Annotated in this window: 211 protein-coding genes and 4 tRNA genes (1 of these 215 cut by a window edge); 123 read left to right on the top strand and 92 right to left on the bottom strand. The window is 64.1% G+C overall.

The genetic code is table 11. The features are described from left to right. Together MA09_RS22105 and MA09_RS22095 are read left to right on the top strand one after the other, a co-directional pair. Positions 1-116, top strand: the end of a protein-coding gene (locus MA09_RS22105) for a YfhL family 4Fe-4S dicluster ferredoxin (RefSeq protein WP_036253189.1). Its footprint begins 145 nt before the window's first position; 116 of the gene's 261 nt are visible here — the last part of the coding sequence; the start codon falls outside the window, past its left edge; the stop codon is at positions 114-116. A 1192-nt stretch (positions 117-1308) separates the two neighbouring features. Then, on the top strand, positions 1309-2265 hold the full coding sequence (locus MA09_RS22095) for a LysR family transcriptional regulator (protein WP_036253186.1): 957 nt from the start codon (positions 1309-1311) through the stop codon (positions 2263-2265). A gap of 88 nt (positions 2266-2353) precedes the next feature. On the opposite strand, the gene MA09_RS22090 is transcribed toward MA09_RS22095, so the two are convergent. Beyond that, positions 2354-2809 carry an Lrp/AsnC ligand binding domain-containing protein gene (locus MA09_RS22090; RefSeq protein WP_005664065.1) on the bottom strand — a complete coding sequence of 152 codons (456 nt, stop codon included), beginning with the start codon at positions 2807-2809 and terminating at the stop codon, positions 2354-2356. 215 nt (positions 2810-3024) lie between these two features. Here MA09_RS22090 and putA point away from each other — a divergent pair, with 215 nt between their 5' ends. Both putA and ald read left to right on the top strand, forming a co-directional pair. Beyond that, positions 3025-6681 (top strand): trifunctional transcriptional regulator/proline dehydrogenase/L-glutamate gamma-semialdehyde dehydrogenase, encoded by a 3657-nt coding sequence (putA, locus tag MA09_RS22085; RefSeq protein ID WP_036253184.1) that lies wholly within the window; start codon positions 3025-3027, stop codon positions 6679-6681. A 237-nt stretch (positions 6682-6918) separates the two neighbouring features. Further along, positions 6919-8034, top strand: coding sequence for an alanine dehydrogenase (gene ald / locus MA09_RS22080; RefSeq protein ID WP_036253182.1), 1116 nt, complete (start codon positions 6919-6921; stop codon positions 8032-8034). Here ald and MA09_RS22075 read toward each other — a convergent pair. Together MA09_RS22075 and aac(6') are read right to left on the bottom strand one after the other, a co-directional pair. Continuing rightward, on the bottom strand, positions 8031-8810 hold the full coding sequence (locus MA09_RS22075; RefSeq protein ID WP_036253180.1) for a 5'-methylthioadenosine/adenosylhomocysteine nucleosidase: 780 nt from the start codon (positions 8808-8810) through the stop codon (positions 8031-8033). The genes ald and MA09_RS22075 overlap by 4 nt on opposite strands. 28 nt (positions 8811-8838) lie before the next feature. Next, a complete protein-coding gene (aac(6'), locus tag MA09_RS22070) occupies positions 8839-9285 on the bottom strand; it encodes an aminoglycoside 6'-N-acetyltransferase (protein ID WP_036253178.1) in 447 nt (148 codons plus the stop codon). Positions 9286-10605: 1320 nt separating this feature from the next. On the opposite strand from aac(6'), the gene MA09_RS25490 reads away from it, so the two are divergent. Together MA09_RS25490 and MA09_RS22065 are read left to right on the top strand one after the other, a co-directional pair. Beyond that, positions 10606-10734 carry a hypothetical protein gene (locus MA09_RS25490; RefSeq protein WP_267872593.1) on the top strand — a complete coding sequence of 43 codons (129 nt, stop codon included), beginning with the start codon at positions 10606-10608 and terminating at the stop codon, positions 10732-10734. Next, positions 10731-12362: a GMC family oxidoreductase gene (locus MA09_RS22065; RefSeq protein WP_036253176.1), complete on the top strand. Its 1632-nt coding sequence runs from the start codon at positions 10731-10733 to the stop codon at positions 12360-12362. The genes MA09_RS25490 and MA09_RS22065 overlap by 4 nt, the downstream gene beginning before the upstream one ends. Before the next feature lie 36 nt (positions 12363-12398). Here the strand turns inward: MA09_RS22065 and MA09_RS24340 are convergent, their stop codons facing one another. Beyond that, positions 12399-12896 (bottom strand): DUF3592 domain-containing protein, encoded by a 498-nt coding sequence (locus MA09_RS24340; RefSeq protein ID WP_161783248.1) that lies wholly within the window; start codon positions 12894-12896, stop codon positions 12399-12401. Positions 12897-13191: 295 nt separating this feature from the next. Between MA09_RS24340 and MA09_RS22055 the strand changes: the two genes are divergently transcribed. The 15 genes from MA09_RS22055 to MA09_RS21985 all read left to right on the top strand — a co-directional run bounded on the left by MA09_RS22055 (position 13192) and on the right by MA09_RS21985 (position 27174). Continuing rightward, positions 13192-14013, top strand: coding sequence for an alpha/beta fold hydrolase (locus MA09_RS22055; protein ID WP_036253172.1), 822 nt, complete (start codon positions 13192-13194; stop codon positions 14011-14013). A gap of 429 nt (positions 14014-14442) precedes the next feature. Further along, entirely contained in the window at positions 14443-15213 is a 771-nt protein-coding gene (locus tag MA09_RS22050) for a TSUP family transporter (protein ID WP_036253171.1), read from the top strand. Positions 15214-15403: 190 nt separating this feature from the next. Continuing rightward, the gene (gene mnmG / locus MA09_RS22045) at positions 15404-17338 is read left to right on the top strand and encodes a tRNA uridine-5-carboxymethylaminomethyl(34) synthesis enzyme MnmG (protein WP_036253169.1); all 1935 of its coding nucleotides are present in this window, start codon (positions 15404-15406) and stop codon (positions 17336-17338) included. Further along, positions 17335-17982 carry a 16S rRNA (guanine(527)-N(7))-methyltransferase RsmG gene (gene rsmG / locus MA09_RS22040; RefSeq protein ID WP_036253167.1) on the top strand — a complete coding sequence of 216 codons (648 nt, stop codon included), beginning with the start codon at positions 17335-17337 and terminating at the stop codon, positions 17980-17982. The genes mnmG and rsmG overlap by 4 nt, the downstream gene beginning before the upstream one ends. Positions 17983-18118: 136 nt before the next feature. Continuing rightward, positions 18119-18889, top strand: coding sequence for a ParA family protein (locus MA09_RS22035; protein ID WP_036253165.1), 771 nt, complete (start codon positions 18119-18121; stop codon positions 18887-18889). Positions 18890-18923: 34 nt separating this feature from the next. Continuing rightward, a complete protein-coding gene (locus MA09_RS22030; protein ID WP_036253163.1) occupies positions 18924-19796 on the top strand; it encodes a ParB/RepB/Spo0J family partition protein in 873 nt (290 codons plus the stop codon). Between the two features lie 325 nt (positions 19797-20121). Beyond that, the gene (locus MA09_RS22025; RefSeq protein ID WP_036253161.1) at positions 20122-20460 is read left to right on the top strand and encodes an ATP synthase subunit I; all 339 of its coding nucleotides are present in this window, start codon (positions 20122-20124) and stop codon (positions 20458-20460) included. Positions 20461-20462: 2 nt separating this feature from the next. Then, positions 20463-21299 (top strand): F0F1 ATP synthase subunit A, encoded by an 837-nt coding sequence (gene atpB / locus MA09_RS22020; RefSeq protein ID WP_036253159.1) that lies wholly within the window; start codon positions 20463-20465, stop codon positions 21297-21299. 86 nt (positions 21300-21385) lie between these two features. Beyond that, complete coding sequence (gene atpE, locus MA09_RS22015) at positions 21386-21631, top strand: F0F1 ATP synthase subunit C (protein ID WP_036253157.1); 246 nt, start codon at positions 21386-21388, stop codon at positions 21629-21631. 76 nt (positions 21632-21707) lie between these two features. Beyond that, positions 21708-22178: a F0F1 ATP synthase subunit B gene (locus MA09_RS22010; RefSeq protein WP_036253155.1), complete on the top strand. Its 471-nt coding sequence runs from the start codon at positions 21708-21710 to the stop codon at positions 22176-22178. A gap of 2 nt (positions 22179-22180) precedes the next feature. Next, the gene (locus MA09_RS22005) at positions 22181-22714 is read left to right on the top strand and encodes a F0F1 ATP synthase subunit delta (protein ID WP_036253153.1); all 534 of its coding nucleotides are present in this window, start codon (positions 22181-22183) and stop codon (positions 22712-22714) included. A gap of 76 nt (positions 22715-22790) precedes the next feature. Next, a complete protein-coding gene (gene atpA, locus MA09_RS22000; RefSeq protein ID WP_036253151.1) occupies positions 22791-24332 on the top strand; it encodes a F0F1 ATP synthase subunit alpha in 1542 nt (513 codons plus the stop codon). Positions 24333-24388: 56 nt separating this feature from the next. Then, a complete protein-coding gene (gene atpG, locus MA09_RS21995) occupies positions 24389-25264 on the top strand; it encodes a F0F1 ATP synthase subunit gamma (protein ID WP_036253149.1) in 876 nt (291 codons plus the stop codon). A 54-nt stretch (positions 25265-25318) separates the two neighbouring features. Beyond that, positions 25319-26722, top strand: a complete 1404-nt coding sequence (gene atpD, locus MA09_RS21990) for a F0F1 ATP synthase subunit beta (protein ID WP_036253147.1) — start codon at positions 25319-25321, stop codon at positions 26720-26722. Positions 26723-26751: 29 nt separating this feature from the next. Then, on the top strand, positions 26752-27174 hold the full coding sequence (locus MA09_RS21985) for a F0F1 ATP synthase subunit epsilon (protein ID WP_036253145.1): 423 nt from the start codon (positions 26752-26754) through the stop codon (positions 27172-27174). A 53-nt stretch (positions 27175-27227) separates the two neighbouring features. Here MA09_RS21985 and MA09_RS21980 read toward each other — a convergent pair whose 3' ends face one another. Then, the gene (locus MA09_RS21980; RefSeq protein ID WP_152594760.1) at positions 27228-27929 is read right to left on the bottom strand and encodes a hypothetical protein; all 702 of its coding nucleotides are present in this window, start codon (positions 27927-27929) and stop codon (positions 27228-27230) included. A 228-nt stretch (positions 27930-28157) separates the two neighbouring features. On the opposite strand from MA09_RS21980, the gene MA09_RS21975 reads away from it, so the two are divergent. Continuing rightward, positions 28158-28520, top strand: a complete 363-nt coding sequence (locus tag MA09_RS21975) for a hypothetical protein (RefSeq protein ID WP_152594759.1) — start codon at positions 28158-28160, stop codon at positions 28518-28520. A 138-nt stretch (positions 28521-28658) separates the two neighbouring features. Further along, on the top strand, positions 28659-30338 hold the full coding sequence (locus MA09_RS21970; RefSeq protein ID WP_051933697.1) for a serine hydrolase: 1680 nt from the start codon (positions 28659-28661) through the stop codon (positions 30336-30338). A gap of 107 nt (positions 30339-30445) precedes the next feature. Here MA09_RS21970 and MA09_RS21965 read toward each other — a convergent pair whose 3' ends face one another. Next, entirely contained in the window at positions 30446-31111 is a 666-nt protein-coding gene (locus MA09_RS21965; protein ID WP_229440819.1) for a peptidoglycan recognition family protein, read from the bottom strand. Positions 31112-31188: 77 nt separating this feature from the next. Between MA09_RS21965 and MA09_RS21960 the strand changes: the two genes are divergently transcribed. The 3 genes from MA09_RS21960 to MA09_RS21950 all read left to right on the top strand — a co-directional run bounded on the left by MA09_RS21960 (position 31189) and on the right by MA09_RS21950 (position 33011). Then, a complete protein-coding gene (locus MA09_RS21960) occupies positions 31189-31611 on the top strand; it encodes a CoA-binding protein (protein ID WP_036253139.1) in 423 nt (140 codons plus the stop codon). A 70-nt stretch (positions 31612-31681) separates the two neighbouring features. Continuing rightward, the gene (locus tag MA09_RS21955; RefSeq protein WP_036253137.1) at positions 31682-32281 is read left to right on the top strand and encodes a glutathione peroxidase; all 600 of its coding nucleotides are present in this window, start codon (positions 31682-31684) and stop codon (positions 32279-32281) included. 118 nt (positions 32282-32399) lie between these two features. Next, a complete protein-coding gene (locus MA09_RS21950; RefSeq protein WP_152594758.1) occupies positions 32400-33011 on the top strand; it encodes an OmpW family protein in 612 nt (203 codons plus the stop codon). A 7-nt stretch (positions 33012-33018) separates the two neighbouring features. Here MA09_RS21950 and pabB read toward each other — a convergent pair whose 3' ends face one another. Genes pabB through MA09_RS21935 form a run of 3 tightly spaced genes read right to left on the bottom strand, consistent with a single transcriptional unit; the run spans position 33019 to position 36230 of the window. Beyond that, a complete protein-coding gene (gene pabB, locus MA09_RS21945) occupies positions 33019-34860 on the bottom strand; it encodes an aminodeoxychorismate synthase component I (protein WP_036253135.1) in 1842 nt (613 codons plus the stop codon). A gap of 21 nt (positions 34861-34881) precedes the next feature. Then, positions 34882-35460: a nucleoid occlusion factor SlmA gene (gene slmA / locus MA09_RS21940; RefSeq protein WP_036253133.1), complete on the bottom strand. Its 579-nt coding sequence runs from the start codon at positions 35458-35460 to the stop codon at positions 34882-34884. Between the two features lie 26 nt (positions 35461-35486). After that, on the bottom strand, positions 35487-36230 hold the full coding sequence (locus tag MA09_RS21935; protein WP_036253131.1) for a pyrimidine 5'-nucleotidase: 744 nt from the start codon (positions 36228-36230) through the stop codon (positions 35487-35489). Positions 36231-36255: 25 nt separating this feature from the next. Here MA09_RS21935 and MA09_RS21930 point away from each other — a divergent pair, with 25 nt between their 5' ends. Next, positions 36256-37158 (top strand): TraB/GumN family protein, encoded by a 903-nt coding sequence (locus tag MA09_RS21930; RefSeq protein ID WP_036253129.1) that lies wholly within the window; start codon positions 36256-36258, stop codon positions 37156-37158. Positions 37159-37180: 22 nt separating this feature from the next. Here MA09_RS21930 and MA09_RS21925 read toward each other — a convergent pair. Both MA09_RS21925 and argB read right to left on the bottom strand, forming a co-directional pair. Continuing rightward, a tRNA-Thr gene (locus tag MA09_RS21925) sits at positions 37181-37255 on the bottom strand. An 80-nt stretch (positions 37256-37335) separates the two neighbouring features. Then, complete coding sequence (argB, locus tag MA09_RS21920) at positions 37336-38265, bottom strand: acetylglutamate kinase (protein WP_036253127.1); 930 nt, start codon at positions 38263-38265, stop codon at positions 37336-37338. A gap of 110 nt (positions 38266-38375) precedes the next feature. On the opposite strand from argB, the gene MA09_RS21915 reads away from it, so the two are divergent. Then, positions 38376-38591 (top strand): cysteine-rich CWC family protein, encoded by a 216-nt coding sequence (locus MA09_RS21915; RefSeq protein ID WP_051933695.1) that lies wholly within the window; start codon positions 38376-38378, stop codon positions 38589-38591. Here MA09_RS21915 and MA09_RS21910 read toward each other — a convergent pair. Next, positions 38588-39655: a PHB depolymerase family esterase gene (locus MA09_RS21910; protein WP_036253122.1), complete on the bottom strand. Its 1068-nt coding sequence runs from the start codon at positions 39653-39655 to the stop codon at positions 38588-38590. The two genes, MA09_RS21915 and MA09_RS21910, sit on opposite strands and share 4 nt — an antisense overlap. A gap of 112 nt (positions 39656-39767) precedes the next feature. Between MA09_RS21910 and MA09_RS21905 the strand changes: the two genes are divergently transcribed. From MA09_RS21905 to MA09_RS21895, 4 genes are all read left to right on the top strand, one after another. Then, complete coding sequence (locus MA09_RS21905; RefSeq protein ID WP_036253120.1) at positions 39768-40211, top strand: thioesterase family protein; 444 nt, start codon at positions 39768-39770, stop codon at positions 40209-40211. 178 nt (positions 40212-40389) lie between these two features. After that, positions 40390-40530 (top strand): DUF1289 domain-containing protein, encoded by a 141-nt coding sequence (locus MA09_RS25615; protein ID WP_373887864.1) that lies wholly within the window; start codon positions 40390-40392, stop codon positions 40528-40530. Between the two features lies 1 nt (position 40531). After that, complete coding sequence (locus MA09_RS21900; RefSeq protein ID WP_036253119.1) at positions 40532-41455, top strand: MBL fold metallo-hydrolase; 924 nt, start codon at positions 40532-40534, stop codon at positions 41453-41455. Between the two features lie 96 nt (positions 41456-41551). Beyond that, the gene (locus MA09_RS21895; RefSeq protein ID WP_036253117.1) at positions 41552-42508 is read left to right on the top strand and encodes a nitronate monooxygenase family protein; all 957 of its coding nucleotides are present in this window, start codon (positions 41552-41554) and stop codon (positions 42506-42508) included. A 113-nt stretch (positions 42509-42621) separates the two neighbouring features. Here MA09_RS21895 and MA09_RS21890 read toward each other — a convergent pair whose 3' ends face one another. Both MA09_RS21890 and MA09_RS21885 read right to left on the bottom strand, forming a co-directional pair. Then, positions 42622-43251 carry a hypoxanthine-guanine phosphoribosyltransferase gene (locus MA09_RS21890; RefSeq protein WP_051933694.1) on the bottom strand — a complete coding sequence of 210 codons (630 nt, stop codon included), beginning with the start codon at positions 43249-43251 and terminating at the stop codon, positions 42622-42624. Positions 43252-43330: 79 nt separating this feature from the next. Beyond that, positions 43331-43693, bottom strand: a complete 363-nt coding sequence (locus MA09_RS21885) for an MmcQ/YjbR family DNA-binding protein (protein WP_036253115.1) — start codon at positions 43691-43693, stop codon at positions 43331-43333. Positions 43694-43838: 145 nt separating this feature from the next. Between MA09_RS21885 and MA09_RS21880 the strand changes: the two genes are divergently transcribed. The 7 genes from MA09_RS21880 to MA09_RS21850 all read left to right on the top strand — a co-directional run bounded on the left by MA09_RS21880 (position 43839) and on the right by MA09_RS21850 (position 49210). After that, a complete protein-coding gene (locus MA09_RS21880; RefSeq protein WP_051933693.1) occupies positions 43839-45668 on the top strand; it encodes an aminopeptidase P family protein in 1830 nt (609 codons plus the stop codon). Beyond that, positions 45668-45934 (top strand): hypothetical protein, encoded by a 267-nt coding sequence (locus MA09_RS21875; RefSeq protein WP_036253113.1) that lies wholly within the window; start codon positions 45668-45670, stop codon positions 45932-45934. Before MA09_RS21880 ends, MA09_RS21875 begins: the two co-directional genes overlap by 1 nt. Before the next feature lie 9 nt (positions 45935-45943). Beyond that, positions 45944-46687 carry an MgtC/SapB family protein gene (locus tag MA09_RS21870; protein WP_036253111.1) on the top strand — a complete coding sequence of 248 codons (744 nt, stop codon included), beginning with the start codon at positions 45944-45946 and terminating at the stop codon, positions 46685-46687. Positions 46688-46761: 74 nt separating this feature from the next. Continuing rightward, positions 46762-47340: a DUF924 family protein gene (locus MA09_RS21865; RefSeq protein ID WP_036253109.1), complete on the top strand. Its 579-nt coding sequence runs from the start codon at positions 46762-46764 to the stop codon at positions 47338-47340. Between the two features lies 1 nt (position 47341). Further along, positions 47342-48169 (top strand): Rossmann-like and DUF2520 domain-containing protein, encoded by an 828-nt coding sequence (locus MA09_RS21860; protein WP_036253108.1) that lies wholly within the window; start codon positions 47342-47344, stop codon positions 48167-48169. Positions 48170-48346: 177 nt separating this feature from the next. Further along, positions 48347-48724, top strand: coding sequence for an MAPEG family protein (locus MA09_RS21855; RefSeq protein ID WP_036253107.1), 378 nt, complete (start codon positions 48347-48349; stop codon positions 48722-48724). A gap of 123 nt (positions 48725-48847) precedes the next feature. Further along, positions 48848-49210 (top strand): hypothetical protein, encoded by a 363-nt coding sequence (locus tag MA09_RS21850; RefSeq protein WP_036253106.1) that lies wholly within the window; start codon positions 48848-48850, stop codon positions 49208-49210. A gap of 21 nt (positions 49211-49231) precedes the next feature. Here the strand turns inward: MA09_RS21850 and MA09_RS21845 are convergent, their stop codons facing one another. Continuing rightward, on the bottom strand, positions 49232-49810 hold the full coding sequence (locus tag MA09_RS21845; RefSeq protein ID WP_036253104.1) for a molybdopterin-dependent oxidoreductase: 579 nt from the start codon (positions 49808-49810) through the stop codon (positions 49232-49234). Positions 49811-49863: 53 nt separating this feature from the next. Here MA09_RS21845 and MA09_RS21840 point away from each other — a divergent pair, with 53 nt between their 5' ends. After that, complete coding sequence (locus tag MA09_RS21840) at positions 49864-50460, top strand: alpha-ketoglutarate-dependent dioxygenase AlkB (RefSeq protein WP_036253103.1); 597 nt, start codon at positions 49864-49866, stop codon at positions 50458-50460. Between the two features lie 171 nt (positions 50461-50631). Next, positions 50632-51204: a porin family protein gene (locus MA09_RS21835; protein ID WP_036253100.1), complete on the top strand. Its 573-nt coding sequence runs from the start codon at positions 50632-50634 to the stop codon at positions 51202-51204. A gap of 50 nt (positions 51205-51254) precedes the next feature. Here the strand turns inward: MA09_RS21835 and MA09_RS21830 are convergent, their stop codons facing one another. From MA09_RS21830 to rarD, 3 genes are all read right to left on the bottom strand, one after another. Continuing rightward, positions 51255-51788: a transposase gene (locus tag MA09_RS21830; protein WP_036253098.1), complete on the bottom strand. Its 534-nt coding sequence runs from the start codon at positions 51786-51788 to the stop codon at positions 51255-51257. A gap of 166 nt (positions 51789-51954) precedes the next feature. Beyond that, complete coding sequence (ettA, locus tag MA09_RS21825) at positions 51955-53622, bottom strand: energy-dependent translational throttle protein EttA (RefSeq protein WP_036253096.1); 1668 nt, start codon at positions 53620-53622, stop codon at positions 51955-51957. An 87-nt stretch (positions 53623-53709) separates the two neighbouring features. Further along, positions 53710-54588 carry an EamA family transporter RarD gene (rarD, locus tag MA09_RS21820; protein ID WP_036253095.1) on the bottom strand — a complete coding sequence of 293 codons (879 nt, stop codon included), beginning with the start codon at positions 54586-54588 and terminating at the stop codon, positions 53710-53712. Between the two features lie 155 nt (positions 54589-54743). Here rarD and MA09_RS21815 point away from each other — a divergent pair, with 155 nt between their 5' ends. The 4 genes from MA09_RS21815 to MA09_RS21800 all read left to right on the top strand — a co-directional run bounded on the left by MA09_RS21815 (position 54744) and on the right by MA09_RS21800 (position 59928). After that, a complete protein-coding gene (locus tag MA09_RS21815) occupies positions 54744-56621 on the top strand; it encodes a potassium transporter Kup (RefSeq protein ID WP_036253093.1) in 1878 nt (625 codons plus the stop codon). A 160-nt stretch (positions 56622-56781) separates the two neighbouring features. Beyond that, a complete protein-coding gene (locus tag MA09_RS21810; RefSeq protein WP_036253091.1) occupies positions 56782-57222 on the top strand; it encodes an FKBP-type peptidyl-prolyl cis-trans isomerase in 441 nt (146 codons plus the stop codon). Positions 57223-57684: 462 nt separating this feature from the next. Continuing rightward, positions 57685-58674, top strand: a complete 990-nt coding sequence (locus MA09_RS21805; RefSeq protein WP_051933692.1) for an HAF repeat-containing protein — start codon at positions 57685-57687, stop codon at positions 58672-58674. Positions 58675-58863: 189 nt separating this feature from the next. Continuing rightward, positions 58864-59928 (top strand): DUF3466 family protein, encoded by a 1065-nt coding sequence (locus MA09_RS21800; protein WP_051933691.1) that lies wholly within the window; start codon positions 58864-58866, stop codon positions 59926-59928. 24 nt (positions 59929-59952) lie between these two features. Here the strand turns inward: MA09_RS21800 and MA09_RS21795 are convergent, their stop codons facing one another. The 9 genes from MA09_RS21795 to MA09_RS21755 form a co-directional block, all read right to left on the bottom strand. Next, positions 59953-60405 carry a GNAT family N-acetyltransferase gene (locus MA09_RS21795; RefSeq protein ID WP_036253089.1) on the bottom strand — a complete coding sequence of 151 codons (453 nt, stop codon included), beginning with the start codon at positions 60403-60405 and terminating at the stop codon, positions 59953-59955. Between the two features lie 39 nt (positions 60406-60444). Further along, entirely contained in the window at positions 60445-61458 is a 1014-nt protein-coding gene (locus MA09_RS21790; RefSeq protein ID WP_036253087.1) for an acetylpolyamine aminohydrolase, read from the bottom strand. A gap of 19 nt (positions 61459-61477) precedes the next feature. Continuing rightward, positions 61478-63088, bottom strand: a complete 1611-nt coding sequence (gene gshA, locus MA09_RS21785; protein ID WP_036253085.1) for a glutamate--cysteine ligase — start codon at positions 63086-63088, stop codon at positions 61478-61480. A 78-nt stretch (positions 63089-63166) separates the two neighbouring features. Then, positions 63167-64975, bottom strand: a complete 1809-nt coding sequence (locus MA09_RS21780; protein WP_081897749.1) for a DUF885 family protein — start codon at positions 64973-64975, stop codon at positions 63167-63169. 72 nt (positions 64976-65047) lie between these two features. Further along, positions 65048-65887 (bottom strand): peptide chain release factor N(5)-glutamine methyltransferase, encoded by an 840-nt coding sequence (gene prmC / locus MA09_RS21775; protein ID WP_051933690.1) that lies wholly within the window; start codon positions 65885-65887, stop codon positions 65048-65050. Then, positions 65884-66360 (bottom strand): disulfide bond formation protein B, encoded by a 477-nt coding sequence (locus MA09_RS21770; RefSeq protein ID WP_081897778.1) that lies wholly within the window; start codon positions 66358-66360, stop codon positions 65884-65886. Before MA09_RS21770 ends, prmC begins: the two co-directional genes overlap by 4 nt. Positions 66361-66565: 205 nt before the next feature. After that, on the bottom strand, positions 66566-67642 hold the full coding sequence (gene prfA, locus MA09_RS21765; RefSeq protein ID WP_036253083.1) for a peptide chain release factor 1: 1077 nt from the start codon (positions 67640-67642) through the stop codon (positions 66566-66568). Positions 67643-67723: 81 nt separating this feature from the next. Then, positions 67724-69004 carry a glutamyl-tRNA reductase gene (gene hemA, locus MA09_RS21760; protein ID WP_036253080.1) on the bottom strand — a complete coding sequence of 427 codons (1281 nt, stop codon included), beginning with the start codon at positions 69002-69004 and terminating at the stop codon, positions 67724-67726. 115 nt (positions 69005-69119) lie between these two features. After that, complete coding sequence (locus tag MA09_RS21755; protein ID WP_036253078.1) at positions 69120-69809, bottom strand: response regulator transcription factor; 690 nt, start codon at positions 69807-69809, stop codon at positions 69120-69122. Between the two features lie 214 nt (positions 69810-70023). Here MA09_RS21755 and MA09_RS21750 point away from each other — a divergent pair, with 214 nt between their 5' ends. Then, positions 70024-70539, top strand: coding sequence for a hypothetical protein (locus tag MA09_RS21750; protein WP_036253076.1), 516 nt, complete (start codon positions 70024-70026; stop codon positions 70537-70539). 56 nt (positions 70540-70595) lie between these two features. Here the strand turns inward: MA09_RS21750 and minE are convergent, their stop codons facing one another. Genes minE through minC form a run of 3 tightly spaced genes read right to left on the bottom strand, consistent with a single transcriptional unit; the run spans position 70596 to position 72507 of the window. Then, positions 70596-70847, bottom strand: a complete 252-nt coding sequence (gene minE, locus MA09_RS21745) for a cell division topological specificity factor MinE (RefSeq protein ID WP_036253074.1) — start codon at positions 70845-70847, stop codon at positions 70596-70598. 1 nt (position 70848) lies between these two features. Further along, entirely contained in the window at positions 70849-71664 is an 816-nt protein-coding gene (gene minD, locus MA09_RS21740; RefSeq protein ID WP_036253072.1) for a septum site-determining protein MinD, read from the bottom strand. Between the two features lie 45 nt (positions 71665-71709). After that, a complete protein-coding gene (gene minC / locus MA09_RS21735) occupies positions 71710-72507 on the bottom strand; it encodes a septum site-determining protein MinC (protein WP_036253070.1) in 798 nt (265 codons plus the stop codon). Between the two features lie 294 nt (positions 72508-72801). Between minC and MA09_RS21730 the strand changes: the two genes are divergently transcribed. From MA09_RS21730 to MA09_RS21700, 7 genes are all read left to right on the top strand, one after another. Continuing rightward, positions 72802-73980, top strand: coding sequence for an acetyl-CoA C-acetyltransferase (locus MA09_RS21730; RefSeq protein ID WP_036253069.1), 1179 nt, complete (start codon positions 72802-72804; stop codon positions 73978-73980). Positions 73981-74062: 82 nt separating this feature from the next. Further along, positions 74063-74803, top strand: a complete 741-nt coding sequence (locus tag MA09_RS21725; RefSeq protein WP_036253067.1) for a beta-ketoacyl-ACP reductase — start codon at positions 74063-74065, stop codon at positions 74801-74803. Positions 74804-74910: 107 nt separating this feature from the next. Then, positions 74911-76230 (top strand): amino acid deaminase, encoded by a 1320-nt coding sequence (locus MA09_RS21720; protein WP_051933689.1) that lies wholly within the window; start codon positions 74911-74913, stop codon positions 76228-76230. 56 nt (positions 76231-76286) lie between these two features. Next, positions 76287-77243, top strand: a complete 957-nt coding sequence (gene pip / locus MA09_RS21715; protein ID WP_036253065.1) for a prolyl aminopeptidase — start codon at positions 76287-76289, stop codon at positions 77241-77243. A 71-nt stretch (positions 77244-77314) separates the two neighbouring features. Next, positions 77315-77782 carry a DUF2721 domain-containing protein gene (locus MA09_RS21710; RefSeq protein ID WP_036253063.1) on the top strand — a complete coding sequence of 156 codons (468 nt, stop codon included), beginning with the start codon at positions 77315-77317 and terminating at the stop codon, positions 77780-77782. 7 nt (positions 77783-77789) lie between these two features. Beyond that, the gene (locus MA09_RS21705) at positions 77790-78242 is read left to right on the top strand and encodes a hypothetical protein (protein ID WP_036253061.1); all 453 of its coding nucleotides are present in this window, start codon (positions 77790-77792) and stop codon (positions 78240-78242) included. Positions 78243-78298: 56 nt separating this feature from the next. Then, positions 78299-80335: an NADPH-dependent 2,4-dienoyl-CoA reductase gene (locus MA09_RS21700; RefSeq protein WP_036253059.1), complete on the top strand. Its 2037-nt coding sequence runs from the start codon at positions 78299-78301 to the stop codon at positions 80333-80335. Between the two features lie 123 nt (positions 80336-80458). Here MA09_RS21700 and MA09_RS21695 read toward each other — a convergent pair whose 3' ends face one another. Both MA09_RS21695 and MA09_RS21690 read right to left on the bottom strand, forming a co-directional pair. After that, positions 80459-81580, bottom strand: coding sequence for a beta-ketoacyl-ACP synthase III (locus MA09_RS21695; protein ID WP_036253057.1), 1122 nt, complete (start codon positions 81578-81580; stop codon positions 80459-80461). Positions 81581-81695: 115 nt separating this feature from the next. Further along, positions 81696-83120, bottom strand: coding sequence for a S41 family peptidase (locus MA09_RS21690; protein ID WP_036253055.1), 1425 nt, complete (start codon positions 83118-83120; stop codon positions 81696-81698). A 586-nt stretch (positions 83121-83706) separates the two neighbouring features. Between MA09_RS21690 and MA09_RS21685 the strand changes: the two genes are divergently transcribed. Beyond that, the gene (locus MA09_RS21685; protein WP_036253052.1) at positions 83707-85788 is read left to right on the top strand and encodes a M13 family metallopeptidase; all 2082 of its coding nucleotides are present in this window, start codon (positions 83707-83709) and stop codon (positions 85786-85788) included. 85 nt (positions 85789-85873) lie between these two features. Continuing rightward, on the top strand, positions 85874-87934 hold the full coding sequence (locus MA09_RS21680; protein ID WP_036253050.1) for a M13 family metallopeptidase: 2061 nt from the start codon (positions 85874-85876) through the stop codon (positions 87932-87934). A 112-nt stretch (positions 87935-88046) separates the two neighbouring features. Here the strand turns inward: MA09_RS21680 and MA09_RS24325 are convergent, their stop codons facing one another. Continuing rightward, entirely contained in the window at positions 88047-89708 is a 1662-nt protein-coding gene (locus tag MA09_RS24325) for a right-handed parallel beta-helix repeat-containing protein (protein ID WP_081897748.1), read from the bottom strand. A 510-nt stretch (positions 89709-90218) separates the two neighbouring features. On the opposite strand from MA09_RS24325, the gene MA09_RS21670 reads away from it, so the two are divergent. Next, complete coding sequence (locus tag MA09_RS21670; RefSeq protein WP_161783247.1) at positions 90219-90872, top strand: PEP-CTERM sorting domain-containing protein; 654 nt, start codon at positions 90219-90221, stop codon at positions 90870-90872. A 106-nt stretch (positions 90873-90978) separates the two neighbouring features. On the opposite strand, the gene MA09_RS21665 is transcribed toward MA09_RS21670, so the two are convergent. Beyond that, positions 90979-91848, bottom strand: coding sequence for a cytochrome c5 family protein (locus tag MA09_RS21665; protein ID WP_036253046.1), 870 nt, complete (start codon positions 91846-91848; stop codon positions 90979-90981). Between the two features lie 170 nt (positions 91849-92018). Between MA09_RS21665 and MA09_RS21660 the strand changes: the two genes are divergently transcribed. Next, a tRNA-Arg gene (locus MA09_RS21660) sits at positions 92019-92094 on the top strand. Positions 92095-93125: 1031 nt separating this feature from the next. On the opposite strand, the gene MA09_RS21655 is transcribed toward MA09_RS21660, so the two are convergent. Continuing rightward, entirely contained in the window at positions 93126-93752 is a 627-nt protein-coding gene (locus MA09_RS21655) for a recombinase family protein (RefSeq protein ID WP_036253044.1), read from the bottom strand. A 559-nt stretch (positions 93753-94311) separates the two neighbouring features. Between MA09_RS21655 and MA09_RS24720 the strand changes: the two genes are divergently transcribed. Together MA09_RS24720 and MA09_RS24715 are read left to right on the top strand one after the other, a co-directional pair. Continuing rightward, entirely contained in the window at positions 94312-94602 is a 291-nt protein-coding gene (locus tag MA09_RS24720) for a hypothetical protein (RefSeq protein WP_152594756.1), read from the top strand. Further along, on the top strand, positions 94599-94859 hold the full coding sequence (locus tag MA09_RS24715; protein ID WP_152594755.1) for a hypothetical protein: 261 nt from the start codon (positions 94599-94601) through the stop codon (positions 94857-94859). The genes MA09_RS24720 and MA09_RS24715 overlap by 4 nt, the downstream gene beginning before the upstream one ends. Before the next feature lie 1234 nt (positions 94860-96093). Here MA09_RS24715 and MA09_RS24320 read toward each other — a convergent pair. From MA09_RS24320 to MA09_RS21640, 4 genes are all read right to left on the bottom strand, one after another. Next, complete coding sequence (locus MA09_RS24320; RefSeq protein WP_081897746.1) at positions 96094-97086, bottom strand: reverse transcriptase family protein; 993 nt, start codon at positions 97084-97086, stop codon at positions 96094-96096. Then, positions 97067-97357 (bottom strand): helix-turn-helix domain-containing protein, encoded by a 291-nt coding sequence (locus MA09_RS24315; protein WP_036253043.1) that lies wholly within the window; start codon positions 97355-97357, stop codon positions 97067-97069. The genes MA09_RS24320 and MA09_RS24315 overlap by 20 nt, the downstream gene beginning before the upstream one ends. A 45-nt stretch (positions 97358-97402) precedes the next feature. Beyond that, the gene (locus tag MA09_RS21645; protein WP_036253042.1) at positions 97403-97636 is read right to left on the bottom strand and encodes a hypothetical protein; all 234 of its coding nucleotides are present in this window, start codon (positions 97634-97636) and stop codon (positions 97403-97405) included. A 444-nt stretch (positions 97637-98080) separates the two neighbouring features. Continuing rightward, positions 98081-98914, bottom strand: a complete 834-nt coding sequence (locus MA09_RS21640) for a site-specific integrase (RefSeq protein ID WP_051933688.1) — start codon at positions 98912-98914, stop codon at positions 98081-98083. A 219-nt stretch (positions 98915-99133) separates the two neighbouring features. Between MA09_RS21640 and MA09_RS21635 the strand changes: the two genes are divergently transcribed. The 5 genes from MA09_RS21635 to MA09_RS21615 all read left to right on the top strand — a co-directional run bounded on the left by MA09_RS21635 (position 99134) and on the right by MA09_RS21615 (position 106513). Further along, positions 99134-99205, top strand: a tRNA-OTHER gene (locus MA09_RS21635). An 888-nt stretch (positions 99206-100093) separates the two neighbouring features. Further along, positions 100094-101497, top strand: a complete 1404-nt coding sequence (locus MA09_RS21630) for a TIGR03013 family XrtA/PEP-CTERM system glycosyltransferase (protein ID WP_036253038.1) — start codon at positions 100094-100096, stop codon at positions 101495-101497. A gap of 81 nt (positions 101498-101578) precedes the next feature. Further along, entirely contained in the window at positions 101579-103645 is a 2067-nt protein-coding gene (prsK, locus tag MA09_RS21625; RefSeq protein ID WP_036253036.1) for an XrtA/PEP-CTERM system histidine kinase PrsK, read from the top strand. Between the two features lie 13 nt (positions 103646-103658). Beyond that, the gene (gene prsR, locus MA09_RS21620; RefSeq protein WP_036253034.1) at positions 103659-105023 is read left to right on the top strand and encodes a PEP-CTERM-box response regulator transcription factor; all 1365 of its coding nucleotides are present in this window, start codon (positions 103659-103661) and stop codon (positions 105021-105023) included. Continuing rightward, on the top strand, positions 105020-106513 hold the full coding sequence (locus tag MA09_RS21615; RefSeq protein WP_081897745.1) for a right-handed parallel beta-helix repeat-containing protein: 1494 nt from the start codon (positions 105020-105022) through the stop codon (positions 106511-106513). Before prsR ends, MA09_RS21615 begins: the two co-directional genes overlap by 4 nt. Before the next feature lies 1 nt (position 106514). On the opposite strand, the gene MA09_RS21610 is transcribed toward MA09_RS21615, so the two are convergent. From MA09_RS21610 to MA09_RS21580, 7 genes are all read right to left on the bottom strand, one after another. Further along, positions 106515-107345: a hydrolase 1, exosortase A system-associated gene (locus MA09_RS21610; protein ID WP_036253032.1), complete on the bottom strand. Its 831-nt coding sequence runs from the start codon at positions 107343-107345 to the stop codon at positions 106515-106517. After that, positions 107335-108183 (bottom strand): hydrolase 2, exosortase A system-associated, encoded by an 849-nt coding sequence (locus tag MA09_RS21605; protein WP_051933687.1) that lies wholly within the window; start codon positions 108181-108183, stop codon positions 107335-107337. Before MA09_RS21605 ends, MA09_RS21610 begins: the two co-directional genes overlap by 11 nt. Further along, positions 108180-108428, bottom strand: a complete 249-nt coding sequence (locus tag MA09_RS21600; protein WP_036253030.1) for an acyl carrier protein — start codon at positions 108426-108428, stop codon at positions 108180-108182. Before MA09_RS21600 ends, MA09_RS21605 begins: the two co-directional genes overlap by 4 nt. A 44-nt stretch (positions 108429-108472) precedes the next feature. Next, positions 108473-109933 carry an oligosaccharide flippase family protein gene (locus MA09_RS21595; protein WP_036253028.1) on the bottom strand — a complete coding sequence of 487 codons (1461 nt, stop codon included), beginning with the start codon at positions 109931-109933 and terminating at the stop codon, positions 108473-108475. Between the two features lie 36 nt (positions 109934-109969). Beyond that, entirely contained in the window at positions 109970-110893 is a 924-nt protein-coding gene (locus MA09_RS21590) for a hypothetical protein (RefSeq protein WP_036253027.1), read from the bottom strand. Between the two features lie 54 nt (positions 110894-110947). After that, positions 110948-112096, bottom strand: a complete 1149-nt coding sequence (locus MA09_RS21585; RefSeq protein WP_161783246.1) for a glycosyltransferase family 4 protein — start codon at positions 112094-112096, stop codon at positions 110948-110950. A 68-nt stretch (positions 112097-112164) separates the two neighbouring features. Next, the gene (locus tag MA09_RS21580) at positions 112165-114396 is read right to left on the bottom strand and encodes a hypothetical protein (RefSeq protein ID WP_051933685.1); all 2232 of its coding nucleotides are present in this window, start codon (positions 114394-114396) and stop codon (positions 112165-112167) included. Between the two features lie 807 nt (positions 114397-115203). Here MA09_RS21580 and MA09_RS21575 point away from each other — a divergent pair. Then, entirely contained in the window at positions 115204-116268 is a 1065-nt protein-coding gene (locus MA09_RS21575) for a polysaccharide deacetylase family protein (protein ID WP_200883111.1), read from the top strand. 16 nt (positions 116269-116284) lie between these two features. Here the strand turns inward: MA09_RS21575 and MA09_RS21570 are convergent, their stop codons facing one another. Further along, a complete protein-coding gene (locus MA09_RS21570) occupies positions 116285-117337 on the bottom strand; it encodes a GNAT family N-acetyltransferase (protein ID WP_036253022.1) in 1053 nt (350 codons plus the stop codon). Further along, positions 117334-118509, bottom strand: a complete 1176-nt coding sequence (locus tag MA09_RS21565) for an aminotransferase class I/II-fold pyridoxal phosphate-dependent enzyme (protein ID WP_229440818.1) — start codon at positions 118507-118509, stop codon at positions 117334-117336. The genes MA09_RS21570 and MA09_RS21565 overlap by 4 nt, the downstream gene beginning before the upstream one ends. Before the next feature lie 171 nt (positions 118510-118680). On the opposite strand from MA09_RS21565, the gene MA09_RS21560 reads away from it, so the two are divergent. After that, the gene (locus tag MA09_RS21560) at positions 118681-120255 is read left to right on the top strand and encodes an acyl-CoA ligase (AMP-forming), exosortase A system-associated (RefSeq protein ID WP_036253018.1); all 1575 of its coding nucleotides are present in this window, start codon (positions 118681-118683) and stop codon (positions 120253-120255) included. 8 nt (positions 120256-120263) lie between these two features. After that, a complete protein-coding gene (locus MA09_RS21555; RefSeq protein ID WP_036253016.1) occupies positions 120264-121499 on the top strand; it encodes a pyridoxal-dependent decarboxylase, exosortase A system-associated in 1236 nt (411 codons plus the stop codon). A gap of 27 nt (positions 121500-121526) precedes the next feature. Here MA09_RS21555 and MA09_RS21550 read toward each other — a convergent pair whose 3' ends face one another. Then, on the bottom strand, positions 121527-122837 hold the full coding sequence (locus tag MA09_RS21550; protein WP_051933684.1) for a putative O-glycosylation ligase, exosortase A system-associated: 1311 nt from the start codon (positions 122835-122837) through the stop codon (positions 121527-121529). 346 nt (positions 122838-123183) lie between these two features. Between MA09_RS21550 and MA09_RS21545 the strand changes: the two genes are divergently transcribed. The 3 genes from MA09_RS21545 (at position 123184) to MA09_RS21535 (ending at position 126443) form a co-directional block, all read left to right on the top strand. Next, on the top strand, positions 123184-124551 hold the full coding sequence (locus tag MA09_RS21545) for a UDP-glucose/GDP-mannose dehydrogenase family protein (protein WP_036253014.1): 1368 nt from the start codon (positions 123184-123186) through the stop codon (positions 124549-124551). Continuing rightward, positions 124548-125537, top strand: a complete 990-nt coding sequence (locus tag MA09_RS21540; RefSeq protein WP_036253012.1) for an NAD-dependent epimerase/dehydratase family protein — start codon at positions 124548-124550, stop codon at positions 125535-125537. Before MA09_RS21545 ends, MA09_RS21540 begins: the two co-directional genes overlap by 4 nt. A 120-nt stretch (positions 125538-125657) precedes the next feature. Beyond that, the gene (locus MA09_RS21535) at positions 125658-126443 is read left to right on the top strand and encodes a hypothetical protein (protein ID WP_036253010.1); all 786 of its coding nucleotides are present in this window, start codon (positions 125658-125660) and stop codon (positions 126441-126443) included. 29 nt (positions 126444-126472) lie between these two features. Here the strand turns inward: MA09_RS21535 and MA09_RS21530 are convergent, their stop codons facing one another. The 10 genes from MA09_RS21530 to MA09_RS21485 form a co-directional block, all read right to left on the bottom strand. Then, entirely contained in the window at positions 126473-128380 is a 1908-nt protein-coding gene (locus MA09_RS21530) for an XrtA/PEP-CTERM system amidotransferase (RefSeq protein WP_036253008.1), read from the bottom strand. Between the two features lie 63 nt (positions 128381-128443). Next, entirely contained in the window at positions 128444-129628 is a 1185-nt protein-coding gene (locus tag MA09_RS21525; RefSeq protein WP_036253006.1) for a TIGR03088 family PEP-CTERM/XrtA system glycosyltransferase, read from the bottom strand. 11 nt (positions 129629-129639) lie between these two features. Continuing rightward, positions 129640-131229: an exosortase A gene (gene xrtA / locus MA09_RS21520; RefSeq protein ID WP_036253004.1), complete on the bottom strand. Its 1590-nt coding sequence runs from the start codon at positions 131227-131229 to the stop codon at positions 129640-129642. Next, entirely contained in the window at positions 131220-132413 is a 1194-nt protein-coding gene (locus MA09_RS21515; protein ID WP_036253003.1) for a TIGR03087 family PEP-CTERM/XrtA system glycosyltransferase, read from the bottom strand. The genes xrtA and MA09_RS21515 overlap by 10 nt, the downstream gene beginning before the upstream one ends. 3 nt (positions 132414-132416) lie before the next feature. Next, entirely contained in the window at positions 132417-133514 is a 1098-nt protein-coding gene (locus MA09_RS21510; protein WP_036253001.1) for a FemAB family XrtA/PEP-CTERM system-associated protein, read from the bottom strand. A gap of 51 nt (positions 133515-133565) precedes the next feature. After that, positions 133566-134450 carry an XrtA system polysaccharide deacetylase gene (locus MA09_RS21505; RefSeq protein WP_036252998.1) on the bottom strand — a complete coding sequence of 295 codons (885 nt, stop codon included), beginning with the start codon at positions 134448-134450 and terminating at the stop codon, positions 133566-133568. After that, positions 134447-135481 (bottom strand): XrtA/PEP-CTERM system-associated ATPase, encoded by a 1035-nt coding sequence (locus MA09_RS21500; RefSeq protein WP_036252996.1) that lies wholly within the window; start codon positions 135479-135481, stop codon positions 134447-134449. The genes MA09_RS21505 and MA09_RS21500 overlap by 4 nt, the downstream gene beginning before the upstream one ends. A 15-nt stretch (positions 135482-135496) precedes the next feature. Then, entirely contained in the window at positions 135497-137068 is a 1572-nt protein-coding gene (locus tag MA09_RS21495; protein WP_081897743.1) for a TIGR03016 family PEP-CTERM system-associated outer membrane protein, read from the bottom strand. Then, complete coding sequence (locus tag MA09_RS21490) at positions 137049-138020, bottom strand: XrtA-associated tyrosine autokinase (RefSeq protein ID WP_036252992.1); 972 nt, start codon at positions 138018-138020, stop codon at positions 137049-137051. Before MA09_RS21490 ends, MA09_RS21495 begins: the two co-directional genes overlap by 20 nt. Before the next feature lie 17 nt (positions 138021-138037). Further along, the gene (locus MA09_RS21485; RefSeq protein WP_036252990.1) at positions 138038-139567 is read right to left on the bottom strand and encodes an XrtA system polysaccharide chain length determinant; all 1530 of its coding nucleotides are present in this window, start codon (positions 139565-139567) and stop codon (positions 138038-138040) included. A gap of 444 nt (positions 139568-140011) precedes the next feature. Between MA09_RS21485 and MA09_RS21480 the strand changes: the two genes are divergently transcribed. The 10 genes from MA09_RS21480 to MA09_RS21435 all read left to right on the top strand — a co-directional run bounded on the left by MA09_RS21480 (position 140012) and on the right by MA09_RS21435 (position 148994). Beyond that, positions 140012-140779 carry a serine protease gene (locus MA09_RS21480; RefSeq protein WP_229440817.1) on the top strand — a complete coding sequence of 256 codons (768 nt, stop codon included), beginning with the start codon at positions 140012-140014 and terminating at the stop codon, positions 140777-140779. A gap of 153 nt (positions 140780-140932) precedes the next feature. Then, the gene (locus tag MA09_RS21475) at positions 140933-141547 is read left to right on the top strand and encodes an XrtA/PEP-CTERM system exopolysaccharide export protein (RefSeq protein WP_036253699.1); all 615 of its coding nucleotides are present in this window, start codon (positions 140933-140935) and stop codon (positions 141545-141547) included. Between the two features lie 186 nt (positions 141548-141733). Beyond that, complete coding sequence (locus tag MA09_RS21470) at positions 141734-142291, top strand: hypothetical protein (protein WP_152594753.1); 558 nt, start codon at positions 141734-141736, stop codon at positions 142289-142291. Between the two features lie 38 nt (positions 142292-142329). Beyond that, a complete protein-coding gene (locus MA09_RS21465) occupies positions 142330-142590 on the top strand; it encodes an HPr-rel-A system PqqD family peptide chaperone (protein ID WP_161783245.1) in 261 nt (86 codons plus the stop codon). Next, positions 142584-143507 carry an HprK-related kinase A gene (locus tag MA09_RS21460; RefSeq protein WP_036252985.1) on the top strand — a complete coding sequence of 308 codons (924 nt, stop codon included), beginning with the start codon at positions 142584-142586 and terminating at the stop codon, positions 143505-143507. Before MA09_RS21465 ends, MA09_RS21460 begins: the two co-directional genes overlap by 7 nt. After that, complete coding sequence (locus tag MA09_RS21455) at positions 143504-144607, top strand: nucleotidyltransferase family protein (RefSeq protein ID WP_036252983.1); 1104 nt, start codon at positions 143504-143506, stop codon at positions 144605-144607. Before MA09_RS21460 ends, MA09_RS21455 begins: the two co-directional genes overlap by 4 nt. Before the next feature lie 81 nt (positions 144608-144688). Continuing rightward, positions 144689-145411: a GAF domain-containing protein gene (locus MA09_RS21450; RefSeq protein ID WP_036252980.1), complete on the top strand. Its 723-nt coding sequence runs from the start codon at positions 144689-144691 to the stop codon at positions 145409-145411. Positions 145412-145427: 16 nt separating this feature from the next. Continuing rightward, on the top strand, positions 145428-147038 hold the full coding sequence (locus tag MA09_RS21445; protein WP_036252978.1) for an FAD-binding oxidoreductase: 1611 nt from the start codon (positions 145428-145430) through the stop codon (positions 147036-147038). A gap of 303 nt (positions 147039-147341) precedes the next feature. Continuing rightward, positions 147342-148187 carry a PEP-CTERM sorting domain-containing protein gene (locus MA09_RS21440; RefSeq protein ID WP_229440816.1) on the top strand — a complete coding sequence of 282 codons (846 nt, stop codon included), beginning with the start codon at positions 147342-147344 and terminating at the stop codon, positions 148185-148187. Positions 148188-148280: 93 nt separating this feature from the next. Next, the gene (locus MA09_RS21435; protein WP_152594752.1) at positions 148281-148994 is read left to right on the top strand and encodes a hypothetical protein; all 714 of its coding nucleotides are present in this window, start codon (positions 148281-148283) and stop codon (positions 148992-148994) included. On the opposite strand, the gene MA09_RS21430 is transcribed toward MA09_RS21435, so the two are convergent. The 6 genes from MA09_RS21430 to MA09_RS21405 all read right to left on the bottom strand — a co-directional run bounded on the left by MA09_RS21430 (position 148978) and on the right by MA09_RS21405 (position 161389). Continuing rightward, positions 148978-149739, bottom strand: a complete 762-nt coding sequence (locus tag MA09_RS21430; RefSeq protein WP_229440815.1) for a GNAT family N-acetyltransferase — start codon at positions 149737-149739, stop codon at positions 148978-148980. The two genes, MA09_RS21435 and MA09_RS21430, sit on opposite strands and share 17 nt — an antisense overlap. Positions 149740-149882: 143 nt before the next feature. Further along, positions 149883-152654, bottom strand: a complete 2772-nt coding sequence (gene prsT, locus MA09_RS21425) for an XrtA/PEP-CTERM system TPR-repeat protein PrsT (protein ID WP_036252972.1) — start codon at positions 152652-152654, stop codon at positions 149883-149885. Between the two features lie 165 nt (positions 152655-152819). Further along, positions 152820-153128: a hypothetical protein gene (locus MA09_RS21420; RefSeq protein ID WP_036252970.1), complete on the bottom strand. Its 309-nt coding sequence runs from the start codon at positions 153126-153128 to the stop codon at positions 152820-152822. A gap of 153 nt (positions 153129-153281) precedes the next feature. Further along, positions 153282-156569, bottom strand: a complete 3288-nt coding sequence (icmF, locus tag MA09_RS21415) for a fused isobutyryl-CoA mutase/GTPase IcmF (RefSeq protein ID WP_036252968.1) — start codon at positions 156567-156569, stop codon at positions 153282-153284. 123 nt (positions 156570-156692) lie between these two features. Then, a complete protein-coding gene (locus MA09_RS21410) occupies positions 156693-160250 on the bottom strand; it encodes an indolepyruvate ferredoxin oxidoreductase family protein (protein ID WP_036252966.1) in 3558 nt (1185 codons plus the stop codon). A 203-nt stretch (positions 160251-160453) separates the two neighbouring features. Further along, positions 160454-161389: a LysR substrate-binding domain-containing protein gene (locus MA09_RS21405; RefSeq protein ID WP_036252964.1), complete on the bottom strand. Its 936-nt coding sequence runs from the start codon at positions 161387-161389 to the stop codon at positions 160454-160456. 109 nt (positions 161390-161498) lie between these two features. Here MA09_RS21405 and MA09_RS21400 point away from each other — a divergent pair, with 109 nt between their 5' ends. Further along, positions 161499-162719: an HD-GYP domain-containing protein gene (locus MA09_RS21400; protein WP_036252962.1), complete on the top strand. Its 1221-nt coding sequence runs from the start codon at positions 161499-161501 to the stop codon at positions 162717-162719. 4 nt (positions 162720-162723) lie between these two features. On the opposite strand, the gene MA09_RS21395 is transcribed toward MA09_RS21400, so the two are convergent. Next, a complete protein-coding gene (locus tag MA09_RS21395) occupies positions 162724-163476 on the bottom strand; it encodes an SDR family oxidoreductase (protein ID WP_036252961.1) in 753 nt (250 codons plus the stop codon). Between the two features lie 73 nt (positions 163477-163549). On the opposite strand from MA09_RS21395, the gene MA09_RS21390 reads away from it, so the two are divergent. After that, a complete protein-coding gene (locus tag MA09_RS21390) occupies positions 163550-164146 on the top strand; it encodes a 2-hydroxychromene-2-carboxylate isomerase (protein ID WP_036252959.1) in 597 nt (198 codons plus the stop codon). Here MA09_RS21390 and MA09_RS21385 read toward each other — a convergent pair. After that, complete coding sequence (locus tag MA09_RS21385; RefSeq protein WP_036252958.1) at positions 164143-165180, bottom strand: GGDEF domain-containing protein; 1038 nt, start codon at positions 165178-165180, stop codon at positions 164143-164145. The two genes, MA09_RS21390 and MA09_RS21385, sit on opposite strands and share 4 nt — an antisense overlap. 360 nt (positions 165181-165540) lie before the next feature. Here MA09_RS21385 and MA09_RS21380 point away from each other — a divergent pair, with 360 nt between their 5' ends. The 13 genes from MA09_RS21380 to MA09_RS21320 all read left to right on the top strand — a co-directional run bounded on the left by MA09_RS21380 (position 165541) and on the right by MA09_RS21320 (position 177058). Next, entirely contained in the window at positions 165541-165726 is a 186-nt protein-coding gene (locus MA09_RS21380; protein ID WP_051933682.1) for a Flp family type IVb pilin, read from the top strand. Between the two features lie 195 nt (positions 165727-165921). After that, the gene (locus MA09_RS21375; RefSeq protein WP_036253691.1) at positions 165922-166107 is read left to right on the top strand and encodes a Flp family type IVb pilin; all 186 of its coding nucleotides are present in this window, start codon (positions 165922-165924) and stop codon (positions 166105-166107) included. Positions 166108-166169: 62 nt separating this feature from the next. Further along, the gene (locus tag MA09_RS21370; protein WP_036252956.1) at positions 166170-166688 is read left to right on the top strand and encodes a prepilin peptidase; all 519 of its coding nucleotides are present in this window, start codon (positions 166170-166172) and stop codon (positions 166686-166688) included. 112 nt (positions 166689-166800) lie between these two features. Then, the gene (locus MA09_RS21365; protein ID WP_051933681.1) at positions 166801-168186 is read left to right on the top strand and encodes an AAA family ATPase; all 1386 of its coding nucleotides are present in this window, start codon (positions 166801-166803) and stop codon (positions 168184-168186) included. Continuing rightward, positions 168183-169037, top strand: a complete 855-nt coding sequence (cpaB, locus tag MA09_RS21360; RefSeq protein ID WP_036252954.1) for a Flp pilus assembly protein CpaB — start codon at positions 168183-168185, stop codon at positions 169035-169037. Before MA09_RS21365 ends, cpaB begins: the two co-directional genes overlap by 4 nt. A gap of 25 nt (positions 169038-169062) precedes the next feature. Continuing rightward, positions 169063-170658, top strand: coding sequence for a type II and III secretion system protein family protein (locus MA09_RS21355; protein WP_036253686.1), 1596 nt, complete (start codon positions 169063-169065; stop codon positions 170656-170658). 15 nt (positions 170659-170673) lie between these two features. Further along, a complete protein-coding gene (locus MA09_RS21350; protein WP_036252952.1) occupies positions 170674-170946 on the top strand; it encodes a hypothetical protein in 273 nt (90 codons plus the stop codon). Between the two features lie 47 nt (positions 170947-170993). Continuing rightward, entirely contained in the window at positions 170994-172169 is a 1176-nt protein-coding gene (locus MA09_RS21345; RefSeq protein WP_036252950.1) for an AAA family ATPase, read from the top strand. A gap of 28 nt (positions 172170-172197) precedes the next feature. Next, complete coding sequence (locus MA09_RS21340; RefSeq protein WP_036252948.1) at positions 172198-173559, top strand: CpaF family protein; 1362 nt, start codon at positions 172198-172200, stop codon at positions 173557-173559. Positions 173560-173569: 10 nt separating this feature from the next. Next, on the top strand, positions 173570-174547 hold the full coding sequence (locus MA09_RS21335) for a type II secretion system F family protein (protein ID WP_036252945.1): 978 nt from the start codon (positions 173570-173572) through the stop codon (positions 174545-174547). A 31-nt stretch (positions 174548-174578) separates the two neighbouring features. Then, a complete protein-coding gene (locus MA09_RS21330) occupies positions 174579-175520 on the top strand; it encodes a type II secretion system F family protein (protein ID WP_036252944.1) in 942 nt (313 codons plus the stop codon). A 16-nt stretch (positions 175521-175536) separates the two neighbouring features. Then, complete coding sequence (locus MA09_RS21325; protein WP_036252943.1) at positions 175537-176640, top strand: tetratricopeptide repeat protein; 1104 nt, start codon at positions 175537-175539, stop codon at positions 176638-176640. Between the two features lie 91 nt (positions 176641-176731). Further along, complete coding sequence (locus tag MA09_RS21320) at positions 176732-177058, top strand: BON domain-containing protein (protein WP_036252942.1); 327 nt, start codon at positions 176732-176734, stop codon at positions 177056-177058. Between the two features lie 12 nt (positions 177059-177070). Here the strand turns inward: MA09_RS21320 and MA09_RS21315 are convergent, their stop codons facing one another. From MA09_RS21315 to MA09_RS21305, 3 genes are all read right to left on the bottom strand, one after another. Beyond that, a complete protein-coding gene (locus MA09_RS21315) occupies positions 177071-177838 on the bottom strand; it encodes a GIN domain-containing protein (RefSeq protein WP_036252940.1) in 768 nt (255 codons plus the stop codon). Positions 177839-178052: 214 nt separating this feature from the next. After that, complete coding sequence (locus tag MA09_RS21310; protein ID WP_036252938.1) at positions 178053-178898, bottom strand: family 16 glycosylhydrolase; 846 nt, start codon at positions 178896-178898, stop codon at positions 178053-178055. A 16-nt stretch (positions 178899-178914) separates the two neighbouring features. Beyond that, positions 178915-179820 (bottom strand): polysaccharide deacetylase family protein, encoded by a 906-nt coding sequence (locus tag MA09_RS21305; RefSeq protein WP_229440813.1) that lies wholly within the window; start codon positions 179818-179820, stop codon positions 178915-178917. Between the two features lie 639 nt (positions 179821-180459). Here MA09_RS21305 and MA09_RS21300 point away from each other — a divergent pair. From MA09_RS21300 to MA09_RS21280, 5 genes are all read left to right on the top strand, one after another. Beyond that, entirely contained in the window at positions 180460-183441 is a 2982-nt protein-coding gene (locus MA09_RS21300) for a TonB-dependent receptor (protein WP_229440812.1), read from the top strand. 128 nt (positions 183442-183569) lie between these two features. Continuing rightward, positions 183570-185147: a tryptophan halogenase family protein gene (locus MA09_RS21295; protein WP_036252936.1), complete on the top strand. Its 1578-nt coding sequence runs from the start codon at positions 183570-183572 to the stop codon at positions 185145-185147. A 72-nt stretch (positions 185148-185219) separates the two neighbouring features. Continuing rightward, complete coding sequence (locus tag MA09_RS21290; protein ID WP_036252934.1) at positions 185220-185930, top strand: SapC family protein; 711 nt, start codon at positions 185220-185222, stop codon at positions 185928-185930. Beyond that, positions 185914-186933, top strand: a complete 1020-nt coding sequence (locus MA09_RS21285; RefSeq protein ID WP_373887863.1) for a cupin-like domain-containing protein — start codon at positions 185914-185916, stop codon at positions 186931-186933. Before MA09_RS21290 ends, MA09_RS21285 begins: the two co-directional genes overlap by 17 nt. 10 nt (positions 186934-186943) lie before the next feature. Beyond that, the gene (locus MA09_RS21280) at positions 186944-188470 is read left to right on the top strand and encodes a tryptophan halogenase family protein (protein ID WP_051933679.1); all 1527 of its coding nucleotides are present in this window, start codon (positions 186944-186946) and stop codon (positions 188468-188470) included. A 9-nt stretch (positions 188471-188479) separates the two neighbouring features. Here MA09_RS21280 and MA09_RS24925 read toward each other — a convergent pair whose 3' ends face one another. The 11 genes from MA09_RS24925 to MA09_RS21230 form a co-directional block, all read right to left on the bottom strand. Further along, complete coding sequence (locus MA09_RS24925; RefSeq protein WP_161783244.1) at positions 188480-188653, bottom strand: hypothetical protein; 174 nt, start codon at positions 188651-188653, stop codon at positions 188480-188482. A 2-nt stretch (positions 188654-188655) separates the two neighbouring features. Then, positions 188656-189015 (bottom strand): NADH-quinone oxidoreductase subunit A, encoded by a 360-nt coding sequence (locus MA09_RS21275; protein WP_036252930.1) that lies wholly within the window; start codon positions 189013-189015, stop codon positions 188656-188658. Between the two features lie 348 nt (positions 189016-189363). Next, positions 189364-190677 (bottom strand): sugar MFS transporter, encoded by a 1314-nt coding sequence (locus tag MA09_RS21270; RefSeq protein ID WP_036252928.1) that lies wholly within the window; start codon positions 190675-190677, stop codon positions 189364-189366. Positions 190678-190692: 15 nt separating this feature from the next. After that, positions 190693-191655 carry a glucokinase gene (locus MA09_RS21265; protein WP_051933678.1) on the bottom strand — a complete coding sequence of 321 codons (963 nt, stop codon included), beginning with the start codon at positions 191653-191655 and terminating at the stop codon, positions 190693-190695. Next, positions 191652-194153: a glycoside hydrolase family 3 protein gene (locus MA09_RS21260; RefSeq protein WP_036252926.1), complete on the bottom strand. Its 2502-nt coding sequence runs from the start codon at positions 194151-194153 to the stop codon at positions 191652-191654. Before MA09_RS21260 ends, MA09_RS21265 begins: the two co-directional genes overlap by 4 nt. Positions 194154-194190: 37 nt before the next feature. Further along, positions 194191-195558, bottom strand: a complete 1368-nt coding sequence (locus MA09_RS21255; protein ID WP_051933677.1) for a GH1 family beta-glucosidase — start codon at positions 195556-195558, stop codon at positions 194191-194193. A 90-nt stretch (positions 195559-195648) separates the two neighbouring features. Then, positions 195649-196707: a LacI family DNA-binding transcriptional regulator gene (locus MA09_RS21250; protein ID WP_036252922.1), complete on the bottom strand. Its 1059-nt coding sequence runs from the start codon at positions 196705-196707 to the stop codon at positions 195649-195651. A gap of 78 nt (positions 196708-196785) precedes the next feature. Next, positions 196786-197850, bottom strand: a complete 1065-nt coding sequence (locus tag MA09_RS21245; RefSeq protein WP_036252920.1) for an ABC transporter ATP-binding protein — start codon at positions 197848-197850, stop codon at positions 196786-196788. 13 nt (positions 197851-197863) lie between these two features. Next, positions 197864-198787: a carbohydrate ABC transporter permease gene (locus tag MA09_RS21240; protein ID WP_373887862.1), complete on the bottom strand. Its 924-nt coding sequence runs from the start codon at positions 198785-198787 to the stop codon at positions 197864-197866. After that, entirely contained in the window at positions 198784-199659 is an 876-nt protein-coding gene (locus MA09_RS21235) for a carbohydrate ABC transporter permease (RefSeq protein ID WP_036252919.1), read from the bottom strand. The genes MA09_RS21240 and MA09_RS21235 overlap by 4 nt, the downstream gene beginning before the upstream one ends. Before the next feature lie 5 nt (positions 199660-199664). After that, complete coding sequence (locus MA09_RS21230) at positions 199665-200921, bottom strand: ABC transporter substrate-binding protein (protein ID WP_051933676.1); 1257 nt, start codon at positions 200919-200921, stop codon at positions 199665-199667. A gap of 460 nt (positions 200922-201381) precedes the next feature. Here MA09_RS21230 and MA09_RS21225 point away from each other — a divergent pair, with 460 nt between their 5' ends. After that, positions 201382-201930, top strand: a complete 549-nt coding sequence (locus MA09_RS21225; RefSeq protein WP_229440811.1) for a paar repeat-containing protein — start codon at positions 201382-201384, stop codon at positions 201928-201930. Positions 201931-201969: 39 nt separating this feature from the next. After that, positions 201970-202788, top strand: a complete 819-nt coding sequence (locus tag MA09_RS21220) for a GNAT family N-acetyltransferase (RefSeq protein WP_036252917.1) — start codon at positions 201970-201972, stop codon at positions 202786-202788. A 64-nt stretch (positions 202789-202852) separates the two neighbouring features. On the opposite strand, the gene MA09_RS21215 is transcribed toward MA09_RS21220, so the two are convergent. The 6 genes from MA09_RS21215 to petA form a co-directional block, all read right to left on the bottom strand. Beyond that, positions 202853-202928 (bottom strand) — tRNA-Thr (locus tag MA09_RS21215). Between the two features lie 25 nt (positions 202929-202953). After that, positions 202954-203436, bottom strand: a complete 483-nt coding sequence (locus MA09_RS21210) for a ClpXP protease specificity-enhancing factor (protein ID WP_036252915.1) — start codon at positions 203434-203436, stop codon at positions 202954-202956. 140 nt (positions 203437-203576) lie between these two features. Further along, on the bottom strand, positions 203577-204188 hold the full coding sequence (locus MA09_RS21205) for a glutathione S-transferase N-terminal domain-containing protein (RefSeq protein ID WP_036252914.1): 612 nt from the start codon (positions 204186-204188) through the stop codon (positions 203577-203579). A gap of 99 nt (positions 204189-204287) precedes the next feature. Then, the gene (locus MA09_RS21200; RefSeq protein ID WP_036252912.1) at positions 204288-205049 is read right to left on the bottom strand and encodes a cytochrome c1; all 762 of its coding nucleotides are present in this window, start codon (positions 205047-205049) and stop codon (positions 204288-204290) included. A gap of 23 nt (positions 205050-205072) precedes the next feature. Continuing rightward, positions 205073-206488: a cytochrome b N-terminal domain-containing protein gene (locus MA09_RS21195; protein ID WP_036252910.1), complete on the bottom strand. Its 1416-nt coding sequence runs from the start codon at positions 206486-206488 to the stop codon at positions 205073-205075. 1 nt (position 206489) lies between these two features. Next, positions 206490-207104 carry a ubiquinol-cytochrome c reductase iron-sulfur subunit gene (petA, locus tag MA09_RS21190; protein ID WP_036252909.1) on the bottom strand — a complete coding sequence of 205 codons (615 nt, stop codon included), beginning with the start codon at positions 207102-207104 and terminating at the stop codon, positions 206490-206492. A gap of 226 nt (positions 207105-207330) precedes the next feature. Here petA and mscL point away from each other — a divergent pair, with 226 nt between their 5' ends. The 4 genes from mscL to MA09_RS21170 are packed head-to-tail and all read left to right on the top strand — an operon-like array spanning position 207331 to position 210085. Then, a complete protein-coding gene (gene mscL / locus MA09_RS21185) occupies positions 207331-207756 on the top strand; it encodes a large conductance mechanosensitive channel protein MscL (RefSeq protein WP_036252907.1) in 426 nt (141 codons plus the stop codon). 3 nt (positions 207757-207759) lie between these two features. Continuing rightward, the gene (locus tag MA09_RS21180; RefSeq protein ID WP_081897741.1) at positions 207760-208971 is read left to right on the top strand and encodes a Do family serine endopeptidase; all 1212 of its coding nucleotides are present in this window, start codon (positions 207760-207762) and stop codon (positions 208969-208971) included. Between the two features lie 18 nt (positions 208972-208989). After that, on the top strand, positions 208990-209700 hold the full coding sequence (locus MA09_RS21175) for a DUF2461 domain-containing protein (protein WP_036252905.1): 711 nt from the start codon (positions 208990-208992) through the stop codon (positions 209698-209700). 10 nt (positions 209701-209710) lie between these two features. Further along, a complete protein-coding gene (locus MA09_RS21170) occupies positions 209711-210085 on the top strand; it encodes a cupin domain-containing protein (protein ID WP_036252903.1) in 375 nt (124 codons plus the stop codon). 72 nt (positions 210086-210157) lie between these two features. On the opposite strand, the gene MA09_RS21165 is transcribed toward MA09_RS21170, so the two are convergent. The 5 genes from MA09_RS21165 to MA09_RS21145 all read right to left on the bottom strand — a co-directional run bounded on the left by MA09_RS21165 (position 210158) and on the right by MA09_RS21145 (position 213048). Further along, entirely contained in the window at positions 210158-211189 is a 1032-nt protein-coding gene (locus MA09_RS21165; protein ID WP_081897740.1) for an NAD(P)H-dependent glycerol-3-phosphate dehydrogenase, read from the bottom strand. 26 nt (positions 211190-211215) lie between these two features. Further along, the gene (locus MA09_RS21160) at positions 211216-211656 is read right to left on the bottom strand and encodes an SH3 domain-containing protein (RefSeq protein WP_036252898.1); all 441 of its coding nucleotides are present in this window, start codon (positions 211654-211656) and stop codon (positions 211216-211218) included. A gap of 81 nt (positions 211657-211737) precedes the next feature. Continuing rightward, the gene (gene secB, locus MA09_RS21155) at positions 211738-212196 is read right to left on the bottom strand and encodes a protein-export chaperone SecB (RefSeq protein ID WP_036252896.1); all 459 of its coding nucleotides are present in this window, start codon (positions 212194-212196) and stop codon (positions 211738-211740) included. A gap of 128 nt (positions 212197-212324) precedes the next feature. Next, positions 212325-212594, bottom strand: a complete 270-nt coding sequence (grxC, locus tag MA09_RS21150) for a glutaredoxin 3 (RefSeq protein ID WP_036252894.1) — start codon at positions 212592-212594, stop codon at positions 212325-212327. A 52-nt stretch (positions 212595-212646) separates the two neighbouring features. After that, positions 212647-213048: a rhodanese-like domain-containing protein gene (locus MA09_RS21145; protein WP_036252892.1), complete on the bottom strand. Its 402-nt coding sequence runs from the start codon at positions 213046-213048 to the stop codon at positions 212647-212649. 93 nt (positions 213049-213141) lie between these two features. On the opposite strand from MA09_RS21145, the gene gpmA reads away from it, so the two are divergent. The 17 genes from gpmA to MA09_RS24310 all read left to right on the top strand — a co-directional run bounded on the left by gpmA (position 213142) and on the right by MA09_RS24310 (position 230643). After that, complete coding sequence (gpmA, locus tag MA09_RS21140; protein ID WP_036252890.1) at positions 213142-213888, top strand: 2,3-diphosphoglycerate-dependent phosphoglycerate mutase; 747 nt, start codon at positions 213142-213144, stop codon at positions 213886-213888. A 9-nt stretch (positions 213889-213897) separates the two neighbouring features. Further along, a complete protein-coding gene (locus MA09_RS21135; RefSeq protein WP_081897739.1) occupies positions 213898-215331 on the top strand; it encodes a peptidoglycan DD-metalloendopeptidase family protein in 1434 nt (477 codons plus the stop codon). Positions 215332-215342: 11 nt separating this feature from the next. After that, the gene (locus MA09_RS21130) at positions 215343-216827 is read left to right on the top strand and encodes a S41 family peptidase (protein WP_036252888.1); all 1485 of its coding nucleotides are present in this window, start codon (positions 215343-215345) and stop codon (positions 216825-216827) included. Between the two features lie 173 nt (positions 216828-217000). Beyond that, positions 217001-217765: a molybdopterin-synthase adenylyltransferase MoeB gene (locus MA09_RS21125; protein WP_036253666.1), complete on the top strand. Its 765-nt coding sequence runs from the start codon at positions 217001-217003 to the stop codon at positions 217763-217765. Between the two features lie 137 nt (positions 217766-217902). Beyond that, positions 217903-218346, top strand: coding sequence for a type II secretion system major pseudopilin GspG (gene gspG / locus MA09_RS21120; protein ID WP_036252886.1), 444 nt, complete (start codon positions 217903-217905; stop codon positions 218344-218346). 8 nt (positions 218347-218354) lie between these two features. Continuing rightward, complete coding sequence (gspH, locus tag MA09_RS21115) at positions 218355-218852, top strand: type II secretion system minor pseudopilin GspH (protein ID WP_036252884.1); 498 nt, start codon at positions 218355-218357, stop codon at positions 218850-218852. A gap of 7 nt (positions 218853-218859) precedes the next feature. Continuing rightward, positions 218860-219243 carry a type II secretion system minor pseudopilin GspI gene (gene gspI / locus MA09_RS21110; protein ID WP_036252882.1) on the top strand — a complete coding sequence of 128 codons (384 nt, stop codon included), beginning with the start codon at positions 218860-218862 and terminating at the stop codon, positions 219241-219243. Continuing rightward, a complete protein-coding gene (locus MA09_RS21105; protein ID WP_036252881.1) occupies positions 219240-219875 on the top strand; it encodes a type II secretion system protein J in 636 nt (211 codons plus the stop codon). Before gspI ends, MA09_RS21105 begins: the two co-directional genes overlap by 4 nt. After that, positions 219875-220903 (top strand): type II secretion system minor pseudopilin GspK, encoded by a 1029-nt coding sequence (gene gspK, locus MA09_RS21100; RefSeq protein WP_036252879.1) that lies wholly within the window; start codon positions 219875-219877, stop codon positions 220901-220903. The genes MA09_RS21105 and gspK overlap by 1 nt, the downstream gene beginning before the upstream one ends. Before the next feature lie 16 nt (positions 220904-220919). Further along, positions 220920-222137, top strand: a complete 1218-nt coding sequence (gspL, locus tag MA09_RS21095) for a type II secretion system protein GspL (RefSeq protein ID WP_036252877.1) — start codon at positions 220920-220922, stop codon at positions 222135-222137. Beyond that, positions 222134-222676 (top strand): type II secretion system protein GspM, encoded by a 543-nt coding sequence (gene gspM / locus MA09_RS21090; protein ID WP_036252875.1) that lies wholly within the window; start codon positions 222134-222136, stop codon positions 222674-222676. The genes gspL and gspM overlap by 4 nt, the downstream gene beginning before the upstream one ends. Beyond that, entirely contained in the window at positions 222673-223446 is a 774-nt protein-coding gene (gspN, locus tag MA09_RS21085) for a type II secretion system protein N (protein ID WP_036252873.1), read from the top strand. The genes gspM and gspN overlap by 4 nt, the downstream gene beginning before the upstream one ends. Further along, positions 223446-225818 carry a type II secretion system secretin GspD gene (gspD, locus tag MA09_RS21080; RefSeq protein ID WP_051933675.1) on the top strand — a complete coding sequence of 791 codons (2373 nt, stop codon included), beginning with the start codon at positions 223446-223448 and terminating at the stop codon, positions 225816-225818. Before gspN ends, gspD begins: the two co-directional genes overlap by 1 nt. A 7-nt stretch (positions 225819-225825) precedes the next feature. Further along, positions 225826-227247, top strand: coding sequence for a type II secretion system ATPase GspE (gene gspE, locus MA09_RS21075; protein ID WP_036252872.1), 1422 nt, complete (start codon positions 225826-225828; stop codon positions 227245-227247). A 1-nt stretch (position 227248) separates the two neighbouring features. Beyond that, positions 227249-228469 carry a type II secretion system inner membrane protein GspF gene (gspF, locus tag MA09_RS21070; RefSeq protein WP_036252871.1) on the top strand — a complete coding sequence of 407 codons (1221 nt, stop codon included), beginning with the start codon at positions 227249-227251 and terminating at the stop codon, positions 228467-228469. Between the two features lie 32 nt (positions 228470-228501). Then, positions 228502-229206, top strand: a complete 705-nt coding sequence (locus MA09_RS21065; RefSeq protein WP_036252870.1) for a hypothetical protein — start codon at positions 228502-228504, stop codon at positions 229204-229206. Between the two features lie 64 nt (positions 229207-229270). Further along, positions 229271-230643, top strand: a protein-coding gene (locus MA09_RS24310) for an IS3 family transposase (RefSeq protein ID WP_152594750.1) whose coding sequence is annotated in 2 segments (ribosomal slippage) — positions 229271-229742 and positions 229742-230643 — 1374 coding nt in all. Because the reading frame shifts where the segments join, the coding sequence is not laid out codon by codon here. Positions 230644-230686: the final 43 nt, after the last annotated feature.

Genomic DNA, 230686 nt, shown 5'->3' with positions numbered 1-230686 from the left:
CCTGTGCGGAGCTGTGCCCGGTCGCGTGCATTCCCATCAACCCTGAATGGCGCGAAACGCGCGAACAACTTCAGGCGAAATACGAACACCTGACTGCCGCCAAGGCAGAAGCTTAATCTCCAAGCCGGCTGCTCTGCCGGCTTTTTCTTTCCTGTTTTTATCCCTTCGGGCACACGCTTGGGCATGCGCACGCACGTCAGGCACCTGTCGCCGGTGTCCTCCTGATTTTCATCGGAACGCCCAACGATCTCAACGAAGAACTTCCTTCTGCTTTCCAGAAACACCCAGACACGGCGGCGCAGTTCCATGAAAAGCATAAGGAAGAGCTCTCCTTCACAGCAGGCTGTCGAGAAGATCAGCTTCTTCCTCGGCAGCCCTGGCTTCGTCCAAACCCATCGACACCGAAGCCGTTTGCTCCATCGAGGACTTGGCGAAGCCGCGCAACTGCGCGCGGAACTAATTTACTGCGCACGGTCCGGAAAACGTCCTGGAGCAGGGACAGGGCCGCGTTCGCATAAGCAGCTACCAATACTCATCAATACACTGTAATAGAAGATGGGATGTGTTGAACCGCTGAGATTGCGCCAATATGTTCGTCTTTCATGCTGCCTACGCCTGCGAAGTTGCATATTTCTTGTTTTGTTTCATGCGATCTCTTGCAAGCGCCGAGATTGGGCGCATCACGCATTTTGTTCATTCATCGTGAATCCAAAGTACGTCATCTTGCAGTCATCGCGCGGAGTCGACAAATTATCCCAGCCTCCCATTTTTAACTCTTCGTGAACTTTGTTAAATCGCCGAGGCAAGAAAACCCGAGTGACGAAGAGTCACCGAACATGCCATGCCGGACGGTCGGCAACCAGGCCGAAACGCGGCACAAGGCGGACGAGGCGGGGAAAACGGACGAAAAAAAACGCGGCGTCCGGAACGGAGGCCGCGTTCAAACGGAGGAAAACGGAATCAGTGGCCCTTGGCCGGGCGCGCCTTCGGCGGGCGGGGGCGCACTGTCAGCACAGCGGCGCGGCCAATACCGACGAGCAGTGGACGGAAAAACATGGCAACACCGCCCAGCAGCGCAAGGCCGGTGGCGGTACGAAGGACCTGGCCGACGGGAACGGCTGCAACGGCAGCGCCGGCGGTCTGGATAAGGGTCAGTGAGGCAGACATAATGCGTATATTGTTCAGTTGTGAACAATATAGTGCGATGCAACATATAAATCTAATTTTGTTCACTGATGACGCTTATGCATTCTGTGAATACTTGAGGTACACTGGAAGCACCTTTTGTATTGCCCTCAATACCTTCTCATGAGCTTTCTGACGCTTGACCTGAACCTGCTGCGCGTCTTCGACGCAGTGATGACCGAGCAAAATCTCACTCGCGCCGCCGGGCACCTCGCGATGACCCAGCCGGCGGTCTCGAACGCGATCAAGCGGCTGCGCGAGAGTCTTGGGGACGAGCTCCTGATCCGCACCGCCTATGGCGTCAAGCCGACCCCGCGCGCGGAAGCGCTGTGGCCGGCCGTACGCCAGGCGCTGGCCGCCTTGGAAGCAGCCGTGATGCCGGAAACCTTCGACGTCTCGAAGGCGCAGGCAACCTTCCGGATGGCAATGGCCGATGCGACCGCGGCCCTGTGGCTGCCTTCGCTGATGCGCTCGATCGAGCGCGAAGCGCCGGGCGTGAACATCCGCATGGTGCCCCTGACCACGCGCGAACCGCGGCCGATGCTGCTGCGCGGCGACATCGACCTGGCGGTGGGCTTCTTCCCGGGCGTGGCGGCCCAGCTGTCCTACGAGACCGGTTCGCCGATCCGCCACGAGCGCCTGTATTCGGGCGTTTACGTGTGCGTGATGCGCAAGGACCACCCGCTGGCCAAGGAAAAACTCGACCTCGACACCTATTGCAAGGCCAACCACCTCCTGGTGAGTTTTTCAGGGCGCGCGCACGGCCTGGTCGACGAAGCGCTGGCCCAGATCGGTCGCGAGCGCCGCATCCTGCTGACTGTGAACCAGTTCTTCACGGCGGGGCGTGTGGTGGCGAATTCGGATCTGATCACGGTGCTGCCGAAGCACCTGATGGTCTCGACCGGCATGACGGATGCGCTGGTCTGGCGCGAGCTGCCTTTCCAGCTGCCGGCCGTGCACCTGGACATGCTCTGGCACGAGCGCGACGGCCGCAGCCCGGCGCACCGCTGGCTGCGCAAGAACCTGGAAAGTATGGCCGAGAGTGCGTCGCCGAAGACGGGCGCCCGCAAAGTCGTCTGAATGATTTTTGACCGTCGTGAGGCGGTCGCTACACCGCTTTTCGTAGGGTGGGCAGGTTTCCTGCCCACCCTACGAAAAGCCAAATCGTTCAGCGAATCGGCAGCTTGGTGGTGTTCTTGACCTCTTCCATCACCGCATACGTGTGCGTTTCGCGCACGCCTTTCTGCAGCAAGGTCTTGCCGAGGAATTCGCGGTAAGCGGCCATGTCCTTGACGCGTGCCTTGACCAGGTAGTCGAAGCCGCCCGCCACCATGTGGCATTCCAGCACTTCCGGAATCATCTGGACGCTCTGTTTGAATGCATCGAACACCTCGGGAGTGGTACGATCGAGCACCACCTCGATGAACACCAGCAGCGACACATCCAGCAGCTGCGGATTGAGCTGGGCGGTGTAGCCCATGATGTAGCCGGACTCGTGCAGCTTGCGCACGCGCTCCAGGCAGGCGGCAGGAGACAGGTTGACACGCGCCGCCAGTTCGACGTTGCTGATTCGCCCGTCGTTCTGGAGTTCCGCCAGAATTTTCTTACTGATCTTGTCGAGCATGGTCTCTCTCCAGCCATGTAAATATTATTTGGTCAGATTGTCGCACCAAAAACTATCTTTTGCTAGTCTGTCGTAAAAACAGAATTAATCCAGAAGATTTCCTTCTACAATCGAATCATTCCAAGGTATTGCGCAGCACGCCGTCCGCCATTCTCGCGGGTCGGCGTTTTTTGCTGCGTCGAGCCTGTGTTTGATTCCTTTTTAGAAGACTCACCATGCACATTGACGCTGCCCTGGCTGCCACCTCGGCCTCCGATTTCGTTCCTTTCGATGCCCTCCAGCTCGAGGTCAAGCGCGACCAGACTCCGCTGCGCAAAGCCATCACCAATGCCTACCGTCGCGACGAAACCGAGGCTGTCCAGTGGCTGCTGGCCCAGGGAGCAAGCGCCAACGCCGACGCCTACATGCTGGCGCACCGCCTGGTCTCGAGCGTGCGCGACAAGCGCACCCGTGCCTCGGGCGTGGACGCCCTGATGCACGAGTTTTCGCTGTCGTCGGAAGAAGGCGTGGCGCTGATGTGCCTGGCCGAAGCGCTGCTGCGCATCCCGGACAGCGAAACCGCCGACCGCCTCATCGCCGACAAGATCAGCAAGGGCGACTGGAAGAAGCACCTGGGCGAATCGCCTTCGCTGTTCGTCAACGCAGCGACCTGGGGCCTGCTCATCACCGGTAAACTGGTCTCGACCAACAGCGAAAAAAACCTGGGATCGGCGCTCACCCGCCTGATCGCCAAGGGCGGCGAACCCTTGATTCGCAAGGGTGTCGACATGGCCATGCGCATGCTGGGCAACCAGTTCGTCACCGGCCAGACCATCGACGAAGCCCTCAAAAATAGCCGCGAGAACGAAAGCCGCGGCTACCGCTATTCCTACGACATGCTGGGCGAAGCCGCGCTGACCGAAAGCGACGCCAGGAACTACTACGCCTCGTACGAGACTGCGATCCACGCGATCGGCAAGGCCTCGAACGGCCGCGGCATCAAGGACGGCCCGGGCATCTCGATCAAGCTGTCGGCCCTGCACCCGCGCTACAGCCGCGCGCAGTACAGCCGCGTGATGGGCGAGCTGCTGCCGCGCGTGCGCAGCCTGGTGCTGCTGGCCAAGCAGTACAACATCGGCATCAACATCGATGCGGAAGAAGCCGATCGCCTCGAGATCTCGCTCGACATGCTGGAAGCGCTGGCTTTCGATCCCGAGCTCAGCGGCTTCGAGGGCATCGGCCTGGTGGTGCAGGCATATCAAAAACGCTGCCCCTTCGTGATCGACTTCGTGGTCGACCTGGCCAAGCGCAGCGGCCGCAAGTTCATGGTGCGCCTGGTGAAGGGCGCCTACTGGGACGCCGAGATCAAGCGCGCCCAGGTCGAGGGCATGCCGGGCTATCCGGTTTACACCCGCAAGGTGTACACCGACGTGTCCTACCTCACCTGCGCGCGCAAGCTCTTGGACGCCAGCGACATCCTCTACCCGCAGTTCGCCACCCACAACGCGCACTCGCTGTCGGTGATCTACACCTGGGCCAAGGCCGCCGGCATCACCAACTACGAATTCCAGTGCCTGCACGGCATGGGCGAGACCCTGTACGACCAGGTGGTCGGCCCGCGCAAGCTGGACAAGGCCTGCCGCATCTACGCGCCGGTCGGTTCGCACGAAACCCTGCTCGCCTACCTGGTGCGCCGCCTGCTGGAAAACGGCGCCAACTCCTCGTTCGTGAACCAGATCGTGGACGAGAAGGTGGCCATCGACACCCTGCTGGCCGATCCCTTCGAGGGGGCGCGCGCCGCCGGCGGCAAACCACATCCGGCCATCCCGCTGCCGCTGCAGCTGTTCGGCGCCGAGCGCAAGAATTCAAGCGGCCTGGACCTGGTCAACGAGAACATCCTGACCACAGTCGCCGAAGGCCTGGCCAGGCAGCGCCAGCACAGCGCCGCGCCGCTGATCGCCGGCCCGGTGGAGGCGAGCGAAGCGGCCAAGATCGTCAACCCGGCGGTATCGAGCGATATCGTCGGCGACGTGCGCGAAGCCACGCGCAAGGACGTGGAAACCGCGCTGGCTGCCGCTGCCGCCTATGCCGGCGAATGGGAAAGCACGCCTGTCGAGACCCGCGCCGCCATGCTCGAGCGCACCGCCGACCTGTTCGAGCAGAACGGCACCGAACTGATGGCCCTGGCCGTGCGCGAAGCCGGCAAGTCGCTGCCGAACGCGATCGCCGAACTGCGCGAAGCGGTCGACTTCCTGCGCTACTATGCGGTGCAGATCCGCGCATCCAAGGCGGACGGCGCACTGGGGCCGGTGACTTGCATCTCGCCGTGGAACTTCCCGCTGGCGATCTTCACCGGCCAGGTGGCGGCTGCCCTCGCGGCCGGCAACGTGGTGCTGGCCAAGCCGGCCGAGCAGACCCCGCTAATCGCACACCGCGCCGTCGAACTGTTCATCGAGGCGGGCTGCCCGCATGCGGCGCTGCAGCTGCTGCCGGGCCGCGGCGAAGTGGTCGGTGCCGCATTGACTTCGGATACGCGCGTGAAAGGCGTGATCTTCACCGGCTCCACCGAGGTGGCGCAGCTGATCAACCGTACGCTCGCAAAACGTGCCGAACAGGAAGGCATCGACATCCCGCTGGTGGCCGAAACCGGCGGCCAGAACGCGCTGATCGTCGATTCCTCGGCGCTGCCTGAGCAGGTGGTGCAGGACGTGCTGTCCTCGGCCTTCGACTCCGCCGGCCAGCGCTGCTCGGCGCTGCGTGTGCTGTTCCTGCAGGAAGACATCGCCGACAAGACCATCACCATGCTCAAGGGCGCGATGCAGGAACTGCGCGTCGGTTCGCCGGACCGCCTGGCCACCGACATCGGCCCGGTGATCGACGCAGAAGCCCAGCGCAACCTGCTGGCCCACATCGAGCGCATGCGCGCCACCGCGCGCAGCCATTTCGCGCTCGAGCTGCCCGAGAGCGTGACGGGACAAGGCACCTTCGTGCCGCCGACCGTGCTGGAAATCGGCTCGATGGCGGAACTGAAGCATGAAGTCTTCGGCCCGGTGCTGCACATCGTGCGCTACCGCCGTGCCGACCTGCCGAAAGTGGTCGACACCATCAACGCCACCGGCTACGGCCTGACCCTGGGCGTGCATTCGCGTATCGACGAGACCATCGACTTCATCGTCTCGCGCGCCCATGTCGGCAACATCTATGTGAACCGCAACATCGTCGGCGCAGTCGTGGGCGTGCAGCCTTTCGGCGGCGAGGGCAAATCGGGCACCGGTCCGAAGGCCGGCGGTCCGCTCTACCTGAAGCGCCTGCAGCGCCATGCTGCGCCGTTGATGGAGCACAGCCGTACGTTCGACGCAGGCCTCGATGCGCTGCTCGGCTGGCTGCGCAACAACGGCCATCCTGACCTGGCAACGCTGGCGCAAGGCTACGGCCGCACTTCCTTGAGTGGCGTCGAGATCGCCCTGCCGGGTCCGACCGGCGAGCGTAATACCCTGGCCTTCACGCCGCGCGGCACCGTACTGTGCGCGCCGAAGACGGCTGCCGGCCTGCTCAACCAATTGGCCGCAAGCCTCGCCAACGGCAACCGCGCCCTGATGCTGGCCACGCCGGATTTGATCCCGGCCAACCTGCCGGCGCTGGTGAAGGAGCGCGTGCGCTTCATCGGGGGCGATGAAGTCGACGCCAGCGAATTCCAGATCGCGCTGCTGGAGGAGGGAGTGAACGGTTCGCTGCGGGCAAAGCTGGCGGCGCGTCCCGGCGCGATCGTGGGCATCGTCGACACGGGCGCCACGGAGCCGGTCGCCCTGTGGCGGCTGGTGGCGGAACGGGCGGTGTGCGTCAACACCACCGCGGCTGGCGGCAACGCAAGCCTGATGACGTTGGGAGTGTAATCATCACGGGGAGCGCGAGCTCCCCTTTTTTTGTAGGGTGGGCGGCTTTGCCGCCCACGCGGCGATCGCTAACGGCGCCGATTTCGCGCTCGACGATCTTGCTGCAACTATCACCGCGTGGGCGTTTGTAATTCCAGGGCACTGCCCGAAATTACCCCGCCCACCCTACAAAAATCTTCAAAGCAGGAGTAGCGTAGCAAAGCAGGAGTCTCATTCTTATAAAACTTGGAGGTAGACATGCTTGTTGGCGTACCAAAGGAGATCAAGAATCACGAGTACCGTGTCGGGCTGACCCCGCCCTCGGTGCGCGAATTGACGTTACGCGGTGTCGACGTCGTCGTGCAGCGCGGCGCCGGCGAGCAGATCGGGCTCTCGGACGAGCAGTACATGGCGGCCGGCGCCAGCATCGTGGAGACGGCCAGGGAAGTCTTCGCGCGCGCCGACATGATCGTCAAGGTCAAGGAGCCGCAGCCTCTTGAGTGCGCGATGCTGCGCGAAGGACAGGTGCTCTACACCTACCTGCACCTGGCGCCGGATCCCGAACAAACCGCTGCCCTGGTGAAATCCGGCGCGGTCTGCATCGCCTACGAAACCATCACCGGCGCGGGCGGCGGCCTGCCGCTGCTGGCGCCGATGAGCGAAGTGGCCGGCCGCATGGCGATCCAGGCCGGCGCCGCGCACCTGGAAAAATCGAAGGGCGGCATGGGCCTGCTGCTGGGCGGCGTCCCGGGCGTCGCCGCCGCCCACGTGGTGATCATCGGCGCCGGCGTGGTCGGCACCAATGCGCTGCAGATGGCCGTCGGTACCGGTGCGCGCGTGACGGTGCTCGACAAGAACGTCGACCGCCTGCGCCAGCTCGACCTGGTCTACGGCAACCGCATCTCCACGCTCTACTCCAACGCGCATGCGATCGAAGAGGCGGTGGTATCAAGCGACCTGGTGATCGGCGGCGTGCTGGTGCCGGGTGCCGCGGCGCCGAAGCTGGTCACCCGCGACATGATCGCGCGCATGAGGAAGGGCGCGGTGGTGGTGGACGTGGCGATCGACCAGGGTGGCTGCTTCGAGACCTCGCACCCGACCACCCATGCCGATCCGACGTTCGTGGTCGACGGCGTGATCCACTACTGCGTGGCGAACATGCCGGGCGCGGTGGCGCGCACCTCCACCTTCGCGCTCAACAACGCAACCATCGGCCACGCCGTGGCACTGGCGACCAAGGGCTGGCGGCAGGCATTGTCGGACGACGTCCACCTGCGCAACGGCCTGAACGTCTGCCAGGGCAAGGTCACTTACGAAGCCGTCGCCCGGGACCTCAAGGTCGACTACGTGCCGGCAGAGTCGCTGCTGGGCTAGGTTTGCACCGACAAGGGCGCATTCGCCAAGTCCCGGCACACCCGCCGGGTAATCTGGAAAGCGTACTGCGCGGCCACCGATTTCACGAATCGCATGAAATCGGTGGCCGCGTTTTCATTGGCGTTGTCGGAGATGGTACGGATGACGGCGCAGGGCACGCCGAGCTCGTGGCACACCTGCGCCACCGCGGCGCCTTCCATTTCGACCGCCACCAGGCCGGGAAGGGCCTCGTTGAGCGCATTCAGGCGCAGGCGGTCGGCCATGAACTGGTCGCCGCTCGCCACCAGGCCGCGGTGCACGCGGGGCTGCACCAGGCGGAATTCGCGCCGTTCGCCCTCGCCGATCGCACTGGTGAAATCCTGCTCGAGAAAGTCATGGGCGGCGCGCGACAGGCGCATCGACAGCTGCAGATCGGGCTGGAAGTGCGTCAGGCCAGTCAATGGCACCTCGAAACGGGGGAAGAGCGGGCTCGCATCCATGTCGTGCTGGACCAGGGCTTCCGCCACCACGATATCGCCCACCTGCACCGTTCTATCCCCTGCGCCGGCCACGCCGGTAAAGAGGATGTGGGTAACTCCGAACTTCTCCACAAGCGTTGTGGCTGTCATGGCAGCTGCAACCTTGCCAATTCGCGATAGAACGCACACAGCGTCGATTTCCCACAGTGTTCCTGCCCAGTACTCGCGCATGCCATGGATGAGCTTGGCGGGCCCTCTCATGGCTTCTACGAGCCCCAGCTGTTCTTCGTACAGCGCACTGATGATCCCCAGTCGCATGTTTTTCCTTGTTTTTCTTGCGTTTTTATTATGAAAGCAGCTTGCGGAAGTAGACCACACGCTCGGTTTCGGCAAATCCCAGCGCCCGGTGCATGGCATGGCTCGCCGTATTCTCGAGCAAGGCATCCGACGCCATCTCCGTGCAGCCCTGGCGCCTAACCCATTCTTCCGCGGTTTGCACCAGCATGGCAGCGATTCCCTGCTTACGGAAGGCTGGATCGACGTACAGGCCTTCCAGGAAGCCGACAGGAGACGACGCGGTGCCGTTGACGTAATCGCTGCGCAGCGCCACTTCGACCAGTCCCTGAGGCTCTCCAAGGCGCGAGCAGGCGATGAACTGTGCATAACGGCCGGGTTGTGCACATAGCTCCTGCATTTCCTGCAAGTGTTTGTCGCGATCGTCAAGCCACAAGGCCATGCGCAGCTGCAGCCAGCCGGCTTGTTCAACGCTTGTGCACGGTTTAATCGAACTCATGAGGCCGCTGATTCGGACGCTTGAGCGTGCATTTTGCTTGTCTTACGAGCGTGAGGCCAGCAAAAGCTGCTTTTCCGGGGCTTTTCCAGACTTTCCGGGCAGCGCAGCGCTTCAGGGTATTAGTTAACTAAAGTTTGTATATAAAGCTGGTAGTAGATAGTAAACGCGGCCTCTTCTGTTGATAACTCGCGTTTACTCCACAGTATCAGGGGTTTACGCGAGCGTTTACCGGCTGAACAAAGCGTGTGTGGCGTTTGAACGAAACTTGGACAGTTTTCGCGTGACGCAGGAATGGTCGCGTTCTGCACAAGCGATCCTGTGGATATACCTCGACTTTTCCACAGTCGCGCCAGCAAACATGCGCTGAACAGCGGTTTGGCAGCCAGTCTGCGGACAGCTGGTGGTCTGCAGCCGATGCGCGTGACAGTGCAGGCCAGGTGGTGGCGAACAGTGTTGTTGGTCGGCAAGTGTTCAGGCTGACGCGAACAGGGCGGATCCGCGCTCTTGGTTTTATTGTTGTAGTAAACAAGTTTGTATACAAACTGGTAGTAATAGTAAACGCGCAATTTGGTGTGGATAAGAAGAGTTTTCTCCACAGCGTCAATGGTTTACGAGCACGTTAACCTGCTGTACAAGGCTTGTGTTTGAACTGGAGGAAACTTGGACAGAATTCAGGCACACCGGGTTAACGGGTTGTTCTGCACATTCGTTCCTGTGGATATCCCAGCGGTTTTCCACAGATGAGCTCGAAGGCGAGCCGTTTGCAGGGCAGAGGTGCACTGCAAACCGTCCAGAGGCGCTGACAAGCTGTCGAGCTGGTGCGCTGCCAATGCGCATGCATTGATGTCGCCAGGCCTGTCGGCATCGAGGGTGGGGACGGTGCTCAGCTTCTGATCGACTTGACTGCCGGCGAGCTTGCATCCGGGATGTCAGCCACTGTGAGAGCTTGTGCCTGTCGCTGAGAGTTGGTGGATGTCGACAGAGTGCCACGGTGGCAAAAAATTTTTTTTTAAAAATGTTCTGAAGGTTTACAACCAACATTTGTATACAACGGTAGTAGTAGTGGTTAACGCCAGCCCCAGCTTGTGGACAAAACAGTTAACGCTCGAAAAATCATGTGCTTATCGAGCGTATAAGCCAGTGCACCACTGGCGCGTGAAGGCAGTGCAAAAACTGGACAAGATTTTGCGCATCCCTAAACTCCCTCAGTTCTGCACAAAACAGACCTGTGGATATCAAGAGCCTTATCCACAGGTGGGCTCTGGACTTCCGTTTACGATCTGGTAAGCTTGCCTCAACGAATGATGAACGGAGGGCCTGGTGGATCTCGACGCGCTGTTTCGTAAGCCTTTGCCACGTGAACCGAAGTGCGGCGGTTCGCGTTCGCTGTGCCATGACGATCATGGCGAGCGCGGCAATGCCAGCGTCGTCCGGGAACGCCAGCCTTGACCTCCGCTGGCCAGTACGACTACATCGTCGTCGGCGGGGGCACGTCGGGCTGCGTGCTGGCGAACCGGCTGACACGTCACCCCGGCGTCGAAGTCCTGCTGCTGGAAGCGGGCGGCCGTGACGATTACATGTGGATCCACATCCCGGTCGGCTACCTGCATTGCATCGGCAATCCGCGTACGGACTGGCTGCTGCGCACCGAGGCCGATCCCGGCCTGCACGGCAGGGCCCTGATCTACCCGCGGGGCAAGGTACTGGGCGGCAGTTCGTCGATCAACGGCATGATCTACATGCGCGGCCAGCCTGCGGATTACGAGCGTTGGGCGATGGTCGCGGGCGATGATTCCTGGCGCTGGGAAGAGGTGCTGCCGCTGTTCAAGCGCAGCGAGGACCATTACCTGGGGGCGAGCGAACTGCATGGCGCCGGCGGCGAGTGGCGGGTGGAAAAGCAGCGGCTGTCATGGAAGATCCTGGACACGTTTCGTGAAGCGGCGCTCCAGACCGGCATTCCGAAAATCGATGATTTGAACGCCGGTCTTGGCGAAGGTTCCGCCTATTTCGAGGTGAACCAGCGGCGCGGCATCCGCCTGAATACGGCGAAGGCTTTCCTGAAACCGGCCTCGAAACGGCCGAACCTGACCATCATGACCGGCTGCCACGTCGAACGCCTGCTGTTCGAGGACACGGAGCAGGGCAAAGTCTGCACCGGCGTCCAGTTCACCGGCGGCGGACAGGCTTTTACGGCAACGGCGCACCGCGAGACCCTGCTGGCGGCTGGCGCGGTGGGTTCGCCCCAGATCCTCCAGCTGTCCGGCATTGGCGATGCGAGCGAACTCCAGCGCCATGGCATCGCACCGCGCATGGATCTGCCCGGCGTCGGCGGCAACCTGCAGGACCACCTGCAACTGCGCATGATTTTCAAGGTCCGGGGCGTGAAAACCCTGAACACGAGTGCCACCAACTGGTTCGGGAAGAGTCTTATCGGGCTGGAATATGCGTTTTTCCGGAGCGGCCCGATGTCGATGGCGCCGTCCCAGCTGGGTGCTTTCGCCAAGTCCTCGCCGGACCTGGCTGCGCCGAATTTGCAGTACCATGTCCAGCCTTTGTCGCTGGACAAGTTCGGCGATCCGCTGCACCGTTTTTCGGCCTTCACGGCCAGCGTGTGCAACCTGCAGCCGACATCAAGGGGGCACGTGCGCATTGCCTCCGGCGACAGCTATGCACCACCGAAGATCACGCCGAACTACCTGAGCACCGAGGCCGACCGCAAGATCGCGGCAGCGGCGCTGGCGCTGACGCGTCGGATCGTGTCCGCCCCCGCGCTGGCCAAATACCGTCCCGAAGAGTTCATGCCTGGCCCGCAATACCAGAGCGAGGAAGAACTTGCCCATGCAGCAGGGCTGGTCGGCACCACGATTTTCCATCCCGTCGGCACTTGTCGCATGGGCAGGACAGACGATCCGCTGGCGGTCGTGGACAGCCGCTTGAGGGTGCGTGGCATCGGCAAACTGCGTGTCGTCGATGCCTCGATCATGCCCTTCATCACCTCCGGGAATACGAATTCCCCGACCATCATGATTGCGGAAAAGGCGGCGCGGGACATCCTTGCCCAGCGTGAGAGCCTCTGACATGGCCAGGAGCTGAGCACGTATGCAAGAGGACGCTCAGCCTTGTCGTCTGGAACCCGTTGCGCCTCTCTTGAGGAGAAGGATCCCGGCTGCCAGAAGAACGATCGCTGACGCCAGGAAAACAAGATCCGAACAATCCACACCATCGACATCGATGATGGATTTTTCTGGATCGGACGGATCGTAGCGAATCGCGACCTTGGCGCCCGGCTGGAACCGTCCCAACAGGGCATGGGCAAGCTGCTTGTCCCGATAGCAGGCCACCCTGTTCTCCAACGACAGTCTGCTGGATGCGAAAGCCTTGTTATCGATGACGTACTGGTAACGCAACTGAACACACCAGGCACCGGACTTGACGCGCCTGCTCACATCGCTGCTCAGGACTTCAGCGTGCATGGCTGGCCACCACGCCGACCGCAGTTTGTCGATGCATCGATTAAAAGTGAACAATCCGAGTGCCAAGGCAAACAGAATGACGAGCCAGCCGATGCATCGTTCTTTCAGAGGAGGGGATGACGGCTTTTCAATACCCACATTGGCTTTCTTGTTTGACTCGACAGCAGGACGGTACCTGCCAGTGTAGCAGGGGGGCAGACGTGCAAGAAGCACAAGCGGCATGCGCCGAGATGGCGCGTCCGCACTGCGCAGGGGTTTGTTCGCTCTGCTGGATCTGTCGAATGCCCTGGTGATGGTCTACCTGTATTGATTGTCTGCGTTCTCTTGTTCTGGCGTGGTATTGTTGGCGAGATAGGTGTATTGCTCGCATGTCGCCGCAGAATGGCAGCAGGCGCGTGACCCAAACGGCTGCACCCTGGCTACCGGAGTAATCATGGACCTGGAATCCCACTACGTCGACGTCCACGGCCTGCGTCTGCACTACGCCAGTGCGGGCGAGGGCCCGGCCGTCATCCTGCTGCACGGCTTTCCTGATACCCATGCGCTCTGGCGTTTCCAGATGCCGGCCCTGGCGGCGGCGGGCTGGCGTGTCATCGCGCCGGACATGCGCGGTTATGGCAAGACCGACGCGCCTCACAGCATCGGCGCGTATGCGATCGAGTTCCTGTGCTGCGACATCCTCGGCCTGATGGACAGGCTGGGCCTGGAAAAGGCCGCGCTCGTCGGCCACGACTGGGGCGGGGCGGTCGGCTGGCAGCTGTGCATGAACGCGCCGCAGCGCTTCGAGCGTTTCGTGGCCCTGTCCACCGGGCACCCGGCAGCGATCGCCAATGCCGGTCTGGCCCAGCAGATGCGTCTCTGGTATATCCTGGGTTTCTTGATGCCGGTGGTTGCCGAAGCTGCGATCCGCGCCAACGACTGGTTCTTCCTGCGTCAGGTGGCGCCGAGCCGCGACCAGATGGCGCTCTGGCGCGCCGCGCTGGAACCGGAAGGGCGCCTCACCGCGGCGCTGAACTACTACCGCGCCAACCTCAAGCTGGGCCGGCCACACCATTGGTGTCCGGTCGAAGTGCCGGTAATGGGTGTCTGGAGCGACCATGACCCGGCACTGGGCGAGAAGCAGATGCGGGATACCCGCCACCACTGCCGCGCCGGTTTCCGTTATGAGCGCCTGAGTGGGGCGGGGCACTGGATGCAGGTTACCGCGGCCGGCCCTCTCAACGCGCTGTTGCTCGATTTCCTGCGCTCCCCCTAGATGCGACAAGGCACTAGCGTGTAGTTGCGTAGATCGCGCGTGCGTCGCACGGGTGAGCTCGCGCGGATTGTTGCCGAGCAGCCTGGTCTGCAGCATGGCGCCTGCTGCAAGAAGGTCGAGGTCGGTTTCGTGGATGCCGACTTGGCGCAGGCGCGTTTCGATCCCCGTCATCTTGGTTCGTTGTTGCATCGCAGCACGTAGTGTTTGGCCCCTTGCTTCCTCGCTGCCGGCGGCAAGCCCAACGTCGGAGCGGCATTGGGGACGGCCATGTCGGCTTACCCAGCGCAGCGACGCTCCGCAAGCAGCATGTCTTTCGTTTGCTTGGTGGTCGACGCTTAACCCATCGGGCTTGTGACTTGGCGGCAGTTTGATGCTGGAAGGCAGGGCTCTGCCGTACAATGCAGCCTCTGCATTCCTCCAGTGTTTCCCATGATTGATTTTGCTTGGCTTGGCGTGGCTGCTTTCACCGCCGGCCTGGTCGATGCCGTTGTCGGTGGCGGCGGCCTGATCCAGATTCCCGCGATTTTTTCGGTTTTGCCCAGAGAGGTTCCTGCGACACTGCTGGGGACGAACAAGTTTGCCAGCATCTTCGGCACCGGTGCCGCGGCCGTGAATTACGCGCGGCGGGTGAGGGTGGCCTGGAGCACCGCAGCGCCGGCCGCGCTGGCGGCCTTTGTGCTGTCCTTCGCCGGCGCATGGACGGTCACTCGCGTGCCGGCAGATTTTGTACGTACACTGCTGCCGATCATCCTCGTTGCCGTCGCGGTCTATACCTTCAAGAAGAAAGACCTTGGCGCCGTGCATGCGCCCGTGCATAGCGGCTTGGCCGAGCGCTACTGGGCCATCGGCATCGGTGCCGCCATCGGCTTCTACGACGGCTTCTTTGGTCCGGGTACCGGCAGTTTCTTGATCTTCCTGTTCGTGCGTTTCTTCGGGTTCGATTTCCTTGGCGCATCGGCGGCGGCCAAGATTGTCAACGTCGCCTGTAATTTTTCGGCCTTGCTGTGGTTCGGTTATAGCGGCCACCTGCTGTGGCAACTCGGCCTGATGATGGCAGGGTGCCAGATTGCGGGGTCGCTGGTGGGTACCAAGCTGGCGCTGAAGCACGGCAGCGGTTTCGTGCGTAAGTTGTTCCTCGTGGTCGTATCTGGCTTGATCCTGAAGACGGCCTACGATGCTTTCAAGACGATAGGGTGGTGATTGTTCCACGTGAAACAGCAAAGCCGGGTCTGCCCGGCTTTTTTGTTTTTGTTCCACGTGAAACATTCGCAAGCCCGTTGTGCTAATTGTTCCACGTGAAACAAAAATGTCGTTTTCAGCTCCTCAAAAGCTTCCACAAGAAAAAAGAATCTATAATCGCGCATTAGACTCCTCGCCTCACTCTTCCATCATGCTATTTCCAACTGAATTCGACGTCATCGTCGTCGGCGGCGGCCATGCCGGTACCGAGGCCGCACTCGCGTCGGCACGCACGGGGCAGAAGACCTTGCTGCTGACCCACAATATCGAGACCCTGGGCGCCATGTCGTGCAACCCATCGATTGGCGGCATCGGCAAGGGCCACCTCGTCAAGGAAGTCGACGCACTCGGCGGCGCCATGGCGATTGCCACCGACGAATCGGGCATCCAATTCCGTATCCTGAATTCGTCCAAGGGCCCGGCCGTGCGCGCTACCCGCGCCCAGGCCGACCGCATGCTGTACAAGCAGGCGATCCGCTCGCGCCTGGAAAACCAGCCGAACCTGTGGCTGTTCCAACAGGCCGTCGAAGACCTGATGCTGGAAGGCGACCGTGTCGTCGGCGCCGTCACGCAGGTCGGATTGAAGTTCCGTGCCCGCGCCGTGGTGCTCACGGCCGGCACTTTCCTCGACGGGAAGATCCACGTCGGCCTGCAGAATTACTCGGGCGGCCGTGCCGGCGATCCGCCAGCGGTCTCGCTGTCGAGCCGTTTGAAGGAACTCAAGCTACCGCAGGGCCGCCTGAAGACCGGCACGCCGCCGCGTATCGATGGCCGCAGCATCGACTTCACGGTCCTGTCGGAACAGCCGGGCGACCTCGATCCGGTGCCGGTGTTCTCGGTGATGGGCAATGCTGCCATGCACCCGCGCCAGGTGCCGTGCTGGGTCACGCACACCAACGAGAAGACCCACGAGATCATCCGTCACGGTCTCGATCGCAGCCCCATGTACACGGGCGTGATCGAAGGCGTCGGTCCGCGCTATTGCCCGTCGATCGAAGACAAGATCCACCGTTTTGCCTCGAAAGAGTCGCACCAGATCTTCCTGGAGCCGGAAGGCCTGACGACCAACGAGTTCTACCCGAACGGGATCTCGACCAGCCTGCCGTTCGACGTGCAGCTGGACCTGGTGCGTTCGATGCGGGGCATGGAGAACGCCTTCATCTTGCGCCCGGGCTATGCGATCGAGTACGACTACTACGATCCGCGCGGCCTGAAGGCTTCGCTGGAAACCAAGGCGATCAAGGGCCTGTTCTTCGCCGGCCAGATCAACGGCACCACTGGCTACGAAGAAGCAGCCGCGCAGGGCCTGCTCGCCGGCCTCAACGCCGCGTTGCAAACCCAGGGCAAGGATGCCTGGACGCCGGGCCGCTCGGAAGCCTACCTCGGGGTGCTGGTCGACGACCTGACCACGCAGGGTGTGGCCGAGCCTTACCGCATGTTCACCAGCCGCGCCGAATACCGCCTGTCGCTGCGCGAAGACAACGCCGACATGCGCCTGACCGAGATCGGCCGCAAGCTCGGGATCGTGGGCGATACCCAGTGGGCAGCCTTCGAGAACAAGCGTGAGTCGGTGGCCCGCGAGCTCGAGCGGCTGCGTTCGACCTGGGTGAACCCGCGTATCCTCGCTGGCGCAGAATCCGAGCGCGTGGTGGGGCAGGCAATCGAGCGCGAATACAACCTGGCCGACCTGCTGCGCCGTCCGGGCGTGCAGTACGACACCCTGATGACCATGACCGGGCTCGAAGGCCAGGCGCTGGCCGGACCGGGCGTGGAAGACCCGGCGGTGAAAGAGCAGATCGAAATCCAGCTGAAGTATGCCGGCTACATCGACCGCCAGGCGCGCGAAGTCGAGCGTCATGACCACTACGAGAACCTGAAGCTGCCCGAAAACCTGAACTACCTGGAGATCGCCGCATTGTCGATCGAGGTGCGCCAGAAGCTGGATAAACAGCGTCCGGAAACCCTGGGCCAGGCTTCGCGCATCTCGGGTGTCACCCCGGCGGCGATCTCGCTGCTGCTGGTACACCTGAAAAAACGCGGCGCCAAGGGCTTTACCAACAACGCCACCGTGGAGCAGGCTGAATGAAGTTTTTCGACCGCGCCGCCCTGGCGCAAGTGCTGGCCGACGGCATCACCGCGATGACGCTGGACGTATCGGCCGCACAGCAGGAAAAACTGCTGGATTACCTGGCGCTGATGAACAAGTGGAACAGCGTCTACAACCTGACCTCCCTGCGCGACCCGATGCAAATGGTGACCCACCACCTGCTCGATTCACTCGCCGCAGTTCCCGCTTTTGCGGATGCCCGCAACGTGCTGGACGTCGGGGCAGGGGGCGGATTGCCCGGCGTCGTGCTGGCAATTTGCCGTCCAGGCATGAAAGTGTCGATGATCGACACGGTCCACAAGAAAACCGCATTCCTCAAGCAGGTCAAGGCGGAACTCGAACTGGCCAACGTCACCGTGTACACGATGAAGGTGCAAGAGCTCGAGGTGAACGACAAATTCGACGTCATCACCTCGCGGGCTTTCGCGGACCTGTCGGATTTCCTGGAGTGGTCCGGTCACTTGCTGGCCGAGGGCGGGAAATTCATCGCCTTGAAAGGCACGGCTCCGGCGGAAGAGCAGGAGCGGGTGCCGGCAGAATGGAAAGTGACGGGTTTGCAGCCATTGCAGGTGCCGAGACTCGGTGCAGAGCGTCACCTGGTGTTTGTCGAGAGATCAAACTAAACAGAATAAATCGTATAAACAGTTTATATCGTTTATAAAGTATGAATCATTAAAATGGTTTGTACGGTATGAACGGTATGGCCTCTTCTCATTGGTCTGACTGCTCCCATTTAATAGAACCGCGGAAAAAGAATAGATGGCGAAGATTTTTTGCGTAGCGAACCAGAAGGGCGGGGTCGGCAAGACCACCACCACCGTCAACCTGTCGGCAGGGCTGGCCAAGCTGAACCAGCGCGTGCTGCTGGTCGACCTCGACCCCCAAGGCAATGCCACGATGGGCGCGGGCATCAACAAGGCGTCGCTCGAAGGCTCGATCTACCAGGTGCTGCTGGGTGAGCTTGACGTGGCCACGGCGCGCATTCGTTCCGAGTCGGGACGCTTCGACGTGCTGCCGGCCAACCGCGAGTTGGCCGGGGCCGAAGTCGAAATGGTCGCGCTCGAGAACCGCGAACGCCGCCTGAAGGAGGCACTGGCGGCGGTGGACAAGGACTACGACTTCATCCTGGTCGACTGCCCGCCGGCGCTGTCGCTGCTCACGCTGAACGGCCTGTGCGCCGCCCATGGCGTGATCATCCCGATGCAGTGCGAGTACTATGCGCTCGAAGGCCTGTCCGACCTGGTCAACACGATCAAGAAGGTGCACGCCAACCTGAACACCGACCTGCGCATCATTGGCCTGCTGCGGGTGATGTTCGATCCGCGCATGACCTTGTCGCAGCAGGTCTCGAGCCAGCTCGAGCAGCACTTCGGCGACAAGGTGTTCAAGACCATCATCCCGCGCAACGTGCGCCTGGCCGAGGCGCCGTCCTACGGCATGCCCGGCGTGGTGTTCGATCCGTCCTCGAAAGGCGCACAGGCGTACATCGCCTTTGGCGGCGAGATGGTCGAGCGCATCAAGACCATGTGATTAAAATATAAGCACCGAAAGCTGACACACACAAATGGCAACCAAAAAACTCAAGGGCCTCGGCCGCGGCCTCGACGCACTGCTCGGCGGCGACAGCCAGCCGGCACCTAGTAAAGCGCCCTCGTCGCTGCCGGTCACACAGATCCAGGCCGGCAAGTACCAGCCGCGTACGCGCATGGACGAAACCTCGCTGAGCGAGCTGGCCGCCTCGATCAAGACCCAGGGCATCATGCAACCGGTGCTGGTGCGTCCGCTGGAGGAGGGTGCCCCGGTTCCGTACGAGATCATCGCCGGCGAGCGCCGCTTCCGCGCCGCCCAGATGGCCGGACTCGAAGAGATCCCGGTGCTGGTGCGCGAAGTCGACGACCAGTCGGCCGCCGCCATGGCCCTGATCGAGAACATCCAGCGCGAAGACCTGAACCCGCTGGAAGAAGCGCAGGGCATCCAGCGCCTGATCAACGATTTCAGTTTTACCCACGAGCAGGCCGCCGCCGCCGTCGGCCGTTCGCGCAGCGCGGTATCGAACCTGCTACGCCTGATCAACCTGGCCCAGCCTGTGCAGACCATGCTGATGGCCGGCGACATCGACATGGGGCACGCCCGTGCCCTGCTGGCGGTCGACAGCGCGCACCAAATCACCCTCGCCAACCAGGTCATCGCCAAGCGCCTGTCGGTGCGCGAGACCGAGAAGCTGGTCGCCCGCGCGCTCGAAGAACAGTCGAGCCCAGCAACGCCGGCGCGCGCCAAGGAAAAGCCGGGCGACATCGTGCGGCTCGAAGAAGAGCTGTCGGACAAATTGGCCACGCCCGTGATGTTCAAGATGGGCACGAAGGGCAAGGGGCAGTTGATCATCGACTTCGCCGACCTCGATATCCTGGACGGCGTGCTGGCCCGCCTGCGCGCCTGAAATTGTGTCTTGACGTGCGTCGGGCGGCGCTGCCCGATGCCCGTGCGAATGACGTATGCATGCCACGTTCGCTCGAGGAACCGACTGCCGGAGCGCCCGCCCGGCAGAGCCAGCCAAGCTAGGCCAGTCAGTACCAACTCATCAGTTAAGTGACTGAAAATACGGGAATTTCCCTAACTCTCATGTTGCTTCCATCACATCTTTACGCCGCAGTTATAAGCGCGGAATCGTTTGACTCGCGTCCGTATAACCACTTATAATTCCGCTGATTCATGTAATTACCACATCGTAACTGTCCGATTGCGCGGCGAGAAACCAGAACAACATGTTGCGCATCGTCTCCCTGCAATTGATCGCTACAGTCGTCGCGGGCCTGATCGCCGCACTGCTGGGGGGAAGGGCTGCGATGTTTTCGGCAGTACTGGGCGGCTTATGTTGTGTCGTGCCCAACGGCATCATGGCAGTGCGCTTGTTCGCCGCCACTGCAAAACCGGGCGGGGCAAACCCCGTCACGTTTTTCATCTGGGAATTTATAAAGATTGCTCTCACGCTGGCGCTGCTGGGTGTCACAGCGTGGCTGTACCGCGATCTGAACTGGCTGGCACTACTGGCCGGGTTCATTGTGGCGCTGAAAAGTTACATATTCTTACTATTTAGGCATTGAAAATGGCGACTCCAACCGCAGACGGCGCAGCGCACGCGCCCACCGCTTCAGAATACATTCGGCACCACCTCGGCCACCTGTCGAACAAGCACCAGGACTTCGTGGTCGATTTCTCGGTTCTCAATTTCGACACGCTGTTCTGGTCGATCGCCATGGGCGTCACCGGTTGCATGTTGATGTGGCTGGCCGCTCGCCGCGCCACTGCAGGCGTGCCGGGCCGCTTCCAGAGCTTCGTCGAAATGTTGTTCGAGATGGTCGACGACCAGGCGAAGGCCATCGTTCACGGTGACCGCAGTTTCATCGCCCCGGCAGCGCTGACCGTGTTTGTTTGGGTCGCCTTGATGAACGCCTTGGATCTTTTGCCGGTCGACATGTGGTCGTGGCTGTTTGCAGCCTTCGGCGTGGAACACATTTTCCCATATCACCGCGTGGTCCCGACCGCCGACCTGAACGCGCCGCTCGGCATTGCGCTCGGCGTGCTGGCGCTGATGTTCTATTACAGCATCAAGGTCAAAGGCGTGGGCGGCTGGCTCCACGAACTGTTCGCAGCACCGTTCGGCATCATGATGGCGCCGTTCAACCTGCTGCTGAACATCATCGAATACGCAGCAAAGACCGTGTCGCTCGGTATGCGACTGTTCGGCAACATGTTCGCCGGCGAGCTGCTGTTCCTCTTGATCGCACTGCTGGGCGGTACCGCGACCATGTTCGGTTTCGTCGGCCACGTCATTGCTGGTTCCATCTGGGCGATCTTCCACATCCTGATCGTGCTCCTGCAAGCATTCATCTTCATGATGCTGACGCTGGTGTATCTCGGTCAGGCCCATGAAGGCCACTGATCGGCGCCGCAAGCATCGAACGAATGTGGTTGTAACGAAGTTGTAGTTTTTATCTAGTTTTTAATTTTTAACTTTTTGGAGTAATCATGACTGACGTTTCTTTTGTTGCACTGGCTTGCGGTTTGATCATCGGCCTGGGTGCTATCGGCGCATGTATCGGTATCGCAATCATGGGCGGTAAGTACCTGGAAGCTTCGGCACGTCAGCCTGAACTGATGAACACCCTGCAGACCAAGATGTTCCTGCTGGCTGGTCTGATCGATGCGGCATTCCTGATCGGCGTTGGTATCGCCATGCTGTTCGCGTTCGCAAATCCGTTCACCCCGACCTAATTGCCGGGAAGTCTGGTTTTGAATGGCCGAACCGATTCCGGTTCGGCATCCGTGTTTCTGTAAGAAGGATACAACCGTGAACCTTAACGCAACCCTGATTGCCCAGTTCGTGGTCTTCTTCATCCTGGCGATGTTCACGATGAAATTCGTGTGGCCGCCACTGATGAAAGCGCTCGACGAGCGCGCCGAGAGGATCGCAAATGGCCTGGCCGCTGCCGACCGTGGCAAGGCCGACCTGGCCGCCGCCGAAAAGCGTGTGCAGACCGAACTGGCCGGCGCCCGTGACGAAGTCCAGAAGCGCATCGCCGACGCGGAAAAGCGCGCTGCCCAGATCATCGACGCAGCCAAGGCAACCGCTGCCGAAGAAGCCGCCCGTATCGTCGCCGCCGCTCAGGCCGACGCCGAGCAGCAAGTGACCCGTGCCCGCGAAGAACTGCGTGCCCAGGTGGCCGCACTGGCAGTGCAAGGCGCCGAGCAGATCCTGAAGCGTGAAGTGAACCCAGCGGTCCACGCCGACCTGCTGTCGAAACTGTCGACCGAGCTCTGATCATGGCTGAACTCGCAACCGTCGCCCGCCCTTACGCCGAAGCGCTGTACCGTGTCGCCCAGTCGGGCGACGTGGCCGCCTGGTCGGCCGTCACTGCCGAATTGGGCCAGATCGGCGCCAATCCGGAAGTGCAGGCTTTCGCCGCCAACCCGAAGGTCACCGCCGCCCAGCTGGCCGACACGATTGCGTCCCTGGTCAAGTCGCCGCTGAACGCTGAAGCGAAGAACTTTATCGCGATGCTGGCCGAAAACGGCCGCGTCAACCTGCTGCCCGAAATCGCCGCCCAGTTCGCGGCACTGAAGAACGCCAACGAAGGTGCCGCCGATGCGGCGATCTTCAGCGCCTTCGAAATCTCGGGTGACCAGCTGGCCCAGCTGGTCGCTACGCTGGAAAAGAAATTTGGCCGCAAGCTGAACCCGACGGTGACAGTGGATCCTTCGCTGATCGGTGGTGTGCGCGTGGTCGTCGGCGACGAAGTGCTCGATACCTCGATACGCGCTAAGCTGCAACAGATGCAAGTTGCGCTGGTCTCGTAATCGACCGCTATCTAGCAGCACGCGCCGGCCCTAGCGCCCTTGCCCTACGCATCAAAAACATTTGGAGTTAGCACTCATGCAACTTAATTCTTCTGAAATCAGCGAACTGATCAAGAGCCGCATCCAGGGTCTGGAAGGTTCGGCTGAAGTTCGCAATCAAGGCACGGTGATCTCCGTCGCCGACGGTATCTGCCGCATCCATGGTCTGTCGGACGTGATGCAGGGCGAGATGCTGGAATTCCCTGGCAACACCTTCGGCCTGGCGATGAACCTCGAGCGCGACTCCGTCGGCGCCGTCATCCTGGGCGCCTACGAGCACATCTCGGAAGGCGACAACGTCAAGACCACCGGCCGTATCCTGGAAGTGCCGATCGGTCCGGAACTGCGTGGCCGCGTGGTCAACGCACTGGGCCAGCCGATCGACGGCAAGGGTCCGATCGCTACCACCCTGACCGCGCCGATCGAAAAGATCGCCCCAGGCGTCATCGCCCGTGAATCGGTCTCGCAGCCGATGCAGACCGGTATCAAGTCGATCGACGCGATGGTGCCGATCGGCCGTGGCCAGCGCGAGCTGATCATCGGCGACCGCCAGACCGGCAAGTCGGCCGTGGCTGTCGACGCGATCATCAACCAGAAGGGCCAGGGCGTCACCTGCGTGTACGTCGCAATCGGCCAGAAGGCATCGACCATCAAGAACATCGTCCGCTCGCTGGAACAGCACGGCGCGATGGAGTACACCATCGTTGTCGCCGCTTCCGCTTCGGAATCGGCCGCAATGCAGTACATCTCGGCCTACTCGGGCTGCGCGATGGGCGAATACTTCCGCGACCGCGGCGAAGACGCACTGATCGTCTATGATGATCTGTCGAAGCAGGCAGTTGCCTACCGCCAGATTTCGCTGCTGCTGCGCCGCCCACCGGGCCGCGAAGCTTACCCGGGCGACGTGTTCTACCTGCACAGCCGTCTGCTCGAGCGCGCCGCACGCGTGAACGCCGACTACGTCGAGAAGTTCACCAACGGCGCCGTCACCGGCAAGACCGGTTCGCTGACCGCACTGCCGATCATCGAAACCCAGGCAGGCGACGTCTCGGCATTCGTCCCGACCAACGTGATTTCGATTACCGACGGCCAGATCTTCCTGGAGACCTCGCTGTTCAACGCCGGTATCCGTCCTGCGATCAACGCAGGTATCTCGGTGTCGCGCGTCGGTGGCGCTGCCCAGACCAAGGTCATCAAGGGCCTGTCGGGCGGTATCCGTACCGACCTGGCGCAGTACCGTGAACTGGCTGCGTTCGCGCAGTTCGCCTCGGACCTGGACGAATCGACCCGCAAGCAGCTGGACCGCGGCGCCCGCGTGACCGAACTGCTGAAGCAGCCGCAGTTCTCGCCGCTGTCGACCTCGCTGATGGCCGCATCGCTGTTCGCCGTCAACAAGGGCTACCTGGACGACATCGAAGTCAAGAAAGTGCTGCCGTTCGAGCACGGCCTGCACAACTTCCTGAAGTCGAGCCACGCCGCCCTGCTGTCGAAGATCGACGAAACCAAGCAACTGGACAAGGACGGCGAAGCTGCGCTGGCCGCCGCCATTGCTGATTTCAAGAAATCCGGCGCATATTAATCGTCAAGCCGGCGTCGTGTGAGCACGGCGCCGGTGCGCGGAAGGAGTAAGGACTCATGGCAGTAGGCAAAGAGATTCGTGGCAAGATCAAGAGCGTAGAAAATACGAAGAAGATCACCAAGGCGATGGAAATGGTCGCCGCATCGAAAATGCGCAAGGCGCAGGACCGCATGCGCGCCGCCCGTCCCTACAGTGACAAGGTTCGTGCAATCACCGCCAATCTTGCCGGCGCAAACCCGGAGTACACCCACCCGTTCATGGCGCAAGCCAAGGACGTGCAGGCCAAAGCTGTCGGCTTCATCGTCGTCACGACCGACAAGGGTCTGTGCGGCGGCATGAATACCAACGTGCTGCGCCAGGTGACCCAGAAGGCGCGCGAAGTGGAACAGGCAGGCAACCGCGTCGAGGCAGTCGCCATCGGCAACAAGGGCCTGGGTTTCCTGAACCGCATGGGCATGAAGCTGGTCTCGCAAGCGACCCAGCTCGGCGATACCCCGCACCTGGACAAGCTGATCGGGCCGGTCAAAGTGATGCTGGATGCGTACCAGGAAGGCAAGCTCGACGCTGTCTACCTGTGCTACACCAAGTTCATCAACACGATGAAGCAGGAACCGATGGTCGAGCAACTGCTGCCGCTGCCGGCCAAGCACATGGAAGCGGAACAGGGCGGTCACAGCTGGGACTACATCTACGAACCGGAAGCGGCCGTCGTCATCGACGAACTGCTGGTGCGTTACGTGGAAGCGCTGGTGTACCAGGCGGTTGCAGAAAACCTGGCGTCCGAGCAGTCGGCGCGCATGGTCGCGATGAAGGCCGCGAGCGATAACGCCGGCAGTGTCATCAGCGACTTGAAGCTGGTCTATAACAAGACCCGCCAGGCAGCGATTACCAAAGAACTCTCCGAGATCGTGTCGGGTGCGGCTGCTGTCTAAGCGCCCCTGACTGGTCAAAAGTAAAAGAATTTAACTATATCTGAAGGAACGAAAATGGCTGATGGCAAAATCGTTCAGTGTATCGGCGCAGTGGTCGACGTGGAATTCCCGCGTAACGCCATGCCGAAAGTGTACGACGCACTGAAAATGGAAGGCTCCGAACTGACCCTGGAAGTCCAGCAGCAGCTGGGCGACGGCGTGGTCCGTACCATTGCACTGGGCAGCTCGGAAGGCCTGCGTCGCGGCATGATCATCCAGAACACCGGCAACCCGATCATGGTTCCGGTCGGCACCCCGACCCTGGGCCGCATCATGGACGTGCTGGGCAACCCGATCGACGAATGCGGCCCGGTCAGCCACGAGCGCATGGCATCGATCCACCGCGAAGCGCCGGCCTACGACGAGCTGTCGCCATCGACCGACCTGCTGGAAACCGGCATCAAGGTGATCGACCTGGTCTGCCCGTTCGCAAAAGGCGGTAAGGTCGGCCTGTTCGGCGGCGCCGGCGTCGGCAAGACCGTCAACATGATGGAACTGATCAACAACATCGCGAAGGCGCACTCGGGTCTGTCCGTGTTCGCCGGCGTGGGTGAGCGTACCCGTGAAGGTAACGACTTCTACCACGAGATGGCGGACGCCAAGGTCGTCGACCTGGAAAACCCGACCAACTCGAAGGTGGCGATGGTCTACGGCCAGATGAACGAACCGCCGGGCAACCGTCTGCGCGTCGCACTGACCGGCCTGACCATGGCGGAAGCGTTCCGTGACGAAGGCAAGGACGTTCTGTTCTTCGTCGACAACATCTACCGTTACACCCTGGCCGGTACCGAAGTGTCGGCACTGCTGGGCCGTATGCCGTCCGCGGTGGGCTACCAGCCGACCCTGGCCGAAGAAATGGGCCGCCTGCAAGAGCGTATTACCTCGACCAAGACCGGTTCGATCACCTCGATCCAGGCCGTGTACGTCCCTGCGGATGACTTGACCGACCCGTCGCCGGCAACCACCTTCGCCCACCTGGACTCGACCGTCGTTCTGTCGCGTGACATCGCTTCGCTGGGTATCTACCCGGCAGTGGACCCGCTGGACTCGACCTCGCGCCAGCTGGACCCGCTGGTCGTCGGTGAAGAGCACTACGCCACCGCGCGCGCCGTGCAGGGCACCCTGCAGCGCTACAAGGAACTGCGTGACATCATCGCGATTCTGGGCATGGACGAACTGGCGCCGGAAGACAAGCTGGTCGTCGCACGCGCTCGCAAGATGCAGCGTTTCCTGTCGCAGCCGTTCCACGTCGCTGAAGTGTTCACCGGCTCGCCGGGCAAGTACGTTTCGCTGAAGGACACGATCAAGGGCTTCAAGATGATCGCGTCGGGCGAACTGGACCACCTGCCGGAGCAGGCCTTCTACATGGTCGGCACCATCGAGGAAGCAATCGAAAAGGCCAAGAAACTGGCTGCCTAAGCCGGCTTCTTCCCACCTGAAAGACAGACATGGCAAACACGATTCAAGTGGACGTGGTCTCGGCCGAAGAGCAGATCTTCTCCGGCCAGGCCGAATTCGTCGCGCTGCCGGGTGAAGCGGGTGAGCTGGGTATCTACCCACGCCACACCCCCCTCATCACGCGCATCAGGCCAGGTGCTGTACGAATCCAGGTAGCCGGCGGCGGCGAAGAGTTCGTCTTCGTCGCGGGCGGTATCCTCGAAGTGCAGCCGAACGGCGTGACCGTGCTGGCCGACACCGCGATCCGCGGTGGCGACCTGGACGAAGCGAAGGCACTGGAAGCAAAGAAGCAGGCCGAAGAGATGATGCTGAACAAGGAGTCGAACATCGACTACGCGAAAGCCCAGGCCGAAATGGCCGCGGCGATCGCGCAGCTGGCGGCGATCCAGAAGCTGCGTTCGAAAGGACGCTGAGCAGCATCCGCTTTGCGGAACGAGAAAGGCAGCCTGCGGGCTGCCTTTTTATTTCACCCTGGCCAATAACGAAGGGAAGGCGCCCGCCGCCGGTATGCGGCGACCAGCGCAATCAAGCCCGCCGCCAGCATGCCTGCGCCTGTGGGTTCCGGCACGACGCTAACCTGGACGCTCACGCTGTCGGCCTGGCCTCGGTCACTCCAGGTAACCGGAATATCGGGATCGAGCGGCAACATGGAAATATTGACCCGTCCCGTGATCATCTCTCCGCCGAGCAGTTTCGGAGCGAATGGATCCTCGCCGAAGCTGCCTTCTGGCCCATTTACCCAAGCATCGACGGAAACGAAGTAGCCTACGGGTTCAGGGAGGTCGACCGTCCTGTAGCTGATCCCGTGCAGGTAACCGTTTGAACTCCATGCGAACAGGGTGCTGTCATTGCTATCCGTGAAGCCAATAGTCCTGCCGTCCACCGTGAAGGAGTAGGAAACCTCGGCCGGTAAGCTATAGCACCAGTTTTCGCCGCACCAGTCTTGCGTGTCATCCGGGTCGACAACGGTGTCGATCGTCAGGGAGAATGGAAGCGGGCCCTCGGGGTAGGCGTCGAAGTCGATCACCCCCATTTGCTGGAGAAGGAAGGGATTGGCGTCCAGCTGGCCGCTCATCTGCGTCGTGATACGAACCGGTTCGGCCGCCGCCAGGGGCAGGGAAAGAGGCAGGGCAAGCACGACCGGGAACAGTAGCCTGGAAGGGTTCATGGTACGCTCCCGAAGTGGTACCGGGCCAGTATAGGCCGATCGATCCGACACCGCGTCGCGCTTTCCTATGCGTTGCGCAAAAGCTGCAATATTGCCCGCTAGCTATTCTTTGCTCGACCTGGCGGTGATATGCCGCACGCACCGTCGACGCAAGGTTGCATGGCGCACTGATGGCCGCCTGGTTCGGCCTTAGCATGGGTCGATCGCCACACTTGCGACGAGCCGACCATGGCAACTGCTCCACAACAAAACGACGAAGGGACTGTGTCGCACGAAGCATCCTTCGGCCGCACCCTCTACCGCTTCCTCTTCTTCGACTGGCTGTTCCGCGATGTGAGCGCCGCGCGCGACCTGTACGAACGCCACGCCGCGCGCGAGCATAACCGGCGCATGAGCCGCTACCTGCCGGTCTACATGCGGCGCTGGTCGGTGCTGGCCACCTTCGACTTCGCCCTCGGCTTCCTGTTCGAGCGGGTCATGTCCGCCACGATGCTGTCGGCCCTGTTCTTCACCGGCTCCTGCGTGACCGTCACCGGCATCGTCGTGATGACCGTGACCTGGCTGTTCCTCACCTACGCCAAGCTTTCCTAGTCGGTCCAGGCCTCCCGTTCGACCCTTTCCAGGCACCACTCGACCCATCCGGACGACCACTTGTCGGCTGCCGATTGCGGCAGGGCTGGCTGCGTACGTACAGTCACGGCACGCCATGACAAGAAAGGAATGCCGACCATGTTCATCCGTACTGCCATCTGCGCTGCGACGCTGCTGCTGTGTGCGCCGCAGCTTGCCTTTGCCACCGATACCGCACGGAGCAAGCCGCTCGACAAGCGCGCCCTCGAGGACCTGTCCGTCCGCCTGCACGCGACCGTCGCTCCCTACTTCCCCTTCGATGCGCCGGGCGGCGTCGTCCTGGTCGTGAAGGATGGCCAGACCGTCCTGCGCCGCGCCTACGGCATGGCCGACACCACCAAGGGCGTCAAGATGACGCCCGAGATGGCCATGCGCATCGGCTCGATGACCAAGCAGTTCACCGCTACCGGCATCCTGCTGCTGGCGGACGAGGGCAAGCTCTCGGTGGAGGACGAGATCACCAGGTACCTGCCGGACTACCCGACCCAGGGCAGGAAGATCACCATCGAGCACCTCTTGACGCATACCTCGGGCATCGTCAGCTACACCGGCAAGCCGGGTTATGCACAGCGGGCACCGCAGGACACCACGGTGGCGGCCCAGATCGACTCCTTCAAGAACGACCCGCTGCAGTTCGAGCCGGGCAGCGCCTGGCGCTATAACAATTCGGGCTACTACCTGCTCGGCGCCATCATCGAAAAGGTGTCCGGCCTGCCTTACCACCAGTTCCTCGAGCAGCGCATCTTCGTACCGCTCGGGATGAACCATACCGCCTACGAAGGCCATGAGCGCAGCAAGTGGCCGAGCGCCGCTGGCCACTCCCCGCTTGAAAAAGGTTTCGGTGCGGCCCGGCCGCTCGGCAAGAACCAGTCCTATGCCGGCGGCGAGCTGGTGTCGACCGTGGACGACTTGGCGAAATGGGATGCGGCCGTCGGCAAGAAGCTGCTCAAGCCGGCCACCTGGCAGCGCGCCTTCACGTCCTACCGCCTAAGCGACGGCAAGGACAGCCACTATGGCTACGGTTGGGAGCTCACCCTGATCCAGGGCGAGCCGACCATCGGCCACAGCGGTTCGACGCGCGGCTTCCGCTCCTATGGCCTGCGGGTCCCGAGCAAGGGCGTGTACGTGGCGGTGCTGACCAACGGCGACGCCGGCACGGTGGTACCGGATGTGGTGGCGCGCAGGGCGGCCGCCGTCGCCATCGGCAAGCCGCTGCCGGAATTCCGGGAAGTGGCGCTCGATGCCGCGGCGCTGGACGCGGTGGCGGGCGTGTACAGCTTCGACAAGGACACGCAGCGGGTCTTCCGCCGCGACGGCGAGTTCCTCTCCTTGCTGCGCCCCAACCGCGGCCCCCTGGTGCTAAAAGCCATGTCGGCCAGCGAGTTCTTCGTGCCGGATACGGCGGACTGGTTCGTGTTCCAGCGCGAGGCTGGCAACCCCGCCGGCAAGGTGACCGGCGTGACCTACCACCAGGACGGCAGGGCGCTGCTGCATGCGCGCAGCGGCGAGGCGCCGCCGCCGCGGATCGTGGCGAAGATCGCGGACGCCGCTTTTGACGCGCATGCCGGCCGCTACGAGATGCAGCCAGGGATGGTGCTGGAAGTCCGGCGCGATGGAAGCCGCTACTTCGTGCAGCCGACCGGCCAGCGCCGGCTCGAAATCTTCCCCTTGAGCGAGACGCGCTTCTTTGCGCGCGACGTCGACGCGGAGCTGAGCTTCGAGGGGCAAAGCCTGCAGTTCAAGCAGGGCAGCCGCAACTTTACTGCGCGCCGCCTGTGATGTTCGTAAGGTGTGCGGCTATGCCGCACGCGCGTTCAACTGCAGTATGAACAGCCGGCTCGACTTTTATAAGCTGGTTGAACGCGCGGACGGCGAAGCCGTCCACCCTACCGTTTCGCAGCCTGTTCGCCGGCCAGGCGCTGCGCCACCTTGTGCCGGAACCAATCCTCCTTCACGTAGCGGTACAGGTTCGCCCCCGGGCATACGGTTTTATCGGAATGGTCGCGGTGGCTGCGGATGTCGTCCAGCGACACCTTGTACTTCGCCGCCAGCAGCGCCATCAGATCGACCACCGCGTCGAGCTGCCGCTGGTTCGGCTCCACTTCCTCGAAATTGCCGACCACCTCGATCAGGGCGTGGCCGCTCGGGTCGTATTCGGTATTGGTGTCGCCCGCGAAATCGATGTTGCGCGCCTCGTAGACGCGGCCGTCGAGGTCGATGACGTAGTGGTAGGGGATGTCGAGCCAGCCCTTGCTGGTGCGCGACCACGATTGCAGCCGGCGCAGATAGGCCTGCGGATCGGTCCCTGGCTTGAAGGGCTCGCCCTGGTGGTGCAGGGTGATCTGGGTAATGGTGTGGCGGCGCGCTTTTGAAGCATCGGCCGGGGTACCGCCCCAGCTTGCAACGGGCACGATGGCGCGCTCCACCGCGGCAAGCGGTTCGGCACCAAGGGCCGGCAAGGCCAGCGACAGGGTAAGGGCGGCAAGGGAGAAGGAGGGCAGGCGCATGTTCGGTTCGATGAAAGAGGAGCCGGCATCTTTCCACGTTTGCACGCGGCGCGCCAGCCTGCGCGCGGATGATGCAAATCTGATAAGCTAGGAGCGACTCCCCTATCCCATCCATGAAGACCATGAGAAGCATTGCCCAGATCCTCGGCGACAGCAAGACCATCGCCATCGTCGGCCTGTCGAACAAGCCTGACCGCGCCAGCCACGAAGTGGCCGCCTACCTGCAGGAACACGGCTATCGCATCGTGCCGGTGAACCCGAGCTATGCGGGCGAGACCATCCTGGGCGAAAAAGTCCACGCCACGCTGCAGGACGCGGCCGACACCCTCGCCAGCGGCGGCCAGCGGATCGACATCGTCGACTGCTTCCGCAAGTCCGAAGACATCCCGCCGATCGCGCGCGACGCGATCGCCGTGCGCGCCGGCTGCCTGTGGATGCAGCTCGACATCGAGAACCAGGCCGCCGCCGACCTCGCGCGCGCCGCCGGCCTCGAGGTCGTCATGAACCACTGTATCAAGATCGAGCATCGCAGCCTGAACGGCTAATCGCCGCCGTGTATTTGCATGGCGCTGGCTGCGTTACAATCGCGGCATACCAACCAGGGGACATCCCGCCATGATCAAGACCACCGCCCTGCTGTTTGCCACCGTTGCCGCCGCCGGCGCGGCGCTGCCGGCCGCCGCACAGACCGCCGCCACGCCGGCTTCTCCGGCTGCCGCGCGTATGCCGATGAGCTGCCCGGCCATCCTCAAGCAGAATTTCAAGCGCCTGCAGGACGATGCCCCGCAGGACCTGTGCCAGTACGCCGGCAAGGTGGTGCTGGTCGTGAACACTGCCAGCTACTGCGGCTTCACCAAACAGTACGAAGGGCTGGAGAAGCTGTACGCGAAATACGGCGGCCGCGGCCTGGTGGTACTGGGCTTCCCCTCGAACGATTTCGGCAAGCAGGAACCGGGAAGCGCGAAGGAGATCGCCGACTTCTGCTTCAACACCTACGGCGTCAAGTTCCCGATGTTCGCCAAGAGCGCGGTTACTGGCCCCGAGGCCAATCCGCTGCACGCCAGTCTCACGAAAGCCACCGGCCAGGCGCCGAAGTGGAACTTCACCAAGTACCTGATCGGCCGCGACGGCAAGGTGCTCGAACACTTCCCGAGCAAGGTGACGCCGGAAGATCCGGTCCTGGTCGGCAAGATCGAGCAGGCGCTCGCTATGTGAGGCAGGGATCCAATAACCTTTCTAGCATTGTGGGTATTTGATCTACATCAACGATTTTTTTGCGCTGCATCAATATTCTTACCTCCGTCACTGATGACATGACGAAAGGTAAGAAAAAATGAACACCTTGTTGAAGCACGTGCTGGCGATCTCCCTCGCACTCGCCGGCACCCAGGCCCTGGCACAGGAAAGCAACTGGATGGTGCGTGCACGCGCCGTCCACATCGACCCGGCGAACGAATCCGCGCCCCTGGCGGGCGCCGGCGCCGCGGACCGCATCCACGTGGCCAGCAAGACCATCCCGGAAGTCGACATCTCCTACTTCTTCACGCCACACCTGGCGGCCGAACTGATCCTCACCTATCCGCAGAAGCACAACGTCACCCTGGACGGTGCGCGCATCGGGAGCTTCCGCCACCTGCCGCCGACCTTGACGGCCCAGTACCATTTTGCGCCGCAGGCGAAAGTGAATCCTTACTTGGGCGCAGGCCTCAACTACACGCGCATCTCGCGGGTGAAACTGCTGGGTGGCGCAGGTGACCTCGAGAACGACAGCTGGGGCCTGGCGCTGCAGGCGGGCGTGGACATCCGGCTCGATGCGCGCTGGTCGCTCAACCTCGACGTGAAGAAGGTGAACCTCCGCAGCGACGTGATGGTCGGCCGCGCCAAGGCAAGTACGGTGAATGTGGACCCGGTGCTGGTCGGCCTCGGGATCGGCTACCGCTTCTGATCTTGTTTCAGCCCTGCGGGTCGTCCAGCAGGACCGCCCGCAGCGGCCCGCGCAAGGCATTGCAGACGACGATGTCGTCCGCCTCTGCCAGCATCTCGCGCGTGATCACGCCCTCGCTGGCGTTCCAGGCCGGCGCATGCAGGAGTATGTCCCGCATCACGCCCGGCAGCACGCCGCTCGACAAGGGCGGCGTGATCCACTCGCTGCCGAAGCGCAGGAATACATTGCTGCGTCCCCCCTCGGTCAGTTCCCCGCGCTCGTTGAAGAACAGGGCATCGAAGGCGCCTTGCGCCTCGGCGGCGCGCCAGGCCGCGTCGTAGCGGCTGCGCACGCTCGTCTTGTGGCGCAGGAAGACGTCGCCCGAGTAGGTGCTTTCCTTCGCCAGCAACAGCATCACCGGCTCCCTCAGGGGCGCCAGCGGCCCCGCCTGCACGCTCATCCCGCCGGTATGCGCCACCGTCAGGCGCAGACGGTGCAGCTGGCCATGAGGCAGGGCCAGGCAGGCATCGTTCAGGGCGGCGCGGGCGGCGCCATAGTCGAACGGATAGCCGAAGTAACGGCATGAAGCGGCCAGGCGGTCGAGGTGCTGCTCGACGTGGCGGCAGCCGTCATCCGAGGAGGCGCGCAGGGTCTCGAAGATCTCGAACTCGTTGTGCAGGCCGGTGAGGAAGCGCGCCTTGAGCGCGCATTCGGCGAATTCGGAAGCGGCATCGCTGTCGTACACGATGCCGGCGCCGACTCCCAGCTCTCCCTTGCGGATGCCGCCATCGGGCGCGCCCAGTACCAGGGTACGGATCGGGACCGACAGGCAGAAATCGCCGAAGCCCGCGCCAAAGGCCTGGCCTGGCGGGGGCGGGTCGAACCAGCCGATCGCGCCGGTATAGATGCCGCGCGCCGCGGGCTCGAGTTCATGGATGATTTCCATCGTGCGGCGCTTCGGTGCGCCCGTGATCGAGCCGCAGGGGTAGAGCGCGGCGAACACCTGCTCCAGCGAGGCATCGTCGCGCAGGCGCGCCTGCACGGTCGAGGTCATCTGCAGCACGCCGCCGTAGCGGCGCACCTCGAACAGCGCCGGCACTTCGACGCTGCCGGTCGCGGCGACCCGTCCCAGGTCGTTGCGCAGCAGGTCGACGATCATCAGGTTCTCGGCGCGGTTCTTGGTATCCAGGGAGAGCGCCTGCGAACGCTCTGCGTCGAGGGCATCGTCACCGCTGGCCGGCGCCGTGCCCTTCATCGGGCGTGCCAGCAGCCTGCCGGCCTCGTGGCGCACGAACAGTTCGGGCGAAAAGGAGAGCACGGCGCTGCCGTCGGGCAGGGCCACCAGGGCGCCGTAGGGCACGCGCTGGCGCTCCCGCAGCCGCGCATACAGCTTGATGAGCGAGCCATAGGTCTCGAAGCGCAGGCGGTAGGTGTAGTTCACCTGGTAGGTGTCGCCGGCGGCGATGTAGTCGCGGATGCGCTGGATGGCATCGGTGAAGGCCGCTTCGTCGACGTTGGGCGTCATGCCGGCCACGCCCGCCAGTTCGTTCGCCGGCGCACGGGTGGCGATCCAGGCCTCGACCTGGGCGCTTTCGAGCTGCTCGCACTGTTCGAACAGCAGCACCTGCGCCAGCGCCCCCTCGCCCGGGTGCGCCGGCACGCCTTGCAGGTGCGCGCCCAGCTCGTAGCTGAGCAGCGGCACCGCGTACAGGCCGCGTGCCAGCCCCTCCTGCAGCCCGCGCAGCAGCAGCGGCCAGCCGGCGGCATCCCTGCAGCAAAGCGTGCCGGCGTGGCGGCTGTACAGGCGCGAACGGGCCTCGCCAGTGGCGCCGGCGTCGTCCAGCAGCGCGAAGACTTCCTGGGTGTCCATGATGATGCCTGGGCTGAGCCTCTATGCCGCCAGCAGCAGCGACAGCTGCAGGGCGGTGCCTTCGGCCGGGTTCTGCTTGAAGCCGCTCTTGGCGAAGCGGTGCCAGCGCCCGGTCACGTAGCTCACCAAGAGGCTGGCGCGCGCGGCGACGTCGGTCTCGAGGCCGTGGCCCTGGGTGACGGCAACCCGCAATGCGCCCTTGAAGGCCATCTCGACCTTGTCGTAGAACTGATTCATGCGCAGCTGCAGGCGCTCGTCCTCGCCCACCAGGGCGTCGCCGATCAGCACCCGGGTCATGCCCGGATTGTTGGCGGAGAAGGACAGCAGCATCTGCAGGATCGCGTGCGCCTGGTGCACACCGTCTTCTTCGCGCTCGGCGATCTGGTTGATCAGGCCGAAGACGCTGGACTCGATGAACTCGATCAGGCCTTCGTACATCTGCGCCTTGCTGGCGAAGTGACGGTACAGCGCCGCCTCCGATACCGACAGGCGCGCCGCCAGCGCCGCCGTGGTGATCTTTTCGCCCTTCGGCTGCTCGAGCATCGAGGCCAGGGCCTGGAGGATTTGCAGCTTGCGCTGCCCAGGCTTGGAACTTGCCATGTGATCCCTAGTAAGTGTTATTTGTCTTATCGCAGCCGGTGCAAGCGTGCAGGCAACTGCCGCACGGATTTTACTTTGACATCGACGTAACCGGGGCGTTTCAAGGTCCGCGGCAGCGGTCCGATGCGCGGCCCGGCTTTGCCGATCGGATCGCTCATGCGCAGGTACTGTGTCACCCACACGGTACGCAGCCCGAGCCGGCTGGCGCTTTTCAGGTTGTCCAGCGTGTCTTCGACCAGGATGCAGCGGCGCGCCGCCACGCCGTGCTTGCGCAGCAGGCGGCGCAGCATCAGGCTCGATGGCTTGGGGCGCAGCTGGCGGTGCACGTGCATGTGCTCGATCGCGACGTGGTGCGCGAAATGGCGGCTCAGGCCCAGGTGGCGCATCACGTCCGTTGAATAGCGGGTCGGCGCATTGGTAAGCAGGATCTTGCGGCCCGGCAGGCGGCGCAGCAGGGTACCCAGCCCCTTTTCTGCACGCACCAGCTTGTCGAGGGCGCCGATGTCGTGCGTGACGTGCAGGAAGTCGGCCGGCGACACGCCGTGATGGCGGATCATGCCGAGCAGGGTGGCGCCGTAGCGCTTCCAGTAGCCCAGGCGCGCCGCATCGACCTGCGCCTGGCTGGCCGGCGTGATGCCGTCGCCCAGCACGCGCGCGATATAGGTGTTCATGTTGGCGCTGATGGCGGGGAAGATCGCATGCGAAGCATCGTGCAGGGTGTTGTCGAGGTCGAACAGCCAGACGGGGGAGGGGAGGGTATGATTTGGCACGATGCGAAACTCAAGGGGGAAATGAATGCGACGACATCCGATTATAGTGGTGTTCCTCAGCCTGTTCCTGATGGCGTTCCAGGCGCTGGCCGCCGAAGCGGGCACGGCGCGAGGTGCGCTGTTCAAGGTGACGGGACACGGCCACACGCTGCACTTGTACGGCACCATGCACGTCGGCCGCGCCGACTTCTATCCCCTCGAGCCGCGCATCCGGGCGGCAGTCGCGGCCGCGCCTACGCTGGCGTTGGAAATCGACATGAAGGGCGACCCTGCCGCCGTGGAGGCCGCCGTCCAGCAGCACGGCATGTTCCCGCCCGGCAGCCCAGGCTACGCTGGCCTGGCGCCCGAACGGCGTGCGCGCATCGAAGGCGCGCTCCGCAAGCAGGGGCTCGATCCGGCCGCCGTGGCACAGTTCAAGCCCTGGATGCTGGTGACGATGCTGGCCGTGTTCGATACCGTCAAGCTGGGCTACGACCCGACCCTTGGCGTCGACGACCACCTCGCCACGCTGGCGCGCAAAGGCAAGACCCGCATCGCCGAGCTCGAGACCATGCAGTACCAGGCGGCCCTGCTGAACCGCCTGCCGATCGATGCGCAATGGCGTCTGCTGGAAGAGGCGCTGGAAGACATGGCCTCGGGCCGCCAGCTGCGCGAAACGCGCGAGATGCTCGAGGCCTACGAGCGCGCCGACCGCGAGGCCCAGGAGGGCTTGATGCAACGGGTGGAAAGCGACGACAGCCTGACTGGGAAATTCACGCGCGAGATCCTGCTCGACGAGCGCAACGGACCGATGGCGGACAAGGTGGCCGCGCTGCTGGCGCGCGAAGACAAGGCGGTGGTGGCGGTGGGACTGCTGCACCTGCTGGGACAACGCGGCCTGCCCGAGCTGCTGCGCAAGCGCGGCATCAAGGTGGAGCGGGTGTACTGAGGGGAGGTACTGCAGGGGGAAGTGGTGCCCTTGACGTGGATTGAACACGTGGCCTCTCCCTTACCAAGGGAGTGCTCTACCACTGAGCTACAAGGGCATTCGAGGTTTTCCTTGTGGCGGGAATCCCGCCACAAACAACCGAGTATTCTTTGTGGCGAAAATTTCCGCCACAAAAAATCAGTGAGACCGGATCATAGTGCCAAATGCCTGTTCGGTCAAGACTTCCAGCAACAAACTGTGTTCGATACGGCCATCGATGATGTGCACGGTATTGACGCCCGACTTCGCAGCGTCCAGTGCCGACGAGATTTTCGGCAGCATGCCGCCTGAAATCGTGCCGTCCGCGAACATCTCGTCGATCTCGCGTGCCGACAGGTCGGTGACCAGGTTGCCGTTCTTGTCCTGGACGCCGGCGATATTGGTCATCATGATGAGCTTTTCGGCTTTCAGGATCTCGGCGATCTTGCCGGCGACGACGTCGGCATTGATGTTGTAGGCCTGGCCGTCCTGGCCGAAGCCGATCGGCGAGATGATCGGGATGAAGGCATCGTCCTGCAGCGCCTTGACGACGGCAGGGTTGATCGCCTCGATCTCGCCGACGAAACCGATGTCCAGGAATTCACCCGGTTTTTCCTTGTCCGGCATGCTCATGCGGCGGGCGCGGATCAGGCCACCGTCCTTGCCGGTGAGGCCCACGGCCTGGCCGCCGTAGTGGTTGATCAGCATGACGATGTCCTGCTGGACTTCACCGCCCAGCACCCACTCGACCACTTCCATGGTTTCTTCGTCGGTGATGCGCATGCCCTGCACGAAGGTACCCTGCTTGCCGATCTTCTTCAGCGCATTGTCGATCTGCGGACCGCCGCCGTGCACCACGACCGGATTCATGCCCACCAGCTTGAGCAAGATGACGTCGCGTGCGAAACCATGCTTCAGGCGCTCGTCGGTCATGGCGTTGCCGCCGTACTTGATGACGATGGTCTTGCCGTGGAAATTGCGGATGTAGGGGAGCGCCTCGGCCAGGATCTGCGCCTTGATCTGCGGCGACACCTTGGTCAGGTCGCTGGGTTGGTCGTCGGTATTCAGGCTGCTCAAGGTTGCGTTCATGGAGGGTCCAAAATAAATGTCGCGAGATTTTAAGGCAACAGCGTAGTACTTGTGCTGATTATATGGCGTCTTGTTGTATTTTATGGGGTCGATCCCCACCGTACCCGACCATGAGCACGTTTCCAACCGGGGCGCCCCCCGTGACTACCTGCACCCGCTGCGGCGCCGAATTCGGCTGCGCCATGGCCCAGGGCAGCCTTGAACCCTGCTGGTGCACGGCGCTGCCACCTGCCGTGCCGGTGCCGCAAGAGGCTGCCGGCTGCTGGTGCCCGGCCTGCCTGCGTGCCCATATCGAGGCCGAGGAGACGAAGCGCCGGGCCGGTTAGCGCCGCGTCCGAAAAAAGCGCAGCATCTCCCGGCTCGCATCCGGCCCGCGTCCGTCGGTATAGCTGCCGCGCGCGCGCCCGCCCGACCAGGCATGGCCTGCGCCGTGGATCAGCCAGTGCTCGGCATGCACCGCTCCATCCTCGCGATGGTGCACGGTGCGCGTGTAGGCATGGCCGTCCGGCACCCGGCCCGGCTCCGCCGCGCGGCGTGCCGCCTGCAGCGCCCCCTGGGCGATGAGCTCGTCGGCATTCACCGGGTGCACGGTGGTGTCCTGGTCGCCGTGGAAGACGATGATCGGCAGCAGGCGTCCGGGCCGCTGGGCTTCCAGCGCCGCGCGCCGAAACTCGCCCTTCATGGCCGCCAGCGCCGATGGCAGGTCGTGCGCCGCCGCGAACGGCAGCCCCGAATGCACGCCCACGGCCGCATACAGGTCAGGATAGAGCGTTCCCATGATGGTCGCCATCGCGCCGCCGGCCGACAGGCCCGCCACGTAGACCTGTTCCGGATCGACCAGATATTGTTCCATGATCGCGCGCGTCATGCCGGCGATGATCGAGGGCTCGCCCTGGTCGCGCTGCTGGTCGACCGCGTTGAACCAGTTCCAGCAGCGCGAGGGATTGGCTGCCTTGCTCTGCGCCGGGTACAGCACCAGGCAGGGTGTTTCCTCCGCCAGCTCGTTCATGCCGGTGCCGTTGGCGAAGTCCTCCGGATCCTGGGTGCAGCCGTGCAGCATGACCAGCAGCGGCACTGGTTGGCCGGCATAGCTGCCCGGAACGTAGAGCTTGTAGTCGCGCGTGCCGGCCGGGTTCGTATGGCTACCGTCGATAAATTTTCCGGGTTGGCTGACGCCGAGCTCCGCTTCGAAGGGATCGCTGGCAGCCGCCGGCAAGCCCACACCCACGCTGCGCATCTGGCGCTGGGCTTCGCGCTGCATCGCGGTGGCATTTTTCAGCGTTTCCTGGATCATGGTATCGGCGGCCGCTGGACCCTTGTGCAGGAACGAGTGCACCGTCGAGTGGGTAGCGGCACGCATCTGTGCCATCAGTTTCTTGTTCAGCTTCATTGGCCCTCCTGTTCGTGCCATTGCTTGCAATCTCGCTGCCCATGCTTACGGCAGCCTTGCAACCGTGTTGCCGCAGCAAGCCAAGTGGCCGCGCATGCGCTAAGCTTCACGCATGCATCCCACCTTCCAGCCCGGCCATCGCTTCGAATGGCACTACACCGTCCCGGAGCGCGCTACCGTGCCCCAGCTTTACCACGATACCTTGTTTTGCCGCGCCATGCCGGACGTGCTCGCGACAGGCTATCTCGTCGGCATGATGGAACTTGCTTGTTTGCATGGCATGATGCCCCATGTCGACTGGCCGCGGGAGCAGAGCCTGGGGACCATGGTGAGCTTCCGCCACCTGGCGCCGACACTGCCGGGCATGCGGCTGACGATTCGTGGCGAGGTGCTGGAAGTCGAGGGTCGGCGCGTGCGCTTCCGTGTCGAAGCCTGGGACGAGCTTGAAAAAGTCTGCGAAGGGACGCACGAGCGTTGTTTGATCGACACGGAACGCTTTTCCGACAAGCTGGCGCGCAAAGCACTGGCCGCTTCAAATGTCATTGACCGGCAATAAGCCAATACCAGAATTAAAATTGAATCCTTATCGGCATTCCTCCATAGTGGGAATGTCTCTGAATTAACCCGTTCTTCGACTGCGCCTTCATCTGATGTCCCTGCCACAGAAATCACCCGCGCCAGGCGCACCGGAATCGCAAAGCCCTGTTCCTTCTCCCTGCATCAACGTGTGCCAAATGGAGCCCGATACCAAGCTGTGCCGCGGCTGCCTGCGCACGATCGACGAGATCGTTGCCTGGGGCAGCGCCGGCGACGATTACAAGCGCGCAGTGTGGGCCGAGATCCGGCGCCGCGAAGCCGAGATCGACTGGGGCTAAGGTGCGCTTGCATCCGGACCTCGGCCTGCCCCCGTCGATCCGCGTTTTCGAGCGCGGCTGGCTGTCGTCCAACAACATCCTGTTCAGCGGGGCTGCGGAAACGGCGCTGGTCGACAGCGGCTACGTGACGCATGCGGCGCAAACCCTGGCGCTGGTGCGCCATGCCCTTGGCGGGCGGCCGCTGGACCGCCTGCTCAATACCCACCTGCACTCGGACCACTGCGGCGGCAATGCCCTGCTGGCGCAGGCGTATGGCTGCCGGATCGCGATTCCGGCGCTTGACGCCGCCAAGGTGGCGGCATGGGACGAGGATGCGCTCAGCTACCGCGCCACCGGCCAGCAATGTGCGCGCTTCGGTTTCGATGCCACGCTGGCGCCGGGCGAGTCGCTGGTGCTGGGCGACCTGCGCTGGCAGATCGTGGCGGCGCCCGGGCACGACCCGCACGCGCTGCTGTTCTTCTGCGAAGAGGAAGGCATCCTGGTTTCTGGCGACGCGCTGTGGGAAAACGGTTTCGGCGTGGTGTTCCCGGAGCTCGCTGGCGAGCCGGGCTTCGGCGAGGTCGGTGCGACCCTCGACCTGATCGGGACCCTGGACGCGCGTGTGGTCATTCCCGGCCATGGCGCGGTGTTCGGCGACGTGCCCGCGGCGCTTCGGCGAGCCAGGGCGCGCCTGGATTACCTGAGCGCCGACCCGGCGCGCAATGCGCAGAATGCCGTCAAGGTGCTGTTGAAATTCCTGCTGCTGGAGCGGCGCACGCTGGCGCTGGACGCGCTTCCGGCGCTGTTGATCTCGATTCCCCTGGTCGAGCGGGTACGTAGCGGAGTGCTTGCCATGGACGCGGATGCGCTGGCGCAGTGGGCTGCCGCGGCACTGGTGCGGGCCGGGGCCGCCCGTATCGAAGGACCGCTGATCATCGACGCCTAGCCCAGAATTAGAGGTAAAAATCTAGCACGATCGTTCTTTTTTCGGGGATATAATGCCCGGAGACCTTCCCATCAACCTGACGAGCGAAAGCCCTCCATGACGCTGCCACCCGTGCTGCAACACCTGTCCCTCCCTGTCATCGCTTCGCCGATGTTCATCGCCAGCGGTCCCGCGCTGGTGGCGGCCCAGTGCAAGGCCGGCATCGTCGGTTCCTTCCCCGCCCTGAACGCGCGTCCGGCCGAACTGCTCGACACCTGGCTGACCGACCTGCAGCGCGAGCTGGCCGACTACCAGGAAGCCAATCCCGGCGTGAAGGTCGGCCCGATCGCGGTGAACCAGATCGTGCATGGGTCGAACGACCGCCTGGCACACGACGTCGAGGTCTGCGTGAAGCACCAGGTGCCGATCATCATCTCCTCGCTGCGCGCACCGCCGAAAGAGATGCTCGATGCCGTACATGCCTACGGCGGCATCGTGCTGCACGACGTGGTCTCGATCCGCCATGCGGAAAAGGCGCTGGAGGCGGGCGTGGATGGCCTGATCCTGGTGGCGGCCGGCGCCGGCGGCCATGCGGGTGCGCTGTCGCCCTTCGCGTTGGTGGGCGAGGTGCGCAAGTTCTTCAAGGGCCCGGTCGCGCTGTCCGGCTCGATCGCCACCGGCGACGCGATCCTCGCGGCCCAGGCCATGGGCGCCGACTTCGCCTACATCGGCTCGCGCTGGCTGGCCACCAGGGAATCGAACGTGCCCGACGCCTACCGCAATGCGATCGTGGAATCGACGGCGGCCGACGTCGTGTACACCAACCTGTTCACGGGCGTGCACGGTAACTACCTGAAAAAATCGATCGTGGCGGCCGGCCTGGATCCGGACAACCTGCCGGAATCGGACAAGAGCAAGATGAGCTTCGGCTCGGGTAGCGCCAAGGCCTGGCGCGACATCTGGGGCGCAGGGCAGGGCGTGGGACTGATGGATGACGTGCCGAGCGTGGCCGAGATGGTCGAGCGCCTGAAGGCGGAATACGCGGCGGCGCGGGCGCGCCTGGCGCTGGGCTGACCTGTAGGGTGGGCGGGTCTCCAGCCCACGCGGTCAACTATCGCCGGCGTTATCGCGGCGTATCTTTTTTCACCTATCACAGCGTGGGCGGCAAAGCCGCCCACCCTACAAAATCAATCCAGGCGCTTCGCGTCGGGCGTCGGAAACGGCGGCGCCGGTTCGTTCGCCGCACTCAGATCGTCCTGATTGATCGACCACAGTCCCGGCAGGTTGCGCCAGTAGTTGTACACGTCCATGCCGAAGCCGACCACGAACTCGTTCGGCAGCGTGAGGCCGACCAGGTCGGCCTTGATCGGCTTGGCGCGCTTGAGGTCCTTGTCCGCGAATACCGCAACGATCACTTCGGCCGCGCCCATGTCGAGCAGGCGCTGCTTCACGTGGGCGAGGGTCTCGCCTTCGTCGAGGATGTCGTCGACCACCACGATGGTGCGGCCTGCCACGTCCTGGCGCGGAATGACCTTCCACACGATCTGGCCGCCACGGTCGGCGTCGCCGTAGCGGCTCACGTGGATGTAATCGAATTCGAGGGGGAAGTCGAGCTGGGGCAGCAGGTGGCCGGTGAACACGACGGCCCCGCCCATGACGCCCAGCACCAGCGGGAAGGCCTTTTCTTCAGGATTGCCGAAACGCGTGTTCAGCTGGGCGGCGACGCGCGCCACTGCGGCCTGGACTTCCTCCGGCGTGACGATCTGGGTGGCGTTGGCGAGGAGCGCGCGGGCGCGGTCATGGTGGTAGTCTTGCATGGTCGTTCTGTCTTTTGGTGGCGGGATATAGCGATGGGATTATGCGCCAATCGGGTGCGCAGACGCGTTCCTGTTGGAATCAGGCTCCCGTTTCGTTGCCGATGATGTCACGCTGCAGTTTGCGGGTGAGCTTGGCGAAGACGAGCTCGTAGGAGCGGCGCAGCAGGGCCGCGAACTCCTCGTCGTCGAGCCGGGCTTCCGGTGTCACGAAGACCCATTTGGCGCGTGCCAGGTAAGGGGCCGGGATGATGCCGGTCCGGTCGGTCAGTTCGAGGAAGCGCTCGCCGTCGGCCTTCAGGCTGAAGCCCGTCGAGGGGCCGTCCTTGTTGGTGACAGCAAACATCTTGGCCCCGACCGAAAAGACGGTGTCGTGGTCCCACTTGGTGTCTTCGGTGCAGCCGGGAAAGCTGCGGCACAAGGCCTTGGCTGCCTCAAAATCCATGTCTGTCTCCTGGGCCGGCTGCTTGCCGGTCGCTCATTGTCCGAGACATTGTAGCGGATGATGTCATAACGCAATAACCGGGAGCGCCACGTCAGTGCATTGCGGCGTATCATACGTGGCTTGGAAAACAACGATGATTCAAGCCATGTCCACTCCCGCATTCGAACAAGTCCAGATGTCTGCCATTGCGGACCGCCTGGCGCGCCTGCGCAGCGCGATGGCGCGTGCCGGCATCGACGCCTGCGTCGTGCCGTCGAGCGATCCGCACCTGTCGGAATACCTGCCCGGCCACTGGAAGGGCAGGGAGTGGCTGTCCGGCTTCACCGGTTCGGTCGGCACTTTCATTGCGACCGCCGATTTCGCCGGTGTGTGGACCGATGGCCGCTACTGGACCCAGGCAGAAACCGAGCTGGCCGGCAGCAACATCGCCCTGATGAAGATCCCGGGCGCGGCGAGCCAGATGCACGTGGACTGGCTGGCGGCGAACCTGTCGGCAGGCCAGACGGTCGCGGTGGACGCGCGCGTGCTCGGCCTGGCCGGCGCACGGCAGCTAGCGGACGCCCTGTCGGCCAAGGGCATCGCTCTCCGTACCGATATCGACCTGCTCGACGAAGTCTGGCAGGATCGCCCGGCATTGCCAGGCGATCCGGTCTTCGAGCACCTGCCGCCGTATGCGAGCCTGAGCCGCCTCGAGAAGCTGGCCGCCACCCGCGCCGCGATGGAGCAGCATGGCGCCGGCTTCCACTTCATCTCGACGCTGGACGACATCGCCTACCTGTTCAACCTGCGCGGCGCCGACGTCAGCTTCAACCCGGTGTTCCTGGCGCATGCACTCATCGGCCGCGCGGACGCGACCCTGTTCGTCGGCGAAGGCAAGGTGCCGCCTGAAGTGCGCGCCCGCCTCGAAGCCGACGGCGTGCACCTGGCCCCCTATGCGAATGCCGCCACCGCCCTGGCGGCGCTGCCGGACGGCGCCACCCTGTTGCTCGACCCGCGCCGCGTCACCAGCGGCATGCGCGCCGCGGTAGCGCAGGGCGTGAACGTGGTGGAAGCCATCAACCCGACCACCTTCGCCAAGTCGCGCAAGCTGGAAAGCGAAGCCGTCAACGTGCGCGCCGCCATGGAGCAGGACGGGGCGGCCCTGTGCGAGTTCTTCTCCTGGCTGGAAGCGGAGCTGGCCAACAACGCCCGCACGCCGCTCGATGAAGTGGCGATCGACACCCACATCACGGCCGCACGACGCCGCCGTCCGAACTTCATCAGTCCGAGCTTCTCGACCATTGCCGGTTTCAACAGCAACGGCGCGATCATGCACTACCGCGCCGCGCAAGAGACCTGCGCGACGATCGAGGGCGATGGCCTGTTGCTGATCGACTCGGGCGGCCAGTACCTGGGCGGCACCACCGACATCACGCGCGTGATCCCGGTCGGTACCCCAACGGACGCGCAAAAGCGCGACTACACGCTGGTGCTGAAGGGCCTGATCAACCTGTCCTCGACCCGCTTCCCGCGCGGCACCCGCGCCCCGCTGCTGGACGCGATCGCGCGCGCGCCGATCTGGGCTGCCGGCATCGACTACGGCCACGGCACCGGCCACGGCGTCGGCTACTTCCTGAACGTGCACGAAGGCCCGCAGACGATTTCGCCGGCGGTGCCGCCGGACCCGCACACGGCGATGGAGCCGGGCATGATCACCTCGATCGAGCCGGGCATCTACCGTCCGGGCCGCTGGGGCATCCGCATCGAGAACCTGGTGCTGAACCAGGTCGTGGACAACACCGAGTTCGGCGAATACCTGGGCTTCGAAACCCTGACCCTATGCCCGATCGACACCCGTCCTCTGGTGCGCGCGCTGCTGCGCGAGGACGAGATCGCGTGGCTGAACGCCTACCACGCCACCGTGCGTGCACGCCTCGAGCCGCATGTGCAAGGTGCTGCGCGCGACTGGCTCATCCAACGCACGGAGGCGATCTGATGGCCGGCGCCCGTTCCACCCGTGCCAGCGCGGCGGTCGAGCGCCTGAAGAAGCGCACCGGGAATACCGCATATTCGATGGCGCGCACCGGCGACGGGCTGTTCTACCTGTCCGAGGCGCCGGGTGCGCCCGCGCTCAATGCGCCGCTCGAGCTGGACGACTTCGTCGCCTTCGTGAACGGCCTCGGCCCGCAAGAGGTCAAGAAGATCAGCAAGCACGACGAGGCTTTCGAAAAGCAGCTGGTGCGCAAGAAGCCGGGGGCGTGACGAGAATCCATGCCATCCAATGAGCTTCTTGCCGCCTACTGGTCCGAACCCAGCGTCGCCACCAATGCCCTGATCCTGCTGCACCTGGCCGGCGCGCTGGCACTCGGCCTGCTGGTCGGCTACGAACGTGCTTACCACGGCCGCGCCGCCGGCATGCGCACCTATGGCCTGGTGTGCATGGCCTCGGCCGCGCTGACCATCCTGGCCGGCTACCCGGACTTCTGGTACGGCGGCCATGGCGGCGTGCTGGCGCCGGTCGACCCGACCCGCATCATCCAGGGCGTGGTGACCGGCATCGGCTTCCTCGGCGCCGGCGTCATCATGCGCGAAGGCTTCAACATCAGCGGCCTGACCACGGCGGCCTCGATCTGGGCCTCGTCCGCGATCGGCATCCTGATCGGCGTCGGCTTTTACCTGGCGGCCATGGGCTTGGCCTTCTTCGCGGGCATGATCATGATCTACCTGAACCGCATCGAGACTTTCCTGCCTTCGCGCCACGCGGTGGCGGTGCGCATGCGCTTCAAGCCGCAGGTGATGCCGCGCGAAGAAATCCTGCGCCAGGCCGCACTCGAGCGCGGCTACGAGATCGCCGGCAGCTCGCTCACCATCAGCAGCGACAACGGCAGCCAGGAATGGCGCTTCGTGGCGCTGGCGCTGTCGAACCGAAGCGGCGCGCCGCTGTCCGAATTGGCACAGGAGCTGGCGGCTTTCGAAGGCCTGGAAGCCTTCCAGCTTTCGCATGCTCGTAACTAATGCAGCAATTGAATGCAGCAGTTAATAAAAATAGAACAACAATAAGTCCATCCATTCAGTACTGGGGTTCATCTATGCAAGCACAAGACGTTCTCGATTTCTGGTTCCTGCCCGAAGGCAGGGAAGGTCACGGCAAACAGCGCATCGAATGGTTCCGCAAGGACGAGGCCTTCGATACCGCGCTGCGCGAGCGCTTCGGTGCCCTCGTCCACCAGGCGGTGGCGGGCGGACTGCGCGAGTGGGACGAGATTGGCCCGCGCGGCACGCTGGCGCGCATCCTCGTGCTCGACCAGTTCACCCGCAACGCCTTCCGCGGCAAGCCGGAGTCCTTTGCCGGCGACACGCTGGCGCTGGCCAGCGCACGGCAGCTGGTCGATTCCGGCGACCACCTGGCGCTGTCTCCGGTCGAACGCCAGTTCGTCTACATGCCCTTCGAGCATGCCGAGGACGCGCACATGCAGGAGCTGGCGGTGACCCTGTTCACCGAGCTGGCCAACCAGCATGAAGGCTTCGGCGAGGCGCTCGACTACGCGCACCGCCACCGCGGGGTGATCGCCCGCTTCGGCCGTTTTCCGCACCGTAACGCGATCCTCGGCCGCGCCTCGTCCCCGGAAGAGTTGGCATTCCTGCAGCTTCCCGGCTCCAGCTTCTGACGTGGCGACGCTGAACCTGGTGGGCGCCGGCCACGTCGGCCGCGCGCTCGGGCGCCTGTTCGCCGCCACCGGCGCCTTCACCGTGCAGGACGTCCTGACCCGGAGCAGAGCCGGCGCGCAGGAAGCCGTGGAGTTCATTGGCGCCGGCCGCGCCTGCGCCACGCTTGCGCAGATGCGCCCAGCCCAGGCCTGGATGCTGGCGGTGGGCGACGACGCCATCGTACCGGCCTGTGAAGCCCTGGTGGGCAGCGGGCAGCTAGCCGGAGCGGTCGTCTTCCACTGCAGCGGCGCCAAGGCGTCCGGCGAATTGCAGGCGGCGCGCGATGCCGGGGCCCTGGTCGCCAGCGTGCATCCGGTGCGCAGCTTCGCCGATCCGCACGCGGTGGCTGCCGGTTTCGCCGGGACCTTCTGCGGCATCGAGGGTGACGAACAGGCGCTGGCGCTGCTGGAGCCGGCCTTCGGGGCGATCGGTGCGCGCCTGGTGCGCATCGACCCGGCCGCCAAGACGGTCTACCACGCGGCCGCCGTGTTCGCGTCGAACTACCTGGTGACAGTGGTCGACGCCGCGCTGCGCGCCTACGAGGCGGCCGGCGTGCCAGCAAGCGTGGCGCGCGAGCTGGCGCGCCCGCTCGCCCTTGAAACCCTGGCCAACGTGTTCCGCCTCGGCCCCGAAGCGGCCCTCAGCGGTCCGGTCGCACGCGGCGACTTCGCCACCGTGGCGCGCCAGCAGGACGCCGTGACACGTTGGGATGCCGCCACCGGCCGCCTGTACGAGGCGCTGGTGCCGCCGACCGCCGAGCTGGCGCGCCGCAAGCGTGGGGAGGCCTGAACTTATCCCGGCTTGTCCAGTGCTTTTCCAACGGATATCCAGCCCTTATCCAGCCTTTATCCAGGACTTGTGCAACCCCTTATCCAGTACTTATCCAGTGCTTATCCAAGCCCTTGTCCAAGGTTTTTCCAGCGACTTTCCATGTTCTTATCCAAAGCTTTATCCACAGGAGTTCCAATGTTCTTCACCGCCTGGGCCACCCTGGCCGCACTCGGCGTCTATTTCTGGACCGGCGTGAATGCCGGCCGTGCGCGCATCCGCCACAATGTGCCGGCGCCCTCGATGGAAGGGCCGGAAGAATTCCTGCGCTGCCAGCGGGTACAGGCCAATACCCTCGAGCAGCTGCCCCTGCTACTGGTGCCGCTGTGGCTGTGCGCTTTTTACCTGGGGGACCTGTGGGCCGCCGCCGGGGGCCTGCTGTGGTGCCTGGGCCGGATCGCCTATGCGCTCGGCTATTACCGGGATCCGAGCCGGCGGGAACTCGGCTTTATTACAGGCATGCTGGCTTGTGCGTTGTTAATTGGCGGCACTGTTTGGGGCCTGTTGCTGCGCTAACGCCAAAAAAGTGCAGTCTTTGGTCGACAAAGTTCCTGTAGGGCAATAAGCTAGGACACTGACGACGAATAACCGATCCGCCCGCCAAGGATGGCCGCGCGGGCAACAGGAGAAGGAGAAAGCATGCTGTTCTTGAAGAGCACCAGCGTTACCAAGGCCCCCGGCATCTATGAAGTCGACGTCGCTGCAAAGCCGCCGGGCAAGACTTTCGGTGTCTTCCTGGCGACCGATCCGGACAATCCGCCCCATACCGTGCTGGCAGGCCTGGCCGAACTCGGCTTCAAGAATACCCACCAGCAGAGCTATGTGCACAAGGACAAGGGCAAGGTGCTGGACCTGCACTTCCAGAAGGACGGCACCGACTTGTTCAACGGCTGGAAAGCCGAGGAATGCAAGTCCAACCTGGCGGCGATCGAAGCCCTGTTCGGCAACGTCGGCCTCACGGTGACGCCCCGTGTCATGAGCCTTGCCGAAGCCTACGCCTGAGCCTTCGCCGGGCCCGCAGCGCTAGGCCTGTACCTCTATGTGGTACAAGGCCCACGGACAAGCCCCGAATCTTTCCTTGACCGGTCGCGCCGCCATTTGCGGCACGCGGTCCGCGTCGTACACCGCCCATAGAGGGCCCAGTCCGCCCAGTGCCATCGGCTGGCCGTCAAGGTGGGTCGCCACGATGAATTTCCAGGCACGCAGCTGGCCCATCGGGATGGCGGCGGCATAGCCGTCCACGGCACGCAGGAGCACCTTGCTGCCGTCGCCGGGACGCGCGCCGGCCAGCGCCAACACATCTGCCAGCAGCGGTCCGCGCAGGGTATGTGGCTTGCCGTCGTATTCCAGCGTCGGCCGGATCGTCTGCGCCGGCAATGCCGCGATCGCGGCGAAATCCAGCGCAAAGGCGCGCGTGAAGGCCAGCTTCTGCTTGAGCATCATCTGGTCGCGTACGGGGTCGAGGGGACCGCGGTTGCTCCGGCCAATGATGCCGGTGATCGTGAGCAGGGCGGGCCCACCGGCCGCCGCCGACGGTGCCGCAGCGATGGCGGGCAGGGCGCCGGACGCAAGTGCCGCGCCGAGGAAGTGACGTTTGTCCATGCGAGAATGATGTGGTGACGGGAAATCGTCATCATAGCGATGAAAGTTGCATAATGGACTTGTTTACCTCAGCCACCACGCTCGTTCCCATTCCTATCCGTGACGGTGAGCTCGCTTTCCTGGCCCAATTGCCGCTGCCCTGGCCGAACGAGGTCGTGCTGGCGCGCCTGATTGCAGAAACCGCCTGGCGCGAGGAAACCGTCGTCGTCTATGGCAAGCGCCACCTGCAGCCTCGCCTGAGCGCCTGGCACGGCGACAAGGCCTACCGCTATTCCGGCCTGAGCCTGGCGCCGCTGCCGTTCACGCCGCTGCTCGACACCATCCGCCAGGCAGCCGAAGCCGCCACTGGCCGGGATTACAACAGCGTGCTCCTGAACTATTACCGCGATGGCCGTGACAGCATGGGCATGCACAGCGACGACGAACCGGAGCTCGGCTTGGCGCCAGCCATCGCCTCGGTCAGCTTCGGGGCGGCCAGGCCGTTCATCCTGCGCCACAAGGGCAGCAAGGAGACCCTCAAATTGCCATCGACGGACGGCAGTCTGCTGTTCATGGCTGGCCCCATGCAGGCCAATTGGATACACGGAATCAATAAAACGGCCAAGCCCGTTGGCGCACGTGTGAACCTAACTTTCCGCAAAATCGCTTAACTACTGCGCTTATTTCCGCATCTGTTCGGAGAATATCTAACGCATGAGTCAGTAATTTACAACTGCTTACAGTTTTTACGGCCTTGGGACTTTAATAAAGCGATATCGATGCTACCTTGGCAGTATCGCGATTCAATGGGAATCGCGAACCAGTCAAGTAAAAGGATTCGCATGAAAAAGCTCATCGTTGCACTGATCGCATCTGCAGCCGCCATGTCGGCTGCCCAGGCCCAGACTACCGCACCACGCGCCTACGTCGGCGCCGGCGTGGCAAGCGCCGACCACGAGTTCAAGAGGTCTGGCGCCACCAACGTCGACACCGAAGGCTACAAGGCTTCGGGCAAGATCTTCGGCGGCTATGACTTCAACCAGAGCTGGGGTGTGGAAGCAGGCTACACCGACTTCCGCAAGTCGGACGTCAGCTATTCGATCGGCGGCGTGCCCAACCGTGGCGAGACCGATGGTCACGCGTTCTATCTGGCGGGCAAGGCAACCCTGCCGGTCAACGAGCAGTTCTCGGTCTACGGCAAGCTGGGCGCGGCACGCACCAAGAGCGAGCTGGAAATGATCAACGCTTCGCAAAACATGAGCCGGAGCAAGACCGAAGCCTACGGTGCCCTCGGCGCCGAGTACAAGCTGAACGAGAACGTGTCGTTGATCGGCGAATACGAGCGCTATGGCAAGAGCAAGGACTTCGGCGCGAAGGCCGACGTCTTCACCATCGGGGCGAAGTACGCTTTCTGAGAGCGTATCTGTTCCGAAACGAAAAAAGGCCCTGCGGGGCCTTTTGTATTTTACAACCTTGCGTAGCCGTGCGACTGCGGCCGGTGCACCCAGGGCGGCACGATCAGTTCCGGCGCCGGCATCGCATGCCCGGCGCTGACGAAGCGGTGTAGCGAGGACCATGGCCATTCGCCGGGATGGCTGCAGAAGCCGTGCCGGACCGCATCGAGGTGGGTGTAGTCGACCAGGGCGGCGTACTCGTCGTCGTCGCCGACGCGGTAGTGCTGGTAGTGGCGCTCCCAGATGGTGCCGTCGCCCGTCTCCGCCACCGTGGACTTGCGCAGCGCTTTGGAAAAGGCGATCTTGACCGCGCGCCAGCGGCTCGAGCAGTCGTGGTCGCCTGGCGGCAGCGTCCACATCGCATGCGCATGGTCCGGCAGGACCACCCAGGCATCGACATGGAAGGGCTTGCGCCCGCGCGCCAGGCGCATGGCTTCGCCGAAGGCGGAGATATGGTCTGTCAACAGGGTGCTGCCGCGTTCGAGCAGGCGCACCGTGAAAAAAAACGTCCCGCCCGGGACGCGGTTGTTGCGGTAATCAATCATAGGCTCCGTCAGTCCGTCCCTTGCAAAGGCTGCGGACATTCCAGGCCATCTGGCCCAATCACTGAAGATTTTACACACGGCGCTTAGTTAGCCGCGTTCGTTTCCGGCAATAAAAAGCCCCGCAACGCGGGGCTTTCCTTTACGAAACAAACACTTACTGCTGAGCTCAGCTCGACAGCGGCTTGTAACGGATACGCTTCGGCTTGGCGCCTTCCTCGCCCAGGCGCTTCTTCTTGTCGGCTTCGTATTCCTGGTAGTTACCGTTGAAGAAGGTCACCTGCGAATTGCCTTCGAAGGCCAGGATGTGGGTCGCGATACGGTCCAGGAACCAGCGGTCGTGCGAGATCACCATTACGCTGCCGGCAAACTCGAGCAGGGCGTCTTCCAGCGCGCGCAGGGTTTCCACGTCCAGGTCGTTCGACGGTTCGTCCAGCAGCAGCACGTTGCCGCCCTGCAGCAGGGTCTTGGCCAGGTGCAGGCGCCCGCGTTCGCCACCCGACAGGTTGCCGACCACCTTCTGCTGGTCCGCGCCCTTGAAGTTGAAGCGACCCAGATAGGCGCGCGACGGCATTTCGAAGCGGCCCACGCTCAGCATGTCGGCGCCGCCGGTGACGTCCTCGAACACGGTCTTGTTGTTGGCCAGCTCATCGCGGTGCTGGTCGACCAGCGAGACCTTGGCGGTCTTGCCGATGACGACTTCGCCGCTGTCCGGCTGCTCTTTGCCGGCGATCATCTTGAACAGGGTCGACTTACCGGCGCCGTTCGGGCCGATGATGCCGACGATCGCACCCGGCGGCACGGTGAAGGACAGGTTGTCGATCAAGAGGCGGTCGCCGAAGGCCTTCGAGACGTTCTTGAACTCGATGACTTCGTTGCCCAGGCGCTCGGCCACGGGGATGAAGATCTCCTGGGTCTCGTTGCGCTTCTGGTATTCGTATTCGCTCAGCTCGTTGAAGCGGGCCAGGCGCGCCTTCGACTTGGCCTGGCGTGCCTTCGGGTTCTGGCGCGCCCATTCGAGTTCCTTGGCCAGCGCCTTCTGGCGCGCCGATTCGGTCGCTTCTTCCTGTTTCAGGCGCGCTTCCTTCTGCTCCAGCCACGAAGAGTAATTGCCCTTCCATGGGATGCCGTGGCCGCGGTCCAGTTCCAGGATCCATTCGGCGGCGTTGTCGAGGAAGTAGCGGTCGTGGGTGATGCCCACCACGGTGCCCGGGAAGCGCAGCAGGAACTGCTCCAGCCACTCGACCGATTCGGCGTCCAGGTGGTTGGTCGGTTCGTCCAGCAGCAGCATGTCTGGTTTACTCAGCAGCAGCTTGCACAGCGCCACGCGGCGCTTCTCGCCGCCCGACAGCACGCCGATCTTGGCGTCCCACGGCGGCAGGCGCAGCGCGTCGGCGGCCATTTCCAGCTGCAGGTTCAGGTTGCCGCCATCCGAGGCGGCGATGATCGATTCCAGGCGCTCCTGCTCCTTGGCGAGGGCGTCGAAGTCCGCATCTTCTTCGGCATAGGCAGCGTACACGGCTTCCAGCTTGGCCTGGGCTTCGAAGGCTTCGCCGAGGCCGCTTTCGACTTCCTGGCGCACGGTCTTTTCCGGATCGAGCTGCGGTTCCTGCGGCAGGTAGCCGATGTTCAGGCCGGGCATCGGGCGCGCTTCGCCCTGGATGTCGGTGTCGATGCCGGCCATGATCTTCAGCAGGGTCGACTTGCCCGAGCCGTTCAGGCCCAGCACGCCGATCTTCGCGCCCGGGAAGAAGGACAGGGAAATATCTTTCAGGATCTGGCGTTTTGGCGGGACGATTTTGCCCACGCGGTTCATGGTATAGACGTAATTGGCCATGCTTTAACTCTGGTGTTGTTTAAGGTGCACAGGATACGACAGAACCCGCGCCGGACACAGGATTTTTCTTCCGCCCGGCGCTGGTGGTCAGGTTTTGTTTGCCGACCGACTGCGCCACAGGCCTTCGCCGGCAAACAGCGCCAGCGCGGCCCAGATCATCAGGAAGCCGACCAGGCGGTCGCTGCTGAAGGCTTCGTGGAACAGCCACACGCCCAGCAGGAACTGGATGGTCGGCGACAGATATTGGAGCAGGCCCAGGATCGACAAGGGGATCTTGCGCGCGCCGGTGGCGAACAGCAGCAGCGGGATCGCCGTGATCGGGCCGGCCAGGGCCAGGAGGATGCGGGTCGAGTCCAGCGGCGCATTCAGGAAGGCGTTATCGCCGTTCACGGTCAGCCAACCGACATAGGCCACCGCAAACGGGAACAGCACCATGGTCTCGAAGGACAGGCCCTCGAGCGCGCCGAGCGCCGCGGTCTTGCGCAACAGGCCGTAGCCGCCGAAGGACGCCGCCAGGAACAGCGCGATCCAGGGCACGGTGCCCGACTGCCAGGTAAGCCAGCCCACGCCCAGCGCGGCGATCGCGATCGCGCCCCATTGTGCCGGGCGCATGCGTTCCTTCAGGATGAGGAAGCCGAACATGATGTTCACCAGCGGGTTGATGAAGTAGCCGAGGCTGGCCTCGATCACGTGGCCATTTTTTACCGCCCAGATGTACACCAGCCAGTTGGCCGAGAGCAGGAAGGCCGAGGCGACGAAGCTCCGGAACACGCGTGGCTGGCGTACCTGGGCCAGCCATTTCCACTGGCGCCGGAAGGCCAGCACAAGAAGAAGAAAAGCGAGTGACCACAGCACCCGATGCGCCAGGATCTGGACCGGTGGCACGTCGCCCAGCGCAAGAAAATAAATGGGGAACAGGCCCCAGGCCAGGAAGGCGAGGGCGGCGGACAGGATACCGGAACGCATGGGAAAAGGAGGGCGATTGCTGGGTTGACATTATCCCCGATGCGCCATTTCTCTGCAGGCGCGGGCCGCTTTTTAGCGGCATACGAAATCTTCTTGCAATTTTCCAGTTGTTATTTTATGGTGCGCTGCACCAAGAACAAAACAATGGTGCAAACTTGAGTACCGAGAACAAGAAAAGCAGCGTTGCCACGCTGACGCTGGCCGCCATCGGCATCGTCTACGGCGACATCGGCACCAGCCCCCTCTACACCCTGCGCGCGATCTTCGACCACGAGCACGGCCTCCCCCTCACCACCCCCAACATCCTCGGCATCGTTTCCCTGATCTTCTGGAGCCTGACAATCGTCGTCTCGCTCAAGTACGTCACATTGGTGCTGCGCGCCGACAACCGCGGCGAGGGCGGCATCATGGCCCTGATGGCGCTGGCCACCAGTTCGGTGAGCAAGCACTCGCGCTGGCATTTCCCGTTGCTGGTCATCGGCGTGGTGGGTGCGACCATGTTCTACGGCGACAGCGTGATCACGCCGGCGATTTCGGTGCTGGGCGCAATCGAGGGCCTGGAAGTGGCGGCGCCCGGCATGGCGCACTACGTCGTGCCGCTGGCGGTCGTCGTGCTGGTGGTGCTGTACAGCGTTCAGCGCCACGGCACCGCCGGCATCGGCCGATTCTTCGGGCCGATCATGCTGGTCTGGTTCATCACGCTGGCTGTGCTGGGCATCATCAACATCGCCCAGACGCCGGTGATCCTGAGTGCGCTCAATCCCTGGCACGCGCTGCGCTTCATGATGGACAACCAGCTGCTGGCCTTCGTCGCGCTGGGCGCGGTGGTGCTGGCGATTACCGGGGCCGAAGCGCTGTACGCCGACATGGGCCACTTCGGCCGCAAGCCGATCCGCCTGGCCTGGTTCGCGATTGCTTTCCCGGCCCTTGTGCTGAACTACCTCGGCCAGGGTGGCCTCTTGATCAACGACCCGAGCGCAGTCGAGAACCCCTTCTTCCACCAGCTCGGCACCTGGAGCGTGATCCCGTTGGTGATCCTGTCGACCATGGCGGCCGTGATCGCCTCGCAGGCAACCATTTCCGGCACGTATTCGATGACCAAGCAGGCAATCGCGCTGGGCCTGCTGCCGCGCATGCGCATCCTGCACACTTCGGAAAGCGAAATCGGCCAGATCTACATCCCGGCCGTGAACTGGGCGCAGCTCGTTGTCGTCCTGCTCGCCGTGATCGGCTTCGGTTCCTCGGACGAGCTGGCCGGCGCCTACGGCATCGCGGTGACCGCGACCATGATGGCGACCACCATCCTGACCTTCTTCGTCACGCGCTACCGCTGGCGCCTGCCGCTGGTGGTATGCCTGGGCGCGACCGGCTTCTTCCTGGTGATCGACATCCTGCTGTTCTCGTCGACCACCCTAAAGCTGTTCCATGGCGGCTGGTTCCCGCTGCTGCTCGGCACGATCCTGCTGACCCTGATGCTGACCTGGAAGCGCGGCCGCGAGCTGGTGTTCCAGAACCTGGAAAGGCACGCGATCCCACTGGACGCCTTCATGGATTCGCTGTTCGTGGCGCCGCCGGCGCGCGTGCCCGGCACCGCGTTGTTCCTGCGTGGCGAAAGCGACGGCGTGCCGCATGCGCTGCTGCACAATCTCTCGCACAACAAGGTCCTGCATGAACGCGTGGTCTTCCTCACGGTGCACATGCGCGAGGAGCCCTGGGTACCGGTGGAAGAACAGGTCGACGTGGTGGAACTCGGCCACAACTGCTTCCAGCTCAACGTCCAGTACGGTTTCAAGGACGAGCCGGATATTCCCGGCATCCTACGCCAGTGCGGCGGATTGGGCTTGCCCTTCGAGATGATGGAGACCTCGTTCTTCATTGCACGCCAGACCGTGGTCTCGACCCCGGGAGGCGGCATGACACCGTGGCGCGAGCACCTGTTCGCGATGTTGTCGCGCAATGCGCGCGCCGCTGCCGACTACTACCAGATACCGCCCAACCGGGTCATCGAACTCGGCACGCAGGTGGAAATCTAGGCGGCGCATTACAGAAAAATACAAAAGGCGGACAGTCGGCGGACAGACGTCCATGGAGGGCTCGGGTAAGGTTCGGGATTTCGCTGCAAACTTTCCGTACCCTTTTCGTACCCTTTTCGTACCCTTTTCGTACCCTTTTCGTACCCCGAGGATCCGTCCCATGAAACTGAAGTTCCCCCTGATCGCCGCCTTTGTCGCCATCCTGAGCCTGACCGCCTGCGGCGGCGGCGGCGGTGGCGATTCCAGCCCGCCGCCTGTCAACCCGAACAACCCGACCGCGCTGGTCAAGACCGACAACGTCCTCGGCACCGGCGCCGAAGCGGTTGCCGGCAAGACCGCCACCGTGACCTATACCCTGTGGCTGTACAGCGCCACGGCCCCCGACCACAAGGGTACCCGCCTCGAGTCGAACAGCTTTGCGTTTGTCCTCGGTGCACAAGGTGTGATTCCGGGCTTCCAGCAGGGCGTGACCGGCATGAAGGTAGGCGGCAAGCGCACCATCGAGGTACCGGCGAGCCTGGCCTACGGCGAGCGCGGCTCCAACGGCATTCCTGGCAACAATGGCCTGGTCTTCGAGATCACCCTGACCAAGGTCGAGTAAAACCAGTGCTTGCCGGGACCGGGCGCTGTCCCGGTTCTTTTTTTGCGCGCACGCCTGAGCTGGCGCACAGGCCGGGTCCGCTTCATGCCTGAAGCTGCTGATCCCGACAACCTGTCTGTGCGCCATGCGATTCCCTCTTTTCCTTCCTGTCGTCCTCTGCTGTTTTTCCGCCGCCGCCGGCGCGGCGCCACCCCCTGTGCCACCGCCATGCCTGCTGCTGCGCGCCACGCAGGGCGAGCAGGACGGTTGGCTGTTGCTGGCTGGACTGGTCGTGTGCATGGCGGGCCGGCTGGCAGCGCAGCGGCGCAGATGAGTATCTATTACGCCACTGAACAGGAGCACGCTGCGAGCGCGGAAACAGCCTGAAGAAATGAGATTTTGGACATTGATATTCCTCAAACCTGCCGCCTCGGCTATTCGTGATGCTGAAAGTCCTCTTCACTCAAGCATCAAAGGAAAGTCATGCGTCATTCCCTGCTCGTCCTCCTGCTGTCCTCCTCGCTTGCCGCTCCGCTCACCGCGCACAGCCAGCCTTTCTACAAAATGACTTTTCTCCCGCCCGACACCACACCCCACGCCATCGACGCCAGCGGGCGCATCGTGGGCGTCAAGGCCGACGGGCGCGGCTTCCTGTGGTCGCGTGGCGTCCTGGCAAGCCTGGGCACGCTAGGCGGCAGTGGCAGCGTGGCCACGGCCATCAGCGCGAACAGCCAGGTCGCCGGCTCGTCGGATGCGAAGAATGGGGTGTCCCATGCCTTCGTGTTGCAGGGCGGCGCGCTGCGCGATCTCGGCATGCTGAACGGCCGGCCGAGCTTCGGTACGGCCATCAACGCGAGCGGCCAGGTGGCCGGGTATGCGCTGGACCGCAACGGCAATGACCGCGCCTTCCTGTACTCGGGCGGCAAGATGAGCCCGATCGGCAGCCTCGGCAGTGGAGTCGCGCGCGCGACCGGGATCAATGGCGCCGGCACGGTGGTCGGCATGTCCTTCCTGCGCGGTTTCACGTCCCAGCACGCCTTCATGTACACGAAAGGCGTGATGAAAGACCTCGGCACGCTCGGCGGCCCTACCAGCACGGCCGCGGCCGTCAACGAGCGCGGCGAGGTGGCGGGCATGAGTTTTGTGAACGACAACATCCAGCACGCCTTCCTGTATCGCAACGGCGCGATGATCGACATCGGCTCGCTCGGCGGTCCTTATACCGACGCGCGGGCCCTGAACAATGCCGGGATGGTGGTCGGCTACTCGACCCGCGCGGACCACGTGTCCGGCGAGAGCTTCTCGCACGCCTTCCTCTACCGCGACGGCGTGATGCATGACCTGAACGACCTGGTCGCCAAGCGCGGCAGCTGGACGGTGCTCGATGCGGTCGGCATCAACGATGCCCAGCAGATCGCCGCCTATGCCTGCACCCTGTACGGCGAATGCCGCGCGGTGCTGCTCGAACCCTGAGCTTTCCCTCTCCGGCCTTCGGGAAGTGCCGCCTGCATCGGCGCTTCCCGATACCAGCCTGCTTTCGTCAAAAGTGATGCGCGTGCCCGCCTGAGCTAGCGCATGGCCCCCTTTCATGCTTGCCTCAAGCTTGTTATTAACACAGCACAAGGGGCAAGCATGTTAAGAAAGATGACTCGTCGATGCTTAGTGGCGCTGCTGGCCTGTCCAGTCGTGGCACTGGCGGATCCGGTTTACTCGATGACTTTCCTGCCTTCGGGATTCAATGCCACCGCCATGAACAGCTCGGGCCGTATTGTCGGCAATACCAGCGAGGGCGTGAGCGTCTGGGATGGCGCTTCCCTCATCAATCTCGGACTCGGAGCGAACAGCTATGGCTACGCGATTAATGGCCGTGGAGACGTTGCCGGCGCCTTAGGAAGTTGGGGATACGGCCAGCCCTTCCTCTATACATCGGAGGCGATGCATCACGTGGGGCCCGTGCTCGACGATGTTCAGGCCGGGCGGGCGAACGGCCTGAACGACCTGGGTCAGGTAGCCGGCGAGTACGCCACGTTCGGGGGGGACCAGCACGCCTGGGTGGACGCGCACGGCACCATCACCATGCTCGGCACCCTGAGCGGCAGGGTAACCTGGGCCGCTGCGACCGCGATCAACAACCGCGGACAGATCGTGGGCGGCTCGACCTATGTCGGGGCCGATTCGATCTACGCCGGGCACGCTTTCCTGTACCAGGACGGACGCATGCAGGACCTCGGCACACTGGGAGGGGAGGAAAGTTTCGCAACCGATATCAACGATATGGGCCAGGTCGTCGGGTGGTCCTACGACGAAACAGGGGACACGGTTCCCTTCCTCTACACCGGAGGTTCGATGCGCTCGCTGGGACCCTTAGACCGTTACAACTACGTGAAGGGCGAGGCCTGGGCAATCAACAATGCCGGCATGGTGGTCGGCTGGTCCCAACTCTGGGCAGACGAACGGACTGCGTTCTTGTACATGGACGGAAAGATGACCGACCTGAATCAGTTTGTCGAAGGCACCGACGGCTGGCAGGTGGTCGAGGCCTACGACATCAACGACGCCCAGCAGATCCTCGGCAAGGCCTGCCGCGACGGCGAATGCATGTCGGTACGGCTGGACCTGGTCTCCGCGGTACCCGAGCCGGGCAACTATGCGCTGCTGACGGCAGGTCTGGTCCTGCTGGCTGGGTGGCGCAAAACGGGCAAGCGGGAAAGCCTGCGCTTTTCCTAGCGTGCCCGCGCAGCGTCGGCCGCGCTAGCGCAGCATGTCGATGTGCATGATGCCGTCTTCGTCGTAGGGGGCGGAAACGGTCTCGAAGCCGAAACCCTGGTAGAACTTTTCCAGGTATTGCTGGGCGCCGATGCGGATGCGGTGCCCCGGATAAAGCGTTTCGGCGCGCGCGATGCCCTCAAGCAGCAGGGCGCGGCCGGCGCCGCTGCCGCGCGCGGCCTTGGTCGTGATGACGCGGCCAAGCGACATCTCCTCGTACTTCACGCCCGGGCCGAGCACGCGCAGGTAGGCGGCTAGTTGGCGCTTGCCGTCGACCGTGCGCCAGCCCAGCAGGTGGTGCGCCACCGGGTCGAGCCCGTCGATGTCGGGGTAGAGGCAGGTCTGCTCGAGGATGAACACGTCCTGGCGCTGTGCGAGCACTTCGTACAGCTCGGCTGCGGTGAGGTCATTGAAATGGGAGAACTGCCAGTCGATCATGGGATAGTCGGATTGGTGAGGAGCCGCGCGGCGGGATGCTCACGCGGCGGTTTCGAAACCTTCGAGGATGCTGACGGCGCCGTTGCCGTTACCGGTGCTGCCGCCCTCGAACATGAAGGCGGCGGGCAGGCCGAGATGGGCGATGCGTTCGCCGATGCGCAGGAAGTCGCCGGCCTGCAGGCCGAAGCCCGGTGCGAACGCGCCCAGCGAGACTACCAGGGCCTCGGGCCGGAACATGGCCAGCTTGACGCAGGCCGTCTCCAGCGCCGCGAACCAGGCGCCGCTGCCGCACTCGGGGGAAAGCGGCAGGTTCATGTTGTAGCCGAGCCCCGCACCCGTACCCTGTTCACCGGCATGGCCGGCATAGTAGGGATAGGCCTGGCGCGGATCGAGGTGGATTGACACGTACAGCACGTCATTTCGTGCATAGAAGACGTCCTGGGTGCCGTGGCCGTGGTGGGGCGCGATGTCGAGGATCGCCACGCGTCCCAGGCCGTCGTCGAGCAGGTGCTGGGCTGCCAGCGCGGAATTGTTCAGGAAGCAGCCGCCGCCGAAGCCCTCGGCGCGCGCATGGTGGCCCGGCGGGCTGGTCAGCGCGAAGCTGCCGCGTTCGCCCACGCGCAGCGCGTGCGCGGCATTGATGGCGCAGTCTGCGCCGGTTTTGGCTGCACTCCAGGTGCCGCCGGTGATCGGCGTGCGGCTGTCGGAAGCGAACAGGCCGAGGCGCGCCAGGAAGTCGTCCGGTTCGGGCTCGGCCGGCGTGCCGCGCGGCGGCCACAGGGCTGGCAGCAGCGGCTTGCCGGCAAGGGCTGAGGCAGCAGATTCCAGCGCGCTCCACGCGCTCCATGCCGTGCGCAGGAAGTGCAGGTAGCGCGGCGAGTGCACGCGCTCGAGCGAGACCAGCGGCACGCCGTGCGGGGTGACGATGCGTCCCAGGCCGCGCCGCTCGAACTCCGCCAGCGTCAGCGAGACGGCGTCGGGCTGCTCGTCCCACGGCGACGGCGTACCGCTGACAGGCTGCTGGGCGTGGTGTTCGTTGTAGAACGTGAGCATGCGCGGGATTGTGCCGGCCTCAGTGGTTGCCGCACAGGGTACTGCTGTTGTAGGCAGCCACGAAGTCGTCGAAGCTGCCGGTGTCCTGCTGCTCGATCGCGGCCTGCTCGGCCAGCGATTTCTGGGCCATTTCGTCGAACAGCGCTTCCTCGGCCGGCATCAAGGGGCTTTCCCTGAAGCTGGCGGCATGCAGCGCGCTCTGGCGCAGGCCGAAGGCGGCGGCCGAGCCGAGGCTGCGGATCTCCTCCAGCACCCGTGCCGACGGAGTGAGCGCCGGGTTGATGACCTTGGCCTTCTGCAGGTTGAGCGAGGACTCGTGCACATTGCCTTCGTTGTGCTGGTCGTCCAGCAACTGCGCCACCGGGCGGATGCGCTCGATGAGCTCGAGCGCCCAGTCCTTGAGCGGCACCTCATTGCCGTCGCGGGTGAGGTTCAGGGCCGGGTCGCGTCCTTCCTTGACGGTGCGGGCGAAGTTGCGCGCGTGGACCTGGCCTTCGTGGGCGCTGATCAGGGGGCTTTCCTCGAAGGCGCAGAACAGCAGGAAGGCGTCGAGGAAGCGGCCGGTTTCCAGGCTGATGCCGACCGGCTCGAAGGGGTCGACGTCGAGGCAGCGCACTTCGATGTACTGGACCCCGCGGTTGCACAGGGCCTGCACCGGACGCTCGCCGGTACGGATCACGCGTTTCGGGCGGATCGTCGAGTAGTACTCGTTCTCGATCTGCAACACGTTGGTCGACAGCTGGATCCACTCGCCGTCCTTCCTGGTGCCGAGCGCCTGGTAGGGTTCATAGGGCGTGTTCACGGCGGCCATCAGGCTGGTGACGTAGCTTTCCAGGCTGTTCTCGTGCGGGCGCAGGCCGGCCTGGGCGTCGTTCTGGTAACCGAGGTCGCTCATGCGCAGGCTGGTCGCGTAGGGCAGGTAGAGCGTGTCGTCGGACAGCGTTTCGAGCCGGTGCGGACGGCCGCGCAGGAAGCTGGTGGTCAGGGCCGGGGTGGCGCCGAACAGGTACATCAGCAGCCAGCTGTAGCGCCGGAAGTTGCGGATCGTCGCGATGTAGCTCTCGGATTGGAAGTCGCGCAGTGCATTGCGGCGTTCTTCGGCGATGCCTTCGCTGGCGGCCACCAGCTGCCACAGTTTTTCCGGCAGCGAGTAGTTGTAGTGGATGCCCGAGATGCACTGCATCGCCTTCCCGTAACGCAGCGCCAGGCCGCGGCGGTACACGTGCTTGAGCATGCCGATGTTGGAGGTGCCGTACCAGGCGATCTCGATGTCTTCCTCGGGCGGCAGTTCGCCCGGCATCGAGACGCTCCACAGCATCTCATCCTTCAGGCGTGCATGCGCAAAACGGTGGATGGCGTCCAGGTGGTTCAGCACCACGGAGATGTCGTGCTCGGCCGGCGTGATGAATTCCAGCAGGGTTTCGGCGTAGTCGGTGGTGATCTGCGGATGGGTCAGTGCTGAACCGAGCTCGACCGGATGCGGGGTCCGCGCCAGGTGTCCGTTGCGGTCGACGCGCAGGGTCTCGCGTTCGATGCCGCGCAGGCCCTGGCCGAGCAGGGCGCGGTGGTCGTCGTCGTCGAGCAGGGCCAGGCGGCGCTGTAGTTGGTTCGGCTCCGGTTGCTTACCCACAGGTGTTTCCTTTCTATACTGCCAAATTCGATTGGAGCAGAGAGTAACCGAAAAACGCCGAGTGCGTTGGCGACCGCCTCATTCTTTCCGGGAGCTTGAAGGGGCGGGGGCGGGCGATGCCGCTTTGGCCGTATTGACTGCTTTCGCGGCCTCCTGTTCTGCCGCGATCCAGCGCTCGACCTGGCGCTGGAGCTCGTCCAGCGGCAGGGCGCCGCCGCCCAGCACGGCGTCGTGGAAGCGCCGCAGGTCGAAACGCCGGCCCAGCAGGGTAGCGGCGCGCTCGCGCAGCGCGGCAATGCGCAGCTGGCCGATCTTGTAGCCGAGCGCCTGCGCCGGCTGGGCGATGATCCGGTCGACTTCCGCCTCGTTATCCGGCGGCGGATTGGCCGTGTGGGTGTTCAGGTAGTCGATCGCCCCCTTGCGCGACCAGCCCAGCGTGTGGATGCCGGTGTCCACCACCAGCCGCGCCGCGCGCAGCATCTCTTCGTTCAGCTGGCCGAAATGCGAGAAGGGATCATTGAAAAAGCCCAGTTCCGGGCCGAGGCCCTCGGCATAAGTGGCCCAGCCCTCGCCGAAGGCCTGGTACCAGGCGTGGCGGCGGAAGGCCGGCAGTTGCGGACCCAGTGCCCGGGCACGCGCCACCTGCAGGTGGTGGCCCGGCAGTGCCTCGTGCAGGGCCACGCTGTCGACCTGCCAGACCGGCCGCGCACCCGGCTGCGACACGTTCACCACCAGCGCGGCGCTGCGGCTGTCGCTGCCGCCTTCGTAATAGGCGAGCGGCTGGCCAGCGCCGTCCATCGACATCGGTTTGACCGCGATGCCGGCCTCCGGCACCGTTGCCACCACCCGCGGCAGCCGCGCGCTTGCGCGCGCCAACGCCTTGCGGTAGCGGGCCAGCAGGGCTTCCTGGTTCGGGAAGAACAGGCGCCGGTCGGTGCGCGCGAACACCAGGAACTGCTCCAGGTTGCCGCGAAAACCGGTGCGCGGCACCAGCGCGGCCATCTCCGCGCGCAGGCGGGCGACTTCCCGCAGGCCGATCGCATGCACCTGGGCCGGCGTGAGGCGCGTGGTGGTGGCATGGCGCACCAGGAAGGCATACCAGTCCGCCCCGCCGGGCAGGCTTGAAGCGCCGATGGTCTCGCGCGCCGCCGGCAGGTACTCGGTGCGCACGAATTCCTCGAGCCGGTGCAGGGCCTGGGCGCTATTCGCCAGCGCCGAGATGCCGTCCACCAGCAGCCTTTCCCTCGCTTCCGGCTCGATCGTGGCGGGGATGCGCAGGAAAGGGGCGAACAGCGCGCCCGCGGCGATCTCTTCGTGCAGGGTATGCAAGGCCGCCGGGACCGGCGCCATCACCGTCTTCGGCACGGTCCAGCCGGCGGTCATTCCGGCGCGCAGCTGCTCGACCAGGCCATCCACGTGCGCGGGCAGGGCGGCAAGGCGCGCCAGGTAATTGCGGTATTCAAGCTCGCTTGTAAAGGGCATCGCCGCGACCAGCCGCGGCAGGCGCACGTGCAGTCCGTCGACGCCGCTGAGCGGCTGCGGGTCGAAGGCCGTGAAGGCGTTGGCCGCGAGCATGCGTTCGCGCTGGGCAATGAACAGGTCGTAGGAAAGCCGATCCTGGCCCTCGAGTTCCGCGCGGTCGAGCTGGCGTATTTCGGCGAGGACTTCGCGCGTGTGCTCGATGGCGGCGGCGCGTGCGGCGAGCGTGGTGTCGCTCAGTAGAGCGTCGAAGCGGTGTTCGCCGATGGCGGTCGCAAACTCGGGCTGCTGGCGCAGCTGCCACTGCCATTCGCGCTCGAACAGCCGGCGTGCGCTGTCGACCGTCGTGTCGGCGGCGCCGCAGACGAAGGGAGCGAGCAGGACGATCGAGGCGAAGAGTTTGCGCATGCCGGGCCCGGGAAATGGAAACAACCAGCGGGGCTGGTCATTTTAGCAAGACTGTTTTCGGGGGCGCGCCCGTCAGGATATCCGGCCGCCACTGACGCGTTCGATGCCGGCCAGGTCGCGCCAGCTCTGCACGTCGAGGAAGCCGCGCGCCGCCAGCAGGCCGCGCACGGCCTCGGCCTGGTCGTAGCCATGCTCGAGCAGCAGCCAGCCGCCCGGCGTGAGGTGGTCGGGGGCGCCGGCGATGATGGTCCGCAAGGCCGACAGGCCGTCCGCATGGTCGGTCAGTGCGCCGACGGGTTCGAAGCGCAGGTCGCCCTGCGACAGGTGTTCGTCGCCGGCAGCGATGTAGGGGGGATTCGAGGCGATGAGCTCGAAACCTTCGTGCTTGACGGCCGAGAACCAGTCGCTCTGCAGGAAGCGCACCGTCACGCCGTTGGCCGCGGCGTTGGCGCGCGCGATGGCCAGCGCCTCTTCGCTGAGGTCGAGCGCCGTCACGCTTGCGTCCCTGCGGCTGTGGGCGCAGGCCACGGCGATGGCGCCGCTGCCGGTGCCCATGTCGAGCAGGCGCCCCCCCGGCGGCAGGCGTTCGAGGCTGAGCTCGACGATCAGTTCGGTGTCGGGGCGCGGGATCAGGACGCCCGGGCCGACCCGGAAGGGCAGCCCGAAGAATTCGCGCTCACCCACGATGTAGGCGATCGGTTCGCCGCCGAGGCGCCGCTGCACCAGCGCATCCAGGCGCGCGGCTTCGTCATCCGTGAGGGCGCGTTCGGACTGGGTGATCAGCGCCACCCGCGACACGCCCAGCGCGTGGCACAGCAGGATGCGGTTTTCCAGCGGATCAAGCGGCAACGAGCGCGGCACGGCGGCCAAGAGTTGCCGGATGGTCGCGCCGGCCTGTACCACGTAGGTCATGCGTGTTTCTTGCGCAGCAGGACGAAGGCCAGCAGCACGGTCAGCACCACGAACCAGATCGCCGACCACTGCGGGATCGCCAGGCCCATGATGCCGTCGGTGGCGCCTTCGCACAGGCCGTCGGCGCGGAACAGCCAGGGCAGGTATTCGGCGGTGGGGATCTTGTTGAGGAAGGTCTCCATCGGATCGATGCCGCAGGTGAAGCCCGGGTTGGCGATCACGTACAGGTGCTTGCCGACCGCATACAGGCCGCCCAGCGCCGCCAGCAGGGCCAGCGCCGTGCCTTCGCGCACCTTGCCGCTGATGGCCGCCACCAGGCTGGCCACGCCGACCGCCAGGAACATGTAGCGCTGGATCACGCACAGCGGACAGGGCAGCATGTCGTGGGCGTGCTGCAGGTAGAGGGCGACACCGATCAGGGCGAAGCAGATCGAGGAGATGGCGAACAGGATCTGGCGATTGGAGGGCAGCATCATGGTTGTTATAGGTGTGGTACGAAGACGGGCAATTCTCGCATGAAGCCCGCAAGGCTACTTAATACAAGCTTAATCGCGCTTTGCTTAACCTAGGGTGGGCAGGTTCCCTGCCCACGCGTTCAAACCAGATTTGAACAGACGCGATGCGGTTTATCGTCGGACAGTTGAACGCGTGGGCGGGAGGCCCGCCCACCCTACAACATCAATCGCCCAGCGCCGCCAGCAGCTCCGCCTGGTGCTCGGCCGCCAGCGCATTGGTCAGTTCGAGCAGGTCGCCGTCCATGATGAAGTCCAGCTTGTACAGGGTCAGGTTGATGCGGTGGTCGGTCAGGCGGCCCTGTGGGAAGTTGTAGGTGCGGATCCGTTCGCTGCGGTCGCCCGAGCCGATCAGGCTCTTGCGGGTGGCCGCTTCCTTCGATTGCTGCTCGCGCAGCTGCACGTCCTTGATGCGCGCCGCCAGCACCTTCAGCGCCTGCGCCTTGTTCTTGTGCTGGCTGCGGTCGTCCTGGCATTCCACCACGATCCCGGTCGGCAGGTGGGTGATGCGCACCGCCGAATCGGTCTTGTTGATGTGCTGGCCGCCGGCGCCGGAGGCGCGGTAAGTGTCGATGCGCAGGTCGGCCGGGTTGATGTTCACGTCCTCGACCTCGTCGGCTTCCGGCATCACGGCCACGGTGCAGGCCGAGGTGTGGATGCGGCCCTGAGTCTCGGTGGCGGGAACGCGCTGCACGCGGTGGCCGCCCGATTCGAACTTCAGCTTCGAGTACACGCCGTTGCCGATGATGCGCACGATGATTTCGCGGTAGCCGCCCAGGTCCGAGGGCGACTCCGACACCAGCTCGACCTGCCAGCGGTTGCGTTCCGCGAAGCGGGTGTACATGCGCAGCAGGTCGCCGGCGAACAGGGCCGATTCGTCGCCGCCGGTGCCGGCGCGGATCTCGAGGAAGATGTTGCGCTCGTCGTTCTCGTCCTTCGGCAGCAGCATTTTCTGCAGCTCGAGGTCAAGGGCAGCCAGGCGCGCTTTCGCGTCCTCGATTTCTTCCTGGGCGAAGTCCTTCATCTCCGGGTCCTGCGCCATTTCCTGGGCAGCCGCGATGTCCTCCTGGGCCGCCTCGTATTGGCGGTACAGGGCGACCAGCGGCGACAGCTCGGCGTGCTCGCGCGTCATCTTGCGGTAGCTGTCCATGTTGGCGGTGGCGCCTTCGGACATGAGCAGTTCGTCCAGTTCGACGAGTCGGTTGGCCAGTTGGTCCAGCTTGGCCAGCATGGATGGTTTCATGGTGTGCGATGGAGTCTAGGTAGCCGCGGGGCGGCCGGGATACATCCCATGGCGGGATGCATGACAAATGGAAGAGGGCCGCTAACGGCGGCCGCGGAACAGCTGGGGCAGCAGGCTGGCAAGGCGGGCGCGCTCGTCACCCTGGGCATGGTGCAGCGCCTGCTGCGGGCCATGCAGGAACTTGGCGGTCAGGCCCTTCGACAGCGCTTCGAGTACGGCCTCCGGATCGTCGCCGCGCGCCAGGAGTTTACGCGCGCGTTCGAGTTCGGCCAGGCGCAGCGCCTCGCTCGACTCGTGCAGGTCGCGGATCACCGGCACCACGGCGCGGTCGCCGACCCAGTGCATGAAGGACTGCACGCGCGTCTCGATGATGGCTTCGGCCTGGGCCACGGCGGCCTGGCGGCTCTCGATGCCGGTCTGGACCACCTGCGCGAGGTCGTCCACGGTGTACAGGAACACGTCGTCCAGGCGCGCGACTTCGGGCTCGATATCGCGCGGAACGGCCAGGTCGACCATGAATACCGGACGGTGGCGGCGCGCCTTGACCGCGCGCTCGACCATGCCGAGGCCAATCAGGGGAAGGGTCGAAGCGGTGCACGAGATCACGATATCGAAATGCTGCAGGCGCTCGGGCAGGTCGGCCAGGCGGATCGCCTGGCCGTTGTAGCGCGCGGCCAGCGCCTCGCCGCGCTCCATGCTGCGATTGGCGATGGTGACGGATTTCGGGTTCTGGGCCGCGAAGTGGGCGGCGCACAGTTCGATCATCTCGCCGGCGCCGATGAACAGTACGTGCTGGTCGGCGATGCGATCAAAAATGCGCTGCGACAGACGCACCGCGGCAGCTGCCATCGAGACACTGTGGGCGCCGATCTCGGTGGTGCTGCGCACTTCCTTGGCCACGGCGAAGCTGCGCTGGAAGAGCTGGTGCAGGTAGGTGCCCAGGCCGCCGGCTTCCTCGGCGGTGCGCACCGCGTCCTTCATCTGGCCCAGGATCTGCGGCTCGCCCAGCACCATCGAATCGAGGCCGGAGGCGACGCGGAAAGCGTGGCGCACCGCGCTATCCTGCGGCAGCATGTAGAGATGCGGGCGCAGTTCGGCGAAATTCAGTGCGTGGTAGTGGGCCAGGAACTGGGCCGAGGCGTCGAGCGGATTGGCGATGTCGCTGGCCGCATACATCTCGGTGCGGTTGCAGGTCGACAGGATGGCCGCCTCGTTGCCGGCAGCCCCATGCGAACCCTGGCGCGCGAACCAGCTGCGCGCCGCCTGTACCGCCTTGCCGAGCTGGTCGGGCGCGAGTGCCAGCTGCTCGCGCAGCGAGACCGGGGCGGTCGTGTGGTTCAGGCCAACGGCAAGCAGTTGCATGGTGGGACGAGGGTCAAGGGGTATGCACCCATTATACCCTTACGCGAGAAGGGTTTCAGCGGGCGGCCGGGGCCGGCCGCCCTGTTAGCGCAATGCTATTACTTGCTCCTTGAACTTACGCGCCCAGCTTTTCCAGACGGTAGCCGTAGCTGTACACCGGCACCAGGCGGAAGCCGTTCTCCGGGCGCAGGCTGAGCTTGTTGCGCACGCGCGAGACATGGGTGTCCATGGTGCGCGAAGGCACGTCGGTATCGCGCACCCACACGGATTCATGAATGTAGGCGCGCGACAGCGGGCGGCCGATGTTACGGAAGAACAGCAGCGCCAGCGAGAATTCCTTCTGGGTGACGTCGATGATCGAACCGTCCTTGAGCAGGCGCCCCGGGCGGGTTTCGAAGGTAAAGGGACCGAACTGCAGCTGCTCGGCGCTGTTCTGCGACGGGTAGGCGCGGCGCAACAGGGCCGATACGCGGGCCACCAGCTCGCCGCGGCGCAGCGGCTTGACCAGGTAATCATCGGCGCCTGCAGTGACACCGGCGATGATGTCGTCCTCGGCATTGTTGCCAACAAGGAAAATAACCGGCGCACTGGCTGCCATCTTTTCCTTGGCACGGCGCAGCACCTCGGCGCCTTCCATGTCGGGGACGTTCCAGTCCATGACCAGCATGTCGGCATTTTCCTTGCGCAGTTGCGCGAGGCATTCCTTGGCGCTGTCGTATGGCTGGCAGCTGTGGCCTGCAGCGGTCAGCACCTGGCTAATGAGTTCAGCCTGGCTGCGGTCTTGTTCGAGAACGGCGATCTTCATAGGACATCTACTGGTAAGGTTGCCTTTGTAGGAAGGCTCCTACAAGGGTTAAACCGAATATAGCAGACTTTCACAAAATAGCGCTACAGCAAATTGACGAATTTTCGTCAGGAAATACGGTTCTGTTGTGTTCAGGCGAACGCGGGGCCGCGCTACACTTGTCCATACGAAGTAACCGGGAGGCGATATGTGGTTTCGAAGCAAAAGAAAAGACATGGCCGCGACCGAAACGCCGGCTGTGCCGGTGCACGGAGCCGAGATCGAGCTGGCGCGCGAGCGTTGCCGCAAGATGGTGCGCAAGCGGGCCATGGTCTCGGCCGGGGTGGCGGCGGTGCCGCTGCCGGGCGTGGACGTGCTGTCGGACCTGAGCACCTTCACGCTGCTGGTGGAAGAGGTCAACAAGGAATTCGGCCTGAGCCAGAAGCAGATCGAGCGCCTGCATCCGCGCCTGCGGATACTGGCCTACCAGGCAGCGGCCTCGGTCGGCGGCATGCTGGTCGGGAAACTGGTGACGAAGCGATTGGTGCTGGTGCTGTTCAAGCGTGCCGGGGTGAAGATCGCGGCCAAGACGGTGGCCAAGGTGGTGCCGATCGCGGGGCAGGTGGCGTCGGCGGCGATCGGCTTCGCGCTGTTCAGCAAGATGGGTTACCAGCACGTGGAAGCCTGCGCCAAGGTGGCGCGCGAGTTGCAGCAATTACGGATGACCGATGCGGGAACCGCGTCTGGATAGTCTGGATAAACAAATGCCCGCTCAAGCGGGCATTTGTTTATAGAAACATGGGGCCATCAGGCATCCGGCAGTACCACGTTCACATCGAGCACTTCCAGGTTGCCCTGGCGGTCGAGCGAAATCTTGATGTCGTCCGGGTTGACCCTGGTGTACTTCGAAATCACCTCGATCAGCTCGCGGTGCAGGGCCGGCAGGAAGTCCGGGCCGGCGCGGTTGGTGCGCTCGCGGGCGATGATGATCTGCAGGCGCTCCTTGGCTGCTGTCGCGCTCTTCTCTTTTTTCGGAAAGAGGAAATTGAGCAGTGGCATATCACTTGGCTCCAAAGATGCGCTGGAACAGGCCCGGCTTTTCGTAGTTGGTGAAGCGCAGCGGACGCTCTTCGCCGAGGAAGCGGGCGATCACGTCTTCGTAGGCCTCGGCCACGTCGGTACCCTTGAAATGGATCGCCGGGTTGCCCTGGTTCGAGGCGTGCAGCACCGATTCCGATTCCGGAATGATGCCGATCAGCGGGATGCGCAGGATTTCCTGCACGTCCTGGTAGGACAGCATTTCGTCGGCTTCCACGCGCTTCGGCGAGTAACGGGTGATCAGGAGGTGCTCCTTGACCGGCTCCGAACCGCTCTGGGCGCGGCGCGACTTGGCCTGGATGATGCCGAGAATGCGGTCGGAGTCGCGCACCGAGGACACTTCCGGGTTGGTGACGATGATCGCCTCGTCCGCGAAGGTCAGCGCCATCAGGGCGCCGTGTTCGATGCCGGCCGGCGAGTCGCAGATGATGAACTCGAAGCCCATCTTGACCAGCTCGTTCAGCACGCGCTCGACGCCGTCTTCGCTCAGCGCATCCTTGTCGCGCGTCTGCGAGGCCGGCAGGATGAACAGGTTGTCGGTGTGCTTGTCCTTGATCAGCGCCTGGTTCAGGGTTGCCTCGCCGTTGATCACGTTGATCAGGTCATAGACCACGCGGCGTTCGCAGCCCATGATCAGGTCGAGGTTACGTAGGCCGACGTCGAAGTCGATGACCGCGGTCTTGTGGCCGCGCAGGGCCAGGCCGCTGGAAAAGCTTGCGCTCGAGGTGGTTTTTCCCACACCGCCCTTGCCGGACGTCACAACAATAATTCTTGCCACAAAAAGGTCCTTTACAGTTCTAGCAGGTATCTGCGGTCGAAAGTTTTACGCGCGCGACGCCGGCGCCAGCGAAGAGATCGCAAGCCGGTCGCCGACCAGCTTGATCTGCGCCGGCTGGCGCGTCAGGTCATTCGGGAAACCGTCGTCGAAGGTGCGGTACACGCCTGCGATCGACACCAGTTCCGGCTGCATCGACAGGGCGAAGATGCGTGCTTCCGGGTTGCCGGAGGCGCCCGCCAGTGCCCGGCCGTTCAGGGGCGCGTACACATGGATGCTGCCGTCGGCGATGATTTCCGCGCCATTGTTGACGACCGCGGTAATGATCAGGTCGGTGCCGCGCGCATAGACGCGCTGGCCGGCGCGCACCGGGGTATCGATGATCATGGCCGGCACCGGGGCAGGCGCGGGGGCAGGCTGTACCGGAGCCGGCGCCGGCCCCGGTGCCGGTGCTGGCGCAGGCGTCGGCGCCGCCGGCAGCTCCTTCGCTTCCGGGGCGCGCACGCCGCTCGAGCCGTCGTCCAGCGACAGGCCGTGGGCGCGGATCGCGTCCGCCATTTCCGGAGCGGCGCCGCGCACGGCCACCGCATTGAGCCGGTATTTCTTCAGCAGCGCCACCAGCGCCGGCCAGTCGATGGCCGGGGCCGCGGTGGCGGACCATTCGTGGGCGATGGCGGCGATGTCGATCACCGCGAACTCGTCCTCGAAAAAGTCCGAGACCCCGCCGGTCATCTGGTTCAGTGCCGCGTCGATCGTGGCCGGGTCGGCCGAGTGCAGGATCGTCGAAATGGCGACGACCGTGGAGATCTTGATTTCGATAGGCAGCGAGGATGGGGTCTTCAGCATAAAGCGGTCTGGTTGGCGTTGCGCTCGTGCATTCTACTGTAAAAAAATGACCGAAAGGGCTTTACGTACGCATGATTCCTAGTAGAAATAAGTGTTACATAGTCCGTTCCATGTGTGTTCAAAAATATGTGCGCAAGTTGCTGACAGCCTGTCATCGCGCGGTTGTAATTGGTGAATAAGCTGATAAGATTGATTTCGCTTAAACATGGGCCTTGCGCAAACCGTAAGATGCATGGTTTCACGGCCCTGCCGTCTTAACAATTCCCGGCCAGACCGGGTACTAGGGAGAGCAACATGGAAGATGTCGTCATCGTGGCCGCCGGCCGCACGCCAGTCGGTAAATTCGGCGGCACGCTGGCCAAGATACCTGCCGCCGAGCTCGGCGCGCACGTGATCCGCCAACTGCTGGCCAAGACCGGCATCGATCCTGCCTCGGTCAGCGAGGTGATCATGGGCCAGGTCCTCACCGCCGGCGCCGGCCAGAATCCGGCCCGCCAGGCCGTCATCAAGGGCGGGCTGCCCGATATGGTGCCGGCGCAGACCATCAACATGGTGTGCGGCAGCGGCCTGAAGGCCACCCACCTTGCGGCCCAGGCCATCAAGTGCGGCGACGCCCAAATCGTCATCGCCGGCGGCCAGGAAAACATGAGCGCATCGCCGCACGTGCTGAACGGCTCGCGCGACGGTTTCCGCATGGGTGACGCCAAGCTGGTCGACACCATGATCGTCGACGGCCTGTGGGACGTGTACAACCAGTACCACATGGGCGTCACCGCCGAGAACGTCGCACGCAAGTACGAAGTCTCGCGCGCCGAGCAGGATGAATTCGCGCTGCAGTCGCAGCTCAAGGCCGAAGCCGCCCAGAAGGCCGGCAAGTTCAAGGACGAGATCCTCCCGGTCGAGATCCCGTCGAAGAAAGGCCCGACCATTTTCGACACCGACGAATACCCGAAGCACGGTTCGACCATGGAAGCCCTGTCCGGCTTGCGTCCGGCCTTCAACAAGGAAGGCACTGTCACCGCCGGCAATGCGTCCGGCATCAACGACGGCGCTGCGGCCGTCATCATGATGAGCGCCTCGAAGGCGAAAGAGCTGGGCCTGACCCCGCTGGCGCGCATCAAGGCCTACGCCTCGGCCGGCCTGGATCCGTCGATCATGGGCATGGGCCCGGTCTCGGCGACCCAGCTGTGCCTGCAGAAGGCCGGCTGGACCCACGAAGACATCGACCTCATGGAAATCAACGAAGCCTTCGCCGCCCAGGCCATCGCGGTCAACAAGGAAATGGGCTGGGACACCTCGAAGATCAACGTGAACGGCGGCGCGATCGCCCTGGGTCACCCGATCGGTGCCTCGGGCTGCCGCGTGCTGGTCACCCTGCTGCACGAGATGGTGCGCCGCGACGCCAAGCGCGGGCTGGCCAGCCTGTGCATCGGCGGCGGCATGGGCGTGGCGCTGGCGGTCGAGCGCGACTGAGCAAGGGCTGGTTCCGGGCAGGCGAGCGGCCTGTCCGCGTGGTTTGGTAGTGCAGTGACTGACAACAAAACTGGAGAAGACAATGGCACGAGTAGCATTGGTGACGGGCGGCATGGGCGGTCTGGGCGAAGCGGTGTGCATCAAGCTGGCCGCTTTGGGTTACAAGGTCGTCACTACGTATTCGCCGGGCAACACGAAGGCGGAAAGCTGGCTGAGCCAGATGAAAGAGCAGGGCTATGACTTCAAGGCTTATCCCTGCGACGTGTCCGACTACGATTCGGCCCAGGCCTGCGTGCGCCAGGTCGAGCAGGACGTCGGCCCGGTCGACGTGCTGGTGAACAACGCCGGTATCACGCGCGACATGACCTTCAAGAAGATGGACAAGCCGAACTGGGATGCGGTCATGAAGACCAACCTGGATTCCGTGTTCAACATGACCAAGCCGGTCTGCGACGGCATGGTCGAGCGCGGCTGGGGCCGGATCATCAACATCTCGTCGGTGAACGGCCAGAAGGGCGCCTTCGGCCAGACCAACTATTCGGCGGCCAAGGCCGGCATGCACGGCTTCACCAAGGCCCTGGCCCTGGAAGTGGCGCGCAAGGGCGTGACCGTCAACACCATCTCGCCGGGCTACATCGGCACCAAGATGGTGATGGACATCCCGAGCGAAGTGCTGGAATCGAAGATCATTCCGCAGATTCCGATGGGCCGCCTGGGCAAGCCGGAAGAAGTCGCCGGCCTGGTGGCTTACCTGTCGTCGGAAGAAGCGGCGTTCGTTACCGGCGCCAACATCGCCATCAACGGTGGTCAGCACATGCAGTAATTGCCGACGCATGGCACGAGAAGAGCACCGCTGCGGCGGTGCTTTTTTTTGGCCTGCCAAGCATCGTTACAATAGCCTGCACATCGACCACTCCGATCTGGAACGTTATGCATACCCTTCCCCGCGACGGCCTCGCCCTCTCCACCCTCGACGAACAATTGCTGCTGCCCGGCACCAAGGGCCTGCCATTGACGGAACCCCTGCGCCAGGGCGCGATTGGCATCCAGGGCTGGAACGTCCTGCGCGGCGACACCAGCTTCCCGGTCGCCGTGCTGAAGGCATCGGCCCTCCAGCACAACCTGGCCTGGATGAAGGCGTTCTGCGCGCGCCATGGCGTCACGCTGGTCCCGCACGGCAAGACCACCATGAGTCCGCAGCTCTTCGCGGCCCAGCTGGCCAATGGCGCCTGGGGCATTACGCTGGCCAGCGCTACCCAGGTGCAGGTGGCGCACCGCTTCAACGTGCGCCGCGTGCTGCTGGCCAACCAGCTGGTGGCGCGCGCCGACATCGAGGCCGTGCTGGCGCTGCTGCATGAGGACCCGGATTTCGAATGCTTCGTGCTGGCGGACTCGATCGAGGGTGTGGCGCGCCTCTCGACAGCGGTGACGGCGCGCGGCCTGGCCCGTCCATTGCCGGTGCTGGTCGAACTCGGCCTGGCCGGCAAGCGCGCCGGCTGCCGCAGCCCTGGCGAGGCGCTGGCGGTGGCCCGCGCCATCGCCGCTGCCGACGGCCTGGCCCTGGCGGGCTTCGAAGGCTACGAGGGCCTCCTGGTCAGCGACGACCGTGATGCCGACCTGCGCGCGGTGCGCGCCTTCCTGGCCGAGCTGGTGGATCTGGTGGAAACGGCCGACGGCGAAGGCCTGTTCGGCGGCGCCGAGATCCTGATTTCGGCCGGCGGCTCGTCCTATTTCGACCTGGTGGCGCGCGGTTTCGCGGGCATGGACGGCCTGTCGCGCCCGGTGCGCGCCGTGCTGCGCAGCGGCTGCTATCTCACCAGCGACCACGGTTCCTATAAGCGCCTATTGGCCCAGCTCGACGCACGCGAATCCCATGGCGAGGGACTGCGCCCGGCGCTGGAAATGTGGAGCACCGTGCAGTCGCGCCCCGAACCGGGCCTGGCCATCCTCACGATGGGCAAGCGCGACGCTTCCTACGACGAAGCCTTGCCCACGCCGCTGTTCACCCACCGTCCGGGCAGCGATGCGGCGCTGCCCGCCGAGCTGCCGCCCGGCTGCACCATCTTCAAGATGAACGACCAGCACGCCTACCTGTCGCTGCCGGAAGGGGACATCCGCGATACCCTGCGCGTGGGCGACCTGGTCGGCTGCGGCATCTCGCACCCCTGCACGACCTTCGACAAGTGGCAGGTACTGCTGGCGGTGGACGACGCCTACAACGTTACCGAGGCGCTGAATACCTTCTTCTGAAATAGCGAAACGGTAGGCTACAATCGGCTCTCACCCGCCGAGAGAGTAGAGTCACCATGCCCGCCACACCGCCGTCGCTGTTCCCGCCGATCCAGCCCATCCGCCACGGCATGCTCGCCGTCGACGAGCTGCACACGATCTACTGGGAAGAAGTGGGCAACCCCAACGGCATCCCGGTACTGTTTCTGCACGGCGGGCCGGGTGCCGGCCTGTCGCCGCAGCACCGCCGCTTCTTCGACCCGAACGCCTACCGCGTGATCCTGTTCGACCAGCGCGGCGCCGGCAAATCGACGCCGCTGGGCGAATGGCGCAACAACACCACCCAGCTCCTGATCGACGACATCGAGCGCTTGCGGCAGATGTTCGGCATCAAGCAGTGGCTGGTGTTCGGCGGTTCCTGGGGCTCGACCCTGGCGCTGGCCTACGGCCAGGCCCACCCGGAGCGCTGCCTCGGCTTCGTGCTGCGCGGGATCTTCCTGTGCACGAAGGCCGAAGTCGACTGGTTCATCAACGGCGTCAAGTGGTTCTATCCGGAGCTGTACGAGGAATTCGTGGCGCCGATCCCCTCGGCCGAGCGCGGCGACCTGCTCAAGGCCTATTGCGAGCGCCTGCTGTGCAACGACCCCGCCGTGTACTGGCCGGCCGCGCGGGCCTGGAGCCGCTTCGAGGGCCGCCGCGTGTTCCTGCTGCCGCAGCCGGACGAGCCCTCGTCCGATGCGCTCGACCTCGGTGTCGGCCGCCTCGAGTCGCACTACATGCTGCACGGCGCCTTCCTCGACGAAGACCAGCTGGTGCGTGACATCCAGCGCATCGCCCACCTGCCGGCCACCATCGTGCAGGGCCGCTACGACGTGATCTGCCCGCCGCTGTCGGCCTGGCGCCTGCACCAGGCCTGGCCGGGCGCGAAGCTGCACATGATTCCCGACGGCGGCCATGGCGCGCTCGAGACCGGCATTGCCCGCGCGCTGGTGACTGCAACCGAGCAGTTCAAGCGCCACGGCCGCTTTGATTGAAACTGCCGGAATGCCGGGGGCGCGTGGCGGCTGTTACACTATAAGCAAACCTACAATAATGAAGCGTTCCCATGAATCTCCAGCTTAGCGACATCGGCCACGTCATCCAGCTGGCGATCGCCCCGGTCTTCCTGCTGACTGGCGTGGCGACCAAGCTGACCGTGCTGACCAACCGGCTGGCGCGTATCATCGACCGCACCCGCGTGCTCGAAGACCGTCTTCGCGATGGCCCGGACGCCGAATACTCGGCCGAACTCGGGATCCTGTATGTCCGCTCGCACCTGGTCAACACGGCGATCGGCTCCAGCACCGCCTGCGGCCTGCTGATCTGCCTGGTGATTGCGATGCTGTTCCTCGGCGATACCATGAACATCCCGCTGGACCAGTACATCGCCGGCCTGTTCGTGCTCGCCATGATCGGCCTGATCAGCAGCTTCGTTTACTTCCTGCGCGAAGTCTTGATCGCTTCGCGCTTCATGCGCATGCAGCACCTGCACTCGCTCCGGCAGCCGCGCCAGCGCACCACCTTCACAGATTGAACCGAACATGCACGACTACGAACGTCCCCCGACCCTGCACCGCTACGCGCCGCGCGCCGAACTCGAAGCCGCGCTGCGCGGCCAGTTCCGCCTGGTTCCCAGCGGTTTCTTCCTGACCGTGTCGTTCTCGACCGTCTGGGACAAGCGCCTGTTCGACGTGCTTGGCCCGGCCGACAGCTGCCTGGTGATCCACAACACCGAGCTGTTCGGCGAACGCCTGCACCGCGCGGTGCAGCGTACCTTGCCCGACTGGGCCGGCATCGATGGTCCGGTCGAGTACGGCGCGCGCTCGCGCCTGGGCGCCGCCTTCACCAAGGGCGCCGGCCAGGCGCAGGAAAAGGAATGGCAGTTCGCCTGGCGCTCGATGTCTCCAAGCGCGATCCTGCGGCCGGTCACGGTGAACGTCGGCAGCATCGAAGGCTTTGCCGAGCTGCGCGACCGCGAAAGCCACCTCGTCTGAACGATCAAGGAATCGTTTAGAACCACACCTCCACGAAATCACGGTGTAATGCCGTGATGACGACGCACCCGCTTTATCCTCACCTCCTCGCACCGCTCGACCTCGGTTTCACCACGCTGAAGAACCGCGTGATCATGGGCTCGATGCACACCGGGCTCGAAGACCGCTTCTACAACTACGGCAAGCTGGCCGCGTTCTACCGCGAACGCGCGCGCGGTGGGGCCGGCCTGATCGTTACCGGCGGCATCTCGCCCAATCGCCAGGGCTGGCTGCTGCCCTTCGGCGGCACCCTGAACTTTCTCGGCGACGTGCCCAACCACCGGCGCGTCACCCGCGCCGTGCACGAAGAGGGCGGCAAGATCGTGCTGCAGATCCTGCACGCGGGCCGCTACGGCTACCAGCCCTTCGTCGTTTCCGCATCGAGCGTGAAGTCGCCGATCTCGAAGTTCCGGCCGAAAGCGCTCGCTGCCGCCGGCATCGAGGCCACCATCGCCGCCTACGCGCGCTGCGCGAAGCTGGCGAGGATGGCCGGCTACGACGGCGTGGAGGTGATGGGCAGCGAAGGCTACCTGCTCAACCAGTTCCTGTGTGCGCGCACCAACAAGCGCACGGACGAATGGGGTGGCCCGATCGAGAACCGCATGCGCCTCGCCGTCGAGGTGGTGCGCCGCATCCGCGCAGCAAGCGGCCCCGACTTCATCCTGATGTACCGCCATTCGGTACTCGACCTGGTCGAAGGCGGCAACACCTGGGACGAGGTGGTGGCGGTGGCCAAAGCCCTGGAGGCGGCCGGTGTCACGATCCTGAATACCGGCTACGGCTGGCACGAGGCGCGCGTGCCGACCATCGTTACTTCGGTGCCGCGCGCGGCCTTTGCCGAGGTGGCGGGGCGCCTGCGCAAGGAAGTGCGCATTCCCGTGGTGGCATCGAACCGCATCAACATGCCGAATGACGCCGAAGCGCTGCTGGCGCAGGGCAGCGCCGACCTGGTGTCGATGGCGCGCCCCTTCCTGGCCGACCCCGACTGGGTCGCCAAGGCAGCCGGCGGGCGGGCCGACGAGATCAACACCTGCATCGCCTGCAACCAGGCCTGCCTCGACCACACGTTCTCCAACAAGCGCGCCAGCTGCCTGGTCAATCCGCGCGCCTGCCACGAGACCGAACTGGTGCTGCGCAAGACGAAACAAGCGCGTCGCGTCGCCGTGGTCGGCGCGGGGCCGGCCGGCCTGTCGGCCGCCACAGTGGCGGCCGAGCGCGGGCACCGCGTGACGCTGTTCGATGCGCTGGACCGGATCGGCGGCCAGTTTAACGTCGCCATGCGCGTGCCGGGCAAGGAGGAGTTTGCGGAGACCATCCGCTACTTCGGGCGTAAGCTGGCGCTCACTAACGTGGACGTTCAGCTGGGCCGGCGGGTCGGGCGCGAGGAGTTGCTTGCGCAGGGTTACGACGACATCATCGTCGCCACCGGCATCACCACGCGCAAGCCGGCCATCGAGGGGATCGACCACCCGAAGGTGCTGAGCTACCTCGACGTGCTGCGCGAGGGAAAGCCGGTGGGACGGCGCGTGGCCATCATCGGCGCGGGCGGGATCGGTTTCGACATGGGCGAGTTCCTCGTGCACGATCCCCGCGTGCCGCTGCCGGTGCCGAAGGCGCACTGGATGGGGGAGTGGGGCGTCGATCCGCTATCCGCCACGCCGGGTGGCCTGGCGGCGCCGGTCAAGCCGCATCCGGCGCGCGAAGTCTGGCTTCTGCAGCGCAAGAGCACGCGTCCCGGAGCCGGTTTAGGCAAGACCTCGGGCTGGGTGCACCGCGCGACCCTGGTGCGCAACGGTGTGCAAATGCTGGCGGGAGTGCAGTACGAGCGCATCGACGACGCGGGACTGCACATCAGCGTCGGCGGCGAGCGGCGCGTGCTGGAAGTGGACAACGTGGTGATTTGCGCAGGGCAGGAGAGCCTGGCGGAGCTGATGCCGGCCGAGCCGGTCCAGGGCGGGCCGCGTTTCCACAAGATCGGTGGGGCGGCGCTGGCGGCGGAGCTGGATGCGAAGCGGGCGATTCGGGAAGGCGCCGAACTGGCCGCGAAACTGTAGGGTGGGCGGCTATGCCGCCCACGCGGTCAAATCACGCAGGATCAGCCTGCGTGGCAATCTAAGCGTTAACTATTACCGCGTGGGCGGGGAACCCGCCCACCCCACGAAACCCGGCCAAGGCGATTACTTCTTGCGCACGACCACGCAGCCGATCGAGTAACCGGCGCCGAACGAGCAGATCACCCCATTTGCGCCTGGCGGCAGGTCATCCTGGTACTTGTGGAACGCAATGATCGACCCCGCCGACGAGGTGTTCGCATAGGTGTCGAGGATCACCGGCGCCTCGTTCGGCTCGGCATCGCGGCCCAGCAGGGTGCGGGCAATCAGGAGGTTCATGTTCAGGTTGGCCTGGTGCAGCCAGTAGCGCGACACGTCCTCGATCTCCAGGCCCGCATTCTTGACGGTGTCGGCGATCATCTCGGCGGCCATCGGGCACACTTCCTTGAACACCTTGCGGCCCTGCTGGCGGAACAGCTTGTCCGGTGCGCCGACGCCGGATTCGTCGAAGCGGTTCATGAAGCCGAAGTTGTTGCGGATATTGTTCGAGAACTTGGTCTTCAGCTTGCTGTCCAGGATTTCCCACTGGTGGGTGCTGGTCGCCGTCTCGGCCGCTTCCACGATCACGGCAGTGCAGGCGTCGCCGAAGATGAAGTGGCTGTCGCGGTCGCGGAAGTTCAGGTGGCCGCTGGTGATTTCCGGGTTCAGCATCAGCACGGCGCGGGCGCGACCGCTGCGCACCGCATCCACTGCGGTCTGGATGCCGAAGGTGGCCGAGGAGCAGGCCACGTTCATGTCGAAGCCGAAGCCGTCGATGCCGAGCGCGTCCTGGACCTCGACCGCCATGGCCGGGTAGGGGCGCTGCATGTTGGAGCAGGCCACCAGCACCATGTCGATATCGCAGGGCTGCTTGCCGGCGCGGTCCAGCGCTTCACGGGCCGCAGCCACGCACATCTCGGCCTGCAGCGACACCTGTTCGTCGGCGCGCTCCGGGATGCGGGCGGTCATGTGGGCCGGGTCGAGGATGCCTTCCTTCTCCATCACGTAGCGCGACTTGATGCCCGAGGCTTTTTCGATGAAGGCGCTGCTCGACGGCTCGAGCGCGGTGACTTCGCCGGCGGCGATGGCGGCGGCGTGTTCCTGGTTGTACAGCTCGACGTAGGCGTTATAGGCCGTCACCAGCTCGTCGTTGGAGATGGAATACGGCGGCGTAAACAGGCCGGTGCCGCTGATCACGACAGGTTTCATATTGGGACTTTCAAAGAATATAACGGGAGTTGCCCGAGAGATGCAGGGATTTTACACCCTTGCGCCGGGCGTGGGAATTGTCGGAATTGGCAAGGTGAGAGGGAAAAACCTCCCGTCAGCGCGCGTGCTGGGCCAGCGTCGTGCCGGCACCCGCACGCTTCGACAGCTGCACCTTTTCGCCTTTGAGGTGGCGCAGGGCCTGGGCCAGCTGGAAATCGTCGGCGCTGCCGTAGTCGACCGGCTTGCGCTCGCGCGCCTCGGCCCACAGGCGCATCTGCTCCTCGATGTCTTCCTGGCGCGTGGCGGCTTCTTTCTCGCGGTCGTTCGACAGGTGCCGTTCGAGGTCGGCTTCGCGCATGCGCAGCGCGTTCAGGCCGTCGCCGTCGGGCGTTTCGTCGACCGGGAAATCGGGGATGATGCCGCGCGCCTGGATCGAGCGTCCGGCCGGGGTGTAATAGCGCGCCGTGGTCAGCTTGACGGCGGCGTCGCGGCCGATCGGGCGGATGGTCTGCACCGAGCCCTTGCCGAAGGTCTGGCTGCCCAGGATGGTGGCGCGCTTGTAGTCCTGCAGGGCGCCGGCCACGATCTCGGAAGCCGAGGCCGAGCCGGTGTTCACCAGCACCACCATCGGCAGCTTCTTGAAGGCCGGCGGCAAGCTCGCCAGCGGGTCGGCGCCGCTGCGCAGCATGTAGAACTCGGGGCGGCCGTAGAAACGCTGGCGCGAGTCCGCCAGCTGGCCGTTGGTCGAGACGATTTCGGCATCCTTCGGCAGGAAGGCGGCGGCGACCCCGATCGCGCCCTGCAGCAGGCCGCCCGGGTCGTTGCGCAGGTCGAGCACCAGGCCTTTCATGTCGGGATTGTCGCGGTACAGGGCCTGCAGCTTGGCCGCCATGTCGTCCACGGTAGGCTCCTGGAACTGCGCGATGCGCAGCCAGGCGTAACCCGGCTCCACCATCCTGGCCTTCACGCTCTTCTGGACGATTTCGCTGCGCGCGATGGTGAAGCGCAGCGGCGCCGGGCTGTCCTTGCGCGCGATGGTCAGGGTGACCCGGGTGCCGGGCTCGCCGCGCATGCGCTTGATCGCCTCGTCGATCGGCAGGCCCTGCACCGGCTGGCCGTCGATCTGGGTGATCAGGTCGCCCTCCTTGATGCCGGCGTGCCAGGCAGGGGAATCCTCGATCGGGGCGACGATCTCCACGAAACCGTCCTCGCTCTCTGAAATCTCTATTCCTAAACCCACGAAGCGGCCTTCGGTGCCTTCGCGCAGCTCGCGGTAGGCGCGCGGATCGAGGTAGGCCGAGTGCGGGTCGAGCGAAGCCACCATGCCGGAAATCGCTTGCGACAGCAGGGCCTTGTCCTCGACCGGCTCGACATAGGTGGACTTGATGACGCCATAGACGTCGGCCAGTTGGCGCAGCTCGGCCATGGGCATGCCGGCGTCGACCGGCTTCTGGGCCAGCGCGGAAAACTGCATGGTGACCGCGACCCCGGCGATGGCGCCCAGGCCGACGAGACAGGAATTCTTGAAAGTGGAGCCCATGGTTCACCCAATGTGAGCGCTGCGGCCGTGATTACACATGAGTTAGCGCAAGTTCAGTATAAACCCGAACGAGGCGGGCCGCCGCGAAGCAGGCCAACCATGTGCAGGACAAATCGTTAGAGGAATGTAAAGAGCTGTTACGGAGTGCTCAGCTTGGTAAGCAATTGTAAGAGTCGAAGCGGACGCGGGGGAGGGGACCTATAGTCAATCTCAGTTTTTCTCTCTTTCCACTTTTTGAAGTGGTCTTTGCCCGCGGCCCCCTCCGCGGGCTTTTTTATTCCCGCTTCCTGTGTCGGCATCGGGATTGTACATTCCCAGCAGTAACGCTCTCCGGCGCACGCCATGTTGTTGTGACGTACCAACACATGCATATGCGATATCACCTTGTCTGCATGTATCGAAAAGTAAAAAAGCCCGACGGGCCGTTGCTGCCCCTTGCTCACCCGCTAGAATGCCTGGAGCCTATACCGTCGAGGACGGTGGGCGAGACGGCCAACAGTCGAACACTGGCGGCGCACAAGGATGAGACCGGCCACAAGCCGGCCGTTTTTTAACCCAGTAATTCCTAAGCAATCGAGGACACCCCGTGAAGCGAATCCTTCTGAGCACCCTGACGCTGTCCCTGGCGGCAGCCTTTGCCACCGCGGCCGACAAGCCGGCCGGCGGCGCAGCTGCCGCCACCGCAGCAAACGCCAAGGCGGTCGCCGCGCCGATCTCGGGCATCGACACCCAATACATCGACACCAGCGTGCGCCCGCAGGATGATTTCTTCACCTACCTGAACGGCAAGTGGCTGAAGGAGACCGAGATCCCGAGCGACAAGTCGAGCTGGGGCACCTTCATGAAGCTGCGCGACGATACCAATCCGCAGATCAAGGCCATCATCGAGGCCGCGCAGGCCGACAAGTCGGCCAAGACCGGCTCGGAAACCCAGAAGATCGGCGACCTGTACGCCAGCTACATGGACGAAGCGCGCCGCGAAGCCCTGGGCATCAAGCCCTTGAGCGGCGAGCTGCAGAAGATCCGCACCCTCAAGGACAAGAAGGGCCTGCCGGGCCTGGTCGCGCGCCTGGCGAAGATCGGCGTGTCGAGCCCGTACGGCATCTACGTCAGCCAGGACATGCGTAACTCGACCGAGCATGTCGTGTACATCTCGCAGAGCGGCCTTGGTATGCCGGACCGCGACTACTACCTGAAGCAGGACGACGCCAAGCTGGCCGAAGTCCGTACCAAGTACCTGGCGCACGTCGAGAAGACCCTGGCGCTGGCCGGCGAGAAGGATGCTGCCGCCCAGGCCAAGGCCATCGTCGATTTCGAGACCGAGCTGGCCAAGGTGCAGTGGACCCGCGTCGAGAACCGCGACCCGGTCAAGCGCTACAACAAGATGAGCGTGGCCGAGCTGGGCAAGCTGGCCCCGGGTTACGACTGGAAGGCGGCCCTGGCCGCTTCGGGCGTCGGCAACAAGATCGACACCATCATCGTCAACCAGCCGAGCTACTTCCAGGGCCTGAACGAGGTGCTGGCCAAGACCGACCTGGCCACCCTGAAGTCCTACTTCGAATGGCAGCTGCTGCGCGAGTACTCGCCGTACCTGTCGAAGGCCTTCGTGGACCAGAGCTTCTCGTTCTACGGCACCGCCTTGTCGGGCGTGACCGAGCAGGCGCCGCTGTGGAAGCGCGGCGTGGGCGCGGTCGAGGGCGCGCTGGGCGAAGCGGTCGGCAAGCTGTACGTGAAGGAGCACTTCCCGGCCGAGCGCAAGGCGCGCATGGAAGAGCTGGTGAAGAATCTGATCGTCGCTTATGGCCAGTCGATCGACAAGCTCGAGTGGATGAGCCCGGACACCAAGAAGGAAGCCCGCGCCAAGCTGGCCAAGTTCACGCCGAAGATCGGCTATCCGGACAAGTGGCGCGATTACTCGAAGCTGAGCATCCAGCGTGACGACCTGGTCGGCAACGCGATGCGCACCGCGACCTTCAAGTACAACTACCAGCTGAACAAGCTGGGCAAGCCGGTCGACCGCACCGAATGGGGCATGACGCCGCAGACCGTCAACGCCTACTACCGCAGCACGACCAACGAGATCGTGTTCCCGGCCGCGATCCTGCAGCCGCCGTTCTTCGACATGCGCGCCGACGACGCGGTCAACTACGGCGCCATCGGCGCCGTGATCGGCCACGAGATCGGCCACGGCTTCGACGACAAGGGCAGCCAGTCGGACGGCGACGGCAACCTGCGCAACTGGTGGACCGAGCAGGACAAAGCCGCTTTCAAGGCCCGCACCGACAAGCTGGTCAAGCAGTTCAGCGCCTTCTCTCCGCTGCCGGGCTATAACGTCAACGGCGAGCTGACCCTGGGCGAGAACATCGGCGACAACGCCGGCCTGTCGATTGCCTACAAGGCCTACAAGCTGTCGCTGAACGGCAAGCCGGCCCCGGTGATCGACGGCTTGACCGGCGACCAGCGCTTCTTCATGGGCTTCGGCCAGGTGTGGCGTTCGAAGATGCGCGAAGCGGCGCAGATCAACCAGGTCAAGACCGACCCGCACTCGCCGGGCCAGTTCCGCGCCAACGGCACCGTGATGAACATGCCCGAGTTCTACGAGGCCTTCAACGTCAAGCCGGGCGACAAGATGTACCTGGCGCCGCAGGACCGCGTGATCATCTGGTAAGCGGCAAGGAGTAACACAGGACGGGTCGGCGCAAGCCGGCCCGTTTGTCCTTCACGACAAGTACAAGGATAAACGGAGAGACCGAATGAAACGACATATCCTGAGCGCCGCGGCGCTCGTCCTGGTGGCCTCGATGGCCCAGGCAGAATCCGGAAAAAGCACCACCGCTAGCCGCGCCGCGCCGAAGCTGTCGGCCGGCATCGCGCTCGAATACGTCGAGCCGGCCGTGCGCCCGCAGGACGACTTCTTCCAGCACCTGAACGGCAAATGGCTCAAGACCGTCGAGATCCCGGCCGACAAGTCGAGCTGGGGCGCTTTCTACAAGCTGCACGACGACACCCAGCCGCAGCTGCGCGCCATCATCGAGAAGTCGGCCGCAAGCAAGGGCGCGCCGGCCGGTTCGGAAGTGCAGATGATCGGCGACTTCTTCGCCAGCTACATGGACGAAGCGCGTCTCGAGCAGCTGGGCATTACCCCGCTCAAGGGCGAGCTGGCGAGCATCGCCGCCATCAAGGACAAGGCCGAACTGCCGGCCACCTTCGCGCGCCTGGGCCGTCTCGGCGTGACCGTGCCCTTCGGCTTCTACATTCACCAGGACGCCAAGGATTCCACCAGATACGTGGCCGACCTGTACCAGGGCGGCCTGGGCATGCCGGACCGCGACTACTACCTGAAGCTCGATGACGCCAAGCTGGCCGACACCCGCGCCAAGTACCAGCAGCACGTCGAGAAGATGCTGGCGCTGTCGGGCGACGCCAATGCCGCCGCGAATGCCAAGGCCATCGTCGAGCTCGAGACCGAGCTGGCGCGCGTGCAGTGGACCAAGGTCGAGAACCGCGACCCGATCAAGACCTACAACAAGGTCGAGCTGGCCAAGCTGGCCGAACTCGCGCCCGGCTATGCGTGGGATGCGTGGCTGCGTGAGGCCGGCATCCAGGGCAAGACCGACTACGTCATCGTCAGCCAGCCGAGCTACCTGAAGGGCATGGCCGAGATCGTGAACCGCGTGCCGCTCGAGACCTGGAAGGTCTACCTGCAGCTGCACACCGTGAACGGCTACGCCAGCTACCTCTCCAAAGCCTTCGTGGACCAGCGTTTCGCCTTCCACGGCACCGCCCTGTCGGGCGCACCGAAGCTGGAACCGCGCTGGAAGCGCGGCGTGTCGACCGTCGAGGGCGCGCTGGGAGATGCGGTCGGCAAGCTGTACGTGAAGGAGCACTTCCCGGCCGAGCGCAAGGTACGCATGGAAGCCCTGGTGAAGAACCTCTTGGCAGCCTACCGCCAGTCGATCGACACCCTGGACTGGATGAGCCCGGCGACCAAGAAGGAAGCCCAGGCCAAGCTGGCCAAGTTCAACCCGAAGATCGGCTACCCGAACAAGTGGAAGGATTATTCGTCCCTCACCGTCAAGCGTGACGACCTGGTGGGCAACGTGATGCGTTCGCGCGAAGTCGAATACCAGCGCGAGCTGAACAAGCTGGGCAAGCCGATCGACCGCGACGAATGGATGATGACGCCGCAGACCGTCAACGCCTACTACAACCCGGAACTGAACGAGATCGTGTTCCCGGCCGCGATCCTGCAGCCGCCGTTCTTCGACATGGCCGCCGACGACGCGGTGAACTACGGCGCCATCGGCGCGGTGATCGGCCACGAGATCAGCCATGGCTTCGACGACCAGGGTTCGCAGTACGACGGCGACGGCAACATGCGCAACTGGTGGACCGAGGAAGACGGCAAGCGTTTCGCCGAGAAGACCAAGGTCCTGGTGCAGCAGTACGCATCCTACAGCCCGCTGCCGGGCTACCACGTGAACGGCGAACTGACCCTGGGCGAGAACATCGGCGACAACTCGGGCCTGGCGATCGCCCACAAGGCCTACAAGCTGTCCCTGAAGGGCAAGAAGGCCCCGGTCATCAACGGCCTGTCGGGTGACCAGCGCTTCTACATGGGCTGGGGCCAGGTATGGCGCGCGAAGATGCGCGAGCCGGCCCAGATCAACCAGGTCAAGACCGACCCGCACTCGCCGGCGCAGTTCCGCGCCAACGGCACGCTGAAGAACCAGCCGGGCTTCTACGAAGCCTTCGGTGTGAAGGAAGGCGACAAGATGTACCTGGCGCCGCAGGACCGCGTGATCATCTGGTAAGCGCAGTCCGCCGGTGTGCACCGCAGGCCGGCGCCACCAATGGAAAAAGCCGTTCAGTTCACACTGAACGGCTTTTTTGCGGGCGCGCCGCGCCTGCGGGACAAGGGGCTGCTTAGCGCGTGATGCTGGAGTAGTAGCAGGCCTTCGCGGTGGACTTCTTCGGGTCGCCGAACACCGTGTTGGAGCACGGGGTCGAGCCGGAGATGACCTTGCTGAAGAAGTAGCCGGTCACGCCGTAGCGCACTTCACGGGTGCCGCTGAAGGAGCACACGCCGTTCTCGTTCGCGCAGAAGGTCCAGGTCTCGGTGGCCGGGGCTGGAGCCGTCGGCGCCGGTGCCGGCGCCGACGAGCCGGTCTCGGTGTTGGCGTAGTCGCAGTACTTGGCCGTCGACTTCCTCGGGTCGCCAAACACTGCGTTGGTGCACGGGGTCGAACCGGTAATCGTCTTGTAGTTGTAATAGCCCGGGACGCCGTAGCGGACCTGGCGCGTGCCGGTGAAGGAGCAGGTGCCGCCTTCAGCGGCGCAGCGGGTCCAGCCGTCGGCCGACGGGGCCGGTGCCGGTTCGGTCGGGGTAGGCGACGGAGCCGTCGTTACCACAGCCGCGGCTTCATAGGCGCCGATGTCCAGGATGCCGGCCGGACGGGTCTCGGACCCTGCCACGTGACGGTACTGTGCGACCGGTTTCAGCGACACGCCGGCAGCGCTGGTGCCCGGATCCGAGCCCGCATCGATCACCAGGCCCGCGAGTGTCGGGCGCAGGTCATACGCGGTACGGTTGACGAAAGCCGGCGCCAGGTTGCGGTAGTTGGTCTTGTCGATGGAGCTGGCCTGGGTCGACATGGTGCCGACGCCGCCGAAGATGTTGTTCTGGATGCGGGCCGGGGTGCTGACGCCGCTACCGATCATGATGAAGGTCCCGCGCGAGCTGTCATCGTTCAGGAAGGTATTGTTGATGACGTACAGGTCCTGGGTCGGGTTGCTTGCGCCTTCTTCGCCGAAAGCGAGCAAGGCCGGGTTGTTGCCGCTTGCCGGCTGCTGGATGACGTTGCCGATGACATAGGCGGTACCGGCATTCGGCAGGTTGACCTCGTAGCTCGGCTTGCGCGAACCTTCCTGGCCGGCAGGCGTGCTCGAGAAGCGGTTGTAGGCAATCGTGTTGACGCGGGCACGCGATTTCAGGTTGTGGCCGACATTCGCATCATGCGAGTAGTTGTAGCGGAAGGTCAGGCTGCCCACATTGCCGATATACAGGTTATGGGAATAGCCGTCACCGTAGCCATTGCGCGCAAATTCCGAATTCTCGATCAGGATGTTGCTGGCAGTATTTGCACCGCTGAGGATGCCGTTCTCGTTGTCGTGCAGGAAGGACGAGCGCAGGGTGAAGTTGGTGCCCTCCAGGCGCAGTGCAGCGCCGTTCTTGTCAGGCACCTTGGCGCCATACATCTCGACGTTTTCGATCACGATGTTGCTGCCCTGGACGACCCAGATACCTTTGCCCATGGCATTCTTGCCGGCAGCATCGATCTTCGGGCGGCCGTTCACGCCGCGGATCGTCAGGTTGCTGACGCTGATGCCGCATACGTCGCCGCTGTAGGTGGCATTGCCGGTGATCTCGACGACATCACCGCTCTTGGCTGCGGCGAAAGCCTGGCACGGCGTGGCATAGGTCTTTCCTGCGCCGACGGAGAGAGTAGCGGCCGAGGCGGATGCAGCGGCGGCGGCGCATGCGAGCGCGAGGGCGGTACGGGTGAAGGTAAAGCGGAGTTGACGCATAGTTTCCTCTGATCGTTCAGCTAAGATTTGTGTCTTAAATAAATTTCTTGGCGACACATTTGTTCCAGAGTATATGATGCGGACAGGAAAATGCGTAACCATTTGTAAGAAAAAATCGCGTAGACGCAACACTTCCCTATGAAAATTTATTCCGCACAGAATTTCCATTGAGGCAAATATGTTGTGAATTCGCTGCAGTTGGTGCATAACTTTCAAGTTTTTAGTGAATCTTTGCAGAGATGGCTTGACGCCAGAGCGTGCAATATGTCCTGTTGTTTTGACAAATAGTTTCTTTTCTTAATCAAACCTTGCTTGACAGTGAGATGGCGGACGGCTCAGATGTCATGCACATGACAGAAGGCCCAACGGTTGGTAGGCGCTGTCGAGCATTTTTACAGAACGCGCTCTGCACTCCTTGCTCAGCATGGAAAGTCTTGATTTCGCTGTGGATTTTTTCAGGCACGCTGCTTGCTTATTTCTCCTTCGATGACTAGACAACCGGGAGGCGATATGAAAAAGCAGTGGCGGTCCCTTGTTTTGATGTGCATGGCCTGGCTGGCGCTGGCGGCGCCAGCCAGTGCAATACCGGTCGTCGCGACCGGTACGAGCTATACGCTCTACCTGGAGGGCTTGCAAAGCGGTAACGCTGCCGCCGGCATCTTCCTGTTCGACGGCAGGCCGGAGCAAATCGAGCGCGGGAACGGCTTCGTTTTCGTCACCGAGACCGAGACGGTCATCGACGCGACCAGCAGCCGGATCATCATCACACTGACCGGCAACACCGACTTGTTTCCTGCAGAGGACGATGTAGCGCTCCTCGGCATCGGCACTTTCGGCGACGGCCTCGACCTGCTGTTCCCGGTACGCCTGATCGATGCACGCATCAGCTTCCTGCAGCCGGGCGGCACGCTCGTCGACACCACCGGGAACCTGGCTTCGCAAGCCACCCAGAGAGACCCGTGGGATGGCCAGTTTCCCAATGAATTCGAACTGGTCGGGGTTGAAGGGATAGGGGGCAGGAACGTGCAGGTCATCGCCTTCGAGTTCCTGGTCAGCACGCAGCCCGCCGAAGTGCCGGAACCAGGCATCCTGCTGTTGGGCGGTACCGGCTTGTTGGCCTTTGTCGCGGCCCGCCGGCGCAAGGCAGGCGCGAAGCGCCGCTAGCGCCGCCGCCTACTGCCGGTGGAGGAAAACGGCGTAAAAAAGGCATGTCGGCCAGCAGGCGGACATGCCTCATGAGAGAAGGGCGGCCAGTGCCGCCCTTGTTGCTTTATTTGACGGAAGCGACCATGTAGTCGACGGCAGCCTTGACGTCGGCATCGCTGACGGCGGCACCGCCTTTCGGCGGCATGACGCCGGCTTTCCCCTGGAAACCCTTGATGGCGTGTTCGTACAGGACCGCATTGCCCTGTGCCAGGCGGGCCGTCCAAGCCGCCTTGTCGCCCAGCTTGGGCGCACCGGCGATGCCGGCGCCATGGCAGGCGATGCAGGCCGTATCGAACACGTTCTTGCCGGCGTCGGCGCTGGCCACTGCCGGCGCGGCGGCGGGGGCAGCCACAGGCGCTGCCACAGCTGCGGCCGGCGCTGCCGCCGGGGCTTCCGCTGGCGCGGCTGCTGCGGCGGCTGCAGGAGCAGGGGCGGCAGGCTCCTTGAAGCTGGCGCCGCTCTTGTTGGCCATGAAGACGACTGCGCGGGCAACTTCGACATCGTCGAGGTCCGGGTTGCCGCCCTTGGCGGGCATGGCGCGGATGCCTTCGATCGCGTGTTTTACCAGGGTGTCGTAACCCTGGCCGAGACGGGCAGACCAGGAGCCGGTATCGCCGGTCTTGGGAGCGCCCGCGGCGCCACTGTCGTGGCAGGCAGCGCAGACGGCGGTGTACACGGCAGCGCCGGCCTGCAACACCCGTGGGGCATTGGCATCGACGAGGTTGAAGCCTTCATCGGCGAGCGGACGGATACGGCTTTCGACGGCTCCGCTGGCCTGGCTGTCCGTTCCGGCGCCAGTCAGGCGATCGCTGGTGGCATAGATGACAAGCAGGATGATACCAATGACGATGACCAGGAAAAATCCTGTTACGGCGGCGACGAGCTGCTTGGGCGTGCGGATCAGGGATTGATGTTCGTTGTGTGCGTCGCTCATGATTTCCTTAATTCAATAAAAAAACCTGCTACCGCGGCATCTCGTGCCTGTTATGAAATGCCCTCAAGCATTTGATTATAGACGTAAAGCTGCCAAAATGTAACGAAATTCGCTTGACTGCCATGGACGGCAAGGCCGAAAGACTGTATTCTTCGGACACTTCACTCTACGCGGCTGTAGCTCAGTGGATAGAGTATTGGCCTCCGAAGCCAAGGGTCGTGGGTTCGATCCCCGCCAGCCGCGCCATTTCTTCCGTAAGTCTTGGAAAATCAATGAGTTGTTGAACGGTCTGCAGACCGCGTTGATGCAGACCGGCAACCATTGTATCCCATGCCCGGCCCGTTACTGTGCTCAGATTGTGCTCAGGTTTAGCGTGCACTACGGTCTTCCATAGCTACTGAAAGCTGGCCTCGGCTATCGATATACCCTACTACAGGGTATATTTCTGACGCGGTAGGGGCCCTCATACCCTGTAGATGGGTAATCTCTTGCGCCTGTCGGGAAGGTACCGCCCAGTACTTTGTGGGATGGCAACAAAACTCGTAGAAGAAAAGCGCGCTCTTGTTAAAATGCCAACAACAACAATGAAAAATGGGCTTTAACCCCTTTTTTGAAATCGACTGGTGAATGAATCCCCGGGGGGTACGCTGCGTTGACAAGGTAAAAGGACGAGTAGTCAATAACTCGCTGTCTCCGTGGCTGTCGTATTGTTCCTTTAGGACGGCTCCAGAGGTACCAACTTAGCGGACTCTAGTCCGGAACATGACATTGGTCGTTGGGCGTTCAGCGCAGGCTGAGTTCACCAAGCAACTGCGTGAGTGAAGGAACACGGTAGCGGACTCGCAACTTCCCTGGCAATGTAGCAGGGCGTACATTGGATCGTCTCGCGCGGACGCGCATCGTGACGCCTTTGCCGCTTTAAAACGTGTTGTTGGGTTGACGCGCGACCGCTAACCAGCGGATAGCGAACCTGTACTTCTCTCTTATGTAACCTGCGCTACGACTCAGGTGGTACCTGCATATTCCCCAGATCTGGGGTATAAATTGGCCTTCAGGTGAGAAAACATTCCCCAGATCTAGGGCATAAGTTGACCCTATAGGTGCAAAAACATACCCCAGATTTGGGGAACATCCGTCGATCATCTACGTAGATATTCCCTACCATGGGGAATATTGTCGTTGCCCTTCTGTTTCGCAAACTCGCCATTAAGCTAGATTCGACAAACGGGCCATACGGAGCCGGAAACGGTTGGCTTCCAACAGATTGGACCGATTCCCTAGGCGCTTTCCCCAGCCCCTCGGACGCGCTGAGCCAACCGGGCGAGGGTAGACCGTGAGCATCCCGTCGCCGCGATTACGTGGTTCCAACTATCCCCCCTGCGCAGCATGGTCATAATCGCTTCATTGCGCTGTATGTCTTCTTTGCGCCCTTTGTAGCCCCCTTCCGCTTTCAGCTTCTCGATGCCCTGCTGTTGACGCCTGCGACGATCCACATAGTCTTTGCGGGCGATAGCGGCCAGCATATCTAGCATCATCCCATTCAACGCATCCATCATTCGTGCGGTCATTTCATCCGTGGCGCTGGTCATCATCCAAGACGTAGGCAGGTCCAACGCGACAACACGGACTTTGCGGGCCTGAAGTTCCTGTTTCAGGTTTTCCCAATCCTCGGAATCAAGGCGCGACAAACGGTCCACCTGTTCGATCAGCAGCACATCGCCAGCGTGGCAGTCCGACAGCAAGCGGAACAGTTCAGGACGCCGCAGGCTCGCCCCGGACTCGTTTTCGACATAGTACGCGGCGATTCGTAGGCCACGTTCCGCCGCAAAGGTGTCTAGGTCAGCTTTGGCACGACTGGCGTCTTGTTCTGCTGTGGATGCGCGTAGGTAGGCACGGACAAACATATGGAAACCCTATCGGTTCGTTTTGGGTAGTTCTTATTATGCCAGTTCGTTTAGGGTTTGAAAACAGGAATTATCGAACCTGAACAGTACCCTTTGGCCAAGGTTCGCTTGAGGTATACCCATATGCACAAAGTATTGTCAATTCCGAAACAATAAAGTTGAAGTAACAAAGACACCAATGCGCACGGTAGCTCGAAGGGTCTTCACATACCAGCAACCGTATTGCTTCCATGACATTTTTTATGTTGGGTTGTTACCTAAGGTCTCTTCTTATTTGTAACTGAGGTTTCAGAAAAGACGTTTTCGACCTATCAATACAGGGTACACGTGATAGCTATAGCAAGCGTTTGAGGCGGGAGTGTTCCGATCTGGCTGATTTCGCTCCCTGTGTAAAGCTAAAACTCACACCTAAGAACAAAGCACCGTTCCTTAGATGTAAAGCTAAAACCCACAGCTAAGCAGCAGGGAGTTATCCGGAGGATTCTTCGAGGTCTCTGCATCCTTGGGCATTCGTCAACATGTCCTTACAACAACTTGAGATTTTTATATGTAACCAATCATGAGCATTCAACACATTTTTGAAAATAATCCTGAACACAATTCAAAGCAAAATCAAATAAAGCTCAGCCCTGCGGCTGTCGCTAAGTCAAAGGCTGACGAGTTTGCAATGACTATGAAGTCTACCCTTGGCAACCTTAAGGCTGAGGGAACCGTTGCGCCTAGCGCTATCGCTACCGCCCTAATCTTGCAAGGTGCCAAAACTGCTAGGGGTGGTCAATGGAACACCACTTCGGTATTAAACCTGATACGACGCCTGGAAGCGCTTTCCACTATCGAGGTCGTAGCATGAGCGCATTTGGCAATCCGAAGGATGAAGCAGTGCGTGGCTGTATTAGCGGTAAGGCTGCTATGGCCAAGGCCGATGCGTATGCACTGGCAATGAAGCCATTGTTGGAAGTATTAGAGAATGAAGGGATCACAAGCCGTTCTGCTGTTGCAAGAGCACTGCGCGAACTTGGAGTTCCTACGCCCCGAGGTGGCGCATGGGATGCGCGCAAGGTGACTAACCTGATAGGCCGGATTGCAGTGATCAAGGTGTCGACGTGAGCAACGACGTCATCGTGGTCAACTGTGCGAACATCAAAGCAGCACAGGATCGGTTTCAGAGTTCTAGGGTTAAAGGATACCTTGAACCTGAGGCTGTGTTTTCACTTGGACTGCTACCAGTGCTTGAGACATTGGAAGCTGACGGACTGTTTAGGCGGTCTCATTTAGCTAAATGCCTGAATGAACGTGGGGTAGTTACATCTGCCGGTAAACGTTGGGGACCGGTAACTGTAGATCGGCTGCTGGCCATACTGGCTGATGTTATTAGAAGGTCAGCATGGGTAAACGCACGCTGAACTAGACCCAAGCTAATCTGCCGTTTAAACCCAGCAAGCTACCAGACACTGACCTAAGCTTATCGCTAGAGCCGGTAACACAGCGGCTAAGTGGGCTTAGGTCAGTATCTTTTCATTTCCTAGAATTGACCTTGGTCATCCCATGCCCTCAGAACCAAGGTGAGCAATTAGCTCATTTCTGAGGATAAGAACACTATTATAATCAATGACTTACGATGTTCCCTTATTAGTAATAAATGCAGAGACCGAAGTGTCGGAAGGAACTCAAAAGAAAAATCTTCAAAAAGTAGACTTTGTTCAGTCCCCCTGTAGTAAAGACACCGGGTCATACGTCATAAAAGACCCTATCACTGAAGAACAGCAACTGCTACCTTACACCATAGTTATGGAGTGGCGTAGACTACCGAAAGCAATCCGTCTTAACAATAAACTCGTCTTACGATATAAGGCACCATGTATCACTGAGTACCTCGACGTGGAGACTGGAGAGATAATCCATGCGTCGATCCTAAGGAACGATCCTAGAGTACCCTCACAGATCCACTTGGGTGAAATCCTATTGCTCAGACAAGCGCTTTTAGATTCCCTACGGCGGGAAGTTCGACAATTTGCGCTATTCGTATTGTGCTTTAGAAATAATCGCAGAGGTATTACACCTGGGATTGAAACACTTGTTGAATGGTATGCTCGATTGCACGGTAAAAGACCATCAAACGTTAGACGGTATGTAGCCGTATTGGAAGATAAAGGATTGCTAGCAGGGTCTTCATTATTGTCACGCCTATTTCAGCGCACAGGTAACCGAGCATTAGCTAATGAACATTTAGGGGAAGACGTCGAAGCAAGAAGAAAATATTTTGCTTTGCGCTTCAGGGCCGGAAAGGATGCTGTGTCTTTCTCTTGATAGCTCTGTGTTATAGGCAGTGAAATATTTGAGCTCATGAAACGGTAGGTGAGGCTTCAAACGTGTTAAGGGTCGCCCTAACTACGTCGAGGCGTTTCTTAAGTGCCATCGCTTGTGTCTTGTGAAAGCTTCCTAACCGTCCGACCCGTGTCGAAACGCTCGCCAATTCTTTCATCACACCTGGGCCGCTTTCGCCTGCGGAAACTCGTAATTCCAATGCGTAGACAGCTGCCCGGGTCTTCTTTCGTTCTGTGATAGGCAAGCTAACGCGAGTATGGTGAACCAACTTCGTTGTCCGCATAGACTTAGCAGCGGAAGTAATTTCGTGTTTCTTACGCTTTGGAGTGAACCCGTGATGCAGTAGCATTCCGTATATTTGACTGATCACATAGGTTTTATCGCTTGCCTTAATTCCAAGCCTAGAAGAAACGGTTATGTCATCGACATAGCGCGAATACCTAAGTCCACGTAAAGCAAGGGTTTTTACTAAATCTGGTTCATAGTCCCAGAAGATTAAATTGGCAAGATACGAACTGGTAACTGCGCCCTGAGGCAAGCCGCCGTCCTTTGTAGTAAGTGTAGTCAACAAAGCTGCTACGTCTTCAGAAAACCCGAAAAGGTCTTTCCAAACTCGATGGACTAATGCTCGGCTAGCTGAAGGAAAAAAATTTGAAATATCCTCGGCGAACGTGATCTTCGCACGGATATGTGTGGCAGCGTTGGTTCTTGGGCTACGCTCACGCAGGCTTCCATGCAGATATGATGGAAATATGACGCGCTGAAGTAGCCGTTCCTTTATCCTGATCTGGACAGCTTTTAACCTGGGCAGTGCGTCATAGGTTTGCCGTATCGATCCGTCGCTTTTCACCTCACTTCTTGCAACCCTATATAGCGTTTCTGCACTTAGCGCGAGTTTTTCAAGAACATTTTGACGGACGCCTAACGCTTTTGAAAGTGCGGCCAATCCACGTATGGCGCTATGTAAATAAAGTGGTGCTAAGCCCGGTTCAATCGTTGTTTTTTTCATTTAGAAGACCTAACGCAGCCAATGCTAGTTGTCCGGCAAGGTCTTTATCAATTCCTGCTAGTTCACCTTGCTCAGCACCAAGGAAAAACAGTAACTCGATTGGCATACCTAACGCACTAGCCAATTTTTCAACTGTAGAAATCGTTGGGTCGCGTTTTGAATTTTCAAGCATAGACAAATACGAAACCGAGATCCCTGCACGTTTCGCTAAGTCGGCTTGAGAGAAGCCCCTTTGCACACGGCACGTTTGTATTGATTTACCTAAGTTCATATCATGGTTATCTCTTAATGGGCTTGCTGTGCTTCACTGAGGTGGTCATTTCATGAGGTCTTTGATATTGCTGACTACACTGATGACTACGCCGAGAATTTGAAGGACACGCAAGCCTAAAGACTGCAAGCGCTCCGAATTCTGCTGATTGCTGACTTTTTCTAGCTCAGCAATTACTTCATTCATCTCAGTTACAACACTAATGTCGAGCTGGCAATGGTGCGTGTCCCTCAGTTTTTTCAACATCAAGACACTATTTTCAACGCTACGTTTTTTCATGATCGTTTTCCTCATTCCGGGCAAAATTGCCCAGCCCCATAAGCAAAAGCCGGAAGATGCCAGCCCGACATAACAAGCCCATTACCAGTTGACGTCTTTGAGCACAGCCCCACATCAGCCCCACATGCCAACAACAATGGCAGAGCGGTTGCGTGGTCCTGTGGCTCGTCGCTTGAGCACACGCCCGTCGCGAGACATTTGGCCTACTTCTGGAAGTGGGCAACCCAAATACTTCGGGTCATTTTGCTAACTTTGCGTCTGAGAAGGAAACAACGTACTTGTTGAAAACCATCCGAGCGGTAACACTCGGTCTGAGGACAAGTAGACCATAACTCAGCTTCACTGTCAATAGAAATTCACTGACAGTGAACACTCGGGGCCGGATGGTGTTACGACTGAGTAGACGTACGGACGCAGAAGCGGACGCAGAAGCGATCTGTCCTGCTACCTGAGCTTTTGAACAAGCCCTTGCACGTCCAGGTGCGTGTAGCGGTCGAGCATGGACAATGTGACGTGACCTGTTATCCGGGCCACTTCAATTACATTCAGGCCACGCTCAAACAGCCTAGATGTTGCTTCGTGTCTAAGGTCGTGGAACCGAGTGTTCTTCATTCCGGCCCGTATTGCGGCCCTTTGGAACGCTTGTGTAACAGATGATGCGGCAATGGTAAACACCGGCCCTGCGGCAGTTTTCTGAAGGCTTTGTAATGTCTCTAAGGCACGCAGTGATAGCGGTACCGTACGGGGTAGCCCGTTCTTGGTCTTCTGCAGGTAGATCGTACGGCGGCCAAGATCAACATTCTCCCAACGGACACTTAAGATTTCGGACCGACGCATCGCTGTTTCTACCGCCAGTGGAATAATGAGCTTCAACTGTTCGGACTCGGTAGCTTGTATGATCAGGTCAAGGTCGTTGGGTCGGATACGGGTGCCACGCCCACGGGGTAAGGCAGGTCTTGCTATCTTGGGGACACCGTTGGGCAGCACGACACCCCATTCATTCGAGGCGATCACGTAGGCACGATGCAGCAGGTTCAATTCATGCGTGACTGTCTGTGGTGACTTCAAGGCCAAGCGCATACGCTTGTATTCTGCCAAGTTCGCTGAGGTCAGGTTATGGACATAGTACGCCCCAAGGACACTGCGAAGGGGCTTTGCTCGGGAAACGTCCGCAGCGGTATACGCCTTCTTTGTCGACTCTTCCGCAAGATACCGTTCAAGCATTTCATGTATGGTCATCGACTGTTTGCCGATGCCGCCGAACGTACCTCGGTGCATCTTTGCTTCTACTTCTATCCCCCAAGCTATTGCGTCTGCTCTGTGGTCAAAGGTTTGGGTTTGGGCCGGGTACCCCGTCTTACGGACTTGGCATTTCCACTTACCCCTGTACTGACTGATTGTTGCCATTCCACTTCTCCAAGTCGCGGTCGGGTGTCTTCAACTGTGCTCAGGGTGTGCTCGGGCTAGGTGCAGAAAGCACGAAACCCTGCATAGGTAGCGGCTGGTAGCAGTGGCCATATTGGCCTCCGAAGCCAAGGGTCGTGGGTTCGATCCCCGCCAGCCGCGCCATCCCTCCGAATCTTCAAGCCTTCCCAAGTTGCCGATGCCCGGCTTGCGCCTGTGCGACGGGCAATGACGCTCCTTGTGCCCAGTCCCCTCAGCCTGCTCCTGGCTGCGTCCGAATCAAGCGGTGTGGCATCCCCACAAAGGGGGTGCGCACGTTACTGATGAGCACGGGTTATTTATTTTTAAAATGCTAAAATTTCTTGCCAGTTTTGCAGTTCCACGAGGCACGCTGCTTCCAAGAGAGTAAATGCATTGCTTTGTCGAAATATTGGAAACGTTCAGCATGTGATTTCGTTGTCGATTTGTTGTGTATCAGGAGAAAATTTCAGATTCCGTTGAGAATCTACTTGTTTCCGTGCTATATTTGTTGAAAAAAATACAAAAGTCCGGCGGGATGAATGAAAGCAGATCAGGTTGTCGGCGTGCTGGTCCTTGGCAAGGAGCTTGTTCATCGACGTGAATTCTAAGTTGATGGGGTTGCAATCACCAGGCTGGCATGTCGGCATGGCGGCTGTAAAACCGGGCTCCCGTCGTGTCGGAAGGCAAGACCGAGGGAGTTTTCACTAAGAAAGTATTAGATCTGTGAACGAGTTTCAGGATGTCAGGCAGCAACAGCGTACCAGCCTGTCCGGGCTTGGACGATGTTGCGCGAATCGCTGGCCCGCATTTTCCCTTTGTGGTCACGCACTGTCCCGAGCATGTCGACCTCCGTCCAGGCGGCATGCGCCGTCCCGGGCCCCTATATCGACGGCCGGCGTGCAGCTGGCTCAGGCACCGGAAGGGCGCATCCGCGCCGGGCTGGAGCGCGCGCTCGACCCGTATGCCGGACATCTGGAACAAGTATGAATCATCTTCTGCAAGCAGTTAAAAATACGAAATTCGGGGGATACCGTGTTTAAGATCTCTAACCACTACGTGTCGAAGATCGTCTTCGTGTTGCTGTTCATCGAGGCCATGATTCTGCTGGGCGCGGCTTATGCCGGAGCGTCGCTGCGCTTCCTGGATATGGACGCGCCGATCAGTACACCGCATGTCGAGCATTTCCTGACGTCGGCCATCGCCTTCGCGACCGCGATCATCTTCAGCATGAGCGCGATGGGCATGTACCAGCTCGACGCCGACGAAGGCCTGCGCCATCCCTTCTTCATGAAGCTGATGCCGTCCTTCCTGATGGGCTTCCTGATCCTGACCATCGTGTTCTACGTGGCGCCGGACCTGTCCTTCGGCCGCGGCATCCTGCTGCTGGTGTTCGCGCTGTCGGCGATCGGCATCTTCCTGGCGCGCATGCTGTTCTTCAAGACCTCGGAGCTGCAGCTGCTGCAGTCGCGCATCATGTTCCTCGGCAGCGGCCCGCTGGCCAAGGAATGCAGCGAACTGGCCCAGCGCAAGTCGAATTACCACCGCTACCATATCGCCGGCTACATCCCGATCCCGCACGAGGAAGTGTGCGTGCCCAAGGACGGGCTGTTGAAGGTGCGCGACGGCGATTCGCTGCATGCGCTGGCGAAGAAATACAATGTCCAGGAGATCGTGGTCTCGGTCCAGAACCGCCGCGGCGGCTTCCCGATGAAGGAGCTGCTCGACTGCAAGCTGCGCGGCCTGAAAGTGACCGATGCCGCCACCTTCTTCGAACGCGAAACCTGCCAGATCCGGGTCGACTCGCTGCAGCCGAGCTGGCTCATCTTCGGCGGCGGCTTCGACCAGAGCTTCATCCGCACGTTCATGAAGCGCGGCTTCGACCTGGTCTGCAGTACGATCATCCTGATCATGGCCTTCCCGCTGATGGTGCTGGCGGCGCTCGCGGTCAAGCTGGAAGACCGCGGCCCGGTGTTCTACTCGCAGGAACGGGTGGGCAAGGACGGCAAGACCTTCTTCGTGCACAAATTCCGCAGCATGCGCGTCGACGCCGAAAAGGGCGGCAAGCCGCAGTGGGCCGCCCAGAACGATCCACGCGTTACCCGCGTGGGCAACTTCATGCGCAAGACCCGCATCGACGAATTGCCGCAGATCCTGAACGTTTTCAAGGGCGAGATGTCCTTCGTCGGCCCGCGCCCGGAGCGTCCTTACTTCGTCGAGCAGCTGATCGAGGTGGTGCCATACTACAATGTTCGGCATAGCATCAAGCCGGGCGTCACCGGCTGGGCCCAGGTGCGCTACGGCTACGGCTCCTCGGCCGAGGACGCGCTGCAGAAGCTGCAGTATGACCTCTACTACGTCAAGAACAACAGCCTGTTCCTCGACGTGCTGGTGCTGATCGATACGCTGAAGGTCGTATTGTTCCGCAGCGGCCGTTGATTTTCCGGTGGCGCCGCGCGGCGCCATCCCTACTTCCCGACTCCCCATGCCCATGACGGCAGTTTTTTTGGGTGGCGCACGTTGACCAGTATTGCTGTTTATAGTTATAGCGTCGCTGCCGCCGCTTTCCTCTTGCTGGGCGTGCTGCTGCTGGCCCTGTGGCGAGGCGGCGCCCATGTGACGTCCGTGACCGCCGCCTGCGCGCTCACCGCGCTGTGGGCGGGCGCGGTCGCCTGGGACGCGTCCCACGGCCCGGCCTTGTCGGCCTGGACCGAGGCCCTCGAGATCGTGCGCAACGGTGCCTGGTCGGCGGTGCTGTTGCTGATGCTCGGGAACTATCGCGACCCAGGCAGTTTCCTCGGCCTGCGCCGTCCGGTGTTGCTCGGCATCGCGACCTATTTACTGCTGCTGCTGGGGAATCTCGTGCTGCAGTTCGACCTCATGTACAAGACCAGTGCAGGCCTGGTGCCGAACGTGATGGTAAGGGTCTGCATGGCCGTGCTGGGCATGCTGCTCGTCGAGCAGGTATACCGCAACAAGACGGTGCAGGAACGCTGGATGGTGAAGTTCGCCTGCCTGGGCATCGGCGCGATGTTCGGCTACGACTTCTATATGTACACCCACGCGATGCTGTTCCACGAGATGAGCCCGGAAGTCTGGGATGCGCGCGGTCTCGTCAACGCGCTGGCGGTGCCCCTGATCGGCACTGCGGTCAAGCGCAGCAAGTCGATGACTACCCCACTGGCGCTGTCGCGGCGCGTGATGTTCCATTCCGCCGCGCTGCTCGGCTCGGCCATCTACCTGCTGGCGATGGGCTCGGCCGGTTATTACCTGCGCTTCTTCGGCGGCGACTGGGGCACCCTGATGCAGGTGGTGTTCCTGTGCGGGGCACTGCTGCTGCTGGCCGGCGTCCTGTTTTCCGGCGCCTTCCGCGCCTGGCTGAAGGTCTTCATCAGCAAGCACTTCTACAGCTACGGCTACGACTACCGCGAGGAATGGATGCGCTTTACCCGCACCCTGTCCGAGCATGGCCCCAACCTGGGAGAACGCGCCATCGAGGCCGTCGCGGCCCTGGTGGAGAGCCCGGGCGGGGTGCTGTGGCAGCGCCGCGCCAACGATGTCTACGAACCGGTGGCCTGTTGGCAGGCGAGGGCCAGGCAAAGCGAACCGGCGGGGTCGAATTTCTGTCGCTTCCTGGAAAACACGCAGTGGGTCATCGACCTGCACGAATACCGGGCGCTGCCGGAAAAATATGGCGACCTGGTGCTGCCCGACTGGCTGGCAGCCTTCCCGCGCGCCTGGGTCGTGGTACCCCTGATCCTGCACGGCAAGCTGTTCGGTTTCGTGGTGCTGCAGGACTCGCGCAGCACGGTGGCCCTGAACTGGGAAGTGTTCGACCTGCTGGAAATCGCCGGCAGCCAGGCCGCCAGCTACCTGGCCCTGCAGGACGCCGCCAATGACCTGATGGTGGCCCGCCAGTTCGAATCCTTCAACCGGATGTCGACCTTCGTCGTGCATGACCTGAAGAACCTGGTGTCGCAGCTCTCGCTGATGAATGCGAACGCCGAGAAGCACCGCGACAATCCGGAATTCCAGCGCGACATGCTCGACACCGTGACGCATTCGATCCAGAAGATGAAGATGATGCTGCAAAAGCTCAGCCGCAACGACGCTCCCGTGAAGCCGCTGCCGCTGACGGTGGACCGGGTGGTGCGCCAGGCGATCGCGCTCAAGGATGCCTTCGAGCCACGGCCGGTGCTGCGGGTCGAGAACGGTGGCCTGCAGGTACTGGCCGACAACGAGCGCCTCGAGCGCGTGCTCGGCCACCTGATCCAGAACGCGATCGAGGCCACGCCCAAAAGCGGCCGGGTCACCATCAGCGTCCGGCGCGACAGCGGCAGCGCGGTGGTCGAGATCGCGGATACCGGCTCGGGCATGAGCGAGGAATTCATCCGCGAGCGCCTGTTCAAGCCTTTCGAGTCGACCAAGCCGGCCGGGATGGGCATCGGTCTGTTCGAGAGCCGCGAATACATCAATGAACTGGGCGGCAAGCTGGAACTCGCCAGCGCTCCTGCCGCCGGAACCACATTCACAGTCAGCCTGCCGCTCTACAGCGAGGAAGCCCGCAGTGTGGGGCAGGCCGCATGACCCGAGGACTGAAGTGAGCCAAAACAAACCCAAACTCCTGATCATCGAAGACGATCCCGGCCTGCAAAAGCAGCTGCGCTGGAGCCTGGATGCCTATGAAGTGGTCGTCGCCGGCGACCGCGAAACCGCGCTGGCCCAGATCCGGCGCCATGAGCCGGCCGTGGTCACCATGGACCTGGGCCTGCCGCCCGACCCCGACGGCTCGACCGAAGGGCTGGCGACGCTGGAACAGATCCTGGCGCTGGCCCCGGACACCCGCGTCATCGTCCTGACCGGCAACCAGGACCACAGCAATGCGGTCAAGGCGATCGGGATGGGCGCCTACGACTTCCACCAGAAGCCCTGCGAGCCCGAGGTCCTCAAGCTGGTCATCCAGCGCGCCTTCTTCCTGTACAACCTGCAGATGGAAAACCGCCGCATGCAGCAGTCGCAGGCCGACTCGCCCATGGCCGGCGTGATCAGCCGCGACGCCGGCATGCTCAAGGTCTGCCGCAACATCGAGAAGGTGGCGCCGACCTCCGCCTCGGTGATGCTGCTGGGCGAATCGGGCACCGGCAAGGAAGTGCTGGCGCGCGCGCTGCACGCGCTGTCGCCGCGCGCGAAGGAACGCTTCATGGCCATCAACTGCGCCGCGATTCCGGAAAACCTGCTCGAGAGCGAACTGTTCGGCTATGAAAAGGGCGCCTTTACCGGCGCGGCCAAGCAGACCAAGGGCAAGGTCGAGCTGGCGCACGGCGGCACTTTCTTCCTCGACGAGGTCGGCGACCTGCCGATGGCCCTGCAGGCCAAGCTGTTGCGCTTCCTGCAGGAGCGCGTGATCGAGCGCATCGGCGGCCACGAGGAAATCCCGGTCGACGTGCGCATCGTCTGCGCTACCCACCAGAAGCTGAAGGAACTGTGCGCGACCGGGCGCTTCCGCGAAGACTTGTACTACCGCCTGTCCGAGATCGTGGTCACGATTCCGCCGCTGCGCGCGCGCCACGGCGACGCCGCCCTGCTGGCCCACCACTTCAAGAACAAGTTCTGCGCCCAGGAATCGCGCTCCACGCTGCACTTCGCGTCCGACGCGATCGCCGCGATCGAGAATTACGACTGGCCGGGCAATGTGCGCGAGATGGAAAACTGCATCAAGCGCGCCGTCATCATGGCCGACGGCAATACCATCGTCGCCGACGACCTCGGCCTTCCGGAGGGCGACAAGCCTGCGGACGAGCCGCTCAACCTGCGCCAGGTGCGCGACGAAGCCGAGTACATGGCGATCGTCAAGACGCTTGCCCGGGTCGACGGCAACATCGTCAAGGCCTCCGAGATGCTCGGCATCAGCCGCCCGACCATGTATGACCTGATGAACCGCCACGGCATCAAGAGCGCGGCATGAGGCAGCCGCATGGCGCCGACAGGCGCGGGCGCAGCCGTAGCGGCCGCGCCGGCCGCCGGCTGGCCGTGGCACTGGCCTTGCTGGCCGCAGGGGGCGTTGCCGTGGCCATCGCCGTCGATGCGGCCGGCGTGGCCCCGCGCCAGCTGGCGCCCTACATCGAAAAGCGCACCAGCGGCCACAATGCGGCAATCGTCGCCGCCGGAAAGTACACCGCCGGCACCCTGCAGCGGCTGGACCGCGGGACGCCGCAGGCGCCGGACAGACTGGAGCTGTCCGGACTGGCGCTCGGCGCCCAAGCCAGGGCCGCGGGCGAAGGCAGCCGCCCCGGTACCGTCGTCGCCAGCGCCGAGGCGCTGCGCGCCGCGCTGGCGCGCGCCCGCCAGGGCGAAGTCATCACCATCGCGCCGGGCACTTACCGCTTCTCCGGCAGCGCGGGGCTGAATGCCGACCGGCCCGGCGCGCCCGGCGCGCCGATCGTGGTGCGGGCGGCACGGCCCGGCAGCGTGCGGCTCGAATTCGACATGGTCGGGGGTTTCCGCGTCAGCGCGCCACACTGGCACTTCGAAAACCTGGACATCCGCGGGGCCTGCCGATCCGACAGCGACTGCGAACATGCCTTCCACGTTTTCGGCGCGGCCAGCCACTTCGTCGCGCGCAACAACACCATCAGCGACTTCAACGCCCACTTCAAGATCAATGCCCTGCAGGGACGCTTCCCCGATGCCGGCCTGATCGAATCGAATACCCTGGATGCCAGTCGCCCGCGCCAGACCGCCAACCCGGTCACCCCGATCGACCTGGTCGCGGCCAGCGGATGGACCGTCCGCGCAAACGTGATCAGCGACTTCATCAAGGAAGGGGGGAACGGGGTCAGCTATGGCGCCTTCGCCAAGGGCGGCGGCAGCGGCAATATCTTCGAGCGCAACCTGGTGTGGTGCGAACGGCGCCTGCGCGGCGAGCCGGGACAGCGGGTCGGCCTGTCCTTCGGCGGCGGCGGCACCGGCAAGGAGCTCTGCCGCGACGGGCGCTGCATCACGGAACAGGATGGCGGCATCATGCGCGCCAACCTGGTGGTCGGCTGCTCGGATGCAGGCATCTACCTGAACAGCGCCGCGAATACCCGGGTCGAAGACAATACGCTGATCGACACCACCGGCATCGATGTGCGCTTCCCCACCAGCAGCGCGCGCCTGGACGGCAACCTGGTCGATGGACCGATCCGCAGCCGCGACGGCGGCCTGGTGCGCGAGGGCGACAACCGGACTTCCGCCGTGTGGCAGGCTTTCGCGGGCCAGCACCCGGTGCGCAGCCTGTTTGTGGCGCCGGGTGCGGGCGATTTCCGCTGGAGCGGCGATGCGCCGCTGCGCGCAGCGCCGGGCGATGGTGCCGGCGTCGACCTGTGTGGCGGGCGCCGCTTGCAGCATCCGGCCTACGGAGCCTTCGACAGTTTCGCCGGCTGCCTGACGCGGGTGCAGGCGGCAGCGCGCTGATCTACCAGGAACGTACCCAGGCGCTGGTCCAGGCCGCGACCTGGTCGCGCCAGGCGCGCCGCGAGAAGGTGTGGTCGGCGCCGTCGAGTTCGTGGCGGGTCACGCGCGGCCCGGCCAGCAGCTTTTTCCACGCCGGCGTCGCCGCCGCCAGGTCGCAGAATTCGCGTCCGGTCAGGTCCGCTCCTCCAATGATCACCATCACGCGCCCGCCGAACGCGGCCAGGGCCGCATGCATGCGCTCGGGCAGGGCCGGCACCGGCGATGCGGGAGCCAGCGCGGTGCGCACCAGGCCGAAAGCCGATTTGACGGAACGGACCAGGTCGAGCCGGCCACTGAGCAGCCTGCGCCAGAAGGAAGATTCGCCCAGGCGCTGGCGGTAATAGTGGCGCAGGGTGGCGCGCGCCAGGCCGTCGTCGGTGCGCACCCAGGGGTTGAGCAGCACCAGGCCGGCCACGCGCCGGTCCGAGCGCGCATACATCGCCGCGGCCGAGGCGCCGTCGCACAAGCCCCACAATACGACTTCGCGCATGCCTGGTGCGGCCGCGAAAAAGGCGTCGATGGCCGCGCGCAGATCGTCCCCGACCGTCTCGAAGGAACGCGTTTCCCCCTCGCTGTCGCCCATGCCGCGGTAGTCGAAGCGCATGGCCGGGATACCGTCCTGCGCCAGCGCGCGCGCCAGCAGGGTGAACTGGCGGTGGCTGCCCGCGCGGTACTGCGATCCGCCGACCACGACCAGCACACCCCGGCTGCCACCGGTCCGCGGCAGGCTCGCCACGCCGACCAGCCAGTCGTCGCCGCAGCGGAAGCTCAGCGCGCGTTCCTCAAGCGTCAAGGCGGTCCTCCCGCACGAGTGCCGAGGTCGCCGCCAGCAGGGCCGGCGCGGTCACGCCTTCGCCTGCCGCCCAGAAGGGCGGGCAATCGACCGGATGGACCTGCAGCCGCACGTGCCGGCGCCAGGCGTCCGCGGTGCGGGCCGCGCCCGGAGGCAGGGCCTGGCCATCCTTGCCGGCCATCTCGAACCAGTGCACCGGGCAGGACGGCGTGTAGCGCTCGAGCGGCGCGAGCGCGTCGATGGCCGCGGCCAGCGCCGGGTCCAGCGCATAACCGCCGACCTCGAGGGTTTCGCCGGACTGCAGCGCGGCGCGCAGGGCGCGGGTGCCGGTCTGCTCCGAGGTGCTGTCGGCCAGCACGGCGTTCAAGGTACGCATGCGCAGGAACTGGGTCAGGTAGGCCTGGCCGCTGGCCACGGGTTGCCACAGGATGAGCGCGCGCAGCGGATGCGGCGCCGCCCCCGCATAGTCGAGCGCCAGCAGGGCACCGAGGCGCAGGCCCCACAGCACCGGCGGCTGCGGGATACGTTCGCCGAGCCAGGCGCAGCAGGCCGCCAGGTCGTCCTTCCAGGTATCCCAGCGGGCGTCGCCGAAGTCGCCGCTGCTGTCGCCGGTGCCGCCCAGGTCGGGCTGCAGTACGCCATAGCCGAGCGCCGCCAGCTCGCGCGCCTGTTGCGCGGCAATGCGGCGCGCGCGGTTCATTTCTTCGGCAAACGGCGGAACGTAGAGGACGGCGCCGCGGCAGTCGCCACGGGGCGGATGGTACAGGCAGAACAGCTGGCCGCCGGCGCGCGGCAGGAAAAACGGTTCGGCGCGCGCTGCCCTCGCGCCAGCGGTCATCCGGCGCTCTTCCGGGCGACGAAGTCGGCCAGGCTGCCCAGGGTTTCGAAAGTGCTGGCGCTCAGGTCGTCGTCGTCGATCGCGATGCCGAAATGGTCTTCGAGCGCCCCGACCAGGCTCACCACCGCCATCGAGTCGAGTTCGGGGAGGCTGCCCAGCAGGGGAGAATCGGACTGCAGGCGCTGGCCGGCTTCACCCAGGCTCAACACGTCAATCAGGATGGTCTTTACTTCGTCGAGGTACATGCTTTCATTTCCTACAATGAAACCTGCAAGCTGTGTCGTCAGGATTATACATTCGGGCGCAACAGCGCGAGCCGGGTCCGTGCCACCCCGACGAAGCGGTGCACCTCGTCGAGCATGGCATGGCGGGTCAAGCGTAGCAGCAGGTACCATGCAGCGGCCAGCAAAGGCAGCATGACCAGCAGGCGCGCCAAGGGTCCGAGCATGTCGGGCACCAGCATGTTCAGGATCCAGCCGGCGGCGGCGGATCCGCCCGCAACGGCCGCGCTCGGCAACAGTGCCCGCAGCAGGGCGATGGGGCCGAATCCCAGGTAGCGTTGCTGCTGCACGGTGATCACCGGCGCGGTGGCGATGGTTGCCAGGCACAAGGCCCAGGCAAAACCGCTGAGGCTGCCGTCGAACAGCGCCACCCCGAAGCCCACGCGCGCCAGCAGTGTTACCAGGACTGGCGTTGCGCCGAGATACGGACGGCCGATCGCGGTCACCGCCATCGGGATGTAATGGAAGGCCATCATGATGGCGGCGGCAAGCGTCAGCGGCAGGATCGCGGGGACGCACTCGAGCCAGGCCTGGCCATACAGTGCCAGCACGATGTCCTCGCCGAGCACAGCGGTCAGTGCGAGCGCCGTCCAGCCTACGCCGGTCAGCAGTGTCGTTGCGCGGGAGAGGGTCGGCGCCAGGGACTCGCCGCGGTGGTAGGTCTGGGCCAGGTAGGAAATGGCGCCATAGCTGACAGTCGAGCCTGCCACATAGGTGAAGATCGTGACGGTCGAGTTCGCACGACTGAGAAGGCCGACGTGGCGCGCCGATCCAAGCTTGCCCAACAGGATGTCGGGAATGGCATTATTGAGCGCCACCGCGCAATTCGACAAGAGCGACCCAAGCCCGAAGTGGGCAACGCTGCGCCAGTGGTCGAATGCGGGCAGCCACGGCATGTATTTTGGGCGCAAAGGAATATAGGCGAGCGCGCAGGCGGTGATGTTGATCAGGTTGGCGTAGGCGAGGCTCATGCTGCCATGGCCGAGCTTGGCGAAGACCAGGCAGCTGACGCAGAAACTGATCGTGCCAACCATGTTGACGATGGCCTGCTTCTCCGCGGCGAATTCGCGCGTCAGCAGGGCGTTGGTGACGGCACCGAACGGAATCAGGAGGAAACCGATGGACAGCACCTTCATCACCGGCACGATTTCCGGCTCGTTGAACCAGCGTCCGATCGCGTCGCTCGCCAGGAACAGCGTAATGGCGATCAGCCAGGAGGTCGTGAATACCACGCCAGTGGCAGAGCGGATCTTCGCCGGCGTCAGGTCGGCCTCGCGCTGCAGGTAGGAGCTCACGCCGAAATCGCGGAACACATGCGCGAGGTTGACGAACACGACCGTCATCGAATAGACGCCGATTTCGCTGGGGCTCAGGATACGGGCCAGCAGGACGCTGACCACGAATTGCATGAATGCGGCGCCCGACGACGAGAAGAAATTAATGACCAGCGAGCGACGCAAATCTGCCATAAAACCTGCCATACGGACAGTAAAGCCGCACTGCCCTCAGGCAGCGGCCTTACTGATCAGGCTAATCGCATGACGCGATGTTGCCTCATATTTACTGTTAATGAAGCGCATGGAGCCGATGAAGTGGAAGAAGGCTGTTTCGCCGGTGGCACAATCTGGTGTGCCATACTTGGGGAAGGGCAACGTCCTGGTGCCAGCCGCATTGGCGACGAGATAGTTCGACGTGACCTGTTCGGTACCCCAGCGTTTCCAGTCTTCGCCCAATTTCGCCGTCATCCGGCGCGAGAAATCCGCCATGTCGTCGCGCATCGTCGACGAACGCGGAAATCCGGTGAAGCCGGAACACCCGCGCACGTACAGCGCATCCGCGGGCAGGCCAACATTGGCCATCTCAGCCTCCGAAATGCTCTGGATATGCGCACCCGGGCATACCTTCGGCAAGGCATGTTCGCGTGTCGCTGCGAGGGAACGGATTGGCGTGTCAACCATTTCTCCCAGTACGAAACCACGTCCGGCACGCACCGCCTCGAGGACTTCCGGAATAGGCTGAACCGTCAGGGTATCCGCGTCGAGTTGCACGACATAGTTTTCTGGAGAGAAAGTAGCAATCGCATACAGCCGCTCCCAGGTACCGCCGCGGGGCATGTCCGGATGGGTGAATTCGTGCGCTTCCCGTAGTTCGACATGGGGAACGTGCTGTTTAAGGATCGCACGTTCTTCGCTGCCGATCGATGGATCACAGACGACGACAATCCTTTCAGGGTTGAGGAAGTGGGTGAACGACTTTACTGCCACCAGATAGGAGTGCACGTCGCGCTGGTGTACCATCGATAACAGCATGAAGGGCAGGTTGCCGGGCTTGAGCGGTGGCGTAGCCAGGACCCGTGCGGCGACAGGCTGGTAACGTGCGCGAAAATAGTCCCGCCTGACGCGTTGGATCACCCTGTTAACTAAAGACATTCCTGCTGACTCCCGTTTATGCTGCTTGCCATGCCGTCTGATGCGGTCGAACGATCATAGGAACTGCGCAATGTGATTTGCAAATTCCTTACTGTGTCGCATGACATTATATGATGCAACTACATGCGCACGTGCATTTTCGCCATGAATTTTTGTCATTTCGACATTGTCGATATAGCACAGGACGGCTTGCTCGAACGCTTCCATGTCCTGTATGGGGACGAGCTGCCCGGTGTGGTCGTCGACGATCGTTTCGCACGGACCACTGGCAGCGCTGGCGACGACAGGAAGACCACATGCCATGGCTTCCACGATCGCCAATCCGAAGCTTTCCGTATGCGCGGCATGTACCATCAGGTTGGCTGACCGGTAGTAGGGCAGCACATCGTTCTGGCGGCCGGCGAAGACAACGGCGTCCTGTACGCCGAGCTCCGCTGCCAGTTCTTTCCATTCGGCTGCAATCGGTCCGTCACCTACGTAAACGAAACCGAGACAGGTTCCGGGCCGTGCCTCAAGGAGGCGCTGCATCATGCGGATCAGCTTGTCGACACGCTTTTCCGGTCGTGCTTGCGATACAGCAATAATCCAGAAGCGATCCGGATCGAGTCCGGTAAGGGTGCGCGCTGCGCTGCGGTCGCCTGGGCAGAAATGGGCAGTATCGACCGAATTCGTCATCAGGCAAACCCGGTCTGGCGGTAAGCGTGCATAGTCCAGCAGGAATGCCTGTTGGGAGCGGGAGTTTGCCAGATGAAGGTCGTGCTGCTGGAGTCGCAGCACGCGGCGCACGAGGAATTTCAGCCCGCGCTTGACCAGCGGGTCGCGGCGCAAGGGGTCGAAGCCGTCATCCTCGGTGTTCACGGTGCGTACCCCAAGCCGGCGCAACAGCCGCATGCCGATTGTTTGCGGCAGGGCGCTCATGAACACTATTACCTTGATGTTGTTGTCACAGATAAAGCGTGCAATGGCTTCTCGTCCGGCAGGAGAATAGTCGTAGCAGTCGAGTTCCACTGCGCGCAGGTGCTGGAGCGGATAGCTGGGCTTACCGGTCAGCTTGGGAAATGCCATGTAAGGGACTGCATTGTCCTGCAGATAGGCGCTGGCACGGTCACGCACACTCGCAATGTAGTTCCAAACATAGCCAGTGTCGTCCGGGTAACGCATCGTGAAGATTACGCCTGGCTTTTTTTGTGTATGTTTTTCCATGGAGCGGCGCATAAAGTAAACCGGGCTCAGGTATTTACCTGAGCCCGGCTACTTTACCACGGGAAGTATTACTTACGCGGAACGATTGCCCATTGCGGTGCCGTGCTGTAGTCCGGCTTGGCCGTACGTCCGTTGAAGGTGGTCCATGCCTGTTCAGCGTTCGGAATTCCCGAGGTTGCCGACACCGCCAGCGCGCTCTGGAGGATGGCAGGATAGCCGTTCACGGAATCCGCATAGCCAACCATGCGCCCCTTGGGGAAAGTCCACCCGATGGCGCGCGTCAGCCAGTCTGCCTGCGCCTGGCTGCCGCATTCATGGTCGGCGAATCGCGTACCGAGCGGGTCGGAGTACCTCCTGTCGTCGTCGGTACGGATGCTGCCGCCGCCAAAGTTGGCTGCAAACATCTGAGCAAAGCTCGAGTACACCGGGGTGCTCATGCTGTCGCGGAACTCCAGCCAGTAGGGCGCAGCGTGCACCCAGCAGAATCCTGGCGCGGTCATGCGGCCGACCGGATACTTTGCCTTCCACTGCAGGATCGGCATGGCCTTCTCAAAGCCAAGCTCGGCCAGGTAACCGAAGCTCCAGGTGAAGAAGTCATCCTGCCAGTTGGACGAAGCGGTCACAGGGAAGGCCGCTACCCCCGAACCGTCATATGCGCCCAGGTTGTTCGGGTTACCGACGACGTAGGTCGCATGGTAATAGTTCAGGTTGTTGTCGAGCTGTTTGGTGAAATAGGCTTTCAGCGGGTGAGCATCTGGCGTGGCGTAGGCTGCATGGCCGAGGGTACGCAGCGACCAGGCCTGGCCACGCAATTGTTGCCAACGGACCAGACCCTGGCCATTACCCGAATTGCCCGGGTCGGTTTCCAGAGGATTGCTTGCCGCCCAGAACTGGAGTTCTTCGAGGTAGTAGTAATCGCCGGTCACCAGGTAGGGCAGATAGGCCAGCGAGGGCTGGTGCGCGGTATCGTGCGCGTAAGGCGTCTGGCATAGGGTGTTATTTCCATCGGCGCAGCGGGGTACCGGCAGCGGACCCCGGTTCGCCAGGTTCATATGGGTCGTTGCCAGCTTGGTCGCTTCGGTGTCGGTGCGCAGCGGATAGCCGGTTTTCTCGTCGCGCAGGTGCATGGACCAGCTGCCGGAGCCTTCCGCGGCGGCCAGCATGATGTCTTTAGCACGCTTGTCTTGCGACAGCAGGTACATGACCGAGAAGCCGGGCAGCGGGCCGATGTCATTGCGGCCACCGGTTGACGGCATGTAGGGATTGAGCATGCCGATCTTCATCGGTCCCACGTTCGCATCAGTGAGCTGGGTGGCGAACCGGGCCAGCTCCTTTTCCGATGGAACGACCGTCTGGTCATAATTCGAGACGGCTTTGGTGGCGAGCAGATAAGCGGTGTTGTGCTGCAGGTGGACCGTTGGCGTGCTTGCCGCATCCCACCAGGCCGACTGGCGCCAGCGCGAGTGGTGATAGTGAGTGAGGCCAGCCTTGGTATAGACCGTACGGCCGCCGACGTCGATCTTGACGTCATAGGTCAGGTTGCGGGCACCGGCCGTGAAGGTCTTGTCGTTTTCGACAGCAACCGAGACATGGGCTTTCTTCGACAGCCCCGCATACCAGCGCACGTCGAAGCGGGCGTTCAGCAGCGGGTGGGCGACACCGGCGGCGTTCTTCAGCGGCGCCGCCATGATCCATTCATTGGCCACGGTACCCGACAGCCAGTTCATCGGCTTGCCGGCAGCGATCGCATCGGCCAGCGAGGCCGTGTACTGGACATTGTCGAGGGTGATGGTGACCTTGCTGTCCAGGCCCGAGGCCGCCAGTTGCTGGAGGGTCACGTTACCTTGGGCGGAAGCACTCGACTTTGCCAGGGTCAGCGTCTGGGTCTGGCCTGCCGCCAGCGAGGGCAGGACGCCGGAAACGATCACATGGCGCACCGAGCCGTCGGCATGGGTCGCCTTGATGTCTGCCTGCAGGGGGATGACAGTGCCGTCCGCCAGCTTGCCGGCGAGACCTTCGGTCTTCGCCATCTGTCCGGCGGCAATGACCTGGCCAAAGGTGAATGGCACGTTGATCTGGGCGCCGCCGGTGTTCTGGATGCGGATGTCGGTGATCCGCGCGCCGACCACGGTTGCAGGAGCCGTGGTACTCGGAACAGGGGTGGCGGTCACCGGGGCGATCGGTTTCGGTGCGTAACCGGTCGTGACGGTAGCCAGCGAGACGCTGCCGCTGGAAGGAGCTTCATCCGCGCCGCCGCCGCCGCAGGCGGCCAGCAGGGCCACTGAAAGCAGCGCGCTCATGCGCTTGACACGGCGAGAAGTGAGAATCCTGGTGCTTGCATATCCAGTCTTGCTTGCTTTGGTCGATTTCAGGGCATTCATTTCGGAACTCATGATTATAGGCAAGTATGTTCGTCGAGGAATTTACTTTCCTCTGAGAACTTTACTTTACCCGATTCACTAAATTCCGTGTTCAATATTTAGGCGGTTTCCACCCTAAAACAACAAAAAATGGAGCTTGTTCTATCTAGATCAAGACATTTAGTCAAGTAATTCCAGAAAAGTCGTAAGGAAATCACAAGAAAATGTCGCGCAACTGAATCAAAGTTTCTAAAAATCATTTAAATTCATATACGTAAATGTATTTAATTGCGAATAAAACAAAGCGTGATCATGCTGTCTGCAGATTATAAATTCGGCCTGCATCGATAATTGATGAAACAAAAACAAAATGTTTCATTATATTAAAAGATAGGAACAAAATTATATGATTGAGCTTTATGCAAACGAACGCCAGAACGTGAAATGTGAATGATTGACAGAGCCGGCTGCACTTGCCGTTCCAGTCTTGTTCTTGTTGCGCGCAAAGCAACAACATCAATGTGTTAAGATGGAAATATGGCGAGCAGCACGGGCTGCTGCGCTCAAGCATAAGGCGAGCAACGTGTCACCTTCCGGTAAAGGCTATCCCTATCATGCTTTCGGATACGAGAGCGAACGCAACGATCGGTGTTCCGTGCTGCACGCATGTGCAGGATCCGGGATCCGGGGCGCGGGACGGTCCATCGGCCTGCCGGGTGATGCCGGCCATGAACAGGACGGGTGCCGATGCCGGTAAACGACAAGCGCGTGCGGGCCCGCCTTGCACCTGGCACGCGTCCCGTGCTGGTCGTGGTCGTGGATGCCGAGGAGGAATTCCCCTGGGACCGGTCTTTCGACCGGCTCAACGTCGGTACCACCTCGATCGCGGGCCAGCCGCTGATGCACGAGCGCGTGTTCGACCAGCTCGGCATCGTGCCAACTTATATGTGCGACTGGCCGGTCACGACGGCGCCGGCCTCGGCGGCCACGCTGCGGCGCCTGATGCAGGAAGGGCGCTGCGAAATCGGCGCCCACCTGCATCCCTGGGTGTCGCCGCCGCATGTCGAGCAGGTCAACCGTTTCAATTCCTATGGCGGCAACCTGCCGCGCGAACTCGAATACGAAAAACTGCACAGGCTGACCGAGGCGATCGTCGACGCCTTCGGCCACGTACCGCTCGCCTTCAAGGCGGGCCGCTACGGGCTTGGCCGGCATACCGCCGAATCGATCGCGTCGCTGGGCTACGCCATCGATACCAGCGTGGTGCCCTATACCTCGTTTGCCTACGACAGCGGTCCCGACTTCCGTGACCATGACGAGCATCCTTATTTTTTCGAGGCCGGTCAGCGCACGCTGCTCGAAGTGCCGGTAACGACTGGTTATACCGGCTGGTTGCGCAGGTTCGGCCCGCAGCTGTACGAAGTGGCGCAGCATCCGCTTGCACTGCGCGCGCGCCTGGGCGGGATCATGGCGCGCTCGCGCGCACTCGAGCGCATCCGCCTCAGTCCCGAAGTCGCGAGCGGCGCCGAGATGCGGCGTCTCGCGGCCAGCTTGCACCGCGCCGGCTGCGAAGTGTTCACCCTGACTTACCACAGCCCGTCGATGGCGGTGGGGCATACCCCTTACGTGCGCAGTGCGTCCGACCTGGAGCGATTCATCACTACCGTGCGTGACTTCTGCATCTGGTTCCGTGACGAGCTGGGCGGCCAGTTTGCGAGCCTGTCGCAATTGCGGGACATGGTAGGCGGTGGCCTGCAGGGGATGCATGCCGGTCCCGAGAACAGGGAACTGCAACGGCGTATGCTGGGCTAGCCTCGCGCCGCGGTGTTTATCCCGCGTCGGCCGGCACAGCAGCCTGCGCCGGCTGCCGCCGCTGTGCCGCCAGCGCATGCAGGCGCGCCAGCACCGGCCAGCGATAGCTGTTCAGGTGGTACATGGTCCTGATTTCGTCGGTCCAGCGCAGGTGCCATTCCATCACCCGTCCGTAGAACTCGATCCGTTCGAAGCGGCCGTCTTCAAAAATGTCGCGGCAGGCTTCCTCGCGCATCAGGAGTGCCGGCGACAGCGCACCGCCGAGGCTTTCGTCGTAGGCTGTCTTGAGCACGACCACGCAGCCGCCGCCTTCGACGCACAAATCCATGGCCGCCAGCCGTTCGCCGATGAAGTAACGGTACACGCGCGCCGCGCCGCGCCGGGCAAAGGCTTCGAGCATGGCCCGGTAAAACCGGCCCTGCCGGTCGTCGGCGTGCACCGCGCTGCCGGCGGCGCCTTTCCAGCCCTGCGTTTCCAGCATGCCGTAATCGATCACCGCGGCGGCCATCTCGTGCGGCGCCCGGCTTACCTGCAGGCGGGTGGCACAGCCTTCCTGCTGCAGGCGCTTGCGCTGTTTTTTGAGGTTGCTGCGCAGGTTCTTGCCACGCGCATTCCAGTAGGCGTCGAATCCAGGCGCCAGGCTGATGCGGGCCGTCTCGATGTAGTCGAGGGTGCGCATACCGGCGCTGTCGGCCGGCCGCGGCAGCAGCATCGGATCGCATTGGGTGATGCCGAGCACCATGGCCGCGCCGGGCAGGGCGCGCAGCAGGCCCGGGACGAAGCGTTCCGGGGAGCCGGCGTCGCGCTGCAGCCAGAAGCCGACCGGCGCCTGCGAGGGCTGGAAGGTGCTCCAGCGGCCGAAGCCGGCGGGCGTCACGACGGTCATGACGCGGATGATGTCCGCTTCCTCGTACCAGGCCAGCAGCTCGTCGCCGCTGCCGAGCGTCTCCAGCGCAGCAGCGAGGAAGTCGGGCGCCAGCAGGGGCGAGCCGCCGCAGTCGGCATGCAGCGCCTGCCAGCGGGGAAGGTGGGCGCCGAATTGGGAGGCGGGAACGACGGTCCAGCTCATGCCGCCAGCGCCGCCGTAGCGCCGAGTGCGCGCCGCAGGGCTGCGCGCAGCCGCTCGAGTTCGGCGGCGCGCAGCTCCTGGTGGCAAGGGAAGCCGATCAGCTGGCGACCCAGCGCCACGCTGTTGGCGCAGGTGGCGGCATCGACGCCGGGCCACAGCGTCGCGCCGAAGCGTACCATCGGCACGCCGGCCGCCTGCAGGCTGGCCGCCGCCGCGTCGGCCTGGTCCACCAGCAGCGGATAGATCCACGGACAGGCGCCCTCGGGTAGCGTTGGGAACAGCGGCCGGCAGCCGGGGAGCCCGTCGAGGGATTGCTGGAGCAGGAGGTAGTGGCGGCGGCGCAGCGCGACGATGCGCGCGCGCGAGGCGAAGCGTACGGTCAGGCGCGAGAACAGCGAGGAACGCTTGTCGACCCAGCGCGGGTCGAAGTTGAAACTGCTGTCCGAGGAATCCGGGGCCAGCGCCGGGGCGGCGCTGCCTGCCGGCCGGCGCGACTTGAGCGCGTTCCACAGCGCGCCCTTGAGGCGCAGCGGCAGCGACAGCGCCAGGCGCAGCCCCTGCAGTCGGCCGTGGGCGAAGGCCGTCTCGAGTGCTGCCAGCGCGGCCTTGGCTTCGAAGCCGGGGCCGGCCGAACGCAGCGGGAAGCTCAGGGGGCGGCGGTGCGACACCAGGCAGCCGCCTTCGTAGATCGGATAGAACTTCATGCTGCTGCCGATCGCATAGTCGCCGGTACTGCCTACCGGGGTGCCGGCATGGTGGCCGAAGAAGGCGTGCGCGCAGTCTTCCAGCAGCCCCGCGCCGTGCGCGTCGCACAGGGCGCGCAGGCTGCGCAGGTCCTGGGGGAAACCGAAGAAATGGGTCGCCATGACCGCCTTCACGCTGCCGTCGAGTTTCGCGGCAATGTCGTCGATGTCGATCGTGCTGTCCGGGCGTACCCGGTAGAACACGACGGAGGCGCCGCACCAGTGCACCGGCGGGATCATCGACGGGCTGTGGTACGCGGGCACCAGTACCTTGTCGCCCGGCTGGATCCCCATCTCGCGCAAGGCCAGCCCGATCGCGATGCGTCCGCTCGTCACCATGCGCACCGCACCTGCATCGAGCAGGCTGGGAAGGGGCTGGCCGCCGCGCTTGAAGAAGGAGGCCGGTGACAGGACGGGAACGGAAGGCAATGCACGGCGCGGGGGCGCCTGGTGATCTATTGTCGACATGCATTAAATATAACATGCGTTTCTGCGCGCAACGCGCAGGATAGCGTACCGGGCGGCCGGGACTTGCCTGGCGTGAACTGGTAAGATGGCGCCTGCCCGCTGCGTCCAGCCGGGCGGAACAACAAGGCATTGATGAACACTCTGATCCACGACACCATTTTCGAGGCCGCCCGGCGCACGCCCGATGCGGCGGCACTGGAATACGGCGCGCGGCGCTGTACCTATGCGGACCTGGCCGGCCTGGTCGCGTCGGTCGCGGTGCTGCTGCGCGAGCAGGGACTGGCGCCGGGCACGCGCGTGGCCGTCTATATGGAGAAGCGCATCGAGAACGTGGCGGCGATGTTCGGCGCCGCCGCAGCCGGCTGCGTGTTCGTTCCCGTCAATCCGCTGCTCAAGCCGGAACAGGTGGCCTATATCCTGGCCGACTGCAACGTGCGCCTGCTCGCCACCACGGCCGACCGCTTGGCAAGCCTGGCGCCCGCGCTGGCGGCCTGCCCTGACCTGGAAACCGTGCTGCTGGCCGATACCGCCGCGGCCCCGGCCGGCGCGCTGCGCACCCTGGACTGGAACGCCGTGACGGCGCTTGATGCCGGCGGCTTCGACCCGATGGCGGCGCGCCGCATCGATGCCGATATGGCGGCAATCCTGTATACCTCCGGCAGCACCGGCGCGCCCAAGGGCGTGGTGCTGTCGCACCGTAACCTGGTTGCCGGCGCCGCCAGCGTGGCCAGCTACCTGGACCTGTGCGCCGGCGACCGCATCCTGTCGGTGCTGCCGCTCAGCTTCGACTACGGGCTGAGCCAGCTGACCACGGCCTTCCGCTGCGGCGCCAGCGTGGTGTTGATGAACTACCTGTTCCCGAAGGATATCGTGGCCATGGTGGCGCGCGAGCGTATCACCGGGCTGGCGGCGGTGCCGCCGCTGTGGAACGCGCTCGCGCGCCTCGACTGGCCGGCCGACTGCAGCCTGCGCTTCATCACCAATTCGGGCGGCGCCATGCCGCCCGTGACGGTCGAGGCCCTGCGCGCGCGCCTGCCGCACACCGAGATCTTCCTGATGTACGGGCTCACCGAAGCCTTCCGCTCGACCTACCTGCCGCCGTCCGAACTGGAGCGCCGGCCCGGTTCGATGGGCAAGGCGATTCCGAACGCCGAGGTGCTGGTGGTGCGTCCCGACGGCAGCATCTGCGACGACGACGAGCCGGGCGAACTGGTGCACCGCGGCGCGCTGGTGGCCATGGGCTACTGGAACGACCCGGAACGCACCGCCCAACGCTTCCGGCCGGCTCCCGGCAGGGAAGCGGGCCTGCCGCTGCCGGAACTGGCGGTCTGGTCGGGCGACACCGTGCGCCGCGACAGCGAAGGCTATTTATATTTCATCGGGCGCAGCGACGAGATGATCAAGGTGTCCGGCTACCGCATCAGCCCGACCGAGATCGAAACTGTGGTGCAGGCCACCGGGCTGGTGCTGGAGGCGGCCGTGTTCGGCGTCGACGACGGCCAGCTCGGGCAGGCGATTGCGCTGGTGGCGCATGTCGCCGACCCGGCCGCGCTCGATCCGGCGGTCCTGCTGGCGGAATGCCGGCGCCGCCTGCCGGCCTACATGGTGCCAGCCCAGGTGGTACTGCAAGGCGACAGCCTGCCGCGCAACCCGAACGGCAAGATCGACCGCAAGCTGCTGCGCCAGAACCTGCACACCGAAGCCTAGACAACGACATGAGCAACACCAAACCGCGCCACGCGCCCCAGATCCATTTTCCCGTCGTCGACGGCGTGCTGCAGGTCGGCGGCATCCCGCTGACCCGGCTCGCGCAGCGCGTCGGCCGCACCCCTTTCTTTGCCTACGACCGCGCCCTGTGCACGGCACGAGTGCGCGAGCTGCGCGCCCAGCTGCCCGAAGGGGTTAGCCTGCACTATTCGGTCAAGGCCAATCCGATGCCGGCCCTGGTCCAGCACCTGTCCGGGCTGGTCGACGGGCTCGACGTGGCCTCGTCGAACGAACTGCGCACGGCCCTGGACGCCGGCATGACGCCAGGCCGCATCAGCTTTGCCGGGCCGGCCAAGACCGAGGCCGAACTCATGCAGGGCATCGCGGCCGGGGTCTGCCTGAACCTCGAATCGGCGCGCGAGCTGGCCTGCGTGGCGCGCCTGGGCGACGCTCTCGGGATCACGCCGCGCGTGGCGCTGCGCATCAACCCGGACTTCGAACTGAAATCCTCGGGCATGAAGATGGGCGGCGGCGCCAAGCCTTTCGGCATCGATGCCGAGCAGGCGCCCGCGCTGCTGCGCCAGGTAGCAAGCCTGGGCCTGGACTTCCAGGGTTTCCATATCTTCAGCGGCTCGCAGAGCCTGCGCCCCGATGCCATCGTCGAGGCGCAAGCGCAAAGCCTGGAACTGGCGCTGCGCCTGGCGGGAGAAAGCCCGCTCGCGGTGCGCCAGCTGAACATCGGCAGTGGTTTCGGCATTCCGTATTTCCCGGGCGAGTCCCGGCTCGACATCGCGCCCATCGGCGAGCAGCTGGCAAGCTGGCTGCCGCGCCTGCAATCAAGCCTGCCGCAGGCGCGGCTGGCGCTGGAGCTGGGGCGCTACCTGGTGGGCGAATGCGGGATCTATGTCGCGCGCGTGCTGGACCGCAAGGTCTCGCGCGGGGAAGTGTTCCTGGTGACCGACGGCGGCATGCACCACCACCTGGCCGCTTCCGGCAACCTGGGACAGGTGATCCGCAAGAACTATCCGGTCGCCGTGGGCAACCGCATGACGCCGGAGCAGACCGGTCCGGCATCGGTGACGGGACCGCTGTGCACGCCGCTCGACATCCTGGCCGACCGGCTCGACCTGGCCCACGCCGAAGAAGGCGACCTGATCGTCGTGTTCCAGTCCGGCGCCTACGGTCCCAGCGCCAGCCCGGCCAACTTCCTGGGCCATCCCCCGGCCCTGGAAGTGCTCGTCTAAACGCCGCCCCTGACTACCTGACCATATCTACTGGAGCGCCGGACTGCGGGCCGGCGCCGCCCGGCGCTTCCCGAACGGCAGGCGCAGCGGCGGCGTATCGTCCGGCTGCGGATAGCGGATCAGCACCTTGTCCAGCGTAACCACGATCGCCATGATGTAGTAAGCCAGGTCATAGTAGGCCAGGGTCAGGAAGGCGCCCGCCGTCAGGTAGCCGATCTGGCTGACCTGGCACATCCGCGCCAGCTTCACCGCCCAGTCCAGTTCGGGTTTGTCCGCGCAATGCCGGATGACCCGCGTCGCGGTGCGCCAGGTGCAGGCGTGCATCGCCAGGAACAACAGCAGGCCGAACCAGCCGTGCTCGCCCAGCATCTGGAAGTAGATGCTGTGCGCGACGTGGTAGGTCTCCGGATCCGGGGCGTATTTCAGGAAGCTTTCCGGCGAGAAGATGCCGGGTCCGCCGCCGAGCGGGAACTGGTTGGCGACATTGATCGCGAAGCCCCAGGCATTCAGGCGTCCCTGGGCCGACTGGTCTTCCTGGTAGTTGTTGATGCTTTGCATGCGCCCGGTCCACTCTTCCGGCATCGACAGCAGGATCACCGGGGCCACCACCGCGATCGCGATGCCGGTCTTGAGTTTCGACGACGACTTCAGCCACAGGAACAGGGTCATGGCCGCGCAGCCCACCAGGGCGCCGCGCGAGTACGAGCCGATCGTCCCGACCACGGTCAGCAGCGTCACCCCGATCGCGAACCACTTGCCCAGTTTCGAGCGCGCCTGCGATATCTGGTAGACCAGCAGCGGCACCGTGACCAGCAGGGCGAGCGCCACGGTATTGTTGTCGCTGATGAAACTGTCGGCAGGGCCGAGTACGCTGCTGCGTCCTGCCGTCAGGATGGTGTGGACGCCGCCCTTGAAGCCCCAGAAGCCGAGCGACACGGCAACCACCAGCGCCAATGCCTGCACGTCGCGCTTGGTGCGTACGGTAAGAAAGGTGATGAAGATCATCAGCATGATCTTGTAGACCCGGTCCCCCACCACCAGGGCACGTTCCGGATCCTGCGCAAACATGAACGTGATCACCATCCAGAGGCAGAACAGGCCGAGCATGACGACCGGGGGACTGGGCGGGATCTTCTTCTGTTCCCGCGACAGCATGACGCTGACCAGGGTGATCACACAGAGCAGCATCGCAAACTGGAAGCTGTAGGCGGGGCCATGGGTCATCCGGTGCGGATTCATGAGGCTGACCACGGCATACGCCATGGCGCCGACCACCGGCCGCTTGAAGATGAACGGAATGATGCAGGCGAAAGCCAGGAATATCAGCGCGTCACGCACGGTAGGTCAATCCTTTGAACAGGTCGGTTACGCAGCACCCGTTCACATGCCGTAAGCGCTGAGCTGGCAACGATACTACGGCGACGCGGCAGGGAAAGCCGAGTGTGGTGGATTCCAGATTTTTTTTGCCGGAGGGCAGCACAGTTGAATCCAAACGCATGAAAATTTGACAATCATGATACTATAATTCAAGTTCTAGTGAGCATTGTTGCAAGGCAATCGTGCTCGGCTCCGGGCATACCGGAAGACCGTGCAGGCCCTGCCGGACCGCTGTTTTTCAACATCGATCCCATCCGCTGAACTGCCCGCTATCCCGCTTTCATCACCCGCTTACCGAGATAACACTATGAAGATCACCATCATTGGAACTGGCTACGTAGGCCTGGTCTCTGGCGCCTGTTTCGCCGACGTCGGCAACACCGTCCTCTGCCTGGATGTCAACGAACAGAAAATCGCTTCGCTCAAGAATGGTGTGATTCCGATCCACGAGCCGGGCCTGGACAGCATGGTCGAGCGCAATGCCGCCGCCGGCCGTCTGCTGTTCTCGACCAGCTACGACGAAGCGGTACAGCACGCCGAGGTCGTCTTCCTGGCGGTCGGCACGCCGCCGGACGAGGACGGCAGCGCCGACCTGACCCATATCCTGGCCGCCGCGCGCAGCATCGGCCAGCGCATCGAGAAGCCGCTGGTGGTGGTCGACAAGTCCACTGTCCCGGTGGGTACCGCCGACAAGGTGCGCGCCGCCATCCAGGCCGAACTCGACAAGCGTGGCTCCACCGTGTCCTTCACCGTGGTCAGCAATCCGGAATTCCTGAAGGAAGGCGCGGCGATCGAGGACTTCATGCGCCCGGACCGCATCGTGGTGGGCAGCGACGACCCCGCCGCCACCAAGCGGATGCGCCAGCTGTATGCCCCATTCAGCCGCAACCATGAAAAGCTGGTCGTGATGGACGTCCGCAGCGCCGAACTGACCAAGTATGCCGCCAATGCCATGCTGGCCACCCGCATCAGCTTCATGAACGAGCTGGCCAACCTGGCCGAAGTACTGGGCGCGGATATCGAGTCGGTGCGCCACGGTGTGGGCCTGGACCCGCGCATCGGTTCCCAGTTCCTGTACGCCGGCATGGGCTACGGCGGCTCCTGCTTCCCGAAGGACGTCAAGGCCCTGGTCAAGACCGGCGCCGAGCATGACCAGATCCTGCACATCCTGGAAGCGACCGAGCGCGTCAACGAAGCCCAGAAGAACGTCCTGTTCAAGAAAATGGTCCGCTTCTTCGGCGGCGCCGACAACCTGCGCGGCAAGACCATCGCGCTGTGGGGCCTGTCGTTCAAGCCGAATACCGACGACATGCGCGAAGCGCCGAGCCTGGTCCTGATCCGCGAACTGTTCGCGCTGGGTTGCCGCGTGCGCGCCTACGACCCGGTGGCGAGCAAGGAAGCGCTGCACATCCTGCAGCGCGAACACGGCGCCTCGCGCGTCGAGGAACTGCTGACCGTCTGCAGTTCGGCGATGGCGGCGGTCGACAACGCCGATGCGCTGGTGCTGGTCACCGAATGGAAGGAATTCCGCGCGCCGGACTTCGGCGCCCTGGCCCAGACCCTGCGCGCCAAGGCGATCTTCGACGGCCGCAATATCTATGATCCGGAAGAAGTGGCCGACGCCGGCCTGGCTTATGAAGGCATCGGACGTGTCAGCCGAAAGGCGGTGCAATGATCACGGGGACGCATCGTGTCCTGGTGACGGGCGCGGCCGGCTTCGTCGGCAGCCACGTCGCGGCGCGCCTGGCGGCCATGGGCCACCAGGTGGTCGGCTGCGACAACTTCAACGACTACTACACGCCGCGCCTGAAGCACGACCGGGTCGCGGCGCTGCTGGCACCAAGCAGGGTCGAGTGCCTCACGGTGGAGCTGGCAGATGCGGAGCAGGTGCGCGCGCTGTTCGAACGCGTGCGCCCGAGCCTGGTGGTGCACCTGGCTGCCCAGGCCGGGGTGCGCTATTCGCTGGAGAACCCGGCCGCCTATGTGCAGTCCAACCTGGTCGGTTTCGGGAATATCCTGGAAGCCTGCCGCCACCACAAGGTGGAGCACCTGCTGTACGCCAGCAGCAGCAGCGTGTACGGCGCCAACGCCAAGGTGCCGTTCAGCGAGGACGACCAGGTCGACGAACCGGTGTCGCTGTACGCGGCCACCAAGAAGTCGAACGAACTGATGGCCCATTCCTACAGCCACCTGTTTGGGCTGCCGGCCACCGGCCTGCGCTTCTTCACGGTCTACGGTCCCTGGGGCCGTCCCGACATGGCCTATTTCAGCTTCACCCAGAAGATGATGAAGGGCGAGCCCATCCCGGTGTTCGCCGAAGGCTTGCTCACCCGTGACTTCACCTATATCGACGATATCGTCGAAGGCGTGGTGCGGCTGCTGTTCAAGCCGACCCCGGCGGAGAAGAGCAAGGCGGCCCATACCGTGTTCAACATCGGCAACCACAATCCGGTGCGGGTGCTGGACTTCATTCGCACCATCGAGGAAGTCACCGGCATCGAGGCGCGCAAGGAATTCCTGCCGATGCAGGCCGGCGACGTGCCGGCTACCCATGCCTCGATCGACAAGCTCAGGGACTGGGTCGGTTTCGCGCCGACCACGCCGCTCAAGACCGGACTGGCACGCTTCTACGAGTGGTACCGCGACTGGCCAGGACGATAGGCTTGATGCTCTTGCTCGTGTATTATTGTACAAATGCAATCTCAGATCCTGCTGTTTCAGACCACTGACCCGGCCAGGGTAAGGCGCCGCCTGTTGCGATTCCGCGAGGCTTTTCTGCGGATGGGCCGACATTGTGAATTCGCGCTCGTGTCCTTCCTGCCGGGCGCACGCACGGAGGTGCGCAAGGTGGTGCTGGGAGGGATCGAGGTCGAGCACTACGTGTTCGGTCCCGACGCGGTCGACACTCTCGGCTACCCCCACAAGGGCGCGGCCCGGCCGTTCCGCCTGATACCGGGCAACTGCGACCTGCTCACCCTGCTGTTCCGCAAGGCCAGGCCGGATTACGCGGAATACTGGGTGATCGAAGACGACGTCGAGTATTCCGGCGACCCCTACACGCTGTTCGCAGGCCTGGCCGGCCGCGAGGGCGACCTGCTGGCTGCCCACCTGGCCGACGGCTACGACGACTGGGCGTATGCGTCGATGCTGCGCGCGCCCGATGGCGGGATGACGCCGGCGCAGAGCTCGCTGGTATTCCTGACCTTCTTCCGCATCAACGGCAAGGCGCTCGACACGATCGACCGCTATTACCAGGAGGGCTGGAGCGGGCACAGCGAGAACATGTGGGCCACCATCCTCAAGCATGCCGGCATGTCCGTGGTGGACATCGGCGGAAACGGCAAGTACGTGGCCGAACAGGACCGCAACCTGCGCTACTACGGCCTGCCGGACGACCGTTTCGAGAAGAGCGGCAGCTTCGGCACCATGAACATCCGGCTGCGCGCCGGCCGCCGCAAGGACATGCTGTGGCACCCGGTCAAGCCGCCGGCGGCCTGGCTGCGCCAGACCTGCAAGCGCTGGAAGTCGATCTTCCAGTGGGCCTTCGGCCGGCTGGGCAGGATCTAAGGCCCGGACCGGCCCTCGGGCCGGACCGCTCAGGCCTGCGCGTTCACCCGCAGGAAGGTCTCGAACATCAGCACCTGCCACAGCGCCGCGCTGTGGTCATGGGTAGCCGCGATGTGCTGCTCGGCCATCGTGTGCAGGAAGTCCGCATTGAAGATCCCCGTGTCCAGCAGCTGTGGCGAGCGCACCGCGGCGCGCAGCTTGTCCTGCAGCGGCCCGCGCAACCAGCCCGCCAGCGGGATCGAAAATCCTTTCTTGGAGCGGTACAGCACATCGTGCGACAGGAAGGGCTCGAGCGACTTCTTGAAGATGTACTTGCCTTCGCCGCCGCCGAGCTTGATGTCGGTCGGCAGGTTTGACGCCCACTCCACGAAAGTATGGTCCAGCAGCGGCACGCGCACCTCGAGGGAATGGGCCATGCTGGCGCGGTCGACCTTGGTCAGGATGTCGCCCGGCAGCCAGGTTTTGAAGTCGAGGTACTGGATCAGCGACAGCGGATCCTCGGTCGGCGCGTTCGCCGCATGTTCCTTGAACACCTCGATCGCGCGGTAACCCTGCAGGCGGCGCTTGAAGGCGTCCGAGAACAGCTCGTCGCGCATGCGGTCCGGCATCCTGGAGACGCCGTGGAAGTAGCCCTCGACGGTGTCGCGGGCCAGCGCCTCGAAGGTGGTCTTGGCGCGCAGCACGCGCGGCGCCCAGTCGGCTTTCGGATACAGCCGTCCCAGGGTGCCGAACACTGGTTTACGCAGCCCGAGGGGCAGCTTGTCGCGCACCCGCTGCTCGGCCATCGCGAAGCGGTAGCGCCGGTAGCCGGCGAAATTCTCGTCGCCGCCGTCGCCGGACAGCGCCACCGTCACGCGCTGGCGCGCCAGCTGGCAGACGCGGTAGGTCGGGATCGCCGAACTGTCGGCGAACGGCTCGTCGTACAGGCGCGCCAGGGTGTCGATCAGGCCGTAGTCGTCCTGGTCGACGATCTGCGCATGGTGGTTGGTGCGGTAGCGCGTCGCCACCTCGTTGGCGTAGATCGATTCGTCGTAGTCCGGGTGGTCGAAGCCGATCGAGCAGGTCTGCACCGGCTTGCGCTTCTCTGCCGCTCCCTGCTGCGCCATCATCGCCACCACCGCGCTCGAGTCGACCCCGCCGGACAGGAAGGCGCCGAGCGGCACTTCCGATTCCATCTGGCTGCCCACGCACTCGCGCAGGCGCTCGATCAGCTCGCGCTCGACGTCTTCCTGCGGGCGTTTCGGCTGCACTTTGAACGGCAGGTCCCAGTAGCGCCGCGGCTGCACGACAGCATCGCCGATGCGCAGGGTGATGCAGTGGCCCGGGCTGAGCTTGAAGGCATGATGGTAGATCGTCTTCGGCTCCGGCACGTAGCCGTAGGCGAAATAGTCCTCGACGGCGCGCGGGTTCAGCTCGCGCGACAGCTCCGGGAAGGTCATGATCGACTTCAGCTCGGAACCGAACACGAACAGGCCGTTCGGCAGCAGCGAATAGAACATCGGCTTGACGCCGACGTGGTCGCGCGCCATGAACATCAGTTGCTTGTTGCGATCCCAGAGGGCAAAGGCGAACATGCCGCGCAGGCGATGCACGCAGTCCTCGCCCCAGGCTTGATACGCCTGCATGATCACTTCCGTGTCCGACTTGGTGCGGAACACGTGGCCCTTGGCCACCAGCTCGTCGCGCAACGCGCGGTAGTTGTAGATCTCGCCGTTGAAGACCAGGGTCATGGTCCCGTCGGCGCTGCGGAAGGGTTGCTGGCCGGTGGCGATGTCGATGATCGACAGGCGGCGGTGGCCCATGCCGAGCCCGGGCTCCAGGTACAGCTCACCCTCGTCGGGGCCCCGGTGAAACTGGCTTTCGTTCATGCGCCGCAGCGCTTCGCGGTCGATCGGGCGAGCGCCGCGTGTATCCAGGATGCCGACAATTCCGCACATGGTAGGTGTTCCTTAAGTTTCTTTGATCTTTTTCTGGATTGCTTCAGTTTTCCTGAAGCGAAGCTAGGCCGGTTGGCGAATCTTCTGGTGGCACAGGCGGTCGTACAGCTTGCCGTACTCCGCCAGCATGGCGCGCATACTGAAGGCCGCTTCGACCCGGGCGCGCGCCGCTTCGCCGCGCTGCCGGCGCAGGGCCGGGTCGCGCACGTAGCTTGCTAACGCCTGGGCCAGGGCCTCGGTGTCCTGCGGCGGCACCAGGCTGCCCTCGAGGCCGTCGGTCACGACCTCGGGAATGCCGCCGACGTTGGATGCGACCACCGGCAGGCCGCAGGCCATCGCTTCCAGCATCGAGACCGGCGTGCCCTCGGCCAGCGAGGGCAGGGCGAACAACGAGAAGCCGTGCAGCAGCGCGGCCACGTCGGCGCGCGCGCCGGGCAGCCAGACCGCATCCTGCAGTCCCAGGCTTGCCACCTGCTCGCGCACGGCGCCCATCAGGGGACCGTCGCCGACGATGCTCAGGCGCAGGCGCTCGCACTGTTCAGGCACCAGCTCGCGCAGGCGGGCAAACGCGGCGACCAGGCCGCGGTGGTTCTTGACGTCCTGGACACGCGCCACCGTGCCGATCACGATGTCGTCCGGACCCCAGGGCGAAGCCGGATTGGCGGCCAGACTTGCTGCCGCAGCGAAGCGTTCGGTATCGACGCCGTTCTTGATGAACAGGGTCTTCGCTTGGGGAATCCGAACCGTCTCGCCGAGCCAGCGGTGCAGGTCTTCGGATACCGGGATGAAGCAGTCGATGAAGGGCGCCAGCCGGCGGCGCAGGAAGTTGTGCTTCGGGTTCAGGCCGTGCGGGTCGCCGGCGTCGCGGCCGTGCTCCGCATGGATGCGCACCGGGACGCCTGCCAGCGCCGCGCTGAAGTTGTATTCCAGGGCCGACAGGTTATAGGTATGCAGGATGGCCGGGCGCAGCCGGCGCATCAGCCTCCAGAACTGCAGGTGGGTGCCGAGCCCCAGACCGGGCGGCTTGCCCAGCGCGTACAGCTCGACGCCGGGCTGGGTGATGCGCTTGGCGAAATCCGTATAGCGGGTCAGGCACACCACCGCATGGCGGTAGCGCTCCGGCGGCATGCGGTTGATGCAGTCCACCAGCAGGGTCTCCAGCCCGCCGACGTCGAGCGAGTAGGTCAGGTGCACCACCAGCGGGCGCTGCATGCCGGGCGTTTCAAGGTGGGCGAGGTCGTTACGCATGCCGTCGCCCCTTAATGCGCGCGCGCCTGCAGCAGGGCCCCGTCGACGGTGCCGAAGTGCTGGCCGAGGAAGGTGCGCAACGTGGCGCGTGCGGCCTCGGCATCCTTCTCCGTGTCCTCGAAGGGCACGGCGATCGCCACCATGGCGCCGTCGTCGCCGCGGAATTGCAGCTTGCCCCAGGCCTGGCGCAGCTTGCCCGTGACGTTGCTGGACGTGTAGTGGCCATCCACCCACGACACCTGCCAGACCAGCAGCGGTCCACCAGGGCCGTGCAGCACGGCTTCGCGCAGCGGGAGCTGGGCGGCGCCGGCCTGCTCGGTGCGCCCGCGCGAGGCGGTCTCGTAGAAGGCGGCCTGTTCGCCGGTCAGGCGGTTGATGGAACTGATCAGGCCCTTCTGCTTGCTCTGGTTGCGGTAGTACAGCATCTGCAGCAGGACCGGTCGTCCTTCGGGCGAGCGGTAGGTGCGCGCAATGCGTGCATCCGGCTCCATGTAGTGGACCTGCCAGTCCGGGAATCCGGACGTCTGCGGCCAGCCCAGCGCCGGCAGCGTCAGCGCGACCGGCTGCGGGTTATGGTTGGCACGGTCGTTGAAGGCAGCGAAGGCCGGCCAGGCGGCAGCCATCGCCACCACGGCGAGCGTGGCCGGGACCGGCGACTTCGCCGGAGTCCGGGCCGGGGCCGGCGCCACGGACGCCGCACCATCGATCGGCATCGGGGCAGCGGCCTTGTCGTCCTCGCGCCAGTAGCTGCCGATCCAGAACATGATGAACATGATGACGCCGAAGAACAGCCAGCCGTAGACCAGGTGGTCGACGCCGGTGGCCAGTTCCATGCCGCTGGTATGGCCGATCATCACGATGCCGTAGGCGCGCAGCCAGTTGGCGACGATCGGCACCAGGATCGCCATGCCGATGAAGACGGCGCGCCGCAGGTTCGACTGGTAGGTCAGGTAGGCGTACAGGCAGCCCAGCGTGATCGAGGAAATCAGGTAGCGGATGCCGCTGCAGGCCTCGACCACCGACCAGCTGCCGGAGGGCAGCTCGAAGCGGGTGCCGTTGCGCAGCACCGGGATGCCGGTGGCCTGCACCGCCCAGACCGTGAAGTCGGCGGTGTGCTGGATCAGGGGACCGACGAAGATTTCGCCGAAGGGTACCGCGAACAGCAGGAACAGCAGCGGGAAGGTGAATTTCGCCGCCAGGCGCGGGCCGAGGAGCGTGAGCGCGGCCAGCGGCATCATCGACACGAAGGCGTACTGCATCACCACCCCGACGTCGCCCATGCGTCCGGCCAGCCAGGCCGCCCCGGCGCCGGCCATCAGCACCAGGCCGGGCCACCAGGGCCGCGCCGGGATACGCGAGAACCAGGCGCGCTGGCGCCAGATCAGCCACAGGCTGATCGGCAGGATCACCCAGCCGTGGGCAAAGGTCTCAGAGCTGTTCCAGATCCCGGCCATCGAGACCACGGTGCCGTAGAAGAGCAGGATCGGGACCACCAGGGAGACTGCCAGCGCGGCAATGCCGGCGCGCGCCTGCGGCGCCGGAACGGGGATGGCGGCATGTGCGGCCGCCTGGTCGACGCCGGGCGGAGGTTTCAGGAACATTCGAGTCGCTCCCCGATGCAGGCCAGGTTGCTCGGCCAGCTGTACTTGCGTTCAACCCTGGCGCGTGCGGCCAGGCCCATGTCGTTGCCCTTGCGTGCCAGCAGGAGCGCCACCGCATCCGCGAACCCGGCGGCGTCCTGCGCCAGCACCAGCTCACGGCCCGGCTCGGCCTCGATGCCTTCCAGCGCCTGCGGCGTCACCACCACCGGCGTGGCCATCGCCATCGCCTCGAGCACCTTGTTCTGGATGCCGCGCGCGATGCGCAGCGGGGCCACCGCGGCCTGCGCATGCCTGATGTACGGGCGCACGTCCGGCACGGTGCCGGTGACCACGATGTTCGGCTGCTTCGCCAGTTCCAGCACGGCCGGCGCCGGGCGGGCGCCGACGATGTAGAAAGTCAGGTCGGGGAAGCGCGCGCGCAGCAGCGGCATGGTCTCTGCTGCGAACCACTGCACCGCATCCACGTTTGGCCAGTAGTCCATGGCGCCGGTGAACACGATGGCGCGCTCGCCATCCTTGAACGGGCTCGGACCGGCCGCATCGGGCGAGAAGTATTCGGTGTCGACACCGTTGCTGAAGAAGCCGATGCGCGCGTTGCTCTCGGGGGCCAGCTGGCGGAACAGGTCCGCTTCCGGAGCGGACACGAACAGCGATGCGTCGTAGTCGCGCGCCACCTGGCGCTCATAGGACAGCAGCTGGCGCGCCTCGTGGCGGTACAGCCAGCTCATCGGCCAGGATTTCTTGTCGGCGTACTGGCGCCACTTGTCCGAGTCGACGTCGCAGAAGTCGACCACGCGGCGCGCGTTCGGGTACTTGTCGGCGTACTGGGCCATCGCCGACGAGAACACCAGCACGCGCTGGATTCCATGGGCGGCGACGGTCTGGTCGACCCAGCGCGCCAGGCCGGCGTCGCGGTAGTAGTCGAGCGAGAGCGAGCGGTTCTTGACCAGGGCGCCCAGGCTGCGTACCCGCGAAAGCAGCGGGTTCAGCGCCGCGAAATGGCTGCTCGCGCACATCTTCTCGACGGTCGGCACGTGCTGCCAGTCGTCGGGGTCGTCGACAAAGGTCGCCAGGTGCACCCGGTAGTCGCGCGCCAGGTGCTTGAGCAGGTGGTAGGAACGGATCTTGTCGCCCTTGTTGGGCGGGTAGGGGATCCGGTGGATCAGCAGCAGCAGGTCTTCCACGTCTTATCCCAGGTTGCGCACGATGTAGGGGCCGAGGAAGTTCGCCACCGGCAGCGGCAGCTTCTTCCACATCTTGATGAACAGCTGGTACTTCGGGTTCAGCGGGTTATTGTCCGGAAGCTTGTCCGATGCATACAGCTTGTACTCGTAGGGCAGCGGCGTGGCGGTGAAGCCCCAGTTCTTCTTGAAGTCGTAGGCGCCGGTGCCCAGCTTGCTGCGGCCGTAGTCGAAGATGCGGCATCCGCGCGCGGCGGCGGCCTGCATCAGGTTCCAGTACATGAAGTCGTTGCCGGCCACTTCGCGCGCCAGGTCCATGCCGCCGCCGTAGTAGGGCACGACCTCGTCGCGCCAGTAGAAGGACAGCACGGAGGCCACCAGGCGGTCGTCTTCCGTGTAGATGCTGCGCACTTCGCACTCGTCGCCGAAGACCTGCTGCAGCAGGGCGAAGTATTTTTTCGGGAACACCGGGGTGCCCAGGCGTAGCACGCTGTTGGCATAGGCCTCGAACATGCGGTCGACGTTGTTCTCCACCACGCCCTTCAGGCCCAGCTTGATGCCCTTGCGCACCATGGCGCGCTGCTTGCGCGGAATGGCGTTCATGTTGGCTTCGTCATCAAGGCTGATCTCCTTGCGGAAGGTGACGTACAGCTCCTTGGTGTGCCAGCTGGCGTCGTCCGGATGGGCGCGGGTCATGCCGCGGTATTCGAGGTGGCCGACGCCGAGCTCGCGCGCCAGCTTGTCGGCTGCCTCGTCGAGGAGAACGCGCGCACCGTCGTCGATGGCCGCCACGCCGCCATAGACGCAGAACGGCATCGCGCCCAGCGAGTGGCCGAACAGGCGGCTCTTGATTTCCGCCAAGGGGAGGACGCCCTGGATCTGGCCGTCCTGCTGGACGTAGTAGAACCAGGTCTTGATGCCGAAGGACTCTTCGATGACCTTCTGCCAGCCCGACAGGTGGAAGAAGGTCGCATCCGGGCAGGCGCGTACGAAAGCATCCCAGCGCGCGCGCTCGTGCGGCTGCAGGAGGTGGAGGGTGTGCGGTCCGGTGGCGAGCACCGGGGCGGCGCGCTTGGCCTGTGCCGCTTCAATGATCGAGTTCATGCCGTGCTATGCCTTGTTGGTGTTGTTGTCGTACGGTGCTGTGGGTTGTGCTTATCGTTGGCCGAGGAAAATGCGGTCCATGCGGTCCCAGGCAAAGTCGCGCGCCAGCTGTTCGAGGCGGCCTTCCATGCGCCCGATGTTGACGTAGTGGCGGAAGCGCGACTTGGCGTCCAGGCCCTCGGGGCGCGGCTGGCCCGGGTCGAGTTCCCAGGGATGGAAGTAGAACAGGGCCGGCTGGCGGTCTTCGCGGTTCACCTTCTGCATCATCCAGCGCGACAGTGCGTAAGGCAGCAGGCGGAAGTAGCCGCCGCCGCCGGCCGGCAGGTTCCGGCCCAGCATGTTGACCGTGGTGACAGGTACTTCCAGCAGGCCGTCCGGGCCGTGCGGGTAGAAGGCGAAGCGCGGCGCGTCCGGCATGCCGTAATGGTCGTGGGCGATCGGGTAGATGCTCGAGCTGTAGCGGTAGCCGGCTTCCTGCAGGGCCTCCAGTGCCCACAGGTTGCGGTGGCCGATCGAGAAGCTCGGCGCGCGGTAGCCCAGCACGGCCTGGCCGCCGATGTCTTCCAGCAGCGCCTTGCTTGACCTGATGTCGTTGTCGAACTGGGCCCGGTCCTGGTCCGAGGCGCGCAGGTGGCCGTAGCCGTGGCTGGCCAGCTCGTGGCCGGCGGCGACGATTCTGCGCACCATGGCCGGGTAGCGCTCGGCGATCCAGCCCAGGGTGAAGAAGGTCGCCTTCACGCCGTGGCGTTCGTAGATGGCCAGAATGCGCTCCATGTTCGCCTCGACGCGGCATTCGCGCGCCGGCCAGGAAGCGCGGTCGATGTAGGGGGCGAAGGCCGAGACCTGGAAGTAGTCCTCGACGTCGCAGGTCATGGCATTTTTGATGCGCTCGCCCGGCGCCGGGGCGGGACGGGATACGGGTTCGTAGGGTTTCATTCCTGGTTGTCCACATGCTGGGCCGCGGCGCCCTGGGGCGTGGCGACGATTTTCTTCAGGATCGACAGTACCGACACGATCGATTTCTCGAGGCGCATCATGCGCTCGTCGAGCACCTCGACGCTGGCGGCGCGGCGGTCGCCCACGCGGGTATCGACCGTGCGCAGCTCCCCTTGGGGAAGCGCGCCGGCGTCCGGCGTGCCCATGACTTCGGGCAGCTGGTATTCCTCGGCGATGTCGCGCACCACGGTGTTGATGTCGGTTTCGCCGAACGCGTGCATCTCTTCCAGGTAGCCCATCAGGAGCACCCGATCCATCAGGGTATTGGTCTTGCGCGGGATGCCGCCGCTGTAGCCGAAGATCGCGGCATAGGCGCCGTCATCGAAAGCAGGGTCGCCGTTCCAGCCGACCGTGGCCAGGCGATGCTCGACGTAGGCGCGGGTTTCCTGCGCGTCCATCGGTCCCAGGTGGTAGCTGGCGATCACGCGCTGGCGCAGCTGCTGCATGCCGGGGCTGTGCAGGGTGGCGCGGAATTCCGGCTGGCCGAGCAGGAAGGTCTGCAGCAGCGAGCGCTCGTCGGTCTGGAAGTTCGACAGCATGCGCAGTTCCTCGACCGTGCGCGCGTTCAGGTTCTGCGCTTCGTCGATCACCAGGAGGGCGCGCTTGCCCTGGCGGTCGACGCCGCGCAGGAACTGTTCCAGGCGATTGAGCAGCTCGGCCTTGCTGGCGCCTTCATACGGCAGGCCGAAACTCGACACCACCATGCGCAGCGTGTCCTCCGGATCGAGGCTGGTGTTGACGATGTGGGCGGCGACGATCTGGTCCGTCGGAATCTTGTTGAGCAGGTTGCGCACCAGGGTGGTCTTGCCGGCGCCGACTTCACCGGTGATGACGATGAAGCCCTCGCCTTGCGACAGGCCGTACTCGAGGTAGGCCATGGCACGCTTGTGGCCCTTGCTGCCGAAGAAGAAGTGGGGGTCCGGGCGCAGCTGGAAAGGCTTGGCGGACAGCCCGTAGTAAGTCTCGTACATCGCTTGCGGCTCCTCTTAAAGCTGGGCGGACAGGCTGGCGGAAATGGAATGCTCGCGGTACGGGCCGTTGGACAGGCCCGAGAAGCCGATCGTGCCGAAACGGCGCTGCAGGTCGACCGTGGCGCGCACGTTGCGGCCGAGCTGGCGCTGCAGGCCGATGCGGAAATCGCGGCGCGTATCCTCGGTGCCGCTCGTCAGCGAGAGGCTGCGCGACCAGCTGAGCGCGGCCACCGCGTTCATGCGCGGGTTGAGGCGGTAGTCGAAGCTGGCGCTCGCGCCCTTCTGGCGCACATTGTCGTTGCGCGAGCTCAGCTGGTTCCCGAGCAGCATGCTGTCGCTCTCCTGGCTCGACAGGGCGATCCGCTCGCTGCGCGAGACCGACAGCACGCCGGTGGTGCGCGCCAGCTTGAAGGCCATCGAGCCGATCAGGCTCCGTTGATGGAAATAGCGGTTGCTCAGGAAGTTGACGTCGTCCGTGAGGCTGGCGGGCAGGCCGCTGTTCCGGATGTAGTCGGCCACTACCTGCTGGCGCACGACCGGGTCGGGGATGCTGGTGGCGAACAGGCGGTCGAGCAGCGTGCCGGTATCGATCGTGGCCGGCAGCAGGAATTCCTCGCGCGAGGTGGTGATGCCGTCGTCATAGACGACGTTCCAGGACGTGCGGCGGCTGCGGTGCACCAGCGAGAACGCGCCGGTCTGGCCGTAGAAGTGGCGGCCGAGGGAGGCGCTCATCCTGGTGCGCAGCGAAGGACTCCAGTCGAAGCCGTACGACCAGTTGCGACCGGCGGTGTCGTCGCCGACGCGCTGGAAGCGATAACGGTCGTAGCCGACGCGGGCGGTCAAGCCCATGCGCGGCGTGACCGCGTAGCGCAGGTTGGCAGCCGCGGTCTGGCTCGAGGTCTCGCCATTGATCGAATCTTCCAGCTCCTGGCGCAGGTAGCTCAGGCCCCAGCCCAGATCGCCGAATGCGGTGCCGCTGGCGAGGTTGACGTTGACGCCGTCGCCGACGGTGGTGGCGAAGCCGCGGGCGGCGCCCTCGACCCGATCGCGGGTATAGCGCAGCGACAGCGAGGCCAGCCGCCCGTAGCGCTGCTCCAGGTGGGGGCTGATGCGCCAGGTCTTGACCTTGGCGCGGTTCGACGCGAGGTAGGGCGCATCCTCGACCCGCGGGCCGAAGACGGAAATGTTGTTGGGGGTCTCCGACGCGTTGGCGTCGACGTACAGCAAGTCCTTCGCCAGCGTCGCGCGTCCCGACACGGCGTACTCGAAGCTGTGGTCGAGGGTGTCGCGCAGGTCATCGTCGCGGTAGGCGAAATGGCGCCATTGCGCCGTACCGTTGAGGATCAGGCGCTGGCTGTTCGTGGCGAAGTTCACCGAGGGGGTGAGTTCGCTGATGAATTGCGACTGCTTCAGATCGTTGCTCTGCTGCCTGAAATTGTCGGTGTAGCGCTCTTTCAGCGTGAGCGCCGGTACCACGCGCCAGTCGGCGCGGCATTCTGAAGCAAGCAGCATGGCGGCAATCGCCAGCGGCACCATGCGCGGCATGCGTGCCGCGCCGGCGCGGCGCTCACCCGTAGTGATAGTCATACGTTTCTTCGATGCCGGGGATGTCCCTGGTCTTGTTATAGATGAGGTTGACGTTGGGGCAGCCCTCGAGCTGGCGCAGTGCTTCGCCGACGGCATGCTGGGTGGTCTTCTGGGCTTCGACCACCACCACGATCTGGCCCATGTGGCTGGCCAGGGCGCGCGCCTCGCTGGTGAGCAGCAGCGGCGGCGAGTCGAAGATCACGACCCGGTCCGGATAGCGGTTGGCGATCTCGTGCACCAGGTTGGCCATGGTCGAGCTGGCGAGCAGCTCGGTGGCGCGCGGGGTGCTGGTGCCGGCGGCCAGGATGCTCAGGGTGTCGACGTTGGTGCGCAGCAGGACGTCGGAGACGTCGAGTTTGTCGTCCACCAGCAGGTCCATCAGGCCGCGCTGGGCCGGCAGGCCGAGCGTGCGCAGTACCGAGGGACGGGCCACGTCGGCGTCCACCAGCAGCACGGTATGGTCGAGTTCCATGGCGATGCTCATCGCCAGGTTGATGGCGCAATAGGTCTTGCCTTCGCCAGGCAGCGAGCTGGTCATCATGATCAGGTTGGCCGGGTTTTCCCGCGGCTTGCGCTCGCTGAAGGCGCGCTTGAGCAGGGGGCGCTTGATGATGCGGAAATCCTCTACCAGCGAGGTGCGGCCGCCGGCGGCGGTCACCATGCCGCTGGCGCGCATCTTGGCCAGGTCGAGTTCTACCTTGCGGGCCGGGCGCCGGGTGCCGCCGGGTGCCGCCTGCTCCTTGTCGAGCACCGGGGTGGAAGCGGGAACTGCTGCTGTGGCGGCAGCGGTGGCCGAGGGCGGCGGCAGGACCGCCGCCGCAGCGATGGCTTCCAGGACCTCGACATCGGATGTCGCGAAGCTTGCCGGCGCCGGCGCCGGCGCTACGGGCAGCGGCGCGGCATGGCCGCGTTCCTGGTCGATGCGGCGCGCCGCTTTTTCGATAATGCTCACGTCTGCTCCTTGATCGGTTACAGGCCCGGGCGGACCAGGATGGCGGTCATGCCGGCGCCGTAGATGGCCAGCAGTACCAGCACCGCAGCGCCAAGTGCAACCAGGCGGCGCTTGCGGCGGACGGTCTGCTGTTCGGTCCAGTTCATGCTGATCGAGCCGAGGATCGGCAAGCCGGTCACCTCGCGCAGGCTGGCCTGGCTCAGGAAGGTCGGGCGCAGCTGGCTCAACAGGAAGGCCGAGGCCAGGCCGGCGACCAGCGCGCCGACGAAGACCAGCGAGAACAGGCGCAGGCGGGGCGGACCGGACGGCTGCGGGGGCGCGGTCGGCGGGTCGATGACGCGGAAGGTCAGCATGTCGGTGGCCGAGGACAGGTCGCCCGACAGCTTGGCCGATTCGCGGCGCTCCACCAGTTTCTGGTAGTTCTCGCGGTTGACTTGATAGTCGCGGTTGAGCTGGGCCAGTTGCGCCTCGATCTCGGGGGCCTGGCTGCTCTGGGCGCGCAGGCGCGCCACGCGCGCCGTGTGCTCGCTGACACGCGCCTGCAGCGAAGCCACGCGCGCCTCGGCTTCCGACAGCGCCACGTTCAGCTGCTGCAGCATCGGGCTGTAGCCGGCGCCGGGGTCGGCGCTCGGCTTGCGGTTCTTGGCCAGTTCCTGCTTGCGCGCGTTGAGCTGCTCGAGCAGGCGGGCGTTGGCGATGATGTCCGGGTGCGCTTCGGTGTACTGGGTACGCAGGCCGTCCAGGGTCTTGGTGACGGTGGCGATGCGCGACTCGAGCTCCGGATCGGTGATGGGAAGCGGTGCGGTCTCGCCCGGGGCGGCTTCGCCGGCGATGCGGCGGCGGATCGCGTTGCGCGCCTGCTCGGCTTCGGCCAGTTCCAGGCGTGCCGTGTTCAGCGTTTCGCTGGCAGTCATCATGCGCGAACCGAAGTCGCCGCCTTCCGACGGCAGCATGCCCAGGTTGCGGATCTTGAATTCCTTCAGGCTGTTCTCGGCCGCCGCCAGCTTTTCCTCGTAATTGCGGATCTGGTCGTCGATGAACTGGACCGCCTTGTCCGAATCCTGCTTCTTGCCGCCGAAGCTGCCCTCGACGAAGATGGTCAGCAGCGCCTGCACCACGTCCTTGCCCAGTTTCGCATTCGGGGCGGTATAGCTGATGGTGTAGATGTCGTCGCGCTCGGTGCCGCCGATCTTGATCTTCTCCATCAGCTCCTCGACCATCGCGTCGTGTTCCTTGGCGTTCTTGGCCTGGACATCGAGGTCGACCATGCGCATCACGCGTTCCACGTTCGGGCGGCTGATCAGGGTGCGGCGCATGTATAGGACCTGCTGGTCGAGGTTCGGCAGCGTGGTCATGCCGGACAACAGGGGCTTGAGGATGCTCTGGGTGTCGACGTAGACGCGCGCCGACGCTTCATACTGGTTGGGCAACTTCAGGACGACGACCCAGCCCGCGATGGCCACGGCCCAGGTAATGAAGACTGCATGCCAGCGGTACTTCCCGATTGCTTTGAGGAAGTTGAGGATTGCGGCTGTGATATCTGCCATATCGTGGATTCTCGCCTAAGAGCTTGCCCGGGATCAGGCTAGCTCATCAATCAATAAAAGTGTCAAATAGTCTGCATGATCGCTTGTTGACTGAGCAATTGCAATTGCGGGTCGGAAAAATACATGAGAGACACAAAAAAGTGGTGGTCTCTGCAACACAAATTCCCTAACGCAATAAACATTTGACGGGTTTCCATCAATTTACTGCTCAGAAGTTACAAGACTGCAACATTTAAACGTAGAAATAATGCCCAACCGTTAAAATTGTGTTGCCACCTTGTCCCTTGGCTCGCTTACACTCATGGCTGTTTCTTTAACGAAAATTGCCCTGTGTCAAATTCGTATTTTAATGTCGGAAAGACAAAAGTGCCCACACGATTGATTCTTGGTCGAAACCTTGCAACGGGGCCCCAAACAACCAGGCAGAGAGCGCTGCGCGCGGCCTTGCATATCATCGTGCTGGCCGCCGCTGGGACCGTTGCCGCGGTCAGCGCGATGTCGGCGAAGGCCCAGAACCTGCCGCGTACGGTGGCGCAGATCAAGCCCTCGGTGGTCGGGGTGGGCACCCTGCTCAAGACCCGCCATCCCGCCGTGGTATTCGTCGGCACCGGCTTCGCCGTCGGCGATGGATTGAGCATCATTACCAATGCCCATGTCATTCCGAACCAGCTGGATGCCGCGCGCAAGGAAGAGCTGGGCATTGTGATCAGCGGCGGAGGCGAGGAGACCAGCTTCCGTCCGGCACGGCTGGTGGCACTGGACGCCGAACACGACCTGGCCCACCTGCGGCTGTCCGGCACGCCGCTGGCCCCGCTGGCACTGGCTGGCGACGACAGCGCGGCCGAAGGGGAGGAACTGGCATTTACCGGCTATCCGCTGGGCATGCGGCTGGGCCTGCATGCGGCGACCCACCGTGCCTTGCTGGCCGCGATCACGCCGGCGGTGCGGCCCTCGCTCAATTCGCGCCAGCTCGACGCGCGCGCGATCACCCAGCTGCAGCGCTCGGCCTTCCGGATCTACCAGCTCGACGGCACCGCCTACCCCGGCAACAGCGGCAGTCCGCTGTTCCGGCCCGACAGCGGCAGCGTGGTCGGCGTGATCAATATGGTGTTCCTGAAGGGGTTGAGGGAAAGTGCGGTATCGGACCCGAGCGGCATCACCTACGCCATCCCGGTGCGTCATGTGCGCGCGCTCCTGCAGCGCACGCAGTAAGAGGCCAGCCACCGGCGGATGCGCCACAAGTATTTCAATTGTGCAGGTGTTGCCGAAGTGCTATGGTATAGAATTATGCTCAACAATATTGCATGCATGCCGCGGCCGACCGGGCGCCATGCCAACCCCGAGGATTTTGACGTGAGCACGAACATGACCCCCAAGATCAAGCGCGCAGCCCAGGCCGTCGCGATCAGCTGCCTGTTCATCCTGGGCGGCTGCGCCAGCACCCCGCAGGCGCTGCCTTCGACCGAGGCAGTGAACCCGGAATACCTGATCGGCCCGGGTGATGCGATCAACATCATCGTCTGGCGCAACCCGGAAGTGTCGATGTCGGTGCCGGTCCGCCCGGACGGCAAGATCACCACGCCGCTGGTCGAAGACTTGCCGGCTGCCGGCAAGACCTCGACCCAGCTGGCGCGCGACATCGAGGCCGCGCTCGCCAAGTTCATCCAGCAGCCGGTCGTCACCGTGGTGGTCACCAACTTCGTTGGCGGCTACGGCGAACAGATCCGCGTGATCGGCCAGGCAGCCCGCCCGCAAGCCCTGCCATATCGCAAGGACATGTCGCTGATGGATGTTCTGATCGCCGTTGGCGGCGTCACCGAATTCGCGGCCGGCAACCGTGCCAGCGTCATTCGTACCGTGGATGGGAAGCAGCAGAAATACCAAGTGCGCCTTGACGACCTGATCAAGGATGGCGACATCTCGGCCAACATGACGATGCGCCCGGGTGACGTGCTAGTCATTCCCGAAAGCTTCTTCTGAGCCACTGTCGAAAAATCTGACACAGCGCCCGGAATTCTCGCTAGACTGCATGCCTAAAGGATGAGCAGTCCACGCTATGCGCTTGTTTTGTAGCGAGTTTTGGCGCAAATGATGCGGCACGGCACATTTCTTGCTTAGCTGAAATGCAGGCCGTTGTGGCAAACCATTCATGTGAGGATAGACACCGTGTCCACCGAAGACCAAGCAGGGCGCTCCCTCGACGCTGCCCCGATGACCACGCACGGCGCGGCGCGTCGCCGCCTGGCCAAGGCCGGGCTCGGTGCAGCCAGCGTGCTGTGGACGACCCAGGCCAGCGCCACGCGGGTATGCATTTCCGCATCGGCCGCACTGTCCAGCGGCCTGCACAGCAAAAAACCGAACGCCACAACGGTGACTTGCGAGGGCAGGTCGCCGGGCTACTGGAAGAATCACGGTGGCTGGCCGGTGTCGAGCGATACCAAGTTCAGGGAGGTTTTCAGCTGCTCGGGCGCGAACGACAGCACCTATGGTTCGGCCACCCTGCTGGAACTGTTGAAGGGGTGCGATTTTGACAAGCACAATCTCGGACGGCACCTTGTGGCGACCTATCTGAACGTGAAGACCGGGTGGATCAGCTATATCTCCGAGCGCACCCTGGTCCAGATGTGGAGCGAGCTGCAGAGCACTGGCCACTACGAGCCGGCGAAGGGCGTGTTCTGGGATGCCGAAACGACCAAGAAATACCTCGAATCTACCCAAGGTTGATGTTGCAGGCTGATGTGGCATGCCAGGCATGGCGCTTGATGAGCGGGCAGTCGCTCGCGTACCGCTGCTGGGACGACGAAGCCGTGCTGTACAACGACCTGTCGGGCGCCACCCACCTGCTCGGACCGGCCGCGCTGTGCGTGCTCGAGGCCTTGCGGCCCGGCCCGGCCGCCGCCACCGCTCTGGCGGCCAGGCTGCATGAGGAATTCGACATCGATGATGAGGCTCTCAAAGGCGAACTGGCCACCCTGCTCGGCGAACTCTCGCGCCTCAGCCTGATCGAACCCTGCTTATGCTGACACTGGCCAGCCTCGGCCGCGCGGAACTGCGCCGCCGCCTTGCCCTGTCCGGGCCCGGCCTGGTGCTGCGCACCGGCCCCTTCCGCAGCCGCATCCGTACCGACATCGCCCACCTGGCCGATACCATTGCTCTGCTCTATGCCGATTACCCTGTCGAGGGCGAGGACGGTTTCGCCGATTTCCAGCTCGCCTTCCGGCGCTCGGGAGGCCTGCGCCGCTGGTACCGCCCGCAGGTGCGCTTCGACAGCGATGGCCGGGTGCCTTTCCAGCCGCTGCCGCTGGACCAGGCCTTCCCGATGTTCGAGTGGGTGATGAACTGGTGCGTGTCGCACCATGCGCACGGCTACCTGATCGTCCACGCCGCCGTGCTCCAGCGCGGCAATGCCGGCGTGATCCTGCCGGCGCCTCCCGGTTCCGGCAAGAGCACCCTGTGCGCCGCCCTCGCCAGCCGCGGCTGGCGCCTGCTGTCGGACGAGCTGACCCTGATCAGGCCGCATGACCTGGCGCTGCTGCCGCTGGCGCGCCCGGTCAGCCTCAAGAATGCGTCGATCGGCGTGCTGCGCGGCTTTGCCCCGGACGCCCTGTTCGGCCCCGAGGTCCATGGCACGTCCAAGGGCACGATCGCGCATATGCGGGCGCCGGGCGCCAGCGTCGCCACCGCCGCCGAACCTGCGCGTGCGACCCACATCGTGTTTCCCCGGTACGAAGCCGGCGCGCCGGCCAGCCTGGCGCCGCTGCCGAAGGCGCGCCTGTTTACCAGCATGGTCGACAACGCCTTCAATTATGCGGTGCTGGGGGCGCAGGGTTTCGACGTCCTGGGCCGCCTGGTCGAGGGCTGCAGCGGATACACGTTCAGCTACGGCCGGCTCGACGATGCCATGGCCGTGTTCGACAACTTCGCAGGCGGTCCGGCATGAGTTTCGACTTACACCGGCTGCCCTTGCTGGTCAAGGTCCTGCGCGATCCGGCGCGAGTCGAAGGGCTGGGCCTGGCCGACTGGGACCTGCTGCTGCGCCAGGCGGCGAATGCCGGCCTGACCGCCACCCTGGGAGCCGGCCTGGCCGAAGCCGGCCTGCTGGAGGCGGTGCCGCCGGCCCCGCGCCGGCACCTGGAGTGGGCCGGCGTGACGCTGCAGGCGCACCAGCGCGCGGTGCGCTTCGAGGTGGACCAGATCCGGCGCGCCCTGGCCGGCCTCGGCCTGCCGCTCATCCTGCTGAAGGGCGCGGCTTATATGCTGGCCGGACTGCCGCCGGCGCAGGGCCGCATTTTTTCCGACGTCGACATCCTGGTGCCGAAGGAGTGCATCGGCGAGGTCGAGGCGGCGCTGATGCTGCACGGCTGGGCCAGCGCCAAGCAGGACCCCTATGACCAACGCTATTACCGCGAGTGGATGCACGAACTGCCGCCGATGGAACATGTGCAGCGCGGCAGTACGATCGACGTGCACCATGCCATCCTGCCGGAAAGCGCGCGCACGTGGCCGGATCCGGCGCTGCTGCGCGCGGCGGCCCGGCCCATTCCCGGCAGCGAAGGCCTGTGGACGCTGGCGCCGCATGACATGGTGCTGCACAGCGCGGTGCACCTGTTTTCGGAAGGCGAGATGAACCACGGCCTGCGCGACCTCCTCGACCTGCATCGGCTGCTGCTGCATTTCGGCTCCCAGCCGGGGTTCTGGGAAGCGCTGGCGGCGCGCGCCGTCCAGCTCGAGCTGGCGCGGCCGCTGTTCTATGCGCTGCGCTACTGCACCCGCCTGCTCGCAACGCCGGTCCCCGAGCCTGTCCTGCGCGAAGCCGATGCCGCCGGCCGGCCTGCTGCGCCGCTGCTGGTGCTCATGGATGGCCTGTTCTTGCGCGCCCTGTCGCCGCAACATCCGAGCACTGCCGACCGCCTGAGTCCCGTGGCGCTCGCGGCACTGTATGTGCGCGGACACTGGTTGCGCATGCCACCTGTCATGCTTGCACGACACCTGTTTCATAAAGCTTTTTTCTCTGACGAAGCTGCCGAAGCCGCTGCCTAGTGGAACGGGCAGGTGGAATGCATTATTATTAACAAAATATAACTGAACGGCTCCGATCGTCCCATTCATTGGTGAGGCCACATGGAAATACCTGACAGGCTGGTGCGTCTGCAAGACCTGCAACAGTTCTTGGCTGAAGGTAGTCTCGAAAATGACCTCCACCAGCAGGCAGAGCGTACGGCACGGATGATGAAAGCGGATAACTGCTCGATCATGCTGCTCAATAGCGGCGAAGGGCAGGATTTGCGCATGCGTATCCATGCACGCCACGGGGATGTCCCGGACGCGGCCTTGCACGCATCGATCGGCGCGGGGGAAGGCATCTGTGGCCATGTGCTGTCCAGCGGCTGCGCCCTCCTGGTAGAGGACATCGGGCGTTCCCAGTTCGCATCGCTGGCACGGCGTCCGGATGCGGCTGGCCGAAGCCTCATGTCGGCCCCGATTCGTATCGGTAACAAGATCATTGGTGTGCTGAACTTGTCGGGCACCGGATTCATCGCTTCCGAATTGCCGCTGCTGGAAGTAATTGCCCTGTTTATCGGTAAATCCATCCAGGTGGTCCAGTTGCAGCGGGTACTGGAGTCGCGGTTTACCCAGCTGGCATTGCTACAGGAAGCGCGGCACCAGGTCGGCACGCAGGTCCATACGGCCGCCTACCAGCACCCGGAAGACGTGGCACGCATCCTCGCGCGCGCGTTTTTCCGCGAGATGAACAAGGCTGGCTTCGAGTCCGGGCAGATCGTCAATGCAGCCTCGGAACTGATCGATCAACTCAACCACCAGATACAGGCCGGTTTGCGTTAGCGTCCGGTTCATACGCATGCACACTAGACGCGCAAACATCGACGACGCGATCGTCGAATGGCAGGTTTTACTCGGCAAGGATCAGGTCTTGCCGGCCGCGGCGGCAGTTGCCGCATACGGCCAGGATACAACGGGGGCGCAACGCAACATTCCTGCTGCGCTACGCTTGCACGATAGTGCCCAGCTTCCCGAAGTCATGCGCATCGCACAGCGCCATGGCGTCCCCGTGTACCCCATCAGTACCGGACGCAACTGGGGATACGGAAGTGCGCTGGCAGTGCGCGATGCCTGTGTTGTCATCGACTTGTCCGGACTGAACCGGATCTTGCATTTCGACGGCGACATGGGCGTGGTCACGCTCGAACCGGGCGTCACGCAAGGCATGCTTGCCGACTTCCTCGACCATGGCGGTCATCCCTACATGGTACCGACCACCGGCGCCGGTCCGGAATGCAGCCTGCTCGGCAATGCCCTTGAGCGCGGCTATGGCGTGACCCCTTACACCGATCACTTTGCGGCAGTAACCGACCTCGAAGCGGTGCTGGCCGATGGCACGCTCTACCGTACTGCCATGCGCGAAGCCGGCGGCGAGGAACTGGCGCGCCTGTTCAAATGGGGAATCGGCCCTTATTCCGCCGGTCTGTTCACGCAGAGCGGCCTGGGGATCGTGACCCGCATGAGCATCATGCTGGCGCGTCGCCCCGAAGCGGTCAAGGTTTGCCTGTTCAGCCTGAAAGACGATGCCCTGCTGGAGCCGGCGGTGGAGCGGATCCGGTCGATCCTGTCGCGCCTGCCGGGAACCCTCGGCGGCCTGAACCTGATGAACCGTCACCGGGTACTGGCCATGTCGGCGCCTTACCCATCCGACCGCTTGGGGCCCGACGGCCTGATCCCGCCTGCCGTGGTGGCCGAACTCGGGCGGCAGTACCAGATTGCTCCCTGGACAGGCTTTGGCACCCTCTATGGAACGAAGCGGATGGTGGCTGCCGCGCAGAAGGAGATCCGGGCGGCACTGGCCGGCGTGGCAAGCCGCCTCCTGTTCCTCAGCCAGGACAACGCCAATACCTTGTTGCGTGTCGCGCGCTGGATTCCCGGTAGTGCCGGACAGCGCCTGTCCAGTACCGCCGGCACGCTGGCCCGCTCGCTCGAACTGGTGCTCGGCCGTCCCAATGAAACCGCGCTGCCCCTGGCTTACTGGCGGTCGCCCACTGGCGGCAGTGCGCCGCGCAATCCTGCGCGCGACGGTTGCGGGCTGATCTGGTATGCGCCGCTGGTGCCGATGCGCGGCGCTGGCGCGCGCGCCTACGTGGACTTCGTGACCGCCGTGACGCGCAAGCACGGGATCGAGCCCTTGCTGACCTTCACGTCGCTCAGTGACAAGCTGTTCGACAGTACCGTGCCCCTGCTGTTCGATCGTGCCGATCCGGCGGCAGTGGCGGCGGCGCAGGCCTGCTACGAAGAGCTGATCGCCGAAGGCAGGAAACGCGGCTGCTTCCCTTACCGCGTTGCGATCGGCGCCATGCCCGGCTTGGCCGCGCTGACAAAAGAATCCTCCTCGCTGCATGCACGGCTGCGCCGCGAACTCGATCCGGACGACTTGCTGGCACCCGGACGTTACGGCGGATAAAAGCGTCTAACGATTCCCCGATGGCTGCGCCGCATCGTCTCGCCGTACTCTCGTATTGTCTTCCGGGCCGCCGCTGCGGCGATGCCTGAGGTGCATCCCTTGCCCTCGAATTTTGTTAGAGCTCCAACTGTCGAGAAATTTTACATTCATCCATTTTAGACAACTTCTCATCTGGCGCCAAAAGAATAAAAGTCAACCAAATCAGATACTTGTGATGGTTTTTGACGAGCTGGCATGAGGCTTGCTAAAGAGTAGGCGTGGGTGTCGTAATTAATGTAAAAGCTTTTCTTAACTGGAGAAAACATGAAAAAGTTTGCCGCTTTCGCCGTTGGCGCAGCAATGAGCTTCGGAGCCTATGCCGCTCCCGCACCTAGCCTGCCGCTGACCCCGATCTACCTGAAGTTCACCGGCCAAGAACAAATCGCCATCAACGGTGCTACCACCTTTGCTGGCTCGAACGAAATCAACTGGGGCGTGTTCACCGTTTCGACCATGGAACGCGGCACGGTCAATACCCCGAATGACCAGATCGACCCGACCGGCGACATCTGGTACGTGAACGGCCTGACCGGCGGCCAGGTAACCGGCATGTTCTACGGCATCGAAGCAGGCACGCCGAGCGCTACCAACCCGTTCCCGGCTACCCGCGGCTACATGGACCTGTACTGGCGTGATACCGACAAGATGAGCAAGACCACGCTCGATACGATCAATCCGGGTGTGCGTTGCGGCTGGAACTGCGCTACCGGCTTCACCGAAGGCACCTTCCTGGCACGCCTGTTCTTCGACACCGGCATGGATGTCAGCAACCCGAACAACACTATCGTCGGTAGCACTGTTCCGAGCAGCAACGGTTTCTCGGGCCAGGCAGATTCCTACGCGTCGGTGGACAGGAGCGCCGGCGGCCTGTGGGCCGAACAGCTGGACTCGAATTGGTTCTCGTCGTGGCAGGGTTCGCGTGACCTGCGCTTCAAGAACAGCTACAACTACAACGCGAATTGGAACGGTGGCGAAAACATCCTGGGCGCACGTGTCGACGACCCGGGTCAGGCATACGCCGTGCCGGAACCGGGCGCACTGTCGCTGATGGGCCTGGCCATGGTCGGCATGGGCGCCGTCCTGCGTCGCCGCGAGAAGAAAGCCGCTTAAGCTTTCTAGGTATTTCTTGCAAAAAAGGCCCCATCGGGGCCTTTTTCTTTTGGTGGATTGACAAGATCGTGTATCGCCTGCATCCTTGTCGCCATGCACACTCTACCGCGCATTTTCCTGCAAGTGCCGCTGACCCTGGCGATCCTTGCCCTGGTCCCCACCAACCTGGGCAAGCTGGCAGCCTTCCTGCTGATCTGGGCGCTGACCTTCGGTCGCTTGACGAAAGTGGAGGCGATATTCGGCCTGGTCGTCTGCGTCTTCTTCACGGGGATGAATGCTGCTTCCCTCGCACAGGGAATTTTCTATTTCACCGATCCCGATGTCCTGCGGATGCCCGTATATGAGCTGGTAATGTGGGGTTTCTACCTGCTGCATACCCGGCGCCTGCTGGGCGGTGCCGCGCCACACGATCGGCGCGCCGCAGTATGGGTGCTGGCATTGCTGTATTCCGCCGCCTTCGCCTCGATCCAGGATGGCAATACCCTGCTGCTGGTCACGGGCGGCCTGCTTGCCATTGGCCTCCTGCTGTTCCACGAGCGCGCAGATCTCGCCTATGCGGGGTATATGGTCATGCTGGGGGCGGCGGTCGAATACACGGGTGTCTGGAGCGGCCAATGGGCCTATCCGGGCGATCCGGCAGGTGGCGTGCCGCTGTGGTTCGTTACGCTATGGGGCGGGGTAGGTTTGTTCCTGCGCCGGCTGGTGCTGCCGATCCTCGAGCGTTTCGAAGGCAAGACCGCCGGCGGCCTACTGGCGCAATCCGGCATCTCCGCAAACGCGGCGGATGCCGTCAGCCGATCGACATAAGGCGGCGTGCAATACCTTCTTCTTCTTTCTGTGAAAAGAAAAAGGGGAATAGCGAACGCTCGTTGCCAGGATGACTGCTGGTGCCGCCAAAACGTTCGATCTGCTCCTGGACTTTGTCGAGATTGTTCCAGAGCAGCCAGGCGGGCGCATTTACCCGAGGATTGGTACGCATCTCGCCAAGGCAGCTAAAACCAAGCATCGTTTCATAGAAGCGGCGATGACGCGGATTGACTTCGATGAACACATCCGTGCAGTGGTGAATACGTCGGCCGTAGATGAACAGGATATGAAAGAGCGCTGCCAGCGCTTCCTTGGAGCGCACCCTCGGATCGAACGCAAGCTTGGTGATTTCGCATAGCTTGCCGCCCATATCCCGGAAATGGTCGAGCTGGTCCTTGAAAATCTCATCCGCCAGCAGGCCGACAGGCGAGTCGATGCCAAGCGTGACAGTGCCGACCACTTCACCACGGTCCGAGGCAGAAAGCGAGATCCGGTTCGGGTTGTCTTCCTCGAGCCGATGGGTCCCTGCATAACCCCGCCATGCATACATCTTGTTGATCAACAGGCTTGCCTGGCTTCGACCATTGTCATTATCCGCAGCCCGGATGCCAAAGGATTTTTCATTAATGGTCATGTTGACGATGTTATCACATGAGTCTGTTTCCAATGCGGAAGAGTGCTCGTACTGTGTCGCCCCCTTAATTGAATCGAAATCTACTAATTCTGCGTGAATCAGCGTTTTCATGTTCTCTTCTCCGCGCTATAAAAGAATCTGGCCGGCAATGCATCAACAGTGGTCATATTACCACTTGCATTAAAAACATGATATAAAGAAATTACAAATTTATAATTATTGATGTAAAAACGCCACCTTTCGGTGGCGTCTCTTTATAACTGCTCAAGGAGCGTTTTCGCTCTGGCCGCACCAGGGCCGTTCGACTTCGCGACGATTGTTTCCAATTCTTTGCGGGCGGCAGCTTTGTCGCCGGATTTCGCCAGGACTTCCGCAAGATGCAGTCGCAGGTCGCCGCTGTGTGGGGCGAGGCTCACCGCTTTCTGCAGCATGGGCAGTCCACGCTTGAGATCACCGCGTTCGGCGAGGATCATCCCCAAGGTATCCAGCACGGCTGGATTGTCACCGCTGATGCGGTATGCGGCTTCGGCGGTTTCCAGGGCACGCGGATCTTTCAGCTGCTGATAAGTCCAGGCCAGGTTGTTCAGGGCGATTGCATTGCCTGGCGCGACGCGCGTCGCGGCTTCGAATTGCGATGCCGCTTGCTTGTACTGACCCTTGGCGAGCGAACGCTCGGCAACATACAGGGCCATCGCCACGTCATCGGGATGCGTTTTCATCCAGTTGGCGATCCGGCTGTCCGCCTGGGCCTCTTTTCCAGACTGCAACATTGCGCGGTGAATGTTGATCAGTATCTTTGCATCCTGTTTCTCTGCAAACGCCTTCTCGTACAGGGGCAGGGCCTGCGTTGCCTTTCCCTGGGCCGACAGCAGGTCGGCTTCGATGACATAGCCGATGGCCCGATGGGCCTCCCTTGCCTGGAGCGCGCGCGCATTGGCCAGGACCAGCTCGGGACGATTGCCACGTGTGGCAAGGTCGATTTGTGCCAGGTGGGCAGGCAGGAAGTCCGGATCCAGCGCGACTGCGCGCTTGAGGTGGTTTGCCGCTTCGGTCTCGTTCTTCAGCGCCATGTAGGCAGCGGCCATACGGTATTGGGCCATGGCCGATTTCGGCAGCACATTCGTGAGCCTGCTATAGCTGTCGAGCGCACCGGAAGCATCGTTATTTGCCAATTGGGCCTGGCCGAGCAAATCCAGAACGTCCGGGTGGGTCGGGTTGGCTGTCTGGGTCTTGCGTGCCAGCGTCAATGCTTTCTGGTTTTCCTTGATGCGCAGGTAGTGCGTTCCCAATTGCAGGGCCGGCGCCACGGCCTCGGGGTTGCTGGTGCTGGCCTTTTCAAGCCAGGACGTCGCTTCGGCAGGTTTCTTTTCCAGCAGGGCCAGTTCAGCCAGCGCGTTCATCGCCCCGATGTGTTTGGGATCTTTTGCCAGAAGAGCGGTAAACCGGGCCTTGGCCTCAGCAGGCTTCTTTTCACGCAGGTCGAGCTGGGCCAGGCTGCTGACGGCAGCGAAGTAGGTCGGTTGCAGTGCAAGCGCCTTTTCGAGGCTGACCCGGGCCTCGGGTACGTCACCTTTGGCAAAGTGTACGGCACCGAGGATGCCGTGTGCCTGGGCGTTGTCTGGATGTTGCTTGACCAGCCTTTGTGCGGCAGCGAGCGCTTTATCGTGGCGTTTCAGGTTCAGCTCAGCCTGTACCAGTGTCATGCCTCCCTGGAGCGAGCCCGGATCGAGTGCCGCCCCCTTTTCGAGGTCATTGATGGCTTTGTCCTTTTCACCCTGGCCAAGACGCGATAGTCCGAGAGAAGTGTGCAGTGCCGCCACCTTGGGCGCTATCGAGCTCGCCTTCTCGAAGTAAGCCGTCGCCCGGTCGAAATCGCGGGCCTGGAGATACGATTGCCCGGCCAGGGCCAGGAGCTGGGGATCATTGGCGCCGCTTTCCAGCGCTGGTGCCAAGGTGGCTGCGGCATCCTGCGGTTGCGCATTCTTGAGCTGGGCCTGTGCCAGCAGCTTGCGGGCGTAGAGGTTATCCGAATTGGTTTCGAGGTACTTGCGCAGATGCTGTTCTGCTTGCTGGGTCGCGCCCAAGTTCAGCTCGATAGCGCCGGCGAGGAGGATGCTCGGCATGTGGTTGGGAGCATTCTTGAGTACCTTTTGCACCGACTCTTGTGCCAAGGCGTTTTTACCCTGCGTAAAGTCGAGCAGGGCCTGGGCATAAGTTGCCAGCAGGTTACCGGGCGCATTGTCTTGCGCTGCCTTGATATTCTTTCGCGCTTCTTCGAACTTGCCCTGGCTGATCTGGATATAGGCCTTTTCGACATGGGCGATACGGTCATGGGGGCGTAGTTCGGTGACGCGGGTAAACGCGGTCATCGCCTGCTCAGGTTTATTCAAGCTGCGCAGCAAGTTGGCCTGGAATAGCCAGGCATCGGGATTCTTGGGGTCCTTGCCGACGGCCTCATTCGCAAAACGCTCGGCTGCCTCGATGTCATTCCGGTAGAGCGCATGACGTGCCAGTCCGGTCAGTGCTTCGCCGCTCGTTGCCTTTACCTGGAGCGCTTGCTCGAACGCCTGCTTCGCTTCATCCGGTTTCTGGCTCATCAGCAAGGCATCGCCGCGCAAGGCGAGCAATTCCGCCGAGGCTTTTGCTTTCTCGGCGGTGATTTCTTCCAGAATTTTGGCTGGCTGACCTTGCGTCTGCAATGCACGGCCCAACAGCGGCAGGGCGCGATCCGCGCTGATGCCAAGGCTCAAGGCCTTGCGTAGCTCTTTCTCGGCTGAAACAGCGTCCCCACTGTCCAGATGCAGCGCGCCCAGCTGGAATCGGGCTTCCGCGTCTTCCGGCGTATTTGCAACAGCGTTCTTCAGCTGGATCATCGCCGCTTTGCGGTCACCCTTCTCTTGATATGCCTTCGCTTCGGCGAGCAAGGTAGCGGTTGGCTTGGTCTGGTTACAGGCAGCGAGACCAGTGCCGAGCGCAGCAGTAACAAGCGCTGCAGTGAGTGTATGCTTGATAAGGTGACGCGGCATGAGTATTCCTTTGGTATTGGCACTAAGGGTAAGGGAATGGATTTCCCAGGTGACAATAATACCTGAAGGAATAGATTGTTAGCGATACAATATGAATGCGCTGTTGTAGCTACGCCCCTCCGAGCGGGAGCCCGGCTGCCCCCTGTTGCAGCGCATAAGGCGTGTTCATTCCCCAGGCTTGCGCAGCCGGGCGAGCAAGGCTTCCACATTGTCTCCTACAGGCAAACCATGTCGGCGTAATAGCTGAACATGCAATACCAGGTTCTCCAGCACCAGCTTGGCCGACACTGCCAGCAGGGTCATCAGGCGGTCTTCGGTACTGAAATTTTCCATCGCTGCAGCCATTTCGCACAGGTGGCTTGCCACCAGCGTGCGCAATTCGTCTTCGGGAAAGGGGAGGTCGGCGAAGTCGATGGGATCTTCCTGTTCGACTTCCGCCATCAGGGCGGCGAGCTGCTCGGGCTGGATCGGCATGAATGAACTCCACGGAATGTTGTCAGTTCATTCTAGGCCAGCGGCGTGCTGGAGGGCCACGTGATTGGACAGTAGAAGAATAAAAAAGGCTAGCCCGGTGGGACTAGCCTTTTGAAGTCGCTACCAGCGCTTGTCTGGTACTTGGATTGCGCCTTACATATTGCGGCGATACTGCCCGCCGACCTCGAACAGCGCGGTCGTGATCTGGCCCAGTGAGCAGACGCGCACGGCGTCCATCAGCTTGGCGAACACGTTCTCGTTATCGATCGCGGCCTGCTGCAGCGCGGCCAGGGCGCTAGGTGCCTTGTCGGCATTCCGTGCGTGGAAGGCTTCCAGGCGGGTCAGCTGCGACTGCTTCTCGTCGTCGGTCGAGCGCGCCAGTTCGATCGTCGCCGGTGCGCCGGCGCCGTTCGGGTTGCGGAAGGTGTTCACGCCGATGATCGGCAGCGAGCCGTCGTGCTTCTTGTGCTCGTACAGCATCGACTCTTCCTGGATCTTGCCGCGCTGGTAGCCGGTCTCCATCGCACCCAGCACGCCGCCGCGTTCGGCGATGCGTTCGAACTCCTGCATCACCTGCTCTTCGACCAGGTCGGTCAGCTCGTCGATGATGAACGCGCCCTGGTTCGGGTTCTCGTTCTTCGCCAGGCCCCATTCGCGGTTGATGATCAGCTGGATCGCCAGGGCGCGGCGGACGGATTCGTCGGTCGGCGTGGTGATTGCTTCGTCATACGCATTGGTGTGCAGCGAGTTGCAGTTGTCGTAGATCGCGATCAGGGCCTGCAGCGTAGTGCGGATGTCGTTGAAGTCGATCTCCTGCGCGTGCAGCGAGCGGCCCGAGGTCTGGATGTGGTACTTCAGCTTCTGGCTGCGCTCGTTGGCGCCGTACTTGTCGCGCATGGCCACTGCCCAGATGCGGCGCGCCACACGGCCCAGCACCGTGTATTCCGGGTCCATGCCGTTCGAGAAGAAGAAGGACAGGTTCGGGGCGAAGTCGTCGATGTGCATGCCGCGTGCCAGGTAGGCTTCGACAAAGGTGAAGCCGTTCGACAGCGTGAAGGCCAGCTGCGAGATCGGGTTCGCGCCCGCTTCGGCAATGTGGTAGCCCGAGATCGACACCGAATAGAAGTTGCGCACCTGGTGGTGGACGAAGTATTCCTGGATGTCGCCCATCACCTTCAGCGAAAACTCGGTGCTGAAGATGCAGGTGTTCTGGCCCTGGTCTTCCTTCAGGATGTCGGCCTGCACGGTGCCGCGCACGTTCATCAGGACCCAGTCGCGGATCTTGGCCGCTTCGTCGTCGGTCGGCTGGCGGCCGTTATCGGCCACGAACTTGTCGATCTGCTGGTCGATGGCGGTGTTCATGAACATCGCCAGGATGGTCGGGGCCGGGCCGTTGATGGTCATCGAGACCGAGGTGGAGGGGCTGCACAGGTCGAAGCCGTCGTACAGGACCTTCATGTCGTCCAGGGTCGCGATCGACACGCCCGAGTTGCCCACCTTGCCGTAGATGTCGGGACGCAGCGCCGGGTCGGCGCCGTACAGGGTCACCGAGTCGAAGGCCGTGGACAGGCGCTTGGCGTCCATGCCCTGCGACACCAGTTTAAAACGGCGGTTGGTGCGGAAGGCATCGCCTTCGCCCGCGAACATGCGGGTCGGGTCTTCGCCCTCGCGCTTGAAGGCGAACACGCCGGCCGTGTAGGGGAAGGAGCCCGGCACGTTTTCCAGCATCAGGAAGCGCAGGATCTCGCCGTGGTCTTCGAACTTCGGCAGCGCCACCTTGCGGATCGGGTTGCCCGACAGGGTCGTCGAGACCAGGCGCGTACGGATTTCCTTGTCGCGGATCTTCACCACGTAATCGTCGCCCGCGTAGGCGGCCTGCATGTCCGGCCACATGGCCAGCAGTTTCTTGGCGCCGCCTTCCATCGCGTTGTCACGCTCGGTGATCAGGTCGTCGAGGACGACTTCGCGGTTGGCGGCGGCCAGCATGCGCTTGGTCTCGCTCAGCTGCTGGCGCTCGCGCGCCAGTTGCACCTGCTTCTTCACGTTGCGGTGGTAGCCGCGCACGGTGTCGGCGATCTCGGCCAGGTAGCGTGCACGGGCCGGCGGAACGATCACGTTCTTGCCGCTCGAATATTTTTGCGAAGGCGCAGCCAGGCGGCTCGGCTCGACCTGCAGGCCCAGCTCGGCCAGCTTCGGCAGCAGGCCGTGGTACAGGGCGGTGACGCCGTCGTCGTTGAAGCGCGAGGCCTGGGTGCCGTAGACCGGCATCTCGTCCGGCTGCTTGCTCCACAGTTCGCGGTTGCGCTGGTATTGCTTGGCGACGTCGCGCAGCGCATCCTGGGCGCCCTTGCGGTCGAACTTGTTGATGGCGATGAAGTCGGCGAAGTCGAGCATGTCGATCTTCTCGAGCTGCGAGGCGGCGCCGAATTCCGGCGTCATCACGTACATCGAGGTGTCGACGTGCGGCACGATGGCGGCGTCGCCCTGGCCAATGCCCGAGGTTTCGACGATGACGAGATCAAAGCCCGCCACCTTGCAGGCGGCGATCACGTCCGGCAGGGCCTGCGAGATTTCGGAGCCGGCTTCGCGGGTGGCGAGCGAGCGCATGAAGACGCGCGCCTGGCCATTCCACGGGTTGATCGCATTCATGCGGATGCGGTCGCCCAGCAGGGCGCCACCCGACTTGCGGCGCGACGGGTCGATCGAGATGACGGCGATGTTGAGGCGGTCGCCCTGGTCGAGGCGGATGCGGCGGATGAGTTCATCGGTCAGCGAGGATTTACCGGCGCCGCCGGTACCGGTGATGCCGAGGACCGGCGCCTTGACGGTGTCGGCGGCTTCCACGATCTGCTTGCGCAGCTCCGGATCGGCCTTGCCGTTCTCGAGTGCGGTGATCAGCTGGGCCAACGGACGGTGGCGGTCGGCGATGTCGCCCTGCTTCAGCGCCTCGATCGCGGTCGGGGCGTAGGAGGAGAGGTCGACGTCGCAGGCTTCCAGCATCGAGCGGATCATGCCGACCAGGCCCATGCGCTGGCCATCTTCCGGGCTGAAGATGCGGGTGACGCCGTAGGCGTGCAGTTCTTCGATTTCGCTCGGGACGATCACGCCGCCACCGCCACCGAACACCTTGATGTGGGCGCCGCCGCGCTGGCGCAGCAGGTCGATCATGTACTTGAAGTATTCGACGTGGCCGCCCTGGTAGCTCGAGATGGCGATGCCTTGCACGTCTTCGGCCAGGGCCGCGGTGACGACTTCGTCGACCGAGCGGTTGTGGCCGAGGTGAATCACTTCGGCGCCGTTCGACTGCAGGATGCGGCGCATGATGTTGATCGAGGCGTCATGGCCGTCGAACAGGGAAGCGGCGGTGACGAAGCGCACCTTGTTGGCCAGCTTCGGCTGCTCCGGCAGGTCGAGTTTCGCGGCGGGGGTGATGTCGTTCATGGGTGTGGGTCCTTGGGAATCGGGAGGACAGGAGTAGCTTGCTACGGTATATGACGTTAACGTTAACGTCAAGCCGGGTACAGGGAAGTAACGAGGGTGGGCTGCGACCCACCCTCACGGCGATTACGCGGCGCGGCGTTTGATGTTGCCGGAAAGCAGCTCTGCCTTGCGGGCATGGAATTCGGCCACGGCTTTTTCCTTCACGTGGCCAAAGCCGCGGATCTGCTCCGGCAGCGAAGCCAGTTCGACCGCGTCGGCATGGTTCGATGCATCCAGCCTGGCGACCAGGGCTTCCACCATCTCGCGGTACTCGCCAATCAGCGCACGTTCCATCTTGCGCTCTGCCGTGCGACCGAAGAGGTCGAAGACGCCGCCGCGCAAGCCCTTCATCTTGGCCAGCAGCTTGAACGCGCCGAACATCCAGGATCCATACTGGGCCTTCACCATGTGGCCCTTGGCGTCCTTCTTGGCGAACAGCGGCGGGGCCAGGTTGAACTTGAGCTTGACGTCGCCTTCGAACTGGGTCTTGAGCTGCTCGATGAAGCGCCCATCGGTGTACAGGCGCGCCACTTCGTACTCATCCTTGTAGGCCATCAGCTTGGCGTAGTTCCTGGCCACGGCCATCGACAGCTTGTTGCCCAGGCCCTTGGCCGTTTCGGCCTCGCGCACGCGCTTCACCAGGTCTTCATACACGGCCGCATAGGCGGCGTCCTGGTAGCCGGTCAGGTGTTCGACGCGCCTCTTGATGACGCTGTCCAGGCTGTGCGGCATCTGGATGACGACGGTCTGCGCAGGGATCGCCTGCTTCTCGACGCGCTTGAAGTCCACGGCGGCGCGGCGGCCCCACAGGAAGCTCATCTTGTTCGATGCCACGGCCACGCCGTTGAGCTCGATGGCACGCAGCAGGGCGGCTTCGGACAGCGGGATGCGGCCCTTCTGCCAGGCGTAGCCCATCAGGAACAGATTGGTCGCGATCGAGTCGCCCATCAGCGCAGTCGCCAGCTTGGTCGCGTCGACGAAATCGGCGCCCGATTCGCCGCCCACCGCTTCCAGGATCAGCGAACGCACGTCGCCCGAAGGGAACTCCCAATCGCGCTGCTGCGCGAAGGTGCCGGTCGGCTGCTCGTGCAGGTTGACGATGGCGAGCGTGCGTCCCGGGCGCATCTTCGATACCGCATCGGCGGCGCCGGTGGTCAGGATGTCGCAGCCGAGGATCAGGTCCGCTTCGCCGGTAGCAATGCGCTGCGCACGCAGGCGGTCCGGGGTGGCGGCGATCTTCACGTGCGAGGTCACCGAGCCGTTCTTCTGGCTCATGCCGGTCATGTCCAGCACCGAGGCGCCCTTGCCTTCGAGGTGGGCTGCCATGCCCATCAGGGCGCCGACGGTGATGACGCCGGTGCCGCCGATGCCGTTGATCAGGATGTTGTACGGATGCTCGACGCTCGGCAGCACAGGCTCGGGCAGGGCGCCCCAACCGTCCTCGCTGCCGTTCGTCGACACGCCCGTCTTGCTCTTCTTGAGCGTGCCGCCTTCGACGGTGACGAAGCTCGGGCAGAAGCCCTTGGCGCAGGAATAATCCTTGTTGCACGAGGATTGGTCGATCTGGCGCTTGCGGCCGAATTCCGTTTCCTTCGGCAGGATCGAGACGCAGTTCGACTGGATGCCGCAGTCGCCGCAGCCTTCGCAGACGGCTTCGTTGATCACCATGCGCTGGTTCGGGTCGGGGAACTCGTTCTTCTTGCGGCGGCGGCGCTTCTCGGCGGCGCAGGTCTGGTCGTAGATGATGACGGTGACGCCCGGCAGTTCGCGCAGTTCGCGCTGCACCTCATCCATGTGCTTGCGGTCGTGCAGGGTGACCATGGCCGGCAGGTTCGAACGGTCCGCGTAGCGCGACAGGTCTTCGGTGACGAGCGCGATGCGCTTGACGCCTTCGGCCGCCATCTGCTGGGCGATGTGCGGCACCGAGGTGGTGCCGTCGACCGGCTGGCCGCCGGTCATCGCCACCGCGTCGTTGTACAGGATTTTGTAGGTGATGTTCACCTTGGCCGAGACAGCCGCGCGGATCGCCAGGTAGCCCGAGTGGAAGTAGGTGCCGTCGCCCAGGTTCTGGAACACGTGCGGTACCTTGGAGAACGCGGCCTGGCCGATCCACGGCGTGCCTTCGCCGCCCATGTGGGTGGTGAGCTTGTTCATCTCCGGATAGATCGAGGTCGCCATCACGTGGCAGCCGATGCCGGCCAGCGCAAAGGAACCGTCCGGCACCTTGGTCGAGGTGTTGTGCGGGCAGCCGGAGCAATAGAAGGCCGGGCGGAAGGGCGTGGTGATCGCCTTCTGCAGCACGGCATCCTTGGCTTCCAGGAAGGACAAGCGCGCCTTGATCAGGTCGCGGGTAGGCTCGTCGGTAACCAGGCGCGCGATGCGGCCGGCGATCACGCGCGCCACCTGCGCCACCGAAAAGTCGGCCTTTGGGGGCAGCAGCCAGTCGCCGCGCGGCGCCACCCATTCGCCCTTGTCGTCGAACTTGCCGACGATGTGCGGGCGCACGTCGTCGCGCCAGTTGTACAGCTGTTCCTTCAGTTGGTATTCCACGACCTGGCGCTTTTCTTCGACCACCAGGATCTCTTCCAGCCCTTGCGCGAACTCGCGCACGCCTTCCGGTTCCAGCGGCCAGATCATCGCCACCTTGTACAGGCGCAGGCCGACCTTCTCGGCCATGGCTTCGTCGATGCCCAGTTCTTCCAGCGCTTCAAGCACGTCCAGGTAGGATTTGCCGGAAGCGATGATGCCCAGCTTGGCGTTCGGGCTGTCGATCGTGGTGCGATTCAACTTGTTTTCACGGGCATAGGCCAGCGCCGCGTAGATCTTGTAGTCCTGCATCAGTGCTTCCTGGGCGCGCGCCTGCTGGCCCAGGGGGACGGAGGACAGTTTCGTATTCAGGCCGCCTTCCGGCATCGCGAAGTCCTGTGGATACTTGACCTCGACGCGGAAGGGGTTGGCGTCCACCGAGGCGCTCGATTCGACCGTGTCGGCCAGTGCCTTGAAGGCCACCGCGCAGCCCGAGTAACGCGACATGGCCCAGCCGTGCACGCCCAGGTCCAGGTATTCCTGCACGTTGCAGGGATAAAGCACGGGGATCATGCAGGCCGAGAAGATGTGGTCGGACTGGTGCGGCAGGGTCGAGGAGTAGGCGCCGTGGTCGTCACCGGCCACCAGCAGCACACCGCCATGCTTCGACGTGCCGGCATGGTTCATGTGCTTGAAGACGTCGCCGCAGCGGTCCACGCCCGGGCCCTTGCCGTACCACATGGCGAACACGCCGTCGTACTTGGCCGGGCCGATCAGGTCCACGGTCTGGGTGCCCCAGACGGCGGTGGCGGCCAGGTCTTCGTTCACGCCCGGCACGAACTGCACGTGGTTCGCTTCCAGGTGGCCCTTGGCCTTCCACAGCGTCTCGTCGAGGCCGCCGAGCGGCGAGCCACGGTAGCCGGACACGAAGCCAGCGGTGTTCAGGCCGGCGGCAGCATCGCGCTCGCGCTGCATCATCGGCAGGCGCACCAGGGCCTGGATACCGGAGAGGAAGATATTGCCGGACTTGGCGGTGTATTTGTCGTCGAGGGTGACGGTGTTGAGGCGGGACGAGTAGTCCGGCGTCACCGCTTGTGGCGTGACGGTATCTGGCATGGTGTCTCCAAGATCGTGATTCGGATGTTCCTGGCTGACTGCCGGGTAGGCAGGGCGGGGAAACGGCGTCGCGGTAGCGACAGCAAGCGTCAAAGGCGCTTTCAGGTGTACAGATTCGCGCGTGGAGTGTAGGGACTTCGACCGCGCAGGGCCAATAGGGAATGCGGATGGGGGTATAAGAAAATCTGATGACCGTTATAAGCTCATGCCGTGATGAGCCGTGCACCTGGCCAGGCGCCACGTGCGCACAGGTCTTCCGTGACTTCGCGGACCAGCTTCCCGATCGCCGCCGCCGCATTCGTCAGCGGGATATTGCGTGAGGCGCACAGGGTCACGCGACGCGTCACGGCGGGCTCGCCCACCGGCCAGGCCGCCATCGCCCCGCGCTCGATGTCGGCCAGCAGCGGCGCGACCGGAAGTAGGGTGGCGCCCAAGTCGGCCAGCAGCGCCGAACGCAGGATGGCGATCGAATTGATTTCCAGGACGGTGCCCAGCGCCAGGCCGGCCCTTTGCGCGACCTGCTCGACCAGCGGCCGCACGCCGTGCTGGCGCGCCGGCAGGATCAGGGTGCTGCCCAGAGCTTCACGCAGGGCCAGCCTGTCCGTCCCTGGTGCGAAGCCCGAGCCTGCACGGCAGATGAACATCAGGTCTTCCTCGACCAGCGGGGTCGCGCTGAAATGCCCGGCCGGGACTTCGTCGAACAGCACTGCCAGGTTCAGGCGGCCCGATTTGAGCTGCTCGGTGAGGCTGCCCGAGATTTCCTCGGTCAGTTGCAAGGTGATTTCAGGATACCTGGCCCGGGTGGCCTTCAAGAGCGGCAGCGCCAGCGCACCGGAAATGCTGTGCGGTAGGCCGAGCGACACGCTCCCCGAAGGCCGGGTCGTCGACTGGACCACCGCCGAACGCGCGTCGGCCACCTGCTTGAGGATCGCCTGCGCGTGCTCATAAAAGATCTTGCCGGCGTCGGTACTGACCACCCCGTGCGCCGAACGGTGCAACAGCTGTGCGCCCAGTTCTTCTTCGAGCTGACGCAGTTGCTGCGTCAAGGCCGGCTGCGCGACATGCAAGACCAGCGCGGCGCGCGAGAGCGAGCCGTGGTCGACGATGGCGACAAAGTACCGGAGCTGACGAAATTCCATCTTTTGGTGGTGTGTCCAGTAAGCAACAAACGATGATGGTTTGTAACAAAGTTGTTATACTGCATCGCGGCCGAGGGGCGCCGACATTATTACAGAGCAGAGTAGCGACATGTTAAAAAAGGTGGATTCGTCACAGCTGAAGGTCGGGATGTTCATCCATGATCTCGATTGCGGCTGGATGGACCACCCCTTCGTGCGTAACCGCTTTGCACTGACGACCGAGGACGAAATCCTCAAAATCCGTAATGCGCGGATCCGCGGTGTCGTTATCGATTGCAGCAAGGGCCTGGACGTCGACGACGCGCCGACCCTGGCACAGGCCGAAGCCGCCACCGAAGCGGAAGTGACGGCGATCGCCGCCAAGCCGGTGATCGTCACCCGCGTCTCGCTCGGCGAGGAACTCCAGCGCGCCGCCAACATCCGCAAGCAGGCCGCCGGCCTGGTGCGCACCGTGATGGCCGACGCCCGTCTCGGCAAGGCCGTCGAACTGGACAAGGTGGGACCGGTCGTGGAAAGCGTGACCGAATCGATCCTGCGTAATTCCGGCGCGTTGCTCGGTCTTCTGCGTATCAAGAACAAGGACGACTACACCTTCCTGCATTCGGTCAGCGTGTGCGCGCTACTGGTCGCGTTCTGCCGTTCGCGCAAGATGGATGAGGACACGATCTACCAGGCCGGCCTGGGCGGTTTGCTGCACGACACCGGCAAGGCGCTGGTGCCGGACACCATCCTGAACAAGCAGGGCCGCCTGACCGACGAAGAATTCGACGTCATCAAGCGCCACCCGCGCGACGGCTACGACATCCTGGTCAAGACGCCGGAAATCGGCCCGATCCCGCTCGACATCACGCTGCACCACCACGAGCGGCGCGACGGCAGCGGCTACCCGGACAAGCAGGACGAAAATCGCATCAGCGAACTGGCGCAGATGGCGGCGATCGTCGACGTCTACGACGCCATCACTTCGGACCGCTGCTACCACAAAGGCATGCCGGCGGCCGAAGCGCTGCGCAAGATCTACGAGTGGAGCAAGTTCCACTTCAGCCCGGTGCTGGCCCAGGAGTTCATGCGCTGCGTCGGCATCTACCCGGTCGGCACCCTGGTGCTGCTCGAATCCGGCCGCTTGGGCGTGGTGATCGAGCCGCACGAAACCAGCCTGCTCACGCCGAAGGTGAACGTGTTCTTCAGCACCAAGAACCAGACCTACATCAAGCCCCAGACCCTCGACCTGTCCAAGCCGCTCGGCTTCGGCGGCGGCGACAAGATCCTGCGCCACGAGTCGGCCGAGAAGTGGAATGTCAATCCGCTGCAGTTCATGAACATCGCCTGAGGCCTTACAGCCCGCCTGCGCAGCGCAGCGTTGCGCCGGTGACGTAGGACGCGGCGGGCGACAGCATCCACAGCACCGCTTCTGCGATCTCGTTGGGCGTGGCCAGGCGTCCCATCGGAATGGCCGGCGCCACCCGTTCCGGCCGGCCCGGTTCTCCCGCCGCCGCATGGATGCCGGTCAGCGTCGACCCCGGCGCCACCGCGCACACACGGATGCCCTCCAGCGCCATCTCGCGTGCCAGTCCCAGCGTGAAGGTTTCGACCGCGGCCTTGCTGGCGGCGTAGTGCACATACTCGCACGGGCTGCCGGTGCTGGATGCGATCGAGGACAGGTTGACGATCACGCCGCCGCCTTTGCCAAGCATTCCGTGGCGCCGGAAGGCGTCGATCGCCGCGCGGCAGCAGTGCATGGTGCCGTACACATTGGTCCGGAACACGGCCTCGATGGTGGCGGGAGAGGTGTCCATGAAGCGCGCGATGCGTCCCGTGATGCCGGCATTGTTGACCAGCGCGGCCGGCGGCCCGAGTTCCTGCTCGGCCCGTGCGAACAGCTGCGCCACTTCCGCTTCGACCGCGACGTCGGCCTGGATCGCGGCGGCCTGCCCGCCATCGGCGCGGATCGCCGCCACCAAGGCCTGCGCGGCCGCTTCGTCGCTGCGGTAGTTGACTGCCACCGCATGCCCAGTGGCCGCGGCCTGTCTGGCAATGGCGGCGCCAATGCCGCGCCCGGCGCCCGTCACGATCAGTACCTTGCTCATCTCGCCCCCTGTTGTCGTGGCACACTGCTGCCTGCATACTGATCGCACACTATACCAAGCGAGGTAAACGGCCATGCATCCACCCATCGAGTTCTGGTTCGAGTTCGGCAGCAACTACAGCTACCTCTCGGTGATGCGCATCGAGGCGCTCGCGCGTGCTGCCGGCGTGCCGCTGCAGTGGAGGCCGTTCCTGCTCGGGCCCATCTTCCGCGAGCTCGGCTGGCAAAGCTCACCCTTCGTCGAACAGAAGGAGAAGGGCGAGTACGTCTGGCGCGACATGGCGCGCCGGGCCGCGAAATACGGCCTTCCTTTTACCCGACCCTCCAGCTTCCCGCGCCGGGCCCTGCTGCCGATGCGGGTCGCGCTGCTCGGCGCCGAACAGGCCTGGATGGGTGAATTCTGCCGCCGTGTCATGCTGCGCAACTGGTCACACGATGCCGACATCGACGACAGCGGCACCGTGCTCGCGGCGCTAGAGGGACTGGTCGCCGATCCGGCCGCGATCCTGCGCGAGGCGGAAGGGGAGGACAACAAGGCGGTCTTGCGTGCGCAGACCGCGGCGGCACGCCGCCTGGGCATCTTCGGCGCGCCGAGCTTCATCGTGCGGGGCGAGCTGTTCTGGGGTGATGACCGCCTGGAGGATGCCCTCGAATTCGCGCAAGTTCTTTAGAAGAACTCGGCGGTGTCGTTGGTGGCGATGGTCTGCAGCAGGCCATTCGCCACCAATTCCTCGTAGTGGCAGGCGCGGTTGCGGCCGTTGGCCTTGGCGAAGTACAGGGCCTGGTCGGCATGTCCCAGCGTCACGACCGGCGAATCGGTCGCGCTGATGCTGGTGAAGCCGACGCTCACCGTGACCCGGCCTACCTGCGGGAACACATGCGCCTCGACGTTGGTGCGGAAGCGGTCGATGATCTTGCGTGCGTTCTCCAGCGTGGTCGAGCGCAGCAGCACCACGAACTCTTCGCCGCCGAAGCGGAACACGCGGTCCTGCGAGCGGAACGAGGACTGCAGCAGGTTGGCGATGAGGATCAGGACTTCGTCGCCATACAGGTGGCCGAAGCGGTCGTTCACCATCTTGAAATGGTCGACGTCGACCACGGCCAGCCACTGCTTTTCTTCGGCCCCGTGCTGGCGCCGTTCGGGCTGGCCCGGCACCAGGGGTTCGGCGTCGGCGCAGTGCAGCATGCGCGCCAGCTGGTCGTCGAAGGTCTTGCGGTTCAGGAGCCCGGTGAGCGAGTCGCGCTCGCTGTAGTCGAGCAGGTTCTGGAAATTGCGGTAGACACTGACGATCCCGCTGATCATGTGGATCTCGTCGGCGCTGAAGTGGTGCGCGTGCACGATCTCGAGGCAGGTGTCGGCCTTGTCGCCGAACCAGATCGGCAGCCACAGGCGCCGACGGCCGTCGGCCCCCAGGCCTTCGGCGCGCGAGTCATGGTGTTCGAGGCAGTGTGCCAGTTCGGGAAAGGCGGCGAGCGGGTCGCCGGGGCTGCCGCCGTCATACAGCTCTTCTGGGCAGGCCACGCCGTCAGCACGGATGCAGGCGCGCGAACGGACGAATTTCTGGCCGCAGACCGTGGCGATGCTCAAGACGCGGGTCTGCAGGGCTCCTGCCAGTTCCTGTACCGCCGAAATCACGGAGATGTCGAGCATCGTGTGATCGCGGTGGCCAGTCATGTCCACCATGTGTCGCAGCAGGGAATCCATGTCGTTTACAGAAACTGAGTCAAGCAAAGCACGGCTGGTTGATCCGACGGGTGCCGCTTTTTTAAGCGTGCAAGAGAAACAGCATAAAGTGTTTTTGTATGTCAGGCAACTATTCTTAACAATATTTATCTTGTTAATGCATAGAAGGTAATAGACGGGCACTCAGCTTGTGTAGGCACAAACCTGCATGGAAACAGAGATTTCCATGCGGCAAAACTTGCAGGAGGTCAACTTGCCGTACGGCACGATTCGGTACAGTGAACTCACTGACAGACGCAGTCGAAAGCAGCAAAAGACGGGGCCCCGTCTGTCAGTAAAACCCTGTAGCAGCAGTCCCATCAACCACATAAGGAGTTCGACATGAGCACCATTACCTCCGCCATCAAAGCCTTCGTCGCTGATGAGAACGGTGTGACGGCCATCGAGTACGGCCTGATCGCTGCCCTCATCGGCGTGGCGGTCGCAGCAACTGCTGGCGCGATCGGTACGGATATCAAGGCGGCGTTCGACTACATCGCCGATAAGCTGCCGGATAGCTTCACGTAATCGCAGGTTGCGCCCCCGGGTGCCACAAGCGCTTGGGGGCTTTTTGTGAAGAGGAGCGCGTCATGGTTGTCACGTCGTACCTCGGCACGCCAAGTGGACTCGCTGACGGACGCAGCCGCAAGCAACAAAAAACGGCACTCGTCTCTCGGCAAGGCCTTGCAGCAGATGTCCTATCAACCGCACAAGGAGTTCATCATGAGCACCATTACCTCCGCCATCAAAGTGTTCGTTGCTGATGAAAAGGGTGTGACGGCCATCGAGTACGGCCTGATCGCTGCCCTCATCGGCGTGGCGGTCGCAGCAACCGCTGGCGCTGTCGGTACGGATATCAAGGAGGCGTTTAACTACATCGCCAATAAGTTGCCGGATAGCTTCACGTAATCGCGGCTGCCCCTCAGGTGCCACAAGCCCCTGGGGGCTTTTTTTTTGAAGAGGAGCGCATCATGCCTGTGACACCGTACCTCGACACGCTGCTGCTGCTGTTGGTGGTGGCCGCTGCGATCAATGACCTGGCAAGCCGCCGCATCCCCAACCTGCTTCTGCTGGGAGGACTGGCCGGCGCACTCGTCCTGCATGCCGTGTCGCCGGATCCTGGCGCGGCGCTGCTGAACAGCCTGGGCGGTGCCGTTACCGGCCTGCTCATCTTCATGCCCTTTTACCTGGTCCGCGGCATGGCTGCCGGGGACGTCAAGATGATGGCCACGGTCGGCGCCTTCACCGGCCCTGCGGTTGCCTTGCAGGTCGCCATCCTGGCCTTTTGCGCGGGTGGCGTCATGGCCCTCGCTTTCCTCCTCTATCGCGGGCGGCTGGGAATGGCACTGTCGAACCTGTGGGGCCTCGTCAAACCTGCGCTGCTGCGGCTTCCCGCAGTACCGGCGGCGTATGAGAGCGCCGGTTCGATGCCCTATGGCCTGGCGATCGCTGCCGGCACGATCTATCTATTGATAGGCCGTTACGCTTGACTTTTTCATTGAGTCATCTTCCTTGGCAGACATCAAGCGCCAGGAAATGACCGATGGCTAGAATCAATTTAACAAATGTAAGAAATATCCGTATCCAGCAGGAGGTTTCCCTATGGAAGCGTTATCAGCGTCTACGCCAGCCGCCTTCGACGAGCGCCTGGCAGCGGCCTCGCAGGGCGCACCCGGGCCCGAACGCGTACCGGTCCTGCCGCGCCAGCCGCGCACTCTGTGCGACACCGGCCTCGAACCGCGGTTCGTCGCCTCCTTGGTGGTCAAGGCCCTGCATGCAAGCGGCAAGACCGCACTGTCGGTCCTCACCGGCCGCCTGCACCTGTCGACCAGCGTGGTGCGCGAAGTGCTGCAGGCGCTGATTGCCGAGCAGCAGGTGGAAGTGGCATGGTGCGGCGAGTCCGACATCGACGTGCACTACCAGCTGACCGCTTTCGGCGTGCGTGCGGCTACCGAATACCTTGCGGAATCACGTTATGTCGGCCCGGCTCCGGTGACGCTCGACGCCTACTGCGCTGTGCTGGCGCAGCAGTCGCTGCGCCAGCACGCCGCCGCCCGCATCACGCCCGCCGAGCTGCATGCCGCGCTGGCGGACGACAGCATCGAACCTGCGGTGCGCGAACTGCTCGGCGCCGCACTGCACTCGCATCGTCCGCTGATGCTGTACGGCCCGTCCGGCAGCGGCAAGACGACGCTGGCGCGCAAGCTGGCGCGGCTGTACCAGGAACCGGTGGCAGTGCCTCACGCGGTGCTGATCAAGCACGAGATCGTGCAAATTCATGACCCGGCCCTGCATGCGGCGCCGCGGCAGTCGCGCGTGCTGGAGGATCGGCGCAGCTGCGACGCGCGCTGGGTGCTGTGCCAGCGGCCGCTGGTGCATACAGGCGCCGAACTGACGCGCGACATGCTTGAACTGCATAGCGATGCCGCCAGCGGCGTGTTGCGCGCGCCGCCGCAGCTGCTGGCCAACAACGGCCTGCTGGTGCTCGACGATATCGGCCGCCAGCGCGTGCCGGCCGACGAGGTGCTGTACCGGCTGCTCGGTGCACTCGAACGGGGCACCGACCATGTCGCCGTCCCCGGCGGGGCGAGCCATGCGCTGCCATTCGACGCGTCGCTGGTGCTGGCCACCAGCCTGGTCCCCGAGTCGGTCCTGGATGACTCCTGCCTGCGCCGCATCGGTTACCGGATCCCGGTCGGCCCACTGTCCGAGAAAGCATACCGCGCGCTGCTGCGGCGCCAGTGCCTGCTGCGCAACATCGACGCCGACGAGGGCGCGATCAACTACCTGATCGACGAATTGCACCGCCGTACCCGGCGTCCGCTGCTGCCAGCCTTGCCCCATGAGCTGCTCGGCCGGATTGCCGACTTCGCCGGCTTTGCCGGCCGCGTCCCACGTTTCGACGTGGATAGCGTGGCCCAGGCCTGGAGCAGCCTGTTCAGCCCCATGGCGGCGCTGGAATCGAGCAACCTGGGAGAAATCCAATGAAAAACAAGCGTGCCGTGACCGTGATGGCGCTCGCGATCCTGTTCGGCCTTGCCGCCGTGGTGCTGGCCTCGCACTGGCTCCTGAAACAACCTTCGGCAAGCGCCAGCCGCATTGTCGTGGCGTCGTCGGACATCAACATCGGGCAGCGCCTGACGCCCGAGATGCTCAAGCTGGTCGAATGGCCGGCCCACAGCGTGCCGAAAGGTGCGTTCGACGATCCGCAGAAGCTCGGTGGCCGGGTACTCAAGACCAGCATCCTGCTCGGCGAGCCGCTGAGCGAAGCGAAGCTGGCGCCGGTGGGCACCCTGGGTGGCCTGTCGGCCCTGATCACCGAAGGCAAGCGTGCCATCACGGTGCGTGTCAACGACGTGATCGGCGTGGCCGGCTTCGCACTGCCGGGCAACTACGTGGACATCATCGTCAGTACCGAGACCGACCCGCAGCCGCAGGGCGAGATGTCCCGCCAGCGCAGCATCTCCAAGATCGTGCTGGAACGGATCCTGGTGCTGGCGGTGGCGCAGGAAGTCAACCGGGACGAGACCAAACCGAAGGTCGTGAACGCCGTCACGCTCGAAGTGACGCCCGAGCAGGCCGAGAAGCTCGACTTGGCGCGCAGCGTCGGCACCCTGTCGCTGGCGCTGCGCAACCAGGTCGATCCGGCCGCGGCCGACACCGCGGGCGCCACCAAGGACAATCTGCTGCCCAAGGCGGACCCGCCGGTGCGCCAGGTGGCGATGCCGGTGCGGGCTCCCCAGCCGCGCGCACAGGCCCCGCGAGCAGCTCCGGCCCCCGCTCCGCGTGACTGCGTCAAGGTCATCAACGGCCTGCACGCATCGCAGGAATGCTTCTGACCTTCACCGACCCGGGATGGATGCCATGAACAGACGTTTTAACTTCGCACCGCTCGCGGCAGGCCTGGCCCTGGCCGCCGCCACACCGGCCCTCGCCTCCGCAACCGTCAAATCGGCGGATGCCCTCGCCAAGCCGCCCGTGGCCAGTACCAAACCTGTGGCCGGCGCCGCTCAAGCGGCGCCGGCAAGGCCGGCGGCAGGAGCACGGCCGCAAGCCACCGGCTGCGTCGGCGAAGCGGCGCGCCCCGCCACGCTGACCCTCAACATGGGCAAGTCGACCATGCTGCGCCTGCCCGAACGGGTCGCCCACCGCAGCGTCGGCAATCCGGGCGTGGTGCAGGCCATGCTGGTGGCGCCGGACACGCTGTACATCGCCGGCGTCGACGTGGGCAGCACCAACATGATCGTGCAGGGTAAAAGCGGGCTGTGCAGTGTGGTGGACATCGTCGTCGCGATGGACCCGGCCGCACTGCAGGCGACCCTTGCCGTGGCCCTGCCCGAGGAAAAGGACATCCGCGTGCTCGCCGCCGCCGATTCGCTGGTGCTGACCGGCACCGTCAGCGACACCGGAGCGATCGCCCGTGCGGTCGAGCTGGCCAACGCCTACGTGCGCCGTCCGCTGCGCCAGGTGACGGCCGTCGCCGAGGAGAACAAGACGGATGGCGTGATCGACATCGGGGGCGGCGGCGGTGGCGGCGGCTCGTCTCCCGATTCGACGCGGGTGATCAACCTTCTCGGCGTCAGCGCGCCGCAGCAGGTGCAGCTCGAAGTGAAGATCGCCGAGGTGTCGAAGACCCTGCTCGAGCGGCTAGAAGCCGAGTCCGTGCTCAGTTTCGGCGGCGGTAGCTGGGCCACAGTCGTAGCGTCGAGCTTCCTGAGTGGCCGCGTGCCGAGCAGTGTGGGAACTGCCGGCACCAGGCACTTTGGTTTCAGGGCTGCGCCCGAGAAGCAGGACAGCCTGGTGCGCGTGCTGGCCGAGCCGAACGTGCTCGCCATCAGTGGCCAGGAAGGCACCTTCCTGGCTGGCGGCAAGTTCTACATTCCGGTGGCCCAGGACAACAACAAGATTACGCTTGAAGAAAAGGAATTCGGCGTCGGTCTGCGCTTCACCCCGACTGTGCTGTCGGGCGGGCGCATCAATCTGAAGGTGGCGCCGGAAGTTTCCGAGCTTTCGCGTGAAGGGGTCGGTGTCTCGGCCCTCGGCATCACCGGCACCTCGATCCTGCCCTTGGTTACCACACGCCGCGCCAGCACCACCGTGCAGTTGTATGACGGCCAGAGCTTCGCCATCGGCGGGCTGGTGCGGAACAACCTGGTGGCCAACCTGAAGGGACTGCCGATGCTGGGCGAAGTGCCGGTGCTGGGTGCGCTGTTCCGCAGCACCGACTACCAGCAGGACCGCACCGAACTGGTGTTCGTGATCACCGCGCGCCTGGTGAAGCCGATTCCGGGCGCCGGGTACGAACTGCCGACCGACAAGGTAGGCATCCCGTCGCGCGCCGGAGTGCTGCTCGGCGGACGGCTGGAAGGCGCCGCGCCGGCCACGACCGCCGCCGCCGCGTCCACTCTGCAGGTGGCGCCACCCACGGCGCAGACCGCCGGCGGCTTCGAACTCAAATAGGAGGCTATCGTGACCATGACGATACGATTGACCGCGCTGGCGCTGATCGGCGCCTGCCTGCAGGGCTGCGTACAGACCACCCCGCGATGGGACCACCAGTTCGGCAGTGCCACGCGCACCAACTTGGCCGCCCAGGTGCTCGATCCGGCAGCGGCGGCCAACAGGAATCCTGCCACCGGAGTCGACGGCCGTGCGGCGAAAGGCGCGCACGACCGCTACCAGCGCAGCTTCGCCCAGCCCGAAAGCGCACCGCCTGCTCTCATTCTCGGTGTCGGTAGTGCCCGATGATCGCCTTCCATTCAACCTGACCAGATGCGCCAGCAACAAGGATCGCCATGAAAGCGCTACTCATCAGCCGCGACAGCCAGCTCTATGCGGAAATCGCCTCCCAGGGCGCCGCGCGCGTGCCGCCGCTGAACCTCGGAGCGATCCGCTCCAGCCTGCGTGAGGCGCTCGACCGGCCCGAGGCAGACCCGCCCCAGCTGGTCATCGTCGACGCGACCGACACCGAACCTTCCGAGGCCGCGCTGCTCGAACGCCTCGGTCGCCAGTATCCCGAGGCGCACCTGATGCTGATGACTGACCAGCACCAGCCGGAACTCCTGATCCGCGCCATGCGCGCCGGCGTGCGCGAAGTGCTGCAGCTGCCGCTGGTGCATCGCGCCTTCCACGAGTCGATGGACCGCATCTCGGCTGCCGCCGGCGTCTCGAATATGCGTGACGGCAAGGTCCTTGCCTTCATCGCCTGCAAGGGCGGCAGCGGTGCCACCTTCATCTCGACCAATTTCGGCTACGCGCTGTCCACGCTGGCCGCCAAGAAAGTCCTGCTGATCGACCTGCACAGCCAATTCGGCGACGCGGCTCTCTATGTGTCTGACCAGAAGCCGACCATGACCCTGTCCGACGTCTGCGCGCAGATCGGCCGTGTGGACGGCCAGTTCCTGGAAAACTGCCTGGTGCACGTCACACCCGGGTTCGGCGTGCTGGCCGCGGCGGACGACCCGGCCCATGCAAGGGAAGCCAAGCCGGAGCACATCGACACCATCCTGCGCGTCGCGCGCCAGCACTACGACTACGTGCTGCTCGACGTCGGCCGCCAGATCGACGCCGTGTCGCTGCGCGCGCTCGACGTCACCGACACCATCTACCCGGTGCTGCAGCTGGCGCTGCCCGACATCCGCGATGCACGCCGGCTGCTCGACATCTTCCGCTCGCTCGGCTACATGCTGGATAACATCCGCCTGATCGTCAATCGCTACGAAAAAGGCGGCAAGCTGCGCCTGCAGGACCTGCATGGCGCGCTCGGCTGCGAAGTGGTGCATACCTTCCCCAACGATTACGTGGCCGTCACCGATTCGGTCAACCAGGGCGTGCCGGTGCTGCAACTGTCGCGCTCGAGCGCCGCCGCGCGCAGCCTGGCGGACATGGTCGAACTGGTGACGGACCGCCGCGTCCAGGAAAGCAAGGGTCTGTTCGACCGCCTGTTCGGACGCGGCGATTCCGAAGACTGAACGCAACCAAGGACGAAAAGGAGTACCCATGTCCCTACGCGAACGCCTCGCCAGCGCCAGCCAGGAGCGCCAGTCCGGCGCCGCCCCGGCCGGAGCGGCCATGCCGGAAACCGGCAGCCAGGCCTACCAGGAACTCAAGAAACTGATGCACCAGATGATCCTGGACCGCATCGACCTCGAGCGGCTCAAGCGCCTGACCGCCGAGCAGTTCAAGCACGAACTGGCGCTGCTGGTCCAGCGCATCATCGAGGAAGAGCGCATCGTGCTGAACCAGCACGAGCGCCATCACCTGGTGCTCGACATCCAGCACGAGATGCTCGGCTTCGGCCCGCTCGAGCCGCTGCTGAACGACCCCACCGTCTCCGACATCCTGGTCAACACGGCCAACAAGGTCTACGTCGAGCGGCGCGGCAAGCTCGAACTCACCGACATCAGCTTCCACGACAATGCCCACCTGATGAAGATCATCGAGAAGATCGTCTCGCGCGTGGGCAGGCGCGTGGACGAGTCGAGCCCGATGGTCGACGCGCGCCTGCCCGACGGCTCGCGTGTCAATGCGATCATCCCGCCGCTGGCGGTGGACGGGCCGCTGCTGTCGATCCGGCGCTTCGGCACCGCCCCGCTGACGGTGCAGAACCTGCTCGACTACAAGAGCATGACGCCGCCGATGATCCAGGTGCTGCAGGCGCTCGGCGTGGCCAAGGTGAACATCCTGATCTCGGGCGGCACCGGCAGCGGCAAGACCACGCTGCTCAACCTCATCTCCGGCTTCATCCCGCCCACCGAGCGCATCGTGACGATCGAGGACGCGGCCGAGCTGCAGCTGCGCCAGCCGCACGTGGCGCGCCTGGAAACCCGCCCGCCGAACATCGAAGGCAAGGGCGAGGTGACCCAGCGCGCCCTGGTGCGCAATGCGCTGCGGATGCGTCCCGACCGCATCATCCTGGGCGAGGTGCGTGGCGCCGAGGCGCTCGACATGCTGCAGGCGATGAATACCGGCCATGAAGGTTCGCTGGCAACAATCCACTCGAATACGCCGCGCGACGCGCTGTCGCGGCTGGAAAACATGGTCAGCATGGCCGGCGTGAACCTGACGGCGCGCGCAATCCGGCAGCAGATCGTGGCGGCGGTGACGGTGGTGGTGCAGGCGTCGCGCCTGACCGACGGTACTCGCAAGGTCGTCAGCGTGCAGGAGATTACCGGCATGGAGGGCGAGGTCATCTCGATGCAGGAAATCTTCCATTTCGAGCAGAGCGGCGTCGACGCCGACGGCAAGGTGCGGGGCCGCTTCTGCGCCACCGGGGTGCGCCCGCGCTTCGCCGACCGCATCAGGATGTACGGCGTGCCGGTGCCCGAAGAAGCGTTCGACCCCGACCGGACATTCGACTGAAGGAGGGCGCATGGACGCAGTGTTCTATGCTTTCGTGGTGTTCCTGTTCGCGGCGGTGATCCTCGCGATCGAGGCAACGTACCTGTGGTGGATGGGCTCGCACGGCGCGGCAGCCCGCCGCGTCGCCCGCCGGCTGCAGTTGATGTCCGGTTCGGCCGGACGCAGCGGCGAGCGGATCTCGATCCTCAAGCAGCGCAGGCACAGCCGCAACGAGACGCTCGACCGGGTGCTGCAGGGAGTCCCGTTGACGCACCGGATCGACGCGCTGCTGGTGCAGGCCGGCAGCCAGGCATCGGTGGGCCAGTTCCTGGCCTGGTCGTTCGGCTGCATGGCCTTCGTCACGCTGGTGTCGCTCGGGTGGCCGCTGCCGGCCCCCGCACGCATGCTCCTGGCCGCGCTTGGGCTGAGTGTGCCGTGGTTCCTGGTACGCCGTGCGCGCCAGCGCCGTCTGCTCTGCATCGAGCAACAGCTGCCCGATGCCGCCGACTTCATTGCACGGGCGCTGCGCGCTGGCCATTCCTTCAGCAACGTGTTGCAGATCGTCGGCAACGAGCTGTCGGAGCCGCTCAGCGGCGAGTTCCGGATCGCGCGCGAGGAAATCAACTACGGCGTGCCGATGAACGAGGCGCTGCACGGCATGGCTGCCCGCATCCCGTTGACCGACCTGCGCTACCTGATCATCGCGGTGCTGATCCAGCGCGAATCAGGCGGCAACCTGGCCGAGATCCTGGGGAACATCAGCCAGATCATCCGCGCCCGCCTGAAGCTGGTGGCGCATGTGCGCGTGCTGTCGGCGGAAGGACGGATGTCGGCATGGATCCTGGGCCTGCTGCCCTTCGGCGTGGCGGGCATGATGCTGGTGACGAGCCCGGAGTACATCAAGGTGCTCTGGACCGATCCGACCGGCGTGCGCATGCTCTGGGGCGCCCTGGTCATGGTCGTCATTGGGTTCATCTGGCTGCGCCAGCTCATCCGTATCCGTATCTGAGACCGTATCCACGTCTGCCTTCGAGGTGACCATGACATCCTCCCAGCTGATATTCCTGCTCGTTGTCCTCTGTGTCGTCTGCGGCCTGGCCTGGCTCGGCCTGGTGCTGTTCGCGCCACTCGCCCTGCGCGAGCGCCTGCGCCGCTTCCTCGGCAGCGCGACCCAGAGCCAGCTGGACAGCAGCGGCGGCTGGGTCGAGCGCGTCGCCAAGGCAGCCAAGCCGCTGACCAAACTCTCGATACCAGAGGAAGGCTGGGAAAAGTCCGCCCTGCGCACCCGGTTCATGAATGCCGGCTGGCGCAACCCGTCGGCGCCGACGCTGTACTTCGCGTCGAAGACCGGACTGGCCCTGCTGCTGCCGGCGCTGGCGGCGCCAATCGTCTTTTTCTATGGCGGCGCGATGACCAGCGGCCTCGTGCTGACGGTGCTGCTGCTGGCGGCTTCGTTCGGCTACTACCTGCCAAACCTGGTGCTCGATCGGATCGTGAAGCGCCGCCGTCGCGAGATCTTCGAGACCATTCCCGATGCGCTCGACCTGTTGACGGTGTGCGTCGAAGCAGGCCTGGGCCTGGAGCGCGCCATGGTGAAGGTGGCAGCTGAAATCCACATCAAGAGCGCCGTGCTGGCCCAGGAGCTGCAGATCGTCCTGATGGAAATGCGGGCCGGGTTCAGCAAGGAAAAGGCGCTGCGCAATTTCGCGCTGCGCTCAGGCGTCGAGGACGTGGACACGTTGGTGGCGATGCTGATCCAGTCCGAGCGCTTCGGCACCAGCGTGGGCGACTCCCTGCGCGTGCATTCCGAGAACCTGCGCTACAAGCGCCGCATGATCGCCGAGGAATGTGCCGCCAAGATCGGCCTGAAGCTGCTGTTCCCCCTGATCTTTTGTATTTTCCCCACGCTGATGTTGGTGCTGCTCGGTCCCGCCGGCCTCCAGCTCACACGCACGCTGGGATCGTTGACTGTCGCGAATTGAACCTGAAGGAACTCTCATGCGAATTCCTGCTTTCCTGACCCGCTTGTCGCTGCTGTGCGCCGGCGCCAGCCTGCTTGCCTGCGCACCGCTCGGCGGCCGCGTGAAAGTGGACGCCGGGACACCGGCTGCCGACGACGCCTACCGCGCCGGCCGCAACCATCACCTCGCGCGCCGCTACGACGAGGCGCGTGCCGCCTACCAGGCTGCGCTGCAGGCCGCGCCGCAGCACGTCAACGCGCGCAACGGATTGGCGACGCTGTACGCGGAACAGCGCGAGTTCGCTACCGCGATTACGTTGTGGCGCGCATTGACCGACTCGCTGACCTTGTCCTCCGGTCCCGGCAAGGCCTACCTGCTCAGCAACCTCGGCCATGCCTATTTCCTCACCGGGGAGTACGCCAACGCCCTGGTCTCGCTCGAGAAGGCCTGCCTGCTCGATCCGCTCAACCACCGTTCCTGGCAACTGCTGGGCGAAACCCTGCGCAAGCTGGGACAGGAAGAGCGCGCGCAGCAGATGCTGAGCCAGGCCGAGGCCTTGCGTGCCCACAACCTGCGCGCGGACTATGCCGTTGCCGGCAGCCGTACCCAGGTCGCGGCGATCGACCGCGCACTCCAGGCGCCGGCGCGTGAGGAGAATAGTTGGGGCCAGGTGCAGCTGCACGCCGGCGCGGATGGCATGCTGGAGCTGCGGCGCGGCCCGATGCCGGCCGAGCCGTCGGTTCCAGCGCGGTTACCGGAACCGGCGCCGGCCACGCCCGGCCGGGCCGGTCCGCTCCTCGCGCTGGTAGAGGTGCGCAATGGGAATGGCGTGCCGGGCATGGCACGCTTGGTGGCAGGCCAGGTCGGCACTGGCGGCCTGAAAGTGGCGCGCCTGTCGAACCAGAACGGCTTCGGCGTGCGCCAGACCCGCATCGAATATGAAGCAGCCTACCGCGTGGCGGCCGAACACCTGGCCAGCCGTTTCGGCAGCGCGCAGTTGCAGGAAGTGGCCAACTGCGCCCCTGCCAACCTGCGCGTGGTGCTCGGGCGCGACGTCGGCCGGCGCGGGTTCGCCTTGCGTCCGGCGAACCCGGCCGGGAATGCCACGGGGCCGGTACTGGCATTGAACAAACCTGACTGAAAAAGGTCCGCCTGCACGTTTGGCCGGCATCAAACTCCGGCCGAGGGCTCCCGAGAGAATGGGCTGGTCTGCCTTCTCTCGGGAGCCCTCAATGAACCTTTCCTACCGCATCCATCTGATCCTGCTCGGCCTGGTGCTGGCCATCCTCAGTGCCTGCGCCCCTTCCGGTACGCACCGCGGCACCGGCGAATACATCGACGATACCGCCATCACCACCCGGGTCAAGACAGCGTTCGCCACCGATCCGCAAGTCAAGGCAACCGAGGTGCAGGTCGAGACCTACAAGGGAACGGTGCAGCTCAGCGGTTTCGTCGAGTCGCCCGAAAGCGCGGCGCGGGCGGCACAACTCGCCCAGGACGTGCCCGGAGTGAAAGAAGTGCGGAACAGCATGGTGGTCCGGGAGCGACTCCGCCAGTAGGGCTGAAGCCCCTTACTTCCAGCTGACCTTGCCCATGCCGTTGGTATTGGCATTGCGGGTCGCGGGGTTCCCGTAGACGGTCGCCGAGCCCATGCCGCTCAGGTCGATCTCGGCCGCACGGGTGGCGTGAACAGTCGCGCCACCCAACCCGGTCATGTCGAGATCGACCGATTCGGCACGCAGGCCCTGTGCTTCCAGGCTACCGACACCGGCCAGTTTGGCGCGCAGCAGTTTGCTCTCGCCGTTGACGCTGATGCGGCCGGCGCCGCGCAGGCTGAGGTCAACGCGCTCGGCACGCACGCCATTCAGGGCCAGTCCACCGACGCCACCCAGGCGGGCGTCGATATTGCGGTAATTGCTGTTCATGGTGACCGAGCCGGCGCCGTCGAGGGCGACCTGGATGGAATTGCCCGAGAAGCCGGTGACGGTCGATGCGCCCACCCCCTGCGAGGTGAACTCGGCGAGGTTGGGCACGGTGAGTTCGGCGCGCAGCTTCTCGTTCATGTCGCCACGGCGGGTGTTGAAGGATTCGGTACCGATTTCCAGCGTGTCACCGCGCTGGGAGGTGGTGATGCGCTGCACGAAACGGCGGTCACCCGATACGACGAGGGAGGGCGTGCTGCCCTGACGCAGGACGAGGTCGACGACGCCGTCCAGTTTCACCTTGGTGACCTTGGCATCGACACTACGGTTTTCACGCACGACATCGTCAGCGATGCCGGGGCTGGCGACCAGTGCGAGCGTGGCGGCGACGGCAGCGGCACTCAACAGTTTTTTCATGCTTGTTCTCCGGTAGGTTGGCGATGGAAGCACTATAGATCGCTGCCATGCCGCACCCGAGGCGATTGCGATGAACTGCGCAATCCGCGGCCTGGAGCGTAAAAAAGCCGGGCTGGCGCGAGGAGGCCGCGTGGCGTTCCACGCAAGGACGAACAGCGCCGCCCCGCTCGCGAAACGCGACCGTGAGCAAGGCATTTCCTACCAGGACAGCTTCTTACTGCCCGGACGTGGCACGCCGGTAGACCCGCACATAATCCACCAGCATGCGCTGGGGCAGGACCGTCGTGCCGTCCGGATTGCCGGGCCAGGCACCGCCGACGGCCAGGTTCAGGAGCACGAAGAAGGGATGCTCGAACACCCAGTCGCCCTTGACCAGGCTTGGTCGCGCCGTATGGTAGTGGATGCCGTCGACATACCAGCGGATCTCGCCGCGTTCCCATTCCACCGCGAACACGTGGAAATCGTCGGCAAAGATGCCGTTGGCCAGATTCGAGCGGCTGCCGTAGGCCTTGTCGCCCGAATAGCCGGGACCGTGCAGGGTGCCGTACACGGTCGACGGCTCCTTGCCGATGATCTCCATGATGTCGATCTCGCCGCTGCGCGGCCAGCCTACCTGCTTGATGTCCGCTCCCAGCATCCAGAAGGCCGGCCAGATGCCCTGGCCCTTCGGCACCTTGATGCGCGCCTCGAAGCGGCCGTGCATCTGTTCCATCAGGCCGGCGGTCTTGAGGCGCGCCGAGGTGTAATCGTTGCCGCCATAGCGTTCCTGGCGCGCTTCGATGACGAGCATGCCGCCCTCCACCCGGGCGTTCTCCGGACGATCGGTGTAATGCTGCAGTTCCTTGTTGCCCCAGCCATGGCCGTCGGTCTCCGCCACCCATTTCGTGCGGTCAAGCTGGGTGCCGTCGAATTCGTCGCTCCATGCCAGCGTCCAGCCGGCAGGTGCGCCATCGGACGCGAGGGAGCCGCCCGATAGGGCGGCGGGCGGCGTGGCGCAGCCGCCGCCGGCCAGCGCGAGCAGCGTGGACAGGGTGGCGGCGAGAAGGCGGATCGGTTTCATGGGTCTCCTTGTCGTGTCAGGGGCCGGCAGGGGAGCGTGCCTGCTGCTGCCTGACGTGTTTCATGATGTTGAGGAAGGTATCGGTCCAGACCAGCTGGCGATTGTCGGCGAGGAAGCGCAGCAGTTCCTCGTGGGCCTGGGTGGAGATGCTGAGGTAGTCGCCGCCGATGCCGTGGAAGGTGAAGTTGACCATGGTCCCGCGCTGCATGGCCTCCTTGACGATGGCGATCAGCTCCGCGCCGCTGCTGCCGACTGGCGCCGCCACTGGCACCGCGAGCGGATCGAGCGTGCGCATCGCATCGATCACGCCACTGCCGCCCGTGACCTTGATCGCAACGAAGCTGGCGCGCACCGTGGGCAGGTAGTCCCGGCCGCCGGCCAGGGTGTCGCCGCAGGGCAGCGTGTAGGTGCGCTCCTGGCGCCCGTCGATCGCCGCCAGCATGGTATTGGCCAGCAAGACCTGCTCGCGCATCTGCTCCACGCTGATGGTATCGAGGTTGCGGTGCGGCTCGACCCAGTCGCGCCCGGGTTTGCTGCGTGCGCACTGGTGGAACAGGCTGTGGTTGCCGAGTTCGTGCCCGGCCCGCGCGGCCGCGCGCCATCCCTCCATGCGCCGTGCCACTGCCGGATTCGACAGGGTCAGGTAGAAGCTGCCCTTCAGCCCGACCTTGTCGAGGGCGGGCAGGGCATGGTCGAGCTGTGAATCGAGGGCATCGTCGTAAGCAAGGCTGACGGCGGCCCTTGCCCCGTGTGGCCAGGCGAAGGCAGTACCGGCTTCCGCGGCCATGGCGGCAGGTATGCCGGCATGCAGTCCCGCGAGCAGGGCATATGCGAGCGCGCGCCGGAGCCATTTTCCACCCTTCGGCAGGCCTGCGTGCGGCATGTTGCCGGCCACCCCGGCCGCGTATCTACCCTGCTCCATCGCCATCCTTTTCAGTCACTGTTTGGAAACGTTACCAGAATGTCAAGCCGACTATAGCACCGCCGATTTTTGGGTGTCAATCGCGTGGCGTCGTGAAAACCGGCATCGACCATGCAGCCTTGTCCCTATGGTCCTCCGCCAGTGTTGCAAATCAGCCGCATTCCGACTCATATCTATATGGAATATTCCGTTGACAATTTTTTTTGCTAACCCTAATATTCAACCGACTTACATGGAAACGTTTCCATGCACCAGACGGATGGTTTGAAGAATTGCTTGACCAACGAAGCATCGCAAGATGCGAGCCTGAGCGATTACAGATGAACGAGCGCACCGCGCACCGCTTTACCCGCTACCCGGCAGCGAGGACATCGGCACTGGCCGCATGTCCTCGCTGTGCCGTCTGGTGGCCGGACGCACCCTGCAATCAGGGCCGGCGGCGCCTGGTGGCGTGGCGAGGAGGTGCCCAGCCATAGGGACGAAAGCAGGGACGGCAACACGGACGACAGCAGGACCGCCGGCAGCGCGCAGCCTGGATTCAGCCGGCACAGGTAGTGGAGACACCGTTGGATTGGGTGACGGTCATTTTAAAAAAAACAGGAGAGCACCATGTATTACCCCAAGGCTAAGCAGACATTGATGAGCCTGGCAGTAGCCAGCGCATGCGCGGCATTCATCCCGGCACATGCCCAGGAAGTCGCCTCGACCCCGGGCGCAGCAACGGCCACTGACGCGGCAGCGCAGGAAGCAACCAGCCCATCCTCGCCGGCCGGCATCCAGACCGTCACCGTGACCGGCCTGCGCGCCAGCCTCGAATCGTCGATGGCCCTCAAGCGCAATGCGCAGGGCTTCGTCGACGGCATCGTCGCCGAAGACATCGGCAAATTCCCCGATACCAACCTGGCCGAATCGCTGCAGCGCATCAGCGGCGTGTCGATCGACCGCAGCATCGGCGAAGGCTCGAAAGTGACGGTGCGCGGCGTCGGCCCGGACTTCAATCTGGTGCTGCTCAACGGCCGCCAGATGCCGACCTCGAACCTGGGCGACCGCCCGGGCCGTGCCTACGACTTCGCCAACATCGCTTCGGAAGCGATCTCGCAACTGCAGGTCTACAAATCGGCACGCGCCGAAACCCCGACCGGCGGCATCGGCGCCACCATCAACGTGCTGACCGCGCGCCCGCTGGCGCGCCCGGGCCTGCAGGCCAGCATCGGCGTCAAGGGCGTGCATGACCGCTCGGCCGACAACCTGCCGGAAGACGTCAAGCGCGGCGGCAAGGTCACCCCTGAAGTGTCGGGCATCTACAGCAATACCTCGGCCGACGGCCGCTTCGGTATCGGCCTGTCGGCCAGCTACCAGGAACGCAACCTGGGCTACAACGTGGCCTCGGTGGGCAACGGCTGGAAGGGCCCGTTCCGCGGCGACGAGAACAACTGGGGCACCATTCCGCAGCCGCTGCCGAACGGCCAGACGCCGGGCATCGTCAACCGCCCGGATCCGACCGACCTGTACCAGGTGCCGCAGAACATGAACTACGCCATGAGCGGCATCCAGCGCCAGCGTACCAACGGCCAACTGGTATTGCAGTTCGCCCCGAGCAAGGCCCTGACCACCACCCTCGACTACACCTATTCGGAAAACAAGATCCAGACCCGCCGCCAGGACGTGTCGGCCTGGTTCAACTTCGGCCCGTCCACCAGCACCTGGACCGACGGTCCGGTGGCCGCACCGCTGGTGTACACCGAGCTGATCCCGGATAACAACAGCGATATCGCGATGGGTGGCGCCGACTTTGCCACCAAGACCCAGAACCACTCCCTCGGCTTCAACGCCGCATGGCGCGTCAACAGCGACGTCCGTTTCGAGCTCGACGCGCATAAATCGACCGCCGAATCGAAGCCGGACAGCCCATGGGGATCGTCCAACACCCTGGGTACCGCCAGCTTCAGCCGCGGCGACACCAGCGTCGACTTCTCGCAGGATCTTCCGGTACTGAGCATCAAGGGCGCCGACTTCCAGCGCGCACCCCAGCAGGTCACCGGCTCGGTGTTCGAGAACGGCTACGTGAAGAGCGAAGTCAAGCAAGTCCAGACGCACGGCAGCTGGAAGATGCTGGAAGCGTCCGAGCTGAAGTTCGGCCTGGGCCATACCGACGTCAACAACCGTTCGGCCTTCTCGGTGCAGCAGCGTGATACCTGGGGCGGCGCCACCGTGCCGTCGGACTACCCGGCCAGCTACTTCCGCCGGGAGAGCCTGCGCCAGTACTTCGACAACATCGACGGCCACGAGAATCCGAACCTGTTCAACACCTTCTACACCTTCGACTTCGCCCGGCTGCGCGAGCAGGCCGCCAGGGTGACGGGCCTTCCCGAGTTGTACCGGCCGAAGACCACCTACGACACCGACCAGCGCACCCGCGAGAAGTCGAAGAGCCTGTACCTGCAGTTCAACACCGACTGGGATACGGCAATGCCGATCCACACCTCGCTCGGCGTGCGCTACGAGAAGACCGACGTCACCTCGACCGCACTGGTGCCGATCGCGACCCGGATCAGCTGGGTGTCGCAGAACGAACTCCCGGTGAGCTTCGGCGCACCGGCCTTTACTACCTTGACCGGCAAGTACAAGCACGTGCTGCCGAGCTTCGATGCCGACATCGACCTGCGGTCGGACATGAAGGGCCGCTTCAGCTACGGCGAAACCATCGGCCGCGCACGCTATGACCAGCTGACCGGCGGCCAAGTGCTCGATACCCTGGCACGTGTCGAGGGCGGTACCGGACGCCAGGGCAACCCGGGCCTGCTGCCGGTTAAGTCGAAGAATATCGACCTGGCCTGGGAGTGGTACTACAACAAGTCGAGCTTCGTCTCGCTCGGCCACTTCCGCAAGAGCCTGGAGAACTACGCCGGCCAGTCGCAGGTCGTCGCCCAGCCCTTCAACCTGCGCACCCCGATCGGCGGCGCCTACTGGAACGCGGCGCTGGCCAATGGCTGTGCGAGCGCGGACACCACCTGCATCCGCAACTACATCTTCCGCAACTTCGCCGGCCAGCCAGGCGTGACGCGCGGCGCGGATGACCCGTCGGGCAACGCCACCGGCACCATCGTCGGCCAGCCGAACGACCCGATCGCCAATTTCAGGATCACCACCTATTCGAACCAGAAGGAGGCGCGCCTGCGCGGCCTCGAGCTGAACGTGCAGCACATGTTCGGCAGCTCCGGCTTCGGCATCCAGGCGAACTACACCAAGGTCGACTCGGGCCTGGAGTACGACAACAGGAGCATCGGCGAGCAGTTTGCGCTGGTCGGCCTGAGCGACTCGGCCAACCTGGTGGGTATCTTCGAGAACGACAAGTGGAACGTGCGTGCGGCCTACAACTGGCGCGACAAGTTCCTGTCGTCGACCTTCGACGGCTCGGGCCCGAACCCGAACTATGTCGAGGCCTACGGCCAGCTCGACCTGAGCATCGGGTACAACGTCAGCAAGCACATCAGCGTCCAGTTCGAGGGCATCAACCTGACCGACGAGATCCGTCGCGTGCACGGCCGCAACGAACGCCAGGCGCTGTACGTGGAGCAGTCCGGTCCACGCTATATGCTGTCGGCCCGCTACAAGTTCTAAGCTGATGCTTCCACCCGGGTCGCCCGGGTACAGAGCAAAAAACCAGCGGGTCGTGGCAGGCGCCATGGTCCGCTGTGTTCATTTTCAGGTTAGACTTGCCTAGGCATTAGTTTTTTTCGGAAACAAATATGGCGAGCACCACCATCAGGCATGTCGTCATCGTGGGCGGGGGCTCGGCTGGCTGGCTGACGGCGGCCGTCCTTGCATCGAGCTTCCAGTCGGCCGGCGAAGGCGCCCTGCGCGTAACGCTGATCGAGTCGCCCGATGTGCCGACGATCGGCGTCGGCGAGGGTACCTGGCCAACCATGCGCGACACCCTGCGCGCGGCCGGCCTGTCCGAGTCCGCATTTTTCCGCGAGTGCGACGCCTCCTTCAAGCAGGGCTCGCGCTTCAACCGCTGGGTCAGCGGCGGCGACCACGACTACTATTTCCACCCCTTCGTGCTGCCACAGGGATGGGGCGATGCCGACATGGCCGGCCACTGGCTCGCGCGCCACGCCGATATTCCCTTCGCCGACCTGGTGAGCTACCAGCCGCACCTGTGCGTGCACGGGCGCGCGCCCAAGCAGGCGGCCACGCCAGAATTCGCCGCCGTGGCCAACTACGGCTATCACCTCGACGCCGGCAAGTTCGGCCTGTTCCTCAAGAAGCATTGTCTGGAAAAGCTCGGCGTGCACTACGTACCGGACCATGTCACGGGCATCCGCTCCCATGACGATGGCGACATCGCCGCCCTGCACACCAAGGCGCACGGCGAACTGGCCGGCGACCTGTTCGTGGACTGCACCGGGATGCAGTCGCTGCTGCTCGGGAAGCACTACGGCGTGCCTTTCCTCCCGCAGCGCGGCATCCTATTCAACGACAGCGCGCTGGCGGTCCAGGTGCCCTATCGGCTTGACGACACGCCGATTGCCTCGCAGACCACGTCCACCGCGCAGGAAGCCGGCTGGATCTGGGACATCGGCCTGCCGACCCGGCGCGGCATCGGCCACGTATATTCGAGCGCCCACACGAGCGATGATGCGGCCGAACGCGCGCTGCGCGCCTACATCCGCGCTACCGGCGGTCCGGACGACATCCCCACGCCGCGCAAACTGTCCTTCGAACCCGGCTACCGCGAGCGCTTCTGGCACCGCAACTGCGTTGCCATCGGCTTATCAAGCGGCTTCATCGAGCCGCTGGAAGCCTCGGCACTGGCCATGGTCGAATTGTCAAGCGCGATGCTGGCCGACGAGATGCCGGTCACACGTGCACAGATGGACCTCTGCGCCCAGCGCTTCAACGAGACCTTCACCTATCGCTGGGAACGGGTGATCGACTTCCTGAAGCTGCACTATGTCCTGAGCCGCCGCGAGGGCGCGCTTGACCCGAACGGCTACTGGCGCGACAACCGGAACAGCGAAACCATCCCGCAGCGCGTGGCCGACCTGCTGGCGCTGTGGCGCCACCGTCCGCCCTCGCGCTACGACTTCAACCGCATCCAGGAGGTCTTCCCGGCGGCGAGTTACCAGTATATTTTGTATGGGATGGGCTTCAGGCCGGAGCCTGGCCTGTCCCGGCGCGAGCGCGTCGGGGAGGGCAACGCCGCCATGGCCGACGGTTTCCTGCGCCAGGCCGCCGACCTGACGCGCCGGATGCTGCCGGCGCTGCCGGACAACCGCACGCTCATCGCGCACATCGTCCGCCATGGCCTGCCCGTCAAATGACCACTACCGTGATCGCAAGGACGCGAGCACGGGCAACAACGACAACAACGACAACGAGAAAGAGACGATCCAATGGCCAAGCCAGTACTGCTGAATAACGTCGACCACAAGGACCTGCGCGTGAACACCCGGCAGGGACGCGGGCTGACCGACAGCCTCGCCTACGTGCAGACCTTCGCCGCCGAATTCCGCCTCCTGCAGGCGCACTACCCGATCATTTTTCGGAAGCAGAGCGAAGTCCACCCCTTCGAGCCGATCGCCCTGTTCGGTTTCGAGACCGACGAGAACCTGTTCCTGGAAGAGGACCGCTGGGATGCGCCCACCCTGCCGCTGCTGGTGGAGCGCCTGCCTTTCATGATCGGCCGCGACGGCGACGAGCTGGTGATCCACATCGATGTCGACAGCCCGCGCATCGGCACCACCGAGGGTGAGCCGATCTTCCTGCCGCACGGCGGCATGAGCCCCTACCTCGAGCACGTCAACTCGATGCTGCTGACCATCCACGAAGGCATGGGGTCCAATGTGGCGTTCGTCGAGGCGCTGGTCGAGCACGAACTGATCGAAGGCTTTGCGCTCGACATCACGCTCGACGACGGTTCGCAGAATCGCCTCGCCGGCTTCTACACCATCAATGAAGAGCGCCTGGCCGCGCTGGATGGCGCGGCGATCGAAACCCTGCACAAGGCCGGCTGGCTGGCCGCCATCTACTTCCAGATCGCGTCGCTGTCGAATTTCCGCGCCCTGATCGACCGCAAGAATGCCCGCCGTGCTGCCCACGCCTAAACCTATCCGCGAGATCAGCGGCCTGACGCCGCGCGACCTCGGCCCTGGCATTCTGGAGTCCACCGAACCGGTGGTGCTGCGTGGTCTTGCGGCAGGGTGGCCGATGGTGCAGGCGGCGCGCCAATCCGCCGGCGCCGCCGATGCCTACCTGCGCCGCTTCTACCGCGACGCCACCGTCAACGCGATGCTCGGCCCGCCCGAGATCGAAGGCCGCTTCTTCTACAACGAAGCGATGGACGGCTTCAACTTCGCCCCCGTGCGCGTGCGTCTCGACAAGGTGCTGGCCGAGCTGGAACGCTACCGCGGCGCTGCCCCGCACCAGCAGCCCGCGATCTACGTCGGCTCGACCACGATCGACACCTGCCTGCCCGGCTTCCACGACGAGAACCGGGTCGAGCTCGGCGAACGCGACGCGCTGGGTTCGATCTGGATCGGTAACCGCACCCGCATCGCGGCCCACTATGACCTGCCGGACAACCTGGCATGCGTCGTGGCCGGGCGGCGCCGCTTCACGCTGTTCCCGCCGAGCCAGGTCGAGAACCTGTACGTCGGCCCGCTCGACCTGACGCCGGCCGGCCAGGCCATCAGCCTGGTCGACTTCCTGAAACCCGATCTCGAGCGCTTCCCGCGCTTTGCCACCGCGATGGAGCATGCGCTGGTGGTCGAGATGGAGCCGGGCGACGCCTTGTTCATCCCCAGCATGTGGTGGCACCACATCCAGGCGCTGGAAGACTTCAATGTGCTGGTGAATTACTGGTGGCGCCAGTCCCCGGATTACATGGACACGCCGATGAACGCCATGATGCATGCCCTGATGAGCGTGCGCGACCTGCCGCCAGAACAGCGCAAGGCCTGGGCCGGCTTGTTCCGCCACTACGTGTTCGAAGCGGATGAGCAGACCGCCGCCCATATTCCGCCCCACGCGCGGCGCGCGCTGGCGCCGATGGATGCCGACAGCGTGCGCAGCATCCGCGCCCAACTACTGAAAAGAATGAACCGCTGAGGAGACAAGGATGGACAAGGGAGGAGAGCAAATGAGCGGCATGGGCAAGCCCGTGCGCCGGGTCGTCATCGCGGGCGGCGGCACCGCCGGCTGGATGGCGGCCGCCTGCATTTCGAAGGTGCTGGGCAAGCGCCTGGACATCAAGCTGGTCGAATCCGACGAGATCGGCACCGTGGGCGTGGGCGAGGCCACCATCCCGACCCTGCTGAACTTCCACAACCTCCTCGAGATCAACGAGCAGGAGTTCATGGCCGAGACCAAGGCCACCTTCAAGCTCGGCATCAGCTTCGAGAACTGGCGCAACGTGAACGAGGACTATATCCACTCGTTCGGCATGACCGGCACCGACCACTGGACCGCCGGTTTCCAGCACTTCTGGCACAAGGGCCGCGAGCGCGGCCTGGCCGGCGACTATGGCGATTACTGCCTGGAGCTGCGCGCCTCGCAAGAGAGCAAGTTCGCCCACCTGCCGCAGAACGGTAGGAACTTCGGCATGAACTATGCCTACCACCTCGATGCGAGTGCCTATGGCCGCTACCTGCGCAAATTCAGCGAGCGCTTCGGCGTGCAGCGCATCGAGGGCAAGATTGTCGACGTCACCACCAGCGCCCTGACGGGCCACGTGCGTTCGATCACGCTCGATTCGGGCGTGGACATCGAAGGCGACCTGTTCATCGACTGCACCGGTTTCCGCGCGCTCCTGATCGGGCAGGCGATGGGTGTCGGCTACGAGGACTGGTCGGAATGGCTGTTCAACGACAGCGCCGCTGCATTGCAAACGACGTCCGTCGGTGATGCGATCCCGCTCACGCGCTCGATCGCCCATCCCTTCGGCTGGCAATGGCGCATCCCGCTGCAGCACCGCGTCGGCAACGGTATCGTGTTCTCGAGCCGCTACGTGGAAGAAGGCGCGGCGATTCAAACGCTGCTGGGGAACATCGAAGGCGAAGCGCTGATGAAGCCGCGCGTCATCAAGTTCACGCCGGGCCAGCGCCGCCAGGTCTGGAAGCACAACGTGGTCGCGGTTGGCCTGTCGAGTGGCTTCCTGGAACCGATCGAATCGACCAGCATCCACCTGATACAGCGCAGCATCATCCGCCTGATGCAGATGTTCCCGGCCAGCGGCATTGCGCAGGCCGACGTCGACGAATTCAACAAGCAGGCCTGGACGGAAGTCGAGCACATCCGCGACTTCATCATCCTGCACTACAAGGTCAACAACCGGATCGACGCGCCCTACTGGGCGGACGCGCGCAACATGGAAGTGCCGGCATCGCTCCAGCACCGCATCGACCTGTTCCGCGAAACCGGCCGCGTCTTCCGCATCTCGAACGAACTGTTCGCCGAGAACTCGTGGGTCCAGGTGATGCTGGGGCAGGGCATCATGCCCTATCGCCACCACCAGTCGGCCGACCTGATGGGCGACGAGGAGCTGTCGCACTTCCTCGGTTCGATCAAGGGGCAGATCGACCGTACCGTGGCCAGCCTGCCTTCGCACCAGTCGTATGTGGGGCGTTACTGCTCGGCGCCGAAATAAGACCGGCGCCTACCAGCCGTGGTCCAGCACGTGCAGCCAGGTGGCGGCGCTGATTGCCAGTGCAAGGCTGGAAACGGCGCCAAGGAAGCCGGCATCGCGCCGGTTGCGCCGCCGGTACTGGCGCCATGCCGCCCAAGCCAGGCACAGGGCGAATATGGCGTTCGTGGCGAGCAATGCGTCCATCTTCACTCCCACTCCAGCGCGCCTTTCCCCCATTCGTAAATCAGCCCGGCCGTCAGCAGCGCCAGGAACACCATGGCGGCCCAGAAGCCCATGCTGTCCAGTTCCATCAGAGCAGCTGCCCAGGGGAAGAGAAAGACCACTTCCAGGTCGAAGACGATGAACAGGATCGCCACCAGGTAATAGCGGACATCAAATTTCATCCGCGCATCTCCGAACGCTTCAAATCCACATTCGTATGGCGACAGCTTTTGCTTGTCGGGGCGATGCGGGCCGAGCGTGCGGCCGAGTACCTGGGGCATGATGCCGACCAGGGTGCCGATGACAATGAACATCAGGACAGGAAGGTATTCCGAGAGATCCATAGGCGAACTCGTGGTCGGAAAAACGTTGGCGCCCAGTGAAAGGCCGGGATCGAAAGCAATGGCGCGCATGCCCACAGGCGGCCATGGTGCTTGTCGACGTCGTCATGAACGATAGTATGTTTGTATTTGAGACCGAAAAAGTCAAGAACTATCAGTGCGATTGAAAGATGGGTTTCGATCTCGACAATCTCCGGGTATTCCCCGCGGCACGGGAGTTTGTCGACGTCATCTGGACCGCCGAGCGGCCACCCGGCCCGGCGGTCAAGCGTTTCATCGATCTGATGAATGCCTTGCGCCGGGACCGGACGCTGCTCGCCCAGGGGGGCAAGGATGAGCGCCCGGGAGGCCTCAGCCCGCCACCGGCTGCTTGTGCAGGTTCGCGTACTTGATGCCGAAATACAGGATGAACAGGTAGCACACGGCCGGCACCAGGAAGGATGGCTGCAGGCCGATGGTGTCGGCGAACATGCCTTGTACGAAAGGCACGATCGCGCCGCCGACGATGGCCATGCACAGGATGCCCGAGCCCTGCCCGGTGAACTTGCCGAGGCCGTGAAGCGCGAGGCTGAAGATGGTCGGGAACATGATCGAATTGAACAGGCCGACCGCGATGATCGCCCACATGGCCAGCTGGCCTTCGCCGAAGGTCGCCGCCAGCACCAGCACGATCGAACCGAGGGCGTTGAAGGCCAGGGTCTTGCCCGGGCTGATTGTGCGCATCACGGCGAAGCCGATGAAGCGGCCCACCAGCGCGCCGCCCCAGTACAGGCTGACGTACTGCGCCGCATCCGCGTGGCTCAGGCCGGCGATGTTGCCCTCGCCGAGGAAGTTGATCAGGAAGCTGCCGATGCTGACTTCCGCGCCCACGTACAGGAAGATCGCGACCGCGCCCAGCACCAGGTGGCGGTAGGCCATCGCGCCGCCCTTGCCGTCGACGGCCGGCTTGCCATCGATCTCGTGGCTGATCTTCGGCAGCCTGGCCACCGCGAACAGCACCGCCAGCAGCGCCAACGCCGCAGCCAGGCCGAGATACGGGCCTTGCACGGCGGCCGCTTCCGCCGCCTTGTGTGCGGCCTGCTCGGCGGCCGGCAGCGCGGCCAGCTGTTCGGCACTCAGCACCACGGTCGACAGGATCAGGATGCCGCCCAGCGCCGGCGCCACGGTGGTGCCGAGCGAGTTGAAAGCCTGGGTCAGGGTGAGGCGGCTGGAGGCGGTGCGCGCCGGCCCGAGCACGGTGACGAAGGGGTTGGCCGCCACCTGCAGGATGGTGATGCCGCTCGCCAACACGAAGAAGGCGAACAGGAACAGGCCGTAGCCGCCCTTCGAGGCCGGATAGAACAGGGCGCAGCCGGCGGCCGCGATCATCAGGCCGGTGACGGCGCCGTTCTGGTAGCCGATCCGCTTGATCAGCATCCCGGCCGGCAGCGACACGATGAAATAGGCACCGAAGAAGCAGAACTGCACCAGCATCGCCTGCAGGTAGGTGAGGGTGTAGATCGACTTCAGGTGCGGGATCAGCACGTCGTTGAGCGACGTGAGCAGGCCCCACATGAAGAACAGGATGGTGACGATGACGAGCGCGCCGGTGTGGGGGTTATGTTCGCCATCGGCGGCCTGCGCCACGCTTGGCGAAGATGCTGGGTTGGGTGCAGTGTTCTGCATGATGTCTCCGTATTGTTATCGTAGTGCCGCGATGTGATCCGAGAGCATCGCGGACACGCCGCGCAGCGCCGGGTACTGCTCGGTGATGAGGTAAGTCGGGATGCGTGCGAGGTAGGGACCGAGGCGTCCCTTGTCCTCGAAGCGCGCGCGGAAAGCTGACTCCGTGAACAGTCTACCAAGCCGGGGCACGATGCCGCCGCCGATATACATGCCGCCGGTCGCGCCCAGGGTCAGCGCGACGTTGCCGGCCACGCTACCCAATATCGCGCAGAAGACCTCGACGGTCCTGGCGCAGTCGCCGGAACTGCCGTCGATTGCCGCACCGGTGATGGCCGGGGCATCGATGCGCTTGCCGGTCAGCGCCCAGTGGATCAGTTCCAGGCCCATGCCCGACAGCAGGCGCTCGGCGGACACATGCCCGTATTCTCCCCACAGCGTTTCCAGGATCGCCACTTCTTCCTTCGTCGATGGCGCGAAGCTCACGTGGCCGCCTTCGCCGGCGAGGGCAATCCAGCGCTTTCCCGCCGGGATCACGCCCGACACGCCCAGGCCCGTGCCCGGGCCGATCAGGCCGATCGGTCGGTTCTGCAGTTCGATGCCGCCGCCGATGCGCTCGCGTCCCTCGGCCGCCAGGTGCGGCAGCGACATCGCCAGCGCGGCGAAGTCGTTCACCACCAGCAAGGTAGCCAGGCCTTGTTGCCGGCGCAGCTCCTCGATCGAGAAGCTCCAGTGGTGGTTGGTCATGCTGACCCGGTCTTCCTCGACCGGATTGGCGATCGCCAGCGCCGCATGGCGCACGCTGCCCACTGCCAGCCCGCGGCCGGCCGCCTTGCCGAGGTAGGCCTGCATGGCCTCGCCCAGGCTCGGGTAGTCGGCGCAGGCCAGCACTTCGATGTCGTCGAAGCCCTCGTCCGACTGCAGGGCGAAGCGGGCGTTGGTGCCGCCGATGTCCGCCAGCAGCTTCAGCTCCATGTTCATCGCAGTTCCTCGCAGCGCACCGCATCCGGTTCGCCTGCGGCGCCGCCGGCGATCTCGATGTTGGTGAAGGCGGCAGCGAAGCCGGCGTCGCTGGTCACGCTGAAGGGTGTGTTCACCTTCGCCAGGTCGGTGCCCTTGGCCTGGAAGCAGGCCAGCGGGATGTTGACGGTCTGCTTGCCCTTGCCGGCCAGGCGTTTGAACAGGGCCGTGGTGTCGAGCGTTCCGCTGCCCATGCTCATCGTGACCTTGCCGCTTGGCGCGCCCGACACGATGGTATCGAAGCGCAGCGCTGCATTGGCGCTGGCGGCGGCCGGCAGCACCATCGCACGGGCGCCGCGCGCCTCGATCGTGGCCGGCCCGGTCCAGGTCACCAGCTTGGCATCCTGCTGGGTATTCACCTGCGAGGTCTGCACGCTCACGCCCGGCAGGCTGAAGGTCGAGTTCAGGTCCGCGCCCAGCACCAGGGTTTGCTGGCCGCTGCGGATCGTCAGCGGGAAGCTGGCGCGGTCGGCCTGGCTGAACACCGGGAAGCTGTTGCTCACGCCGCAACCGCCGGCCGGGTAGGTGGCGTCCAGCTTGCCGACCTTCGAGCGCGTCGCTGCCTTCAGGCCGTAGCCATAGGCGAACAGCGGCGCGTAGTTCTTGTCACCGACGTTCAGGTCCGTCTGGCACACCGACTTCGGCCACGAGAAAGGCAGCTTGCCGGTGAAGTCGTAGCGCTTGGGGCCGGACACCAGGAGGTCCGACACGCCCTTGCCCTCGGTGCCCGGCAGCCAGGCAGCCACGAACACGTCCGACAGGTTGAGCAGATCGTTGACGTAGAGCGGGCGGCCCGAGACGAATACGGTAACTACCGGCTTGCCACGGCCGGCAACGGCCTGCAGCACGGCCAGGTCTTCCGGGTAGCGGCTTGAATGGCGCAGGGTGCCGCTGGGGCCGATGTCGCCGTCGCCCTCGGCGTAGGGGCGTTCGCCGATCACGGCCACCACCACGTCGAACTTCGACACGTCCACGCCCTTGCCGTCCACGCTGAAGGTCACGTTGTCCTTGCCGGCGGCCTCACGAATGCCGGCCAGGACCGTGTCGCCATTCGGGAAGTCGGCATTCGTGTTGGCGGTGCCTTGCCAGGTGATCGACCAGCCGCCGCTCTGGTTCGACATGTCGTCCGCGGTCTTGCCGACCACGAGGATCTTCTTGCCGCGAGCGATCGGCAGCACCGGGCTGTCGTTCTTGAGCAGCACCAGCGATTCGCGCACGGCGCGGCGCGCCAGCTCACGATGCTGCATCACATCGTCCTTGCCGGCATAGGCATTCTGCGCCGGGCTCTTGTCGAACAGGCCGGCGCGCAGCTTGACGCGGATGATGCGGCTCACCGCGTCATCGATGCGCGACATCGGGATCTCGCCGCTCTCCACCTGCTTGATGGTATTGGCGATGAAGGCCTTCCAGTCGTCCGGCACCATGATCATGTCGTTGCCGGCATTGATGGCCGCCGCGCAGCTGTCGTTGCGGCAGCCCGGCACTTCGCCGTGGCCGTTCCAGTCGGTGATGACGAAACCGTCGAAGCCCATCTTTGTCTTCAGCACGTCGGTGAGCATGGCGCGGCTGCCGTGCATCTTGCCGTAGTTGGTGCCGCCGGCCACGTCGTTCCAGGAATTGAACGAGGACATGACGGTTTGCACGCCGGCCTCCAGCGCCGGATAGTAGCCGGCGCCGTGGATGTTGATCATCTGTGATTTGGTGGACTTGTTGACGCCGCGGTCCTTGCCGAACTCGGTGCCGCCGTCGCCGATGAAGTGCTTGGCAGTGGCGATGGTGTTGGCGTCGTCCTTCAGGTTCCCCTGCATGCCGCGCACGTAGGCGCCGGCATAGCTCCTGACCACTTCCGGATGCTCGGCATAGCTCTCGTAGGTGCGTCCCCAGCGGTCGTCGCGCACCACGGCCAGGGTCGGGCCGAAGACCCAGGCGATGCCGCTGGCGCGCGTGGCCTTGGCAGTCGCTGCGCCGATCTCTTCCATCAGCTTCGGATTGCGTGCCGCACCCAGGCCGATGTTGTGCGGGAAGAGGGTGGCGCCGAACACGTTGTTGTGGCCGTGGACGGCGTCCGTGCCCCACACCACCGGCACCTTGATCGCCATGTCGGTGGACATCGAGGCCTCGTGGTAGCGCTGCGCCAGCGCCAGCCATTCGGCCGCCTTCGCGTGCTTGTTCCCGTTCGGCCAGCTGCCGCCGCCGTTGAGCACCGAGCCGAGATAGTAGCGCTTCACGTCTTCCGGCGTGGCGCTCTTGATCTCGGGCTGGGTCATCTGGCCGACCTTCTGCGCCAGCGTCATCTTGCTCACGATCTCGGTGACGCGTTTTTCGAGCGCTGCGTCCTTGGCGATGGCGCTGCGCACCGTCGGCCAATCGTTCAGGGGCGCAGGTGTCGCGGCATGGGCGGAAGGCAGGGCAAGCGCGATGGCAAGCGCCAGCACGGGGTTGCGAAGCATGGGTTTCATGGGTCGTCTCGCTGGTAGTTATATTCTGTATGTCGTCTTATTCACCGCGCAGGAAGGAGCGGTACCACTTGCCGCTGCCCTTCAGGCGGCGCTGCTGGGTTGCGTAATCGATGTGGGTCAGACCGAAGCGCTTCAGGTAGCCTTCTGCCCATTCGAAATTGTCGAGCAGGCTCCAGGCGAAGTAGCCCTTCACCGGCACCCCGTCCTTGATGGCGGACTTGAGCGTGGTCAGGTGGCGCATCAGGTAGTGGCGACGCCCGACGTCGTCGATTTCGCCGTCCGCGCCCACCTCGTCCGCGTAGCAGGAGCCGTTCTCGGTGATGTACATCGGGCCCGGACGGTAATCGTTCTCGATGCGCAGCAGGAGTTCGGCCAGGCCTTGCGGCGCCACTTCCCAGCCCATGTAGGTGGTCTCCACGCCCGGGGCAGGGGGCAGCACGCGCGCTGACAGCGGCCCGTGGCCGGGAGCATGCTGGATGGTCTCGGGGAAGTAGTAGTTCACGCCGAGGAAGTCGGTCGGCACCGCGATGGCTTCCAGGTCGCCCGGCAGCACGACAGGGGCGGCGTCGCCGACCGCTTCCAGGGTCGCCTTCGGATAGCCGCGGCCGTACAGCGGGTCGAGGAACCAGCGGTAGCGCAGGCCGTCGTGGCGCCCGGTGGCGGCGATGTCGTCCGGGTGGCTGGAGGCCGGGCGTACCGGGTGCAAGCTCAGGGCGATGCCGGCCTTGGCATTGCGTACGTTGGCGCGAATCAGCGGCACCGCCTTGCCGTGCGAGAGCAGCACATGGTGCGCGACCTGCAGCGCGGTCTTGAAGTCGGTATTGCCCGGCGCGTGCCAGCCTTCGTAATTGCCGATGATGGCCGTGCACCAGGGTTCGTTATGGGTGATCCAGTGCTGGACACGGTCGCCCAGGCGGCACGTCATCGCGTCCACGAAGGCCAGGTAGGCGTCGACGGTGGCGCGCTCGTTCCAGCCGCCGCGGTCCTGCAGGTACTGCGGCAGGTCCCAATGGTAAAGCGTGGCCCAGGGCTGCAGGCCGCGCTCCAGCATGCCATCCACCAGGCGAGAGTAGAAATCCAAGCCTTTGTCGTTCGGCTTGCCGCCCACCTCGGAGAAGATACGCGGCCAGGCGATCGAGAAGCGGTAGGCGTTCAGTCCCATGTCGCGGCCGATGTCGAAGTCTTCCGGCCAGCGGTGGTAGTGGTCGCAGGCGACCGATCCGTTGGAGCCGTCCTTGATCTTGCCGGGTGTGGCGGCGAAGCGGTCCCAGATCGATTCGACCCGGCCGTCTTCCTGGCCGGCGCCTTCGATCTGGTACGAGGAGGTGGCGCAGCCCCACAAGAAGTCGGGGGCGAAATCGCCGCGCGATGGGGCGCTCGGCTCGGGACGGGGTGTTGTTGTCATGGTCTGGTCCGTGTTGACTCGTTACGCTAGGATATTTGGAAAGCTTTCCAATTGCAATCTAAAAAAAAGGCCGACGGGCGGCCCTCCCTCTTATTTCTTCTTGCTGCGTGTGGCGGCGGTGTTCTTGCCGGCCGAGCCTTCGCTCGGCCCCTTGGCCAGCGAGGCGCGCAGCGTCACGCTGACCGGGAAGGTGCGCGTCACCGGGCGGTGCAGGTCGTAGCAGCGGTTGAGCAGGGCGTTCAGGCCGTTGAGCGTCATCTCGCGCCAGGGCATGTGCACGGACGTCAGGCGTGGCGCCGAGAATGCGGCGCTCGGGGTGTCGTCGTAGCCGATCACCGACAGGTCGCGCGGCACGCTGATGCCGGCTTCCTGGAAGTAGGCCAGCGCGCCCACTGCCATTTCGTCGTTGGCGCAGAACAGGGCGGTGCACTTGGTGCCGGAATCGATCAAGGCCTTGGCCGACGACCAGCCGCCCTGGGGCGAGAAGTCGCTCTCCATCGTCCAGACCTTCTTGGTGTCGATGCCCTCGGCTTCCAGCTCGCGCATGAAGCCGTCGATGCGGGCCACGTTGTCGGCCAGCGCCGACGGTCCGGCGATGACCGCGATATCGCGGTGCTTGTAGTCGAGCAGGGTGCGCGCAGCCAGGCGCCCGCCCAGCACGTGGTCGACCGTGAAGCATTGGTCGGGGATCTGCTTGAATTCGTGGTTCAGCGCGACGATCTGCTTCTGCTTGCCGCCCAGGGTGGCGAGGTCTTCGTCCGTGAGGGCGCTGGTCATCATGACGATGCCGTCGCAGCCGCGTTCGACCAGGAACTCGATGCCCTCGATCGCCTGGCGGCGGGCGTCGCCCAGGCCGACCCCGAAGGCCACCACCATGTGCAGGCCGGCGGCGCGCAGTTCGGTGTCGATGATCTGCAGGATCGGGGTGTAGAAGGTGCCGCTCAGGACCGGGATGTAGACGCCGACCATCCGGCTGGTGCCGGACAGCAGGGCGCGCGCCGCGTGCGAGGGACGGAACCCGAGCTCGTCGATCGCCTTGCGCACGCGTTCCAGCGTGGCGGGCGACACCGAGCCCTTGCCGCTGACCACACGCGAGGCGGTGCCGAGGCCGACGCCGGCGAGACGCGCTACGTCCTTGATGGTTGCCACTAACGATCCCTATCCTGTTGTTTAGTTATTCGATAAACACTGAAGCATACTGCATTCATCTGACACTGGCACCTGTCTTTAAAGGCGTTTTCCACTTGCCGGATCGAACAGCGACACCCGCGCCGCATCGATGTCGAAGCGCACTGCCTGCCCGGTCGCGAGCGGTCGCGGGTCGTGCACGATGCTCGAGAGCTGGTGGCCGCCGCAGTCCAGCCAGACGACCTGGTGGTTGCCCATCAGTTCGACCAGCGTCACCGACGCCTGCAGGGGACCATCCGGGCCCAGGTGAATGTCCTCCGGCCGTATCGCCAGCGTCACCGCGCCCTGAGGGGCCACGCAGTCCGGCGGCAGCGTGAGCGCCAGCGCGCCTGCGCTGAAGCGGCGCTGCACATCCAGCTCCCCCTCGAGCCGGCCCTCGATGAAGTTCATCGAGGGCGAGCCGAGGAAGCCTGCCACGAAGCGGTTGGCCGGACGCTCGTAGACCTCGCTCGGCGTGCCGATCTGCTGGATACGGCCGCCTTGCATCACCACGATGCGGGTGGCCAGGGTCATCGCCTCGGCCTGGTCGTGGGTCACGTAGATCATGGTCGAGCCGAGCGCCTGGTGCAGCATCTTGAGCTCGCGGCGCAGTTCCGCGCGCAGCTTGGCGTCCAGGTTGGAGAGCGGCTCGTCGAACAGGTAGACCCCGGCTTCGCGCACCAGCGCGCGGCCGATGGCCACGCGCTGGCGCTGGCCGCCCGAGAGCTGGGCAGGTTTGCGGTCCAGCAGCGATTCCAGCTGCAGCATCTCGGCCGCCTTCTGCACGCGGCGATTGATTTCCGCCTTGGGCGCACCCGAAATGCGCAGGCCGAAGGACATGTTCTTCTCGACCGTCATGGTCGGGTACAGCGCATACGACTGGAACACCATGCCGATCCCGCGTTCGCTCGGGTCGGCATGGCTCATGTCGCGCCCGCCGATCTCGATCGAGCCGTCGGCCAGGTCGATCAGGCCGGCGATGCTGTGCAGCAGGGTCGATTTGCCGCAGCCCGAAGGCCCGAGCAGGACCAGGAACTCGCCGGGCTCGATGTGCAGGTCGAGGTCGCGGATGACCTGACTGCTGCCGCGGGTGATGCAGAGTTTGCGCAGGTGGACGTTCGACATGCTTAGCCCTTATTTACCCTTTGACGGCGCCGGCGGCGATACCGCGCACGAACCAGCGTCCCGAGATGAAGTAGATCGCCAGCGGCAGCGCCGCCGTCAGGATGGTCGCCGCCATGTTGACGTTGTACAGGCGGGTGCCGGTAGTGGTGTTGATGACGTTATTCAGCTGCACCGTCATCGGCGCATTGTCGCGGCCCGCGAACACCAGGCCGAGGATGTAGTCGTTCCACACGCCGGTGACCTGCATGATGGCGGCGACGACCACGATGGGCAGGGACATCGGCAGCATCACCTGCAGGAAGATGCGCCAGAAGCCGCCGCCGTCGATGCGCGCGGCCTGGAACAGCTCGTGCGGCACCGAGGCATAGTAGTTCCGGAACAGCAGGGTCATGATCGGCATGCCGAAGATGACGTGCACCAGCACGATGGCCGGCAGCGACCCGAACACGCCGGCGCGCGCCATCATCCATACCAGCGGATAGATCATTACCTGCACCGGGATGAAGGCGCCGGCCAGCAGCACGCCGAACAGCACATTGGCGCCGCGCGGCTTCCAGAACGACAGCGCGTAGCCGTTGACGGCGCCCAGCAGGATCGGGATCACGGTGCTCGGCACCGTGATCGCCACCGAATTCCAGAAGCCGCCGCTGACCTGGCTCCAGGCGTTCTTCCACGGCTCGACGGTGGCGAACAGGGGCAGGGCGAACACGTTGCCGCTCCTGATTTCGTCCATCGACTTGAAGGACGTGATGATCATGACGTACAGCGGCAGCAGGAAGTACAGCGCGGCGCTGAAGAGGAAGGCGTAGACGCCGATGCGGGCCGGCGACAGGCGCTTGCGGCGTGCAGCCGGCACGGTCGGGGCGGCCGGGGGCGCATTCGTTGCAGGTTCGAGGGGCATGACGGAAACGGCTGGCTGCAGGACGGTATGGCTCATGCGCGTTTCCTCCGGCTGCGTGCGTAGGCGTAGGGCGCCAGCAGGGCCAGCACCGGGATGAGCAGGGTGACGGCGCCGGCCGAAGCCAGCCCGATGTTCGAACGCAGGAACAGGTGGTCCATGATGAACTTGGCCGGCACCTCGCTCGCCGTGCCCGGTCCGCCGCCGGTCATGGCCACCACCGCGTCGTACAGTTTCACGACGGCGGTGCACAGCAGCAGGAACACGGTCGCCACGGTCGGCCCCAGCATCGGCAGCACGATCTGCAGGTAGACGCGCCAGGCCGGGATGCCATCCAGCCGCGCGGCCTTGTAGATCTCGGGATCGACGCCGCGCAGGCCGGCCAGCATCATCGCCATCACCAGGCCCGAAGCCTGCCAGACGGCGGCGATGACGATGGTGTAGATGACCATCTCCTGGTCGATGATCCAGTCGAAGCTGAAGCTGGAAAAGCCGAGCTGGCGCACCGCGCCCTCGATGCCGGCGCCCGGCGCCAGCATCCACTGCCACACCAGGCCGGTGGCAACGAAGGACATTGCATACGGGTAGAGGAAGACGGTGCGCAGGAAGCCTTCGCCCCGCACGTTCTGGTCGATGAAGGCGGCCAGCAGGAAGCCGAGCACCATGCAGGCACCGATGAACAGCGCGCCGTAGACAAGCAGGTTGTTCAGCGAGATCAGCCAGCGCTCGTTGTCGAACAGACGCACGTACTGGGCGGCGCCAATGAAGGTGTCCGACGGGAAGGTGCGCGAGGCGGTGAACGAGGTGCGGAAGGTCCACAGCGCCGCGCCGATGTAGGCGACGAGCACCGTCAGCGCCATCGGAAGGAGGGCAATATGGGGACTGATTCTGTGTGCGCGCAGGGTGAGCATGACGGTCAGTATTTGAGTGCGTTGGCGATGCTCTTCTGGGCGCGTTCGACCGGCATGTTGGTGTTCCAGTAGGCGGTCAAGACATCCTGCATGGCACCGTTCTGGTCCGGCGTCAGGTAGACCTCGGTCACACCGGCCTGGCGTGCGCGGTCCTTCATGATCTCGATGCCCTTCTGGGCGCACAGGTCCAGCTCGGCCGCATTGACGTCGGTGCGCACCGGGATCGAGCCTTTCAGCTTGCTGAAGCCTACCTGCAGGTCTGGTTGCGAGACCACGTTGGCGAGCAACTGCTGCGCGCGCACGGCTCCGCTGTTATCGGTGCGCGGGAAGACGAAGACGTCGCCCTGGATCAGGTAGGGCGTCGATGGCGTGAAGCCAGCCATGCAGCCGTAGTGCTGGCCTGCGATTTGTCCGGCATTGGTGAACTCGCCCTTGGCCCAGTCGCCCATCACCTGGAAGCCGGCGCGGCCGGCGATGACCAGGGCGGTGGCGTCGTTCCAGTTGCGGCCCGGGGCGCCGGCGTCCACATAGGATTTCAGGCGCTTGAAGGCCAGCAGCACGTTGCGGAATTGGGGCGACAGCAGGGTCGCCTGGTCGCGGTCGCGCATCGCTTTCAGGTAGAGCTCCTTGCCGCCCATGTTGGCCAGGATCGCCGAGAATAGCACGGTCTCCTGCCAGGACTGGCCGCCGTGGGCCAGGGGGATGATCCCGGCCGCCTTCAGCTTGTCGAGGGCGACGAAGAATTCGGCCATGCTGCCTGGCTCCTTCGTGATGCCGGCCTTCTGGAAGGCGGCCTTCGAATACCAGAACCAGGTCTGCATGTGGATGTTCAGCGGCACCGCGTAGTAGTGGCCCTGCACCTTGATCACATCGATGATCGGGGTAGGCAGCATCTGGTCCCAGTTCTGGGCACGGGCGATGCCGTCGACGTTGTTGAGCATCCCCGCTTCGATCACGTCGAGGAACTGCTTGGAGGTGTTGAACTGGGCCGCCGTCGGCGGATTGCCGCCGACGATGCGGTTGATGGTCACGGCACGGGACTGGTCGCCGCCGGCGATGGCGGTGTCGATCCACACGCCGCCTGCATTGCGGTAGGCCTGGGCGACTTGCTTGACCGCAGCCGACTCGCCGCCCGAGGTCCACCAGTGGATGACTTCCGCCCTCGGTGCCACCGGCACCGACGCAGCATGCGCTGGAGCGGCAGGCGTCATGGCAGCGGCCAGCCATGCGCAGGCTGTCGCCAGGGTGCGTACTGTGAACATCGTGTCTCCGTTTTGTGCCGTTATTTTCGGTGATTTGGAAACGTTACCATCGGCTTTGCCCGACTATAGCACCGGGTGAAATGGGGGTCAAACAAATATTGCGATCCGGATTCTGGCACATTTTTAATGCCGGCAAGATAAGTTTTAGTGCTGCGAAACGGCAACAACAAAGTGTGCAACAGCCAATGTACTGACGGTAGTTGGCCGTGGTATCGTTTCTAGATTACTGCCTGAGGTACAGCCCTTACCATGTCCGCCGCGACAGGCGGCCGAGGCGGCTGAAATTTCCTGCCAGATTTTTGTACTCGGCTGCAAGGTGATTGCGCAAGGAATCCGAGCGCAGCTTGCGTGCTGCCTGCGCCTGCTCAACTGCCGGGCACGCTACCTTCCTATGATGAGCTCATACAGCCGGTGAGCCGACGCGGCGCCGGTCTTGGCCAGCACTCGTTGGGAGGAAATCATGTCCAACTCAAAACGTTCGGCTACGCTGGATTCCGCACCGCGTTTGTCGTCGCGCCGTGAAACGCTCCTGGCGGAAAACACAGAGCATCTTACCCATCCAAATGTCGCTGCCTTCCTGAAGGCGATCGCCGCAGCCGAGGGTGGGGGCTATGACTTCAAGTATGGGGCGCTGAAAGGGCAGTCGAACGACCGCTGGCGCTTTACCGACATGTCGACCCATCCTGGGCCGGGCATCGACGGCAGGACGACCGCCGCCGGGATGTACCAGATTACGCGGCCGACCTGGCAGCACCATGGCGCCAAGCTTGGCTTGCGGGATTTTTCGCCACGCACGCAGGACCTGATTGCCGTCGAGATCCTGCGTAGCCTCGGGGTCATCGACGCGATCAAGGCGGGCGATATTGCCGATGTGATGCCCAAGGTTGCGCGAACCTGGGCGGCCTTGCCGAAAGGGCCGGGGCGGGGCAACCACTATCCGCGGCAGCGCCATGTCAGCTACGACCACTTCCTTTCGGCCTACTTGCAGGCAGGCGGCACGATTGCATAGCATGCTGCAGGGCGGTCCCTTCCACATCCTTTCGATCCTATGCAAGACGACACCATCCACCTTGGCCACCCCGGCATCGACACTTCGCTGATGTTCATCCGCTTTGCGGGCGAGGTGACGCGGCAGGGTCCTTACACCGTCATGCGGGTGCCGTCGAATCCTGACTTCTACCAAGGAAATGCGCTCGTTTTGCCGTCTTGCCCGCAAGACGACGATCGCGAACGCCTGGAGGCGGACTTCGCGCGCCTGGTCGGCACACCACCCACGATCGCGCACCGCACCTTCATCTGGCCGCCGGCCCCCGGCGAAGCGCCCGTCCTCGAGGGTTTCCTCGCTGCCGGGTATGCCTATGCATCCCATCCGGTCCTGCTGCTGGAGCGCGGAAGCCTGCGTGAACCGGAGCATGCCGTGCCGGGCCTCGAGGTCCGCCCCTTCGCCAGCGAGCAAGATTGGGCGGATTGGCGCGGAATGAACCTGCGCGAGCTGGCCGGCCTGTATCCAGAAGCAGCGCAGCGTGCCTTCCTCGACGAAGAACAGGCGTTGTTCATGCGTCTCGAGGCGGCAGGCCGCGGCCACTGGTGGGGCGCCTTCCTCGACGGCCGCCAGGTGGCTCACCTGGGCCTGTACTTCGAAGGGAAGAGGGGACGTTTCCAGGCGGTGCTGACCGACCCGGATTACCGCGGCCGCGGCATCTGCTCCCAGCTGGTCCACCACGTCGCGCGCCTGGGCCTGGAGCGGGCGGAGCAGCTTGTGATCGTGGCGGACGAAACCCATGGCGCCGGACGCGTGTACCAGAAGCTCGGTTTCATGCCCCGGCTGCGCGTTGCCCAGCTGATGTGGGCGCCTCCCGCCGACTGAGGAGGCGTAAACGGCACGAGGGGTTGCGCCACTGGCTGCAACCCCTCGTTTCAATGCTGCATACTGGTGCCGGCTGCAGGACTCGAACCCGCCACCTGATGATTACAAATCAACTGCTCTACCTGATGAGCTAAGCCGGCTTAATCTTGGAACAACGATTATACGCTATTTGATGCGCGTCAACGTCGGACGACCACCCTTCTTCGGCGGCTCGTCATCGCCATCCGAACTGGTCGTGGTCTCGACGAGCGTTTCCGTCCGCTTGTCTGGCACCGCCGACAGCGACGGCGCCGCCGCCTCTTCGGTCGAGGACGGAGGCGCCATCTCCGCCGCCGTCACGTTCACCTCGAAGGCCATGCCCTGGCCATTCTCGTTCGCGTAAATCGCCAGCACGTTCTGCACGGGAATGTACAGCTCGCGCGAGACGCCGTTGAAGCGTGCCCGGAAGTGGATCGCATCGTTGTCCATCTTCAGGCCCGAGGTGGCGCCGTAGCTGATGTTCAGGATGATCTCACCCTTGCGGACGTACTCCATCGGCACCGTCGTGGCGGCGTCGACCTTGACCGCGAGGTAGGGCGTGTAGCCGCTGTCCGTGCACCATTCGTAGATAGCGCGCAGCAGGTAGGGCTTGGTGGAGATCTCGGACATGGATGTGATAAAAAAAGCAAACCTGTACGCGCCAGTTTAACGGATTCGCCTGTATGGCGTCCGAAAACCGGCGCATATCGAATCGTGATGCGGAATCATGAGATGCGGATGCGGATGCCGGAGCACGCCCGCACACGGCATCAGCGGCGCATCACCTTTTCGGACGGGGTCAGCGCCTCGATGTAGGCCGGACGCGAGAAGATGCGCTCGGCGTACTTCATCAGCGGGGCCGCGGTCTTCGACAGCTCGATGCCGTAGTGGTCCAGGCGCCAGAGCAGCGGGGCGATCGCGACGTCCAGCATCGAGAACTCGTCACCCAGCATGTACTTGTTCTTCAGGAACAGTGGGGCCAGCGTGGTCAGGCGGTCGCGGATTTCCGAACGGGCCTTGTCGTGGCTCTTGTCGTTCGTCTTGTTGCGCTCGCTTTCCAGCACGTGCACGTGGACGAACAGTTCCTTCTCGAAGTTGAACAGCATCAGGCGGGCACGGGCGCGCATCAGCGGATCGGCCGGCATCAGCTGCGGGTGGGGGAAGCGTTCGTCGATGTATTCGTTGATGATGTTCGACTCATACAGGATCAGTTCGCGCTCGACCAGGATCGGCACCTGGCCGTAGGGGTTCATGGTCGAGATGTCTTCCGGCTTGTTGAACAGGTCGACGTCACGCACCTCGAAGTCCATGCCCTTTTCGAACAGGACCAGGCGGCAGCGTTGGGAGAACGGGCACGTGGTGCCGGAGTAGAGAACCATCATGGTTTATAGTTCCTTAAGAAACAATGGGGTGAAGCGCCTAGCGATTCACCCCGAAAAATGATTGCCCGTATTATAGCCAACCGGGCAATGAAAGCGAATTTACTTCACTTCTTTCCAGTAAGATTTGTTCAAAAGCCAAGCCAGGAAGGCGAAAAGCGACATGAACAGCAACACGATAACGCCCAACTTCTTGCGCGTGTCTTGCGCTGGCTCAGCCATCCACACCAGATAGGCAACCAAGTCGGCCGTCGCGGTGTCAAATTCCTGCTGGGTCATCGTTCCTTGCGACAGCTGCTGGAACCCGACGAACTGATGGGTCGTGTTGCCGGAGACTCCCGGATTCGGCGCATCCGCGAATTTCGCCACGCGCACACCCTGCTCCTGCCACATCACGTGCGGCATGGCCACGTTCGGCACCACCATGTTGTTCCAGCCGGTCGGGCGGGTGTCGTCCTTGTAGAAGGTGCGCAGGTAGGTGTACAGGTAATCGGCGCCGCTGCCCGAAGGCGAAGCCTTGGCGCGTGCCATCACCGACAGGTCCGGCGGCACGGCGCCGAACCAGGCCTTGGCGTCGTCCGGACGCATGGCCGTCGTCATCATGCCGCCCACCTTGTCCTGCGTAAACAGCAGGTTGTTCTTGATCTGCTCTTCGGTCAGGCCGATATCGCGCAGGCGGTTATAGCGCATGGCCGATGCCGAATGGCAGTTCAGGCAGTGGTTGACGAACAGCCTGGCGCCGTTCTGCAGCGAGGCCAGGTCGCTGCGCTCCGGTGCCGGCTCGAGTGCAAAGCCGCTTTCGGCGGCAAATGCCAGTCCCGGCACCAGCGCCAGGACTGCGATCAGTTTCTTCGCAAATTTCATGTGTCTGTCCTTGTGGTGCGCGGTTAGTGTGGCGTGAAGGTCAGGCGCGTCGGCACCGGCTTGAACCGGCCCATCGTGCTCCACCACGGCATCAACAGGAAGAACGCGAAGTACAGCAGGGTCGCTACTTGCGAGATGATGGTGTAGGCCGGCGTCGGCAGCTGGGTGCCCAGGTAGCCCAGGGTCACGAAGCACAGCGCGAACAGGATGTACACCCACTTGTGCCAGTCCGGACGGTAGCGGATCGAGCGCGCCGGCGACTTGTCGAGCCACGGCAGGAAGGCGATGATCACCACCGACGAACCGAACAGCACCACGCCCCAGAACTTCGCATCCAGCACCTGCGGCAGCATGCCGACGATCAGGACCAGGCCGATCACGGCGATGGCCAGCTTGGTCTTGTAGGCCAGGCGCGACTTGAGCCAGATGAACACGACATAGGCGGCGGTCGCGGCCATCAGCACGTACATGAAGTCGGCGGTGGTGGCGCGCAGCACCGAGTAGAACGGGGTGAAGTACCAGGTCGGCGCGATGTGCGGCGGGGTCTTCATCGAGTCGGCCGGCAGGAAGTTGTTGTACTCCAGGAAGTAGCCGCCCATCTCGGGTGCGAAGAACACGATCGCCGAGAAGATGGTCAGGAACACCGCCACGCCGAAGAAGTCCTTGGTCGAGTAGTACGGGTGCGATGGGATGCCGTCCACCGGGTGGCCGTCGGCGCCCAGGTTGTCCTTGATCTCGATGCCGTCCGGGTTGTTCGAGCCGACTTCGTGCAGCGCGATCAGGTGCGCCGCCACCAGGCCCAGGATCACCAGCGGCAGGGCGATGACGTGGAAGGCGAAGAAGCGGTTCAGGGTGGCGTCGGAGACGACGTAGTCGCCGCGGATCCACAGCGACAGGTCCGGGCCGATGACAGGGATGGCGCCGAACAGGTTGACGATCACCTGGGCGCCCCAGTACGACATCTGGCCCCATGGCAGCAGGTAGCCGAAGAAGGCCTCGGCCATCAGGCACAGGAAGATCGCGAAGCCGAACAGCCAGATCAGCTCGCGCGGCTTGCGGTAGGAGCCGTACATGAGGCCGCGTGCCATGTGCAGGTACACGACGATGAAGAACATCGAGGCGCCGGTGGAGTGCATGTAGCGCACCAGCCAGCCCCAGGGCACTTCGCGCATGATGTACTCGACCGAGCCGAAGGCCAGGTTGGCGTCCGGCTTGTAGTGCATGGTCAGGAAGATGCCGGTGACGATCTGCAGCACCAGCACCAGCATGGCCAGCGAGCCGAACAGGTACCAGACGTTGAAGTTCTTGGGGGCGTAGTACTTGCCCCACTGGTCGTTCCACAGCTTCGACAGCGGGAAGCGGTCGTCGACCCAGGCCAGTGCCTTCTGGCCGGCCGATGCATGCGCAGGAACCTGTGTTTCCTTGAATGGGCCGCCCATGTTATGCCTCGCCTTTCTCGTCTTTGCCGATCACCAGCTTGTTATCGGACAGGTACATGTAAGGAGGAATATCCATGTTGGTCGGCGCCGGCTTGTTCTGGAACACGCGGGCGGACAGGTCGAAGGTCGACCCATGGCAAGGGCAGAGGAAGCCGCCCGGCCAGTTGTCGGGCAGGTTGGGCTGCGGGCCGGACGCGAGGCGCGAGGACGGCGAGCAGCCGAGGTGGGAACAGATGCCGACCGTGACCAGCACTTCCTTGTGCTCCTGGCGGGCACGATAGGGGTTCTTGGCGTATTCCGGCACCGGCAGCTGGAAGAATTTTTCGGAGTTCGGATCCGCCAGCTCGGCGGCGGTCTTGTCGAGCGTAGCCAGCATCTCGGGGGTGCGGCGCAGGATCCAGACCGGCCTGCCGCGCCATTCGACCACTTTCATTTCGCCAGGCTTGACGTCGGAGATGTCGACCTCGACCGGGGCGCCGGCGGCTTTCGCTCGCTCCGACGGCTGGAAGGTACTTACAAGAACTCCCGCCGTGGATGCTCCGACGACGCCGCCAGCGGCGCATGTCGCGACGAGCAGTCCGCGTCGGCCTGAATCGACCTGCTTATCATTACTCATACCAACCCCACTCCGTGAAAATACGAATCTTAAGAATCAATAAAGAGCTTCCAGCAACACAAAATTATATGTGAAGGGCAATACACATTGGAAAAAAATTATTAAGCGGACACATCCAAGTGGAATAAGCCTATTGTTTAGACCATGCGCGCGCCTGTGCATCCGCAGCATTTCCGCTTGCGGTATCATGAAACGGCTTGATCCAATAACAACGAAAGGCGTAGGAATGTCCATGCTGGGAGAGTTCAAAACGTTCGCAATGCGCGGCAACGTCGTCGATCTTGCGGTCGGTGTCATCATCGGCGGCGCCTTCGGGCGCATCGTCGATTCGCTGGTCAAGGACGTGATCATGCCGCCGATCAGCATGTTGTTTGGCGGCCTCGATTTTTCCAATTACTACCTGCCGCTAAACGGCCAAAGCACTGCGCTGCCGCTGGCGGAGGCGCAGAAAGCCGGCGCCGTGCTCGCCTACGGCAACTTCCTGACCATTCTCCTGAACTTCATCCTGCTCGCTTTTGTCATCTTTCAGATGGTGCGCATCGTGAATCGCCTGCGCGGCCCGGTGGATGCGCCGACGCCGGCGGAGAAGGAAGAAATCCTGCTGCTGCGCGACATTCGGGATGCGTTGAAAGCTGATCCTTTGAGAAAGTAAGCCATGAACGACAGCGTCCATGAACTCAAGCCGCAGGGAACCCGCCCGCGGCGCCAGCCCGGCGCCTTCAGGCGTTTCTGGCTGCTGTTCGCGCAGGCCGTCACGGTCGCGCTGGCGCTGTATTTCGTGGTCGCCACACTGCGTCCCGAATGGCTGGAGCGGCCGCCCACCCAAGTGGCGCTCGGCCCGGCCGGGCAGAAAGTCCCTGTGCTGCAGGGGCCGAGCGTGCCGGCCAGCGGCAGCTACCGCGAGGCGGCCGGGCGCGCCATGCCGGCCGTCGTCAACATCCTCACCAGCAAGACCACGCGCGAGACGCATCCGCTGCTGAAGGATCCCTTCTTCCGCCGCTTCTTCGGCGACCGCATGCCGCCCAACGAGCAGCTGGCCAGCCTCGGCTCGGGCGTGATCGTCAGCGGCGACGGCTACATCCTGACCAACAACCATGTGATCGAAGGCGCCGACGTCATCGAGGTCGGCCTGGCGGACGGGCGCAAGGCCTCGGCGCGCATCGTCGGCACCGACCCGGAGACCGACCTGGCGGTGATCCGCATCGGCGAACGCAACCTGCCCGTGATGGTGCTGGGCGACCCGGACGCGGCGCGCGTCGGCGACGTGGTGCTAGCCATCGGCAACCCCTTCGGCGTGGGGCAGACCGTCACCCTCGGCATCATCTCGGCGCTGGGGCGCAACAACCTGCACATCAACCACTTCGAGAATTTCATCCAGACCGACGCCGCGATCAACTTCGGCAACTCGGGCGGGGCGCTGGTCGACACCAACGGCCAGCTGCTCGGGATTAACTCGGCCATCTATTCGCAGACCGGCGGCTCGGTGGGCATCGGCTTCGCCATTCCCGTCAGCACCGCCAAAATGGTGCTGGACTCGATCGTCAAGCACGGCCAGGTGGTGCGCGGCTGGATCGGCATCGAATCGCAGGACATCACGCCCGAGCTGGCCGAAAGCTTCGGCCTGGGCCGCTCGAGCGGCGCGATCATCGCCGGCGTGGTGCGCGGCGGACCGGCCGACCGTGCCGGCATGCGGCCGGGCGACATCCTGGTTGCCGTCGGCGGCAAGACCGTCGCCAACACCGGCGAGATGCTCAACCTGATCGCCCAGCTCGAGCCGGGCGAAAAAGCGCCGCTGCGTATCTTGCGCAAGAACCGCGAGGCCACGCTCGACGTCACCGTAGGCCGGCGCCCGCGCCAGCCCCAGTAAACCCTTTCGGACCTTTTCATGCACCTGCGTGACCTGACGCAATTCCTAAACGAGCTCAGCGAAAACAACAACCGGCCCTGGTTCCTCTGGAACAAACCACGCTATGACATCCTGCGTGCCGAGTTCCTGCAAGTCGTCACCGATCTGATCCAGGAATTAGGCACGTTCGACAAGGGAGTGGCCGGCTGCGATCCCAAGAAGGCATTGTTCCGCATCCACCGCGACGTGCGCTTCGCGAAGGACAAGCGGCCCTACAAGACCCATTTCTCGGCCGGCATCGCGCCGCTCAACAAGCGCCGCCCGAGCGTGGCGGGCGGGCCGACCTACTACTTTCATATCGAGGCCAATGGAAACCTGCTGTTCGGCGCGGGCGAATACCTGCCCCCGGCGCACCGCCTGAAGGCGATCCGCCAGCACGTGATCAATGATGCGACAGGGTTCAGCAAAATGTTGAAGAATAAGCATCTCCGCGCGACCTATGGCGACCTGCAGTTCGAGGACGTCCTGCAGCGGCCTCCGAAAGGCGTCGACCCGAACCATCCGTTGGTCGAGTACCTGAAGCTGAAAAGCTATTTCGTCTGGGTCGAGGTGCCGCTGCTGCTCAACTCCCCCGAGTTGCTGGTGCCGCAGCTGGCGAGCGGGATGAAGGATGCGTTTCCGCTGGTGACCTGGCTGCGCGGTGTACCCGAGCTGCCGGAACAGCGGGAAGAACAGGAATCAACCGAATAAGGAGGGCGACATGGCCTTGCAACACGCAGTTTCGGGCGAGCGCATCGTATTACAGCGCGGCGACGACGACATCGCCCATTTCACGTCGATTGCGCTCATCAAGACCGAGCACATGGAACTGATCCGGCTGGTGCTACCCAAGGAAAAGCCGATGCCGGAGCATCGGGTCGAAGGCGAGATGACCCTCCTGTGCCTGGAAGGCGAAATCGCCTTCGACGCGCACGGGCGCACCACGATTCTGCGGCCGAACGAGATGGTGTACCTGGCGGGCGGGGAACCGCATGCCGTTCGCGCCAACAAGGATGCGGTGGCCTTGCTGACCATCCTGCTGGGGCCGGTGCGTACGGGTGGGCCGACGAATGATCCGCGTGGATCGGGGAACTGAAGCGCCGGCAGGGTTTGTCCTCATTCGTAGGGTGGCATTGTTCACGCCAATGTTGCCTGAGCAGTCGCCGGCTCAAGCCAGTTCATCCCTCGGATCCCTTGCCAGCAAGCGCTGCGCCATTTCCGTCGCATTCACGCCATCGAACAGCACCGCGGCCACCGCCTCGGTAATCGGCATCTCGACCCCCAGCCTGCGCGACAGTTCGCGCACCGCTTTCGCGCACGGCACGCCTTCCGCTACGTGCCCCAGTTCGGCCACGATGGTGTCGAGCTGCTTGCCTTGCGCCAGCGCCAGCCCCACGCGCCGGTTGCGCGACAGGTCGCCGGTGCAGGTCAGGATCAGGTCGCCCATGCCGGTCAGTCCCATGAAGGTGCCGGCTTGTGCGCCCAGGTGCACGCCCAGGCGGGTGATCTCGGCCAGCCCGCGGGTGATCAGGGCCGCGCGGGCGTTCAGGCCCAGGCCCAGGCCGTCGGCAGCGCCGGTGGCGATCGCCATCACGTTCTTCACCGCGCCGCCCACTTCCACGCCGACCATGTCGTCGCAGGAATAGACGCGCAGGTTGTTGCCGTGCGCGGCCGCGACCACGCGCTCGCGCAGGTTTTCCGAGGTCGAGGCCACGGTCAGGGCGCAGGGCAGGGCGCGCGCCACCTCCTGGGCAAACGAGGGGCCGGACAGCGCCGCCCCGGGTACGTCATCACCCAGCACCTCGGTCTTCACCTGGTGCGGCAGCAGGCCGGTGCCGGCTTCGAAGCCCTTGCACAGCCACACCACGTTCGGAACGGCGCGGCCCTTGAGCTGCCCCAGCAGCGGCCGCAGGCCGGCCACCGGGCAGGCCAGGATCAGGAGCGGTGCTTCGCCGATCGACGCCTCGACCACGTGGGCCAGCGCGGCCTCGAAGTCGGCGCTGACTTGCAGGGAGGCCGGCAGCGGGTGGCCGGGCAGGTAATGCAGGTTCTCGCGCGCTGCTGCGGTTTCCGCCATCTGCCCGGGATTGCGGCCCCACAGCAGCACGTCGTGGCGGGCGGCCAGGGCGATGGCCACGGCCGTGCCCCAGGCGCCGGCGCCCAGGACGGTGATCTTGGAGGATGTTTTTTGTTGTTGCATGCGCATTCAGCCAAAACAGCGGGGCATCACAGGCCCCAGACATCATTCGCGCGGACATAGCCGTCGATGCCGTCGCGGTGGCGTACCCGGATCCAGGCGAGGGCGGTCGGGTCGACCAGTTCGAGCAGGACACCCCTGTCGGCGGTCATCAGGACCTGGCTGGTCTCGTCCGGGCCGGCGAAGACCTTGGCGCCGGGCGTGCGCACCACCAGGTTGCGGCGCGGGCTCAGGCCCTTGGCTTCGGTCCAGGCCAGGTCGCCGTTGGCGTCGCGGACCTTGACCCAGTCGCCGTAGCTCGATATCACCTGCAGCGGCATGCCGCGCGGCGCGATGTACATCCTGGCGCCCTTGGTGGAAGGCGTGTCGTACAGGATCACCGGGGCCGCGCCGACGCTCTTGAAGTCGAAGGCGAACGCAGCCGGTGCTGCCAGGAGGAGCACGCTTGCAAGCAGTCGGGATAGGATCATGGCGGGCCGAAGGCGGAGTGACCGGGGCGCCGGAGGCACGGACGCCTTGCGGCGTCCGTGGATGGGTACAGCAAGCCAGCCTTACTGTGCCGGAGTTGCGGCAGCCTGGGCCATGGCGGCCTGGCGCTGCTGGTAGAAGGCTTCGAAGTTGATCTCGGCCAGGTGCACCGGCGGGAAGCCGGCACGGCTGATCACGTCAGCGATGTTGGCGCGCAGGTACGGGTAGACGATGTTCGGGCAGCCGATGCCCAGCAGCGGATCCATCTGTTCGGCCGGGATGTTGCGGGCTTCGAAGATGCCTGCCTGCTTGCCTTCGACCAGGAAAGCGACCTTGTCTTTCAGCTTGGCGGTGACGGTGATGGTCACGGTGCTTTCGTAGATGCCTTCGGCGATCGACTCGGCGCCGACGTCCAGCGACACTTCGATGGTCGGTGCTTCCTGCTCGAGGAAGATCGCCGGCGAATTCGGTTGCTCCAGCGACATGTCTTTCAGGTAGACGCGTTGGATTTGGAATACTGGTTGCAGGTTTTCGTCAGACATGGAACGCTTTCTAAATTAAGGATGGACGGGCGCGCCGTCCCGGTACTTTGGTCAAACGCGACGGCAATTGTATCAAAATCAATTTGGATGCAATACCCCCAACGCCGCGGTCTCCAAAGCCCGTCAAATCACGCGGATTCGCCCTTCAGGAGCGGATCCAGGCGCCCGGCCTGGTCGAGTGCATACAGGTCGTCGAAGCCACCGACGTGGGTGTCGCCCACGTAGATCTGCGGCACGGTGCGGCGGCCAGTGCGCTGCATCATGATCTGGCGCTGCTCCGGATCGAGGTCGACGCGGATGCGTTCGATATCGGTCACACCCTTGGCTTCGAGCAGGCGCTCGGCGCGGACGCAGTAGGGGCAGCTGGCGGTGTGGTAGAGAACGACGTGTGCGGTCATGGTACTTCCTCCTGAGTTCTTACTTGCGTGCTTACTTGCGTGCTTACTCGCGTTACTTGGTCACCGGCAGGCCGGCGGCGATCCAGGCTGCCTGGCCGCCTTCGAGCGCATGGGCGTCCTCGAAGCCGGCAGCCTGCAGCTGGCGCACCGCCTTGTCGGCGCGGGCGCCGGTCTGGCACACCACGATGACGGTACGGTTCTTCGACTTTTCCAGCTCGCCGATGCGCTTGCCCAAGTCTGCCAGCGGGATGTGTTTTGCGTCGCGCAGGTGGCCGGCGGCAAATTCTTCCGACGAACGGACGTCGAGCACGAGGCTCTTGCCGCGGTTGATCATCTGCGTGGCCTGCAGCGGGGTGGCGCGCTTGCCGCGCGGGCCCAGGGCCGGCCAGAGCAGGGCGCCGCCCGAAATCACGGCGATCGCCACCACGAAGATATTATCGAGAATGAAATTCACAAGGGTTCCAATGGTTGAACTGAATCGGCGCATTATAAAATAAGATGCTGGACCGGATTTCAATCGCAGTTTTTCATCCTTAGAGAAGAGCTTATGTACAAAATCGTATTCATGCGCCACGGCGAGTCCACCTGGAACCTGGAAAACCGCTTCACCGGCTGGACCGACGTCGACCTGACCGAGAAAGGCATCGACGAGGCGAAAAGCGCCGGCCGCGTGCTCAAGGAAGCCGGCTTCACCTTCGATGTGGCCTACACCTCGGTGCTCAAGCGTGCGATCCGCACCCTGTGGCTGGCGATGGACGAGATGGACATGATGTACCTGCCGGTGAAGAACGACTGGCGCCTGAACGAGCGCCATTATGGCGCCCTGCAGGGCCTGGACAAGGGCGAGACGGCAGCGAAATTCGGCGACGAGCAGGTGCTGGTCTGGCGCCGCAGCTACGACACCCCGCCGCCCGCGCTGGAAGAAAACGATCCGCGCACTTCCTTCAACGACCCGCGCTACGCCGGCCTGTCGAAAGAGCAGATCCCGCTGACCGAATGCCTGAAGGACACCGTCGCCCGCGTGATGCCGTGCTGGGACGAGGAAATCGCCCCGGCCATCCGCGCCGGCAAGAAGATCCTGATCTCGGCCCACGGCAACAGCCTGCGCGCCATCATCAAGATGCTGGACAACATCAGCGACACCGACATCGTCGGCCTGAACATCCCGAATGGCCAGCCGCTGGTGTACGAACTGGACGAAAACCTGAAACCGATCAGGCACTACTACCTGGGCGACCAGGAAGCGATCGCCGCCGCCGTGGCGGCCGTGGCCAACCAAGGGAAGGCGAAGTAAGTCTTGCGTTTGCCATTCACGAAGTCGGCCGGCAGTCTGCTCCTCAGTTCTCTTGCCTTCGCGCTGCTGGCCCTCGCGCTCTCCGATTCCGCCCTTGCCCAACGCCAGACCGACCGCAGCCGCCAGAAGGCGGCTGCGGAGAAGCAGCGCGCCGGTATCCAGCAGAAACTGGAGGCGATCAAGCGCGATATCGCCCGTACGGAAGACGCCCGGGACGACGCCGCCGACGAGCTGGCCGCGTCCGAGGCCGCCATTTCCGATGCCAACCGCGCCCTGCGCGAGCTGGCCGAGGAACAGGATGCGACCAGCACCCGTCTCAAGGAGCTGTCGACCCAAGGCGAGCAATTGCAGCAAACAATTGTTAATCAAAAGAAACAATTGTCGCAACTGCTGCGCGAGCACTACGTGGCCGGCAACGAAGACCGCATCAAGCTGCTGCTGTCCGGCGATAACCCGAACCGGATCAACCGCGACCTGCAGATGATGGCCTACGTGTCGCAGGCCCAGGCAAAACTGCTGGGCTCGTTGCGCGCCAACCTGGCCGAAGTCGAGGCCAACCGCGACAAGGTCGAGAACGCCCAGCTGGAGCTGCAGGAGATTGCCAGCGAGCAGCAGCAACAGAAGCAGACGCTGGAACAGGAAAAGGCCAAGCGCGCCGCGCTGCTGCAGAACCTGTCGACCCGCCTGGCCGACCAGCGCAAGCAGGTCGACCGCCTGCAGCGCGACGAACAGCGCATGTCGGGCCTGGTGGACCGCCTGTCGCGCCTGATCCGCGAGCAGGCCGAGGCCGAACAGCGCCGCCAGGCCGCCCTGGCCGCCGCCAAGGCCAAGGCCGAAGCGGAAGAAAAGGCGCGTGCCCTGGCCCGCGCCAAGGCCGCCGCCGAGAAGGCCGAGCGCGAGCGCATCGCGCGCCAGAACGCCAAGCCCGGCACCAAGCCGGTGCCGGAACCGGAACCGCCCATGGTGGCGGAGCAGCCGAAACCGGCGGAAACCAAGCCATCCGCACCGCCACCGCCGGAAGTGGCGCTGGCGCCGCCGGCGCCGGCCGGGGCTTTCGCCAGCCTGAAGGGGCGCCTGACAGTGCCGGTCAACGGCAGCGTCGCCGCCCGTTACGGCACCCGCCGCGGCCAGGGGCCGAGCTGGAAGGGCATGTTCATCAAGGCGCCGGAAGGGGCCGAGGTGCGCGCAGCCGGACCGGGACGCGTCGTGCACGCCGACTGGCTGCGCGGCTGGGGCAACGTGATCATCATCGACCATGGCGGCGAGTACCTGTCGATCTACGGAAACAACTCGGCACTGCTCAAGCGCGCCAACGACATGGTCAAGGCCGGCGACGTGATCGCGAGCGCGGGCAATACCGGCGGCAACGAGGAATCGGGGCTATACTTTGAGCTCAGGCATCGCGGCCAGCCCTTCGATCCGGCAGGCTGGGTCAAATTCTAGGGACACCATCTATGGGTAAGGCAAAGAATCTCGGGCTGATCGGACTGGGCATGGTGGCCGGCGTGGCCGCGTCCTTTCAGTTCTCGGCCCACGCACAGAAGGAAATCGGCTCGCCGCTGCCGCTCGACGAGCTGCGCCAGCTGGCCGACGTCTATGGCCTGATCAAGACCGACTACGTCGAACCGGTCTCGGACAAGAAGCTCCTGTCCGAAGCCATCGGCGGCATGGTCGCCTCGCTCGACCCGCACTCCGTCTACCTGGACCAGAAGGCCTACAAGGAGATGAAGGAAGCGGTGCAGGGCAAGTTCGTCGGCGTCGGCATCGAGGTCGCCAGCGAGGACGGCTATGTCAAGATCGTCGCCCCCATCGAGGACACCCCGGCGCACAAGGCCGGCATCAAGGCCGGCGACCTGATCACCCGCATCGATAACGTCCCGGTACGCAATATGTCGCTCGACGAAGCGATCAAGCGCATGCGCGGCAAGGCCGGCAGCAAGGTCACCCTCACCATCGCGCGTCGCGGCGAGGACCGCCCCTGGGTGGTGCCGGTGCTGCGTCAGGAAATCGTGGTGGCCAGCGTCAAGGCCAGGATGATCGAGCCGGGCTATGCCTGGCTGCGCGTCAGCCAGTTCCAGGAAAACACCGTCGAGGAACTGGCCAAGAAGGCCAAGGCCCTGTATGCCGAGAACCCGGAGATCAAGGGCCTGGTACTCGACCTGCGCAACGACCCGGGCGGCCTGCTGCCGGGCGCGATCGGCGTGTCGGCGGCCTTCCTGCCGCAGCCGGAGCAGCTGATCGTGTCGACCAAGGGCCAGCTGCCGGACTCCAACCAGCAGTTCTACGGCCGCCGCGAATTCTATTCGCAGCGCGGCGCCGACCCGCTGGCCGGCCTGCCCGCCGGCCTGAAGACCGTGCCGATGGTGGTGCTGGTCAACGGCGGCTCGGCCTCGGCTTCCGAGATCGTGGCCGGCGCCCTGCAGGACTACAAGCGCGCCATCGTCATGGGCAGCCAGACCTTCGGCAAGGGCTCGGTGCAGACCCTGCGCCAGCTCTCTGCCGACACCGCCGTCAAGCTGACCACGGCGCGCTACTACACCCCGAAGGGTCGCCCGATCCAGGCTACCGGCATCGTGCCCGACCTGCGCGTCGACGAAACCGCCGAAGGCGACGCGCTGGCCGTGCTGCGCGTGCGCGAAGCGGACCTGCAGCGCCACCTGGCAAGCGAAGGCGAAGGTGGGAAACCTTCGGCCCAGGCGGCCAGGGACCAGAAGGAAGCGCTCGACGCCCAGCAGCGCGCGATCGCCCAGCTGAAGGACCGCAAGCCGCTCGACTACGGCAGCAAGGACGACTTCCAGCTGGCGCAGGCGATCAACCACTTCAAGGGACTGCCGGTGCAACTGGCCAAGGCGGAGCCGGAAGCCGAGAAGCCGGCGGCGCCGAAGACCTTGCCGGGGACGGAGCAGAAGCCGCCGGAGATCAAGGCGCCTAAAAAGTAGGGTGGGCGGGTGATTTCGGGCAGTGCCCTGAATCACGAACGCCCACGCGATGATCGCTAAAGGCTTCGATCTCGCGCCGGATGATCTCGCCGCTAACTATTCACCACGTGGGGTAATCTTGGCCAGTGGCCAGGATTACGAGCCGCCCACCCTACGAAAGCATGGCCTGCTGCATGAACGACACCCAACTGCTGCGCTACTCCCGTCACATCCTGCTGGACGAGATCGGCATCGAGGGCCAGCAGCGCCTGCTCGATGCCCGCGCCTTGATCATCGGCGCCGGCGGCCTCGGCTCCCCCGCCGCGCTCTACCTGGCATCAAGCGGCATCGGCCGCATCACCCTGGTCGACGACGACGAGGTCGACCTGACCAACCTGCAGCGCCAGGTCATGCACACCAGCGCCCGCATCGGCCAGCCGAAGGTCGACTCCGGCCGCGCCGCCCTGCTCGCCATCAACCCCGAGATCGAGGTCACGGCGCTGCGCGAACGCGCCACCGGCGAACGCTTGCTGGAACTCGTCCGCGCGGCCACGGTCGTACTCGACTGCAGCGACAACTTCGCCACCCGCCACGCCGTCAACCGCGCCTGTGTGCAGGAGGGCAAGCCGCTCGTTTCCGGCGCCGTCATCCGTTTCGACGGTCAATTGTCGGTCTTTGACACGCGCCAGCCGGAAACCCCGTGCTACGCCTGCCTGTTCCCCGAGGACAGCCATTTCGAGGACGTGGCCTGCAGCACCATGGGCGTGTTCGCGCCCCTGGTCGGCGTGGTCGGCGCCATGCAGGCTGCCGAGGCCATGAAGCTGGTCGCCGGCATCGGCGAGCCGCTGGCCGGACGCCTGCTGCTGCTCGACGGCCGCGCCATGGAATGGACCGCCCTCAAGGTGGCCCGCCAGCCGGCTTGTCCGGTATGCAAGGCCCGGGCAGGCGCAGCGAAATGAGTACAAAAACAAGACTGCTTTAAGACAGAATTAAACTTGCTCTTCGGCTTACAATTTCTCCGGTGCACGTGGTGGCCCCTGCCAACGTGGTGGCTTATACTGTCAGCCTTCAATCGACCTTCTTACAAAGAGCATCCATGCACATTGATTCGCAACGCAAGCAGCGCCGCGCAGGCGGTTTCACCCTGGTCGAGATCATGGTTGTCGTGGTGATCATCGGCATCCTCGGCGCCCTCGTCGTGCCGAAACTGCTGGGCCGCACCGGTGAAGCGCGCGTGACCGCCGCCAAGACCGACATCGCCACCATGTCGCAGGCGCTCAAGCTCTACAAGCTGGACAACCAGCGCTATCCGACCACCGAGCAGGGCCTGCAGGCCCTGGTCACCAAGCCGACTTCCGGCCCGTCCGCGAACGGCTGGAAAGACGGCGGCTACATGGAAAAGCTGCCAAAGGATCCATGGGGTAATGCTTACCAGTACCTGTCGCCGGGCATCCATGGCGAAGTCGACATCTTCTCGCTGGGCGCCGATGGCCAGCCCGGCGGTACCGGCGAGGATGCCGACGTCGGTTCCTGGGAGTAAGGTTTTCCATGCGGGCCCGGAGCGCCCTAGGCCGTCGCCGCAGTGGCTTACTGAGCGCCGGCTTCACCCTCGTGGAGCTGCTGGTGGTGATGGTCATCATCGGCATCACGCTGGGTCTCGCTTCGCTCAACGCCATCCCCTCGCCGCGCCAGAACCTGCAGCAGGAGGCCCAGCGCCTGGCCCTGCTGCTGCAGCTGGCGCGTGACGAAGCCATCGTGCGCAACCGCCAGGTGGCCTTCGAGGCCAATGGCGAGCGATACCGCTTCGTGGTGCGCAACGACACCGGCTGGGAGCCGGTCACCCGCGACGACCTGCTGCGCGAACGCACGTTCCGCGGCGCCCCGCTGCAACTGGTGCTGGAGCCGAGCATGAGCAGCGATCCCAGCACCGTGCGCATCACCTTCGGGCGCGAGCCGGTCGACAAACCCTTCGTGCTGACCCTCGCCACCGGGGGCAACGCAGTGGCCATCCGTGCCGACGGCATCGGCCACTTTACCGTCGAATGAACCTGGAATGACGATGCGCGCACGCTCCCGCGGATTCACCTTGCTCGAAGTGTTGGTCGCGCTGGTCATCGTCGGCACCGCGCTCGGGGCCGGCCTGCGTGCCGTCGGCAGCCTGACTGCCAACAGCGACGGCCTGCGCGCCGCCATGATGGCCACCTGGTCGGCCGAGAACCGCCTGGTGCAGATCCGCCTGGGCCGCGAATTCCCCGAAGTCGGCAAGCGCAATTTTCCTTGCCCGCAAGGCGAGCTCAACTTGATCTGCGAAGAAGAAGTGCTGACCAGCCCGAACCCGCAATTGCGCCGGATCGAAGTCTCGGTGTTCGACGCCGAACGTCCGGGCCGCCGCATCGTCAAACTGGTCCAGCTCGTGTTGAGGCCTGCACGGACATGACCCCAAGCATCCCACAAGGTCGCCACGGCCGCCGCGGCTTCACCCTGGTCGAACTGCTGGTGGCGATCAGCATCCTTGCCATCCTGGCCGTGCTCGGCTGGCGCGGGCTGGACGGCATCGTGCGCGCCCGTATCGCCCTCACGCAGGAGATGGAAACCACGCGCGGCATGCAGCTGGCCTTTGCCCAGATGCAGAGCGACTGCGAACACCTGGCCGGCCGCGAGATCATCGGCCGCCGTCCCAACCTGCTATGGGACGCGGGGCGTTTCATGCTGGTGCGCAAGGTTTACAACGAGAACGAGCCCTCGCAGCTGGTCGTGGTGTCCTACCGCGTGGTGGACGGCAAATTGATACGGCGCGAATCGCGCGGCACGCGCGACCTGGCCCAGCTCGAGGCGCTGTGGCAGGCCGCCGGTAGCGACGCCCCGTCGGAAGCGTCGACGCCGGTGGCGCTGCAAAGCGGCCTGGTGAGCATGGATATTCTGGCCTGGCAGGGCAACCAGTGGCGCACCGAACCGGTCCCCGCCGCCGACGGCGCCCAGGCCGAAGACCCGAGTGGCCTGCAGGTCGGCCTGGTCGTGCAGGGCCGGGATGTGCCGATGGTCAAGTTCTTCCTGCTGGGAGGGACCTGATGCGCCGGCCGCCACACTTTCTGCGCCAGCGCGGCGTCGCGGTCGTCACGGCCCTGCTCCTGACCACGCTCGCGATCTCGATCGTCGCCAGCCTGTTCTGGCAGCAGCAGGTGCAAGTGCGCTCGATGGAAAACCAGCGCCTGCACCTGCAGACCAAGTGGATCCTGCGCGGCGCCCTCGACTGGGCCAGCCTGGTGCTGCGCCAGGATGCCTACACCTCGCAGTACACCTCGCTCGACCAGGTCTGGGCCACGCCGCTGGCCGAAACCCGGCTCGACCAGTACATCGAACGCGAACGGGTGCAGGGAGAAACGTTTGATGCGACCTTGTCCGGTAATATTATTGACGCAACGTCGCGCTACAATCTCGTCAACCTGGCAAAGGATCGCCAGAAGGTACCGGAGCAAGTGGAGATCTTCCGCCGCCTGCTGGACAACCTGCGCCTCGATGCGCGCCTGGCAAACCGGGTAGCGGACTTCGTCGCACAGGGACAGCAGGTAGCGGCGCCGGTGGATCCGAGCAATCCGCACGGGCAGCCCCCGCCGGAGGATCCGCCCATCCAGACGCAGACATCGCTGCCGCCGGTACCGCCGGCGAACGGCGTACCGATCCCGGTGCTGCAGGTGGACGATTTGCTGGCGGTGCAGGGCGTTACCCCGGAAGTCATGGCAAAGCTGCGCCCTTTCTTGATCGTGTTGCCCTACGGGAACGAGGCGACGAAGCTGAATGTGAATACCGTGCCGGCCGAGCTGCTGTCGGCGATCGTGCCGGGGATGTCGCTGTCCCAGGCCAACAGCCTGGTGGCGCGCCGCAAGACCGCGGCATGGCGCACCCCGGCGGATTTTTCGAGCCAGGCGGCAAGCGGCGTCGCTTTGCCCGAGACATGGGACATCAAAAGCCGTTGGTTTATCGTACAGAGCCGAATCCGGCTCGACCGTGCGGCGCTGAACGCGGAATCGCTGATCGAGCGAACGCCGGTGGTCAGCGTCGGCGGCGGAACCCGAGTGATCTGGACCCGCCAGAACTAGAAGAAAGCGAGACAGTTTGACTACTCTTTATATCCGGCACCCGGCTCGCGCAGAAGGCGAGGGCGCGCTGTGCCGCTTTGCGGTGGTGTCCGATGCGGGGGCCATCGCGCAGCAGGGCGAAGGCCTCCTGCGCAACCTGGGCGACGCGGTCGCCGCCAGCCGCCGCGTGGTGCTGCTGCTGGCCGGCGCCGACGTCAGCCTGCTGCCGGTCCAGGCCCCGCCCCTGACGGGTGCGCGCCTGCGTGCGGCCCTACCGGCCCTGGTCGAAGAACATATCCTGGGCGATCCGCTCGATTGCGTGCTGGTGGCCGGCCCGGCCTTGCCGGACGGCCGCCGCCCGGTCGGCGTGGTCCAGCGCGACTGGTTCGAGCCGCTGGTGAAGACCCTGCTCGGCATGGGCGCAAAGGCGGTGGCCGCCATGCCCGCCCAGTTGTGCCTGCCCCTGCAGCCGGGCAGCGTCAGCGCCGCCATCGGCAAGGGAGAATTGCTGCTGCGCCAGGGCCAGTACGAAGGCCTGGGCCTGGCCCTGGACGGCAACCCGACGCTCGCGCTGCAGACCGCGCGCGCGCTGGCCGGCGACGCGCCGCTGGTCCTGTACGTGCCGCACGAACAGCGTGGCGAATACCAGGCCCTGCTGCTAGAGGCCGGCCCCGGCATCACGCTGGAAAGCGAAGCCTGGGAGCACTGGATCGCAGGCAGCAAAAGCAGCACCATGGACCTGGTGCCGGGCCTCGGCACCGCCGGCGTCGCCCAGCGCGACTGGAGCCGCTGGCGCTGGCCGATCCGCCTCGCGGTCGCGGCGATCGTCGTCAACATCATCGGCGTCAATATCGAATGGCTGCGCCTGAAGCGCGAGGCCGATGCGGTACGCCAGGGCATGGCCCAGACCTTCCGCAGCGCCTATCCGGCCCAGCCGGTCATCGATCCGGTCGCCCAGATGCGCCAGAACATCGCGCGCGCCAAGGCCGCCAGCGGCCAGGTCAGCCCGGACGAGTTCGGCTGGATCGCCGGCCAGCTCGGCGAGGCGGTACGCGGCCTCGCGCGTCCCCCCGGCATTGCATCAATGGAGTTCCGCGAACGCGCCCTCACCGTGCGTGTCAAACCGGAAACCGTCGACCCCGCCACCACGACCCAGCTGCGCGCCATCCTGGAAGCACGCAACATGAGCCTGGAAGAAAGCGCACCGGCTACCTGGATCATCCGCAGCACGGGCGTCACTGGAGCAGCACAATGAAGGCAGCAGGAAACCTCGGCGCGCAGTTTGGCGCAAGATTCGGTGCGCTCCGTGAGCGCGCACTTACCTGGTGGCTGGGCCGCACCGACCAGGAACGCAAGTTCCTGACGGTCGGCGGCATCGTCGCCGCGGTCGCGCTGGGCTACGCGCTGCTGCTGGCGCCGGCCATCGAAGGGCGCGACAGCCTGCGCCATTCGCTGCCCGCGCTGCGCCAGCAAGCCGCCCAGCTGCAGACGCTGGCCGCCGAAGCCCAGACCCTGGCCGCCAACCCGGCGCCGCCGGTAGCGCCCATGAGTTCGGAGGCACTGAATGCCAGCATGGCCCAGCGCGGCCTGAAGGCCGGCTCGGTCACCATGACCGGCGAATATGCCAAGGTCCAGTTCAACGGCGTGTCCTTCGCCAACCTGGTGTCCTGGCTCGACGCCCAGCGCCGCGAGAACCGCGTGCAGGTGCAGGACGCCACCTTCACCGCGCTCGCCGCGGTGGGACAGGTCGACGCCACCCTCACGCTGCGCCAGGCCAGCGCGCCGGCCCAATGAAGCGCCTGCTGTTGTGGGTGGTGCCGGTAGTACTGGCCGTGCTCGTCACGGTGCTGGCCTTCCTGCCCGCTTCCTGGCTGGGGCCGATCGTGGAGCAGCAGACCGGCGGCCGTTTGACTCTGGGGGATGCGCAGGGTACGCTCTGGAACGGCTCAGCCTTTGTGGGCGGGGCGCCGGGCGAGGGCGGGGCGGTGACGCCGCTGCTGCCGGGGCGCTTCGCATGGCGCCTGTCGCCGCTGGTGCTGGTGGGCCAAGTCCACATGGAACTTGAAAACCCGAAAGCGCTGGCACGCCCCGTGCGCATCGACGGCAGCTGGTCGCAGTGGCAGGTGAGCAGCGGCGAACTGCTGCTGCCGGCCGAGGGCCTGGCCGGGCTGGGTGCGCCGCTCAATACGCTGGCGCCAAGCGGCACCATCCGTCTGGTCTGGAATACGCTCGATCTGCTGCGCTTGCCCAATACGGTGGCGGTGCAGGGCAGGACAGTATTAAGCATGAGCGACATGGGCTCGCGCATGTCGCCTATCCGGCCGCTGGGCAGTTATGAAATGGCATTCGACTGGCGCGGCAGCCAGGCCGACCTGAACCTGCGTACCGTGCGCGGTGCGCTCGTTCTGACGGGCTCGGGTATGCTGCAGAATGGCCGCCTCCGTTTCTCGGGACAGGCCTCGGCTGCCGAAGGATACGAACAATCGCTGGGCAATATGCTCAACCTGCTGGGCCAGCGCCGCATGGTGAACGGCAAAAACATAATCGCACTCGAGTTCAGATAATGACTAACAACATCCGCACCACCTTTGCTCGACCACACTTCCGCCTGCCCATCGTGCCGAGTATGCGCCGTGTCGCGGCCGGCGCCATGCTGTGCTGCTTCGCCGCGACCACGGCCGGAACATTCCTCCCGGCATCGGTCCAGGCCCAGGAGAGTGCGAACGCCGCAGCGCTCAGCTTCGTCAACGCCGACATCGAATCGGTGATCAAGGCGATCGGCCACTACACCGGCATGACCTTCATCATCGATCCGCGTGTCAAAGGGACGATCACCCTGGTGTCGGAAAAGTCGCTCACCAAGACCCAGGCCTTTGGCCTGCTGACCTCGACCCTGCGCCTGCAGGGCTATGCCGTGGTCACCAGCGGCGACGGCTATGCCAAGGTGGTGCCGGAAGCCGAAGCCAAGGCCCAGTCCTCGCCGACCCAGGTAGGCGGCGTGCGCGCCAGCAAGGCCACCGGCGACCAGATCGCCACCCAGGTGTTCTACCTGTCGTACGAGTCGGCGGCCAACCTCACCGCCGTGCTGCGCCCGCTGATTTCGCCGAACAATTCCATCATGGCGAACCCGGGCAACAACACCCTGGTCATCACCGACTACGCCGACAACCTGCGCCGCCTGGCCCGCATCATCGCCGCCCTCGATACGCCGGTGGCGGCCGATCTCGACGTGATCCCGATCCGCAATGCCATCGCCAGCGACATCGCCACCCTGGTTACCCGCCTGATGGAACCGAGCGCCGGCGGCGACTCCGGCCGCGTCACGGTGCTGGCCGACCCGCGCACCAACTCGGTGGTGGTGCGTGCACCTTCGCAGGCGCGCGCCAACCTGGCCAAGTCGCTGATCGCGCGCCTCGACCAGCAGACCTCGACGCAGGGCAATATTCACGTCGTCTACCTGAAGAACGCCGACGCCAGCCGCGTCGCCCAGACCCTGCGCGCCGTGGTGTCGCAGGATGCCTCGGCGATCCCGGTACAGCAGCAGGGCACTTCGGGTGGTTCGATCCAGGCCGGCTCCACTACCGGCGGCACCGGCCAGGGCGGCCTCGGCGGCCAGCAGGGCCAGCAGAGCAGTGTCGGCATGGGCGGCACCGGCAATACCTTTGCCCAGCAGAGCCAGCTCACCGCCGGCGGGGCCGGCGGCGGCCAAGGCTCGGGCTTCATCCAGGCCGATGCCTCGACCAACAGCCTGATCATCACCGCGCCGGACGCCGTCTACCGCAACCTGCGCAACGTCATCGACCAGCTCGACGTGCGCCGCGCCCAGGTCTACATCGAGGCGCTGGTGGTCGAAGTGACCTCCAACAAGGCCTCGGAATTCGGCGTGCAATGGATCGGCGCCTCGGGCGACGCCGACAACAAGTACCGCGTCGGCGGCATCCAGTCCTTCACCGGCGGCCTCCAGGGCAGCAACATCGTCAACCTGGCCGCGGCTGCACGCCAGGGCCTGTCGGGCACTTCGGTCCCGAGCATCCCGGGCGGCCTGACCTTCGGCCTGTTCCGCCAGGTGGGCGGCGAACTCGGCCTGGGCGCGGTGGCGCGTGCCCTTGAAAACGATGGCAATGCCAACATCTTGTCTACACCGAACATGATCACCCTGGACAACGAGCTGGCGACGATCAAGGTCGGCCAGAACGTCCCGATCATCACCGGCTCATATACGACCACGGCTGCGACCGGAGGGGGCAATCCGTTCCAGACCGTCGACCGCCGTGACGTCGGCCTGCTGCTCAAGGTGCGCCCGCAGATCTCGGAGGGGGGCACGATCAAGATGGCGATCTACCACGAAAACTCGAGCGTCGATCCGGCCACCCGCAACGCGGCCTCGGGCCTGACCACCAACGTGCGCGCAATCGAAAGCAATGTGCTGGCCGACGACGGCCAGATCATCGTGCTCGGCGGCCTCATTGAGGACACCGAAGGCGATGGTGAAGAGAAAGTACGCGGCCTGGGCGATATTCCGGTGCTGGGCAACCTGTTCAAGTACCGCAACCGCACCCGGGTCAAGACCAACCTGATGGTGTTCCTGCGACCTGTCGTGGTGCGCAGCAAGGAAGCGTCGCACTCGCTGGCCATGGACCGGTACGAATACATGCGCGCCGTCGGCGCCTCGGGCCAGGCCGGCCAGGAAGACACGATCCTGATGCGCAACCTGGGTGCGCCGCAACTGCCGCCGCTGACCAATGGCCAGCCGCCGGTCGGCGGCACCATGGCCACTGCGCCGGTGCAGGCGGCTCCAGTAGCCGGCAGCGCCCCCGGTGCGGCGAGCGGCCAGCCTACGCAGGAACAAATGCGCCAAGGCCAGCAGCGGCAACAGAACCAACCGGCAGTGCCGCAGTCTCAGTTCCGTCCGGTGACGCCATCGAACCAGAAATAAGCTGATCATGAACAATCTGTTGCCTTTCGCCTTCGCCCGTGACCACGGCGTGCTGGCGCGCGGCGGGGACGAACCGGGCCAGGCCGTCGAGGTGCTGGTCTCCGGCGCCACGGCGCCGAGCGCGATCGCGGAAGTGTCGCGCCGCTTCGGCCGCATTACCCTGCGCCGCCTCGAGCGCGGCGAGCTCGACGACGCCATCGCCAAGGCCTATGCCGGCGCCGGCGGCGACGCCTCGCAGGTGGTCGACGAGTTCGACGCCGACCTCGACCTCACCAGGCTGCTGCAGGACGTGCCCGCCATCGAAGACCTGCTGGAATCCTCGGACGACGCGCCCGTCATCCGCATGATCAACGCGCTGCTGACGCAGTCGCTGCGCGAAGGCGCCTCCGATATCCACATCGAGCCGTTCGAGCAAACGTCTGTCGTGCGTTTCCGCGTCGACGGCGCGCTGCGCGACATCGTGCGCCCGAAAAAGGCGATCCACGCCTCGCTGATCTCGCGTATCAAGATCATGTCGCAGCTCGACATCGCCGAGAAGCGCCTGCCGCAGGACGGGCGCATCACGCTGCGCATCGGCGGCAAGCCGGTCGACGTGCGCGTCTCGACCCTGCCGACCGGGCACGGCGAGCGCGCCGTGCTGCGTCTGCTCGACAAGGAAGCCGGCCGCCTCGACCTGAGCCACCTGGGCATGAGCCCGGAGATGCTGCCCCAGTTCGACCGCCTGATCAACCAGCCGCACGGCATCGTGCTCGTTACCGGTCCCACCGGGTCGGGTAAAACGACGACCCTGTACGCCGCGCTGTCGCGCCTGAACGCGTCCACCACCAACATCATGACGGTGGAAGACCCGATCGAGTACGACCTCAACGGCGTCGGCCAGACCCAGGTCAACGCCCGCATCGACATGAGCTTCGCCAAGGCCCTGCGCGCCATCCTGCGCCAGGACCCGGACGTGATCATGATCGGCGAGATCCGCGACCTCGAAACCGCGCAGATCGCGGTGCAGGCCTCGCTCACCGGCCACCTGGTGCTGGCGACCCTGCACACCAACGATGCGGCCTCGGCCGTGACCCGCCTGCTGGACATGGGCATCGAGCCCTTCCTGCTGTCTTCGTCGCTGCTGGGCGTGATGGCGCAGCGCCTGGTGCGCAAGCTGTGCTCGCACTGCAAGATCAGCGACGGCACCGGCTGGCATGCGGTGGGCTGCGAGCGCTGCGGCCACACCGGCTACCATGGCCGGGTCGGCGTCTACGAGCTGCTCGAGACCACCGAAGAGATTCGCGCGCAGATCCACAATCAGGCCTCGGAAGCCGAGATCCGCGTCGCCGCCCAGAAGTCGGGCATGAAGTTGATGCGCGAGGACGGCGAGCGCTGGCTGGCCGATGGCACCACCACGCGCGCCGAGCTGGTGCGCGTGACCAAGGACTAACATGCCAGCATTCCGCTACGAGGCTGTCGACGCCGGCGGCGCGACTAAAAAAGGCGTGGTCAATGCCGACAGCCCGCGCTCGGCGCGCGCCGACCTGCGTACCCAGGGCCTGACGCCCCTGAACGTCGAGCAGATCGCCGCCCAGGTGGACGAAGCCGGCGTGGCGCGCTCGCGCGGCTTCGGCGAGCGCCTGTCGCAGGTCGAGCTGGCGCTGTTCACGCGCCAGCTGGCGAGCCTGCTGGAAGCCGGGCTGCCGCTGGAACAGGCGTTCACGGCCCTGCTCGAGCAGGCCGAGCGGCCCTATGTGCGCGACCTGATCGCCTCGATCCGCTCCGAAGTCATCGGCGGCGTGGCCTTTTCCGCTGCGCTGTCGCGCCACCCGCGCGACTTCGCCGAGATCTACCGCGCCCTGGTGTCTTCCGGCGAGCAGATCGGCCAGCTCTCGCGCGTGCTGTCGCGCCTGGCCGACTACATCGAGCGCCGCAACGCCCTGGTGCAGAAGGTGCGCCTGGCGTTTACCTATCCGGCGATCGTCACCGTGGTGGCCTTCGCCATCGTCATCTTCCTGCTCACCTACGTGGTGCCGCAGATTGTCTCGGTGTTCGCCAACACCAAGCAGAAGCTGCCTTTCCTCACCGTGATGATGCTGGCGATTTCCGACTTCGTGCGGGCCTACGGCATCTATGTCGGCATCCTGCTGGTCGGCGCCTTCTGGCTGTGGCGGCGCGCCCTGCGCAATCCCGACCTCAAGCGGCGCTGGCATACCTGGCTGCTGAGTGCCCCGGTGTACGGCAAGTTCGAGCGCAGCCTGAACACGGCGCGCTTCGCCAGCACGCTGGCGATCACCACCGGTTCCGGCGTGCCGATCCTGCGCGCGCTCGAGACCAGCCGCGATACCCTGTCGAATGTGGCGATGCGCGAACTGGTCGAACAGGCCACCGCGAGCGTGCGCGAAGGCGTGAGCCTGGCGCGCGCCCTGTCGGCGCAGAAGCACTTCCCGCCCATGCTGGTGCACATGATCCGCGCCGGCGAGATTACCGGCGAACTGCCCAGCATGCTCGAGCGCGCCGCCAACTCGCAGCAGGCCGACCTCGAACGCCGTACGCTGACCATCGCCGGCCTGCTCGAGCCGGTGCTGATCCTGGCCATGGGGTTGGTGGTGCTGCTGATCGTGCTGGCGGTCCTGATGCCGATCATCGAGATCAACCAGCTGGTCAGGTGAGCTGAAAAAACGATAAGAACAAGAAGGAAACCATGAACAAGCGTCTGCCTCTCCTCTTTACCCTGCTCGCGCTGGTCCTGCTGGTGGCGTCATGCGCCTACTGGTTCCTGCAGCTGTACAAGCCCGAGCAGCGTCCGCTGGCGCCGCCGCCCGCCGTGGCGCAGGCCGAGCCGAGCCCGGAAGCGGCCGCCTACCTGTTCGGCGGCCAGCCGACCGCGGTGGCGATTTCCAACTACCAGCTCACCGGCGTCATCTCGGCCGGCAGCAACAGCGCCGTGATCCTGGTGGCCGAGGGGTCGCCGCCGAAGGCGGTACGGATCGGGCGCGAAATCGTGCCGGGCGTGACGGTGGCCGAGGTGCATCCGAAATACGTGATGCTGTCCGAAGGCGGCGTGATGAAACGCGTCGACCTGGCACCCGATACGGGCCCCTCCATCCAGCCGGGCATGGCGCCGCCAGTACCGCAGCCGGTAGCCGCCGCACCGGCACCGGGTATCGAGCCGCAGACCGCGCCGGGCGCCGTGGTCGCGCCGGCGAACATGGGGCCGGTGCCGGCGGATAGCCCGAGCGCGGGCCAGGATGCGCCGCCGCCGCCGCCCGATCCGACCATGGCCCAGCCGCAGCAAGGGCAGCAGGGCCAGCAGGAACAGGCTCCGCCGCCGCCGAACCAGGTGCAGATGCCGCCGCCGACCAGGGCAGTGAACAGCCCGGTGGGGGAACCGAACCCGACGCAGTAAAACAAGCACGCCGCAACAACTGAACTGCCCCCCAAAAGTTGGACACAACTTTGGGGGTTTTTCTATGGCGAAGTACGACGAGCAGTTCAAGCTCGCGGTTGTTCAAGAGTATCTGTCGGACGGATCAGCTGGCTACCATGCGATGGCGAAGCGGCACGGGCTTTCGAGTCATGCCATGCTGCAAAGATGGGTCATGGCCTATCGGCTGCATGGGAGCGCGGGGCTCAGCAAGAAGTCCAGCACATACAGTGCCGAGTTCAAATTGTCGGTACTGCGGCACATGTGGGAAAATCAAGCTTCAATGATTCAGACTGCCGCCAGGTTCGACATTCGTCACCACGCAATGGTTGGCATCTGGGAGCGCGCATACCGGGATGGAGGCCTTGAGGCATTGATCCCACGCCCACGTGGACGACCCAAAGCAGTGACAACGCCAGAACCAGCCCCAGCACCAGATAGTGCGCAGGACGATGACAAACTCAGTCGCGAGCAGTTGCTAGCTGAGGTGAAGCAGTTGCGCATGGAGCTTGCTTACACAAAAAAATTGCAAGCCTTAGTTCAAGCCCGGCAGAAGCAAGTGCCGCAGAAAAGGCGCAAGTAGTGCATGAACTAAGGCAGCTGTTTCCATTGGCTTGCCTGCTCAAGCTGGCCAACCTGGCGCGCAGCACTTTCTATTACCAGCACAAATCTCTTCAGGGCGCCGACAAGTACGAGCAGCTCAAGGAGCAGATTCGTACGCTCTTCAATTGCCACAAGGGACGCTATGGCTACCGGCGCATCACGGCCGGATTACGCCAGTTTGGACAGCAGGTCAATCACAAGACGGTCCAGCGGCTGATGGGCACGCTGGGCTTGAAATCGCTGGTGCGACCGAAGAAGTATCGTTCGTTCAAAGGCGAGGTAGGCCAGGCTGCGCCCAATGAGCTGCGGCGCCGATTCAAGGCAGCAGCCCCTTATCAGAAATGGGTAACCGATGTGACCGAATTTCACGTGGCCGGAGAAAGGTTGTACCTCTCGCCAGTGCTGGATTTATACAACGGCGAAATCGTCGCTTTCGAGACCAGCAAACGCCCTGCCTTCGAACTAGTGGACTCGATGCTCAAGAAAGCACTGGCCAAGCTCGGACCAAGTGATAGGCCACTATTGCACTCCGACCAGGGTTGGCAATACCGGATGCCGGCCTACCAACGCCAGCTGCGTGAACGCCAGCTCGTGCAGAGCATGTCACGCAAGGGCAACTGCCTCGACAACGCGGCCATGGAGAGTTTCTTCGCAGTCCTCAAGTCCGAGTTCTTCTACCTGAACAAGTTTTCCACCGTCGATGAGTTGCGCGATGGCTTGACTGACTACATCCGCTATTACAATCACGACCGCATCAAGCTCAAACTAAAAGGCCTGAGTCCCGTTCAGTACAGGACTCAGGCCTTGGCCGCTTAGCAAACTAACCGTCCAACTTTATGGGGTCAGTTCACATGCGGTG

This window comes from Massilia sp. BSC265 (assembly GCF_000740675.1).
Taxonomy (GTDB): domain Bacteria; phylum Pseudomonadota; class Gammaproteobacteria; order Burkholderiales; family Burkholderiaceae_D; genus Telluria.
This window is presented reverse-complemented; position numbering and strand designations above follow the sequence as displayed.

Excerpts from the sequence above, each read along its gene's own strand:
- MA09_RS21320 (WP_036252942.1), top strand. The coding sequence starts at position 176,732 with ATGAACCTTTCCTACCGCATCCATCTGATCCTGCTCGGCCTGGTGCTG.
- MA09_RS21790 (WP_036253087.1), bottom strand. The coding sequence starts at position 61,458 with ATGCTCACGTTCTACAACGAACACCACGCCCAGCAGCCTGTCAGCGGT.
- pabB (WP_036253135.1), bottom strand. The coding sequence starts at position 34,860 with ATGGACACCCAGGAAGTCTTCGCGCTGCTGGACGACGCCGGCGCCACT.
- MA09_RS21680 (WP_036253050.1), top strand. The coding sequence starts at position 85,874 with ATGAAACGACATATCCTGAGCGCCGCGGCGCTCGTCCTGGTGGCCTCG.
- slmA (WP_036253133.1), bottom strand. The coding sequence starts at position 35,460 with ATGGCAAGTTCCAAGCCTGGGCAGCGCAAGCTGCAAATCCTCCAGGCC.
- MA09_RS21855 (WP_036253107.1), top strand. The coding sequence starts at position 48,347 with ATGTTCTTCACCGCCTGGGCCACCCTGGCCGCACTCGGCGTCTATTTC.
- MA09_RS21580 (WP_051933685.1), bottom strand. The coding sequence starts at position 114,396 with ATGAGCGCGCTGCTTTCAGTGGCCCTGCTGGCCGCCTGCGGCGGCGGC.
- cpaB (WP_036252954.1), top strand. The coding sequence starts at position 168,183 with ATGAAAAACAAGCGTGCCGTGACCGTGATGGCGCTCGCGATCCTGTTC.
- MA09_RS21280 (WP_051933679.1), top strand. The coding sequence starts at position 186,944 with ATGGACAAGGGAGGAGAGCAAATGAGCGGCATGGGCAAGCCCGTGCGC.
- MA09_RS21545 (WP_036253014.1), top strand. The coding sequence starts at position 123,184 with ATGAAGATCACCATCATTGGAACTGGCTACGTAGGCCTGGTCTCTGGC.
- MA09_RS21605 (WP_051933687.1), bottom strand. The coding sequence starts at position 108,183 with ATGACCGCTGGCGCGAGGGCAGCGCGCGCCGAACCGTTTTTCCTGCCG.
- MA09_RS21410 (WP_036252966.1), bottom strand. The coding sequence starts at position 160,250 with ATGCCAGATACCGTCACGCCACAAGCGGTGACGCCGGACTACTCGTCC.
- MA09_RS24715 (WP_152594755.1), top strand. The coding sequence starts at position 94,599 with ATGAGCGCATTTGGCAATCCGAAGGATGAAGCAGTGCGTGGCTGTATT.
- mscL (WP_036252907.1), top strand. The coding sequence starts at position 207,331 with ATGTCCATGCTGGGAGAGTTCAAAACGTTCGCAATGCGCGGCAACGTC.
- MA09_RS21665 (WP_036253046.1), bottom strand. The coding sequence starts at position 91,848 with ATGAGCGACGCACACAACGAACATCAATCCCTGATCCGCACGCCCAAG.
- MA09_RS21885 (WP_036253115.1), bottom strand. The coding sequence starts at position 43,693 with ATGGATTTTGAGGCAGCCAAGGCCTTGTGCCGCAGCTTTCCCGGCTGC.
- MA09_RS21600 (WP_036253030.1), bottom strand. The coding sequence starts at position 108,428 with ATGTACCTCGACGAAGTAAAGACCATCCTGATTGACGTGTTGAGCCTG.
- MA09_RS21395 (WP_036252961.1), bottom strand. The coding sequence starts at position 163,476 with ATGAGCAAGGTACTGATCGTGACGGGCGCCGGGCGCGGCATTGGCGCC.
- rsmG (WP_036253167.1), top strand. The coding sequence starts at position 17,335 with ATGAAGTTTTTCGACCGCGCCGCCCTGGCGCAAGTGCTGGCCGACGGC.
- minE (WP_036253074.1), bottom strand. The coding sequence starts at position 70,847 with ATGCCACTGCTCAATTTCCTCTTTCCGAAAAAAGAGAAGAGCGCGACA.
- MA09_RS21890 (WP_051933694.1), bottom strand. The coding sequence starts at position 43,251 with ATGCAAGACTACCACCATGACCGCGCCCGCGCGCTCCTCGCCAACGCC.
- MA09_RS21365 (WP_051933681.1), top strand. The coding sequence starts at position 166,801 with ATGGAAGCGTTATCAGCGTCTACGCCAGCCGCCTTCGACGAGCGCCTG.
- MA09_RS21975 (WP_152594759.1), top strand. The coding sequence starts at position 28,158 with ATGGCAACTGCTCCACAACAAAACGACGAAGGGACTGTGTCGCACGAA.
- MA09_RS22075 (WP_036253180.1), bottom strand. The coding sequence starts at position 8,810 with ATGCGACTGGGGATCATCAGTGCGCTGTACGAAGAACAGCTGGGGCTC.
- MA09_RS21240 (WP_373887862.1), bottom strand. The coding sequence starts at position 198,787 with ATGAGCCATACCGTCCTGCAGCCAGCCGTTTCCGTCATGCCCCTCGAA.
- MA09_RS21500 (WP_036252996.1), bottom strand. The coding sequence starts at position 135,481 with ATGTACGAGACTTACTACGGGCTGTCCGCCAAGCCTTTCCAGCTGCGC.
- MA09_RS21540 (WP_036253012.1), top strand. The coding sequence starts at position 124,548 with ATGATCACGGGGACGCATCGTGTCCTGGTGACGGGCGCGGCCGGCTTC.
- MA09_RS24315 (WP_036253043.1), bottom strand. The coding sequence starts at position 97,357 with ATGAACTTAGGTAAATCAATACAAACGTGCCGTGTGCAAAGGGGCTTC.
- putA (WP_036253184.1), top strand. The coding sequence starts at position 3,025 with ATGCACATTGACGCTGCCCTGGCTGCCACCTCGGCCTCCGATTTCGTT.
- MA09_RS22050 (WP_036253171.1), top strand. The coding sequence starts at position 14,443 with ATGATTGATTTTGCTTGGCTTGGCGTGGCTGCTTTCACCGCCGGCCTG.
- MA09_RS21170 (WP_036252903.1), top strand. The coding sequence starts at position 209,711 with ATGGCCTTGCAACACGCAGTTTCGGGCGAGCGCATCGTATTACAGCGC.
- MA09_RS21175 (WP_036252905.1), top strand. The coding sequence starts at position 208,990 with ATGCACCTGCGTGACCTGACGCAATTCCTAAACGAGCTCAGCGAAAAC.
- MA09_RS21295 (WP_036252936.1), top strand. The coding sequence starts at position 183,570 with ATGGCGAGCACCACCATCAGGCATGTCGTCATCGTGGGCGGGGGCTCG.
- MA09_RS21445 (WP_036252978.1), top strand. The coding sequence starts at position 145,428 with ATGCACACTAGACGCGCAAACATCGACGACGCGATCGTCGAATGGCAG.
- MA09_RS21895 (WP_036253117.1), top strand. The coding sequence starts at position 41,552 with ATGACGCTGCCACCCGTGCTGCAACACCTGTCCCTCCCTGTCATCGCT.
- MA09_RS21910 (WP_036253122.1), bottom strand. The coding sequence starts at position 39,655 with ATGAAGCTGAACAAGAAACTGATGGCACAGATGCGTGCCGCTACCCAC.
- MA09_RS21105 (WP_036252881.1), top strand. The coding sequence starts at position 219,240 with ATGACCCCAAGCATCCCACAAGGTCGCCACGGCCGCCGCGGCTTCACC.
- MA09_RS21705 (WP_036253061.1), top strand. The coding sequence starts at position 77,790 with ATGCACGACTACGAACGTCCCCCGACCCTGCACCGCTACGCGCCGCGC.
- MA09_RS21960 (WP_036253139.1), top strand. The coding sequence starts at position 31,189 with ATGAGAAGCATTGCCCAGATCCTCGGCGACAGCAAGACCATCGCCATC.
- MA09_RS21355 (WP_036253686.1), top strand. The coding sequence starts at position 169,063 with ATGAACAGACGTTTTAACTTCGCACCGCTCGCGGCAGGCCTGGCCCTG.
- MA09_RS21595 (WP_036253028.1), bottom strand. The coding sequence starts at position 109,933 with ATGGCAGATTTGCGTCGCTCGCTGGTCATTAATTTCTTCTCGTCGTCG.
- MA09_RS21220 (WP_036252917.1), top strand. The coding sequence starts at position 201,970 with ATGCAAGACGACACCATCCACCTTGGCCACCCCGGCATCGACACTTCG.
- MA09_RS21865 (WP_036253109.1), top strand. The coding sequence starts at position 46,762 with ATGCAAGCACAAGACGTTCTCGATTTCTGGTTCCTGCCCGAAGGCAGG.
- prfA (WP_036253083.1), bottom strand. The coding sequence starts at position 67,642 with ATGAAACCATCCATGCTGGCCAAGCTGGACCAACTGGCCAACCGACTC.
- MA09_RS21200 (WP_036252912.1), bottom strand. The coding sequence starts at position 205,049 with ATGAAATTTGCGAAGAAACTGATCGCAGTCCTGGCGCTGGTGCCGGGA.
- pip (WP_036253065.1), top strand. The coding sequence starts at position 76,287 with ATGCCCGCCACACCGCCGTCGCTGTTCCCGCCGATCCAGCCCATCCGC.
- prmC (WP_051933690.1), bottom strand. The coding sequence starts at position 65,887 with ATGACCTACGTGGTACAGGCCGGCGCGACCATCCGGCAACTCTTGGCC.
- MA09_RS21535 (WP_036253010.1), top strand. The coding sequence starts at position 125,658 with ATGGGCCGACATTGTGAATTCGCGCTCGTGTCCTTCCTGCCGGGCGCA.
- grxC (WP_036252894.1), bottom strand. The coding sequence starts at position 212,594 with ATGACCGCACACGTCGTTCTCTACCACACCGCCAGCTGCCCCTACTGC.
- MA09_RS21555 (WP_036253016.1), top strand. The coding sequence starts at position 120,264 with ATGAGCAACACCAAACCGCGCCACGCGCCCCAGATCCATTTTCCCGTC.
- mnmG (WP_036253169.1), top strand. The coding sequence starts at position 15,404 with ATGCTATTTCCAACTGAATTCGACGTCATCGTCGTCGGCGGCGGCCAT.
- gspD (WP_051933675.1), top strand. The coding sequence starts at position 223,446 with ATGACTAACAACATCCGCACCACCTTTGCTCGACCACACTTCCGCCTG.
- atpA (WP_036253151.1), top strand. The coding sequence starts at position 22,791 with ATGCAACTTAATTCTTCTGAAATCAGCGAACTGATCAAGAGCCGCATC.
- gpmA (WP_036252890.1), top strand. The coding sequence starts at position 213,142 with ATGTACAAAATCGTATTCATGCGCCACGGCGAGTCCACCTGGAACCTG.
- MA09_RS21980 (WP_152594760.1), bottom strand. The coding sequence starts at position 27,929 with ATGAACCCTTCCAGGCTACTGTTCCCGGTCGTGCTTGCCCTGCCTCTT.
- MA09_RS21955 (WP_036253137.1), top strand. The coding sequence starts at position 31,682 with ATGATCAAGACCACCGCCCTGCTGTTTGCCACCGTTGCCGCCGCCGGC.
- MA09_RS21525 (WP_036253006.1), bottom strand. The coding sequence starts at position 129,628 with ATGCGTAACGACCTCGCCCACCTTGAAACGCCCGGCATGCAGCGCCCG.
- MA09_RS21850 (WP_036253106.1), top strand. The coding sequence starts at position 48,848 with ATGCTGTTCTTGAAGAGCACCAGCGTTACCAAGGCCCCCGGCATCTAT.
- minC (WP_036253070.1), bottom strand. The coding sequence starts at position 72,507 with ATGCTGAAGACCCCATCCTCGCTGCCTATCGAAATCAAGATCTCCACG.
- MA09_RS21290 (WP_036252934.1), top strand. The coding sequence starts at position 185,220 with ATGGCCAAGCCAGTACTGCTGAATAACGTCGACCACAAGGACCTGCGC.
- rarD (WP_036253095.1), bottom strand. The coding sequence starts at position 54,588 with ATGCGTTCCGGTATCCTGTCCGCCGCCCTCGCCTTCCTGGCCTGGGGC.
- MA09_RS21730 (WP_036253069.1), top strand. The coding sequence starts at position 72,802 with ATGGAAGATGTCGTCATCGTGGCCGCCGGCCGCACGCCAGTCGGTAAA.
- MA09_RS21405 (WP_036252964.1), bottom strand. The coding sequence starts at position 161,389 with ATGGAATTTCGTCAGCTCCGGTACTTTGTCGCCATCGTCGACCACGGC.
- MA09_RS21430 (WP_229440815.1), bottom strand. The coding sequence starts at position 149,739 with ATGAAAACGCTGATTCACGCAGAATTAGTAGATTTCGATTCAATTAAG.
- MA09_RS21400 (WP_036252962.1), top strand. The coding sequence starts at position 161,499 with ATGTTAAAAAAGGTGGATTCGTCACAGCTGAAGGTCGGGATGTTCATC.
- MA09_RS25615 (WP_373887864.1), top strand. The coding sequence starts at position 40,390 with ATGGAGCCCGATACCAAGCTGTGCCGCGGCTGCCTGCGCACGATCGAC.
- MA09_RS21930 (WP_036253129.1), top strand. The coding sequence starts at position 36,256 with ATGCGACGACATCCGATTATAGTGGTGTTCCTCAGCCTGTTCCTGATG.
- MA09_RS21380 (WP_051933682.1), top strand. The coding sequence starts at position 165,541 with ATGAGCACCATTACCTCCGCCATCAAAGCCTTCGTCGCTGATGAGAAC.
- MA09_RS21485 (WP_036252990.1), bottom strand. The coding sequence starts at position 139,567 with ATGGCAGATATCACAGCCGCAATCCTCAACTTCCTCAAAGCAATCGGG.
- MA09_RS21770 (WP_081897778.1), bottom strand. The coding sequence starts at position 66,360 with ATGCTGCCCTCCAATCGCCAGATCCTGTTCGCCATCTCCTCGATCTGC.
- gspN (WP_036252873.1), top strand. The coding sequence starts at position 222,673 with ATGAAGCGCCTGCTGTTGTGGGTGGTGCCGGTAGTACTGGCCGTGCTC.
- MA09_RS21350 (WP_036252952.1), top strand. The coding sequence starts at position 170,674 with ATGACGATACGATTGACCGCGCTGGCGCTGATCGGCGCCTGCCTGCAG.
- petA (WP_036252909.1), bottom strand. The coding sequence starts at position 207,104 with ATGAGTAATGATAAGCAGGTCGATTCAGGCCGACGCGGACTGCTCGTC.
- MA09_RS21805 (WP_051933692.1), top strand. The coding sequence starts at position 57,685 with ATGCGTCATTCCCTGCTCGTCCTCCTGCTGTCCTCCTCGCTTGCCGCT.
- MA09_RS21160 (WP_036252898.1), bottom strand. The coding sequence starts at position 211,656 with ATGATCCTATCCCGACTGCTTGCAAGCGTGCTCCTCCTGGCAGCACCG.
- MA09_RS21905 (WP_036253120.1), top strand. The coding sequence starts at position 39,768 with ATGCATCCCACCTTCCAGCCCGGCCATCGCTTCGAATGGCACTACACC.
- MA09_RS21840 (WP_036253103.1), top strand. The coding sequence starts at position 49,864 with ATGGACTTGTTTACCTCAGCCACCACGCTCGTTCCCATTCCTATCCGT.
- ald (WP_036253182.1), top strand. The coding sequence starts at position 6,919 with ATGCTTGTTGGCGTACCAAAGGAGATCAAGAATCACGAGTACCGTGTC.
- MA09_RS21065 (WP_036252870.1), top strand. The coding sequence starts at position 228,502 with ATGAACAAGCGTCTGCCTCTCCTCTTTACCCTGCTCGCGCTGGTCCTG.
- atpG (WP_036253149.1), top strand. The coding sequence starts at position 24,389 with ATGGCAGTAGGCAAAGAGATTCGTGGCAAGATCAAGAGCGTAGAAAAT.
- MA09_RS21270 (WP_036252928.1), bottom strand. The coding sequence starts at position 190,677 with ATGCAGAACACTGCACCCAACCCAGCATCTTCGCCAAGCGTGGCGCAG.
- MA09_RS22090 (WP_005664065.1), bottom strand. The coding sequence starts at position 2,809 with ATGCTCGACAAGATCAGTAAGAAAATTCTGGCGGAACTCCAGAACGAC.
- MA09_RS21465 (WP_161783245.1), top strand. The coding sequence starts at position 142,330 with ATGAGCGGGCAGTCGCTCGCGTACCGCTGCTGGGACGACGAAGCCGTG.
- icmF (WP_036252968.1), bottom strand. The coding sequence starts at position 156,569 with ATGAACGACATCACCCCCGCCGCGAAACTCGACCTGCCGGAGCAGCCG.
- MA09_RS22055 (WP_036253172.1), top strand. The coding sequence starts at position 13,192 with ATGGACCTGGAATCCCACTACGTCGACGTCCACGGCCTGCGTCTGCAC.
- atpE (WP_036253157.1), top strand. The coding sequence starts at position 21,386 with ATGACTGACGTTTCTTTTGTTGCACTGGCTTGCGGTTTGATCATCGGC.
- argB (WP_036253127.1), bottom strand. The coding sequence starts at position 38,265 with ATGAACGCAACCTTGAGCAGCCTGAATACCGACGACCAACCCAGCGAC.
- MA09_RS21210 (WP_036252915.1), bottom strand. The coding sequence starts at position 203,436 with ATGTCCGAGATCTCCACCAAGCCCTACCTGCTGCGCGCTATCTACGAA.
- MA09_RS21180 (WP_081897741.1), top strand. The coding sequence starts at position 207,760 with ATGAACGACAGCGTCCATGAACTCAAGCCGCAGGGAACCCGCCCGCGG.
- gspI (WP_036252882.1), top strand. The coding sequence starts at position 218,860 with ATGACGATGCGCGCACGCTCCCGCGGATTCACCTTGCTCGAAGTGTTG.
- MA09_RS21260 (WP_036252926.1), bottom strand. The coding sequence starts at position 194,153 with ATGAAACCCATGCTTCGCAACCCCGTGCTGGCGCTTGCCATCGCGCTT.
- MA09_RS21265 (WP_051933678.1), bottom strand. The coding sequence starts at position 191,655 with ATGAACATGGAGCTGAAGCTGCTGGCGGACATCGGCGGCACCAACGCC.
- MA09_RS21690 (WP_036253055.1), bottom strand. The coding sequence starts at position 83,120 with ATGGGCTCCACTTTCAAGAATTCCTGTCTCGTCGGCCTGGGCGCCATC.
- MA09_RS21325 (WP_036252943.1), top strand. The coding sequence starts at position 175,537 with ATGCGAATTCCTGCTTTCCTGACCCGCTTGTCGCTGCTGTGCGCCGGC.
- MA09_RS21315 (WP_036252940.1), bottom strand. The coding sequence starts at position 177,838 with ATGAAAAAACTGTTGAGTGCCGCTGCCGTCGCCGCCACGCTCGCACTG.
- MA09_RS21245 (WP_036252920.1), bottom strand. The coding sequence starts at position 197,850 with ATGTCGAACGTCCACCTGCGCAAACTCTGCATCACCCGCGGCAGCAGT.
- MA09_RS21585 (WP_161783246.1), bottom strand. The coding sequence starts at position 112,096 with ATGGAAAAACATACACAAAAAAAGCCAGGCGTAATCTTCACGATGCGT.
- MA09_RS21125 (WP_036253666.1), top strand. The coding sequence starts at position 217,001 with ATGAACGACACCCAACTGCTGCGCTACTCCCGTCACATCCTGCTGGAC.
- MA09_RS21725 (WP_036253067.1), top strand. The coding sequence starts at position 74,063 with ATGGCACGAGTAGCATTGGTGACGGGCGGCATGGGCGGTCTGGGCGAA.
- MA09_RS21670 (WP_161783247.1), top strand. The coding sequence starts at position 90,219 with ATGAAAAAGCAGTGGCGGTCCCTTGTTTTGATGTGCATGGCCTGGCTG.
- MA09_RS21615 (WP_081897745.1), top strand. The coding sequence starts at position 105,020 with ATGAGGCAGCCGCATGGCGCCGACAGGCGCGGGCGCAGCCGTAGCGGC.
- gspG (WP_036252886.1), top strand. The coding sequence starts at position 217,903 with ATGCACATTGATTCGCAACGCAAGCAGCGCCGCGCAGGCGGTTTCACC.
- MA09_RS21870 (WP_036253111.1), top strand. The coding sequence starts at position 45,944 with ATGCCATCCAATGAGCTTCTTGCCGCCTACTGGTCCGAACCCAGCGTC.
- MA09_RS21530 (WP_036253008.1), bottom strand. The coding sequence starts at position 128,380 with ATGTGCGGAATTGTCGGCATCCTGGATACACGCGGCGCTCGCCCGATC.
- MA09_RS21795 (WP_036253089.1), bottom strand. The coding sequence starts at position 60,405 with ATGATCGACTGGCAGTTCTCCCATTTCAATGACCTCACCGCAGCCGAG.
- MA09_RS21755 (WP_036253078.1), bottom strand. The coding sequence starts at position 69,809 with ATGAAGATCGCCGTTCTCGAACAAGACCGCAGCCAGGCTGAACTCATT.
- MA09_RS21345 (WP_036252950.1), top strand. The coding sequence starts at position 170,994 with ATGAAAGCGCTACTCATCAGCCGCGACAGCCAGCTCTATGCGGAAATC.
- MA09_RS21570 (WP_036253022.1), bottom strand. The coding sequence starts at position 117,337 with ATGAGCTGGACCGTCGTTCCCGCCTCCCAATTCGGCGCCCACCTTCCC.
- MA09_RS21235 (WP_036252919.1), bottom strand. The coding sequence starts at position 199,659 with ATGCTCACCCTGCGCGCACACAGAATCAGTCCCCATATTGCCCTCCTT.
- MA09_RS21495 (WP_081897743.1), bottom strand. The coding sequence starts at position 137,068 with ATGACTATCACTACGGGTGAGCGCCGCGCCGGCGCGGCACGCATGCCG.
- MA09_RS21460 (WP_036252985.1), top strand. The coding sequence starts at position 142,584 with ATGCTGACACTGGCCAGCCTCGGCCGCGCGGAACTGCGCCGCCGCCTT.
- prsT (WP_036252972.1), bottom strand. The coding sequence starts at position 152,654 with ATGCCGCGTCACCTTATCAAGCATACACTCACTGCAGCGCTTGTTACT.
- MA09_RS21695 (WP_036253057.1), bottom strand. The coding sequence starts at position 81,580 with ATGAAACCTGTCGTGATCAGCGGCACCGGCCTGTTTACGCCGCCGTAT.
- ettA (WP_036253096.1), bottom strand. The coding sequence starts at position 53,622 with ATGGCCAATTACGTCTATACCATGAACCGCGTGGGCAAAATCGTCCCG.
- secB (WP_036252896.1), bottom strand. The coding sequence starts at position 212,196 with ATGTCTGACGAAAACCTGCAACCAGTATTCCAAATCCAACGCGTCTAC.
- MA09_RS22005 (WP_036253153.1), top strand. The coding sequence starts at position 22,181 with ATGGCTGAACTCGCAACCGTCGCCCGCCCTTACGCCGAAGCGCTGTAC.
- MA09_RS21750 (WP_036253076.1), top strand. The coding sequence starts at position 70,024 with ATGGCCGCGACCGAAACGCCGGCTGTGCCGGTGCACGGAGCCGAGATC.
- gspM (WP_036252875.1), top strand. The coding sequence starts at position 222,134 with ATGAAGGCAGCAGGAAACCTCGGCGCGCAGTTTGGCGCAAGATTCGGT.
- MA09_RS21780 (WP_081897749.1), bottom strand. The coding sequence starts at position 64,975 with ATGCGCAAACTCTTCGCCTCGATCGTCCTGCTCGCTCCCTTCGTCTGC.
- MA09_RS21700 (WP_036253059.1), top strand. The coding sequence starts at position 78,299 with ATGACGACGCACCCGCTTTATCCTCACCTCCTCGCACCGCTCGACCTC.
- MA09_RS21710 (WP_036253063.1), top strand. The coding sequence starts at position 77,315 with ATGAATCTCCAGCTTAGCGACATCGGCCACGTCATCCAGCTGGCGATC.
- MA09_RS21375 (WP_036253691.1), top strand. The coding sequence starts at position 165,922 with ATGAGCACCATTACCTCCGCCATCAAAGTGTTCGTTGCTGATGAAAAG.
- MA09_RS21450 (WP_036252980.1), top strand. The coding sequence starts at position 144,689 with ATGGAAATACCTGACAGGCTGGTGCGTCTGCAAGACCTGCAACAGTTC.
- MA09_RS21435 (WP_152594752.1), top strand. The coding sequence starts at position 148,281 with ATGCACACTCTACCGCGCATTTTCCTGCAAGTGCCGCTGACCCTGGCG.
- MA09_RS21385 (WP_036252958.1), bottom strand. The coding sequence starts at position 165,180 with ATGGATTCCCTGCTGCGACACATGGTGGACATGACTGGCCACCGCGAT.
- MA09_RS21305 (WP_229440813.1), bottom strand. The coding sequence starts at position 179,820 with ATGGAGCAGGGTAGATACGCGGCCGGGGTGGCCGGCAACATGCCGCAC.
- MA09_RS21475 (WP_036253699.1), top strand. The coding sequence starts at position 140,933 with ATGACCCCCAAGATCAAGCGCGCAGCCCAGGCCGTCGCGATCAGCTGC.
- MA09_RS21720 (WP_051933689.1), top strand. The coding sequence starts at position 74,911 with ATGCATACCCTTCCCCGCGACGGCCTCGCCCTCTCCACCCTCGACGAA.
- MA09_RS21230 (WP_051933676.1), bottom strand. The coding sequence starts at position 200,921 with ATGTTCACAGTACGCACCCTGGCGACAGCCTGCGCATGGCTGGCCGCT.
- MA09_RS21420 (WP_036252970.1), bottom strand. The coding sequence starts at position 153,128 with ATGCCGATCCAGCCCGAGCAGCTCGCCGCCCTGATGGCGGAAGTCGAA.
- MA09_RS21165 (WP_081897740.1), bottom strand. The coding sequence starts at position 211,189 with ATGCAACAACAAAAAACATCCTCCAAGATCACCGTCCTGGGCGCCGGC.
- atpB (WP_036253159.1), top strand. The coding sequence starts at position 20,463 with ATGGCGACTCCAACCGCAGACGGCGCAGCGCACGCGCCCACCGCTTCA.
- MA09_RS22025 (WP_036253161.1), top strand. The coding sequence starts at position 20,122 with ATGTTGCGCATCGTCTCCCTGCAATTGATCGCTACAGTCGTCGCGGGC.
- hemA (WP_036253080.1), bottom strand. The coding sequence starts at position 69,004 with ATGCAACTGCTTGCCGTTGGCCTGAACCACACGACCGCCCCGGTCTCG.
- MA09_RS22030 (WP_036253163.1), top strand. The coding sequence starts at position 18,924 with ATGGCAACCAAAAAACTCAAGGGCCTCGGCCGCGGCCTCGACGCACTG.
- MA09_RS21915 (WP_051933695.1), top strand. The coding sequence starts at position 38,376 with ATGAGCACGTTTCCAACCGGGGCGCCCCCCGTGACTACCTGCACCCGC.
- xrtA (WP_036253004.1), bottom strand. The coding sequence starts at position 131,229 with ATGTTCCTGAAACCTCCGCCCGGCGTCGACCAGGCGGCCGCACATGCC.
- MA09_RS21505 (WP_036252998.1), bottom strand. The coding sequence starts at position 134,450 with ATGAAACCCTACGAACCCGTATCCCGTCCCGCCCCGGCGCCGGGCGAG.
- MA09_RS21880 (WP_051933693.1), top strand. The coding sequence starts at position 43,839 with ATGTCCACTCCCGCATTCGAACAAGTCCAGATGTCTGCCATTGCGGAC.
- MA09_RS24925 (WP_161783244.1), bottom strand. The coding sequence starts at position 188,653 with ATGGACGCATTGCTCGCCACGAACGCCATATTCGCCCTGTGCCTGGCT.
- MA09_RS21645 (WP_036253042.1), bottom strand. The coding sequence starts at position 97,636 with ATGAAAAAACGTAGCGTTGAAAATAGTGTCTTGATGTTGAAAAAACTG.
- MA09_RS21950 (WP_152594758.1), top strand. The coding sequence starts at position 32,400 with ATGAACACCTTGTTGAAGCACGTGCTGGCGATCTCCCTCGCACTCGCC.
- gspF (WP_036252871.1), top strand. The coding sequence starts at position 227,249 with ATGCCAGCATTCCGCTACGAGGCTGTCGACGCCGGCGGCGCGACTAAA.
- MA09_RS21255 (WP_051933677.1), bottom strand. The coding sequence starts at position 195,558 with ATGACAACAACACCCCGTCCCGAGCCGAGCGCCCCATCGCGCGGCGAT.
- MA09_RS21335 (WP_036252945.1), top strand. The coding sequence starts at position 173,570 with ATGGACGCAGTGTTCTATGCTTTCGTGGTGTTCCTGTTCGCGGCGGTG.
- gspH (WP_036252884.1), top strand. The coding sequence starts at position 218,355 with ATGCGGGCCCGGAGCGCCCTAGGCCGTCGCCGCAGTGGCTTACTGAGC.
- MA09_RS21590 (WP_036253027.1), bottom strand. The coding sequence starts at position 110,893 with ATGTCTTTAGTTAACAGGGTGATCCAACGCGTCAGGCGGGACTATTTT.
- MA09_RS21130 (WP_036252888.1), top strand. The coding sequence starts at position 215,343 with ATGGGTAAGGCAAAGAATCTCGGGCTGATCGGACTGGGCATGGTGGCC.
- MA09_RS21575 (WP_200883111.1), top strand. The coding sequence starts at position 115,204 with ATGCCGGTAAACGACAAGCGCGTGCGGGCCCGCCTTGCACCTGGCACG.
- MA09_RS21845 (WP_036253104.1), bottom strand. The coding sequence starts at position 49,810 with ATGGACAAACGTCACTTCCTCGGCGCGGCACTTGCGTCCGGCGCCCTG.
- MA09_RS21330 (WP_036252944.1), top strand. The coding sequence starts at position 174,579 with ATGACATCCTCCCAGCTGATATTCCTGCTCGTTGTCCTCTGTGTCGTC.
- MA09_RS21560 (WP_036253018.1), top strand. The coding sequence starts at position 118,681 with ATGAACACTCTGATCCACGACACCATTTTCGAGGCCGCCCGGCGCACG.
- MA09_RS21275 (WP_036252930.1), bottom strand. The coding sequence starts at position 189,015 with ATGGATCTCTCGGAATACCTTCCTGTCCTGATGTTCATTGTCATCGGC.
- MA09_RS22095 (WP_036253186.1), top strand. The coding sequence starts at position 1,309 with ATGAGCTTTCTGACGCTTGACCTGAACCTGCTGCGCGTCTTCGACGCA.
- MA09_RS21640 (WP_051933688.1), bottom strand. The coding sequence starts at position 98,914 with ATGCACCGAGGTACGTTCGGCGGCATCGGCAAACAGTCGATGACCATA.
- atpD (WP_036253147.1), top strand. The coding sequence starts at position 25,319 with ATGGCTGATGGCAAAATCGTTCAGTGTATCGGCGCAGTGGTCGACGTG.
- MA09_RS21440 (WP_229440816.1), top strand. The coding sequence starts at position 147,342 with ATGAAAAAGTTTGCCGCTTTCGCCGTTGGCGCAGCAATGAGCTTCGGA.
- MA09_RS22035 (WP_036253165.1), top strand. The coding sequence starts at position 18,119 with ATGGCGAAGATTTTTTGCGTAGCGAACCAGAAGGGCGGGGTCGGCAAG.
- MA09_RS21875 (WP_036253113.1), top strand. The coding sequence starts at position 45,668 with ATGGCCGGCGCCCGTTCCACCCGTGCCAGCGCGGCGGTCGAGCGCCTG.
- MA09_RS21985 (WP_036253145.1), top strand. The coding sequence starts at position 26,752 with ATGGCAAACACGATTCAAGTGGACGTGGTCTCGGCCGAAGAGCAGATC.
- MA09_RS24320 (WP_081897746.1), bottom strand. The coding sequence starts at position 97,086 with ATGAAAAAAACAACGATTGAACCGGGCTTAGCACCACTTTATTTACAT.
- MA09_RS21510 (WP_036253001.1), bottom strand. The coding sequence starts at position 133,514 with ATGAACTCGATCATTGAAGCGGCACAGGCCAAGCGCGCCGCCCCGGTG.
- MA09_RS21195 (WP_036252910.1), bottom strand. The coding sequence starts at position 206,488 with ATGGGCGGCCCATTCAAGGAAACACAGGTTCCTGCGCATGCATCGGCC.
- gspE (WP_036252872.1), top strand. The coding sequence starts at position 225,826 with ATGAACAATCTGTTGCCTTTCGCCTTCGCCCGTGACCACGGCGTGCTG.
- MA09_RS21810 (WP_036253091.1), top strand. The coding sequence starts at position 56,782 with ATGAAACTGAAGTTCCCCCTGATCGCCGCCTTTGTCGCCATCCTGAGC.
- MA09_RS21225 (WP_229440811.1), top strand. The coding sequence starts at position 201,382 with ATGTCCAACTCAAAACGTTCGGCTACGCTGGATTCCGCACCGCGTTTG.
- MA09_RS21655 (WP_036253044.1), bottom strand. The coding sequence starts at position 93,752 with ATGTTTGTCCGTGCCTACCTACGCGCATCCACAGCAGAACAAGACGCC.
- MA09_RS21970 (WP_051933697.1), top strand. The coding sequence starts at position 28,659 with ATGTTCATCCGTACTGCCATCTGCGCTGCGACGCTGCTGCTGTGTGCG.
- MA09_RS21830 (WP_036253098.1), bottom strand. The coding sequence starts at position 51,788 with ATGATTGATTACCGCAACAACCGCGTCCCGGGCGGGACGTTTTTTTTC.
- MA09_RS21300 (WP_229440812.1), top strand. The coding sequence starts at position 180,460 with ATGAGCCTGGCAGTAGCCAGCGCATGCGCGGCATTCATCCCGGCACAT.
- MA09_RS21390 (WP_036252959.1), top strand. The coding sequence starts at position 163,550 with ATGCATCCACCCATCGAGTTCTGGTTCGAGTTCGGCAGCAACTACAGC.
- MA09_RS21340 (WP_036252948.1), top strand. The coding sequence starts at position 172,198 with ATGTCCCTACGCGAACGCCTCGCCAGCGCCAGCCAGGAGCGCCAGTCC.
- MA09_RS21455 (WP_036252983.1), top strand. The coding sequence starts at position 143,504 with ATGAGTTTCGACTTACACCGGCTGCCCTTGCTGGTCAAGGTCCTGCGC.
- MA09_RS24720 (WP_152594756.1), top strand. The coding sequence starts at position 94,312 with ATGAGCATTCAACACATTTTTGAAAATAATCCTGAACACAATTCAAAG.
- gspK (WP_036252879.1), top strand. The coding sequence starts at position 219,875 with ATGCGCCGGCCGCCACACTTTCTGCGCCAGCGCGGCGTCGCGGTCGTC.
- MA09_RS21370 (WP_036252956.1), top strand. The coding sequence starts at position 166,170 with ATGCCTGTGACACCGTACCTCGACACGCTGCTGCTGCTGTTGGTGGTG.
- MA09_RS21205 (WP_036252914.1), bottom strand. The coding sequence starts at position 204,188 with ATGATGGTTCTCTACTCCGGCACCACGTGCCCGTTCTCCCAACGCTGC.
- MA09_RS21310 (WP_036252938.1), bottom strand. The coding sequence starts at position 178,898 with ATGAAACCGATCCGCCTTCTCGCCGCCACCCTGTCCACGCTGCTCGCG.
- MA09_RS21835 (WP_036253100.1), top strand. The coding sequence starts at position 50,632 with ATGAAAAAGCTCATCGTTGCACTGATCGCATCTGCAGCCGCCATGTCG.
- MA09_RS24325 (WP_081897748.1), bottom strand. The coding sequence starts at position 89,708 with ATGCGTCAACTCCGCTTTACCTTCACCCGTACCGCCCTCGCGCTCGCA.